Here is a 227,620-nt window from a genome sequence, read left to right as displayed (position 1 = left end):
TCCTGCAGGTGGAAAGCGAAGCCAGCATTCCGCTGTCCGCATCGCTGCTCGATAAGTCGGAAAAACTGCTCGACATGCGGCTGGAACGGGACGTGAAGATCATCGAGGGCGTGAAGTTCGCACTGTCTCGCCTGACGACGCCGCGCTGCATCTGCTCCAACTCTTCCAGCCATCGCCTCGACATGATGCTGACGAAGGTGGGCCTTAAGCCCTATTTCGCGCCACATATCTATTCCGCCAAGGATCTGGGCGCCGACCGCGTGAAGCCGAAGCCCGATATTTTCCTGCATGGCGCAGCACAATTCGGTGTCTCACCCGATCGTGTGGTGGTGGTCGAGGATTCCGTGCATGGCATCCATGGCGCAAGAGCCGCCGGCATGCGGGTCATCGGCTTCACCGGCGCATCTCACACCTATCCGAGCCACGCCGACCGGCTAACCGATGCGGGCGCCGAAACCGTGATTTCGCGCATGCAGGACCTGCCGGCCGTGATCGCGGCAATGGCGGAGTGGGAAGGCGCTTTTTGAGTTGTGGAGAGGCTCCTTTCGTGATCTGAGTGGCAGCATTGATATTTTAATAAATGTAGCTACATTAATTCATGAAAATCATATGGGACGAGCCCAAGAGGCTTGCCAATATCGAGAAGCACGGCTTCGACTTTGCAGATATCGATGGGTTTGACTGGGAGAACGCCATCATCGAGAAAAGCCTGACTGAACCGGGAAGTTCGCGCTTTAAGGCGATCGGATATTTTCGGGACGGGACGATGGCCGTTGTCTTTGCGACTGTTGGAACAGAAGCGATATCCATCATCAGTTTCCGACGGGCGAGTTCCAGGGAAAGAAGGAGGTTGCCATGGCCAAAGTTGCAAAACTAAAAGAATTCAAACCGGGACACGGCTACACCAAAGCAGATTGGGACGCGGTGGATTTCCCGGAAATGACGGATGATGAACTCGCGAATGCCCGTCCTGCCCGGGAGGTTTTGCCCCCCGCCTTTTTCGAAGCAATTGATGAATACCGAAAGACGCGTGGCCGCCCGCTACTGGAGAAGCCGAAAAAACAGGTCACATTGCGTCTTGATGAAGACGTGGTGGAGCGTTTTCGAGAGGGTGGCAAAGGGTGGCAAAGCCGCATCAATGATGCTCTGCGCAAAGCCGCAGGCATTTGAATTCGTTGCCACGCAGTAAGAAACCGGAGACCGCAAAGCAGCCTCCGGTTTTTACATCATGTACGACGCTTGGTCTTCGCCTTCGCGCCCTGCTCGGCAAAACCGATATAGACACTGACGGACCTCGGTGCGCCGCCCGGCCCATTGGGGATGGCGACGTGGTCATTGTTGAAGATGAACTGCGTGCCGGCTCCGCCTGCGGGAACATCAATGGCGAAATTGGTCGTTTCGCCGAAAATCTCGCCGTCGCCGTCCTTCACCGTCACGCGGATCGGCACAGTCGCACGGCCGCCCTTCGACATGGGGCCGGGAACGAGGCGACCCTGGGCGAGCACGTTGACGGTGAGCGTCGATTCATTGGCCGTGCAGGAGCGTGTCGTGTCCGAGAGCGAAACCTGATAGGCGAGCTTCTGCGGATCGTCCTTGGCTCCACCGGCGTAAACGCGATGAACGGCATTGGCATCGAGAATCGTGACCGTCGGGCAATTGGCCTGCACGACCGGCGTAACGGCATTGGCCTGCGCAGCCGGCGGATTAACGGCGAGCGAGTCCGACGGATTGGAGGAGTTGCAACCGGCAACAACGGCCAGAAGCGACATAGCGGCGGACAAACGCAAGAAATTCCCTGACACTCTTCTAATTCCCTCTCCATTGTCCCGGAACCGAACCGCAGACGCTGTTTATTGACCTTTCACGCAGGTTGGCGATGGTCTATAGCAGCGACGCCGGAAAAAATCGATTGGCATGTTCGGTTTTGCTTGAATTTTCAAAAAAGCCCTTCATTACCTCGCCAATCGCCTCATTTCGGTGAGACGCTGCTGGAAAGATGCCGACGATCGGCAACGGACAGGTTAAGGACAGGGGACTATCTCGTGAAATATGTATCGACCCGGGGTGCGGCCCCTTCGCTTGGTTTCTGCGACGCGCTTCTGGCAGGCCTTGGCCGCGACGGCGGGCTTTATGTTCCCAGCGAATGGCCGTCCATGTCGAAGAAGGAGATCCGCAATCTGCGCGGCAAATCCTATCAGGACGTCGCCTTCGAGGTTCTCTACCGTTTCACCGGCGGCGAAATTCCGGCCGACAAGTTCAAGGCGATGATCGATGACGCCTATGCGACTTTCCGCAATCCGGCCGTCGTGCCGCTGACGCAGACGGGTCCGAACACCTTCGTGCTGGAGCTTTTCCACGGCACCACGCTCGCCTTCAAGGACGTGGCGATGCAGCTCCTTGCCCGTCTGATGGACTATACGCTGACGGAGCGCGGCGAACGCGCCACGATCGTCGGCGCGACCTCGGGCGATACCGGCGGCGCGGCGATCGACGCCTTTGCCGGGCGTGAACGCACCGATATCTTCATCCTCTTCCCGAACGGCAAGGTCTCGCCGGTGCAGCAGCGCCAGATGACGACCTCGACTGCTTCCAACGTCCACGCGCTGGCGATCAACGGCAATTTCGACGATTGCCAGACGCTGGTGAAAGAAATGTTCAACGACGTGAAGTTCCGCGACAGCGTGAAGCTTTCCGGCGTCAACTCCATCAACTGGGCGCGCATCATGGCGCAGGTGGTTTATTATTTCACCGCGTCGCTCTCGCTTGGCGGCCCGGACCGCAAGGTGTCCTTCACGGTTCCAACAGGCAATTTCGGCGACATCTTTGCGGGTTACGTCGCCAAGAAGATGGGCCTGCCTATCGACAAGCTTGTTATCGCCACGAATGACAACGACATTCTGGCGCGCACGCTGAAGACCGGTCGTTACGAGATGCGCGGCGTCAAGCCCACCACCTCGCCTTCGATGGACATTCAGATCTCGTCCAACTTCGAACGTCTGCTGTTTGAAGCCTATGACCGCGATTCCGCTGCGGTGAAGTCATCGATGGACGGCCTCAAGCAATCCGGCGCGTTTGAAATTCCGGCCAAGGCTCTGAAATTCATCAAAAAGGACTTCCGCGCCGGCCGCGCCACCGAAAAGCAGGTGGCGGCGACCATTCGCGACACGCTTGCAAACACCGGCTACCTGATCGACCCGCATACGGCGACCGGCGTTTTCGTGGCTGAAAAACATGAAAAAGCATCCTCCCCGATGGTTGTCCTGTCGACTGCGCACCCGGCAAAATTCCCGGCCGCTGTAAAATCCGCTTGCGCAATCGAGCCTGCGCTTCCAGTATGGCTAGCTGACATTATGAACCGGGAGGAGCGTTTCGACATTCTGGACGCAGAGCTGAAAGCCGTGGAAACCTTCATCGGCAAACATGCACGCGCCGGCAAATAGAGACGCGGAAAGACGTTGAGTATGAAAGTTAATGTGACCCGGCTTTCGTCCGGGTTGACCGTTGTCACGGAAAGAATGCCACATCTCGAAAGCGTCGCTCTTGGGGTGTGGATCAAATCCGGCTCCCGCAACGAGACGAATGCCGAGCACGGCATTGCGCATCTACTAGAACATATGGCGTTCAAGGGTACGGCGCGCCGCACTGCCCGGCAGATCGCCGAAGAGATCGAAAATGTCGGCGGCGAAGTCAACGCCGCGACATCAACGGAAACGACCTCCTACTACGCCCGCGTTCTGAAAGACCACGTCCCCCTCGCCGTCGATATACTGGCCGACATCCTGACGGAATCACTATTCGACGAGGACGAGCTGGAGCGGGAGAAAAACGTCATCCTCCAGGAAATCGGCGCTGCCACCGATACGCCTGACGACGTGATCTTCGACAATTTCTCCGGCGTCGCCTATCGCGACCAGACGATCGGCCGGCCGATCCTCGGCACACCGGACACCGTGCAATCCTTCACCAGTGGTGAAATCCGGCATTATCTCGCCCGCAATTACACGACGGACCGCATCTTCGTCGTCGCCGCCGGTGCGGTCGATCACGAAAGCTTCGTGAAGCAGGTGGAGGAGCGTTTTGCCTCGTTGCCGCTCGTACCCACGGCACCGCCCGTCATGGAAAAGGCGATCTACACCGGCGGGGAAATCCGCGAGACGCGCGACCTCATGGATGCGCAGGTGCTCCTCGGTTTCGAGGGCAAGGCCTACCACGCCCGCGATTTCTACTGTTCGCAAATCCTCGCCAATATTCTCGGTGGCGGCATGTCATCGCGCCTGTTCCAGGAAGTGCGCGAGTCCCGTGGCCTGTGTTATTCCGTCTATGCCTTCCACTGGGGTTTTTCCGATACCGGTATCTTCGGCGTACATGCGGCGACCGGCAGCAACGACCTGCCGGAACTGATGCCGGTCATCGTCGACGAACTGCGCAAGTCGTCGGAGATCATCCACCAGGACGAGATCAACCGCGCCCGCGCGCAGATCCGTGCGCAGTTGCTGATGGGCCAGGAAAGTCCGGCAGCCCGCGCCGGCCAGATCGCCCGGCAGATGATGCTTTACGGTCGCCCCATCCCCAATGAGGAGATGATGAAGCGTCTTGAGGACATTACCCGGGAACGTCTCACCGATCTTGCAGGACGGCTGTTTTTCGATACAGTTCCAACACTGTCCGCCATTGGCCCGCTCGAACATCTGCCGCCCCTCTCAGACATGACTGCCGCGCTTTCCGCGCAGCAGCCCGCAAGGATAAAGGCGAACGGATAAACCGATATGAGAGCGGGATTTAAAGGCGAAGTCCGCTCACCTTTTTCGCCGTCCCGCTTGCGGATGGCGATATCTGCCGCACAGGGATCGTGAATGCTGCGTTTTCTTTCCCGACATAGCGACACGCCCGAACTGCGCAGCGCCAATCACCTCCTCAGACTGCCGCGCTACAGCGATTTCAAGCAATGGCATGTGCTGCGATCCGAAAGCCGGCAGTTTCTGCAGCCATGGGAGCCGACGTGGCGGCCGGACGAATTGACCGAGGGTTCCTTTCGTATGCGGGTGGTGCGCAACGGCCAGGAGTTTTCCTCCGGCACTGCCGTCTCCTTCCTGCTGTTCGAAAAAGAGACATTGCTCGTCGGCGGCATCACAATCGGCTATATCAGGCGCGGTGCGGCGCAGAGCTGCATGATCGGATATTGGACCGGCGAGCGGCACGCTGCGCAAGGCCATATGTCTGCCGCATTAAAATTGGTAATACCATACATCTTTAACGGACTTCAGTTGCACCGTATCGAGGCAGCCTGTATTCCGGACAACTTCAAAAGCATCCGGCTTCTCGAAAATGCCGGGTTCCAGCGGGAAGGTCTCTTGCGGGAATATCTGAAAATCAATGGCCAATGGCGGGATCATATGATGTTTTCCCTTCTTGCCGACAAGCAAAGCTCCGGCGGAACGAAGTACGATACATGACCTACAATCACTCCGCGCCGTGCCTGTCGAAACGTCTGGCGGCATTCGCACTGGCTGTGCCGTTTTTCCTGCTTTTCGTGTTTTTTGCCTCTCATTCCTACGCTTTCGAACCGGTGAAGATTTCCCGTGACGACACGGCGCTGGATCTCACCGCGACGACCGATATCTATGCCAATCAGGGCGAAGCCTTTCAGGTCTCGACTGCGCCCGGCCCCGACGGCATCCGCCGCCGTATCGAAGTGCGCGCCAGCTCCGAAGACCATCAGGGCGACTGGGCGGTCTTTGCGCTCGCCAACGTCTCCGAAGAGCAGCTGGAGCGCGTGATCGTCGCGCCGCATTTTCGTCTCGTCAATTCCAAACTGTTCTGGCCCGATCTCGGTTCGCAGCGCATCATCGCGATTACGCCGAGTGAAGGCTTTGCGCTTGATCGCCAGCCGAGCCCGGATGCGGACGTGTTCCGCATTACGCTCAATCCCGGTTCCGTCATCACCTTCGTCGCCGAGCTTTCCACACCGCAGCTGCCGCAGATTTACCTCTGGGAACCGGAGGCCTACAAGGACACGATCAACGCGTTCACGCTGTACCGTGGCATCGTGCTTGGCATTGCCGGCCTGCTCGCCGTGCTGCTGACCATTCTTTTCGTGGTCAAGGGAACCTCGGTTCTGCCAGCCTCGGCCGCACTCGCCTGGGCGGTTCTGGCCTATATCTGCGTCGATTTTGGCTTCCTCGAAAAGCTCATTACCGTCACCTCAAGCGATCAGCGAATATGGAGGGCGGGCGCGGAAGTGGCGCTCGCCTCCAGCTTCGTCGTCTTCCTCTTTACTTATCTCAACCTCAACCGATGGCACGCGCATCTGGGTTATGCGACCTTTGCCTGGGTGGTGGGACTGGCGCTGCTGTTTGGCGTGGCGATCTACGACCCTTCCGTTGCATCGGGTATTGCGCGTGTTTCCTTCGCGCTGACGGCAACGGCGGGCATCGCGCTCATCATTTATCTCGGTTTCAACAAATACGACCGCGCGATCCTGCTTGTCCCATCCTGGGCCCTGATCCTCGTCTGGCTGTTCGGCAGCTGGTTGACCGTGACCGGGCAACTCGACAATGATATCGTGCAGCCTGCCCTTGGCGGCGGGCTGGTTCTGATCGTGCTGTTGATCGGCTTTACCGTCATCCAGCACGCCTTTGCAGGCAGCGCCTATCAGCAGGGGCTGTTCTCCGATCTCGAACGCCAGTCGCTCGCCCTGACAGGCAGCGGCGATACGGTCTGGGACTGGGATGTGACGCGTGACCGCATCGTCACCACGCCTGATATTTCCAACCGGCTGGGGTTGGAGCCCGGCACAATGCATGGTGCTGCGCGCAACTGGTTGCCGCGTCTGCATCCCGATGACCGCGACCGCTTCAAGGCAACGCTTGACGTGCTGCTCGACCATCGCAAGGGCCGCCTCAATCACGAGTTCCGAATTCGCGCCGAGGATGGCCATTTCCACTGGCTGCAAATTCGTGCGCGTCCAGTTCTCGGCTCCAACGGCGAAATCATCCGCTGCGTCGGCACCATCACCGACATTACCGAGCAGAAGAATTCCGTCGAACGGCTGTTGCAGGATGCGATGAATGACAATCTGACCGGGCTCCCGAACCGTCAGGTTTTCCTCGACCGTCTGCAATCGATCCTCAATCTCTCGCCAGACAGCGAGGGAGTGCGCCCGACCGTGATGGCGATCGATATCGACCGCTACAAGCTGGTCAACGATACGCTTGGCATCGCTGCCGGTGACAACATCCTGATTGCGCTAACCCGGCGTCTGCGCCGGCTGCTGAAACCGCAGGATACGCTTGCGCGTCTGGGCGGCGATGAATTTGGCCTGATCCTGACGTCGGAGCGCGATCCGCAGCGGGTTGCCGATTTCGCCGATGCGGTGAACAAAGCGATCATGGTGCCGATCAATTTCGCAAACCGCGAAATCATCCTCACCGCCTCCATCGGCCTCGTTTCGTGGATCGACCAACAGGAGAGTGCGGCCGGACTGCTCAGCGATGCGGAACTCGCCATGTACCGCGCCAAGCGTGCCGGCGGCAACCGCGTCGAGCCGTTCCGCCCCGCCTTCCGCACCTCGGGCACCGACCGGTTGCAGATGGAAAGCGACCTTCGCCGCGCCATCGAGCGCAAGGAGCTGTCGCTTGCCTATCAGCCGATCGTCAAGCTCGACGATGGTGAGCTTGCCGGTTTCGAGGCGCTGATGCGTTGGGAGCACCCCAAGCGCGGCAATATTCCGCCGAGCGAATTCATTCCAATTGCGGAGGCTTCTGGCCTGATTGAACCGCTGGGCATGTTTGCGCTGGAGCGCGCCGCAACCGACCTGATGGACTGGCAACATGCCATCGACAAGATGCCGATTTTCATCTCCGTCAATATTTCCAGTGCGCAACTGCTGAACAACGAACTCTATAACGACGTTCGTGGCATGCTGACCCGCACCCGCTGCAATCCGCAACAGTTGAAGCTGGAACTGACGGAATCCGTTGTCATGGAAAACCCGGAACAGGCGCGGCTTGTGCTGTCCAAGCTGAAGGAAACGGGCTTGAGCCTCGCCATGGACGATTTCGGCACCGGCTATTCATCGCTTGCCTATCTCACCCGCTTCCCCTTCGACACGATCAAGCTCGACAAGGCGCTGGTGGCCAATACCAGCGACAAGCGCAATGTCCTGCTGCGCTCCGTCATCGCCATGGCGCGGGCGCTTGACATGCAGGTGGTGGCGGAAGGCATCGAAACGCCCGAGGATGCAGCGGAACTGGCACGCATGAACTGCCATTTCGGCCAGAGCTTCCTGTTCGGTACTCCGGTTTCGGGCGATGCAGCCCTGAAGTTGCTGAGAGAGCGTTTCCAGCCGACGAAGCGGGCTTCCTAGGGGTAGTATTGCGTAAATGGAAGCGAGGGGGGCGTAATCTCCTCAAATTCCACGTCATCCTCGGGCTTGTCCCGAGGATCTAATCACGCATGCTAAAACTACCGACGTTAGATCCTCGGGACAAGCCCGAGGATGACGACGGAGAGGGCTAATTCTCCCCGGAGCGTCTCGGATTTTCAATCTGCACGCCAAATCGTCACTGAACCGTCGCCTCTTGCTGCGCATCCGCCGCCACCTTCCCATGCAGCAGGTCGTGCACGAACTCCATCTTCGCCACCACCGGCGGCGTCAGCACGAAGGGATAAAGGTCCGCCTCCCCCATGCTGCGCTGGATGGAGTTGATTGCGACACTGAGCGGAATCCAAGCCTTGACCAGCTGCGCGGCGCTGCGGGCCTTATAGGGATCAAACGTCACCTCCGCCGCCATTTCCTCGTGCCCATCAGGATCGATCGCCACGCCGAAAGCGCGCGCCGTCTCCAGCGTATCGACGATATGCAGGTAGTGGGCGAAACATTCGGCGAAATCCTCCCACGGGTGGACCGAGGCATAGGAGCTGATGAAACTCTCCTGCCAGTCGGGGCGTGGTCCGCCATCGTAATTGCTTTGCAGGGCAGCGCCGTAATCCTCGCGCTCATCGCCGAAGACGGCGCGGCAGGCTTCCAGCCGGTTTGCATCCCGCACCAGCTTGTTCCAGATAAAGTGCCCGACCTCATGGCGGAAATGGCCAAGCATGGTGCGGTAGGGTTCGTTCATATTGGCGCGCACCTGCTCGCGCGTTGCATCATCAGCCTCTGCCGCGCGAATAGCGATCAGGCCCTCATCGTGACCAGTCATGGCGGGAATGACGGAACCATCGGGCGCCACCGCATCCACCAGAAAGTCGAAGACGAGGCCACCGGCAGGGTCGGCATCGCGGTTGGGATGCGGCAGGCCAAGCCGCAGGATCGAATAGAACAGATGCCGCTGTGCCTGGCTGATGCGGCGCCATTGTTCAATCCCCTGCTCCGTCGCGATATCAGGCACCAGGCGATTGTGGCTGCAGGCCGGGCAAAAGGCACTTTCGCTTTCTGCCGGCACCGACCAGTTGCAGATGTCGTTCACCTCATTGGCGCAGAACCGCACCTGTTTTTCAGGCTCAGCGACAATCTGCCAGTTCGGCTCACCCGCAGGCGCCAGCGCCTCCATGGAAAGCCGTTCCGGCACGAAAGCCAGACGATGTCCGCAGGCGACGCAGAAGCGGTTGTCAAAATGAACAGGCTGGCCGCAGGATGCGCAGGAGAAAAGCTTCATGGGTGAAACCCTTGCGATGGATCGGGAAAAAGTAAGGCTTAAAATGCGAAGGCGACGACGTGACGACCAAGTCGCCATGTCCCTCGCACGACAAGAGCGCATGTGCGAAAACACATGCGCTCTACGCGCCACATCGTCTGAAGCGCAGTCCCGTCAGGCGGGATTACATGCGATCGACAGCGCCCTTGACGGCATCTTTGGCCTTGCCGACAGAGCTCTGAACCTTGCCCTTGGTTTCCTGGGCCGCACCCTTGGCGCGCAATTCATTATTGCCCGTCGCTTCACCGACGTTCTTCTTCACCTTGCCAGCAACTTCATTGGCTTTACCGGCGATCTTATCAGATGTGCTACCCATGTTACTTCTCCCTATTTTAGCCGTACTGTCTGTTCGGCTTTCCGGGGTAGTAACGTAGGGGGTGAGTATTTGGTTCCAGCCAAAAACGACGGGACACAAAAGTAGGGTCAAGCGTGCCCGGCATCCGTGGAGAGCATGCGCGCATCAACGCCCATCAGGGCCAGCGCCCGCTCATATTTATTATCCAGGCCACGATCGAAAATCAGCTCTTCCGCGGCCGGGCAATTCAGCCAGCCATTATTGGCGATCTCGTTTTCCAGCTGGCCCGGACCCCAGCCGGCGTAACCGAGCATCATGGTCGCCTTTTGCGGGCCTCGGCCGTTGGAAATGGCACGGACGATATCGAGCGTCGCCGTCAGCGAAATGTCGTCGCTGACCGGAATGGAGGATTCGCTTAAGTAATCGTCCGAATGCAGCACGAAACCACGGCCGGATTCGACCGGGCCGCCGCACTGAATGGGGAATTCGCGGGTGCGATTGGGCAGCATGATGGCGTCGTTGCTATCCACCAGTTTCAGATGCAGCAGGATATCCGTAAACGTGATCTGTTGCGGACGGTTGATGATGAAACCCATCGCACCTGCATCCGAATGGGCGCAGATATAAATCACCGAACGGGCAAAATTGCCATCGTCCAGTCCCGGCATCGCCATGAGGAACTGACCATCCAGAAAGCCACGTTCGCGTTTGTCCATCAGGGTTGAAAAGCTCACCGGCGCCTCCAGCAGACCGAATCTCGTCATTGAACGAAAAACGGTGTTCGCACTTCGACAAAGGACAGGATGCGGCATAGCGCCCGATCAATCAACCGAAAATGATGAACCCCACGAATTCGTAACTGGCCCGACGGGCGATGTTGGGTTAGACGGGAAGCATGAGCCTCAGGATATTCTTTCGATTTTCACATCTTCGCCTTGCGGCCGCAGTTGCCGCCCTCCTCGGCGGCGCGCAAGCCGCCCGGGCCGAAATTACCGACTGGGCGAGAAGCGAAGGCGGCCAGATGCGGGTGGCAAGCCTTGCCATGGATGCGGACGGCGTGCTGCGCGGCGTGCTGCAGATCGAGCCGAAGGACGGCTGGATAACCTATTGGCGCGAGCCGGGCGAAGCCGGCATACCGCCGAAGATCACGCTTGATCCGGCAAGCGGCGTCAGCCTCACCACCATGGCCTATCCGGTTCCGAAACTGATCGAGAACGGCGATATCACCGATATCGGTTATGACCACGCCGTCAGCCTCCCTTTTCAGCTGAAGGTCACCGATCCGGCGGCAAACGGGGCTATCGATCTTACTGCCTTCATCGGCGTGTGCCAGAATATCTGCATTCCCTTCGAAGCGAAATTTTCCATCGCCCGCGGCAATGCCGGTGATGATGACAGCGAGGAACGCCGCCTTCTCGAAGAGGCACGCGAAACTCTGCCCGAGGCTCCCTCCGACGATTTCAAGGTCATCGATTTCCATATCACGCCCGACAAGACCATGCTCGGCGTGCAGCTGCAGCTACCGGAAAACGCGCCGAAGGAGACCGAAATCTTCATCGCCGGCCCATCGGGCTTTGCCTATTACGAACCGCAGAACATGGTGCGCGACAAGCGCAAACTCTCCTTCTACATGAACATCAAGGGCCTGCCGAAAACCTATCAGGTCCCGGGCAACAGCTGGCCTATTCTGGTCAAGTCAGGCGACCGGGCCATGGAGACCATGCTGAATTTCCCGAAGCCGTAAGCGGCGTTTTGCGGCGGAATTTAACTCGAAAACCGCATGACAGATTTCATTTCCGTGCTCTATAGTCGCGCAAACCGAACGGCTACAGGAGCACGGACATGACCATCAAGATCGGCGACAAACTGCCTTCCGCAACCTTCAAGGAAAAGACGGCCGACGGCCCGGTGGAAACCAGCACGGACGCGCTTCTCGGCAGCAAGAAGGTGGTTCTTTTCGCCGTTCCCGGCGCTTTCACCCCCACTTGCTCACTGAACCATCTGCCGGGCTACCTCGAAAACCGTGACGCCATTCTTTCCAAGGGCGTGGACGATATCGCCGTCATCTCGGTCAATGACTGGCACGTCATGGGCGCCTGGGCGCAATCATCGGGCGGTCAGGGCAAAATCCACTTCCTCGCGGACTGGGATGCGTCTTTCACCAAGGCGCTCGGCCTCGATGCCGATCTGTCCGGCGGCGGTCTCGGCGTGCGCTCCAAGCGTTATTCTATGCTGGTGGAAGACGGTGTGGTGAAGTCACTCAACGTCGAAGAAAACCCCGGTCAGGCGACTGTTTCCGCTGCTGCGGCGATGATCGAGCAGCTTTGATGTTGAAAATGGCCCCTTGGCCTAGATAAGACGTCGTCCTCGGCCCTGTGCCGAGGATTTGACCACGTCCAACTCAATCGAGACGTTGCAGATGCTCGGGACAAGCCCGAGCATGACGGAAAGAGAGCGGCGAGAAGCCGCTCTCAAACATTCATATCGAACACCAGAAGACCAGCCAGACCGCCATCGGTGAGCGACACCAGACGTTCCCCCGCCTCCACATGCTGGGGATGGGCGAGATAGTCATCGCGGGCTTCCGGGCTTTCCAGCGTCACGATGAAGCCATCGACGAAGCCGCCGTTCAGGCCTTCGGGCGAGACATTCTGGCCGTATTTCACATCGATGATGCCGGGTATCACGTCTTTCAGGGCTGCAATCGCCTCGAACGCCGCGTTTTTTTCAGAGGTTGCGGTCGCAGCCTTGAACCGTAAAAACACACAATGCAGGATCATTCGAATTCCTCTCCTGCGCTCGGCGTGACGCCGGCGCTCTTGACGACAAGATAAGTCGGGTTTCGGTTTTCACAACCCCGGATAATGGGCCGAAGATCAAGTCGACGTATTTTACCGCACCAATAGCAGGCTTCGATTACCGGCGTTTGAAGGGCTCCATGCCCTTGCGCGCCAGTTCATCGGCACGCTCGTTTTCCGGGTGGCCCGCATGGCCCTTCACCCAGTGCAGGGTAACCTTATGGCGCTCCTGCGCCGCTTCCAGCGCCTGCCACAGCTCGACATTCTTGACCGGCTTGTTATCGGCCGTCTTCCAGCCCTTCTTTTTCCAGCCGAAGATCCACTTGGTGATGCCGTCCTTCACATAGGCGCTATCAGTATAAAGATCGACTTCGCAGGGGCTCTTCAGCGCATTGAGCGCCGAAATAGCGGCCAGCAACTCCATGCGGTTGTTGGTGGTCTCGGCTTCTCCGCCGGAGAGTTCTTTCTCCACTTCACCGTAGCGCAGCACCGCGCCCCAGCCGCCCGGGCCGGGATTGCCGGAACAGGCACCATCGGTGAAAATATCGACATGTTTCATTCGCCCGCCAGCCCATATTCGGCGACATTCGCGATGGAACGGTGGAACCGCAGCTTGCGCAGATATTCCAGCGGGTCTTTTTTGACCACCAGCGCGCCTGCCGGCGTCGTCAGCCAGTCGTAAAGCCGCGTCAAGAAGAAGCGCAGCGCCGAACCGCGCGCCAGAAGCGGCAGCGCTTCCAGTTCCGCTTCGCCGAGCGGCCGCACCGACTGATAACCTTCCAGAAGCGCCTTGCCCTTGGTGACGTTATAAGCGCCGTCCTTTTCGAAGCACCAGGCGTTCAAGCAGATCGACACGTCATAAGCCAGCAGGTCGTTGCAGGCGAAATAGAAATCGATCAGGCCGGACAGTTCGTCACCGAGGAAGAACACATTGTCCTGAAACAGATCCGCGTGGATGACGCCGGCTGGCAAATCTTTCGGCCAATGGGCCGCGAGATAATCGATCTCAGGGCGAATTTCGTCTTTCAGGCCCTTCTCCACCTCGTCCGCACGCGCTTCGGACTTGTCCCACAGCACCTTCCAGCCTTCGACCGAGAGCGCATTCGGCCGCTTGATCTCAAAACCTTCACCGGCCAGATGCATGGCGGCCAGCGCCTTGCCGACTTCGCGGCAATGTTTCGCTTCCGGCTTTCTCAGCCACATGCCTTCAAGGAAGGAAATAAGCGCGGCGGGGCGGCCCGACAGCTCTCCCAGCAACGCGCCATCCTTGCGCGGCAACGGCAGGGGGCAAGACAGGCCCTTGGCGGACAGATGTTGCATGAGGCCGAGGAAGAAGGGCAGATCGTTTTTCTCCACCCGCTTTTCATAAAGCGTGAGGATCAGCGGATCCTTGGTGGTATGGAGCAGGAAATTGGAGTTTTCGACGCCTTCGGCAATGCCCTTATAGGAAGTGAGGCTGCCGACGTCGTACTGCGTGAGGAAATTCCTCAGATCATCTTCGGTGATATCAGTATAAACTGCCAATTTTAAAATCTCTTGATGAAGGATGGAGTGGAAATGTCGGGGGAAGGATGACGCATGTCGAACGGAAACCGCCCACATCCGGTGCTATCCCGCTTCAGATGCCGGTGGCGGCTTTCGGCGGCAGCGCATCATTGGCATTGCCGTTCACGAACGCCATGTCGTCCGTCGTCAGCTCGATGCTGCGCAGCTCGCGATTGACGAGGAAATGTTCCGTTTCCTCAACCGTCACGGCGAGATCAAGCGTCGTATCGAAACGCGCCTTGAAGGCCTCGATAATCTCATCGACAATCACCTCTGGCGCCGAAGCGCCGGCGGAGAGGCCGACCGTGCGGATATCGCCGATCTCATTCCAGTCGATTTCCGACGCCCGCTGCACCAGCACCGAGCGCTTGGCGCCGGCGCGCAGCGCCACTTCGACCAGCCGCTTGGAATTGGACGAATTGGGAGCGCCGACGACGATGAAGAGGTCGCAGCCGGGGGCCGCCTGCTTCACTGCATCCTGACGATTGGTGGTTGCGTAACAGATACTGTCGGCGGCGGGCGCCTGGACGGCCGGGAAACGCTCCTGAAGTCTGGCAATGACGCCAGCCGTATCATCGACCGACAATGTCGTCTGGGTGACGAAGCCGAGATTGTCGCGATCCAGCGGTTCGTAACGGTCCGCATCCTCGACAGTTTCGATGAGCGAGACCGTGCCTTCGGGAAGCTGACCCATGGTGCCTATGACTTCGGGGTGACCGGCATGGCCAATCAGGATGACATGGCGGCCAAGCCGCTGGTGGCGCATGGCCTGCTTATGGACCTTGGAGACCAGCGGGCATGTGGCATCGAGATAAAACAGGTTGCGCGCCTGCGCATCTTCCGGCACGGATTTTGGCACGCCATGAGCCGAAAAGACCACCGGCTGCTCGCGGTGCTCCGTCGGGATTTCGTGCAGTTCCTCGACGAAAACCGCACCCTTGGCTTCCAGCCCCTCCACCACATAGCGGTTATGCACGATTTCGTGGCGAACATAGACCGGCGCGCCATAGGCCTTCAGCGCCAGCACGACGATCTGGATCGCCCGGTCCACGCCCGCACAAAAGCCGCGCGGTCCGCACAGCCTTATCGTCAAAGGGGGTTTGGAAACGGCGATGTTCATTCCAGCTCCTTGGCCAACTCCTTGGCATTGCCCGGCAAGCTGCCTCACCGGGCGGCGCGCTCTTCATTCACCCTGCGCCTTACCGTTCCGGAAATAGGCAAAACCGACGACGATGACAAGGGCCGCCGCCAGACCATACCACGTTATCGCATATTGCAGGTGATTGTTGGGCAAATCTATCAGCGTCACGCCGCCCTGCGGCCAGCCGCCGGGATTGGGCGCATTGTCCGCATCCACGAAGAGCTTGACCAGCCGGTCGGACGGCACTTCGGCGCTGGACGCCATCGCCGCCAGATCCTTCCAGTAGAAGATATTCTTGCCGATATCATTGTCCGGCAACAGCGAGGATGGTTTTGCAACCAGCGGCGCGCGCACCAGCCCTGTTATCGTCACCTCGCCGCTCACCTGGCCATCGGGCCGTTTGGCCGCGTCCTTCATCTCAAAGGGTACGAAGCCGCGATTGACGAAAAGAATGCGGCCATCGGCGAGCGTCAGCGGCGTATAGATGTAATAACCGGTCTGGCCCTGATGGGTGGCGAAGAAATGACGCTCGCGGCTGTGATCAAATATGCCTGACAGCCTGACCCTGCGATATTCAATATCGCCGGCTCTTCTGGCGATCGCCTCGATCTCGGCAAGTGTCGCTGGAGTTGCGCTGCGCCGGTGGTCGATATCGGCCATCAGCGCTTCTTTCCAATAGAGCCGCTTCACCTGCCAGGTGCCAAGCCCGAGGAGAATGGCGAGCGCCAGCAGCACCAGCGGCGCGGCAAACCAGACGCGCCTCTGCGCCGCCTTCATGTGGGACATGTCATTCACGATCAAGTCTGCCTTCGCTTGCATTATTCCGATATTGCAACGCAATCATGATCCCTTTGAGCTTGCGCAGCAGCAGGAGGGAGACAAAAACCGTAAACGGCAACCACAGCAGGATATGCACCCAAACGGGGGGCGCGAAACGCTGATCGACCCAGAGCGCTAGCCCGACCACCAGAAAACCGACGATAAGCATGACGAAGACAGCCGGTCCATCGCCAGCATCGGCAAAACCATAATCCAATCCGCAGGCGCTGCAGGCGGGTTTGATGGTCAGAAAGCCATCGAACAGCCGGCCGTTTCCGCAACGCGGGCAGCAGCCTTTCAAGCCCACCTTGATGGGGTCAACAGGGGCGAAATTTCCGTTTGATGGTTCAGACATGGAGAGACCTTCCGCGAAGTTGGCCAAAGCCCGAGGGTGACAGCGAGCCTGTTTTAAGCGTGCGTCTAAACCAAGGCAGTGATCTGTCGCTCGGCTTCGCTGCTTGTTTCTTCTCCCCGGCGGGGAGAAGAAACACGTGGCACCCGCTCGCTCCACAGGATGCCTTGCTGCGGACCCAGTCCTCTATCCGACGCAATCAGCCGTGGATCGGCGCGCCCCAGCCACCCCAGATATAGATGGCGAAGAACAGGAACAGCCAGACGACGTCGACGAAGTGCCAGTACCAGGCGGCCGCCTCGAAGCCGAAATGCTGCTTTGGCGTGAAACCACCGGCAATGGCGCGGAACAGGCAGACCAGCAGGAACACCGTGCCAACGAAGACGTGGAAACCATGGAAACCGGTGGCCATGAAGAAAGTCGCGCCATAGATCGAATTCTTGAAGTCGAACGGCGCGTGAATGTATTCGTAAACCTGCACGGTGGAGAACAACACGCCGAGCGCTACGGTGAGCGCGAGGCCGCTGATCAGGCCCTTGCGGTCATTGTGCAGCAAGGCGTGGTGCGCCCAGGTGACGCAGGTGCCCGACAGCAGCAGGATGACGGTATTATAAAGCGGCAAATGCCAGGGATCGATGACCTCGATGCCCTTTGGCGGCCACTGCCCGCCGGTATATTCGAGGCGGGATGCCTGAATGGCCTCATGCGGGAAGAGGCTGGCATCGAAATAGGCCCAGAACCAGGCCACGAAGAACATCACCTCCGAGGCGATGAACATGATCATGCCGTAGCGCAGATGCAACGAGACGACGGGCGTATGGCTGCCCTCATGGGCTTCCTTGATCGTGTCCGCCCACCAGGCGTACATGACGTAAAGCACGATGACGAGACCGATGTAGAACAGCCACGGGTTGGCAAGCTCATGACCGAACAACTTGAAGGAGCCACCCGAGAGATAACGCATGTAGCAGACGCCGCCGAATGTCATGACGAAGGCGCCGATCGAGGCCAGAAGCGGCCAGGGGCTCGGATCTATGATGTGGTAGTCGTGGTTCTTCTGATGCGTATCTGCCATGACGACAATCCCCTGCTATCTCTTCCCTGATCCGGCCCCCTCAAAAGACCCGGATCTCCTCATTGCAATTTGCTGTCGCCAGATTCTGTCTTTACCGGCAAGGACGCAACCGGTTTTTCGGTTTTGGCCGGATAAAACGTATAGGACAGCGTTAAAGTGTGAACGCTCTTGGTTTCGCGCGCCGTGGCGATGTCAGGATCGACGAAAAATACCACCGGCATTTCCAGTGTTTCGCCCGGCTGCAGCGTCGTTTCGGTGAAGCAGAAACACTCCACCTTGTTAAAGTAGGCGCCCGCTTCCATCGGCGTGACGTTGAAAACAGCCGTACCCGTGGTCGCGACCGGCGAACGGTTCGTTGCCTTGAACGTCACCTGCACGGTTTCGCCGATCTTCGGCGTGACCTTCTTGTCGACCGGGCGGAAATCCCAGTTGAGGCCGTTCGACGTGTTGGCGTCGAAGGTCACGTTGATGGTCTTGTCGAGGATGACGTCGGAATATTGCTCGACGCGCTGGGTCGTGCCGTTATAGCCGGTGACGCGGCAGAACAGGCTGTAGAGCGGCACGGCGGCATAGGCCATGCCGATCATGGCGCAGAAAAACACGAGACAGAGCACGAGAATGGAGCGATTGCTCACCTTCTGCCTGCCTGTCGCTGCCGCCTGCGTTTCCATATTTGCCATCTCCTCCTCCTCTCCCCCTAATCAGCGCGTCAGTGCGAGCCGATCTTGATGATGGTGATGATGTAGAACAGCACCACCAGGCCGGCCAACAGGAGGCCGAGCGCGATGTTGCGCCCGCGTCTCGATTTTTTCTGAGCCGCGCTCAGCTCCACCGTTTCCATCACAGGACTCCCGACATGACGGCCTTGAGAGCCGGCGCGAAATGATCGGCCAGCAGGCCTGAGAAAATCGCGAAGAGATAAAAAACCGAATATGCGAACATCTTCTTGGCCGGCAGCATTTTCTCGTCACCGTCAGGCATACGCCGGACAATGAGCGAACAGTAGACGAAGATTGCGCTCAGCAAGGCGGCGAAGATGCCGTAACCGGCGCTCGCAAGGCCGGTGAAATAAGGTGCGACGGCCGCAGCGGCCGTGAGCACCGCATAAACGATCATCTGGTTTTTGGTCGAACGCTCGCCGGCGACATTCGGCATCATCGGAATGCCGACCGAGCCGTAATCGCGCATCTTGAAGAGCGCCAGCGCCCAGAAATGGGCCGGTGTCCACAGGAAGATGATGAGGAACAGGATGACGCTATCAAGCGAAACACCGCCCGTGACGCAGGCCCAGCCGAGCATGGGCGGAAAAGCGCCGGCAGCGCCGCCGATGACGATGTTCTGCGGCGTCGAGCGCTTCAGCCACATCGTATAAACGACGGCATAAAAGAAGATGGTGAAGGCAAGCAGGCCAGCCGAGAACCAGTTGACAGCAAGACCGAGAATGACCACCGAAAAGGCCGACAGCGTCAGCCCGAAGGCAAGCGCCTCGCGCGGCGCGATGCGACCCGACGGGATCGGCCGGCTGGCGGTGCGGCTCATCACGGCATCGATATCGGCATCATACCACATGTTGAGCGCGCCGGATGCACCGGCGCCAACGGCGATACAGAGAACGGCGATGATGCCAAGGATGGGGTTGATTTCACCTGGCGCCAGCACCAGGCCGGCAAAGGCCGTGAAGACGACGAGCGACATGACGCGTGGCTTCAGCAATTCGAAATAATCGCGCGCGCCGGCTTCCGAAAGTTCGGAGCCCTGTGCACCCAGCATGTCGCGATCGTCGATAACGGTCATGTCCTGTCCTGCTTCCTTCAGATGCCGCCAGAAACGACATCCCTTGCACCGGCCCGAAAACAAAGGGATTTCCGGCATGCACGATGCTTCAATTCATGGGTCCCGAACTTGCCCGCAGGAACCGGCATCGGGACAACCGATACCGGCATGTGCCGGCCATTCGCCGCACCCTGCCGCCATTCGTCTGCGCTTGCATTTCATAAAGGCCATATTTGGCTTTTATCACGTCCGGAGCATGTATCACGTCGGACTGTTGGCATCGCTTGGACAAAATGTCACGCGGCAGGAGCCCTGCCCGTTCGGGAAACGGCACGGATCAAACCGCGCCGTCCCTCTTTTTCAGCGACCGGACTGCGCAAGCCAAGCCTGCGCCCTCCGGCCCGCGCATCAGCGAATGCGCGGCAGCTGTTCCCACTGGTGGTATGGCGGCGGCGAAGACAGCTGCCATTCAAGCGTCGTCGCACCTTCACCCCATGGATTGTTGCCTGCGATCCGCTTCTTGGCGAAGGCTTCCCAGACGCCGAAGAGGAAGATGCCAACGGCAACAGCCGAGATATAGGAACCGTAGGACGATACCATGTTCCAGCCGGCGTAAGCGTCGGGATAATCGATGTAGCGGCGCGGCATGCCAGCGAGACCGAGGAAGTGCTGCGGGAAGAAAATCAGGTTCACGCCCACGAACATGACCCAGAAATGCAGCTTGCCGATAAACTCGCTGTACATGTAGCCGGTGATCTTCGGGAACCAGTAATACCAGCCGGCGAAGATCGCAAAGACCGCGCCCAGCGACAGAACGTAGTGGAAGTGAGCCACGACGTAATAGGTATCATGCAGCGAACGGTCGAGACCGGCATTGGCGAGCTGCACGCCGGTGACGCCACCGACCGTGAACAGGAAGATGAAGCCGATTGCCCAGACCATGGGTGTCGAGAAGGTCAGCGAGCCGCCCCACATCGTCGCGATCCACGAGAAAATCTTGATGCCCGTCGGCACTGCGATGACCATGGTTGCGAAGACGAAGTAGCGCTGTGCTTCGAGCGACAGGCCAACCGTATACATGTGGTGCGCCCAGACGATGAAGCCAACGGCGCCGATGGCGACCATGGCGTAAGCCATACCGAGGTAACCGAAGACCGGCTTCTTCGAGAAGGTGGACACGATGTGGCTGATGATGCCGAAACCGGGCAGGATCAGAATATACACTTCCGGATGGCCGAAGAACCAGAACAGGTGCTGGTAGAGGATCGGGTCACCGCCGCCTTCCGGCGAGAAGAATGCCGTGCCGAAGTTGCGGTCGGTCAGAAGCATGGTGATGCCACCCGCCAGAACCGGCAAGGACAGAAGCAGCAGGAATGCGGTGACCAGAACCGACCAGGCAAAGAGCGGCATCTTGTGCAGCGTCATGCCCGGAGCGCGCATGTTCAGGATCGTGGTGATGAAGTTGATCGCGCCGAGGATCGAGGATGCGCCGGCAACGTGCAGCGAGAAGATCGCAAGATCCACCGCCGGTCCGGGCATGCCACTGGTCGATAGCGGCGGATACATGGTCCAGCCGCCGCCCACGCCGTAAGCGCCTGCCGGGCCTTCCACGAAGAGGGAAAGCAGCAGCAGGATAAAAGCCGGCACGATCAGCCAGAAGGAGATGTTGTTGAGGCGCGGGAAAGCCATGTCCGGTGCGCCGATCATGATCGGAATCATCCAGTTGGCAAAACCGCCGATCATGGCCGGCATGACCATGAAGAAGATCATGATGAGCGCATGCGCGGTCGTAAACACGTTGAACATGTGCTTGCCGCCATCGATGGCAGCGTCGCCCTCGAAGCCGTAAACCATCGATGCAAGACCGTGGAAGATCTGGATGCCCGGCTCCTGCAGCTCCATACGCATGACGACGGAGAGGCCGCCGCCGACGATACCGGCGATGATCGCGAAGATCAGGTAGAGCGTGCCGATGTCCTTATGGTTGGTGGACAGGAACCAGCGGGCGAAGAAGCCCGGCGTATGAGAATGATGCGCGTCATGCGAATGATCGTCATGAGCGGGATGACCATGCGAGTGATGATCGTCGTGTGCGGAAGGTCCAGCCATTGTCGTCACTCCAGTCAGTTGGTTTCGTTGGCCGCAACATCGACGGTGCGCGGCGCGCCATCGACGGAGGCCATCAGCGCCCGGTTTGCCGCATTCAGGTCAGAAGCGGCGGCGGCGTGCCAGGCAGTGTATTGCTGTTCGGAAACCACCCGAATGGCGATCGGCATGAAGGCGTGGTCCTTGCCGCAAAGCTCGGAACATTGGCCGTAATAAAGGCCTTCCTTCTCCGGCTTGAACCATGTTTCGTTGAGGCGGCCCGGCACGGCATCGATCTTGACGCCGAAAGCGGGCATGGCGAAGGCGTGGATTACATCCGTCGGTGCTGCCGTCACCAGAAGGCGAACGGTCTTACCGACGGGAACGACCATTTCATTGTCTACGGCGAGAAGACGCGGATAGCGGGCCTTGTCCTCCTTGCCCGCTGCGGCGCGATCCTGATCCTTCAGCAGATAGCTGTCGAAGGAGAGCGGCTCGGCGCCTTCGGCTGCCGCATATTCATAGCTCCACAGCCACTGCGTGGCCGTCGCCTTCAGCGTCAGATCAGGGTTTTCCGGCTGCGTCAGCTGTGCGTTCAGAAGATTGAACGAGGGGAAAGCGAGGAACAGGAGAATGAGAACCGGCGCCAGCGTCCAGACAACCTCGATCGCCGTGTTATGGCTGGTCTTGGAAGCCACCGGATTTTTCGCGGCGCGAAATTTCAAGGCGACGATGATAAGCAGCGCAAGAACGAAAAGCGTGACCGGAACAATGAACCAGAGCGTATATTGTTCGAACCAGCGTATTTCGTGCATGATCGGCGTGGCGGCCTCCTGCATGCCCATTTGCCAATGCACCGGCTGATCGGCGTGGGCGCCGACAGCCGTGAGCAGACAGGTCATCCCCGCCAGTGCTGCGTAAATCCTATTCCTCACTGTACCCTCTCCCTCACGCGCCTGATCCAGATCAATCACAGGCGCAGAATCCATGCTAATGGTAATAACTTCAAACCACAGTTTGCCCTCTGCCGCAATATGCGTGAGGACACGGAAGCGCCCCAATTTTGCCATTGATCAATCCGCAGGCGAGTTTCCTGCACCCTGTGCGTGAGCTCTCCGACCGAAGGCGATTTCTAGCCGCCAAAATGCGACAAGCCCCGTCTGCCAGCCGGTTTGATCAGCGGAGAACGAAGGACGCACCGGACAAATCCATCCCCCATGCGGGCCAACAGGTCCTATTTCCGCCCAACTCGGCTGGAATTGAAGGCTCCAGGCTTTTTTTTCCGGATTATGGCGTCAAAATAGCCGCACTGATTCGAATCCCAGAGGTATCCATGCGTCTTTCCCCGCTCGCGCGCACTTTTCTTGCCGCCGCCGGTCTTGCCATCATCGCCCCCGCTGCCGCAGCGCTGGCGCAACAGCAGCCGCCCGGCACGCCGAAGTCGACGCATGGCGCATGGTCCGTCATCTGCGACAAGCCGGCTGGCGCCTCCGAAGAACAATGCGCGCTGATGCAGAACGTCATTGCCGACGACCGCCCCGAAGTTGGCCTTTCGGTGGTCATCCTGAAAACCGCCGACCGCAAGTCGCGTATTCTGCGCATCCTTGCGCCGCTCGGCGTGCTGTTGAAGGATGGCATGGAACTTTACATCGACAACAACAATATCGGCCGCGCCTATTTCACCCGCTGCTTCTCCGAAGGCTGCTATGTCGAAGTCGATATTGATGACGAGCTGCTGAAGGTGCTGCGCGCCGGCAAGAACGCCGTTTTTGCACTGCGTGAATCCGTGGATCAGGATCGCGTAGGTATTCCGATCGAGCTTACCGGCTTTGCCGAGGGTTATGACGCGCTTCCCTGAGCAAAGGGAGTTGCTTTTCAGTACTCAAACTATACCATGAACGTATAGTTTTAGAGATTACTGAAAAATATGAAAGAATTTCGACCTATTCCGCGGCGCTCTATCTATGGCGCCGCCATTTTTTACATTGCCGTCGCTTTTGTTGCGAGCTCAGCGCAAAGCCTTGCGGTTTTACCGGCGGCCTTACAGACAGGATCGGGCCTTGAGCTGGCGATATCGATCATTGCAGGAAATCAGATTGCCATTCTTCATTGGCAACGCTTGGCCTCAGATCCTAATCACCGCTACCCCCTCACGCTAAAGCTTATCGTTCACCAGGCAGGTGTATATGTGGCAGCTTTCACTGTGGTCCATCTCATTTTTCGAATGACCTGAGCCTCATCACGCTTTGGCTTGCCACCGGCGGCGCACGATCCTACATGCTTGCCAGACACTATTCAGTTTGGAGCCGCTAATGACCGACGACCTTGTAAAACTCTTCGATTGCGATGAAACGCAATTGCGCAAGCTTGTCGGCGAGGCTCTCGCGGGCGCTGACGATGGTGAGCTTTTCATCGAACATGCCCAGGCCGAATCGCTGACTTTCGACAATGGCCGCCTCAAGGGTGGGTCATTCAACACCGATCAGGGTTTTGGCCTGCGCGCCGTTGCCGGCGAGACGGTGGGTTACGCCCATGCCGGCGAGCTTTCGCAAGGCGCGCTGAAGCGGGCTTCGGATGCGGTCGGCGCCGTCACGCGGGGTTATTCCGGTTCTTATGCGGCGGCACCGCAACGCACCAACAAGAAGCTCTACGGCGATGAGAACCCGATCGGCAGCCCGAGTTTTGAGGATAAGGTGAAGCTCCTCACCGATATCGATGCCTATCTGCGCGACAAGGATCCGAATGTGCGGCAGGTGACGGCGACGATTTCCGCGAGCTGGCAGGTGGTGGATATTCTGCGCGCCGATGGTCATCGTGTCAGCGATATCCGCCCTATGACCCGCATCAATATTTCCGTCGTCGCCGGCGAAGGCGACCGGCAGGAAAGCGGCTCTTACGGCATTGGCGGACGTGTCGGTTTCGGCGATTTCATTACCACAGAAAACTGGCAGCGCGGTGCGGATGAAGCGCTGCGTCAGGCGCTCGTCAACCTCACCGCCATCGATGCACCTGCCGGCACCATGGACGTGGTGCTGGGCTCCGGCTGGCCCGGCGTCATGCTGCATGAGGCTGTGGGCCATGGCCTTGAAGGCGATTTCAATCGTAAGAAGACCTCGGCCTTTGCCGGTCTGATGGGCGAAATGGTCGCCGCGCCCGGCGTGACCGTGGTGGACGACGGCACCATCGACAGCCGCCGTGGTTCGCTTACCATCGATGATGAGGGCACGCCTTCTGCTTATAATGTGCTGATCGAGAACGGCAGGCTGGTGGGCTATATGCAGGACCGCCAGAACGCGCGGCTGATGGGGGCGAAAGCGACCGGCAACGGCCGCCGTCAGGGTTATGCCTATGTGCCGATGCCGCGCATGACCAATACCTACATGCTGTCGGGCGACAAGACGCCGGAAGAGATCATCGCCTCCGTGAAGAAGGGCATCTATGCCGTTTCCTTCGGCGGCGGCCAGGTGGATATCACCTCGGGCAAATTCGTGTTCGGCTGCACCGAAGCCTACCTGATCGAAAACGGCAAGATCGGCGCGCCGGTGAAGGGCGCGATGCTGATCGGCAACGGGCCGGATGCGATGAAGCGCGTCTCGATGATCGGCAATGATTCCAAGCTCGATACCGGCATCGGCAATTGCGGCAAGGCCGGACAATGGGTGCCGGTCGGTGTCGGCCAGCCGCATCTGCGCATGGACCAGATCACCGTCGGCGGTACGAAAGCGTAAATGTGCCGACCTGGGGGTTAAGACGGTCAATGCGGGCATGTAGTGCGCGATTGTGATGTAGCGGTACATCCTCACAGCCGGCACATGGCTGCCAGATGCTGTTTTCTCTGGCGTGTTGGCGGCAAGACGATAATATCGAAGCTTATGGCAGGCCCTTCCTCCCATCCCGGGCCTGCGCGGCAAAGGAGACCATGACCATCATACGAAATGCCCTCGTCCCGGAACTTGCCGTCAGCGACTGGCAGAAAAGCCGCGCTTTTTATTGTGACCTGATCGGTTTTCATGTGGTCTATGAGCGCCCCGAAGAGGGTTTCACCTATCTGGCGCTAGGCGACGCGGAGCTGATGATCGACCAGATCGGCGCGACCCGGACCTTCGTGGCGGGGAATGCCTCGCTCGACACACCCTTGGGCCGCGGCATGAATCTGCAGCTCGCCGTTCCTTCGTTGCAACCCATTCTTTTCCGGCTGGAGCGATCCTCCATCGACCTCGTCATGCCGCTGGAGGAAAAATGGTACAGGCGCGGCACGGTCGAAGTGGGCAACCGGCAGTTCATCGTCGCGGATCCAGATGGGTACCTGATCCGCCCGTTTGAAAGCCTTGGCGAACGCCCATTCCGGTTCGGTTAAGCCATGCTGCCTTTTCTGCCGCGGGCCGTGGTTTTCGACATGGACGGATTGCTGATCGAAAGCGAGAGGCTCTATCGCGATTCATTTCTGGCGGCCTCGGATGAAGGCGGCCATGGCATGAAGGTCGAGACTTATCAGAAGGTCTGCGGCAGCCCCTGGGATGTCATCACCGGCGCCATCATTGCCGATTATGGCGCGGATTTTCCGATCGACACTTTCCGCGATGCGTGGCTGCGGCATCTTGGCGTGATGATGGCTGATGGTGTGGAGCTGAAACCCGGCGTCATCGAAATCCTCGATCTTCTCGACCGGCTCGATATCCGCCGCGCCATCGCCACCTCGTCGCGGCACGATTCGGTGACGCGCCACCTCGGCCCTCACGATCTTCTCGGACGTTTCGACACCATCGTCGCACGCGGGGACTATACCCAACCGAAACCGGCGCCCATGCCCTATCTGACCGCAGCCCGACGGCTTTCCCTCGATCCGGGTCTCTGCCTTGCGCTGGAGGATTCCTACTCAGGCGTACGCTCGGCGACTTCGGCGGGCATGATGACGATCATGGTGCCCGATGTCGCGCCATCCACTGAGGAAATGCGGGAGAAGTGCGTTGCCGTCGCAAGCGACCTTAACGCCGTGGCGGCCATGATGGAAAAGCTGGAGCCTTCAGGGTTTTGACGGCGTAAAGCGCCACTTACGCTCGATCGCTCCTTCAATATCGAGACCGTTATAATGGGCCAGTAACAGCACATGGCCGAGGAGATCGGCGGTTTCGTCGGCCAGATCCCGTTTCATCTCCTCTTTGCTCCTGCCCTTGATGCGTCCCCGTCCCGTCAGCCGGTTCCAGGCCTGCGTGACCTCGCCAACCTCTTCCTGAAGCTTCAGCATGTACCAGTCCGGATCGCGGAATATCCCGTTTTCAGCGGCATATTTTTGCGAAGCCTCTTCAAACCGAGGCATCATCTCAGCAAACATTTGTTCATCCTTTGTTCACGCGCGCCACAACTCTAATCATGATTCTTTGACGGCGTCGACCCGTCAGTGCGTTATGCAGTCATGAACGGAAATTTCCGGGACAGGCGCATGCAAGCGAGATAGAGAAAAGATATTCGAACAAACGTGCCATCACCCATGTCCCATCTCGACTTCCTGTCGCCACTCGTCACCGCACATAGCCCGGCGCTGCTCGCCATGTTTGCGGGCGCCGCCTTTCTTGCCGGTCTTGCCCGCGGCTTTTCCGGCTTCGGTGCAGCGCTCATCTTCATACCGCTTGCAAGCGCCATCGTCGGGCCGCGTGTCGCCTCGGCGGTTCTGCTGGTGGTGGACGCCGTTCTGACGCTCGGCATGATACCGCCCGCCTTTCGCATGGCGGACCGGCGTGAGGTCTTCACCATGGCGGTCGGCGCCTTTGTCGGCGTGCCCGTCGGAACAATGCTGCTTTCCAAGGGTGATCCGCTGACCCTGCGCTGGCTCATCTCGGGCGTGGTCGTGGTGCTGCTTGTTTTTCTGGTGTCCGGCTGGCGTTACAGCGGCCGGCCAAAGACGCCGCTTACCCTTTTCACAGGGCTGCTGGCTGGGCTTTTTTCGGGGGCGGCACAGCTGGGTGGCCCGCCCGTCGTCGCCTATTGGCTGGGCGGTGCGCTGAAAGGCGCTTTCGTGCGCGCCAATGTCATTCTTTATTTCGCGGTTTCGACGGTGTTTTCCATCGCCAGCTACTTTGTCGGCGGCCTGTTCACGACAGATGTCTTCGTGTTTTTCCTGCTGGCCCTGCCCTTTTATGGGCTCGGTCTTTATGCCGGTGCGCGACTGCACGGTCTTGCCGATGAGGCGGCGTTCCGGCGCATCTGCTACGGCCTGATCGCCATTTCCGCCGTTATCGGCCTGCCGTTGTTTGACCAGCTACTGAAATAGGCAGGCCGAGGTGGCCTGCCCGGATGGCGTTACGGATACATACGAACCTTGGACCAGGCACCGTCAGGCGTGTCGCGGCGGAACTCGATGCGGTCGTGCAGGCGGAACTTGCGGTCGTGCCAGAATTCGATGCTGAGGGGCCGGATGCGGAAACCGGACCAGTGGGACGGGCGCGGAATATCACCGATCGCATATCTGGCGGTATATTCGGCCACCGCTTTTTCCAGCGCAAAACGGCCTTCCAAAGGCCGCGACTGCTTGGATGCCCAGGCGCCGATGCGGCTTCCACGCGGGCGCGAGGCGTAATAGGCGTCCGCCTCCTCGTCGCTCACGATCTCCACCTCGCCGCGCAGACGTACCTGCCGGCGCAGGCTTTTCCAGTGGAAACACATGGCCGCTTTTTTCTGGCCAAGGATTTCGCGACCCTTCTGGCTTTCGAAATTCGTATAGAAAACGAAACCGCGATCATCGACGTCTTTTAGCAGCACCATGCGCACATTCGGCAGGCCATTTTCGTCCACGGTGGCAAGCGCCACCGCGTTCGGATCGTTGATTTCGGAAGCCGTCGCATCTTTCAGCCATTCGGCAAAAAGTGCAAAAGGTTCATTTTCTTCCGTGAAGTCACTGGATGTTAACCCCGTTTCCGACATATTGACTAAAATGCTCCCGAGCTGATTTGGACCCCAGAGATGATCTCTGGTGAAAGATGGTGACCGTCATAGCAAAGTCGAACAGTCGAACAAAGAGCCTCCTTTCATCGGTAGCGGAAGTTTCCGCCGTCGTGTCGATGCTTGTGGTGCTGAGCGGTTGCGTCAGCCTCGACCTGTTCGGCGGCGACAAGGTCGACCGCTCGCTTTCCACGGCCTCCGTTCCCAACCAGCTGAACAATGCGCCCCAGACGGACGATGCGACCATCCGCAATGCGGTAACCTCGGCCGATCTCGCAAAGCTCGCCGACCAGCCGCTGCCCTGGGCCAATGCCGCAACCGGCAGCGCCGGCGTCGTGACCGCCATCCACGAAGATAAATCCAGCGGTTTCGTCTGCCGCGACTTCAAGACGACGCGCCACTCCTTCGAGGGCGTGGCTGCTTATTCCGGACAGGCCTGCCTGTCGGAAACCGGCGAATGGTTGATGACCCGCTTCGAGCAGAAATAATCTATTTACCTTGGCGCGTGGAATAGAACCGGCCCGGGCTGCGCACGCTCCGTGCGTAAAGAAGTGATTAGCAACTTATTGCAACAGTCGACGTTGATTAAACCGAGGGCGTGCAGGCGAATGATCGCGGGCACCCCTTGTCGGAGGGTTAGTTTCAGGATTGCGCCATGATCGGCAGCACGCGCCTGAGCCAACGTAACTGGTGTTTCGCATGCGCGATCCGTATTCCATCCTCGGCGTGAAACGTGACGCCCGCCACGAGGACATCAAGGCCGCCTGGCGCACGAAGGCGAAAACCGTCCATCCGGACGCCAATCGCGACGATCCCGATGCTTCGGCGCGATTCGCCGAGATAGGGCAGGCCTACGATCTTCTGAAAGACCCCAAGAAGCGTGATCTTTACGATCAGGCCCGCAAGGCGGCCGAAAAAAAGCAGCGCGGCGAAACCATCATGCAGCAGCGGGAAGCGGCGCGTGAGGCGGCCGAACGCGCCAAGGCGGCTGAGAAGCTGATGGAGGAACTGGCCCGTGCGGACGCCCGCAACCGGGCGCAGACCGGCCAGAAATTCGACGGAAAAACTGAGACGGCGGAAGATATCGTCGAGCGCATTTTCGGGGCCGATGCACAAAACGACCCGAAGGTGCAGCAGGCTGCGGAAGCGGCTAAGGCGGCTGCAAACGCTGCAAAAGGTGATATTCCTACTGCCGGCGAAGCTGCGCAGCCCGGCGCCGGCGATGACAAGACCGCGTCCACCTCGCTTGCCGCCAATCTCTTCAGCGCCCTCGTGCGCCGGTTCCGCACCTCGCAGCCGGCCCCCGACAAGGCGCCCGATATTACCGCGGAAGCCACCGTCACCGTGGCCGACCTGCTGGAGCAAAAGTGGATTACCGTGTCGCTTGCCGACGAACGTGAGGTTCGTTTCCAGCTGGAAGCCGGCATGACGGACGGACATGTGGTGCGGCTGAAGGGACAGGGGCTGAAGCTTCCGAACATGGCCCGCGGCGATCTCGCTGTAACATTGCTGACCGCACGCGAGGACGCGTTTTCTCTTCGCGGTTTCGATATCCACACGACCTTGCCGATCTCGCTTGGTGATGCGGTGCTGGGCTGCGAAGCCAAAGTCCGCACTCCGCTCGGCGAGGAGAACATCACTATTCCGGCATGGTCCGGCTCGGACCGGGTGCTGAGGCTTGCCGGCAAAGGCCTTGCCGACGGCAAGGGTGGTTCCGGCGATCTCGTCATCGAATTGCGCATCGTCCTGCTCGAAAAGCCGGATGAGAAGGTGACCGACCTGATGCGGCACATGCGCGAAGGCCTTTATTTGTGAAAGTTTTGCGAATAGCCGGGACAACGCACCCTTTGTTACGTTCCCTAACAGTTGATGATCCTTGGCAATCTTGAACAGGATTGCAGCCTATGCCATAGGCAGGACCGATCAAAAGTACTAGGGAGCATAAAATGGCTCAGGCATCCGGCCTTATGGCTGGCAAACGCGGCCTCATCATGGGTGTCGCCAATAATCGTTCAATCGCTTGGGGCATTGCCAAGGCCTGCGCGGATGCAGGCGCGGAACTCGCACTCACCTGGCAGGGCGACGCGCTGAAGAAGCGTGTCGAACCGCTGGCAGAGGAACTCGGCGCTTTTATGGCCGGCCACTGTGACGTGACGGACCTCGAGACGATCGACGCGGTTTTCGCCTCGCTGGAAAAGCACTGGGGCAAGATCGACTTCGTCGTGCACGCCATTGCGTTTTCCGACAAGGACGAGCTGACGGGTCGTTACCTCGACACCAGCCGCGACAACTTCAACCGCACCATGGATATTTCCGTCTTCTCGCTGGCCGCTGTCGCCAAGCGTGCGGAGCCTATCATGAATGATGGCGGCTCGATCATCACGCTCACCTATTACGGTGCAGAGAAGGTCATGCCGAATTACAACGTGATGGGCGTGGCCAAGGCCGCTCTTGAAGCCAGCGTGCGTTATCTCGCTGTCGACCTCGGCAGCCGCGGCATCCGCGTCAACGCCGTTTCGGCCGGCCCGATCAAGACACTGGCCGCTTCCGGCATCGGTGACTTCCGTTACATTCTGAAATGGAACGAATATAATGCGCCGCTGAAGCGCACTGTTTCCATCGAGGAAGTCGGCAAGTCGGCGCTTTACCTGCTATCCGACCTCTCGACCGCCGTGACCGGCGAAATCCACCATGTCGATTCCGGTTATCACACCATCGGCATGAAGGCGGTGGATGCGCCTGACATTTCGGTCGTGAAGGACTAAGTCTGCGACGTTTGAAAACGGGGTATCGCCTTGCTCGTCTATGTGATCCGGCACGGACAAACGGACTGGAATGCGATACGCCGGCTTCAGGGCCAGAAAGACATTCCGCTCAACGATTTCGGCCGCCAGCAGGCGGTCGGCAATGGCGTGCTTCTCACCCGTCTTCTGGGCGAGCGGGCCACGGATTTCGATTATGTGGCAAGTCCGCTCGGGCGCACGCGCGAAACCATGGAACTGATGCGCGGGGCCATGGGGCTCGATCCCAAGGCCTACCGCACCGATGACCGTCTCGTCGAGGTGTCCTTCGGCGACTGGGAGGGCCAGACCCTGCCGGAATTGAAAAAAGAATTCCCGGACCGGGTGAAGGCGCGCAAGGCCAATAAATGGGATTTCATTCCCCCCGGCCAGGATGCCGAAAGTTATGAAATCCTCTCCTGGCGCATCGGTGCATGGCTTGCCTCCGTAGACAAGCCGACAGTCTGCGTCTGCCATGGCGGCGTGATCCGCTCGATCTTCCGGCTTGTTTCAGGCATGGACAAGGATGAGGCGTCGCGGACGCAAATCCCGCAGGACCAGATATTGAAGGTCGAGATCGACAGAAACAGCGTGGAGTGGATTTCCTAGTTGCTGGTAGGTTTCCTCTGATTGGCAGGCCATCGAGGCTTGTTTCTTCTCCCCGGCGGGGCGAAGGGGGCCCGAAGGGTTGGATGAGGGGCAACGTTGCCGGATTTCGGAAAGCTTGCCCCCCCTCATCCCGCTGCCGCGGACTTCTCCCCGGCGGGAAAAAGAAACCTGTGGCACCCGCTCGTTTCACAACGGATGTTGGTATAAGAGCTGACTGAGGGGCTGGAGCCTACTCAACGACCTGCAGGTCGTCGATCACGCGTTTCCCGTCCACTTCCGTGTAGAAAACCACGACCTTCACGCCCGCCTTCAAACCTTCGAAATTGAATTCTTCCGGCACACGATAGGTCTTGCCGTCGTTGAGCGTAATGCTCAGCCCATTGGCATCGATCTTGCTGATCGTGCCTTCAACATCGACGCTCTGCGCGAAACTGTTGATGGGCATCAGGAGGTTGGCGGTGGCCAGAAGGGCGGCAATCATCATACGCATCGATCTAGCTTTCGTGGATTTGCGTGAAAACCTTACATGCATGAAGAATTGCCTTTCGAATGTGGCGGAAATTGCCCGCAACCATGACATTTTCGGCCCAATTGATGAACGGATTTCAAATCTTGTTCAAGCCGTTAGTGATTTTTACACCGCATTTTCCGGCATTATTGGAAAACTCCGGTTTAAGGTGGAAAACCCCACCTCTTTTACAATTTTGTCATCTCGGAAAGCCCGTCAATACGGTTGAATCACTTTCCGTCCCCCTTGGCTGGGACTGTCGTTTTTCGTCCTTTCGCAAGTCGTGAACGGTACGTCACCTTCTTATCCCGTTTGCGATGAAAGAAAGGCTTTTGCCTTGCCCGGATTTTACACTAAGACAAATCCGCTTGTTTTAAACGGCGCTGTCCACAGGCGCCCTGTTTCCGGTCTTGAGAATTATGTCGCATAACAGTTTTGGTCATCTTTTTCGCGTTACCACCTGGGGAGAAAGCCACGGGCCGGCACTTGGCTGCGTGGTGGATGGTTGCCCGCCCGGCATCCGGTTTACGCTCGCCGAGGTGCAGCACTGGATGGACAAGCGCAAGCCCGGCCAGAGCCGCTTCGTGACCCAGCGCCGCGAGGATGACATCGTGAAAGTTCTTTCCGGCGTGATGCTGGATGAGGACGGCGAGACGATGACGACGACAGGCACGCCGATTTCCATGCTGATCGAAAATACCGACCAGCGCTCTAAGGATTATGGCGAAATTGCCAAACGTTTTCGCCCCGGCCATGCGGATTTCACCTATGATCTGAAATACGGCATCCGCGATTATCGCGGCGGTGGGCGCTCCTCGGCTCGCGAGACGGCGGCGCGTGTCGCCGCCGGTGCGATCGCCCGCAAGGTGGTACCAAGCCTCAATGTGCGCGGCGCGCTGGTGCAGATCGGCGAACACAAGATCAACCGCGACAATTGGGATTGGGATCAGGTCGACCAGAACCCGTTCTTCTGCCCGGACCCCGAGATGGTGCCGGTCTGGGAAGACTATCTGGACGGCATCCGCAAGGCCGGCTCCTCCATCGGCGCCGTGGTCGAAGTTGTAGCGGAAGGCGTTCCCGCCGGCATCGGCGCCCCCATTTATGCCAAGCTCGATCAGGACATCGCCTCCAGCCTGATGTCGATCAACGCCGTCAAGGGCGTGGAGATCGGCGAAGGTTTTGCCTCGGCCGAGCTTTCCGGCGAAGAAAATGCCGATGAGATGCGCATGGGCAATGACGGCAAGCCGATCTTCCTGTCCAACCATGCGGGCGGCATTCTCGGCGGCATCGCAACCGGCGAACCTGTTATCGCCCGCTTCGCCATCAAGCCCACCTCCTCCATCCTGACGGAGCGCCTGTCCATCGATACCGATGGCAATAATGTTGATGTGCGTACCAAGGGTCGCCACGACCCCTGCGTCGGCATCCGCGCCGTTCCGATCGGCGAGGCGATGATCGCCTGCACCGTTGCCGATCATTACCTGAGAGACCGCGGCCAGACCGGCCGACTGAAATAAAGGGGACCACCATGGCCTACGACCAGAAGCGCGTCGTCGACGCCATCCGCGCTTTTGAAGCCGGTGAAATCGTCGTCGTGACCGATGATGACGACCGCGAGAACGAAGGTGACCTGATCATTTCAGCGGTTCACTGCACGCCCGAGAAAATGGCGCTGATCGTGCGCCATACCTCCGGCATCGTCTGCGCCCCCATGCCGCGCGAGGAGGCCAAGCGGCTGAATCTCAACGCCATGGTGGCGGAGAACGACAGCGCGCATACCACGGCCTTCACCGTCAGCGTCGATTTCAAACATGGCACGACGACAGGCATTTCGGCCGATGACCGCACTTTGACGGTGCGCAATCTCGCCAACCCCAATGTCGGCGCTTCCGATTTCACCCGTCCCGGCCATATCTTTCCGCTGATTTCCCGCGAGGGCGGCGTGCTGATGCGCTCCGGCCATACCGAAGCGGCGGTCGATCTTTGCCGGCTGGCAGGCCTCCCACCCATCGGCGTCATCAGCGAACTGGTGAATGACGACGGCACAGTGATGCGTGGCCCGCAGGTGCTGGATTTTGCCGAAAAACACGGCATGAAACATGTGTCCGTCGCCGATCTCATCGCCTATCGCCAGCGCAAGGAAACGCTGGTGGAAATGGAATCCTCCTTCACCATCGAAACGCCGTTTGGGACGGCGAAAGCGCAGACCTATTCCCTGCCCTGGGATCCGATGCAGCATATGGCTGTTATCTTCGGCGATATCCGCGATGGCATCGACATACCCGTGCGGCTGCACCCGGAAAACGTCGCCGACGACGTCTTCGGCGATCGCCAGCACGTCCGGCATTATATGCAGAAGATCGCGGAGGAAGGCCGCGGCGTCATCGTCTATCTGCGTGAAGGCTCCGTCGGCGTCGGCCAGGTTACCGGACGCCGCAAGGCGCGCGATCCCGATGAAGCGCATGCGCAGGCCCGTTCGCGCGAAAACGAATGGCTGGAAATCGGTCTCGGCGCCCAGATCCTGAAAGATCTCGGCATCAGCTCGATCAAGCTGATGACCACGCGTGAGCGCCATTATGTCGGCCTGGAAGGATTCGGCATCAAGATTTCGGCGACGGATATCGGTTGATTTGGGGTTGTCGCGGGAGCGCTTCGGTTTGGTGCGCTCTCCGCCCGCTCTACGTCATCCTCGGCCTTGTGCCGAGGATCTGCGAACGCATTCAACACGTTGTCCGTTGCCGATGCTCGGGACAGGCCCGAGCATGACGAATGACCGTGGCCTAGGATGCAATTATACCCCCCGCCAGCCATCCAGATAGTTCACGCTCTCCACCCCCGTGAACTTCGCAAGCCGCGACAATTCCGCATCGAGCTTCTCGAGCCGACCGGCGGAGGCACGCACACCGGGCTCCAGCCAGAGACGACGGACGTCCAGCGTACTGCGCTTGCGATCGGCCTTCATGTCGATGCGACCGATCACGCGGTCGCCTTCCAGAAGCGGGAAAACATAATAGCCATATTGCCGCTTCGGCTCCGGCACGAAGACCTCGATGCGGTAATAGAAGCCGAACAGCCGCTCCGTGCGGTTACGGTCACGCAACAGCGGATCGAAGGGGCTGAGGACACGGACGCGTGCGGAGGGCTCCGGCACGTCGGTGAGGTCGGCGGTGAAATCGGCAAAGGCATAGGACTGGCGGGCAGTGTCGCCGTCACTTGCCAGAAGCGAGACCTCGCAGAGTTCATCGCGATGGTTTTTGACCCAGTCTCTCGCCTCTTGCGGGGTGACAAGATCGAAAAAGGCAGCGATTTCGCCATGGGTGGCAAATCCCAGCCGTTTCAGCGCCTCGCGGCAGGCCCAGTCAACGAATTCGGCGTGCTCCACTTCGGTCTCGTGATGCTCACCGGGAATGACCCGCTCAGCCAGATCATAGACCTTCTGGAAATTCACCCGGCCTGATATTGCCAGCTTGCCGGTGTGCCAGAGATATTCGAGTGCAGTCTTGGAGGGATGCCAGTTCCACCAGCCGCCGGACTGGTGTCCCTCCTCTTTAAGCTCCCGTGCCAGCACCGGCCCGGTTGCGGCGATGCGCTCCAGCGTTTCGCCGAACGCGGCATCAAAACCCTCACCGTGCCATTTGCGCCAGCGTTCCTGAATGATCGGCTCGCGGCGGCGGAAGCGGTGTTTCCAATAGGGATAAAATTCCGTCGGCAGGATGGAGGCGTCATGCGTCCAGTGCTCGAAAAGGGCGCGGTCCTTTTCCAGCAGCGTGGTCAGATGATCACGCCTGTACGTCTGGTTACGGGAGAAAATAATCTGGTGGTGGGCGCGTTCCACCGTGCCGATACTGTCCACCTGCACAAAACCGATATTGGTGATGAGCTGCAGCAGGTCGCTCTTGGAAAGCGCCTTGCCGGGCGGAGAGGAAAGCCCCTGCCGCGCCAGAAAAATCCGCCTTGCCGCTTCGTTTGAAACCTTGATCACCATGGCACGGAAAGTAAGACGGCTTTTTCAGGATTGCAATGTTCTTTTTTTGTTCCTTGTTTTACTTCTGTTGATGACGGGGTATAGAACCGGAAAACGAGCGCGAGGATAAAAGCTTGGAAATCCGTTTCGACGCCGCCGGTGTCGCTTTCGAAGGTCGGCAGGCCTTGCAGCCGCTGTCTTTGACATTGACCGAGCGGCGTATCGGCGTGATCGGGCTCAACGGCTCGGGCAAGACCAGTTTTGCGCGGCTGATCAACGGGCTGACCAAACCGAGTGTGGGCAAGGTGACGGTCAACGGGCTCGACACCGTGGCAGATGCCAAGACGGTGCTCCAGATGGTGGGCTTCATTTTCCAGAACCCGCAAAACCAGATCATCCTGCCGATCGTGCGGGACGATATTGCCTTCGGGCTAAAGCGGTTCGGTCTCGGCAGGACGGAAACCGAAAACCGGATGAAGGCTGTTCTTGCCGGGCTTGGAATTTCTCATCTTGAGGAACGGCGTGCACATGAGCTTTCCGGCGGGGAATTACAGCTCGCGGCGCTGGCGGCACTATTGGTCACCGAACCGCAGATTCTCATTCTCGACGAGCCAACCAATCAACTCGATCTCAAAAACCGCGCAATCGTGGAAAAAACGATTGCGGCGCTCTCGCAGTCACTCATCGTCATCACCCACGATCTGTCATTACTCCAGGGGTTTGATCGCGTTCTCGTTTTTCACGAAGGCATCCTGATTGCCGATGCCGGCCCCGGAGAAGCGGTCGCGCATTATCTCGCGGCGGTGTCACCATGAAATCGCTGCATGTGGAGGGCACCGGCTGGCTCTACCGTGTCTCGCCGCGCATCAAGCTCCTGACGCTCATGGGCTTCAGTATCGCGTTGTTTCTCACCCGCGACCTGCTGCTTTTGGGATGCGCCGTGGGTCTGGCCGCAATCGTCCTGCGCGAGACGCGGCTTTCCGTTCGGGAGATCGGGCTTCGGCTGCGACCGGTGATGCTGACGATCCTGCTCGTCGCCGCCTTCAGCTATCTCCTCCTTCCAGTCCATGATGCAAGCGTCAATCTTCTGCGGCTCACGGCACTCGCGCTACTTGCAACCGCCGTCACCATCACCGTCAGCATTTCGCAGTTCATGGACGAGATCAGCCTTGCCGCCGCACCGCTGGAAAGGCTGGGGCTGCTGAAGGCAGCCGATATCGGGCTTGCGGTCGGGCTTGTCGTGCGCTTCGTGCCTGAGATCGTCAACCGTTACCATGCGGTGCGTGATGCCCACCGGGCGCGCGGCCTGCCCGTGCGGATGGCGACGATTATCGTGCCGCTGGTGATTATGACGTTGAAGGATGCCGATGCCATTGCCGACGCCATTGACGCGCGCGGTTTCAGGGGCCAAAGCTTGGGCCCAGACAACCATCCGGAGTTTTGAGCGCCATGACGACCCGCGACCTTGTGCTGATCTCGCTGTTTTCCGCCATCATCATAGCACTCGGGCTTTTGCCGCCGATCACGCTCGGTTTCATTCCAGTGCCAATTACCGCGCAGTCGCTCGGCGTCATGCTGGCCGGTGTCGTGCTGGGCGCAAAGCGCGGCACGCTTGCGGTTCTCCTGACAATTCTCATCGCTGCCATCGGTCTTCCTGTCCTGTCGGGCGGACGCGGTGGTTTTTCAATTTTCACCACGCCGACGACGGGCTTCCTGATCGGTTGGATCGCCGCCGTCTTCGTCACCGGCACGCTCTCGGAAAAATTCGTTCATCGCGGTCAATCGGCGCTGACACAGGGCATCGGTTTCTTCATCGCCAGCCTGATCGGCGGTGTCGTCGTGCTTTATGCTTTTGGCATCACCTACCTGGCGGTGGTCGTCGGTCTCGGTTTTGAGAAGGCGTTCATGGGTTCGCTCGCCTTCATTCCAGGCGATTCGCTGAAGGCCGTTCTCGCCGCGCTTGCCGGCCGCGCCGTGATGGCGGGGTATCCGCTTCTGCCGCAGCGCGCCTGAACGTTTCTCCTGGAGGATAGAATGGCGACCCGTCTTTACGAACATCCGATCTTCCTTGAACACCTCACGCCCGAAGGTCACCCCGAACGGCCGGACCGGCTGCGATCGCTGAACATCGCGCTTGAACATCCGAATTTCGAGCGGCTTAACCGGAAGGAAGCCCCGCAGGCCAATGAGGATGCAGTGCTGCTGGCGCATCCGGAAGAGCATCTCCTTGCCGTCATGCGGCAGGTGCCTGAAGAAGATGGCGAGATCAACCGGGTCGAGTCCGACACCTATCTCTCCCCCAAAAGCCTTCAGGCGGCTCTGACCGGCATCGGCGCTGCGATGGCGGCAGTAGACGATGTGTTTACCGGCGGTGCCGACAATGTTTTCGTTGCCGCCCGCCCGCCTGGCCACCATGCCGAGACCGCCAAGGCCATGGGTTTCTGTCTTTTCAACAATGTGGCGATTGCCGCCCGCCACGCGCAAAAGGCCCACGGCGCGGAGCGCGTCGCCATCATCGACTGGGATGTGCACCACGGCAACGGCACGCAGGACATCTTCTGGAACGACACATCCGTGCTGTTCTGCTCCACCCACCAGATGCCGCTTTATCCGTGGAGCGGCGATAAAAACGAAACCGGCGTTAAGAACAACATCGTCAACGCGCCGCTGTCACCAAACACAGGCAGCGAGCATTTTCGTGAGGCGTTCAAATCGCGCGTTCTGCCGGCGATTGCCGATTTTTCGCCTGATCTCATCCTCATCTCCGCCGGGTTCGACGCGCATCACCGCGATCCGCTGGCGCAGATCAATCTGGTGGGCGAGGATTTCGACTGGGCGACGGGCCGGCTTCTGGAGATGGCGGATAAATACGCCTCGAACCGGGTCGTCAGCCTGCTGGAAGGCGGTTATGATCTGGAAGGGCTGGCGGAATCGGCAGCCATGCATATTTTGAGAATGATGAAGGGTTGAACATGACGGAAAATGCCAACACAGCCGATGTCAGCGGTTATTCGTTCGAAAAAGCCGTCGCCGAGCTGGAAAGCATTGTTGCACGTCTGGAACGCGGCGACGTCGCGCTGGACGAATCCATCGCCATCTATGAGCGCGGCGAAGCCCTGAAGAAGCATTGCGAGACGCTACTGAACGCTGCCGAAAAGCGCATCGAGAAAATCCGCCTCGACCGTGCGGGCAAGCCGCAGGGTGTGGAGCCGCTCGACGGGGAGTGACTGCGTTTAGCGGGAGCGGGTTGATGTGCTCCCACACGCGGCCACGTCCATAATCTGCACACTCGACGTCATCCTCGGGCTTGTCCCGAGGATCTGCAACCGATTGATTTTATTCGACGTGATTAGATCCTCGGCACAGGGCCGAGGATGACGGAGGAGAGGTTTGTAAATCTTTGTGAGCGATGATGGCGTGAATTAAGCCTCTCACAATGTCGTGTTAACGAGGATCGTTTGACGCTGCGTTTGATATCGCGATGCTCCCCTTCCCCTCGGTTATGCTAAACTCCCGCCAGACGATACGAGGAGCAGACAATGTCCTTCTTTCCCGGTAACGATCCCGTCGCGGGCGACGCTTTTGCCTGTGATGCCATTGAAAACCTGATCATTCCGCGCACCAGCGATATTGGCGGCTTTGCCGTGCGCCGTGCGCTGCCGACGCGGCAGCGGCGGCTTGTCGGCCCCTTCATCTTTTTCGATCGCATGGGTCCGGCCATTCTCAAGGCTGGTGAGGCACTCGACGTGAAGCCGCATCCGCATATCGGGCTTTCCACCGTCACCTATCTGTTTGACGGCGAAATCAAGCATCGAGACAGTCTCGGCACCGAGCTTGTTATCCGTCCGGGAGACATCAACCTGATGACGGCCGGGCGGGGCATCGTGCATTCGGAGCGCACGCCGGAAAACCTGCGTGGCCATCCGCTTTCCATGTCAGGTCTGCAGACATGGCTTGCCCTGCCGGACCATATGGAAGAGATCGACCCGGCCTTTGCCCATACCGCAAAAGAAGAGATGCCGCTGATCGATATCAAGGGCGCATCCGGCCGCGTGGTGATCGGTGAGTTCGAGGGTCTCACCTCGCCGGTTCAGGCCTTTACCGACACGCTTTATGTCGATCTGACGCTCGAACCGGCAGCAAAATTTCCGTTCTCCGCAGAGCATGAGGAGCGGGCGATCTATATTCTCTCCGGCTCGCTGGATGTGGCCGGTGATATCTTCGCCGCCGATCAGCTGCTCGTCTTCCGGCCGGGTGACGACATCACGCTTCAGGCCGGCAGCAATGGGTGTCACATCATGATCTTCGGCGGGGCGGCGCTGAATGAGCGCCGTTATATCTGGTGGAACTTCGTTTCGTCATCAAAAGAACGCATAGAACAGGCCAAACAGGAGTGGAGAACGGGACGCTTCGACATCGTTCCCGGTGACGAAGAAGAGTTTGTCCCTTTGCCGGAAGGTTGAAATTCTATAGAAGTATACGACATGCATGGCTCTCCCGGCGGCTTTCGCGATGAAAGACGTTCTCACGCGCCGCGCGGGGACCACCAGAAAAGGCCGAACGATTGACCGGAATGCCACAGACACCATTGCTCGACCGGGTGAATTTTCCCTCCGATCTCAAGGAGATCGATGATCGCGACCTGCCGGAACTGGCGAGGGAACTGCGCGACGAGATGATTGACGCCGTGTCGAAGACCGGCGGCCATCTGGGTGCCGGCCTTGGTGTGGTGGAACTGACGATTGCCATCCACAAGGTGTTCAATACGCCGGAAGACCGGCTGATCTTCGATGTCGGCCATCAATGTTATCCGCACAAGATCCTGACCGGCCGGCGTGATCGCATCCGCACGCTACGCCAGGAAAACGGGCTTTCCGGTTTCACCCGACGGGCCGAAAGCGAATATGATGATTTCGGCGCCGGCCATTCCTCCACCTCCATTTCCGCAGGTCTCGGCATGGCGGTGGCGGCGGGTCTCGATGGCAGCGACCGCAAGGTGATCGCCGTCATCGGCGACGGGTCGATGTCCGCCGGTATGGCGTTTGAGGCGCTCAACAATGCCGGTGCGCTCGATGCACGACTGATCGTCATCTTGAACGACAACGATATGTCGATTGCGCCGCCGACTGGTGCGATGAGCGCTTATCTGGCACGCCTCGCCTCCGGCCGCACCTATATGGGTTTCCGCGATTTCGGCAAGAAACTGACGGCCTATCTCGGCAAGACGATCGACCGCGCCATTACCCGCGCCGTGACCCATGCGCGCGGCTACGTGACCGGCGGTACGCTGTTCGAGGAACTTGGCTTCTATCACATCGGCCCGATCGACGGTCACTCCTTCGATCATCTTCTGCCGGTGCTGCGCAATGTGCGCGATAACCAGAAAGGCCCTGTTCTCATCCATGTGGTGACGCAGAAGGGCAAGGGTTACGCGCCGGCGGAAGCGGCAGCGGACAAATATCACGGCGTCAACAAATTCGACGTCATCACCGGCGCGCAGGCAAAAGCCAAGCCGAATGCACCGAGCTATACCAGCGTCTTTGCCGAAGCCCTGATCCAGGAAGCGACGCTCGACGAGAAGATTATCGGTGTGACGGCTGCCATGCCTAATGGTACCGGCCTCGACAAGATGGCCGAGCTTTTCCCGGCCCGCACCTTTGATGTCGGCATTGCCGAACAGCATGCCGTTACCTTTGCAGCAGGACTTGCCGCGGATGGCTACAAGCCATTCTGTGCGCTTTATTCCACCTTCCTGCAACGCGGTTACGACCAGCTGGTGCATGATGTGGCGATCCAGAGCCTTCCCGTGCGTTTCCCCATCGACCGCGCCGGTTTCGTCGGTGCGGATGGGCCGACCCATGCCGGCTCGTTCGACACGACCTTCCTCGCCACCCTGCCTGGCATGGTGGTGATGGCAGCGTCCGACGAGGCGGAGCTGAAACATATGGTGCGCACGGCAGCGGCTTACGATGAAGGCCCGATTTCCTTCCGGTATCCGCGCGGCGAAGGTGTGGGCGTCGAGATGCCCGCGCGCGGTGAGATTTTGCAGATCGGCAAAGGCCGCATCATCAAGGAAGGCACCAAGGTTGCGCTGCTCTCCTTCGGCACCCGGTTGGCGGAATGCCTTGCGGCCGCCGAAGACCTGGATGCCGCCGGCCTTTCGACGACGGTTGCCGATGCGCGCTTCGCCAAGCCGCTCGATCTCGACCTCATCCGCCAGCTGGCCGCCCATCACGAGGTTCTGGTGACCATCGAAGAAGGCTCCGTCGGCGGTTTTGGCGCGCATGTGCTTCATTTCATGGCCAGTGCCGGTTTGCTCGATCATGGCCCCAAGGTCCGGACGCTGACCCTGCCCGACCAGTGGGTGGAACAGGCCAAACCCGAGACCATGTATGCCAATGCCGGCCTCGACCGGGCCGGCATTGTTTCCACGGTGTTTAATGCGCTCGGCCAGCGTCAGGCCGGCGTCGGTTTCGCCGGCTAACACGATTGCCGGGACAGGAGGCGGGACTATTCCGCCTCTTTCTCAGGATGCAGCGCCATCGAGAAAACCGACGACGTTTTCGATCCGCCCCTCGGCATTCAGGCTGACGACATCGGTTCCGCCAGCGACATCGTCCCCATCAGGCGAAATGAGACGCCATGAGAAACGGGTGAAGTTGCCGTGACCATCCGGGGTGCCGGCAAGAACGAAACGATATCCCGGAAATTTCTGCCGCGCCGCCTCGATCATCGCGGCAATCCCCTGCTGCCCCTCGCCCTGCATCAGCGGATCGACATAGCGCGTATTTTCTGCCCACGCCTGACCGACGAGATGCCTGCGGCACTCATTGTCCTCCTCGTTCCAGGCTGCGAGATAGGTTTCGGCGATTGCGAGATGCTGCGTCATGATTGCGCTCCTTCTGGTTGACGGCCCAAACATGCCGAGGGTTGGGAAGCGGAACAATTACCTTAGAGGTAATCGCATTGGCGCTCTCTTCTGCTAGGCTGCGGAACATGACCCATCATCGAGAACATGTCGGCCAGGTGCTGAAGGAATGGCGAGCCCGCCGCAGATTGAGCCAGCTCGATCTGGCGATAGAGGCTGAAATATCCGCGCGGCATCTGAGCTTTGTGGAAAGCGGGCGATCATCCCCAAGCCGCGAGATGCTCGCGAAACTGGCGGAGCAGCTTTCCATGCCGGCCCGCGCCGCCAACCGGTTGATGCTGGCGGCGGGTTATGCACCCGTCCATTCCGAACGATCGCTGGATGCGCCTGACATGGCAGCAGCCCGGCAGGCCGTCGAAACCGTAGTGCATGGGCACATGCCCTTTCCCGCCCTTGCCGTGGACCGGCACTGGAACGTGGTTCTCGCCAATGATGCGATCACGTCGCTGCTTGTCGGAGTTTCCGAAGAGCTGCTTCGCCCGCCGCTCAATGCATTGCGGCTGAGCCTGCATCCCGACGGCTTGAGTTCGCGCATCGTCAATCTTGCCGAATGGCGTCACCATCTGCTGGACCGACTGAAACATCAGGTTGAAGAGACGGGAGACGAGCTGCTCTCCCGCCTGCATGCGGAGCTTGCGGGCTATCCCGCGCCAAAGGCCTTGCCCCATGCCGCCGGGACTGCCCCTCTGGCGATACCGCTCCAGCTTCGCGATCCAACTTCGGGGGGCATATTGAGCTTCATTTCAACCACCACGGTTTTCGGAACGGCGACGGACGTCACGCTGTCTGAACTCGTGCTGGAGTGTTTCTACCCCGCCGATGCGGCAACCCGCGCAGCATTGATGCAAGGCACCAGGGAGTAAGAACCGTGCATACTACCTATCTCATTGGCTTCCAGGTGCGCCCCGGCCAGCGCGCGCGTTTTCTCGAATTGCTGAACGCGCTGCTCGACGCCATGCGGTACGAAAAGACCTTCGTGAACGCGACCCTGCACCGGGACGGCGAAAACGAGAACCACTTTCTGCTGCATGAGACCTGGAGCGATCATCAAGACGTTGTCGACGTTCAGATTCACCGGTCCTATCGGCAGGCATGGCACGATGCCCTGCCCGATCTTCTGGATGCGCCCCGGGATATTTCCGTTTGGCACCCCATAAGGGCGGATCACGCTCATAAATCCTAGATGAGCGAATGCCCTGCACTTGCCAGCAACTCGAACGTTTTCTCCAGATCTTTCGATTTCACCAGCAGGTGATCACCATCGAAAGTCGAAACCACGAATATCCCGATCTCATTGGTGGATAGCGGTCCGATCACCGAAAGCACGATGCCCGTCTCATCAAAGGCGAACGGGCCCTGAAGTTTTAAACAGTTCCAGCCGGTATCGGCCTGAATATCATCAGGGATTCGTTCCTGACGGCAGACGATGGACAGCTCGTCGTCAGTCCGGCTGATGCTGAGAAAACCTGCGCCATCGGCCCAGGCTGGAATGGGAGCCTCGGCTTGAAGGCGGGCCACGCCGTAAGCACCATCCAGCAGTTTCAACTTAACGCGAGGCGCCATCCGGTTACCTTTCCCAAAGCCTTGATACTATCAGACGTTCCGCGATGCATGCCATCACCTTCAAAGCCTGATCGCGGTTTCTTCTTTCGCCGTCTTGATGACGACCATCGTGAAGAAGCGGGCGACATTGTGCTGGTCACGGAACAACCGGTCACACAGCGCATCATATTCCTCCATGTCGCGCAGCCGCAGCATCAGCACGACATCGCTTTCGCCGGTAACCGCATAAGCGTGCGACACGGCCTCTTCGGCACTCGCAATATCCAGAAAGCGGCGCATTTGCTGCTCGCCGTGCATTTTCAGCTCCACCGTTACCAGAGCCTTGAGGACACGCCCCGCCTTTGCGGGGTTTAAGATCGCCACGATGCGATCGATCACGCCCGATGTGCGCAGGCGCTGCAGGCGGCGCAGGCAACTGGAGGGAGACAGGCCGACCTCATCGGCCATATCCACGTTGGTGCGCGAGGCGTCACTCTGCAGAATATTCAGCAATTTCCGGTCGATCCGATCCATTCCGACAGCATAACGTCCTTCAACGCCTTTGCAATAAAATTGCACAAGAATGCAATCTTTGACCACAAATGCGAACAGCTTTGGCCTAGAGAATAGGGACAACCTTCAGGGAGCCTCATATGCCATTTGTCGCAACCATCAGGCAGAAAACGCGCGAAACGCTTGGAATTTACTGGGTGCTTGTGCGGATCACAGTTCCGATCGCGATATTGACCGAAGTTCTATCGAGAATGGGGGCAATCGAGGCGGTGGCGCCTGTCTTTGCACCCGTCATGAACCTCATCGGACTTCCCCCGGAGCTCGGTCTTGCCTGGCTGACGGCGATGCTGGTCGGCATATGGGGGGCGGTGCCGCTCATCTTCACGCTCGTGCCCGCATCCTCGCTGACCGGTGCGGACGTTACCGTTTTTTCGGCACTCATCCTCTTCGCCCACGGTCTGCCCATCGAGCAGAAGATCATTGAAAAGGCTGGACCGGGCATGATCGTCACCACCGCTCTGCGCGTCGGTGGCGGGTTGCTTTATGCCTTCATGCTACATCAGGTTCTCGATGTGACGGGATGGCTGTCCGCGCCGGTAAACCCCGCCTGGATTGCGGTGAGCGCCACGCCTGATTGGGCCGGTTACTTCCTCGGTCTCGGGGAAACCATGGTCTGGATGCTCGTCATTCTGCTTGCCCTTTCCCTTTGCCTTGAAATCCTCAGACTCACGGGCCTCCTGGCATTGATGATGAAAGCGCTTTCACCTCTCATGCGTCTTGCCGGCATTCGCGGCGAGGCCGAACATCTCACCGCCATCGGCCTGTTCCTGGGGATTTCCTATGGCGCCGGTTTCCTGATCCGCGAGGCGCGATCGGGGACGATATCACCACGCCAGGTCTTTCTCTCCTGCGTGTTCATGGGTTTTGCCCATAGTGTCATTGAAGACACGCTCGTGGTGATGTCGCTGGGGGCCGACGTCTATGGTGTTCTGGTCGGGCGGCTTGTTTTCGCGGTTGCGGCGACCGCCGCCATTGCCGGTCTGCTTCACCGACTGTCCGATGAGCAGTTTTTCGCACGGATGTTCCGGCTGCAGGAAACATGAGCGACACGACGGTCTCAAGCGCCGACGCAAAAACGGGGCCCAGCGGCCCCGTTTTCCATTGCTCGGTCTGAAAACCGGTCTCAGAATTCCGTCCAGTCCTGATCCTTGGCCGCCGGTGCTTCGGCAGCGCCGCCGAAGGCGCGGGCGAGGCTCTGGCCAAGCGCGCGGGCGGGAGAAGCGACCGGCCGGGCGGTTGCGGAAGCCTGCTTGACCGGGGCCTTGCGAACGGGTGCAGCGGGCGCAGGCTGGAAGGCGGGCTTCACGGAAGACTGGCGCGGCGCGGAATATCCACCGGCACCGGCGACAGCGGTGCGCGCACTACCCATCCTGAACTGACCAAGCAGACTGTTCAGCGCTTCCGCCTCGCGGGCGAGCGAATGGCTGGCGGCGGTTTGCTGTTCCACCATGGCGGCGTTCTGCTGGGTGCCCTGATCCATGGTGTTCACGGCCGTGTTGATTTCCTGCAGGCCGGTCGCCTGTTCGCGCGAAGCGACGACGATGGCGCTGACATGGGCATTGATCTCTTCGACTTCCGACACGATGAGTTCGAGAGCCTTGCCGGTCTCATCGACCAGATTGACGCCGTTTTCCACCTGCTGGCTGGAAGCGCTGATCAGCGCCTTGATTTCCTTGGCGGCATTGGCGGAGCGCTGGGCGAGCTCACGAACTTCCTGCGCAACGACCGCAAAACCCTTGCCGGCATCACCGGCGCGTGCGGCTTCTACACCGGCATTCAGCGCCAGAAGATTGGTCTGAAAGGCGATGTCATCGATAACGCCGATGATATTGCCGATTTCGCCCGAAGACTTTTCGATTTCGCGCATGGCGGCGACAGCCTTGCGAACCACGACACCGGATTTTTCGGCACCGGCGCGGGCGCGCTGGACCAGGCTGCCGGCATCTTCCGCTCCGCGGGCGCTATCGCGCACCGTGGTGGTGACCTCTTCCAGTGCTGCTGCGGTTTCCTCGATGGAAGCGGCTTGCTGTTCCGTGCGGCGCGACAGGTCGTCGGCGGCAGAAAGCATTTCCGAAGCGCCGGCATTGATGGCGGCGGCGTTTTCGCCAACCGTGCGCAGCGCCTGCTGCAGCTTTTCGACCGCGCTGTTGAAATTCACGCGAACCGGATCGATGGCGGGCACAAAAGGCGTTTCGATGCGATAGGAAAGATCGCCGTCGGCGAGAGCGGCAAGGCCCTTGCCAAGCTCGGCGCTCGCAAAAGCGCTGGCGGCTTCGTCACGCGCCTTTTCTTCCTCGTTGCGACGGCGTTCCGCCTCGGTCGCGGAGCGCATCCGGTCAGTCTCACCGGCAAGGCGGGATTTTTCGAGACCGGCTTCCTTGAAGACCAGAACAGCCTTCGCCATCTTGCCGACTTCGTCACCACGATCCGTGGCGGGAACTTCCGTCGTCAGGTCGCCATCGGCAAGGCGGCTCATCGCCGCCGTCATGCCGACGATCGGCGTGACGATGGAGCGCGACAGAGCCCAGATCAGGATAACGGCGAGAAGACCGGCGACAGCACCGCCGCCGAGAAGCGCGTATTCCAGATTGCGGGCGGCAGCCTGCTGTTCAGCGGCGTAGACGGTGGAGAGGCCGTTCAGCTGCTCCTTGATCTTGGCGGCGGAAGCGCGGAAGCCATCAAGCTGGCCCTTCGCCTGGTTGCGGCCGATCTCGATGATGTCAGAAATCGGCGCTTCCGTCGTCTTGCGGGCAGCGATCTGCGGTTCCGCCAGTTCCTTGAAGAAGACGGTGGCGGATTTTTCCATATCGTCGATGGACTTCAGGATATCCGGTTGGCCGGCGGCGAGAGCGCGGGCTTCATTGAGCTTCTTCAGCATCAGCTCGCGCTGGGCGAAGACATCACTATAGGTGCTGTCGCTGCGGAACAGCAGGAAGCCGCGCTGGTTGACGGCCTGCTCGAGCATGGCGGCCGTTGCACCATCCACGGCCTGGATGATGTCCTTGGTGCGGTTGTTTTCAATCGTGACACGCTCGCTCCCCAGTGTTTGCCAGAACACGACCGCAGAGGCGAGCAGACACACGCCCATCAAGGCACAGAAGGTGGCTATGAGCTTGAGGTTAATGGGGAGATTTTTCAGCGACATCGCAAACTCTCTCGGCGACCCGATGCCACGGAGCAAACGTCTGCGCTGCAACGGCCGCAATTTCTGGGAAATGGGGGAGACGCCGTCATGGCAGGTTCCGAGGGCCGCACGGGCCTTGCGGACAAAGTGCCTCACAAGGCTTTATATTGGATTAATCTCATATGTCGTTTTCCTGCTACCCAAGGCGTATTTCTTCACCCGCCCGTATGGCCTGTCCGCGATAAATTGCTTGCATCTGCGGGGTTTGGCGGTCATTGACACGGGATCATGTCCAAAACATCTGAAAATGAACGGCTAGACCAGCTACTTGTGTCGCGTGGCCACTTTGCCAGCCGCTCGCGTGCGCGCGATGCGGTGTCGCGCGGCACCGTGAGCGTGAACGGCAAAATCGTCACCAAACCAAGCCAGACCGTGGCTGCAAACGTCAAGATCGCCATTACCGATCCGGCGCAGGCTTACGTCTCGCGTGCCGCCCTCAAGCTCACGGCAGCGCTCGATCATTTCGGGCTCGATCCGAGAGGCCTTGACTGCCTTGATGTCGGTGCGTCGACGGGTGGCTTCACCGAGGTTCTGCTGCATCGCGGCGCGAAACATGTCGTCGCCATCGATGTCGGCCACGGGCAGATCCATCCAAGGATTGAGAACGATCCGCGCGTGACCAGTCTGGAAGGGCTGAATGCGCGGTTCCTCACCCCCGATGATATCGATGAACGACCCATTGGCTTCATCGTTTCCGATGTGTCCTTCATTTCGCTGAAGCTGGCGCTTGCCCCCGCGCTTGAGCTTGCCGAGCCGGGTGCGCGCGCCGTCCTGCTGGTCAAGCCGCAATTCGAGGCGGGGCGGGACGCCATCAGCAAGGCCGGGCTTCTCAAGGAGCCGGAAACCGCGCCCGCCGTGGCGGCAGAGCTGGAACGCTGGCTCGTCGAGGACATGGGCTGGAAAAGCCTCGGTCTCATTCCCTCGCCAATCTCCGGCGGTGACGGCAATGTCGAATTTCTTCTCGGAGGCGAAAAGCCATGAGCACCCAGACCGTTACCATCAAGAGCCTCGGTGCGCAGGGCGATGGCATGGCGCACTGTCCCGACGGCCCGGTCTATGTGCCCTTCACATTGCCCGGCGAAACGGTGGCGATTGCCAAGGTGCGGGATCAGGGCACCGTCATGTCGATAACACAGGCCTCGGCAGACCGACGCGAACCCGCCTGCCGCCACTTCGGCCCCGAGGGAAAGAACGGCACCTGCGGCGGCTGTTCGCTGCAGCATTTCGCCGATGCGCCTTACCGCGCCTACAAGCGTGAATTGGTTGTTTCGGCGCTGAAGTCGAAGGGTCTGACAGCTGATGTCGACGATCTCGTCATCTGTCGCCCCGGCGAACGCCGTCGTGCGGTGTTTGCCGCCCGCAAGACGGAAAAGGGCCTGCTGCTCGGTTTCAGCCAGGCAAACAGCCATCACATCGTGGCCATCGAGGAATGTCCCGTCACCTCGCCCGGCATCGTCTCGCGGCTCGATGCTATCAGAGCCATCGGGCTTTCGATGGTGGCGAATGCAGAGCCGTTCCGCATCACCGTTCTTGAAACGCTCTCCGGTCTCGATATTTCCGTCGAGGGCATCAAGTCAGTCAACGACAAGCAACGGCGGACGCTCACGGAAACGGTGTTGGCCATGCGCGGCATTGCCCGCGTTTCGCTGTCGGGTGAAATCCTGATCGAACCGCAGAAGCCGATCATCGAATTCGGCGGCGTTCCGGTTTCGCCACCGGCCGGCGGTTTCACGCAGGCGACGAAGCAGGCCGAAGACGCCATGGCGGAGCTGGTGCTTGCCCATGTCGGCAAATCCAAACGTATTGCCGATCTGTTCTGCGGTTCCGGCACCTTTGCACTGCGGCTTGCGCGCGTCGGCAAGGTGCATGCGGTAGAAGCGGAAGACAAACCGTTGAAGGCACTCGATTTCGCCGCCCGTAACACGCAGGGCCTGAAGCCGGTCAGCGTCGAGAAGCGCGATCTTTTCCGCAGGCCGCTGATGACAAGCGAACTCAAGAATTACGACGCGGTCGTGTTCGATCCGCCACGCGCCGGTGCGGAATTCCAGTGCAAGGAGCTTGCCCGCAGCACGGTGAAGAAGATCGTTGCCGTCAGCTGCAATCCGCTGACGCTGGCGCGCGATCTCGCCATCCTCACGGAAGGCGGCTATCGCGTTACCCGCGTCACGCCGGTCGACCAGTTCCTGTGGTCGCCGCATGTGGAAGCGGTGGCAGTGCTGGAGAAATAATCACCAGGCCGTATCGACCGTACCGTTGCCGACCACGCCCGAGCAGCGGCAGGAGCCGCCAACGCGGCCCCGTTCCAGCGGGCAGATATAGGGCCGGCGGCGATTGGCGCTCTCCGGCGGGGTGATGACGCAGACGAAACGCGCGCGACGCTGGCGATCGTAATTTTTGCCGGAGTAATAGTCCTGGCTGCCATCATCGTATGACTGCGCCAGAATGATATCCTTTCCGGAAGCCACGGGTGGGGGCGCAATTGTTGCCGCTTCGCCAAACGTTGTGGCGGCCAGGAAGACGGTCAGGGAGAAAACGACGTGACGCATGCGGAGGCCTTCGGACGGAGGGTTGCGATCCGTCTTTACCGGACCGGCTTGATCGACCATACATAATCCGCCGTCGCACGCACAGAGGCTTCGCTCCGACGATGCCGACTGTTTCTTCTCCCCGAGGGGAGAAGGTGGCCCGAAGGGTCGGATGAATGGCGACGCCAGCGATGAAGCGAGAGCTTGCCCCCTCATCCCGCTGCCGCGGACTTCTCCCCGGCGGGGAGAAGAAACAAGCGGCGGGCTCCCAGCCAGAGAGCGACTTATCGTGTTCTTGTGGGCTTAACGCCGCATGAAGGCCTCAAACGCCGCACGCGCTTCGGCACTTTGCAGCTGCGCGATGAAATGGCGGCCTTCCTCTTCGATGCGGGCAAGTATGTCCTGCGGGTTGCCGCGGACCAGATCGCGGGCGATCTTCAGTGCCTGCTGCGGTTTGGCGGCAAGGCGGGTGGCGAGTGCCAGCGTTTCGGTTTCGACATGTTCAGGCGCGACGACTTTCCAGATCAGCCCGGCCTGCACTGCCTGTTCGGCGGAGAACCCCTCGCCCATCGCAAGCAGCGCAAAGGCGCGCTGGTGACCGATGAGTTTTGGCACGAGCAGGCTGGAGGCCGCTTCCGGCACCAGCGCCAGATCAACGAAGGGTGTCTTGAACAGGCTGCGGCTGGAGGCAACCGTGAGGTCGCAATGCAGGTTCAGCGTCGTGCCGATGCCGATGGCGAGCCCATCCACGCCTGAGACCAGCGGCTTTTCGAAGGCGACCAGCGCTTTCAAAAGGTCCAGTGCCGCGAGTTTGCCCTTGCCACCCGACATAGCGAAGGCAAGGAAATCGGCCATGTCGTTGCCGGCGGAAAAGCAGCCTTCCGTGCCGAGAAACGCAACCACCCGGATTTCGGGGTTCGCATTGGCGGAATGGAGAGCATCCGCCATGCGCAGATACATGGCATCGGTGATGGCGTTTTTCTTGTCCGGCCGGTTGAAGCGGATGGTCAGAACCTCAGGCGCATGGCCAACCGGCTCGACGAGAATATGATTGTCCGACATCTGAAACTCCTCAAGCTAAAAGGGCGCGGGCAGCGGCAAGGCTGGCCGCACCAGCGATGACTCGATCCTTCAGCGCCGCCGTTTCCGCCAGCAGGTTTTCCGCAGCGAAACGGCAGAGCGCCGCACGATGTGCGCCCCTGCCATCATCGACGGCGGCCAAAGCGCCCTTGGCGAGATAAGCACCGGTCAGCGCCAGACCAAAGAGGCGTTGATAGGCAGTCGCGCCGGCGAGCGCCGTTTCGGTTTCGCCTGCCTTGATACGGGAGAGCAGCCATTCGGTCGTCGCTTCCAGATCAGTAAGGCTTGCTTCCAGATAACGGGCCGTTTCACCGAGATCGTCGCGGTTTGAAGCAGCGGTCCGGGCAGCGATCTCACGCAGTTCGGCGATGAAGCCACGCACCTGCGTACCCTCGGAAAGCGGCAGCTTGCGCAGCACCAAATCGATGGCCTGAATGCCGTTGGTGCCTTCGTAGATCGGGGCGATGCGGGCATCGCGCAGATAACGCGCAGCACCTGTCTCCTCGATGAAGCCCATTCCGCCATGCACCTGAATGCCCATGGATGCGACATCGACGCCGGCATCGGTGGAGAAGGATTTGGCGATCGGGGTGAGAAGGGCAGCGCGCTCCTGCCAGTGAGCGCGCTGGGAGGCGTCTTCGCTCGCATGCGCCATGTCTATGGCATGAGCGCAGCTGAAGGAAATCGCCCGTGATCCCTGTGTCAGCGCCTTCATCGTCAGCAGCGTTCTGGCGATGTCAGGGTGTTCGATGATCGGGCTCATGCCGGAGCCCTGCCAGCCGGGCGCCTTGCCCTGCGTGCGTTCTTTGGCGTATGTAATCGCCTTCTGGGTTGCCGCTTCGCAGATCGCCACACCCTGCATGCCGACGGCAAGGCGGGCGTTGTTCATCATGGTGAACATGCAGGCAAGGCCCTTGTTCTCCTCGCCGATCAGCCAGCCGAGCGCGCCCTTTTCGTCTCCGAACCTGCCGTCACCGAAGATCATCGTGCAGGTGGGTGAGCCATGGATGCCGAGCTTGTGCTCCAGCGAATGGCAGAACAGGTCGTTGCGGCTGCCCGGCGCGCCGTTCTCATCGGGTAAGAATTTCGGCACGAGGAACAGCGAGATGCCGCGGGTGCCGGCCGGCGCATCCGGCAGACGGGCAAGAACGAGGTGGATGATATTGTCGGCCGCGTCGTGTTCGCCCCAGGTGATGAAAATCTTCTGCCCAAAGATGCGATAGGTGCCGTCGCCATTGCGCTCCGCCCGGGTCTTCAACACGCCGAGGTCCGATCCCGCATGCGGTTCGGTGAGGTTCATCGTTCCGGTCCATTCGCCGGAAACGAGCTTGGGAAGATAGAGGCGTTTCAGATCATTGCTGCCGTGGGCGACGAGCGCTTCCACCGCGCCCATGGTCAGCGTCGGTGCGAGCGCAAAAGCCATGGAGCCGGAATTCCACATTTCAAGCGCTGCGACATTGAGCATATGCGGCAGGTTCTGGCCGCCAAATTCTTCCGGCGCCGTCAGGCTGTTCCAGCCCGCTTCCGCCCAGCGGCGATAAAGATCGGCCCATCCGTCCGGCGTCGTTACCTTCCCGTCGGCGAGCTTTGCACCCTGGCGGTCGCCAACATCGGCAAGCGGCGCAACCTGTTCGGTCGCGAAACGGCCGGCCTCCTCAAGAATGGCATCGACGAGATCTTCACTGAGGTGTCCCAGAACACCCTGTGAGAGCGCGCCATCAAGACCCGCCACATGCTTGAGTGTAAAGGCGATATCATCCACCGGCGCGCTATACATGCTGCCTCCTCCCGAAGCTTTTGTATCCTGCTACTGATTTCGGGCTAAATGATTTTTACGTAAACGTCAATTTGAAAATTCCCATCATTTCGGCGGGATTGTTATAAAACTGTCATGTGAATTTGCTCAGCATGCGCAGACAGGCGCCTCGCCGCTGCCGCTCCAACACCGGAACGACGGACGCCTCCCCTCCTCCCATCCAGCCGGTCAGGACTGCCACGATGGATCTCATAACGCCCACCATTCCCGGCCTTGTCTGGGCCTATCACTTCCATCCGGGTCAAGCCCCGTGCCGGCGGCTGGCGCCCGATGCCGGTTTCGAGGAAATGGCCGGATATGAGGGGTTCTACTGGCTGCATCTCAATCTCGCCGACCAGCGGGTTGCAGGCTTCCTTGAAACGATCGTCGGGCTTGATCCGGCGGCAAGGGCAAGCCTCACCACCCATGAGACACATCCGTCCATCGTGGTCGATGAAAAATCGCTCTACGGCACGCTGGTCGATTTCCAGCGGGAGTTCGACCAGGAAACACGCAATTTCGGCTGGCTGCATTTCGCCGTGAGTGACCGCTTTATTATCACCACCCGCCTGCAACCGCTTCACTCGGTAGATCGGTTGAAGGCGGCGGTCGACAAGAATTCCAACCGTTATCTCACGCCATCCCATGTCTTTGAAGGTCTCGTTGCCGAATTCCAGCGCTCTCTCATCAATCTGGTGATGGAGACGACGGAGGAGCTGAACGCCATCGAGGATATGGTCTATGACAGCGAGAACCGCGATGAGCGGCGTCGGCTTGCGCCGCTGCGCCGAACGGTCGTGCGCCTGCACCGGCATTTGCGCACGGTGCTCACCCTGATGCGGCGCGCCTCGGCCGCCGATGACGACGAGATGCCTGATGGTTTCGAGGATGTCGCCTCTCGTCTGATGGGACGGCTCGAGGCCGTCGATCACGACGTCTACGCGCTGCAGGAGCGCGCAAGGCTGCTGCATGAAGAAATCGATTCCAAACTTTCGTCCGAAACCAACCGGCACCTCTACATCCTGTCGCTGATGACGGCATTCCTGCTGCCGCCATCGTTGGTGACCGGTTTCTTTGGCATGAATACGGACGAGCTTCCATTCACGGTCGGCACCGGTGGCACCATGGCGGCGAGCATTTTCATCGTGATCTCTGTGGCGCTAGCCTGGTTCGTCCTGAAGAGGGCGCGCATATTGTGACAGCAAAAAGCCGCCCGGTCGTGACCGGACGGCTCTGTCGATCTTAGCCTGGTATTTCTATCAGCCGTATGGCGAATAGCAGGTCTGACGCGGGCCGTTATAAGGCTGGAACGTGTTGCTATAGGCATCGTAGGAACGATAACGGCCAAAGCACCAGTTGACGTGGGCCTGGTTCATGTTGCCGCGGCGAACCGGTCTATATTCCCGGTAGACCGGGCGCGGTCTATATTCCGGAACCGGGCGGTAGACTTCACGCGGCTGCGACAGCGCGCCGCCAATGATGGCACCCGTTGCAAAGGCTGCGAGCGGGAACCAGTAGCCGTCATGATGACGATAGCCCGGACGGTAATCGCGATAACCACGGTGGCCGCGATACCAGCCGCGGCGATCGCCCCAGCCATCGCGGTCACGCCAGTATTGGACGTTGACGATATTCTTGCTGGCGTCTTTGCCGGTGGATTCAACGCTCTTCGGCGCGACGGGCAGCGGCATTGCGGCTTCGGCCGGAACGATCGCGCCTGCAACCACGATTGCAGAAAGACCGACAGCCAGGATATTCTTCACATAGCTTTTCATCTGACTTCCTCCATTCACGACGGTCGACAGGCCGTATAACGTGAATTTCTGTTGTTCTGATTTCCGCCTTTGTGTGGGCGGTGTCGTATACTTCTACAGCCTAGGGACGTGTGGCTGAACCCACGATTAACGGAGCGATCACGCTTCGTTTATCAAAACCCCGACAATTCCGGGCTCAGACAAAAGCCCGGTAAAGACCGGGCTTTTGCTTTTGCAATTAACGGCTGTATGGCGAGACGCAGATGCGACGCGGGCCGCTGTTGGGCTGATAGGTGTTGTCGTACGCGCGATACGAACGCCAGCGGTTCTGACACCAGGAGACATGGCTGCCGCCATAGGCCGGACGCGGCTGCTGCATTGCGCCGCCAATGATAGCGCCGGTGGCGAAAGCAGCGAGCGGGAACCAGTAACCGTTGTGATAACGGTAGCCCGGGCGACGGTCACGGTAGCCGCGATGACCATTGTAAAACCCGTCACGATGCGGGGGCGGACGACGCATATGACGACCGTCCCAATGGCGGCGGCGATCCCACTCACGGTACTGTACGGGCACGACGTTTTCGGTCGCTACCGCCGGCTTGGAGATTGGCACCGGCACCTGAAACGCCTGCGATGGCGTGAAGCTGGTTAAGAACACGACAATCGCTGTAGCGACGCTCGTTGTCCGGACATTCAGCATGATCTTCCTCCATTTGCTCTGACGCCTTTATCAGCGCCTTTCACCGCTCTCTTGCCGGAAATCAGGGTCAGCCCCTTGCCCGAAAAGAATTCGATGACGTGCAAACGAGTTTCGGAAAATTTGGTTCCAGACAACTATCCGGCGAATAAGGATTGCAACAGGACACCGTTGGACGTCACGCTTCAACCTTGACGTCGGTCAATGGCCGCGAGCAGCAGGCGAGAATATAGCCCTCCTCGATTTCCTCATCGAGAATGCCGCCATTGTGGTTCATCTCCACCTCGCCGGAAAGCTTCAGCACCCGGCAGGTACCGCAGATGCCGGATTCGCAGGCGGCGCCGATACGCACACCGGCGGCTCGCGCCGTCATCAACACCGTCTGACCCGGCTGGCAGGCCAGCTCCTTTCCAGAAAGCGTGAAACCCACCATCGACAGCGCTTCACCATCCGCACTGGTGAGAACTGTTTCACCGACCGAGACCGGGGCCGCCGGCGCGAAGCTTTCCTGATGATAGCGGCTCATATCGAAGCCTGAGGCATCGAGCATCGAGCGGACGGCGGCCATGAACGGCTCCGGCCCGCAACAGAAGACGGTGCGCTCCATGAAGTCATGCGCGAGCAGCGCGATCTTGGCCTTGTCGACCATACCCTTCAGGCCGGACCACAGATCGGTGCGGCCGCATTTCTCGACGATGAAGCCGAGCGACAGGTTCGGCATGAAGCGGGCGAGATATTCCAGCTCGTGACGGAAGACGATATCGCCGGGTGTGCGCGAGCAATTGATGAAGGCAATGTCGCTTTGCGGAGCGCGGTCGCTCATGTCGCGCACCATCGACATCATCGGCGTGACGCCGGAGCCTGCTGAGATGAACAGATATTTGTCGCCGGGATGCTTGACGTAAGAAAAGTCGCCGAGCGGTCCGAGCGCCCGGATTTTCATGCCGGGCTTCAGATTATCGAACATCCAGCGCGTGCCAATGCTGTTGGCCTGCGCCTTGACTGTGACCGACAGCGCATAGGGCCGCGACGGGCTGGAAGACAGGGTGTAGGTGCGGTAAAGCGGCTCCGCACCCACGGGCAATTCCAGCGTGACGAACTGGCCCGGCAGATAACGGAACCAGTTCTGATCCTCCGAGCGGAACAGAAACGTCATCACGTCCGGGGTCTCGGGCGTCACGGAAATGCATTCCAGCAGCTGGAGCTTGTCGCTCCACGGCTTCATCTCGTCTATGTGCTTGTAGTTCACAACCATATTCATCTTCGCATCACGCTACGGCCGAAAGCCGGGCCTTGTCGCCGGACAGCCGGTCGATCATGAAATCGGAATACCAGTTGACGAACTGCATCACGCCGCCCTCGTCTTCCATGGAATAAGGGCCGGGCTGGTAGGCGGGCGAGCGGATACCGAAAGCGTTTTCCTCGACGATGCGGCGGTCCTGATCGTTGGTCTCGTTCCAGACGTGGGTGAGGTCTTCCAGATCGTAGTCAACGCCTTCCACCGCGTCCTTGTGCACCAGCCATTTGGTGGTGACCATGGTCTCGTTGGCATTGAGCGGCAGCACCCGGAAAGAAATGGTGTGATCGCCGAGGAAGTGGTTCCAGGTCGTCGGATAGTGGAACAGCAGCAGCGCGCCGATATGGCTGATGCTGACATCGTCAGACAGCGGCCGGCGCACGGCGCGTTTTCCCGACATGGTGTAGCTTTCCGCCTCGCCGATCAGCGGCATGCGGGCGACACGGAACTGGCCCTGCGGATCGATCTTGAAACGGCTCGGCAGGCCGGCTGCCTCGCAGCGCGCCCAGTGGCCGCCGATTTCGGGATCGCTCGCGCCGCCATCCGTTCCCGTCACGCTCGGGTTTTCAGGGTAAGTGCGGCAGAGTTCGGGGTGGTTGGCGGCGCAATGGTAGCACTCGCGGTTGTTTTCCCAGACCAGCTTCCAGTTGCCCTTCTCGACGATGGTGCTTTCATGCGCGACCTTGGCTTCCCAGATGCGGTGCGGCGCCATGTAGCTCTCGACCTCGGCGCGCATGGGCGCGAAATCGGCAGGCTGGTCGGCGAGGCAGATGAAGACGTAACCGGCGACCGTTTCGCAGGCGACCGGCTTCAGGCCGAATTCAGCCTTGTCGAAATCATCGCCCATATGGCGGGCAAACAGCAGCTTTCCGTCCAGATCGTAGGTCCACTGGTGGTAGGGACAGACGAGGCGGGCGGACTGGCCCTTGTGGGAAGAGCAGACGCGGGAACCACGATGGCGGCAGGAATTGTGAAGGGCGCGAATTTGCCCGTCGCGACCGCGAATGATGACAACGGAATAGGCGCCGACCTGAACGGTGATGTAGTTACCGGCCTTCGGCACTTCGCAATCATGGCCGACAAACAGCCAATCGCGATACCAGATTGTCTCCATGTCCAGCTGGAAATAATCCGGGTCCGTGTAGAAGGGCTGTTCCAGGCTGAAGCCTTCGCGGCGGTTTTTCAGCTGGCGCAATACGGTATCACGCAATTCCATGGCCAAATCCTCGATCAAACCGCCCTGCCCGGCACCATTTGCGGGGTTGCGGAAGCATGTCCTCATCTAAACACCGGCGGTCATTTGCGGCAGCACAAACAGCGACATTACCTTCCGCATTGGCGACAAATTGCGACATGCGCAATTCGCCCTCGCTGCCTATTCCGCTGGGAAATCCAACAGCTATTCAGTGCCGGAAATGACGTCGCATTATGACGCATGATAGCGCCTGCCCTCCTCTCCACCCATTAGAAAACGGGAGGTGCGGCGCAACGGAGTATTAACGCGCCCTAAACTATCTTGCAGGCACGACAGCAACGGGGGCGCTTCCGGTGGAGAAGGCGACACGCATACGCTATTTCGATGCGGCAAGGCATTCGGTCACGCCGATACGATCGAAGACCGCGCATTCCGACTTCCTGCGCACGGGTCGCATCAGCCGTTATGAAGAGCGCTGGCTGCCCCGGGAAAGGGTCTATTACAGCCATGACGAGGTGGCTGCGCTGACCGGGCGGAAGCTGGAAGCTGCCGCCGATGCCACCCACAGCCGTCTCAACTCCTTTCACCAGTCCATCCGTTTTCCAAAGATGGTTTTTCACCATCTGCTCAATGACCGGCCACATCTCGGCTATTGCCATGTCACGGCGGCGAAAACGAGCTTCGATGCCGAACGCCATGTGCTCTGGTCCTTCTATTTCGCGAATTTCTTTGCCGAACTGAGCGGGGCCGAAAACTTCTTCGAAAATATAGATGCGCGCTATTCGCGCATGTATTTCGCCGTCGCCATCAACGCGCTTCCCGATCGGGAGATCGCCATCGACACCTCCTTCCATCGCAGCGGCCTGCTATTCCAGACGCATGATCCGCGCGTGGCGCTGAAAAACGTGCTCATGCTCGGGGCACGCTCGGAGGAGATGCGCAGGATCATCAGGGCGATATAAAAGCACGATGAAGCGCCTGGAGCGCTTTATCTTTATTTGTTTCATGCATGTCGTTGTCCCGAAACCGAAGACCACTTTCAGGCGACATGCATTAGCGCTTCCCACTCTGCCCTGAAATACGCTATTGACCGCCCTGAAAGGCAGCATCATGGCGCGTCATATCAACATCGAAAACGAGCGGGAAACCGCCCTGCAGGCATCCGTTGCCGAGCTTGCGGACGGCAGGCCCATCGCACTGCCGACGGAAACCGTTTATGGCCTTGCCGCCGACGCCACCAATCCGGCGGCGATTACCCGTATTTACGAGACCAAAGGCCGGCCGCAGTTCAACCCGCTAATCTGCCACATGGCCGACATCGCCATGGCAGAGCGTTATGCGATTTTCGACCCGATATCACGGAAACTCGCAGAGGCTTTCTGGCCCGGGCCGCTGACACTCGTTCTGCCGCTGAACCCGGAAAGCGACATTCATTCGCTGGCGACGGCCGGATTGGATACGGTCGGCATTCGCGTGCCGCAGGGTTTTGCCGGTGATCTCATCCGCCGGTTCGGCAAGCCGCTCGCCGCCCCCAGCGCCAATAGTTCCGGCAAGATCAGCCCGACAAGTGCCGCCCATGTGGAAGCCGATCTCGGGAAGAAGATCAATCTCATTCTCGATGGTGGTGCAGCCGCCGTCGGTGTCGAATCCACCATCGTCAAGGTGGAGGAGGACGGGCGGGTACGGCTGCTTCGCCCGGGCGGCATCGTCACCGAGGAGATCGAGCGCATTGCCGGCGTCAGGCTCGAGCGACCGAAAAAGGCGTCCGCCGCCATCGAAGCACCCGGAATGCTGGCCTCACATTATGCGCCGGGCGCCAATGTCCGCCTCGGCACCACGTCGGTTCTGCCGGGTGAAGCGCTGATCCGTTTCGGCGGCATTGCGGTGTCCGGTGAAGAGACCGCGCGCACCATTCTTGACCTCAGCCCTTCCGGCGATCTTGCCGAGGCCGCCGCCAACCTCTTTGATTATCTGAAAGCCGCCGATGCGAGCGGTGCGGACACCATCGCCATTACCGCCATTCCCACCCATGGTCTCGGAGAGGCGATCAACGACCGCCTTTCCCGCGCCGCCGCGCCGCGAGGCTGACCGCACCCACCCCTTTCGCCCATGTTTCCAAAGACAGCGAGACGCCGCCCATGACGACCACCGCCATCCCCTCCTCCGACATCCTCGACCGTTTCACCGCCATTGTCGGCGAAAAAAATGCGGTGCGCGACCCGGCGGAAATGGCGCCGCGTCTGGTGGAAAATCGCGGACTTTATCGCGGCGCCTCGCCACTGCTGCTCAAGCCCGGTTCGGTCGAAGAGGTTGCTGCCATCCTGAAACTCGCCAGCGAAACCGGCACGCCGATCGTGCCGCAAACCGGCAATACCGGCCTTGTGGGCGGACAGACCCCGCGCGCGGATGGCACCGATATCATCCTGTCGCTGGAGCGCATGAACCGCATCCGCGACATCGACGCCGTCGCCAACATCATCGTCGCAGATGCCGGCTGCATTCTCGACGACATTCACAAGGCCGCCGACACGGTGGAGCGCATGTTCCCGCTGTCGCTCGGTTCGCAAGGTTCCTGCCGCATCGGCGGCAATCTCGCCACCAATGCCGGCGGCACGGCGGTGCTTGCCTATGGCAATATGCGCCAGCTGTGCCTCGGGCTCGAAGTTGTGCTGCCGACAGGTGAAATCTGGAACGGGCTGCGCCGGCTGAAAAAGGACAATACGGGCTACGATCTGCGCGATCTCTTCATCGGTTCGGAAGGCACGCTGGGCGTCATCACCGGCGCGGTGCTGAAGCTTTTCCCCAGACCGCTTGGCCATCAGGTCGCTTTTGCCGGACTAGCCTCCACTGAGGACGCCCTGAAACTGTTCGAAATGGCCTCCAATCTCTGCGGCACGGCGCTGACCGGATTCGAACTCATGCCGCGAATCGGCGTCGAGTTCACCGCCAGGCATATTCCCGGCGTGCGTGACCCTCTGGGCCAGCCGCATGACTGGTACGCGCTCATCGATATCTCCACTTCTGATTCTGCGGAGACGGCGGATACGATGATACAATCGCTGCTGGAGCGCGGTTTTGAGGCCGGACTGGTCGAGGATGCGGTGATCGCCGCATCGGAAGCCCAGCGTCAGGCGCTGTGGCACATGCGTGAAAGCATGTCGGATGCGCAGAAGCCGGAGGGCGGCTCAATCAAGCATGATGTTTCCGTTCCGGTGTCGAAAATACCGGAATTCATGGCGACGGCGGAAAAGTCTGTGCTTGCCGCCATTCCCGGCGCCCGCGTCTGCGCCTTCGGCCATCTTGGTGACGGCAACATCCACTACAACATCTCCCAGCCGGTGGGTGCCGACAAGGCCGAATTCATTGGCCGCTGGCGGGACATGAACGAGATCGTGCATGGCATCGTGCTGTCGTTCGGCGGGTCCATTTCGGCCGAACATGGCATTGGCCAGCTGAAACGCGATGAACTGGCCGCCATCCGGCCCGGCATCGAAATGGAGCTGATGCACCGCATCAAACACGCCTTCGACCCCGCGGGCATCATGAACCCCGGTAAGGTTCTGGTGGCGTAACAATTCGGCAGAACGGCCCGTAAACGCCAACTTTTCTGGCGGGATGGGGTGTTTGGGCGGCATTATGCCGCCCATTTCATATCACCGGGGCTACCTGCTTTAACGGGCGCATTCCACCAGTTTTCGAACGCCGCCCCATTGTTCAAACTGGGTCTTCCCCTCGGCGGCAATTTCCTCACGCCATTTTTTTGCGTCAACCGTTGGATGTGTGGTTTTGCCCGGGAAAACAACGGTCACGATGGCGACCGGCCCGTTTCTGGTTTTATCGGCGATGCCCGACTTGGCGCGCATCACGCCCCCATTGTTCACCAGCGGATTATTTCCGATATCCTGATGCAGCCGCACCGAGGCTTCGCCAAGATCACCGCCATCGCCATAAACCGCATAGGCGAATTTTCCCGTCGCCGGACGATAGATGACAGCGATATCGCCGTCCTTCACGCCATAGCTCCTCACGAAACGATCGGAAAGAACCACATAGGGAATTTCATTGGCATCCACCCAATGCCTCTGTGTTCCAACAGGACCGTCTGGAACCGGGACGGAGGTTTCCGTGATGAAGGCCTTTCCAGGCAGGGGATCGCCGTCTTTCTGGACGATCGGTTTATTGTTCTTGTCCTTGGAAAAACCAAAAATTCTGACTTTCGAGTAATCGCCCGTTGCCACGGCTTTCTTCCAGGCTGCACGGCATTTGTACTGCCAGCCATCCGGATCGGTCTTCGGCGTGGAGCCGACCGCCGTCACGCCATCACAGGTGTAGGACAAGCCATTGCCGTTGACGAGATAGGAATTCGGTGCACCGTCGGCATCGACTTTGAGTTCCTTGCTCTTGAACACGATCCCGCCGGCCCCACATGCCGCCTGGGACATCGCAGCCGTCGGCGCGACAAGGGTAACGAGACCGCACAAAACAGTTACAAGCATCGAAGATTGAGAGACTTCACAGAGCATGCGACCCTCCTTTGGAAAACGGGTCGAGACTGCTCTTTATTCCCTCATAAGTCGAGTAGAATATTATAGTATCGCTGAAGTTTAGCGCGCTCTTATTCCATCATGGCTCTTGGCAACGTGCGCAATTCGCCTCAGGCCAAGGCCCGCAGCGCCCAGGCGGGCACTATTTCGGCATTCAGCCGGCGTGGCTTCTGCCCGCCAACCAGTTGCGTCAGGCTCATGCCCGATTTGGCAATCGACAGCGCATGTGTCTTGGGCAGGAGATATCCGTGTTCCAGCGGCTGCGCGCGGCGCAGCACACGGCTGAAAATATTCCGCCGGTGATAACGCGACGGCGAAAAGCGCGCAGGCAGGGGGCAGATCGCCACATATTCCAGAATTTCGTCGATCCAGCCCGCCTGGGGTCGAGCACCGGGCTCAATCAACAGCAGCCAACCGCCACGCGCGGAGTGCAGGATCTCCTGAATGTCCCATTGTCCATAAAAACGGCAGCCGGCAGCATCGGCGACGCGCGACGACCCATCGCGCGAACCGTGATCGAGGATCACCACATCGCTCACAAGCCCTTCCACGGCACCGGTGACAAGCGCGGACAGCGTGTGCGCCAGTTCCGGTTCCTGATCCCGGCATTCCATTATGACTGTCAACATAGGCATAGCTCTAACGCATCGCACAATAAATTGCCACTGTGCTCCTCGCGATGGAGAACCCCACGATCCGCACCGCCCGTTGTCTCGCCTTCGGGAGCCATCCCACTCTCGTCATTTTCCCCGCAGGCTGTGGAGCGTTTCATGTTTTGACAAATTTGTTCTTGTATTGTTCTCATTCCTGATGTAGGAATTTAATCATTCGGACGGCGCGGAAATGCCGCCACGGATGGAAACGGTTTAGGGCGTTGAGCGTGCCTTGATGGCGTGTGACGCTCTGGGAGCATCCAGATGAGAAACCATACGCTTGGCGGGCAGGCTGCATTCCAGCCGAGCCATATGCCTGATATTGCCAATGCGCTGGCTGATGCATCCGGCCTGCGCATCGAGATCGACCGTCGTCGTGGTCGAGGCGCGGGATTGAACCCGGACGGGCGCTTCGAGGCCTTGCAGCGCGAGGTATTCGACGATGGCTGGCAGACGCTCGAGGACATGCCGGAGTTCCGCACCGAAGTGCAGGTGGAGAAGCCGCGCAGTATCATCACCCGCAACGAATCCCCCGACATCCCCTTCGACCGCTCCATCAACCCCTATCGCGGTTGCGAACATGGCTGCATCTATTGTTTTGCAAGGCCCAGCCACAGCTATATGGGGCTCTCAGCCGGGCTCGACTTCGAATCGAAGCTTTTTGCCAAGCCGGATGCGGCAAAGCTTCTGGAACGGGAGCTGGCGAAACCGGGCTACAAGCCGCGGGTGATCGCCATCGGCACCAATACGGACCCTTATCAGCCGATCGAGCGCGAGTGGCGCATCATACGGCAGATACTGGAAGTGCTGGCCAAGGCCGACCACCCCGTCGCAATCGTGACCAAATCGGCGCTGATCAAGCGCGATATCGACATTCTGGCGCCGATGGCCAAAAAGGGCCTCGCCAAGGTCGGCATTTCCGTAACGACGCTGGACCGCAAGCTCTCGCGCAATATGGAGCCGCGCGCTGCCACACCGGAGAAACGGCTGGAGGCGGTGAAGGCACTGACGGAGGCTGGCATTCCGGTTGCCGTGATGATGGCGCCCGTCATACCGGCCCTGAATGATCACGAGATCGAGCGCATTCTCGAGGCCGGCAAGGCAGCCGGCGCTACCGAAGCTTCCTACGTGCTGCTGCGCCTGCCGCTGGAGGTGAGCCCGCTCTTTCGCGACTGGCTGTTGCGCAACTATCCGGACCGCTACCGCCATGTCATGTCGCTGGTGCGTTCCATGCGCGACGGCAAGGATTACGACGCGGAATTCGGCAAGCGCATGAAGGGCGCCGGTCCCTATGCCTGGCAGATCGGCCGGCGGTTCGAAATGGCGACCAAAAGGCTTGGCCTCATCCGCCGTGCCATTCACCTGCGCGACGATCTCTTTGTGCCTCCTGGTGGTGCGGGGGTGCAATTGTCGTTTCTCTGAAAACCGGCGCTGAAAGCATTCCGTGTTAATCCGGGCCGCCGCTCCGGGCGTGCCGATCTCAGAAGGAATATTATGAGGAGCCCGGTCCTTCGTTTTGACCGGCCATGCTCCTGACGAAATGCCCGGCGGGTTTCCCTGGCCTGCCGGACATCGCCCCCGGAACCGCCGCCTCGCGTGCGATCATTTTTCCTCCGCCGCCCCGTTGGAGGATCAAAGGTCATGATGACCTCAGGGGCACGGTGAGCCACGCCCCTTGACCCCGGCTCACCGCGCCTGTCATCGCCCGCCTCCGGGGGCTTGCAGGAGATCGGGTGTGTATGCGAGTTTCGCCGCATGAAACGCACCGCCACACCCGATTCTCCTGCTCTTTTCGACCTTGCCGATACCGGCCCGGACTTCTCGTTCGAACTGGAAGCGAAAAAGAAGGGCCTCTGGCCCGTCGCCGGCACGGATGAGGCAGGCCGGGGGCCACTTGCCGGTCCGGTGGTTGCGGCAGCCGTCATTCTCGATCCGGATAATATCCCTGTGGGTATGGACGATTCCAAGAAGCTGACCAGGCAGAAGCGGGAAAGCCTGTTCGTCCAGATCATGGAAACCTCGATCGTATCCGTCGCCTCCTCCGGCCCCGGCCTGATCGACACCATGAATATCCTGCGCGCCAGCCTTGACGCCATGCGCCGCGCCGTCCTCGGCCTCGAAATTTCCCCCGCCCTCGTGCTTGCCGACGGTCGCGACAGGCCGCCGGGCATGACCTGCGAAGCCAAGGCCGTCATCAAGGGCGATTCCCGCTCCCTCTCCATCGCCGCCGCCTCGATCATCGCCAAGGTGACCCGCGACCGGATGATGGAACGCGCGGGCGTGGTGCACACTTCCTACGGCTTTGAAGGCCACGCAGGCTACGGCACCCCCGCGCACCTCCGCGCCATCGAAAGCCATGGGCCCTGCGCGCTACACAGGATGAGTTTCAGGCCGCTGAAGCGGGACTAAGCGGTATATTCTGATCGGCGGGCTTGCGCTTTCTTGTCTAGATCGGCCGCACGCCGTAAGTCTCATAAGCGCTTTGCATTCTTTCACTCTCACTGCGCTCGGGAAAAAGCTTGTAGCTGGGCGCCCATATGCGGGAAACGCTGTCGATCTTTACCGCGATGACATTCCGGATCGGAAAATCATCACCGGCCATACGGCGCAGATCGACGCTAAAGGCGTCAAAATCGGCGTCGCTGGGAGCCAAAATCGTGGCATGGCCGGTGAGTTTGAAGCCTTTCTGACGAAACACGTCAACGAAGCTGACGCACACTTTTGGTTGGCCAAGCGCGTTTTGAACACTGTGCGACGACGCGATATCGGCGATGACGACGTGGTCGTCACCGTGGCTGGTGAATATCTCCTTTGGAGTTACACTGGGAGTACCGTCATCGTCGATCGTTGCCAGCCAGCACAGCACGGAATTTTCCATATCCGCTTTGATCGCGTCGTTGATCTTCATCAGCTTGTTTCCACCCGCCCTTAACTCGACTATTGCCCGGCAACAGTACCGCTGGATCCCAGCATGCCGCAACCATCATTCACCGTTACGGGTACTCGCTCAGGCGGGCAAGACTTTGGGATGCGTCCGCTCCACCACACCTTCGGTGAAGATCCAAAAATAAAAACCCCTCACAGCGGACTGGAGGGGTTTCCCAATTTCAAGACCATCCAAGGCCTTATGGTCGCGCGTCAGTTCAGCTTCAACTTCACTTCGCCGATCGTTGCGCTGAAAAGCTTAGCCTTCGCGGCAGCTGTCGTCTTTTCCGCCAGCAGCTTCTCTGAAGCGGCAATGGCGATATCCACGGCGGCGGCGCGGACGGCGCCGATGGCGTCTTCTTCGGCCTGCTTGATCTTCTGTTCCGAAAGAGCCGTGCGACGGGCGACGAATTCTTCCGTCTTCTGCTTGGCTTCTTCGGTCAGCGCTGCCGCTTCGCGTTCAGCGGCGGCAACGATGCCGGCAGCTTCGGCTTCGGCTTCCTTGCGCTTGCGCTGATATTCGGCCAGCAGGTGCTGAGCCTCTTCACGCAGGCGCTTGGCTTCGGCCAGCTCGTCCTGAATGTTCTGCGCGCGCTCGTCCAGAGACTTGGAGAGCATGCCCGGAACCTTGAGGTAAGCGATCAGGACGAAGAAAAGGACGAGACCGACGAGAGCGAAAAATGATGCATCAAATGCCATATCAGGCTCCCTTCACGTTCGAAGCGGCGGCAATCGCTGCCTTGACGTCCGTGTCCTTGACCTTGGCGCCCACCAGCTGGTCGACGATTGCGGTCGCGGTTTCCTCGGCAATGGCGCCGACATCGGCGAATGCCTGATCCCGGATACCCGCAATGCGCTTTTCGGCGGCGGCAAGCTTTTCAGCAAGTCCTGCCTCGATTGCGGCGCGGTCGGCATCAGCCTTGGCCTTGGCGGCGTCACGGGCCGCGGCGCCGATCGAGCTTGCCTTGGCGCGGGCTGCCGCGAGTTCTTTTTCATAGGTTTCGACGGCTGCGTCGGCTTCAGCTTTCAGCCGTGCCGCTTCGTCGAGATCCTGTGCGATGCGTCCGTGACGGTTTTCGAGAATGCCGCCGACGCGTGGAACGATGACCTTCTGCATCAGCAGATAGAAAAGGCCGAACGTGATCGCGAGCCACAGGACCTGCGATGCATAAGTAGACTGGTCGAACGGCGGGAAAACGCCGGAAGCGCCGTGTTCGGCGCCATGCGCTACACCGGTTTCCGTGTGCGTGGCTTCCGGTTGCGGCTGGCCAACGGCCGGAGTTTCCGTATGCGTTTCACCTACGGTCGGTGCTGACTGGGCAAAAGCCTCGGTCACGAACATGCTCACCTCCAGGGGGACTGCAAATGCGAAGGATCACGGCACGCCATTTGCGAGCCGTGATCCAGACCTGATGCCGTTATTAGACAGCGAACAGGAGAAGGAGAGCTACGAGCAGCGAGAAGATGCCCAGAGCTTCCGTAACGGCGAAGCCGAATACCAGACGGCCGAACTGGCTGTCGGCAGCAGAGGGGTTGCGCAGTGCGCCGGAGAGGTAATCACCGAAGATACGGCCGAGTGCGAGGGACGTACCAGCCATGCCGAGGCATGCGAGACCTGCGCCGATGTACTTTGCTGCTTCCGCTTCCATGTGAGACTCCTTGAGATATTGGTTGTTGCGGCTGTTTTTTGGCGCCCGTTGCCGGGGCCAGCGACTTTACTTCTCAGTGACCACCATGCACGGCGTCGTTCAGGTACATGCAAGTCAGTACCGCGAACACATAAGCCTGCAGGAAGGCCACGAGAAATTCGAGAGCGGTCATGGCGACCGTCATGATGAGAGGCAGGACAGCGCCGCCGACGCCGAGTGCGCCGAGCGCACCCATGGAGGCGACGAAGCCCGCGAAAACCTTGAGCGTGATGTGGCCGGCCAGCATGTTTGCGAAAAGACGAACGGAAAGGCTGATCGGGCGCGACAGGAACGAGATCATTTCAATTGACGCGACAAGCGGCAACAGCGCCTTCGGCACGCCCGAGGGGGCGAAGATGCCGAAGAAATGCAGGCCGTGCTTGTAAAAGCCGTAGACAATGACCGTGCCGATGACGAAGCAGGCAAGCGCGAAGGTGACGATGATCTGGCTGGTAACCGTGAAGAAATACGGGAACATGCCGAGAAGGTTTGCCGTCAGAACGAACATGAACAGCGAGAAAACGAAGGGGAAGAACACCATGCCCTTTTTGCCGGCGCCTTCGCGCAGCATGGAGGCGATGAATTCATAGGACATTTCGGCAACGGACTGCATGCGGGTCGGGATCAGACCGCGGTTCGACGTTGCGAAATAAAGGAAACCGGAAGCGGCAGCCACGGTCGCGACCATGAAAAGCGACGCATTGGTGAAGGAAAAATCGACGCCGCCAATTTCGATCGGAATGATCGGCTGCACCAAGAACTGATGGGTCGGATCGTTTGCCACCGGCTGCCCTCTTTACCTGTCGCCGCACATTGCGGCATCTCAACTGTAAGGAAAAACAGCCTCAAAGGCCGTGTTTTCCACCCTCGTCTTGTCTGTCCGCCTTCTCCAGCAGCGGCGGCTTCGCCACCGCGCCCGTCGAGCGCAACACATTCAATACGCCTGCGCAGAAACCGAGAAGAAGAAGAACGATCATCCCCCACGGTGTCGTGCCGACAAAATAGTCCAGAAGATAACCCAGCATAGCGCCGACCACGATGGCCGAAATGAACTCCGATGAGAGCTTAACCGCCATCGCAAAACCTTTCCGGTTTTCCGCAGCGTTGGTCTCCGCCCTCACGTCCGCCTCATCCTCCGCCTTCACCTTTGCCAACTCGTCAGCAAGGCGCCTGCGGCGCTCGTCCAGACTATCGTCACGGTTGCCAGTCATCTTAAAATCCCACCCATTTTCTCCGTTCCAGCCATGCCAGAACCCTTTGGAGTTGTAAACGGTGACGGATTAAGCCTGTTCCAGCCCGCTCTGAAGTCGCGCGCAACATAGTTTTAGGGGCTTCTCTAGTCAAGGCACTGAGAGCGGTTGTTTTGGCACAAATTAATCATGCAAAAACAACAACTTGACTCCAAATCCCGGTTTGTGGGCGATGTTTCGCTGGGGAATCGGCATTTTTGACACGCAAAATGCGACAAATTGGCGGTGGTATCAGCTCCAGCCGCCACCATAGGTACGGTAAAACACGTGCAGACCGATGCGGCCGACCTTTTTCATGGACTTGCCCCAGGCAGGGCGCACGTAGACGGCATGGTAATGCGTGGCGGAGCCCACTTCCTTCAACCAGATCTTGCCGGCGGTTGTGGCCATGGCCACTTCACGCGCCATTTTCCAATGGCGTTCGGAATTCACGCGGTCCTTGATATTGTCGCAGGCGAAGGAGAACTGGCAGCGGTTGCGCCAATCCTTGTTCTGATAGACCACGCCGCATATGGTTTTGGGATAAGCCGGGTTGCGCACGCGGTTGAGAATGACCTGCGCCACTGCCGCCTGTCCTTTGACCGATTCTCCGCGCGCTTCGAAATAGATGCCGGATGCCAGGCACTGCTGTTCGGCTGCGGAAAACACCTCAGCCGGCAGCGGTGTCGCCGCCCAGGCGTGGTCTTCCGCGCTTATCTCAGGCACGAAACGGCCGGCCTCAGGCTTTTTGAGAATGGCGTCGAAAGGCGATTCGCGGGCGAAATCGGGGGCCGCCGGCGCATAGGCCGTGGCGAGAATATCAGGCGTACGGTTGGTAACGAGTTCCGCCAGCATCGGCGAGACGCTCTTGTCCGCCTTCTTTTCGTCGCGGCGGAAATAGAAAGAGGCGAGTTCGACGTCCTTGCCGCGCTTCGGCTTAACGAAAGCGGTCCGGTCCTTGCGCTTCAGCGGCTCGATATCCAGCATCGAGGTACGCTGCAACACGGAACCGGCGGTGAAGGCTTTTGGCGGCTGCATGATTTCGGTGGCGACGATGCGGCCTTTCTTGGCGGCGCGGTTCACCCGCTCGCTGTCTGGTGTCGTTGCCTCGCCCTTCTTGTTGGTAACGAAAGCGACCTTGCTGCCATCGGGCAGGGTCATGCCGCCGCCATGCAGCGCCTCGTCCCCTTCCGCATCGTTGAATGTCAGGGAGGCGTTATGGGTCGAGCCAGCCGGAGAGGCCGTCAGCACCATGCGCCATTGTTCGCCGCCCTTGTCGAGGCCCGCCAGAAGCGAGGCAAGATCGGCACGCGCAGCGAGGGAGGGAAAGACAAGCCAGGCGGCCAGGCCGAAGACAACGGGTGACGTCCATTTGGACGCCAATCCCTGAAAGGACACGGGGGACCGACGACGCATTACACTTTTCGAACGCAAAACCAGCACTCCGAACACCGACAACCGAATTTTCTACAGGTGTTCAAGAATCTCTTATTAACCTTGATGGTTGGTTAACGCCGCGCAGGAAGGTGTCTTCACGTTAATGTGTGAGGGAATGCTAATGGGCGGGACCTGTGTGGGACTTTAGCTCGACGCAGCGGCAACCCAATCCCTCATTCCTGCCTTGAGCCGGAATGAGGGCGATGCAGGCGTCGCAAACGCTGGCTCACTTTTGGGCGACATTCCCCTCTCGTCACACCACGACGTGCGAACCGAGTTCCACCACCCGATTGGCAGGCAGGCGGAAATAATCGGAGGGATCGGCTGCCGTTTCGGCGAGCGCGATGAACAGGCGGTTTTGCCAGCCCGGCATGCCTGATTTGGGATCCGGCACCAGCTTGCGGCGACCGAGGTAGAACGAGGTCGACATGATGTCGAACTTGTACCCGGTGCGACGCAGATAGCCCAACGCCTGGGTGACGTTCTGGGTTTCCATGAAACCGAAATGCAGTTCGACCACGGCAAAACGATCGCTGAGCTTCGTCAGCGTATACCGATCTTCGGGGCGGACGCGCGGCTGGTCCTCGGTGCGGATCGTCAGGATGACGTTCTTGTCGTGCAGCACATGGTTATGCTTGAGATTATGCAGCAATGCCGCCGGTGCTGCCTCTGGATCGCCGGTGAGAAAGATCGCAGTCCCCGGCACACGCACCGGCGCGTGGGCGCTTTCCTTTTCCACCGAAGCGACGAAGGCCTTCAGCGGTACGTCGCCGCGACGGGTCTTGGCGAAGAGAATTTTCGAACCGCGCTGCCAGGTGGTCATGATGATGGTGAAGGCGATCGCCAACAGTACCGGCACATATCCGCCATCATGGATCTTGAGCAGGTTTGCGCCGAGGAAGATCAGTTCCAGCACCAGAAGCGGGGTCAGCACCGCAAGGGCAAGCCAGATCGACCATTGCCAACGTTTACGCACGAACTCGAAGAACATCAGGCTGGTGACGACCATCGCGCCGGTGACAGAGATGCCATAGGCGGTGGCCAGCGCATCCGAACTCTTGAAGGTGAGGACGAGTGCCACGACGCCGAACAGAAGGATGGTATTGACCGCGGGAAGATAAATCTGCCCGGTATTGGTTTCCGAGGTGAAGAGGATTTCCATGCGCGGCAGGTAGCCGAGGTGGATCGCCTGACGAACCAGCGAAAAAGCGCCGGTTATGACCGCCTGGCTGGCAATGATGGTTGCGGCAGTCGCAAGGATGACGGCGGGCAGGATCGCCCATTGCGGGAACATCAGATAGAAAGGATTCGACATCGCCGCCGGGTCTTTCAGAACCAGCGCACCCTGCCCTAGATAGTTCAGCGTCAGCGCCGGGAACACCAGACAGAACCATGCCCACTGGATGGGACGGCGGCCGAAATGGCCGAGGTCTGCATAGAGCGCTTCCGCACCCGTGATCGTCAGGAACACCGCGCCGAGCACGACGATGCCATAAAAACCCTCATTCGCCAGAAACTCGACCGCGTGCCACGGGTTGAAGGCAAAGAGAATGCTGAAATCGTCGGCGATGTGAACCAAGCCTGCAAGGCCCATGACGATGAACCAGACCGCGGTGATCGGCCCGAAGAACTTCGCCACCGTGCCGGTGCCGTGCGACTGAATGGCGAAGAGGCCAATCAGGATGCCGACCGAGATCGGAATGATGAAGGCATCCATCTCCGGCGTCACGAGTTTCAGGCCTTCCACCGCCGAAAGGACTGAAAGCGCCGGGGTGATCATGGCATCACCGAGGAACAGCGCTGCACCGATGAGGCCAAGCACGATGAGGACGCTGCGATGAGTGCCGGCGGTCTTCATCAACAACGCCAAGAGCGACAGCGTGCCGCCTTCGCCGTCATTGTCGGCGCGCAGCAAAAGCGTGATGTATTTGAAAGTGACGATGATCGTCAGAGACCAGATCATCAGCGATGTGAGGCCGATGACTTCTTCCTGCGTTACGCCGTCATAGGCGATGGGCCGCAGGGCTTCGCGAAAGGCATAGAGCGGGCTGGTGCCGATATCGCCGTAAACGACGCCGATAGAACCAAGGATGGCGGCATAAAGCCCCTTGTTCTTGTGCGCGTCATCCGCATCCGGCTTCTCGGCAACATCCTTGTCAGCGATCTGGGACATGATGATCCTGGCTCCTTAGAGCCAGCCCTTCCAACGAAAAAAGAGAAACGGGATGATTGCGGACATCACCATGACGATCAACGCAAGTGGATAACCAAATGTCCAGTTCAACTCCGGCATGAGCTGAAAGTTCATTCCGTAAATAGAGGCCACCAGCGTCGGCGGCAGAAAGACCACCGAAGCGATCGAGAAAATCTTGATGATGCCGTTCTGCTCGATGTTGATGATGCCGAGCGAGGCGTCGAGCAGGAAGGTCAGATTGCCGGAAACGAAGGAGGCATGTTCGTTCAGCGACTGGATATCGCGCCCGATGGACTTTCCCTGCTCCCTCGCGCCCTTGTCCTCAAGCGCCTGATCGCTGGTGGAAAAAAACGTCTGCAGCCGCGCCAGCGATGCGAGGCTGACGCGGACCTTCGAGATCAGCCGGTGATAGGCGGCGATATTGGTCAGCCGGTCTTCGAGATAACGCGGTGCCTTGCGTTTGGAACGCGCCTGGCTGCCGAGAATATCAGCGGCGAGATTGTCGATACCGGCGACCGAGTTTTCGAGGATTTCCGCCGTGCGGTCGACGATTGTTTCGAGCAGCTTCAACAGCAGCGCCGCGCCGCTGCGCATCTCATGCGGTGCGCGGGTGATGGCGGCAATGAAAAGGTGGAATGATTTCGGCTCGGCATAACGGATCGTCACCAGACGCTTGCCAACCAGAACGAAGGCGACATCGGTAAGGCGCGGATCATCCGAATCCGCCTTCCACACCAGGGAGGCGGTCATGAAGACGTTGGCGTCTTCCATGTAAAGCCGGCTGGAAGGCTCGATATCCTTCAGGTCTTCGCGCGTTGGCAGTTCAACGCCCAGCAGCTTTTCCACATGCTGCTCTTCAGCCCTGTCCGGATTGACGAGATCAATCCAGACGATGTCGTCGGGAATCGGTCCGGAGCCGTCGACTGCCGACAGGCTGATCGCCTCGCAATTGGCGCGATAGGCTTTTATCAATCCGTTTCTCCGCTCCACATCGCAGGCTTGCCGCAATGCTGCTTAACATATCCTGTTTGCGGTCGGCAAACCTTTGGAAGACACTTCAGGGAACGACGGAACGAGCGGGATCACACAATCCCGCCAGCCCGATGGACCAAGAGCCAAACGGCGCAGGCGTATGCGCCCAAAGCGAGATGCAATCAAGCAATATTTTTTCTCGACACCATTGCAGGCGAAGCATTTCTGAAGTTCAAAACTGGAAATGTTGCCAGATGCTTTCGATTAATATTCTGTTTTCAAAGGGCAATTCAAAGGGGGCAGACACCTGCCCGGCTTTGCGGCCGCGACCGGCGCGTTATTCGAAGACGATCCTCGGCGCTGCTTTTTGCTCGCTCGCACCAATACGCGCCCAAACTTTTTGCGCGATATCGCGATAGATCGCGGCTTGCGGGCCATCGGGTTCAGCGGCGACAACAGGCGTTCCGGCATCCGACATTTCTCGGATGGAAATAGTGAGCGGCACCTCCCCGAGGAAGGGCACGCCGATCCTCTCGGCTTCGGCCTTCGCGCCGCCATGGCCAAAAATATTGTAACGCGCGCCGGTATCCGGCGCGATGAAATAGCTCATATTCTCGATGACGCCGAGCAGCGGCACTTCCACCTTGCGGAACATGGTGATGCCCTTGCGCGCGTCGATCAGCGCCAGATCCTGCGGCGTGGAGACGATGACGGCGCCAGCGAGCGGTACCTGCTGGGCAATGGTAAGCTGCGCATCGCCCGTGCCGGGCGGCATGTCCAGCACCAGTACGTCGAGTTCGCCCCAGGCCACTTCGCGCAGCATCTGCATCAGGGCGGACTGCACCATGGGTCCGCGCCAGATCATCGCGGCTTCCTCATCCACCAGAAAGCCCATGGACATGACCTTCAGCCCGTAATTTTCCATGGGAAGGATGATGCGGTCTTCCTGCTGCTTCGGACGGCCGGAGATTTTCAAGAGCCGCGGCAGCGATGGGCCGTAAATATCGGCATCGAGCATGCCGACCTTGAGGCCGAGCGACTGCAAGCCAAGCGCCAGATTGACCGCTGTCGTCGATTTGCCGACTCCGCCCTTACCGGAGGCCACGGCGATGATCGCGCGCACGCCCGGTACACCGACCTTGGACGAACCGGGCTGCGGTGTCGGCCGACCGGGCGCGGCGGCGGGCGCGGGTGCAGGCTGCTGCTGACCGGGTTTGCGATCGGCCGTCAGCGCGACGACCGCGCCTGCGATGCCTTCCACGCTTTTGGCCGCCCGTTCGGCCGCAATCCGCAAGGGCTCCATTTCGGAGGCCTTGTCGGCGGGAACGGTGATGGAGAAATAGGCCTTCGCGTCGGCGATGAAGATTTCCGAGACCATGCCAAGCGCGACGATGTTCTTGCCGCTGCCGGGATAGATCACCGTTTCCAGCGCCTTTTCGACCTGGTTCTTGCTGACCTCTGCCATTTTCGTCCTCCGCTACATCATCCCTGGGTATTGCGTGCCATCCATAGACAAGCTGGAGCGCTTCGCCAATGCCAAAGCGCAGGCGGCAGGCATTCGCGACGATTTAACGCTGCGGTTTCAGATGTCGTCTTCCATCTCGAGCGTCTCCGGATCGAAGACACGGCCGTCGAAAAAGCGATCGGGGCCAAGGACAAGGCCCGTGCGCGAGGCGCCCACATGCACCGGTTCCTTCAGCGTGCCTTCGAGCTTCATATTGGCGCCCGGCACGGGCACGAAGAGCGGCTTGATGGCCTTGCGAAAAATATCCGGCCGATAGGCACTGCGCGCCGCCTCCACCATCGCCGGTTCCAGCCGCCGCTCGGCTGGAATTTCGCCCCAGCGCAACATCTGGCTGAAGAACCACAGGGCCTGGCTTTGCCAAGGGAAATTGGCGGCCTTGGCGCTCGTCACGAAGAATTCCTGAAAACGCTGCATGTCCTGTAGTGACGTGGAAATATAGCCCGTCAGCGCGGGCAGCAGGAATTCGCCGTTCTCGTCAATATATTGAGGGGCGGCGAGAATGCCGGCCAGCTCCTCGATATTGGCGTCGTTCGCGCACCATTCGGCGGCGCGGTACAGCGCGCGCAGCAAGCCCTCCAGCCGGCTGGCATTCTGCTCCGCCCAGCCTTTCTTAACCGCCAATATCTTTTCGGGCGCATTATGCCAGATCAGCGCCCCCGTGGTCACGATTCGCCCGGCGCCGCTCAGCACCACGGCGCTGCCGGCCGGCTCGGCGGTACAGAGTGCATCGACCTTGCCGCTTTCCAGGAGCGCGGGCATCGCCTTTGGCAGGGCCTCGACGATTTCCATGTCCCGACCGAGCAGCACGCCGCAACTCCCGAGCAGGTAACGCAGTGTATAAAAGGGGGTGGAGACAATATCCTCCACCGCAAAGACCGGCGGATTTTCACCCGCCGCGCGGCGCGCGGCGCAGACACGGGCCATGGCCCGCCCGAAGGCGGCCGGATCGGGCAGCTTCATCCCTTCGCGATAAAGCTCGTCATAAAAGCCATGCGAAACGGTCGTTGCCGATCCGCCGAGGGAAAGCGTGAAAACGCCGATAATATCCGCCGGCAGATCATCGAGGCCGACAGCGGAGCCGACCGGAACCGGTGCGGGCAGATGCCCAAGGTGAATGTCATCCCCGCCAAGTGCGGCAAGAACGGCGCTCGCGGACTGCTTCCTGAAAAGTTCCAGTTCTATGCCTTCATCGGCAGCAAAACCTTTTTCGGCAGCGGCTATCAACACGGCGCAATCAATAGTCGGAGAAAATCCCGCTTTTACCCTGTGCCGTTCCGGCAAACGATTTCTCCTTTCCGGTGATTCGAAGGAAGGATCGCCCAGGAAGCGGTTTATCACAATGATAAAATTATGATTTCGCTATTTTATCAGGCCAACCCGCAGCGCTTTCGCGACAGCCTGCGTGCGGTTGACCGTGTCGAGTTTTTTCGTCGCGCGGTTCAGGTAGTGATTGATGGTATGTTCCGAGAGCATCATGATTTCAGCGATCTCGGCGCTCGTCTTGCCGGCGGCGGTCCAGTTCAGACAATCGATCTCCCGCTCGCTCAATGTTTCGGGAACCCTCAGGTCGAGGCTGCGGATTTCCGATAGCCGGGCAAAGACATGGCAGGAAATGTAAAAAAGTTCGGCAAGCCGGTTTGCTGGCAAAACCGTCTTATTGCCGGAAAAGGATATGGCGCCGCGCCTCATGGTGACGTCGTGAACAGGAAACCAGACCGAATTGATCATCTCAAAGCGCTCGAAGAGACTGATCACCGTTTTTTTGGCGGTATATTCTTCGCCGTTTTCCAGAAAATCCATGGAAACGGAAAAGGGTATGGTCGATTTTCTCAGCTGCGCCATCACCCGGCTTTTCTGCAGCATGCCCTCTTCGTCATAACGCTGCAAAAGCTCAGCCGGCCAGCTGGTGATGATCGTATATTGCGACAATTCGCTCGCCACTTCCGATGACAGATCGAGCACCATGAAGGCGCGAAACTCGCAGGCCTCCGTCAGCCGTTTCATGAAACGGAATATATCGAATTGCGTGTTGAGACCGGCGATCTCACGAACGCAATCCACACTAATCGATTGAACGGCGGCCGTTTCTGTTTTCTGCATCAAAGCTGTTCTTCGAGAATGAGAAAATGCCGCCGCAAAGGCCCAGCCCCTGCCCGGAAATTGTGGTGGATGTTACTCAGCAAATCGATTCATGCAAACAAAAGTTGAACGTTTAGTTCCGAATAGTCGGAAATAATGTTTAACGCACATGTATGGGTGTCTCTACGACCTGTCTGGCCGGGGAAACCCAGAAGTTCGCGCCGTTTTCCCTCAATCATCCGCAACCGGGGATAATCTGCAGGCGAGTTCCGCAGAGATTTTATCGGCCGTTTCGCGCACCAGAGGCGCCCAGTTGCGCAGCTGTTGCGCATCCACGCGGTAGGCGGGGCCGGTGACCGAGATCGCCGCGCGAAAATTGCGGCCGGGCGCCCGGACCGGCGCGGCAACACAATGAATTCCGATTTCATGTTCCTGGAGATCGAAGCCGTAACCATTCTCGCTGATGGCGGCGACATCGGCCATGAGGGCTTCCGGCGTTACGAGTGTCGCCTCCGTGAAACGGTGAAACTCCATTCCCGTGGTGAGTTCCGAAAGCTCATCGGCGGGCAGCAGCGACAGCGCCGCCTTGCCCACCCCCGTGCAATAGGCAGGCGAGGTTTTTCCGACCTGCGAGTGCATGCGCAATGTATGGCGGCCTTCCATCTTGTCCAGATAGGTGACCTGCCTGCCGTTCAAAACGGCGAGATGCACAGATTCCTGCGTCGCCTCCTGCAATGCCGCGAGATGAGCCGCCGCGACACTGCGCAGATCATTGCCGCTCCAGGCTTTCGCGGCCAGTTGCAGCAGCCTCAGCCCCACCGCATAGGTCTGATCAGACGCATGATCCACAAGGCCTTCGGCAACGAGATGGGCAAGCTGGCGATGAACCGTGCCGCGTGGCTGGCCGCAGGCCTCGACCACATCGGTAAAACGCATCGGCTTTTCGGCAAAGGCGATCAGTTCCAGAAGCGAGACGGCCTTACCGAGCGTGCCGGTGGCATTTTCGGTTTTCCGTTGCAAGACCGGAACCGCATCGGGGTTTTCCCCATTGGCTTTTTTATCGTCGGGCATTGCACATCCACCGTCATCTGCCTTGACATAAGCGTAACGCCAAGAGAATAATTCCATTTAGTAAAATCTAGTTCCAAATAATGGAACAATCAAGCTTTCCGTGAACGAGATAACGCCGATGATGCAAGCCCAATTTCCAGACCTCAAGGATGCGGGCGTGCTCGTCACGGGTGGCGGTTCGGGCATCGGGGCATCGCTGGTCGAGGCCTTCGCGATGCAGGGAGCGAAGGTTTCATTCATCGACATCGCCGAACGACCGAGCGTGGCCCTTGTGGAGCGGCTTGCGGCGACGGCGCCCCACCCGGTCCATTATTTCAAGGCCGATCTCAGTAAGATCGACGCCATCAGGCACACTGTGGATACGGCTGCCGCCGCCACCGGCGGCATTAAGGTGCTGGTTAACAATGCCGCCTGGGATGACCGTCACGACGTAGACAGCGTCACCGAAGCCTATTGGGACGCCAACCAGGCGATCAATCTCAAGCAGATGTTCTTCACGGCTCAGGCCGCCCTTCCCCACCTGCGACAGGCAAAGGACGCGTCGATCGTCAATTTTTCGTCGATCTCGTTTCTGCTGAACATGGGCGAGTTGCCGTCCTATGCGGCGGCGAAAGCCGGCATTATCGGCCTCACCAAAAGCCTTGCCGGCAGGCTGGGGCCTGAGAATATCCGCGTCAACACGCTCTTGCCGGGCATGATCGTGACGGAGCGGCAGAAGGAACTGTGGCTGACGGATGAGGGCATCACCGCCACCACGGCGCGGCAATGCCTGAAGCGCACGCTCGTCGCTGCCGATCTTTCCGGGCCGTGCCTGTTTCTCGCATCATCGGCATCAGGTGCCATCACGGCGCAATCCATTATCGTAGACGGAGGCCTTTTATAATGTCCGAACCCGCTTTCATCGCCGTTGACTGGGGCACGACCAGCTTCCGGCTGTGGCTTCTCAGCCGATCGGGCGCGGTGCTTGCCGAACGGCGCAGCGCGGAAGGCATGACCACCGCCATGCGGATGGGTTTTGCCGACGTATTGCAAGCGCATCTCGACGCCATCGGCGCGCCATTGGATTCGCCGGTTCTCGTCTGCGGCATGGCGGGGGCGCGGCAGGGCTGGGTCGAGGCGGGTTATATCGACGTGCCGGCCTCGCTTTCAGCGGTTCTGGACGGTGCCGTTCGCGTGCCGGGTCAGGCACGGGATGTGCGCATCCTGCCGGGTCTCGCACAGCGGGACAAAGGCGCACCAGACGTGATGCGCGGTGAAGAAACGCAATTGCTCGGCGCTCTTTCTTCAGGAGAAGGCGGGGAAAAACTCGTCTGCATGCCCGGCACCCATTCCAAGTGGGTAACCGTCAAGGATGGCGGCGTGACAAACTTCGCCACCTTCATGACCGGCGAACTCTTCGAGGCAATCTCGAAACAGACGATACTTTCGCACGCGGTGGCGGATGCCGACACCTTCACCGGCGCGCACGAGGCCTTCACGGCTGCCGTGCGCGATATCTACGCCCATCCCGAGCTTGCGACCAATCGCCTTTTCACCCTGCGATCCGGCCAATTGTTGCACGGGCTGACTGCGACCGACGCCAGGGCCAGGCTTTCCGGCATCATGATCGGACTGGAAATCGCCGGCGCTCATTCGCAGGCGAAGCGGGAGACGCCGGTGGTTCTGATCGGCTCCGGTGCCTTGGGCGCGCTTTATGAAGGTGCCTTCACCGCCCTTGAGATAAACTATACGGTCATTGATGCAGACGAAGCCGTGCGGCGCGGACTGCTGGCCGCTGCAAATGCCATCTGGCCATAAGAAGAAAGATCGACCATGCGAATTCCCTTTCCCTCCATCAAATATCCGCTGATCGCCATTCTGCGCGGTCTGAAACCCGAGGAAACCGAAGGCGTCGTCGGCGCGCTGATCGAGACGGGCTTCGGCGCCATCGAAATTCCGCTCAATTCACCCGATCCGTTCCGCTCGATCGAGATCGCCGCGAAAATGGCGCCGGCCGATTGCCTGATCGGCGCCGGCACCGTGCTCAGCGTGGAAAACGTGGCGTCGCTGGACGCGGCGGGCGGCAAGCTGATGGTGAGCCCCAATGCCGATGCCGAGGTCATTACCGCCGCGCGTGAAAAAGGCATGGTGACGATGCCGGGCGTTCTCACCCCCACCGAAGCGCTGGTGGCCGCAAAGGCCGGAGCGACGGGACTGAAATTCTTTCCCGCCAGCATCATCGGCCCTTCCGGCATCAATGCCATCAGGACGATCCTGCCGAAGGATCTGATCATCGCCGCCGTCGGCGGTGTCTCGGACAAGAACTTCACGGAATACACCTCGGCCGGCATTCTGGCTTTCGGTCTCGGGACCAGTCTTTACAAGCCCGGCATGACAGCAGCGGAGGTACGTGAACGCGCCACTGTCACACTCGCGGCCTATGATGCAGCCATCGGAGGATAAGAGCTTGGCGACCGTTTTTCCCTTTGCAGGACGTGTTCTGGACGAAACGCCGATGCTGCTTGGCGAAGGCCCAACCTTCGACCCCGCCAGCGGCACCGCCTGGTGGTTCAATATTCTCGAGCGTGAACTTCATGAGCTGCATCTGGCCTCCGGCCGCAAGGCCGTGCACCCCCTGCCCTTCATGGGCAGCGCGCTCGCCAAGATCAGCGACAGCAAACAGCTGATCGCCTCCGATGACGGGCTTTTCCTGCGCGACACCGCGACCGGCGTGCTGACATTGCATGCGGAGCTGGAAAGCGACCTGTCTGGCAACCGCTCCAATGACGGGCGCATGCACCCATCCGGCGCGCTGTGGATCGGCACCATGGGTCGCAAGGCCGAAACCGGCGCCGGCAGCATCTATCACGTCGCCAAAGGCAAGGTAACGAAGCTTTTCGCGGAGATCAGCATTCCGAATTCTATCTGCTTCTCCCCTGACGGCACGACGGGTTATTTCGTCGATACCAAGGTGAACAGGCTGATGCGGGTGCCGCTCGATGCACAGACCGGCCTCCCCACCGGCGAGGCCCAACTCTTCATCGATTCCGCCGAGATGGATGGCGGCATTGACGGATCGGTATGCGATGCCGAAGGGCACATCTGGAATGCCCGTTGGGGTGAAGGTGCCGTCGATCATTATGATGCCGATGGCAATCATATCGCCCGATACGAGGTGCCCGGCAAACTGACGACCTGCCCGGCTTTCATCGGCCCCGACGCTTCGCGACTGCTCGTCACCTCCGCTCGCGAAAATCTCGACGAGGACGCCCTAGCCGCCAATCCGCAGCATGGGTTGACGTTCGAACTGGGGGTTGAGGTCAAGGGCCGGTTTGAGCCGCTTTACAGGCTCTAAGGCGCGGGTTCGGAAAAACAGCGCCTGGAACGCTCAATGTAACGGCGTTCCAGAATCCCTCATTCCTGTGCTTGTCACAGGAATCCAGTCAGCCCAAGTCCTTGGGCTGGAAGGAGTCGTTTCGCCGCGCAGACGCGCGTCGGCTGGATTCCTGTGACAAGCACAGGAATGAGGGCTGGTGAGCTCGACCCCGCCCTATAGTCACCCGGTTTTCAGGAAATATCCGACAATATCTCGCGATAATTCTCGTGCAGGTAACGCTGGGTGGCGGCGGCGTCGGCGGGGCGGCCGTAGAAGTAGCCTTGCCCCATGGCGCAGCCAAGCGCACGCAGCTTTTCCTCTTCCACCCGCTCTTCGATCCCCTCGGCCACGACCTCGAGATCAAGCCCCTCGCACATGGCGACGATCGCCTTGATGATGTGTTCGGAAGGACGGTCGCTGCTGATGCGCGAGACGAAGGCGCGATCGATCTTCACCTTGTCGAAGGTGAAGTCGCGCAAACGGCCGAGGCTTGACTGGCCGGTGCCGAAATCGTCAAGCGAGATGCGAACGCCCGCACTCTGCAATTCGCTGATGATGCGCTGTGCGGTATCGGCCGACGTCATGACCGCAGTTTCGGTGATTTCCAGCTCCAACCGGTGCGGATCAAGCCCGACACGCGAAAGGATGGAAAGAATATTGTCCGAGGTGCTCGGGTCCATCAATTGCGCGGAAGACAGGTTGAAGGACAGGAAAAGTTCACGCGGCCAGAACAGGGCGGCTTCCGCGGCCTTGCGCAGCAGGGCCTCCGACAAAGCATCGATGAAACCGCGCTCTTCGGCGAGCGGCACGAAGACTGCGGGCGACACGAAGCCGAGGTCAGGATCGTTCCAGCGGGCGAGCGCCTCGAAACCGATGACCTTGGCTTCCTCCAGCCGGACGATGGGTTGGAAATGCACGTCGATCGCATCGGTGATGATGGCGTTTCTGAGCGCCTGTTCGAGCTGCGTGGCGCGTCGCATCTCCTGCGCTATTTCCCGGGAATAGACGGTGATCTGGCCGCGGCCGCGTCGCTTCGAGCGGTAAAGCGCGGTCTCGGCGCTTTTTAGCAGATCCTCGTATTCATCGCCGGCGAAGGGATAAATGGCAAAACCGAAGGAGGATGACAGCCGGACATTGCGATCGCCGAGATCGTAAGGCGCCGAGAGCACGTCCTTGATCATGTTGCCGATGCGCTCGGCGCCGGTGCGCTCGAAAATCAGCGGCAGTACGAAGGCGAATTCGTCACCGTCATGGCGCGTCACGATGGCGCCATCGGGAATGCAGGCCTTCAGCCGGTGCGCCACCTGACACAGTATTTCGTCGCCCGCCTGGACGCCGAATAGATCGTTAATCGGTTTGAAACCGTCTATATTGGCTATGCCGACCGTAAAGGGTGCCGGATCACTGGATCGTTCGCTGGCAAGTATGCGAATCTTGTCCCGCAGACGGTAGCGGTTGCCGAGCCCCGTCAGCGGATCACTATAGGCCATCGCCTGCAGCTCATTCTGGCTGACCTGCAACGATTGCGGCTCTGCCCGTTTCATTCCTGCATCTCGTGAATCCTGTGTCGACCCGCTCACAATGCAGGGCAAGTATTAAAAAAGCCATAGCCTCCAGGCAATGGAAATTTCAGGCCTGCAACCGCAGGACGTCCTTGCCGATAAGCCGCAGGAAAACCGCCTCGACCATATCGGGGCTGACGGGTTTCAGCAGCATGTCGTCCATGCCGGACGCCAGACATTTGTCGAGATCGCCCTCGAAGGCATGGGTAATGACACCGACGATAGGAACCCGTCTGTCGCCCTCGAGATCACGCATCCGTCGGGTGACCTCGAAACCGTCGATATCCCCGAGCGTCGTATCGAGAAGGACGACGGATGGCTGCTGTTCGTCAAATAGGCGCAAGGCCTCCTCGCCCGAGGTGGCGAGCCGCCAGGACAGTCCCAATCCCTCGAGGATTTGCGAAAAGACGATCTGGTTGACCCGGTTGTCCTCAACGAGGAGGACGTCGCAGACACTGCCGGTCCGGAGCATTTGGGGCAGGTCATCGGTTATGATCTCCCAGTCCTCCTCCTCCTCGGCTTTCTCCTTCGGTGAGGATTTCAGGCCGACGGCGAGATAATGCATGAGCGACGCCTCGATCTCTTCTTCCTCGATGGTGACGACGGGCAGGCCACGCGCAGCCGCAATATCCAGGCATGCGACGCTCATCTGCGCGTCGACGACGGCCACATCAATGCCCACGCCGGCCGAAGCAGCGACATCGATGAAGGCACGCTGCTCGTCCTCACTCGTCACCGCAGCATGATCCATGCCGCCGGCAGTCAGCAGCCGGCTGGCGGCCTCTGCAAATCGTGCGTTTTCGGAGACGATCAACACCGCCTTGCTCTTCAAAAGCCCGCTGGCGCTGTCGGTCTCCTCATCCTTGCCATAGGTGGAGGCGACGAAGGGAACATGCTCGAGCGAAGGAATGACAGGCATGCCGTTCGCATCAATGGTGGCGAGAGCGGTCACGTCCTCCATCGTCGTCACCAGAAAATAGCGGCCGGGCCTGCCCACACGCTGCTTGCGGGTGATCGCCAGCACCTCTTCGCCATTCAGGCGCCTTACCCTTTCAGGAATGATGCTCGGCGTGCCGCTATCCAGAACCATGCGATCCGCGGCATCGATCCGGCGGGCGACCTTGCGCGAATGCAGATTAAAGACAGTGCGTCCGAGAATGCTTTCGGCACTGGTATCCACCAGGGTGCAGGCGGCTTTGTTGACGGCCGCATAAGCGAGGTTTCGGTCCTTGACGAGGACCGGAAACGGCAGATTGTCGAGAATGTCCTCGATGAGCTGTACACGCTCCAGGTCGAGGCGCCATTGCTCTTCCCGCTTTTTCTGTTCCGAGATATCGGCGACCACGCTGATGCCGAGGCCGGAAGGCAGCCGGTTCATGACGAAGCGCAGGAAGCGTTCTCCCTTCAGCCGCTCGGTCTTTTCCGATCTTTCCTTCCAGTGCAGCGCCAGCCGCTCGCCAATCCATTCTTCCCGCCCGAGCTGGCGGGCATTGGTGGAAAGACTTTCCGTTTCCAGCAGATAACAATCGTAAAGCGCGCTCAGATAGTCGCGCAGCCGCGCGCCGGGGCAGGCGACGGCCTCCTCCAGCGGAAAAAAGCTCAGGAGTTTCCGGCTTGCGAAAATAATGTGATCGTTCCGGTCGTAAACGACGATGGCCGCGCCAAGCGCGTCGCAAAGGGCATCAAGCATCACCGTATGAACGCCCGCGCCAGAGGACGCCAAATCACTCAACTGCAAACTCCCACCTGTTTTTCTGAATCAGGCTTATGTTTCTATTGGAATCGTCCAGGGCAGATGCCGGGAAGAAACGACAAATTCCGAAAAAGAGACATCAGGGTTCGCCACTTGAAGCAGTATTGAGGAGAAGATGACGCTCACCCATAGTCGACGTCACACACCACCCGGCAAAGGGGGCCTCGTTGCTGCGGTCATTTCAAGCCGCCCCACCATAGTCGTGGCCGATTAAAGGCGGATTAACGCTTAACCCCTTCTTGACCGAAATGATCAAATGCCGGAAACCCGCAAAACATGTGCAAATCTCCTCTGCTCCCGTTTTTTGCTTCCGAAGCCGCCGCGAATCCGCGAAAATGACGATCATGGCTATCAAGCAGCTTTCAGAAACCCTCATCAATCAGATCGCCGCCGGCGAGGTCATCGAAAGACCGTCCAGCGCCACGAAGGAGCTCGTCGAAAACGCCATCGATGCGGGGGCGACCCGGATCGAGATTGCGACGGCGGGCGGCGGCAAGGGGCTGGTGCGGATTACAGACAACGGCTCCGGCATGTCGCCCGCCGATCTGGAGCTTGCGGTGCGCCGTCATTGCACCTCGAAAATTTCCAACACGCTGGATGATATCCGCACGCTCGGATTTCGTGGTGAGGCGCTTCCCTCCATCGGCTCGGTTGCCAAGCTGACGATCACCAGCCGGAGCCAGGGCGCAGAACAGGGTTCGGTGATTTCGGTCGCCGGCGGCAAGGTTTCGGATGTGCGGCCCGCCGCCGCCAATGCCGGCACCATCGTCGAGGTACGGGACCTGTTTTTCGCCACGCCGGCGCGGCTGAAATTCCTGAAGACGGAACGGGCGGAGGCGGCGGCCATCACCGAGGTCGTCAAGCGCATGGCGATCGCCTTTCCGCATATTCGCTTCGTGCTCTCGGGCACCGACCGCTCGACCCTCGAAATTCCCTCCACCGGCGATGACCACCTGGCCCGCATGGCGCAGATTCTCGGCGCGGAATTCAAGGATAATGCGATCGAGATCGACGCCGGGCGCGAGGATGTGACGCTGACCGGCTTCGCCGGCGTACCGACCTTCAACCGCGGCAACTCGGCGCATCAATATGTCTTCGTGAATGGCCGGCCGGTGCAGGACAAGCTGCTTTTATCCGCCATTCGCGGTGCTTACGCCGAGACCGTGCCGCATGGGCGTTATCCCGTGGCGGTGCTGTCGATAACCCTTGATCCCGCCTTCGTGGATGTGAACGTGCATCCGGCGAAATCCGACGTCCGCTTTCGCGATCCCGGCCTCATTCGCGGGTTGATCGTCGGCGCGATCCGCCAGGCGCTGACGCGTGACGGCGACAGGGCGGCGACGACCGGCGCCAGCCAGATGATGAATGCCTTCCGCCCCGGCTACAGCCCGTCCAGCTTGCGGCCCTCACCTTCCATGCCGGCTTCAGCGCCATGGTCCGCGGCCACGTCCCCGTCGCGGCCGCTCGCCGTTTCCGGGAACATGCAATTTGCCGAAGCGGTGCAATCGCGCTTTTCCCATATCACCATGCCGACGGCGCGGGCCGAACCGCGCGAGACGTATGGGGACTCTGTGAGCCCTTCACCGGAGCCGATGCTATATCCCCTTGGAGCGGCACGGGCGCAGCTGCACGAGAACTACATCATCGCGCAGACGGAAAATGGCCTCGTCATCGTCGATCAGCATGCCGCACATGAGCGGCTGGTCTTCGAGGAAATGCGCAATGCCCTGCATTCAAGGCGTCCACCGTCGCAGGTTCTGCTCATCCCTGAAATCATCGATCTGCCCGAGGAAGATTGCGACCGGCTGATGGACCACGCAGCCGGTTTCGATGCGCTGGGCCTCGTCATCGAGCGTTTCGGGCCAGGTGCAATCGCGGTGCGGGAAACACCGGCCATGCTCGGCGAGGTCAATGTGCAGGGACTCGTGCGCCAGCTTGCGGACGAGATCGCCGAATGGGACGCCGCTTCCACGCTTGCCAACAAGCTAGAATATGTCGCAGCGACCATGGCCTGCCATGGCTCGGTGCGGTCCGGCCGTCGCATGCGGCCGGAGGAAATGAACGCGCTTCTGCGGCAGATGGAAAACACCCCGGGTTCGGGCCAATGCAATCACGGCCGGCCGACCTATATCGAACTGAAACTTTCCGATATAGAACGGCTCTTCGGCCGCAGCTGACGCCTTCATGGAATGGTGCGGCGAGCGGGGCTGGCCTTGGGCCGCGCCGAACTATATAAGTTCAGGATAATGGAGCATCCGGATTGTTCAGGAAAACGCTACGCCGTTTTGGACTGGGTGCCCTGACAGGACAGAGCAGGAGACGAAAACGGATGAACAGATTTGAGGGAGGCGGCAACCGCCTCGCCGTCATCGAATATCTCGATGGTGACTTCCGCATCGTCCAGACCGGCTCACATGTCATCTGCGCCGTGACAGGCAAGACCATTCCGCTCGATGAGTTGCGCTATTGGAGCGTGGCGCGGCAGGAGGCCTATGTGGACGCGGGCGCGTCTCTGGAGGCAGAGCGGAAGGCTGGCGGTTTGCCGGCGTGAGTTGGAAAACGGCGCGTTGAGTGCGACGCGTACCCCTCCCTCATCCCTGTGCTTGTCACGGGGATCCAGCCAGCCCAAGTCCTTGGGCTGAAAGGACTTTCCCCGCCACGCAGACGCGCGTCGGCTGGATTCCTGTGACAAGCACAGGAAGGAGGTGAAGTGAGCCCTGACGGCGCCGTTCCTAGGTACTCTAAGTTGACGACCGCCCATTTTCGCGCAGCAACCGCGTCCGGCAGTTCACCACCGCCGTTTCGATAATCGTCGCGGCGGCGTTGGGATCATCGAAAACCATGTCGATTTCGATCACTTGACTGTTCCATAGTAGTTCTTCCGCCCGGCCGTGATGCCCGTTGAGACGCACCGCATCCTTGGCGGTCGTCACCAGTTGCAACTTCTGCTTTTCGGCTTCCTTGAGGAGATCGTCGATTTCGTCATCGCTGAAATGGTGATGATCCGGGAAAGAGCGCTGCAGCACGATGTCGCCGCCAAGCGCCTCGACGGTGCGATAGAATTTCGCGGGATCGGCGATGCCAGCAAAAGCGAGCACGCGCTTTCCCCTGAAATCTTCAGGCTCCTGCGGCGTGATCGCGGCGACGAAGACGGGTTTGGCGGCCTTTGCCGCCTGCCGCACCAAGGGATCGGCCGCATGGCCCTTGCCCACTTTCAGCAATCCGGTCATCTGCCGCATCTGTTCGGAAAGCGGTGCCCTCACCGGGCCACCCGGCACGAGATGGCCATTGCCGATGCCGCGCACCGTATCGATGACGACGAGTGCGTAATCCAGCGTCAGGCGGGCGCTCTGGAACCCGTCATCCATGATGATGAGATCAACACCTTCCTTTACAAGCCGGTGTGCTCCCTCCACGCGTCTGCGCGAAATGACCGTTACCGCTTCGCGCGCCAGGAGAAGAGGTTCATCGCCGACATCGGCGGCGCGGTGATGCTGCGCCTCGACAAGAGTAGTTACGTCGAGCGTGCCGCCATAACCGCGGCTGAGGAAACCCGGTTTCATACCCCGTGCAAGGGCGGCTCTGGCGATGGCTATCGCCGTCGGTGTCTTGCCCGCCCCGCCGACCGTGAAGTTGCCGATGCAGATGACCGGTACGGGAATGCTTGCCCGCTTTGCCGTCCGCATGCGCCGGCCGGCGACCTTGCCGTAGAGAAGCGAAAAAGGTGACAGGAGCCATGCCTGCCATCCCGCTTTCTGCCACCAGAAGGGCGGCGCTTCAGAAACCATCTATTCCCGCTCCCGGCCGCATCGCCCACGGCTTTCCGTTCGCTATTTCACGTCTGGGAGGTTGTTTGCCAGAAAAAACCGTAAATTGCAAAAATGGAATAGACGGGCTTCATGCACCGGCCCCCGACACGGGCTGGCCGTGCTTTCCGGCTCAAGGCCGGAATGACGGGATGTGCTCGTAACGCTTCAAACAACTCGTTCCGGCAGCAGCGCTTCAAGCCCGGTGATATCATCGAAACAATAATGCGCATCCGCACCAAGGCTTTCGCGCGAGCCGGTTCCGGTCAGCACGGCGATGCGAAGACCGGCACCGGCATTCTTTGCCATGTGCAGATCGTGGTTATTGTCGCCGACGACAGCCACACGTTCCGGCGGAAATCCGATCGCCTCGCAGAAACCGAGAACCATGCCGGGCTGCGGCTTGGTGCCGTAACCGCTGTCATACCCAGCCACAAAATCGATATCGGTTTCGAAACCGAAGCGGATGGCCGTCTGGCGGATGGAGTTTTCATTGTCGCTGGAAGCGATGCCGAGCTTGTAGCCGCGCGCCTTCAGCCTTGCGAAAAAGGCCTTGAGGTCAGTAACCGGCACGGATTTATCCGCAGCCTCGGTGAACAGGCGGTCGAGACGTTGGGTGAGTTCGACAACATCGCAGGGAGAGCCGGCAGCGACCAGACCGGCAGCGATTTCCGCCGTGTTGCCGGCGGCGAGCAGGCTGTCCGGCACGACATGGCCGGTGACCGGGTCCATGCCGCAGGCCGCCAGAAGCCGGTCGGCGAGTGCGGCGTCGCCCTTGGCGGCAATCGACGCGAGTTCGCGGTTCACCGGACCCCAGCTGGCATCATAACCTAAAAGCGTGCCGTCCTTGTCGAAGAGCACAGCGGCGATCGATTGTGCCGCGTCGGGTTCGATATCCGCTACCATGAACCGATAGCGCTCCGCGGTTGCAGCTTGGCCGAAACGGTGAGCGGGTTGATATAGGGTTCCAGCGCCTTGACGGTGGAGGAAAGCGCACCGCGCATATCCTGAATGACCCGGTTTCCGGCATCGATCATCTTGTAACGCTCGTTATCGTTGACCAGCAGATAATGCACCGCCTTGGCCAGCATCTCGACATCGCGGATGATACGGCCACCGCCGGCGCGGATGAGCTTCTGGTAGGCCTCGCGGAAATTCTGCACATGGGCGCCAGACAATACGGCACAGCCGAGCATGGCCGGCTCCAGCGGGTTCTGCCCACCTTCGGCGGTCAAGGAACGGCCGACAAAGGCCAGTTCGGTCAGCCGCAGGTAAAGGCCCATTTCTCCGATGGAATCACCGAGGAAAATATCGGTTTCCGGGGTGATCACGTCGTTGCGGCTACGGCGCGCCACCGTCAGTCCCATGCCCTTCAGCATCGCCTCCACATCATCGCCACGCTCGGGATGGCGCGGCACGATGATGGTCAATTGACCGTTGCGCGACTTGATCGCGGCGTGCACGGTGGCGGCGGCCTTTTCCTCACCGTCAAAGGTGGAGATCGCCGCCCATGTCTTGCGATTGCCGACCTGCTTGCGATAGGTCTCCAGCAGCGCCTCGTCACAGGGCGGCGGGTCCGTATCTCCCTTGAGATTGCCTGAAATCACCACCGGCCACGAGCCGAGATCGCGGAAGCGTTCGGCATCGAGATCGGATTGCGCAACCACCAGCGCCAGCTTGGAAAAGAGCGATTCCGCGATGTCGTGACGGGCTTTCCAGCGATCGAAGGAGCGGTCGGAGAGGCGCGCATTGACCCGGATCTGCGGAATGTGGCGGCGCTCCAGCTCCATCATCGTCACCGGCCAGATTTCTGATTCAGCTGTTATGGCGGCATCCGGCGCCCAATAGGTGAGAAAGCGGTTGACCGCGATCTTGATGTCGAGCGGCACATATTGGTGGATCACGTCGTCGCCAAGCCGGGTGCGTGTGAGTTCGGCTGACGTGACGGTGCCGGTGGTCAAAAGCACGAGAATATCGCGCTTGCGGATTTCGCGGATGAGCGGGATGAGGGCAAGCGTTTCGCCGACACTGGCGGCGTGAAACCAGACGAGCGGGCCGCGCGGGCGCTCGGCGCTGGCATAACCGAAACGTTCAAGCCGACGGCGCTTGTCTTCCTTGCCCTTTGCTGCCCGATAGGAAAGATAAGGCCTGGCGAAGGGATAGGCGGCAATACCGGCGATCCGGTAACCGGAAAGAGCGAAACGTGCGATACGGCTGCTCATGACATTCTGCCCTTGATCATTCCGCGCAATGCCCTTCCCCTGCTCTTGTTGTTGTCGCCGCCTACTTCTTCTTAAATTGCGTCATTTTTTGTCATCGGAAATGAAAGCGCGATCACATTTTCTCGCCCCGGCATCCCGGCCCGCGCCTACTGCGCAGGAATCACGGGAAAACCGCCTTCACCCAATAGTATTACAACGCAAGGGGAAAAGGACTCAAATTTTGTCGTCGGGATTGAGAAGACGGTGCATATGCACGATAAAATAACGCATATGGGCATTGTCGACCGTCATCTGCGCCTTGGACTTCCAGGCGGTAAGCGCGGACGCATAATCCGGATAGATGCCGACGATATCGAGCGCGTTCAAATCCCGGAACTGAACATCCTGAAGGTTTTCAAGTTCGCCGCCGAAGACGAGGTGCAGCAGCTGTTTCGGTTTGCCAGTTTCCGTCATGTCTTTGTCTCTTTCTTAAACGCTGAGAGAGGCCTTCATCTGCGGGATTTCCCGGCAAACGTCAACCATCGGACACGTGTGAAAACGCTTTCAAAAGTGCGGGAAGCGCATAATCTGCTGCGGCGCACAATGCGGGGTGGTTCACCTGGCGGCGATTATACATCAGAGGTTTGCCATCGAGGCCGACAAGCTGGCCGCCGGCGCGTTCCAGGATGAGATCGGCGGCGGCGAGATCCCACTCGTGCGAGTTCGGCAGGACCAGCGTTCCGTCGATGCGGCCATCCGCCACCATGGCCAGCCGGTAGGCAAGCGAGGGCACGTGCGGGATGCGCTCCACGGTATTGCGCAAGTCTTCCGGCAGATGCGCGATCACTTCCGCCGCTGCGGCGAGATGAAACGTTCCACCATTGGCACGGATTGCCGAGATGGCAGCTCCGTTCTTAAACGCCACGCCGCCTTCCACCGCGGTAAACTCCTCCGCCAGCGCCGGCGCAACGAGGACACCGACGACCGGCCGTCCCTCATGCACCACCGCAACGCTGACGCACCAGGTATCACGGCCGCCGATGAAGGCACGGGTGCCATCGATGGGATCGACGACGAAAACGGTGGAGCGGGAAAGCCTGTCCGTATCGTCATCCGTCTCTTCCGAAAGCCAGCCGTAATCCGGCCGAGCCGCGCGCAGAATAGTTTCGAGAATTTCATTGGCGGCATAGTCCGCCGCGCTGACCGGCGAAAGCCCGCCATTCTTCCACCAGACCTCGGGGTCCTTGCGGAAGAAACCCAGCGCCGTCTCGCCCGCCTTGCGCGCGGCTTCAAGCACCAGCCTCAGATCGGAGACCCAGCGGGCCTCAGCCATATCGTTCATTTTGCCGTCTTTTCCGCGCGCCTCAGACGGCGCGCCCGTTTTTCTCTTCGCACTTGCACATAAAGTGCGCGCGAAAACAACCCGCAGGCTGCCTCACTTGCCAGCGATCGTCATGCCTTCGATGGCGAGCGTCGGTGCGGCGACACCATATTTGCGGTCGATATCATTGGCCGGCGTCACCCGCATGAACATGTCCTTCAGGTTGGACGCGATGGTGACTTCGGACACGGGGAAGGATTTTTCGCCGTTCTCGATCCAGAAACCGCTGGCGCCACAGCTATACTCACCTGTCAGCATGTTCGCGCCATGGCCAATCAGTTCGGTGACGTAAAAACCGGTTCCGACCTGCGCCAGCAACTCTTCCGGCGACAGATCGCCCGGCTCCAGCGCCAGATTGGTGGAGGCCGGCGAGACCGAGGTGCCGCCGCGCACGCCGCGGCCATTGGTTTCAAGGCCGAGTTCCCGCGCCGCCGAGGTGGAGAGGAACCAATGTTTCAAAACACCGTCCTCGATCATCGTCATCTTCTCACCGCGAACACCTTCGCCGTCGAACGGGCGGGAGGACGGGCCGCGCACGATCTGGGGATCGTCGGTGAGATGAAGACCCTTTTTCAAAACCTGCTGGCCCATCTTGTCGCGCAGGAAGCTGGTCTTGCGGGCAACCGAAGCGCCGTTGATGGCGCCGGCAATGGCGCCGACGAAACCGCGGGCGATACGGGGATCAAACACGACAGTGATGTTGCTGCCCGTATCGACCTGGCGCGGACCGACACGGCGCACGACTTTTTCCCCGGCGCGGCGGCCGATCTCTTCGGCGGCATCAAGATCGGCATAATAAAGGCGGCTGTCGAAATCGTAGTCACGCTCCATCTTCGTGCCTTCGCCAGCGATGACGCTGACGGAGCGGCCGAAGCGGCTTCCCATATAGCTGCCGGAAAAACCGTGGGAGGTGACCAGCACGAGTCCGCCCATGCCGCTCGACGCGCCGGCACCCGAGGAATTGCTGACGCCCTTGACCGCCAGCGCCGCTTCTTCCGAGGCAAGCGCCGCTTCCCGCAGCTGATCGGCAGAGACTTCAGTCGCATCGAAAAGCTGAAGGTCGTCATAGGACGTGGCCAGCCGTTCCCTGTCCGCCAGGCAGGCAAAGGGGTCTTCCGGCGAGACCTTCGCCATCGCGACGGCCCGTTCGGCCAGCGTCTTGAGATCGAAGCCCGGATTGGCCGAAACGCTCGCCACCCGACGGCCGACGAGGACGCGCAGGGAAAAATCATCGCTTTCGGAGGATTCGGTGCTTTCCACCTTGCCAAGCCGCACCCCGACCGATTGCGAGCGGGAGCGGACGACAACGGCATCCGCCTCATCCGCACCCGCAGCACGGGCAAGATCGACAAGTTCGCTGGCGCGATCGAGAAGTTTGGAAGAATCTATTTCTGAGGACATGAGTTGGCCTTTCATTCCTGTTCCATTTATTGTGCCAGCAACCCCGCATCAAGGGCGAAACGCCGCTTTCTCTATCCGAGCGGCTCCATCGCCACCCTATTCGAAAGTTCGCCCGCATGACCGAGCACGACGCTCTCTTTTCCGAACCATTGCTGCTTCTGGCCGGCGCGGTCATCGCGGCCTCGGTTTTCCGCAAGCTGGGGCTGGGCACCGTGCTCGGTTATCTCGTCGCCGGCATCGTTATCGGCCCGTTCCTGCATCTGGTCACGGATGCGAAGGACATCTTCAATGTCTCGGAACTCGGGGTCGTTTTCCTGCTCTTCATCATCGGCCTTGAATTGAAACCCACGCGCATCTGGCAGATGCGGCGCGACATTTTGGGCCTCGGGCTGGCGCAGGTGCTGGTGACGGGCAGCGCGCTGGCGGCAATTGCCTGGTGGGCGGGGCTGATCGACTGGCGGGGAAGCGTGGTTGCAGGTTTCGGCCTTGCGCTTTCCTCTACCGCCTTTGCGCTGCAGATCCTCGAAGACGACGGCGACATGAATACGCGGCACGGCAACCGCTCCTTTTCTATCCTGCTGTTTCAGGATCTGGCCATCGTGCCGCTTCTGGCCCTCGTTACCATTCTTTCCAACCGGCCGGACGTGGCGTCGGATTCAATGGTCTACGATCTCGTCGCCTCCATCGTCGCGGTGGCGGGCATGGTGCTGGCCGGCCGTTATCTTCTCACCCCGATGTTCCAGATCATCGCCCGCACGGGCGCGCGCGAAGTGATGATCGCGGCAGCCCTTTTTGTCGTCATCGGCGCGGCCGCCATCATGGAGTTGGTGGGCCTGTCGATGGGCATGGGTGCGCTGCTGGCGGGGCTGATGCTGTCTGAATCCTCGTACCGGCACGAGCTGGAGGCCGATATCGAGCCGTTTCGCGGCCTGTTTCTGGCGCTGTTCTTCATGGCTGTCGGCATGTCGCTGCATGTCAACATCGTCTACGAGCACATCGTCCTGATCCTGATCGCCGTGCCTGTCATGATGGCGGTGAAGGCGGCACTGATCTATGGCCTCTGCCGCATTGCCGGCTCGTCGCGTTATGCATCAAGCCGCATCGCGCTGCTTCTGGCGCAGGGCGGCGAATTCGGTTTTGTGCTTTTCACAACGGCTGCCGCCTCCGGCCTGTTTCCGCAGGCAACGGCCTCGATCCTCGTCGCCGTCGTCACGCTCTCCATGGCGCTGACACCGGTCCTGGCAGTGATTTCGCGGCGTCTGACGGCGGAGGATGCAGAGGAAGACAAGCTCGAAGAGGATTTCGACGGGGCAGGTGCGGATGTGCTGATGATCGGCTTTTCCCGTTTCGGCCAGATCGCCTCGCAGATTCTCCTGGCCGGCGGGCGCGACGTGACCGTCATCGACAGTTCCGCCGACCGCGTTCGTCAGGCCGCCCGTTTTGGCTTCCGCATCTTTTTCGGCGATGGCACCCGCAAGGACGTGCTGATCGCCGCCGGCATCGAACGGGCCGATCTGGTTGCGGTCTGCACCCACAAGAAGGAAGTCACCGACCGTATCATCGACATGATCCAGTCGGAATTTCCAAGCGTGCGCATCTATGCACGCTCCTATGATCGCATTCATTCCATCGATCTCAGGAAAAAGGGCGTGGAATATGAAATCCGCGAGACGCTGGAATCCGGTCTGCTATTCGGCAGGCGCATTCTTGAGGGGCTGGATATGGATGGCGAAAGGGCGCTCGCCATCTCCGACGACATTCGCGAACGTGATGAACAGCGGCTTGAGCTTCAGGCCGTCGAGGGCCTCGCCGCCGGCCGGCAGATGCTGCACAACAAGCCGGTTCGCGAGGTGAAGCCGGAACCGCTGATGAGGCCGAAGAACAAGGCGGAAAAGCGGGAGGAGGAAGAGGATATGGAAGACAGTGAGACGGAAGTTTCGGTGTGACTTTTGTGGCGCTATTTGGAAGCACGCCCCTTGCCCCCGCCGGGTAGACAAGCCAGTGGCACCCGCTCGTTCCTGGCGAATACTCGGGGATTGCTGCTTAGGCTTCGACACCCTGCCCGCGATGAAATAGCTCCACCTGCATTTCAATCTGCCGTTTCAGATCATCCTTGATGCCGGACGACGCGTTCAACACCTCTTCCGACTTCAAGAAATCCAGCACGCCGAAACGGTGCACCGGCGGGCGCAGGAAGATGTGCGGCGGGCGCAGCCTGAGTTTCAGCGCAATCGCCGCCTGCATCATCAGCTGGCTGGCGCCGAACAGGCTATCCAGCCGGTTCGGCATGGTGGTGCCGTCACCTTCCGGGCCGCCGACGACATCGACCCCGATGACGATATCGGCATGGTCCAGCAGGTGTTCATAAGGGACAGGATTGAAGATACCGCCATCGATCATGATACGGCCATCGATACGGACAGGCATGAACAGCGCCGGGATGGCAGCGGATGCGGCCAGCGCCTGGATGATCTCGCCACTTTCCACCACCACTTCGGTCTGGGCGTAATAATCTGTCGTGATCACCTTCAGCGGGATGGCAAACTGCGAAAAATCCTTCGGCAGGGCCTGCGGCAGCAGGGCATGAAGGATGAGTTCGAGATTGAACTGGCCGAGGCGAAAACCGTGGGCCGCATGGCGCATCGATGCCGGGCCGAGGCTCCAGAGCCGGTTGGCCACGGAGCCCTTCCGACCCATGAGTTCAAGCGTATATTCGCGGATTTCGCGGCCCGACATGCCCGCTGCCATGCCCGCCCCGATGATGGAACCGATAGAGGATCCCGAAAGCATCACCGGCCGGATACCAAGTTCATCCAGTGCCTCGATGATATTGATGTGGCAGATACCGCGGGCGCCGCCACCGCCGAGCGCCAGCCCGAATGTCGGCTCATGGCCGCTCCCGCCGCCACCCTTGAGGATTTCCTCCCCGGCGCGGACGGTCGTGACGCTCTCGTTGCCAGCCTGCTCCATGCGAAACACCCAAAAAGATTACCACGGTAAAGGCTCTGCCTATTGGGCAAACAAGACAAGACCGTGGCGCGACGGGAAAGTCCCCGTCAGGGCTCGTAGCGGTAGAAATGCATCTTCGTGTCGCCGAAAATCCGGCTTTCAAGCGGCTTGAACACCGGCTCGACCGTGACCGTCACGTCGCCGCGCTCTTCCAGGATGGCGAGCGCGCCGGGGTTCAGCCAGCCGCCGCCATGGGCTGCCGCAAACGCCTTCTCGCCATGGCCATGGCCATAGGGCGGATCGGCGAAGAGAAGATCGAAGGGCTCGATGTTGTTGACGCCGCCGAGCTTGGTGGCATCACGCCGCAGGATGCGGGCGCGACCGTGCAGGCCGAGCGCATCGATATTTTCCCACAGCAGCCCCCTGCCCTCGACGCCGTTTTCAACGAAGAGCGCCACCCGACAGCCGCGCGACAGAGCTTCAAGCCCCACCGCGCCGGTTCCGGCAAAAACATCCAGAACGCGCGTACCGTCAAGACTTTCCGGATAGGCGTGGCTCAGGATGTTAAAGAGGCTTTCCCGCGTCCTGTCGATGGTCGGACGAATGGAATTCGATTTCGGCGCGGCCAAAGTCCGGCCGCGGAACTCACCGCCTACGATCCGCATTACGTGTCATTCCCCTGCCACCGGAAGGTTTGCCACCCGGGCCCTTACCGCCCGGCTTGCCGCCACCGGGACCACCGGGGCCTTTGCTCTTGCCTGTGAAACCCGAACGTTCGCCGCGCTCGCCCGACTTTGCGAAGGACGGCTTGCCGAAACCGGGTTTGCCACCCGGTTTGCCGCCACGGGGCTTGTCACCTGCCGGGCGCTCGCTGCGTGGCCGATCACCGTCTTCGCGGGGTCTGTCGCGGAACGGACGGTCGCCAGCGGGTCTTTCGCCACGGGCGGTACGATCGCCGAAACTCTTTTCACCGCGGGGACGATCGCTGCGCGGGCGGTCGCCGTCTTCGCGGGGCCGATCACGGAACGGGCGGTCGCCAAAGGGTTTTTCACCGCGTGCAGGGCGATCACCGAAGCTCTTTGCGCCGCGTGCGGGACGCTCGCCACGGGGGCGGTCGCCGTCTTCACGCGGGCGATCCCGGAAAGGCCGGTCGCCGGAGGGCCGGTCACCAAAAGACTTGCCGCCGCGACCACCGCGATCGCCAAAGCTCTTTTCGCCACGGGCCGGGCGCTCGCCGCGGCCATGACCACGATCGTCCTCACGAACAGGCTCCGAGCGGATCCACTCACCCTCGTCATCGGCATGGCGCACGACGCTGCGACGGGCTTCGTCCTGGGCGGACGGCTTCTTGAACAGGCTTTCGGCTTCGGCGCGGGCAGACGACTTGCGTTCCTTGCCATCGCGGGTGGGCTTTGCACCGGGCGCCATCCAGACATTGGCGGTGCGGCTCGTGCCGGCGGGCTGGCGGGGGCGACGATCATCGCCCTCTTCGTCATTGCGGCCCTTGCCGCCGAATTTTCCGGCAGGCTTGGAACCGAACTTACCGGCAGGTTTGTCGCCGCGCTTGGTGTCGAGACGGCCGAGCGCCTTCTCACGGCGATCTTCCGGCTTGCCGGCCGCCTTTTCAAACCGCGGCCTGCCTTCCGGCGCGTCGCTTTTTGCCCATTCGGACTTGGCGCGCTTGGCCGGGGCCTCTTCCTCGTCGTCGACAGATGTATTGTAGATCGGCGCGTCGAAATTGGCGCCGGCCTCTTCGATCAGGCGTGGGCCGAGCTGGTCACGCAGCATGCGGCCGCGTACTTCCAGCACCTTGCCTTCGGGCAGATCACCCAGCTGGAACGGACCATAGGAAATACGGATCAGGCGGTTGACCTCGAGACCAAGAGCGCCGAGCACGTTCTTGATTTCGCGGTTCTTGCCCTCGCGCAGACCCATGGTGATCCAGACATTGTGGCCCTGGGTGCGGTCGAGCGTCGCGTCGATCGCGCCGTAAAGCACGCCGTCGACGGCGATGCCGTCCTTGAGCTTGTCGAGTGCCGCCTGATCGACCTCGCCATGGGCGCGCACGCGGTAACGGCGCAGCCAGCCGGTGGTCGGCAGTTCGAGTACGCGGGAAAGGCCGCCATCATTGGTGAGCAGCAGCAGGCCTTCGGTGTTGATATCGAGACGGCCGATGGAGAGCACGCGCGGCAATTCACCCGGCAGATTGTCGAACACGGTCGGGCGGCCTTCCGGGTCGGAATTGGTCGTCACCAGACCGGCGGGCTTGTGATAAAGCCACAGGCGCGTGCGTTCGGCGCCACGGATAGGCATTCCGTCCACTTCGATCTTGTCCGAGAGCGTGGCGTTGACCACTGGCGTGTCCAGCAAGACGCCGTTCAACGACACGCGGCCTTCCATGATCATGCGCTCGACATCGCGGCGCGAGGCGACGCCTGCGCGCGCCATGATCTTGGAAATGCGCTCGGGCTTGGAAGCACCTACGGTTTCCGGCGCCGGGGCGGCCTTTGCCTCGGCTGGTTTCTTCTCGCGTTCCGCGGCGGGCTTGCCAGGGCCTTTCGGCTTCTTGTCGCGGCTAAATGTCTTGCCGCCATCACGCTTCGGCTTGTCTTTAAAAGTCATTTGCTGTTTGCCTGTTGTTTGGGCTGTCCTATCAGGTCCAAGCACAAGGGTTAAGAGGAAATTGAAACGCAATGGCCGAAAGGACGCATTTCATGGAGCTGGCGCTGGCGGAAGCCCGTGCCGCGGGTGAGCGGCAGGAGGTTCCGATCGGCGCCGTACTGGTTCTGGAAGGCCGCGTCATCGCCAAATCCGGCAACCGCACCCGTGAATTGAACGATGTGACGGCGCACGCCGAAATCGCCGTGATCCGCATGGCCTGCGAGGCGCTGGGGCAGGAACGCCTGCCCGGCGCCGATCTTTACGTTACGCTGGAGCCCTGCACCATGTGCGCGGCGGCGATTTCATTCGCACGCATCCGTCGCCTTTATTACGGCGCACAGGACCCGAAGGGCGGCGCGGTGGAGAGTGGCGTGCGCTTCTTCAGCCAGCCGACCTGCCACCACGCGCCGGATGTCTATTCGGGGCTGGCGGAAAGCGAAAGTGCTGAAATTCTGCGGACATTCTTTCGCGAGAAACGTCTCGACGACTAAGCGGCCGGCGGGAGGTGCAATCTTTCCCGCAGACCATCAGCCATTCATTTTATCAGAAGGGGTTCCACCAGGGTTTGCCGGTGTTGGCCATAGCCGCTTCTTTCTTGCGGCGCTTTTCCTTCTTCTGTTCCGGCTCGCCGAGATCGGTCAGCTGATCCTGCGGAACGCTGCGATATTCAGCCGGCGGATCGGTCAGGAACTTGCGCTGGGCGTTGACGACGGAACCACCCTGTGCTTCGGCCTTGGCCTTGCGGAATGCTTCCCACTTCTGGCTTTCGGTCATCTGACCGGCAGTACCGTTGCCTGCGAGCAGCGGCGAGCGGTAATGCGGGTTGTTCTTGTTGGCATCCGCCTCGTCGCGCAGACGTTCGCGGGTTTCTTCCGGCGATTCGACCCATTGCGGGTTGTTTTCGCGGTTGGCCATGTTCTGCTGCGGCGTGGTCAGCTGTTCGGCGCGGGCCTGGGCGGGAACGACGAGACCGGGGCGCGGGCCATATTTCAGGTTGCGCTTGCTCTGGTCACCGGTGATCGAGGTCGCGTTGCCGAGGTCGTCGACAAGCTGTTCGGCCGCCGTCTTGCCCGTACCGTAGGTTGGGCTGGTGCAGGCGCCCAGCAGCACGCCCATCGTCGTGACGCCAACAACCGTGCGAAACATGCCCAAACCCTGCGCATTACCCTGCATCGTCTTCATCGAAACCCTTCCAGCCGTCCGTCCCACTTCGCCAGACATCGTCTTTCGGCAGGCGGCAGCCCGCATTGCCGTGCAAATCCGGCCATTTTCAGGCAGGTGTACCGGATGAAGAGGCAAAGCGCAATTCATCCGGTCATTTTCGTTACGAGAGTGCCGCAAGCTCACGCAGGGCCGCCGCATCGCGGGCCGAGACGTCGGGATAATCCGGATCGGACCCGACATCGGTGGTGATGCGCCACGAACGCGCGCATTTTTCACCTTCCGCGAGCTTCTGCTCGACCACGACCTTCGGCACTTCCGGCAGGCGGAAACCGTCGGCAGGGCCTTCGTCACCCACAACCGTGATGGCCGAGGTGATGCAGATTTCGGCGAAGTCCTGATCCTTCAGCGCGGCCAGCAGATCGGCGTCGGCGATGTGGACGACAGGTGCGGCCTCCAGCGAGGAGCCGATGCGCTTTTCACGGCGCTCGACTTCAAGCGCGCCCGTGACGACAGTGCGGACCTTGCGGATTTTCTCCCACTTCGCTTCCAGCGCATCATTCTTCCAGTTCGCCGGGATTTCCGGGAACTGGGCGAGATGCACCGACTCCGAATCCGGGTAGCGCGACAGCCAGGCTTCTTCCGTGGTGAAGGGCAGCATGGGGGCAAGCCACGTCACCAGGCAATCGAACAGCTTCGCGATGACCGACAGGGCCGCGCGGCGCTTCAGCGACGACGGCGCGTCGCAATACAACGTGTCCTTGCGGACGTCGAAATAGAAGGCCGAAAGCTCGACATTGGCAAAGTCGATCAGCGCGCGGGTGATCTTCTTGAACTCGAAGCCGTCATAACCGTCGCGAACAACGCCATCCAGTTCGGACAGACGGTGCAGCACCAGCTTTTCGAGTTCCGGCAGATCGTCATAGGCGATCTCCTCGCCCTTGTAATGGGCGAGCGTGCCCAGCATCCAGCGGATGGTGTTGCGCAGCTTGCGATAGGCATCGACATTGGTCTGGATGATGGCCTTGCCGAGGCGCTGGTCTTCCCAGTAATCCGTGGTCATCACCCACAGGCGCAGGATATCGGCACCCGACTGACTCATGACTTCCTGCGGGGCGACCACGTTGCCGAGCGACTTCGACTGCTTGCGCCCCTGCTCGTCCATAGTGAAACCGTGGGTCACAACGGCATTGTAAGGCGCACGGCCACGCGTCGCGCAGCTTTCAAGCAGCGACGAATGGAACCAGCCGCGATGCTGGTCGGAGCCTTCGAGATAGACATCCGCCGGCCACTTCAGGTCCGGGCGGTCTTCCAGCGTGAAGGTGTGGGTGCAACCGCTGTCGAACCAGACGTCGAGGATGTCCATGACCTGCTGCCACCTGGCATGGTCGTGATCATTGCCGAGGAAGCGTTCCTTAGTGCCTTCGGCGAACCAGGCGTCAGCGCCTTCGGCCTCGAAGGCCTCGAGGATGCGGGCGTTGACGGCCTCGTCGACCAGAACCTCGCCCTTGTCGTCGGCGAAGACGGCGATCGGCACGCCCCAGCTGCGCTGGCGCGACAGAACCCAGTCCGGGCGGCCTTCGATCATGGCACGCAGGCGGTTCTGGCCGGAGGCCGGTACGAAGCGAGTCTGGTCGATAGCCGAAAGAGAACGCGAGCGCAGCGTCGTGCCGTCGCCCAGTTCCTTGTCCATATAGACGAACCATTGCGGCGTGTTGCGGAAGATCACCGGCTTCTTGGAGCGCCAGCTATGCGGATAGCTGTGCTTCAGACGGCCACGGGCAAACAGGTTGTTTTCCGCGATCAGCGCTTTGATGACGCGCTCATTGGCGTCGCCCTTCTTGCCGTTATCATCCATGACACGGGCAGCACCGCCTTCGGCCGACGGGCCGAAACCGGGGGCGTCTTCGGTGTAGAAACCGTCGTCGCCGACCGTGAACGGGATCTTGGAGGAGATACCACGCGCTTCCAGATCGCGCGCCTGCGCCATCCAAGCGTCAAAGTCTTCGCGACCATGGCCTGGAGCGGTATGCACAAAGCCGGTACCGGCATCGTCGGTGACGTGATCGCCATCGAGAACCGGAACAGGGAAGGTGTAACCCAGCGATGCCAGCGGGTGGGCGCAGGTGACAGCCGCGAGCTCTTCCGCCTTCACGTCGCGCAGGCGTGTAAATTCGAGCTTTGCCTTGGCAAAGCATTCCGCTGCCAGCTTGTCTGCGAAGACGAGTTTTTCGCCCGGCTGCGGGCCGAAATCATTCGCAGCCGCCGTGACCTCATAAAGGCCATAGGCGATGCGCGACGAAAACGAGATGGCGCGGTTGCCGGGAATCGTCCACGGCGTGGTCGTCCAGATGACGATGGAGGCGCCATTGAGCTCCGCAGAGCCTTCAACGACGGGGAACTTCACCCAGATCGTGTCGCTCTCGACGTCATGATATTCGACTTCCGCTTCCGCCAGCGCCGTGCGCTCGACAACCGACCACATGATCGGCTTGGAGCCACGATAAAGCTGGCCGCTCTTGGCGATCTTCAAAAGTTCGCCGGCGATGCGGGCTTCCGCGTGGAAGTTCATGGTCGTGTAGGGATTTTCGAAGTCGCCTTCGATGCCGAGGCGCTTGAACTCCTCCGACTGGACCTTGATCCAGCCGGCTGCGAACTCACGGCACTCCTGACGGAATTCGTTGACCGGAACCTCGTCCTTGTTCTTGCCCTTGGCGCGGTAGGCTTCCTCGATCTTCCATTCGATCGGCAAGCCGTGGCAATCCCATCCGGGCACGTAATTGGCGTCGTAACCGCGCATCTGGAACGAGCGGGTGATGACGTCCTTCAGGATTTTGTTCAGCGCATGGCCGATATGGATGTTGCCGTTGGCATAGGGCGGGCCGTCATGCAGAACGAATTTTTCGCGGCCGGCGGCCGAGGCGCGCAGCTTCTTGTAGAGACCCATTTCCTGCCAGCGCTTCACCGTTTCCGGTTCTTTCTGCGGCAGGCCGGCGCGCATCGGAAAATCCGTCTGCGGCAGATAGAGGGTGGTGGAGTAGTCCAGTTTTTCTGCGGTGTCGCTCATAATCGTACCGTTGTTGCGCGCCGTATCGGTCGCGCGATCTCAATTGCAAAGAGGGCAAATTCGGAAAGCGCCATGTCATTCCACATGTCATGAAAGCCACATGTGATGGAAGCGCCAAAATCCCGGACCTTCCGGCTCTCTCAGAGCGGGCGGAAGGCCGGGCCAATAATTCGGCCAATCTGAACTGCAAATTTCAACCGGTATTGGGACATGGACGGTTGTTTATGCGGTTTCCCGGCAAAAAGGAAGTGAAAAGCGACGGTGATGAGCCAGGCGGCAGCAGAGGGTCAGAATGCTATCTTCACATCCAGTTCGCTGAGCGGACGCACGCCCGAAAGCATCGCCCTCGCCTCCTCTTCATCGCGCTTGACCTGGGCAACCAGCGGATCGAGCCCATCGAACTTCAATTCATCGCGCAGGTGGCCGAAGAAGGAGACCGAGCAGACCTCGCCATAGAGATCGCCCGAAAAATCGAAAACGAATGTTTCGAGCAGGGGAGCGCCGTTGTCCGTGACCGTCGGGCGATAACCGAAGCTCGCCACGCCGTCGCGGATCGAGCCATCAGGCCGTCGGAAGCGGACGGCATAGATGCCCGCCTTCAGTTCCGTTTCCGGCGCCAGCGCCATGTTGGCGGTGGGGTAACCCAGCGTGCGGCCAAGCTTCTGGCCGCCGATGACTTCGCTTTCCACCGTGAAACGGTAACCTAGCAGGCCCGCGGCGCCCGCCACATCACCCTCGCACAGAAGCGCGCGTATCCGGCTGGAAGAGACGACATCCGCGCCCTCGTCGCGGAAGGCATCCACCAGCGTCACGTCAAATCCATGGCGTTTGCCGGCTTCCATCAGGAATGCCGGCCCGCCTTCGCGCCCCTTGCCGAAATGGAAATCGAAGCCCGTGACGACGGCGCTCGCATGCAGCCAGTCAATCAGAATGGACTGGACGAATTCCTCCGCCGAGCGTTGCGAGAACTCCCGGTCGAACGGGTATTCGATAACGGAGCGGAAACCGATGGCCTCGAGAATGCGCGCCTTCAATGGCGCAGGTGTGAGGCGGAAGACCGGCACATCGGGGCGGAAGACGGAACGGGGATGTGGCTCGAAAGTCAGTACCAGCGCGGGAACGCCACGCGCTTCGGCCAGTTCCAGCGCCCGGTCCAGAACAGCGCGGTGGCCGCGATGCACGCCATCGAAATTGCCTATCGCGATGACACCGCCGCGAAGGTTGTCCGGCAGCGGCTCCTTTTTTTCATTGCGATGAAAGACGGTCATGGCAGTCGATCCATTATTTTACGCCGGTTTAAGCCAGACGTTTCTCAGGCAAGGCGGGGCATCCACCAGCCGGGAGCAGCGCCCTGCCCTTTGAGATAGGCGTTCAGAAGCGCCTCGTCCGTCTGGCCATTCAGCGTATATTCGGCGGCGTGAATGCCGCCGCTGATATAAAGAAGGTTGAGGCCGCTCGCAATCGCGCCCTTCACATCAGTCGGCATGCCATCGCCAATGGCAAGCACGCGATCTTTCGGGAAATCGCCGCGCACTTCTTTCGCCGCGGCAAGGCAGGCTTCATAGATCGGCGCATGCGGTTTGCCGGCAATGCGGATTTCGCCGCCGAGCTGTTCGTAATAGGCCGCCATGGCGCCAGCGCAGGGAATGATGCGCTCGCCGCGCTCCACCACCAGATCAGGGTTGGCGCAGATCATCGGCGCGTTGCGGGAAATGAAGCCTTTCAGCATGTCGGTATAGTCTTCTGGCGTTTCCGTCTCGTCATCGAAGAAGCCGGTGCAGACAACGGATTCCGCTTCCGCCTCGCCAACAACCTCGACATCGAGGCCTTCTAGCAGCGGCATGTCACGCTCCGGCCCAAGCAGGAAGACTTTTTTAGGGCCTTCCGCAATCAGCCCGCGGGTCACGTCGCCAGAGGTGATGATGCGGTCATAGGCCTCGTCAGGCACGCCGAGAACGCGAAGCTGGGCGATGACGCCGGGGGCCGGGCGCGGCGAATTGGTGATGAGCACCACCGTCTTGCCAGCCTTGCGGGCTTCGTGCAGCGCAACCGCGGCATCCGGAAAGGCGCTGACGCCATTGTGCAGCACGCCCCATACATCCGAAAAAATAACGTCGAACCCATCAGTGATTTCGCCGAGGGTTTGAATGCGATGGGCCATGAGATGCTTTCCGGATGCGAGAAAAGGGTGTGCGTGACATGGCAAAGCAGGACGCCGATGGCAAGGAAAAAAGCGGTGCTGGGCCCGCCTTCCGCCCTCTGGCCACCATGCGAACATAAAACCCCTCTATGCGGGAACCAGCAGCCGTGCCGCCGGAAGAGCGATTTCGTCTCATTCAGAAGGCACCGGAAATTTCTGTCATGGAACGCTGATAACCATAAGCCGTGAAATTTTTCCAACGGCGCGTTCTTGACTCAAGCGGAACGCTTCCTTATCTCGGCTTCGCTGGCACTCAAACAAGAAGAGTGCTAACACCCATCACGCGAGCCTCTGAAAGGTTCGTGAAGTCATTTGATCGAGGGATTAGGCAATGACAAGCACCAATTTCCGCCCGCTTCATGATCGCGTCGTCGTTCGTCGCGTAGAATCCGAAGCCAAGACCAAGGGTGGCATCATCATTCCCGATACCGCCAAGGAAAAGCCGCAGGAAGGCGAAATCGTCGCCGTCGGTTCCGGCGCACGCGATGAGTCCGGCAAGGTCGTCGCTCTCGACGTCAAAGCTGGCGACCGCGTTCTGTTCGGCAAGTGGTCGGGCACCGAAGTCAAGCTCAACGGCGAAGACCTTCTGATCATGAAGGAAGCCGACATCATGGGCATTATCGGCTGATTTCGGCCAACCCATCCTTCCTTAAATTTCAAGCCGGACCCGTTCCGGCCATTCGAAACCAGGAGTTTTGAACATGGCAGCCAAAGAAGTAAAATTCGGCCGCACAGCACGCGAAAAGATGCTCAAGGGCGTCGATATCCTCGCTGATGCAGTGAAGGTAACCCTCGGCCCGAAGGGTCGTAACGTTGTTATCGACAAGTCCTTCGGCGCACCGCGCATCACCAAGGACGGCGTTTCCGTCGCCAAGGAAATCGAACTGGAAGACAAGTTCGAGAACATGGGCGCACAGCTCGTTCGCGAAGTTGCCTCCAAGACCAACGACATCGCCGGTGACGGCACCACCACCGCCACCGTTCTGGCCCAGGCCATCGTTCGCGAAGGTTCCAAGGCAGTTGCTGCCGGCATGAACCCGATGGACCTGAAGCGCGGTATCGATCTGGCCGTTGCTGAAGTCGTCAAGGACCTTCAGGCCAAGGCCAAGAAGATCAACACGTCTGAAGAAGTTGCGCAGGTCGGCACGATCTCTGCAAACGGCGAGCGTCAGATCGGTCTCGACATTGCTGAAGCAATGCAGAAGGTCGGCAACGAAGGCGTCATCACCGTTGAAGAAGCCAAGACCGCTGAAACCGAACTCGAAGTCGTTGAAGGCATGCAGTTCGACCGCGGCTACCTGTCGCCCTACTTCGTGACCAACCCTGAAAAGATGGTTGCGGACCTCGAAGACGCCTACATCCTTCTGCACGAAAAGAAGCTCTCGAACCTTCAGGCCATGCTGCCGGTTCTCGAAGCTGTCGTTCAGACCGGCAAGCCGCTCGTCATCATTGCTGAAGACGTTGAAGGCGAAGCTCTTGCAACGCTCGTCGTCAACAAGCTGCGTGGCGGCCTCAAGATCGCTGCCGTCAAGGCTCCTGGCTTCGGCGACCGCCGCAAGGCCATGCTGGAAGACATCGCCATCCTGACCGGTGGTACCGTCATTTCGGAAGACCTCGGCATCAAGCTCGAAAACGTTACCCTCGACATGCTCGGCAAGTCGAAGAAGGTTTCGATCTCCAAGGAAAACACCACGATCGTTGACGGCGCCGGCCAGAAGTCCGACATCGAAGGTCGTGTTGCCCAGATCAAGGCGCAGATCGAAGAAACCACCTCCGACTACGACCGCGAAAAGCTGCAGGAACGTCTTGCCAAGCTCGCTGGCGGCGTTGCTGTGATCCGCGTTGGCGGTTCGACGGAAGTTGAAGTGAAGGAAAAGAAGGACCGCATCGACGACGCTCTCAACGCGACGCGCGCTGCCGTTCAGGAAGGCATCGTGCCTGGTGGTGGCGTGGCTCTGCTGCGTTCGTCCACGAAGATCACCGCCAAGGGTGAAAACGACGATCAGGAAGCCGGTATCAACATCATCCGCCGCGCCCTGCAGGCTCTGGTTCGCCAGATTGCAGACAACGCAGGTGACGAAGCTTCCATCGTTGTTGGCAAGATCCTCGAGAAGAACGAAGACAACTACGGCTACAACGCCCAGACCGGCGAATATGGCGACCTGATCCAGCTCGGCATCGTCGACCCGGTCAAGGTTGTTCGCACGGCTCTGCAGAACGCGGCTTCGGTTGCTTCTCTGCTGATCACCACCGAAGCCATGATCGCCGAGCTTCCGAAGAAGGAAGCTGCAATGCCGGCAATGCCGGGCGGCGGCATGGGCGGCATGGACTTCTAATCAGTCCTGTCACCGGAATTAAGAAAGGGCGGTCTTCGGATCGCCCTTTTTCGTTGCCGCCCATGCCCTTTTAGTGGTCCGGCGTCGCAAGCGCGCCAGACGAGGCGTCACGGACTTCCAATCAGTCCTGTCACCGGAATTAAGAAAGGGCGGTCTTCGGATCGCCCTTTTTCGTTGCCCGCCCATGCCCTTTTAGTGGCCCGGCGTCGCAAGCGCGCCAGACGGGGCGGCACGGACTTCCAATCAGTCCTGTCACCAGAATTAAGAAAGGGCGGTCTTCGGATCGCCCTTTTTCGTTGCCGCCCATGCCCTTTTAGTGGTCCGGCGTCGCAAGCGCGCCAGACGAGGCGGCATGGACTTCTAATCAGTCCTGTCACCGGAATTAAGAAAGGGCGGTCTTCGGATCGCCCTTTTTTGTTGCCGCCCATGCCCTCCTCGCGGCCCTGCACCGAAACTCGCGCCCCAAATATTGTTTCTTTTTGGGACATTTATAATTTTACCCGGCCTGCGCCGGGGCAAACCATGCAATAGTGACATCACGACGGGCGAATCACAGCGCTACCAACGACCATTTTTCGTTTTTCCCTACTTATGTGTGCGCTATTTAGTTGTTATTTTTCATGTCTCTCGCGATTTTGAAGAAGAAATATATAATATTTTTGATTTTCTCCCCGAGCGGTTGTTGTCGGTAGTGAAAAATAAACTATAAGTCAGCCCCCGTAAGGGTTCCGCGACGGGACGGCGAGCATTGAAGGGGTTCGATGCTGGGCAAACACGTTCCACTGCGGTGGCGGTAAAGGTTAAACCGGGCAGTGTCGCTGGAAATGGTGACGCTGGCATGTGTTCAGACGGGGGCGCGATTTGTTTGAAATATCAAGACGCAAAGATGCTCTGCCGGCGGCGGTGACGACCGCACCCGATTCCCGCACCCTGTCCCATTTCTTCATTTCAGAGGAATGGAGCGGCGAACTTTCCAGCGGTGTCATCCGGCTTGGCGAACACACTTCATTCATGCACGGCCTGCCGCCGGGCGAATGCGGGCTGCTCAACCTTGTCCGCTGTTATGATCGCGGTGATCATGCCCGCGTGCTGGAACTTTTCGAAAAGGTTTCCGCCGAACCATCGCGGTTCTGTTTCTCGACAAGCGTCTCAATCTTGCCGGCAATGCGGCAACCCGTCATCTGCATGGGCGAATCGTCCGGTTTTGAAGATGGCCAGCAGGGGCGCATATCCGGGCTTTTCCTGTTTCCGCGCTTCGAAGATATTCGCTTCGCCGCGTAAGATCGCGGACCGCTGCCTTTCATCGTTCACGAAATGAAGACAATTTGTCTCCCGTTGTTCATCTTTATAGATGAGTGATTTTCGGCCATTGATATCTCCAGACATTGCCTCACAGCTCACCCGGCGACACGCCGATCACTTACCGGAGATTCCCATGTCCAGCAGCCAGAACGTTCTCGTTCTCATCGCCCGCATTCTGCTTTCCTTCATCTTCATCTATTCCGGCTTTGGCAAGCTTACCGACCCGAGCGGCACGGCCGGCATGATTGCCGGTGCCGGCATGCCCGCCGCGACCGCACTTGCCTACCTGGCTGGCCTCTTCGAACTGGTTGCCGGCCTTGCCATTCTCGCCGGTTTCCAGACGAAGATCGCTGCCTGGGCGCTCGCTGTCTTCTGCGTTTTCACCGGCCTGGTCTTCCACAGCGGCACGGTTGCCGTTCCCGGCTGGCCTGACCCGGCTCTCGGCTGGATCAACGCGCTGAACGGCATCATGCTGATGAAAAACATCACCCTGGCAGGCGCTTACATCCTGCTCGCCGCCTTCGGCGCAGGCGCCTATTCCGTCGATGCGAAGCGCGGTGTTGCTCTGGCCCACGCCTGATCGAATAGACCATCAACAAAAAAAGGCCGCCGGAGCGATCCGGCGGCTTTTTTTGTTTAGTTATCAGACCGCCGCTTTGATGCGCGATGCAATCTCGTACACCGCCGCATCACCTTCATGCTCCGGCTTGCGGGCGCGCACAAAACAGGCTTCCGAGCGGACGATGATACCATCCGAGAGGATTTTCAGATGGTTAGCCTTAAGAGTCGAGCCGGTGGAGGTGATATCGACGATGATATCGGCCTGCCCTGCCGCCGGCGCACCTTCGGTGGCCCCAAGGCTTTCGACGATGCGATAAAGCTGGATGCCGTGCTGGCGTGAAAAGAACTGCTGCGTCAGCCGCCAATATTTGGTGGCGATTGCCAGCCTTCGACCATGGCGGGCGCGGAATTCGGACGCCACGTCGCCCAGATCAGCCATGCTGTCCACATCGAGCCAGATTTCAGGCACGGCGACAACGACGTCGGCGTGACCGAAACCGAGGCGAGCGCAGAACTCCACCTGCGCATCGGCATTGGTCAGCCCCTCGCGCACGAGGTCCTCACCCGTCACGCCGAAATCCACGCTGCCCGCGCCGATCTCACGGGCGATCTCGGAGGCCGACAGATAGGCGATCTCGATATCGTCACGTCCTTCGATGCGACCGCGATAGGAGCGGTCGTTGCCGACGGCCGCAACCTTCAGCCCGGCGCGTTCCAGAACGGCGGAGGCATCTTCCTTCATCCGGCCCTTTGAGGGCAATGCGATGGTGATCATGGTTTGTCGCTCCCGCGCACCGCTTCGATGCGATCCAGCCAGAACGAAAAGCCCACGGCCGGGATTTTTTCCTGTGCGCCAAGCAGGGTCAGCAGCCGGTCGTAACGACCGCCGCCGGCCAGCACGCTGTCACCGCCCGCTTCCACCACCTCGAAGACGAGGCCGGTATAATAATCGAGCGGACGCCCGAAGGCGGCGCCATAGGTAACGGTTTCAAGATCGACACCGGCATTGGCAAGGGCTGCGACACGTTTGTCGAAGGCGGAAAGCGCACCGTCCAGCTTCAGCTTCGCCCTGGCAGCGAAATCGGCCAGCACCTGCGAGGCCTGCGGCAGAGGTGCCGTCAGTGCCAGAAATTGTTTGAGCAGCGCAAAGCTCTCATCCGGCAGGCGCGTGGCGGCAAGCGCCAGCTTCTCCCGCAGGCGGCGGGCGATTTCCTGCGGCGAGCGGCTGGCATTGGTGGAATAGCCGGTCTCCTGCATCACCGTATCGAGGTAATCGACCAGCACCGCCTCGTCACCCGTCGCCAGCAGGCCTGCGACCCGGGCGTCCAGACCCGTCATCGGCTTGGGATGCACAAGGCTTTCCAGCAGCGCGTCCAACTGCGCCATATCGCCAAAGGCCTGCACCAGCCGCTTCTGCCAGCCGAGCGGCAGGCCAAGGGCGGCAACCACCGCCTCGAATACCTGCTGGTCGCCCAGCGTGACGGCGAGCGCCCGGCCCGGCAGCAGGCGCTGCAGAATGCCGGTGGCGTCAACAACCGCACGGGCGTCGGCAGCGGCGATATCGGTATCACCGAGATCCTCGATACCGGCCTGATAAAACTCATTCGCGCCCTCACGGCGCTGGCGGAAGACTTCACCGAGATAGGCATAACGCTTCGGCGTGCCGGTCGCGGTCTCTATGTGGCGCAGGCAGACGGGGATGGTAAATTCGGGACGCAGGCAGAGGCTTGTCCCCGTCTCGCTCTCCGTCATGAAGATACGGCGGCGCAAATCCTCTCCGGCCATATCCAGAAAAGGTTCGGCGGGCTGGATGACGGGCGTATTCACGCGGCTGGTGCGGCGCGCAGCGAATTCTTCCAGTAGCTCTCCGGCAAATTCCGGCATGTCGATCAGGGGCATGGGACGGTACTTTTCGTCACGGTTTGAGCGGCTGCATCATTTCGATGCGGTTTCCGAAGGGATCATGGACATAGAACCGGTGATACCCTTCCAGCGGCTCATCCTCAACCACATGGCAGCCCGCTGTTTCAAGTGTTTTTCGCAAGGTTGCCAGATCATCGACCAGAAAGGCCGGATGGGCCTTGCGCGCCGGGTGGAAATCCTGCTCGACGCCGAGGTGCAGTTTTATCGGGCCGCAGCTGAACCAGCAGCCGCCGCGCGCGGCGAGATTGGCAGGTTTTACCTGCTCCGCAAAACCGAGCAGGCCGCCGTAAAACCGGCGCGCTTCTTCTTCGCGTCCCGCCGGCATTGCCAGCTGAACATGATCGAGCGCAAGGATCGCCATGGCTTCAGCCCTTTTCGGTGACGCGGCGCACTCTCTGGAAAATCTCACCACCTCTGTCGGGCACAAAAAACAACGCCCGCCTCGCCGCGAGATACCCCCCTCTGCCCTGCCGGGCATCTCCCCCACAAGGGGGGAGATCGATATGCGGCGCGATCGCGCCCATCTCGATGTCTGCAATTGAAGTGGTGTTAGCGCCTCCTGCCGATCTCCCTCCTTGTGGGGGAGATGCCCGGCAGGGCAGAGGGGGGTAAGCCACGCGCGCCACGTTACTTGCCTTCCGCCCGCCGTACATCCTCTGCCTGATGCTCCAGAATCTCGCGGACTTTCGCCACCAGCTCGGCTTCCGGCACGCTGGCCTGCGCCACACGCGCCTCGCGCCAGCTGGCATTGTCCTCGATTTCGCCGGAAAGGCGCTTGCCTTCGATCAAATCCTTGATCTGCACCACGCCTTCCGCACGCTCGTCACCGCCCTGAATGATGGCAATGGGGGAGCCGAGGCGGTCGGCATATTTAAGCTGGTTGCCGAATTTCTTCCAGTTGCCCTGATACATTTCAGCGCGGATGCCTTCGGCCCGCAGCGCCTGGGTGAAGCGCTGGTAACGGCCCATGCTCTCCACATCGCCATCCATGACGGTGATGAGAACGGGTGCAAGCGGCTTCACCTGGCCGAGCTTGCCGAGGTTCTTGAGCGCCGTCATCAGGCGCGAAACGCCGATGGAGAAGCCCGTGGCCGGAACCGGCTGGCCCATGAAGCGCGACACGAGGCCGTCGTAACGCCCGCCGCCGCCGACGGAGCCGAACACGACCTTTTCGCCCTTTTCATTGGTGACATCGAAGGTCAACTCGGCCTCGTAAACCGGACCGGTATAGTATTCGAGGCCGCGAACGACCGAGGGGTCGATCTTGATGCGATCAGCATCGTAACCGGCACTGGTGACCAGAGCGCCGATGATGTTCAGTTCATCAACGCCTTCCTCGCCTTTCGAGGTGCCTGCGACCAGTTTTGCAAGATCATCGGCGCTTGCCGCATAATCCTTGATGCCGACGAAAAACAGGACCTTTTCGATCTGCTCGTCACCGAGACCGGCACCCTTGGTGAAGTCACCGGATTCGTCCTTGCGGCCGGGGCCGAGCAGCAACTTCACACCCTCAGGGCCGAACTTGTCGAGCTTGTCGATGGCGCGCAGCACGTTCAGACGACGACCCGCGTTTTCCTCGCCGCCGAGACCGATGGCTTCCATGACGCCATCGAGCACCTTGCGGTTATTGACTCGGATGACGTAATCGCCGCGCTTGATGCCGAGCGCTTCCAGCGTATCTGACATCATCATGCACATTTCTGCATCCGCCTGCACGCCGGCTGCGCCCACCGTATCGGCATCGAACTGCATGAACTGCCGGAAGCGGCCGGGGCCGGGCTTTTCATTGCGGAAGACATAACCGGCGCGATAGGTGCGGTATGGCAGCTGGATTTCGTTGAAATTTTCCGCGACATGGCGGGCGAGCGGTGCGGTCAGATCGTAGCGCAGGCTCATCCACTGGTCGTCGTCATCCTGCAGCGAAAACACGCCTTCGTTTGGGCGGTCGCTATCGGGCAGGAACTTGCCGAGCGCATCGGTATATTCGAACAGTGGGGTTTCCACCGGATCGAAACCGTAAAGCTCATAGACCCTGCGGATCTTGTCGATCATCTCATTGGTGGCATGGATATCGGCAGCCGAGCGGTCCACGAAGCCACGCGGCAGGCGGGCTTTCAGTTTCTGAGGCTTTTTTGCTTTTTCGCTCATGATGCCGATCCGATATTTTCCTGAAATTATGCCGGTTTTAAAGCGCGCCGCGCTTTAAATTCTGTTTTTACGCATGTCTTTATCCCAAAACCGCTGCGCACTTTTGGGAGACATGCTTTAGAGGATGAAGCCCTGTGCGGCAAGCCGCAAAGGCTCCGGTTTTACTGGTACCGCGGGGCAAGTGATGCTATATGGGATGCATGTATCCCGTTTTAGTCGGAAAGGGCTTAAAGCGATGAGCAAACAGACGGCCATCCGCCTGCCAGATGACACCTATGAGCGGCTGAAGGCGCTTTCCGAGCGCACCGGACGCACATCCGCCTATTACATTCGCGAGGCGATCGAGAAACATATCGAGGATATGGAAGATCTTTATCTTGCGGAAGAGGCGACGCGGCGCATCCAGCGCGGTGAATCAAAGATTATAAGCGCCGAGGAGTTCTGGCGTGATCTGGACAATTGAATATGATGTTCTTGTCCAGAAAGAGATGCGGAAAATCGATCCACAGATACGTCAGCGTATCCGCGCTTTTCTTCAAGAGAGGGTAGCGGCGCTCGCCAATCCCCGCCAGACTGGCGCCGCTCTGCAAGGCTCCGAGCTTGGAAATTTCTGGCGTTACCGGGTGGGCGATTATCGCATCATCTGCGATATACAGGATCACAAGCTTGTCGTGCTGGTGGTCGAAATCGGCCATCGCCGTGAAATTTACCGTTAGGCATTCATGATCCTCGAAGCCCTGCAATATGCCGCGACACGCGCGGTCACGCCGAAAGAATTCCGGCCGCATATCCGCTATTCCGTCAATCTCTGGGCACGCGCCAACCGCTGCGCCGCCGCGTGGGCGGAGCATGAAAACAACAGCCGGCAATTCGTGCTGCAAGCGGCGAGAAAGCTGAAACAGAGGCGGACGGCCGTGGTGCTGGGGTCCGGCCTGTTGCGGGATGTGCCCTATGATGCGCTGGTGGCGATGTTCGATACCGTCGTTCTGGTCGATCTGGTGCATCTTGCCAGCGTGCAGGCGAAGCTGCGTTTCAATGCCAAGAAAAACGTTCGCATCGCCAATCGCGATCTTTCCGGCTTCGATGATCTCATCGTCGGTCGGCCGGCGGAACCGCTCGATTTCCTGCGGCGCGTGCCCTATCTCGATTTCGTCGTCTCGGCCAACCTCGTGTCGCAGATCGGCACTGGGGCGCAGCACCGGTTGGACCGAGAGAAAATTGCGAACGCGCCTGATGATCTTCTGCCAAGGCTCATTCATACGCATCTCGATGCGCTGGCCGGCCTACCCTGCAAGGTCTGTCTGGTGACGGACACCGCCTTCGACGTCATCGGCAAGGATGGCAGCCTGCGGCAACAGGAAGACCTGATGTATAGCGTCGACACTGGCTCGCCTGCGGCCGCATGGGACTGGCCGCTTGCACCCTTGGGCGAAGAAAGCAGGGATTATCGCATCCTGCATCATGTCATCGCGCGGGAAATGACGTAATAGTCACGCGTCTTGCGTCTGCTGCCTACAACCCCGCAAGCCCCGCCTTATAATCCTCTGATGCCGCACGGCTGAGACGCTCCAGCTCCATCGCGGCGCGGCTGGTGTGGCGCTCCTTGTGGCGCAGCAAAGCGAAATTGCGGGCGGGCAGATCGATGCCGGAACGCACCAGCAAACCCTGTCGCAGGAATAGAGACGCCACCGAGGCTGAAACTGCCGTCGCAGCCCCGCCGGAACGCGCCGCCATCACCACCGCCTCGTTGGATGGCAGTTCCAGCATGACGGACAGCTCACCCGGATCCACCCCCATCTGCCGCACCGCCGCCTCGAAGGCGGAGCGGGTGCCGGAGCCCTGTTCGCGCAGGACCCAGGAGGTGCCGTAAAGCATGTCGAGCGCGGTGAGATAACGGCCATCGGCAAAGGGATGGGCCGAACCGGTGACGACCAGGAGTTTGTCGGACACGACCGGCTGCACCATCAATGCCGGCTCATCGATCCTGCCTTCGATGAAACCGACCTCTGCCAGACCGTCCAGCACCGCCTGTGTCACCGTTTTCGTATTACCGATATCGAGCCTCAGCGTGACGCCCGGATAAAGTTTCTTGAACTGCATCAGGATCGGTGGCAGCCAGTAGCTGGCAATGGTCTGACTGGCGCAGACGGTTATTTCCCCACGCGTCAGCCCGCCCATCTCAGAGAGAATCAATTCGGCATTGCGGACACGCGCCAGCGTCGCCTTGGCCTCGCCCAGAAAGGCCCGGCCGCTTTCGGTCAGCTCGATGTTTCGGCCGACGCGATGGAAGAGCTCTACATTATAAAAGGCTTCGAGATTCTTGATGGCGGAACTGACCGCGGAAGCCGTCAGGCCGATGGCTTCGGCCGCACGTGTCAGATGTTCCCGTTCGGCGACGGCAATGAAGATACGGAGTTGTTCGAAGGTCATGGCGTTTCGTTCGATTTTATCGAATGATATATGCCATATTATTTGATAGAATAAAACAGGCGGCTGCGGCATTTTCAGCACATGGCACATCATCGCACCCTCGCTCATCCCCTTCAGTTTTCGCTCCGCTGGCTTACCCCGCTTCTGCCGGGCATTCTCATCTGCGCGGCGGTCAGCTGCGCCGCCATTCTGGCGGAGCGTTTTCAGGTGCGGCTTGCGGGCCACGCATGGCTTGGCGATCTCGTACTTGCCATTCTGATCGGTACGCTGCTGCGTTCCCTGGTGTCGCTGCCTTCTGTCGCTGCGGCGGGTATAAAGTTCAGCGCCAAAACCCTGCTTGAGATCGCGGTGGCACTTCTCGGCGCATCCCTGAGCCTTTCCATCCTCAAGGGAGCCGGCGGCCTGCTGATCGGCGGCATCGCACTGATCGTGGCACTGTCGCTGGTCGTCAGCTATGCCGCCGGCCGAATGCTGGGATTGCCGCCCAAGCTTGCGACGCTGATTGCCTGTGGCAATTCCATCTGCGGCAACTCCGCCATAGCAGCTGCGGCGCCCGCCATCGGCGCCAAGCCGGAAGACGTCGCCGCTTCGATTGCTTTCACCGCGGTTCTTGGCGTCGCTGCCGTACTTTTGATGCCGTTCCTGCCACAGCTCCTCGGCCTCGATGCCACCCAATACGGCATCTTCGCCGGTCTTACCGTTTATGCCGTGCCGCAGGTTCTGGCCGCGACCGCGCCGCTTGGAGCCGTTGCCGTGCAGACGGGCACCATCGTCAAACTCATCCGCGTGCTGATGCTGGGCCCAGTCATCGCCACACTCTCCGTCATCCATGGCCAGTCTGACAAGGGACGTCTGAAGCTGCAGCAGATGGTTCCGTGGTTTATTGTCGGCTTCATTCTGATGATCATGGCGCGGTCCTTCGGCGTCATTCCCGAAGCGCTGCTTTCCCCTGTCGCCTCGCTCTCCAATATCCTCACCATCATGTCGATGGCGGCTCTGGGACTGTCGGTCGATATTCGCAGCCTTCGTCATGCCGGCGGCAAGGTCATCCTGGCCGCCAGCCTGTCACTCGTGCTGCTGGGTGTTCTGAGCTTCGGCCTGATCATGCTGACGCAGACGGCCTGATGCGTCTGGGTCTTGCTCCCGAGCTTTATTTGCCGGTGCTGACTGTCAATATGTAATGCGCGCCAAGCCCCCGGCGCGGCGAGCCCAGGATAAGCGTCGGGCGGATCAGCCATTCCGTATCCGCCTTTGGCGTCAGGGTCGCCGTCTTCCCTTCGGCATCGCTGAAGAAGATCGCGTCCTCGTCCGGCGTCGAAAAATCGAAGACGGCCATCAGGACAAATTCGCTTGACGCGGCAAGTTCGATCTTCACCGTCTGTCCCGCCTTCACTTTCAGGCGATAGACATCGCCGCGCCCGCGCCGCGTCCAGCCATCCAGCTTCAGCGGGCCCGCCGGCGGCAGGGCCACCTCCTTCAGCCTTTCACCGTCATCGAGCCAGATGCCATCGACATTGCGGCTTTCCGCGAAGGATGGATGCGGCATGGCGGCCACAGTCATGGTGAGAGCCAGAAGAAGGGAGGTTACCTTCATGGACGTACAAACTCCCGCCGCAGTGCCTCTATCGGCTGGCGGCAATGGCAGCCTTCGATATGATCGTTGACCATACCCATGGCCTGCATGAATGCATAGACGGTCGTCGGGCCGACGAAGGTCCAGCCCCGCTTCTTCAAATCCTTGGACAGGCGGATGGAGGCGGCGCTGGTGGGGTTGGCCCTTAACGTCGCATAGTCCAGCCTTTGCGGCCTTTCTGCGGCGGCAGGTTCGAAACCCCAGAAATAACGCGCAAGCGAACCGAATTCATCGCGCAGCGCCATGGCGCGGCGGGCATTGTTGATGGTGGAAACAATCTTGCCGCGGTGACGGATGATACCCTTGTCGGCAAGGCAGCGCTCAATATCGGCTTCGTCGAACTCCGCGACTTTTTCGAATTCGAAATTGGCAAAGGCAAGCCGAAACGCCTCACGCTTGCGAAGGACGGTGAGCCAGGAAAGCCCGGACTGGAAACCTTCCAGACAAATCTTCTCGAACAGGCGGCGATCGTCAGTCACGGGATAACCCCATTCCTCGTCGTGATACCGGCTGTAATCCGAAAGCCCCTGCTGCCAGAAACACCGCACCCGGCCATCCGCACCGGTTTCAAGTCCCGCTTCACTCATTCCGCAACAACCCTTTTCCGCTCCCACCCGTAACCATTGGAAGCTGCGCGCTTACCACTCATTCACCACGTTTCAAAACCGGGCGCTAACCTTAAATCCAGCTTTCCCTAATCAAGGGCTTTTTAATGATCAGCCATTTACGATTCGCTGGCGTCGAGGTGCGAACGTGTCCGGCAAAGCGGGTGAATGCTCCCGCAAGTTCCATTGTTGCGACATCCCGCAGAGAGAGTCCACCCGATGACGATCAAGTCCGTTTTTCTGGCGCTGAGCCTCGTTTCCACCCTCGCCGTCCCGGCCGCCATGGCCAATGAGCGTTATCGCGAGCGCCCGCCGATCGTCGTCAGCCCGGACCTTTCCGCACCTTGGGTTACGCAGCTGGGTGGCCGCGGCAATGTGCGCCCGGTGGTTTATCCGCAGGCACCGGCCGCACGCCAGCCATTCTTCCAGCAGCGTCAGGCCGCCATGCCGCAGCGCCCCAGCTCCGGCGTCACATCGCAGCGTCCGGCGCGGGTGCAGAATGCCGCCGTGCGGCCCAACGCGCCGGTACGCACGCAGATCGCGCCGCAATTCCTGCCGCAGATCGTGACCTACCAGACCACACAAAAGCCCGGCACCATCGTCATCGATACGCCGAACCGCTTCCTTTATCTCGTCATGGCGGATGGCAAGGCACGGCGTTATGGCGTCGGCGTCGGCAAGCCCGGCTTCGAATGGGCCGGCACCCACAAGGTGACCCGCAAGGCGGAATGGCCGAGCTGGACCCCGCCAAAAGAAATGATCACCCGCGAAGCGGCAAAGGGACATTACCTGCCGGCCTTTATGGAAGGCGGCCCGGCCAATCCCATGGGCGCGCGCGCCATGTATCTCGGCTCCACGCTTTACCGCATTCACGGCACCAACCAGCCATGGACGATCGGCAGCAACAATTCGTCCGGCTGCATCCGGATGCGCAACGAGGATGTCACCGATCTTTTCGAGCGTGTGAACGTCGGAACCACCGTTATTGTGATATGACGGCAACGGTGGCGTTAATATGCCTGCCTGGAGCCGCCATGGCAGCGCGTCACGCTTGAATTGTCGTCCCGGAGCGATACAATCGCTACTAGATTGATTTTGCGAGACTTGGCGGGGGACGCCAGGCGCCGGACCTCTCTTAAGGGATGATGGAACGGCCTTGAAACGGGTGGTCAACTGACCGCCCGTTTTTCGTTTCTGTCATCTAAATGTTATCAAAAAACGGTTTGGTGCATTTCTGATATCAATCTGGATTCTCTCTATGCCGCGCCACGCTTCTTTTGTCTGCGCCCTGCTTCTCAGCGGCGTTTCCTTCTCTGCCACCTTTGCAGGTGAATTTGAAATTTCCGGTTATGGCGGCTGGCAAAGCGCGCCTCACAGCGATGTGACGGTTTCCGATGGGCCGGATTTCCGGGCCGGATGGGAAGGCAAGTCCTTTTCCAACCCGCCCTATTGGGGCGTGCGCGGCACCTACTGGTTCGATGAGGGCCAGCTCCGAAATTTCGGTATCTCGCTCGATTACACCCATGACAAGGTCTATGCCGACGATGAGACGCTTGCCCGTTCCGGCTGGTCGCACTTCGAATTCACCGACGGCCTGAACCTTCTGACGCTGAACGCGCTCTATCGCTTTCCGCTGGAATCCCTGCCGATCACCCCTTATGTGGGCGCCGGCGTCGGCATCAACGTGCCGCATGTCGAAGTGTACCGCCCGTCAGGCAAGACCTTCGAATACCAGTTCGGCGGCGCAACGCTGCAGGCGCAGGCAGGCCTCAGCTACCGCATCACCGATAGCTGGTCGACATTCGTGGAATATAAGGGCACCTATTCCTTCGTCGACGTCGATATCGACAATGGCGGCAAGCTGAAAACCGACATCATCACCAATGCCGTGAATTTTGGCGTGGCGTATAAGTTCTAAACCAAAAGCCTCGCCGGCTTCGGACCACCATAGGCCCAGTCCAGCAGCTCTACCGTATGCAGGATCGGCATGTCCGTGCCGGTTCCGATCTGCGTGATGCAGCCGATATTGCCTGTCGCGATAACATCAGCCCGCGTGGCCTCGATGTTCTTCACCTTGCGCGCCTTGAGCTTGCCGGAAATCTCCGGCTGCAGAATGTTGTAGGTTCCGGCCGAGCCGCAGCAAAGGTGCCCTTCCGCCGGATCACGCACGGTGAAACCCGCCACCTTCAGCAGCTGCTTCGGCGCTATCGTGATTTTCTGTCCATGCTGCATGGAACAGGCGGAATGATAAGCGACGGTCAGGCCCTGGCTCTGCTTTTGCGGCAGATCGAGCGTGGCGAGATATTCGGTGATGTCCTTTGCAAGCGCGGAGACCCGCGCGGCTTTTTCAGCATAGGCCGGATCGAGCCGCAGCATATGGCCATAGTCCTTGATGGTGGTGCCGCAGCCGGAGGCAGTGATGATGATGGCGTCGAGACCGCCATTCTGCATTTCCCGCGTCCAGACATCGACATTGCGCCGCGCCGAAGCCAGCGCCTCCTCCTCCCGGCCCATGTGGTGCACCAGTGATCCGCAGCAACCCTCCCCTTTCGGCACAACGACCTCAACACCAAGCCGGGCGAGAAGGCGCAGCGTCGCCTCGTTAATACCGGGGTCGAGCACTGGCTGGGCGCAGCCGGTAAGAATGGCGACGCGCCCCCGTTTCTCGCCTTCTGCCGGCCGCGCGCCCGGACGGGCGGAAGCGGAGGCCGCAGGCACCGTAGCGGGCGCAAGAGCGAGCATGGATTGCAGCGGCTTCAGCGCCGGAGCCTTCGCAAGCAGACCCGTGAAAGGCCGCGCCAGCCGCGCCAGATGCAGGGAGAGCCGGAAGCGGCCGGGATGGGGCAGAACAGCAACCAGCAGATTGCGGATCAGCCGGTCCATCAATGGGCGCTGATAGGTCTGTTCGATGTGGGCGCGGGCGTGATCGACCAGATGCATGTAGTCCACGCCGGAAGGACAGGTGGTGGTGCAGGCAAGGCACGACAGGCAGCGGTCAATATGGGTGACCACCTCTCGGTCGGCCGGGCGGCTGTTTTCCAGCATATCCTTTATGAGGTAGATGCGGCCGCGCGGGCTGTCCAGTTCGTTGCCAAGTGTCACATAGGTGGGACAGGTGGCGGTGCAGAAACCGCAATGCACACATTTACGCAGGATTTTTTCGGATTCCGCCACATGCGGATCGGCCAGCTGTTCAGGCGTGAAGGATGTTTGCATGGTTCAGACGGCCCTTTCCATCGTTACGGCCATCTTGCCGGGATTAAAGATGCCTGCGGGATCGAGCTTTTCCCGGATGCGCGCCGAAAGCAGCGCTTCCGCCGAGGGGCGTGGTTCAAAGGCCGGCACCGTTGCGCGCACCGCATCACTCGCCCTCAGCAAGGTGGCGTGGCCGCCGCCAAGCGCCCGGATCGCGCCGCGCAGCAAATCAGCCTCTGGGTCCGCCTCCATCTGCATCCAGATGAGGCCGCCCTGCCAGTCGTAGAAGGCATCGATGCCCGCTTCCATGCGCAACGCCGCGACAAGCCGGTGGCCTTCAGCTGGCGCGACCGAGACTTTCCAGAGTGGTTTTGCACCCTGCCCGACATAGGGCGCGACATCACGCACCTGCCGCCACAAAAGCCTGCTTTCGTCGCCCTCCAGCAAAGTCCATGGACCGACCCGGTCCATGACAGACAGAAGTTTGGCCGCGCGCGCCTCGACGGAGGCGGCGAGCCCTTCAAGCCGCAAAATAGTCGCCGGGCCTTCCGGCAGAGCACCATCGATGAAACGCGAACGCACGCTTTCCGGCAGATGCGCAGCACCGGAAACCTCGACGCTCATCGCCATCGCCGCCGCCATGATGCGCGTCGCCGCCTCATCATCAAGGCCGGATACGACAACGGTTTTTTCGACGGGCGGTTTCGGCAGCACGCGGAATGTGACTTCGGTGAGGAACCCGAGCATGCCGAACGAACCTGCGAGAAACTTCGACAGATCGAGACCGGTGACATTCTTCATCACCCGGCCGCCGGCCCTGATGATCTCGCCGCTGCCATTAACGAAACGGATGCCGAGCAGGCTGTCACGTGCCGCACCCGCCACATAACGGCGCGGACCGGAAACATTGGCGGCGAAGACACCGCCGATGGTCGGTTCGCCGTCGGTGCCCATGATCGGACGGTGGTCCATCGGCTCGAAAGCCATCATCTGACGGTTTTCCGCCAGCGCCGCTTCGACCGTGGCGAGTGGTGTGCCGGCCCTGACGGTCATGACCATCTCGGCGGGGACGTAGGAGACGATGCCAGCCATCGCGCGGGAGGAGAGCGTTTCAGCTGCTGCCACCGCATTGCCGAAACCGGAACGGGTGTTGCCGCCGATGATTTTCAGCGGTTTTTTCCTGGTTGCGTGGTCGCGGATGATGTCGGCGACCTGGGTTTCTGCGTAGGGCGTCAGCATAGGATTGTTGCCTTCGAGCAAGTGATACCCCCCTCTGCCCTGCCGGGCATCTCCCCCACAGGTGGGGAGATCGGCAAGACGCACCTGCGTCGCTCTATCTCGACCGAAAAGAAAGGTGAGACCTTGCCGCGAGTCGATCTCCCCACCTGTGGGGGAGATGCCCGGCAGGGCAGAGGGGGGTTAGCCACACCCACCGTCGTCACAAAACTCACACCCATCATCCCCTCCCCTCCAGCGGAAACACCTTGGAAGGGTTCATCAACCAGTCCTCATCAAAAGCCGCGCGCACCGCCATCTGCTGGGCAAGATCGGCCTCGCCATATTGATGCCGCATCAGGTCACGCTTTTCGATGCCGACACCGTGCTCGCCGGTCAAACAACCGCCGGCATCCACGCAGAGCTTCAATATTTCATTGCCCGCCTCTTCGGCACGGGCCGCATCATCAGGATCATTGGCATTGAACAGGATCAGCGGGTGCATGTTGCCATCCCCGGCATGGAAGACATTGGCGACGCGAAGGCCGAGCCGGTCGGTGATTTCGCTGGTCTTTTTCAGCACATTAGAAAGCTGGGACAGCGGCACCGTGCCATCCATGCAGATATAATCCGCGATGCGGCCCGTTGCGCCGAAGGCGGATTTGCGACCTTTCCAGATCGCCGCCGCTTCCATGGCGGACTGGCATTCCTTCACGGTCTTCACGCCGTGTTTTCTGGCAATGGTGACGATATCGGCGAGCATGGCGTCCATTTCCGCCTCGGAGCCTTCGACTTCGACAATCAGAAGCGCACCGACATCAAGCGGATAGCCTGCCTTGGCGAAGGCTTCGCAGATCTCGATGGCCGGCTTGTCCATGAACTCGATGGCAACTGGAATGATGCCTTCGCCAATGATATCGGCGACACAGGAGCCCGCTTCTTCCGAGGTTTCGAAACCGAACAGTACCGGGCGTGCGCCTTCCGGTTTGGCGATCAGCCGGACCGTCGCTTCCGTGACGATGCCGAGCTGGCCTTCTGAGCCGCAGACGAGGGCGAGAAGATCGTAGCCGTCAGCATCGAGGTGTTTGCCGCCCAGCTCCAGCACCGTGCCATCCACCAGCACCATTTTCACGCCGAGCAGATTATTGGTGGTGACACCGTATTTGAGACAATGCGCGCCGCCGGAATTCATGCCGATATTCCCGCCAATGGTGCAGGCGAGTTGCGAGCTTGGGTCCGGCGCATAAAAGAACCCCTCCGCGCCGGCCGCATCGGAAATGGAGAGATTGGTGACGCCAGCCTGCACCCGCGCCGTGCGATTGTAAAAATCGAGATCGAGGATCGCGCTCATCTTGGAAAGGCCGATCACGACAGCGTCCTCCTGCGGAATGGCACCGCCGGACAGCGAAGTGCCCGCGCCGCGCGGCACGACCGGAATGCCATAGCGGTGACAATATTTCATCACCGCAGCCACTTCTCCCGTGGTCTTCGGCAGCGCCACGGCCAGCGGCAGGCGGCGATAGGAAACGAAGGCATCGGTTTCGAAGGGCACAAGTTCGCGCGGCTCGTGCACAAGGCAGTCTGCGGGCAGAATATCCTTGAGGTCGGCTATAATGCGGTCACGGCTCGCGACGATCTGCGCGCGCGGCTCCAGAAACTTGATCGGCTGCGTCACCGCTCCCCTCCACTGCCATTCATCCAAACTGGTATTCTTTCTTTACCACTTTGAAACAGAGCAATCAAATGCTAAGGATTTTTTCCGTTTCAGAAACAATCAGGGGCATCTGTGACAAATCTGGGTGATCTGGAAGTCTTTGCAAGCGTCGCCGCCTCCGGCAGCATGTCGCTCGCCGCCAAGGAGCTCGGTTATTCTCCCGCCGTGATTTCCAAACGCGTCAAGCGGCTGGAAGAAAAGCTCGGCGCCAGGCTTTTCCAGCGCACCACGCGGCAGATTTCTTTGACCGAAGCAGGACAGGGGTTTTACGAGCGGGTGCTTGCCGTGCTGGAAGGCCTTGAAGAGGCCGAAGATTTTGTCTCCGGCCGGGCCAATACCGTCAGCGGTACGCTGAAGGTTTCCGCCCCCACCTCCTTCGGGCGCATGCATATTGCGCCACATTTGAAGGGCTTCATGGAGCGGCATCCCGATCTTTCGGTCAATCTGGTGCTCAGCGACGAATTCATCGACATCATCGAAGGCGGTTATGATCTGGCGATCCGCATTGCCGATCTCAACTCCTCCAGCCTCGTCGCCCGCAGGCTGGCGCCTGTGCGGCGTGTGCTCTGCGCGTCGGCTGATTATGTGGCAGCGTATGGCGTGCCTGATACAATCGAGGATCTGAAAAGACACCGCTGCCTGCCGGCGCACAATAATGACATCTGGCGGCTAGAAGGACCCGGCGGCGCTCTCAGCCTTCGTCCGGAAGGAATGCTCATCACCAATTCGAGCGAGGTGATCCGCGAGGCGGTGATATCAGGGCTTGGTATTGCGCTGCGTTCGACATGGGATATCGGCCACGAATTGCGCAGCGGGAAGCTGGTGCAGGTTCTGCCCGGTTATGAAGGGTCGCGCAACGTCACGCTCTCGGCGGTTTATCCCAGCCGACAGTTCCTGCCCGCCAAGGTGCGCTTGTTCATTGATTATCTCGCCGCGCTTTATGGCCCCTCGCCCTATTGGGAGCAGGGTTGAGGTGACAAGGCCACACTGCAGCATCACCTATCCTCCTTCATCCCTGTGCTCGTCACAGGGATCCAGTCAGCCCAAGTCCTTGGGCTGAGAAGAGCCTTCTCGCCGCGCAGACGCGCGTCGGCTGGATTCCTGTGACAAGCACAGGAATGAGGGAAGTTAGAGTATGCCTTAGTGCCCGCCTTCCGCATGGGAGCGGCGGATGCGGCGCACCACCCACCACACACCAAGCACGGCGAAGGGAACGGAAAAGCCGGTGACAACAGCGGGATCGACCGGCAGCACATCATGGCTGATTGCCTTGGTAAGATAACCGATGAGGCCGACCACGTAATAGGAGATCGCCGCGACCGACAGGCCTTCCACGGTCTGCTGTAGACGAAGCTGCATGGCGGCGCGCTTGTTCATGGTGTTGAGCAGCACCGTGTTCTGCCGTTCCAGCTCCACATCGATCCAGCTTCGGACGAGCGCCGTGGCGCGATAGAGCTTGCGCGACAGGTTGGCCTGCCGCTCTTCCACCGACTGACAGGTGCGCATGGCCGGCGCCATGCGCCGTTCCAGAAAACTGCCCATGGTCTCATGGCCCTGAACCGGGGTTTCCGCCAGCGCCCGGATGCGTTCGCGCACGATGCCGTCATAGGCGCGGCTGGCGCCGAAACGATAAAGGCTGAGCGCGGCATTGGCCTCCAGTTCCGCGGCAAGCCGGGTCATTTCGGCAAGCAGCGCATCCGCCTCGTCGCGGGCGTCGCTTTTCATGCGCTGGGTGATGCCGGTCAGGCCATCTTCGATGCGGCGAATTTCCGGCGACAGCGTCTGCGCCATGGGCAGGCCGAGCATGGCGAGCGTGCGATAGGTTTCGATATCGAGCAGCCGCTGCACCAGCGCGCCGCGGCTGTAATCGGTAAGGCCCCGGTCGATCACCAATATCTGCGTCAGCCCGTCGCGATCCTGGCGGAAATCGGTGAGGATTGCCGCCTGACCGTCACGCACATCGCTGTGACAGAGACTGGTCGGCTCGAACATCGCTTCGGCTTGCGATGCCGCACCGCTTTCAGGGCGGATTTCCAGCCGCACGCCCGAGATCAGTGAGCCGGGCGGCGAAAAGCCGTCGCCGAAGGGATCGCCGGCAATCTCGCCGCCGAACTTTTCCGGCGCTGGGCCGTCCCAGAACCATGTGGAAAATTCCGTGTGGCGCTCCCAGCGCAGTGTCCCCTGCCCCCAGGGCATGGCGTGGTGGCGGGCATCGCGCTCCGGCGGCGCAACACCCCGGCCGCGCGACATTTCCGCAATGACCGAATGGTGCACGGCCGAGCCGCCATCCATCATGAAGGCAAGCTGGATGATGATGCGCGACGGGGCAAGCAGCACGGTCGGCCGCGCATGGACCTCGCCCAGAGCGAGCGATCTCTCCGGCGCGCTTGCGAATGCAAATCTACCCTTGGCCATTGCGATATTGTCCCCGCTTCTATGGCTGACGTCTAAGGCATCGATCGTGATGACAACACCATGATCGATGCCGATGTCACTGTTTTGATCCACCTGACAGAAAAATCTGCCGCCATCACCCCGTCCGAGACCGCTTTAACAAAAGCCAATTCAAAAAGGCAGATGCCGAGATGCCGCAGGCATTGATGCAGTCAACGCGACAACTGGATAGAATATTTGACCAGTACGATGCTTCGCTGATAATTTGCCCCTCATCAAATAGGTGGCGGGATTTCGCCGGAGAGTTCTGCGATGGATGAAACGCTCTTTGCGCGCATCGAACACAGCCGCACATCGCAGGAGGTGATCTTACGTTTCGAGGAACTGATCCTCGATGGCATTTTGCGTGATGGCGACCGGCTGCCGGGCGAACGGGAACTGGCGCAGAAGCTCGATGTCTCACGCCCGATCCTGCGGGAAGCGCTGAAGGAACTTGAGACCCGCGGTCTTCTCACCAGCCGGCATGGCGGCGGCACCTATGTGGCCGATATTGTTGGGCCGGTCTTTTCCGATCCCTTGAGCGCGCTGATCACCCGCCACAGCCGGGCGACGCGGGATTTTCTCGAATATCGCCGCTATATCGAAGGCATGACCGCCGAGCTTGCCGCAAAGCGGGCGACGGAACCGGACAGGCTCAACCTTGCCGCCATCGTCGACCGGATGCGTGAAGCACATGAGGCGGGCCACTTTGAAAAGGAGCTCACCAGCGACGTGGAATTTCACAATGCCATTGGCGAGGCCGCGCATAATATCGTGCTGATGCATACGCTACGCTCCTGCTACCGACTCCTGAGCGATGACATCTTTTATAACCGTCACCTCATCTTCACTATCGCCGGCGCCCATGACGAGGTGCTGAGGCAACATATCGCCATCCACGATGCGATTGCCGCCGGCGATCCGGCCGCGGCAAGGGCGGCGGCGGAGGCCCATATCGACTTCATCGTGGAGACGACATCCAGAGCGCATCAGGCGCGCGAATGGGACCGCATTTCCCGCCTGCGACAGCAGCAGCGCGGCAGCTGAAAACGCCACCTGGCGAAATGTGCCATCCATTTTATTCCTGTTTTGATGGAACCTTTTGTGCCGTTCGGTCTTTTTATCGGGTTAATTGGAAAAATTTACCAAGATGGGACCCATGACAACCACGAGCGAAACTGAACGCTATCCGCGGATAGCTCTCATATCGACGCATGGCTATGTCGCCGCGCACCCGCCACTGGGCGCTGCCGATACCGGGGGACAGGTGGTTTATGTGCTTGAGCTTGCACGCAAACTCGGCCAACTCGGTTATACCGTCGATCTTTATACCCGCCGCTTCGAAGACCAGCCGGAATTCGACGAGGTTGACGAGCGCGTCCGTGTGGTGCGCATCCCCTGCGGCGGGCGTGACTTCATTCCCAAGGAATATCTGCATCGACACCTGATGGAATGGTGCGAAAATGCGCTGCGTTTCATCAAGAAAAACGACCTCAACTACTCGTTCATCAACAGCCACTATTGGGACGCCGGCGTGGCAGGCCAGAGGCTCTCCGAAGCGCTGAAAATCCCGCACCTTCACACACCGCATTCGCTCGGCATCTGGAAGAAACGCCAGATGGAGACTGACTATCCGGAAAAGGCCGATACGTTCGAGCTGGAGTTCAATTTCAAGGAACGCATTCAGCACGAACTCATCATATACCGCAGCTGCGACATGGTGATCGCTACGACACCGGTGCAGCTCGATGTGCTCATCGAAGACTACGGACAGAAGCGCAAACATATCCACATGATCCCACCGGGTTATGACGACAACCGCTTCTTCCCGGTTTCGGATGCGACGCGGCAGATGATCCGGCAGCGTTTCGGCTTTGAGGGCAAGGTGGTGCTGGCGCTCGGGCGACTTGCCACCAACAAGGGGTATGATCTGCTGATCGACGGCTTTTCGGTGCTTGCCGAGCGCGAGCCGGAAGCCCGTCTGCATCTCGCCGTCGGTGGCGAGAATATGGACGAGCAGGAAACCACCATTCTCAACCAGCTGAAAGAGCGGGTGAAATCGCTCGGGCTGGAAGACAAGGTGGCTTTTTCCGGTTATGTCGCGGATGAGGACTTGCCGGACATCTATCGCGCCGCCGATCTGTTCGTGCTTTCCAGCCGCTACGAGCCTTTCGGCATGACGGCCATTGAGGCGATGGCGAGCGGCACGCCAACCGTCGTCACCATTCATGGCGGGCTGTTCCGCGCCGTCAGCTATGGGCGACATGCGCTGTTTGCAGATCCTTTCGACAAGGAAGATCTCGGCATCACCATGATGAAGCCGTTCAAACACGAGCGGCTTTACGGGCGGCTTTCCCGCATGGGGGCCCACAAGGCGCGCAGCCTGTTCACATGGACCGGCATTGCCCAGCAGCTTCTCGCGGTTGTGGAAGGCAGGACCATGATGCCAGTTCTGGAAGAGGCGGACTGGGCCGAACCGTGGAATGACGGCGATTGAAACAGATTCGTCTTCTTTCCACTGATCTTGACGGAACCGTCGTTGGCGATAACGACGCCACGCGGCGGTTCCGCGATTTCTGGTACTCCCTGCCGGATGATGTTCGTCCGGTTCTTGTCTTCAACAGCGGCCGGTTGATCGATGATCAGCTTGCCCTTCTGGAAGAGGTGCCGCTGCCGCAGCCGGATTATATCATTGGCGGCGTCGGCACGATGCTGCATGCGAAAAAACGCAGCGAACTAGAAAACGCCTATACACACTCCCTCGGCACCGGGTTCGACCCCCGGAAGATCACCGACGTCATGGGCGGCGTTCCAGGCGCGACCATGCAGGAGGAGCGATACCAGCACGGCCTGAAATCGAGCTGGTTCCTGCACGATGCCGATGCCGCTGCGCTTGCCGAGGTTGAAGCCGCCCTTCTAGCAGCCGATATAGACGCGCGCATCGTTTACTCCAGCGATCGCGACCTCGACATATTGCCCAAAGCCGCCGATAAGGGCGCAGCACTTGCATGGTTATGTGGACAACTCGGCATCGGCCTCGACGAATCAGTGGTCTCAGGTGATACTGGCAATGATCGGGCGATGTTTGAATTGCAGACCATCCGCGGCGTGATCGTGGGCAATGCACTGCCTGAGCTCGTCTTGCTGGCCCGGCAGGACAATCGCTTCTTTCACTCGACAGCGACGGAGGCTGACGGGGTGATCGAAGGCCTCCGGCACTGGGGTATAAACCCTGATTGAAGCAGCCCCGACCATAATTCATATCGGCCTTGCATTCTGACTAACTTGAAGGCGGGCAGATAGAGCATTATCTGCATCGGCTACCCGGTCAGGGAACCAACCGGCCAAAACTTTGTTCGCCAATCGACCCCAATAATTTGCCCCAAAGCTTCATAACCACGAAGACAGCAGTGGGTTATGGGTCAAGGGGGATTGGCGGAATCTGTGGCATCTCTATATTAGCAATTATCATTACCCGACGAAGAGGATTTATTCGGATTGAAGATTTTGAATCGATTGGCGACAGACGTTGGCTTGATGTTGCGCAGACCGCCGCGACAGCAATATGCGGCGCTGTGCTATCGATTGTCCAAGAGCAATCCGGAGCCGGAAGTGCTGCTGCTGACCAGCCGTGATACCGGGCGATGGGTCATTCCCAAGGGCTGGCCCATGGCCAACAAGAAGGCCCATGCCGTGGCCGAACAGGAAGCCTATGAAGAAGCCGGCGTCAAAGGCACGGTGGAAAAGGCACCTTTCGGTTATTACGAATATGAGAAGAAGCTGAACAGCGGCATCAACGTGCCCTGCAAGGTTCAGGTGCATCTGCTCCAAGTTTCGGAAATGCGCGACAGCTTTCCGGAAAAGGAATCGCGACGGCTGGAATGGGTCAGTCCCAGGGAAGCCGGAAAACGCGTCAACGAGCCGGAATTGAAGGCGCTTATGCTCGCTTTCGACAAGCGGATGGCGCATTCACAATAGCGCCCTTGCCCGAAGAGTGGCATTGTGGAGTTTGGTTCTCCGACATCAATCTTCCGATCTTTTCTTTTGGGAAGATGTGCGAGATGTAACAGTCTTTCTGTAAATTGCCTTCAACCTGCGACGCTGCCGGACGAAAGGGAATGCTGGCAAACGAGGTGTGAATGGCAACGAAGCCGCCATCAAACATGAAGCCGACGCTCGACAAGGATCTCGACAAGATTACCCGTGTCGAAGAAGCGACGCTGCATGTCACGCAGCAGCTTGCGGGCCTTGGCGCAGGTTTCATGTTCGTTGTTCTTGCGGCCCTCTTTGCCGGCGCTTTCGTCACCGGCACGGCCGGCTCCGTCATCATCATCGTTGCTGCCGCCATCGGCGCCTATATGGCCATCAATATCGGCGCAAACGACGTCACGAACAATGTCGGCCCTGCCGTCGGCGCCAAGGCTATGCCGCTTGCCGTCGCGCTCATCGTCGCCGCCATCTGCGAGATAGCCGGTGCACTGATCACCGGCGGCAATGTCGTCGAGACCATTTCGAGCGGCATCATCAACGTCGAGACCATTCCCGACAGGACTGCATTTTCCTGGGCGATGCTTTCGGCGCTTCTTGCTGCCGGCCTTCTCGTCAACATATCGACCTGGACGAGAGCGCCGATTTCCACCACGCACACGGTAGTCGGCGGGGTTGCCGGGGCGGGCATGGCCGCTTATGGGGCGAAAGCCGTCGAATGGCTGTCGCTCGGCAGCATCGCCTTTGCCTGGGTGCTTGCGCCCTTCATCAGTGCCGCGATCGCCATCGCCATCCTTGCCTTCATCAAGGAATTCATCATCTACCGTGAGGACAAGATCGGGTCTGCCCGGCTGTGGGTGCCGGTTCTCATCGGCCTCATGGCAGGCGTTTTCATGGCCTATCTCATCTGGGTCGGATTGCGCCAGCTCATGCATGTCTCGCTTGGCCATGCGAGCATCATAGGGCTGGTGACGGGCCTCCTCGTCTGGCGGCTTAGCGTGCCGATCATCCGCAAACAGTCGGAGGGACTGGAAAACCGCAACCAGTCGCTTCGCATATTGTTCCAATGGCCGCTCGTTCTCGCCGCCGGCCTGATGTCCTTTGCCCATGGGGCAAATGACGTGTCGAATGCCATAGGCCCCGTCGTCGCCATCGTGCGGGCCTTGCACGACGAGGCGGTGCAGACATCCGCTCGTGCGCCATTGTGGGTGATGCTGGTCGGCGCTTTCGGGCTCTCCTGCGGTATTCTTCTCTACGGCCCGCGCCTCATCCGCCTTGTCGGTGAACAGATTACCAAGCTCAATCCGATGCGCGCCTTCTGCGTTTCGGTGGCAACGGCGCTGACCGTTCTCGTCGCCTCGCGCTTCGGTCTGCCAGTTAGTACGACCCATACGGCAATCGGCGCGGTGTTCGGTGTCGGCTTCTTCCGCGAATGGTACACGCAGGCATCGCGAAGGCGGCAGGAACTCGTCCAGTCGGGCACGAGTGAACCCCGCCGCATCCCCCGATATCTCGACAATCCTTCCGAGGTGCGCCGCCGTTATCTTGTCCGACGCTCGCATTTCATGACGATCATCGCCGCCTGGGTGGTTACCGTTCCCGCAAGCGCAACACTTGCGGCGCTGCTCTACTGGCTCCTATCCTTCTTCTTCCTCTGACACTGAAACCGAAATCCCATGCGCGCAAATTTCCGGATGCAACGCCTGTTCATTGACGCCTCCCTTTCCGAGGGTGTGGCGCAGGAGGCGACAGCCGAACAGTTCAACTACCTCGCCAACGTGCTGCGCCTCAGCGACGGCGCGGAAATCCTGCTGTTCAACGGCCGCGACGGCGAGTGGAAAGCGAAGCTCGCCTTCCCGAGCCGCAAGAAGATCGTTCTCGTTCCGCTCGAACAGACACGGCCGCAGCCGGATGCGGCGGAACTGCATTATCTTTTCGCGCCGCTGAAAGTCGGGCGTATGGATTATCTGGTGCAGAAAGCGGTGGAGATGGGTGCCGGCCTGCTGCAACCGGTGATGACGCAGCATGTTCAGGGCAAGATCCACAACACCGAAAAATTGCGCGCCAATGCCATCGAAGCCGCCGAACAATGCGGTATTCTGTCCCTGCCCGAAGTGGCAGAGCCGGTAAAATTGAAAGACCTGCTGGAAACCTGGCCGAATGACCGCCGCATCATCTATTGCGATGAAGGCGATGCGGGCCAAAATCCGCTGCCGATCCTGCAGGCCGTCAAGGAGCGCAAGATCGCCCTGCTGGTCGGCCCGGAAGGCGGTTTTTCCGAGGAGGAACGGGCGTTGCTGCGCAGCCTTGCCTTCGTTACCCCGATCCCCCTCGGGCCGCGTATATTGCGAGCCGATACGGCCGCCGTTGCCGCGCTCGCCGTCATTCAAGCCGTTATCGGCGACTGGAACTGAGGGGCGCCATTGCGCTTCATGCATCTTTAAAAGAAATTCATTTGCCACCGGATACGATCCGGCCCTATCTGCCAATCATATGCCTCGCCGCAACAGAGACGTCATAACAAGGTAAGCCATGGCACGCGACACGACCGACCAGACACCCCTTTCCTCCGTGACCGAACTTACCGACTATCTGGCGGGCGGTAACAAAGCCGAATCGGATTTCCGCATCGGCACCGAACATGAGAAATTCGCGTTTTTTCGAAAAGATAACAGCCCGGTTCCCTATTTTGGCGAAGCCAGCATTTCGGCCCTTTTGAAGGGCATGCAGGAGAAACTTGGCTGGGAGCCGATCATGGACGGTGACAACATCATCGGCCTTGGCGAGCAGCACGGCATGGGCGCCATCTCCATCGAGCCCGGCGGCCAGTTCGAACTTTCGGGCGCGCCGCTCGAAAACCTGCACCAGACCTGCAAGGAATCCAACCAGCATCTGGCGACCCTTCGCGAAGTGGCAGAGCCGATGGGCATCCGGTTCCTCGGCATCGGCGGCAGCCCGCTGTGGACCTATGACGAGACGCCGCGCATGCCGAAATCGCGCTACGCGATCATGACCCGCTATATGCCGAAGGTCGGGACCAAGGGTCTCGACATGATGTACCGCACCTGTACCATCCAGGTTAATCTCGACTTTTCATCCGAAGCCGACATGCGCCAGAAGATGCGCGTTTCCATGAAGCTGCAGTCGTTGGCGACGGCGCTCTTTGCCTCTTCGCCCTTTACCGAGGGCAAGCCGAACGGACTTCTCTCGTGGCGCGGCGATATCTGGCGTGATACCGACAATCGCCGCTCGGGCGTGCTGCCCTTCACATTCAACGACGATTTCGGCTTCAAGGACTATGTCGAATGGGCGCTTGATGTGCCGATGTATTTCATCGTGCGCGACGGCAAATATCATGATTGCACCCATGTCACCTTCCGCCAGTTCATGAATGGGGCGCTGAAAGGCGAAATCGCCGCATGGGAACCGACCATGGGTGACTGGACGAACCATCTCTCCACGCTCTTCCCCGATGTGCGGCTGAAGCGTTTCCTTGAGATGCGCGGCGCCGATGGCGGTCCGTGGAGGCGCATCTGCGCCCTGCCCGCCTTCTGGGTCGGCCTTCTCTATGACGGGCAAGCGCTCGACGCTGCCGATGCGCTGACCGCCGATTGGAATTTCGATGAGGTGATCGCGCTTCGCAACGCCGTACCGGCCAAGGGGCTCAATGCAGAGATTGCCGGCAAGCCGCTTCTCGGCATCGCCCGCGAGGTTCTCGACATTTCCCGCACCGGTCTGAAAAATCGCAAGCGGCTGAATGGCGAAGGCCAGGACGAGACCGTGTTCCTCTCGTCGCTCGACGAGGTCCTGGCCAAGAAGACCACGCTCGCCGAAGACCTGCTCGCGCTTTATCACGGCCGCTGGGGCGATTCCGTGCTACCGGTGTTCGAAGAATATCAATATTGAGGTTTTGCCGGAAGTCTGGGCACTCAGTTCAGGCCGGGCCATAAAAAAGCCCGGTGCGGCCGAGGGGGCCTGACACCGGGCAAAGGCAGGGTTATTGGCAAATCACCCTGCGGGGAAAACCTTGCGGCTGGAAGCCACGTCCGGCAGCTGGAGGTCTGCCGGAGGCGGAATTTCAAAGCGTCTTGAAACGCGTGACCGCGCGTTTGCGTGCAGCCCGGGTGAGATGGGCCGTCGGATCTTCCAGCAGGCCGGTCTTGAGAGCATCGCTGACATCCGACCGCACCAGACCGATATCGGAAAGAAGGCGGTCATCAAGTTCCGTGAGGCCGTTGGCCACGATACGATTGTAGATGCGCTGGGCGAAGGTTTTAACGCCGGAAACAGCCAGCACAGCGGCGCGACGCCAGGCGTCTCCCGGCCGTGCGGTTACAAGTTCCAGTTCCATTCTCCGTTCTGCCGTGCGCATGATACATATCCTTTCATAACGGCACGATGCGGCACCGCCCCCGACGCACCACGCGCGAGAAGCTGCCTTGGGTTGGAGGCCCGACGTCTCGTCGGCCCGGGTTGATACTGATTTGCTTGGTGTCAAAATGTCGCAAGACTATTGATCAGTCCAACGAATGTTTCTAATGTGAGGCATCAATCATTCTGATGGATGAAATTCCATGTCCGCACCTCTCGACATAGACCAGCTTCATACCTTCATCGCCATTGTCGATACGGGCAGCTTTACCAAGGCTGCTGACCGCGTTTTCAAGACACAATCGGCGGTCTCCATGCAGATGCGGCGGCTTGAAGAACGCATCGGCAAACAGCTTTTCGCCAAGGACGGCCGTGGCAACCGGCTGACGGCGGAGGGCGAAAAACTGATGAATTACGCCCGCCGCATCATCCGCCTCAACAATGAGGCAATAGCCGCTTTCGATGATAATCGGCTGGAAGGCACGCTGCGCATCGGCACGCCGGATGACTACGCCGACCGCTACATGCCTGAAATCATCGGCCGTTTCGCCAAGACCCATCCGAATGTCGAGCTTTATATCGTCTGCGAACCGTCGGTCAGCCTTGCGGAAAAAATGGCGCGAGGCGAACTGGATATCGCACTCGTTACCCACAATCCGCGCGCGCGCTCCTCGGATGTGGTGCGCACCGAGCCGCTCTGCTGGGTGGGCTCCGCCAACCATCCGCTGAAGGACGACGCGCCCGTGCCGCTCGCCCTCGGGCGGCGTGATTGCCACTGGCGCCAGCTTGCCTGTTCGGCGCTCGATGCCGATGGGCGGGATTATCAGGTTCTGTTCACGAGCTGGTCTTCCACCGTGGTCGCCGCCGCGGTACTGGCGGGCATGGCCGTTTCGGTGCTGCCGGAATCGGCACTGCGCACCGGCATGAAGGTTCTGACGGCCGGTGATGGTTTTCCGCCGCTTCCGCCGGTGCAGATCGGCTTGATGAAGCGTCCGGGCCTCTCGCCTTCGCTGGTGAACGCCATCACCGACCACATTACCGCGTGCCTCGACAACATCTCGCCGATGAGCATTGTCGATGAGATGGATAATGACGTGAAGACCTACCCCAAGATGCCGCGCCTGCGCGCCGGGCACATGCTGCCGGGGTGGTGAGTGCAGTGAAGGCCGGAGAAATCCGGCCTTTCTTTTATCTGCTTATCGCGCCCGCAGCGTTGCGACCGCCAGCAGCGTGTCGCCGCTGATACCCGCCGAACCGCTGTCAGTAAACAGCGTCATGATCGGATCGGTAACGTTCTGGTTGTTGTCATACATGATGGTGAAACGGGCAATCAGCTTCTTGACCTTGTCCGGGTCCTGAAAATCCTTGATGTCGAAATACTTCTTCATCATCTCCACCTGCGTATCGACGGCCGCATTGCCGAGTTCATCGGGGATGCCGAAAGTGGTCTTGATGAAGTTCTGTATCGCGGTATCGGCGAGGATCGAATAATAGGACGTCGTGCCGGCTGCCATGCGCTTGAAATAGAGCGCCAATCGGACACCGGCGTTTTCTTCGCCCGCCTGCGTTTCCAAGGTCTGGGTCAGGTAATTGTCGAGCGTTTCGTAAAGCCCGCGACGCGTCTGGATCAGGCTGCGGTCTTCATGAAGGAGCTTGCCGTCCTTGTCGAAATTGAACGCGGTGACGAGGCGGCGAAAAACCGGGTCCATCTGCTTGTTGACGTAGCTGTTCTTGTCATCGAGATCAGACGTGAAGATTTTCTGCAGCTGGTCTTTCGTCACGCTCTTGGGGTCGATACCAAGCGATTCCATCGCGAATTTGGTCAGACGATCATTGGCCAGGAAATCGCTGAGCGTCTTGATCTTCTGCATCTCGCCCGCGAAATATTTTGCCTCGGTCGTGGCGGTTTCCTTGTCCTTGGCGGTGCCGAAGGCCGATTTCTTCTTGATGTAGTCGGCTGACATGGTCTGCAATTCGATTTCCGACTGCGCCAGAATAGGGGAACCGACCGAACCGTCTTTCGCGAAGTTAAAGAGTTCGGCAAGCTTGACGTATCGGTCGTCCTTCAGCGTGTAGACGTAGCTCCTCTTGTCCTGAAGGTCGCTGGTGAGCACTCTCTGGATATCGGAAATATTGACCTTGGACGGATCGAGCCCGACGGCCTGCAGCGCGTAATTATAGACGGCATTGGTTCCGAGAAAATCCTTGACGCTCGTCACCTTTCCGATGCTGCTCTTGAACAGCGAAAGCGCCTTCGCGTCGGCTGCCTCGTCCGCATCGTTGTAATGGGTCATGTAACCGCTGGTGGTCGTCGCGGTCTGTGCCGTCGTCTGCGGCGTCGTGCCGGCCGCGAGCGTTCCATCCGGCAGGAAATTGAACGCATTTTTCAGGGCAAGGTAACGTTTGTCGTCCTTTCCCACGGTCGTGATGTAGTTGTTCGGATCGGTGAGATCGCTGGTGAGGATGTTTTTGATCGTTGCAGGCACAACCGTTGGGCCGTTAAGGTCGAAGGCCGTTCTGATGTAGTTGACAAGCCGCGCATCCGACATCAGCTCTTCGACCGTCGTGATGGACCCAATCTTCGATTCGAAATAATCCCGGTTCAGCGTCGCGACCGTCGGCGTCACACGCGGCGCGCTGCCGATATAGGAGTCCGTGATGGCTTTCAGATTATCCGCGGTCTGCGCGCCGCCGGCATCCACCGTGCCGTCATTCTTGAACTCGAAGGCGTTCGCGATCTGCGCCATCTTATTATATTGGGTGACGGTGGTCTGGAGCGTCGTCTGCTCCGCCTTGATGGCCGCGAGCTTTGCCTCCCACTGATCCTGCGGCGGCAGAACGGCCTCCAGCTGGGTGAGCTGGTCCTGACGCGTCACCTTCTCCGCCTCGAGCTTGGAGCGCTCGTCAGCCGTCAGGCCGGTGCCGGCAAGTTCGGTATCGATTGCCGTAATGCGCGCGGTGACCTGGCCGTGCAGTTCGATGTTACCCTTCATCGTCAGTTTTTCGACCGCGTCATTATAGGCCGCGCCGTATTTCTGGTTGATGTAGCTGTCCGGATCGGAAACGTCGCTCGTCATCAGTCCCTTGAAGTGAGCATAGGAATAGGTCTTCTCATCGATGCCGAAGACTTGGAAGATATAAGCGCGCGTCCGGTCGTTGCGCAGCAGCTGGTCGGCATTTGTTACTGTGCCGATGATCGCCTTGTAATAACGCGTCTCTTCCGCAAGGCTGCTGTTCAGATTGGTGATCGACGTGTCGTAAAGCCCGATCATCTTGTCGAGCTGCGCGTCCGTCTGTACGGTCTTGGTCGAAGAGGTGAAATTAAAGGCGGCAGCGAAGTCGCGATACCGCTCGTCCGTCAACTTGTTGGCAAAGCTGTTCTGGTCATTCAGGTCGCTATCGAGCACCTTCTTCATGAAGGCCTTGGCATAGGTCATCTCGCCGAGACCAAAGGCATCCATGGCATAGGAATAGAGCTGGTAATTATTGAGGAACTCATCGACGCTTTTCACATTGCCGATGTTTTCCTTGTAATATTTCGTCTGACGCTCGACCATCCCCTGCTGCGACACGCGCGAAATGCTTGCCTTCATATCGCGGTTGATGAGGTCGTAGCTGAGAAAAGTCGATACCATCCGAATGCCCCCTGGAGTGCGGCATCCCTCAGGACGCCAAAAACTCCGGTTTTGAATCCACTCCTCGTGCGTCCATCCGGGCGCACGGCAAGCCTTGGCGCCACTATGCGTGACGCGCCTTGCCCGTAGCTTGAAAGAGCACATTTTCGACCGGCGTAAAAATCGCATTGTCTCGATCTCTTTTACCTCAGCGAAACCATGCCACAGTGGGTTTTGCTAACCATTTGGGAATGCAAAGTTTTCTTAACCGCGATTTTTAAGCAGTCTCGAACAGGCGGCGGGTAATCTCCTGACATCAGAGGACGAAAAGTCCCGATGAGAAGACCGGAAACCGGCTCTCAGGTAAAACAAGGGTAGATTAAACATGACCAAGACCGTTCTGAAGCCCGACTGGGCCGTCGCCACACTCAGGTTAGACCCGGCACGTTTTCCGCAACAGGTCACCTATGGAAAAGGCAATGGCGCGACTGATGTCGCCGTCACTCTCGATGAACGCGGTGCCGTTCTGAGAAAGGTTCTCTCCTCTTCCGGCCTGCCTCTGTCCTTCGCCCTGCCTGCCCGCGCCTTCAAGGGTGTCGCCGCCCGCGCGATCGACCACGGCGATGGACAGGTCACCGTGACGTTGGAACTGCACCATGACGATCCGGATCTCTGCGTTCCGCTTCTCGTCGCCCATGATCTCTGCGATATCGCCGCTGACTGGCGCAGCTGGTCCGAAGCCTATCGCATTCCCATGCTGATGGTAGAGGCCGATGGCGTTGCCCGTCCGCTGGAAGAACATCTCGGCAAGGTGCGCACCAAGAATACCCGTCCGCGCCGCCGCCACTCCTATTTTGCAGAGCGCCGTCCCCGCTTTCTCGTTCGCCGCTCCACCGGCTCGCTCGGCATGAGCATGAAGATCGAGGGCAAGGAAATCATCGCCCGCAACTGATCTTCTTCAGTCCAGAACACAAAAGCCCGGCGCGGATGACGCGGCCGGGCTTTTTCCGTTTCGTATCTTTTGCGGTTTATGCCAGAAACAGCGGCAGAATGAGCCCTGCGAAAATCAGCACGCCGACGCGGTTGTTGGATTTGAACAGCACGAGGCATTGGTCGACGTCATCGATATCAAGCACCCAGACCTGCCGGAACAGCATGAGGGCAGCGGCGACAAGACCGCTATAGGCGATGATGTTAACGCCCGCCGTCCAGAACGACAGAAACATCATGACAAGGGCTGTGCCATAAAGAAAAACCAGCCAGCGATGTGTGTTTTCTCCGAACAGGAGCGCTGTCGAACCGATGCCCACCGCCGTGTCGTCTTCCTTGTCCTGATGGGCGTAGATTGTATCATAACCGATCGTCCAGGCGATGGAGCCGACATAAAGCAGGACAGCCGGCCAGGCGAGAGAACCGAACTGTCCGGCCCAGCCCATCAGCGCACCCCAGGAGAAGGCAAGTCCAAGGAAAAATTGCGGCCAGTTGGTGAAGCGCTTGGCGAAAGGATAGATCGCCACGAAGACAAGCGACGCGATGCCGGTGATAATAGCGAAATCGTTGAACTGCAAAAGCACGACGAGCCCGGCAAGGGCCTGCAGCACGATAAAGACCTTGGCCTGCATCCGGGTTACACGGCCGTAAGGCAAAGGCCGAGAGCGTGTGCGCGCCACTGCCATGTCGATCTTGTGGTCGGCCAGATCATTATAGGTGCAGCCCGCGCCGCGCATCGCCACCGATCCGATGAAGAACAGCACCAGGTGCCAGATCAGCGTGCCCCAGGAAAAGCCGCCGGTCGCCACCGCCGCGTTGGCGGCGAGGGTTGCGGACCAGAAACACGGCCACATCAGCAATTGCCAGCCGATGGGACGATCCCACCGCGCCAGTTGCGCATAAGGCCAGAGGGTCCTCGGCAAAATCCGATAGACCCAGTTGTTGGATGGCGCGTCGGAAACGCGGTCTGACAAATCGCTGTGGTGAACCATGGGTTGGTTCTACAGCATCGGTGAAAAAAGCGGAATGGATTTCAGCATCGGCCCCGCAAGCGAAAAAGCCCCGCTGCGGTTTGGCAACGGGGCTTTGCATGACCTTATCGCCCGTCCCCTCAGGGCAGCGAGAAATTGAATTTGTAGCTGGCCTGAACACCGACGATGAACTGGTTCTTAGAGCCGCGCTCGCGCACCAGCGAACTGTCGGCGGCGTCGCCCATCAGGCGGCGATATTCCGCAAACGAGCCCACTTCCGCGTTCTCGGTGACCTTCCAGGTGATGGCTGCGCCAACGCCGGCCGATTGCAGGCCGCCGCCTGGGCTATAGGGCGATGGCGCGCCGGCCGCGGTCTGGGCGGCGCTGACGCCATAATAGCGCTCATTATATTTGCTGCTGACCCAGGTTGCGCGCGGACCGGCCGACACCTGAATGCCGGGGGCGATATCGGTGAAGACATCGGCGTTGAGATCCGCCACCACGCCGCTGTGGCTGCGGATGCCCTGCCGGGCTTCGCCGCGAATACGCAGCCAGTCGGTCGGATAGGCTTCAGCAAAACCGCCGAGCTCACCGCCGCGCTTGATGCGGGTCATGCCCTTGAGATCGGCGGAATCGCCTTCATCACGCGGGGAGACCAGCTTGCCGGCCAGACCCATGCTGATCGGGCCATTGTCCAGAAGCGAGATCGAGGCGCTGTCGTTGCGCGAGGTAAAGCGTGCACCCTGCCCCTGACGGCCGAGCGAAATGATGGGCGAAAACCCGAATTCATTCTTGTTATCGCCTTGGTACTTCGGAGCGCTAAAACCGGCGCCGCCGAGTTTCAGGTACCAGTCGCCGGAAAACCAGCCATCCGCATGGGCATTGCCCACGGCAAAAAGCGAAACGACACAGGCGGCAACAGCCGCTGATGGCTTGAACATGAAAGAACCCCAGAAACGCAATACAGACAGGTGTCCGTAGAATTAGAGGGATTGTCTTTCCATTCCATTAACCAGAGCGGCTTGAAATTCACCTCCTGCGGAGGAGGTGACAAGGCCTCAAAACCTCACCTCCGTCATGCTCGGGCCTGTCCCGAGCATCTGCGACCGAAGGACTTTACGCAACGTGGATAGATCCTCGGGACAAGCCCGAGGATGACGCCGAGATTGCGGAGACGTTTGTCAACACTCTCCTCAATTCGATCATTCGTCGCCCACACCGTCGTCAGAACGTCACCGTCTCCAGTGGTGCCCGGGTTTTCTCAAACTCCAGAAGTTTCGCCTCGTTGTGCGCAATGTAATCGCGATTATGCGGCACGGCATCGCGGTCCTTGGCGAGCTGGATCTGGAAAATATGGAAATTTTCGTGGGTAAAAGCCATTTCCGACCCCGCCAGATAAAACTCCCACATGCGGAAGAAGCGCTCATCATAAAGCGCTATCGCTTCCGCCTTGCGTGCCACGAAACGTTCGCGCCAGTGTCGCAGCGTATGGGCATAGTGCATGGGCAGGATTTCGATATCCTTGACCAGCAGCCGCGATTTCTCGATGGCTGGCAGCACTTCGGCAAGCGAGGGGATATAGCCGCCGGGGAAAATATATTTTTCGATGAAGGGGTTGGTTGCCAGCGCCGGATAGGGCTGGCCGATGGAATGCAGCACCATCACGCCCTTGTCGTCAAGCACCTCCGCCACCTTGTCGAAATAATCGCGATAATGGGTCGGCCCGACATGTTCGAACATGCCGACGGAGACGATGCGGTCATATTTCTTTGAAGCCGGAAGATAACGGTAATCCTGCAATTCGAAACGGACATTGCCGGCAAGCCCGCGTTTTGCCGCGCGGTCGCGCGAGACGCGGAGCTGTTCTTCGCTGAGCGTGATGCCGGTTACGTCAGCACCGGCGCTTTCGGCGATATACATTGCCATGCCGCCCCAACCGGAGCCGATTTCCAGAACGCTCTGGCCTGGCTCGGTCATCAGCTTGGCGGCGATGTGCCGTTTCTTGGCAACCTGCGCCTCATAGAGGCTGATGCCTGGCGGATTGAAATAGGCACAGGAATATTGCCAATCCTCGTCCAGGAAAAGATCGAACAGCTTGGCGCTCAGATCATAGTGATGGGCGACGTTGCTTTTGTTGTGGTTGACCGGCAGATGCATCTTGATGCGGGCGGCGATGATACGGGCCATGCCGCGCCAGATCATGCCGAAGGACAGCGCCTCACTCAGCGTATTGCTCTTCACCAGTGCAAGGAAATCGTAGATGTCGCCTTCCGCGACCTTCGCCCGACCTTCCATGTACATTTCAGCGAGCTTGAGCGCCGGATCGGCGGCAATCTCCTGCATGGCGGCTTCGTCGGTGAAGTTCAGAACCACCTTTTTTCCCGTGCCGTTACCGAATGTACGGCTGCCGCCCGGACTATTCACGGTGAGATCACCGATCTTGATTATCTTTTCGAGAAGAACATGCAGAGACGACGCCATGGCACCCCCAATTGCTAAGTCTCACTTATCAATTTTGCTGACCGTATTCCTTTCGGCACAAGTTGCAAGATAGTCTTATTTCAAAAAAATTGAACGATTTCATCAAGCAAAAAACCCCGCCGGAGTGTTCGGCGGGGTTTTTTCGTAAAAGAACATTTCAACCAGAGGTCAGCGTCGCTTCATCGCTTCCGCCAGCGCTGCCGCCAAAGCACCACCGGATTGCGACCCTTCGTTGCGTTCTTTCGGCTTGGCTGTGGCATGGCGCATTGCGCCCGCATTGTTCTTTTCACGCATCGGCTGCGGCGCTGCCTCGCCGCCATCCTTGCGCATGGTCAGCCCGATGCGCTTGCGCTTCACATCCACTTCCACGACTCGCACCTTGACGACATCGCCCGCCTTGACGACCTCATGCGGGTCTTTCACGAAACGATCAGCGAGTTGCGAGACATGCACCAGGCCATCCTGATGCACGCCGATATCCACGAAAGCGCCAAAGGCGGCGACATTGGTAACGGTGCCTTCCAGCAGCATGCCGGGTTTCAGATCGGTGATCTCGTCCACACCCTCGGCAAAGGTCGCGGTCTTGAAGCTCGGGCGAGGGTCACGGCCGGGTTTTTCCAGTTCGGCGATGATATCTTTCACCGTCGGCAGGCCGAATTGCTCATCGATGAACTTCTTCGGATCGAGCGATTTCAAGGTGGCACTATCGCCCATCAGCGAGCGCAGATCGCGCCCGCAGGCGGCGACGATCTTCTTCGCCACGCCATAGGCTTCCGGGTGAACGGACGAAGCATCCAGCGGCTCCTTGCCGTTTGGAATGCGCAGGAAGCCCGCGCATTGTTCGAAGGTGCGCTGGCCGAGGCGCGGCACTTTGAGCAATTCCTTGCGGCTCGCGAAGGGACCGGTCTGGTCGCGATGGGCAACGATGGCATCGGCAATCGAGGCACCGAGGCCGGAAACCCGCGCAAGAAGTGGCGACGAGGCGGTGTTGAGGTCCACACCGACGGCATTCACCGCATCTTCCACGACAGCATCGAGCGAGCGGCTGAGGCGGCCCTGATCGACATCGTGCTGGTATTGCCCGACGCCGATGGATTTCGGCTCGATCTTCACCAGTTCCGCCAGCGGGTCCTGAAGGCGGCGGGCAATCGAGACCGCGCCGCGCAGCGACACATCGAGATTGGGGAATTCGGCCGCCGCCCGTTCCGAAGCGGAATAGACGGATGCGCCCGCCTCCGACACGATGACCTTGGTGGGTTTGGCCCCCGATGCAGTGGCTGGCATCTGCGCCAGGAGATCGGCGACCAGCTTTTCCGTCTCACGGCTGCCGGTGCCGTTGCCGATGGCGATCAGCTCGACATTGTGCTTGCGGATGAGCGAGGCGAGTTCTGCCTGTGTGCCGCGAACGTCGTTCTTCGGCTGGAAGGGGTAAACCGTCGAGGTGTCCAGCAGCTTGCCGGTGCCATCGACCACAGCTACCTTGACGCCGGTGCGGATGCCCGGATCGAGGCCCATGGTGGCGCGGGAACCGGCTGGAGCGGCCAGCAGCAGATCCTTGAGATTGCGAGCGAAGACGTTGATCGCCTCTTCTTCCGCCCGCTCGCGCAATTCGCGCATCAGATCGAGCGACAGCGACATGGAAAGCTTCACGCGCCAGGTCCAGCCAGCAACCTCCATCAGCCATTGGTCGGCGGGGCCTGCATTGCGGATATCGAAGGCGGCGGCGATGGTGCGCTGTGAGGGTTTCACCGGCGACGGATCGTCCGCATCCACATCGATCGTCAATGTCAGAATTTCCTCGTTCCAGCCGCGCAGCATGGCGAGCGCGCGGTGGCCCGGCACCGTCGCCCAGCGCTCCGAATGGTCGAAATAATCAGAAAACTTCTCACCCGTCGCCTGCTTGCCATCCACGACCTTGGCGCGGAAAGTGGCGTTCTGGCGCATGTAATCGCGCAGGCGGCCGAGAAGATCGGCATTTTCCGTCATGGTTTCGGCAACGATATCGCGCGCGCCCTCGAGCGCCGCCTTCACATCGGCCACCTCATCCTTGATATAGGCCTCCGCCAGCTTTGCCGGATCGGCAGCGCGGTTTTCCCAGATGGCTTCGGCAAGCGGGCCGAGACCGCGTTCGCGGGCGATTTCGGCGCGGGTTCGGCGCTTCGGCTTATAGGGCAGGTAGAGGTCTTCCAGCTCCGCCTTGGTGCCCGCCTGCATGATCTTGACCATCAGCCCGTCTGTCATCTTGCCCTGGCCGGTGATGGAATCGACGATGGAGGCCCGGCGCGCATTGAGTTCGCGCAGATAGACAAGGCGTTCGGAAAGCGTGCGCAGCTGGGTATCGTCAAGCCCTCCCGTCACTTCCTTGCGATAACGGGCGATGAAGGGAACGGTCGCGCCCTCATCCAGCAATGCCACCGCCGCCTTCACCTGATCGGGGCGGGCGTTGATTTCGGAAGCAATGAGCGTGGCGAGGCGGGCATTATCTGCGGTCATGTGGGTCTCTGATGTCATATCTGGAGCGGCGAACATAATGTCTGATTGTGGCGTGACAACAAGGGGCATACACGATTCCACAGGAAAGGCGGCGATCAAGGGAAAGACGGACATTTGCGGCGCTTTCTCCTTGACCTTTCGCCCCCCTGCCCTTAACGCCCCTGACACAAGGTTACTGGCGAATTTGCAGGGGTATTGACCATGAAAGTTCTGTTGATCGGTTCCGGCGGACGCGAACATGCGCTGGCGTGGAAAATCGCCCAGTCTCCCCTGCTCGACGAGCTTTACGCCGCGCCCGGCAATCCCGGCATCGCCGACCACGCCACACTCGTTTCGCTTGACGTGGAAGATCATGCTGCCGTCATCGCCTTTGCGAAGGAAAAAGCAATCGACTTCGTCGTCATCGGCCCGGAAGCGCCGTTGGTCGCAGGCCTCGCAGATGATCTTCGAGCGGCGGGCATCGCCACCTTCGGACCTTCGAAGGCCGCGGCCCAGCTTGAGGGCTCGAAGGGTTTCACCAAGGATCTCTGCGCCCGCTACAACATTCCGACCGGCGCTTACCAGCGCTTCAAATCCGCAGAACCCGCCAAGGACTATGTCCGCGCACAGGGTGCACCCATCGTCATCAAGGCGGACGGGCTTGCTGCCGGCAAGGGCGTGACCGTCGCGATGACGGAAGCGGAAGCGCTGGCCGCCATTGACGACTGTTTCGATGGCGCTTTCGGCGCCGCCGGCGCCGAAGTGGTGGTGGAAGCCTTCCTGGACGGCGAAGAAGCCAGCTTCTTCTGCCTTTCGGACGGCAAAACGGCGCTCGCGCTTGCCACCGCGCAGGACCACAAACGCGTGGGCGATGGCGATACCGGCCCGAATACCGGCGGCATGGGCGCCTATTCCCCCGCCCCGGTCATGACACCTGATATGGTGGAGCGCACCATGAGGGAGATCATCGAACCGACGATCGCAGGCATGGCCAAGGATGGAAACCCCTTCTCCGGCGTCTTTTTCGCCGGCCTTATGATAACGGCCAAAGGCCCGGAACTGATCGAATACAACGTGCGCTTCGGCGATCCCGAATGCCAGGTGCTGATGATGCGCCTCAAGAGTGACCTTTTGCCGATCCTCTACGCCACGGCCACCGGCACTCTGGACAAGGTTGAGGCGGAATGGCGCGACGATGCGGCGCTGACCGTGGTTCTCGCCTCCAAGGGCTATCCCGGCGCCTACGACAAGAACACGCCGATCGCCCATATTCCAGACGCAAGCGAAGAGGCAAAGGTGTTCCATGCTGGAACCGCGCTGAAGGATGGCAAACTCGTCGCGACCGGTGGCCGCGTGCTTAATGTTACCGCCTTTGGCAAGAGCGTCACGGAAGCGCAGGCGCGCGCCTACGCGCTGGCCGACAAGGTTGAATGGGAAAACGGCTTCTGCCGCCGGGATATTGGCTGGCAGGCTATTGCCCGCGAAAAGGCCTGATCCTTAAAGCGGACGGGCCTGGCAGAGCGATTATTTCGTTCAATTTTTACCAAGTTTGCTGACCCGATGGAAACGAAAGACCGGTAATATTACCCACAATATTGCATGGCGCATTGTGTCTCGATTGCGAGGCCGCGCCGTCATTTCGGGGGTTTTCGATGCAGCGTCTTTTTCTGACAGCGATTGTCTTGTTGACCGGCGGGTCGGCGATGGCATCCTCCATCGAATATATCAATGGCGTGCATGTCGCCAATGGCAGCTTCGTTCGCCTCGATTGCGCCGGCTGCCAACCGGTGAAGGAAAAACCGGCCACGCAGGGTTATGCCATTCCATCCATCGAGCCGGGCACGCAGCATACCGAAATGCGCGAAGTCGACGGTAAACGCGCGCTGCTGCGCACCGAAGCCTGGCTTGGCGGCGCACCCGTTACCTTTGTCAGCACCAATCCCGCATGGATGATGGACTCATCCGCCACCGCCATCGCCACCTATGACGAGACAGCGCCCGAGGTACATCCCGCTGAAACGGTTTCGACGCCGGCCGGCATCGACGTGACGACGACCACGGCAGCCGTCAAGGTAATCTCCAGCGACGACGCATCCAAGCCGACCAACGCCTCGGTGATTGGCGCACCCCAGTTCCCGGATTTCCAGTTGCGCGGCAATTGATCCCCCTGTGGCGTTCTAATGAAAAACGTTAAATAATCGCGCTTTCGCTGTATCCTTCAAGCAGTGCCGCAACCATGCGGGGAATATTACTTTCTGTGCCGCTTATTCTGTCAGTCGGGTCTGATAAAGCTTTCGCTAATTAAGTATTTATTCAAATTTTTGGCCGCTAAGTGCCATTATAGTGCGATGCAGCACAGGATGAGGCCACGGCGCGGACACGCGTTTTTCGGGCCTTTTATCGCGCATCATGCGCCTCTCCCATCTCCGAAACATCGGTACCGCGCGGCGTTTGGTGACGCGCGATCCCAAACGCTTGTGAGCGCCCATGAAGAACCTTTCCATTTCCCGTCAACTGATCGTTCTCGTGGTGGCCCTGATGGCCGCCTTCGCCGCGGCGACCTTCTACCAGCTGAAATCCGCAACCGACGCGATCTATGAGGAACGCTACGGCATGCTGCGGACACAGGTGCAATCGGCGATCTCCATCCTGCAATCGTTCTACGACAAGGAGAAGGCGGGGACGCTTTCGCATGACGAGGCCATGAAGCAGGCCTATGCGACCGTTAGCGCCATGCGGTTTACCCCTGATGGCTATCTGTTCGGCTACGACTACGACGTGACGATGAAGTTCCATCCCGACGCCAAACGTGTCGGTGAAAACTACAAGGGCAAGCCGGATAGTAAGGGTTTTGCCTATCGTGACGAGTTGGTGCGACTTGGCCGCAATGGCGGCGGCCAGACGGATTTTTACGGTCCGAAGCCCGGCATGGAAGGCAATGACTACGCCAAAAGCTCCTACGCCCTTGCCTTCGAGCCCTGGCAGGTGGTGGTCGTAACAGGTGTTTACATCGATGATCTCAACGCGCAGGTGCGCGGCGAGGTGATGAAGGCGCTGTCCATCGGCGCCGCCATCTTCGTGCTGGCGCTTGCCGCCGCTTTCTACGTCATCCGTGGCATTTCGAAACCGCTTGGCGATATTCACCGTGCGCTCGGCGAAGTGGCCAATGAGAACGTTACGCTCGCCATTCCCCATACCGGACTGACCAATGAGGTGGGCATGATGGCGAAGGCCACCGCCTCGCTTCAGGACAAGGTGCGCGAGCGCCACGCCATGCAGCGCCGGCAGGAAGAACAGCAGAACCAGCTCGACACCGAGCGTCAGAACAACCTCGACATGCAGCGCGACGAAGCGGCCTTGCAGGCCCGCGTAGTCACCACCATTGGCGAGGCGCTGGAGAACCTGGCCGGCGGCGACTTGACCGTGCGCTGCGGCGACCTCGGCAACCGTTACGCCACACTGCGCGACAATTTCAACGAGGCCCTGACCCATCTCGATGCCGCCATGGCCAAGGTGAATTCCAAGAGCATCGACATTGGCGGCTCCAAGGAAGAAATCCGCAAGGCCTCCAACGAGCTTTCCCAGCGTACCGAACGGCAGGCTGCAAATCTGGAAGAAACGTCGGCCGCTCTCGACGAACTGACGGTTGCGGTGCGCCAGACGGCGGAAGGTGCTGCGGACGCCGCCAAGCGCGTCACCAGTGTCAGCTCGGAGGCGGCACGCAGTGACCGGGTTGTGGAAGAAGCGATATCGGCGATGAGCGGTATCGAACAATCCTCCGACCAGATTTCCAACATCATCGGCGTGATCGATGACATTGCTTTCCAGACCAACCTTTTGGCGCTGAATGCCGGTGTGGAGGCAGCGCGTGCAGGCGAAGCCGGCAAGGGCTTTGCCGTGGTGGCGCAGGAAGTGCGCGAACTGGCGCAGAAATCCGCCGCCGCCGCCAAGGAAATCAAGGATCAGATATCCCGCTCTTCCGCCCAGGTGGAAAATGGTGTTCGCCTTGTTGGCGAGACCGGCGAGGCGCTGAAACGCATCTCGGACCAGATCAAATCGGCCAACGAGATCGTCAGCAAGATCGCCCATTCGGCGGCCGAACAGGATACGACGCTACGCTCGATCTCGACATCGCTCAATCAGCTCGACGTCGCCACCCAGCATAATGCGGCAATGGCGGAAGAAACCACGGCTTCGGCAGAAGCGCTGGCCGTCGACACCGAGGAGCTGCTGAACCTCATCCGCGGCTTCCGCGTCTCGTCCGGCCACCAGCTTCGTAGCATGGCAGAGCAGATGCGCATGGCGGGGTGATATGCCGCAAGACTATCGATGAACAAAGGCGCCGGGGGAACTCCGGCGCTTTTATTTTAACGGGTCAGCACATCCAGCCGGTCGATATCGGCAGGTGAAAATACGGCAATACCGGCTTTTTCGAGCAGCGCCGCCGTTACCCCATTGCCGGCATGTTTGACGCCGGAAAACGAACCGTCATAGATCGCAGCCGACCCGCAGGACGGACTGCCGTCGATCAGAAGCGCATATGTGCAGCCGTTGGCTCGGGCGACGGCGAGCGCCCTTTCCGCACCGGCGATGAACTCAGCTGTGACATCGCCACCGGTCACTTCCAGCACGCGGGCGCGGCCTTCGAGCACATCGAGACCGGAGGCACAATCTTCGATTTCCGCTGGCGGGCGCGGCACGGGCATGCCGCCCGCCATTTCCGGACAGATCGTCACCAGCCTGCCTTCGCTGCGCCAGCGATCTATCGCCGGGTGGGAGAACGGTTTGCCTCTGCCGTCGTAACGCACAGGTTGGCCAAGGAGGCAGGCGCTGATGAGGATTTTGGAGGTGGTGTGGGTCAATGGGGTCATCCTGCAACGTCGCGGGCGCAGCTTACCCCCCTCTGCCCTGCCGGGCATCTCCCCCTCAAGGGGGGAGATCGGCGAGAGGCATGCTCCCCGCCCTTCCCGAAACGTTCAATGTGGCTGAGAGCTCGCCACAGGTCGATCTCCCCCCTTGAGGGGGAGATGCCCGGCAGGGCAGAGGGGGGTGAACCGCGCACACTGACATAGCTGGCTACCCCCAACCCCATTACCCCGTAATCTTCGAGAAATCCGCAACCGTCCCGGTCGCTTCGCGAATAGCCTTCAGCAGCGCCAGCCGGTTGGCGCGGATGGCCGCATCCTCGTCGTTGACAAGCACATCCTCGAAGAATTTATCGACGGGCGCTCGAAGCGTGGAAAGCGCCTGCATGGCGGAGCGGAAATCCTCGCCCGCAACAGCCTTCGCAGCGTCAGCAGAAGCCGTCCTGATCGCCGCATAAAGCGCCTTTTCGGCATCGAGCTTCAACAGCTCTTCCGAGACGCCATCGGCCACCACGGTGCCCTTCTTTTCCTCGGCGGCCAGAAGCTGGGTGGCGCGCTTGGCGCCTGCCAGAAGGTTGCGGCCATCCTCGCCGGTGATGAAGGCGGTGAGCGCCTCGACACGGCGGGCGATCATCAGCAGATCGTCGGATTCCGGCGTCAAAACGGCGTCGATCAGATCGTAACGCGCGCCGAGATCGCGGAGATAGACCTTCAGGCGATCATGGAAGAAGGAGAGAAGGTCCGGGTCCTTGGCAACGCTCAGCAGTGGCAGCCGCACGTTCTTCTCGAGCAGGATACGCACCACGCCCAGCGCGGCGCGGCGCAGCGCGAAGGGGTCCTTCGAACCGGTCGGCTTCTCGTCGATGGCCCAGAAACCAACGAGGGTGTCGAGCTTGTCAGCCAGAGCGACCGTGATCGCCACCTTGTCGGCGGGCAGACGGTCGGAAGGGCCCTGCGGTTTGTAATGGTCTTCAATCGCGGCCGCGACGCTTTCGTTTTCCCCCTGAAGCGCCGCATATTTGCGGCCCATCAGGCCCTGAAGCTCGGGGAATTCGCCGACGGCTTCGGTGCGCAGGTCGGCTTTCGCCAGCACCACGGCGCGGTCCACCAGAGCGGCATCGGCACCGACGACGGGAGCCAGCGCCTTGGCGAGTTCGCGGATGCGGGCCACGCGCTCACCCTGCGTGCCGAGCTTGGCATGGAAGGTGACGTTCAGCGCATCGAGCTTGGCCATGCGCTGGTCCAGCGGCTTCTTGAGATCGAGGTTGAATTTCGCAGCCGAATCTTTCAGCGTTTCGAGATCGGGCAGATCGCCCTGGTCACGGGTCCAGAAATGGCGGGCATCCGACAGGCGGGCGCGCACGACCTTGCCGTTGCCATGGATGATTTCCTTGCCGCCATCGCTTGCCTCGATATTCGAGATCAGGATGAAGCGGTTGGAAAGGCCCTCCTCCGCACCCTGGTTGCGGGTGACGAAACATTTCTGGTTGGTCTTGATGGTGAGACGGATGATTTCCGCCGGGATTTGCAGGTAATCCTCCTCGAACGTCCCCATCAGTACCTGCGGCCATTCGACAAGGCCGGAGACTTCTTCGAGCAGGCCTTCGTCTTCCACCAGATCGAGGCCGTTGGCGAAAGCGAGATCCTTGGCGTCATGCAGGATGATGTCCTTGCGGCGCTCGGCATCCAGCACGACCTTCGCCTTTTCGAGGCTTGAGACATAATCCTCGAAACGGCGCACGGTGATCGGGCCGGGCGAGTGGAAACGATGGCCATAGGTGACGTTGCCGGCGACGATGCCGTCAATGGCGAAAGGAATGACCTGCGTTTCGTCATGTTCGGGGCCGAACAGGCAGACGATGGATTGCAGCGGGCGCACCCAGCGCAGGCTTTCCGAACCCTTGCCTTCGATGCCGGCATAGCTGGAACCCTTCGGCATAGAGGCCGGGCCGGAGCGCATGGATTTGGGCCACGGGAAGGAGCGGATGATGCCGGGCATCACCTCTGCGATGATCTCTTCCGCCGGGCGGCCGGGCTTGTTGATGATGGCGATGTAAAAATCGCCCTTCTTCGGATCGGAAACGACCTGGGCTTCCGAGATATCGTTAAGTCCGGCGCCGCGCAGAAAGCCTTCGATGGCCTTTTCATTGGCGTCGGTGCGCGGACCCTTCTTTTCTTCACGCACATCGGCGGAGCGGGCGTTGAGGCCGCGAATATCCAGCGTCAGGCGGCGTGGCGTCCAATATTCGCGCGCGCCCTCATAGGTCAGCCCTCTCTCCACAAGCGCATCGGTGACGAGTTTCTTCAGATCGCCCGCCGCCTTGCGCTGCATGCGGGCGGGGATTTCCTCGGAGCGAAGTTCAAGCAGAAGATCGGGCATGGGATAAGGACTTTAATCTGTTGCAAAAGAGTGTCGCGGACTTAGCAAGACCAGCGGCAAAAGTCACCAGCTATCGGTTAAATTACCGCCTGCAGGCGTTACCAGCCGCCACCACCGCCCCCGCCGCCGCCGGAACCCGACGAACCGCCGCCACCGCCGCTCGAAAAGCTGGAGTTGGACGAACTTACAGGCTGGGGAATGGTGGAGGCGATGGTACTGGCCATAGAGGTGGAAAATCCACCGATCCTGTCGCCAAAGCTGCCGTAATTGCTGCCCAGGTACCAGCCGGGCGCATAACTTGCCGCGGCGGCACCGGCGGCGGCGGTTGCGAGCCAGGTCTCGAACGTACGGCTCCAGGGTTTTTCGACGCCGAGCGCCACGGCATAGGGCAGCAGCGTTTCGAAATGCTGCGGCGACATGGCCGGCGCGCCCGCCATGTTCATCCGGTCCTTTTCGGCGAGCGTCAGATAGGTTCGGAGGCCTTCAATGCCATCCATCAGCTTGCGACCGAGCGGCGTCGGCGCGCCCATCAGAAACAGGAACAGCGCATTGGTGAGAATGATGCCGCCGATGGCGGCCAGCGCCAGCGATTTTGTATCATGCGTCACATCCAGCAGGATTTGCGATGCGATGCCGCCTATGACCGAAAAAGCCACGAAACCGGCAAAGGCCAGCATGACTATGCCGCCGATACGCTTGCGCAACGGCGCGCCACGCGAAAATTGCCGGCCTATGCCAATCGACAGGACGCTGAAGAAGAAGCCAAAGAAACCGAATATCACGACAGCGACAATGGCGTTCTCATCGAGATCGCCAAATGCCAGCGTCGCGACTATGATGGCAATGCTGAAGATGATACCGAACACCGTGTAACCGGCATTGCTGCGGTAGTATTTGCCGCGATGTTCCTTCTCTATCGCCGCGCGGAACTGCGTTCCGACCTTTTCGACCTCCGCCCCATGGGCCTTGTCGATCGTCAGCGTCTCACCCGGACCGCCGATAGAGGAAAGCAGTGTTTTCTGGCCGGTCGGCAGGTCGGCAGCGGTTGCCTTTTCCGTGCGCCTGATGACAATGGAATTCTTCAGGTCTTCCAGAACGACGAACCCCTTCACCGCAAGATCAAGTGCGGAAGCGGAGAGCGCCGTCCAGCCCGCGCCGGAAAAACCCCTGTTATCGACATAATTGACCAGAGCCGGAGAAAGTCCCTCCGGCGCATCCCAGCGCGGCACGACCACGCCGCGGGCCGGATCGCGGCCCACCGCGAACCATGCCCGCAAATAATAAAGCAGCACGACAAATAGCCCGCCGCCGGAAAGCAGGATGGCCATATTATCGCGCAGCCACCAACCCGCCTCCTCAGATGCATCAGGCGCGGCAATCGCACCCTTCGGCAGCTTGACGGCAACCGTCATGCCCTCGCCCACCGAAAACGGGCGGGTGGAGGCGAAGAACACCTCGTTGCCTTCGCTAAGGATGCGGGCGTCCTTGCCTTTTGCACCGGGTGGTCCGGTAAAGACGGCTGTATCCGTGGCTTTTACGCCCTGTGGCAGCGTGATGGTCGCGGAAATCTCACCCATCGGGAATTGCCAGCCATTGCCGGTGACATTCCAGGTCAGCTCGTCATAATCGCTGAAATAACGGATCTGCCGGGCGGTGGTGTAGGTGATCTGGAAGATATGTTCGCCGGTCGTCAGAAACCGGTCGGCGCTGCCGGTATAGATGCGGATGCCGCCATCGATATTTTCGGTGCGCCAATCTTCCGCCGTACCGTCCCGCTCCACCGAAACGACGTTGAAATCCACCTTGGTGCGGCGGTTATTCGCATCCAGCGCATAAAGCGGGAAATCGCGGAAGATGCCGCGTTTGATGTTCTGGCCTTCGGCGCGGGCAGTGATGGTCTCCGTCACCGTCAGCTTTCCGTCTTGCGCAACCTCGATGACCGAATGATACGAACGGATGAACTCTTCCGCGAAAGCCGGGAAGGCCGCGCCGAGGAAGACGAACAGCGCGAGAAGTCTTGCGACGATGGTCTTCACGGGCGGTCCCTCCTCATGGCTTCAGTGCTGCGGTTCGGCAGCGCTTTCCTTTTCCGTGTACGCGACGCCTAGCGAGCCAAGCTCCTTCCAATAGTTCGGATAGGTCTTGCCCACGCAGGCAGGGTTCTGGATGGCAATGCCGCCGATCTTCAGCGCCGCCAGCGCAAAGCTCATGGCAATACGGTGGTCGGCAAAGGTATCGATCGAGGCTTCGACAGTCTGGCCCGCGAGCGAGGGATCGGAATGCACGATCAGGTCATCGCCTTCCTCATGCGCCAGACCGTCGCGGATTTCGTTGAGGCCGAGCGAAACGGCGCGGATACGGTCGCATTCCTTGACACGCAGATTGGCGATGCCGACGAAACGCACCGGCGTCTCGTTGAAGGCGGCGAGAACCGCGATGGTGGGAATGGCATCCTGCATCTGCGAGCCGTCGATTTCGGCGGGTAGATGCGGAAACTGCGCCATGACCTCATAGGCCTTGGCATCCGGCTGGGTGAACTTGTCGGCCGGCGTGCCGATATCGATTGCGCCGCCGGTCAGAAGCTCCGCGCCCCAGAGATAGGTGGCGGCGGAGGCATCCGGCTCGATGTGGAAATCGGTTGCCGTATAACCCGTCGGATGCACGCGCCAGATGGCGTTGCTGACCCGCTCCACCTTCGCGCCGAAGGCTTCCATGGCCGATGTGGTAAGATCGATATAGCCCTTCGCGCCGATTTCTTCGCCCTTGAGAATGATATCGACAGGCTTGTCGCCGCAGGCGGCGGCCATCAGCAGTGCGGACACATATTGGCTGGAAAGGTTGGCGTCGATGGTAACGCTGCCCTTCGGGAAACCCGTACCCTTGCCACAGACGGTGACGGGCGGGCAGCCGGTCGGCGCATCCGCTTCAACGCCGAGGGAGCGCAGGGCTTCCACCAGCGGCATGATCGGGCGTTTGCGCATATGCTCGTCGCCATCGATGATGACGGCACCATCCACAAGGGCGGCAGCGGCGGTGAGGAACCGCGTGGCTGTGCCGGCATTACCGAGGAAAAGCGGCTTTTCCGGCTGATGCAACACACCTGAACTCTCCACCACGAAGGTGGTGGCGTCAGGCTCGGTTACCTTGACACCCATCTCACGCAGGGCCTCGGCCATATAAAGCGTATCGTCGCTCTTCAGCGCGCCGGTGAGACGGCTTTTGCCCTTGGCGAGGCCGGCCAGCAGAAGTGCACGGTTGGTAATGGATTTGGAACCGGGCGGCTCCACCTTGCCGGAAAGCGGGTGGCCGGGCGGGGTGATGGTCAGTTCGATCATGATCGTCGTCTTGTCAAAGAATGCGGCGCAAAGCCGGGCTATCGGAATATCGGCGGTAAATTGTGAGCCGGCGCTTAGAACTTGACGGTCGGCACGGCGCGGTCGGCCGGATTGTCGATCTCGAAATAGGGCGCCTTGGCAAAACCGAACTGCCCCGCCACAAGGTTGGACGGGAAGCTCTCCACCTTGACGTTGAGATCGCGCGCCGCACCATTGTAATAACGACGCGACATCTGGAGTTCGCCTTCGATGGTCTCGAGCGAGCGCTGCAATTCCAGAAAGTTCGTATTGGCTTTCAGATCGGGATAGGCTTCTGCGAGCGCAAAGAGCTTGCCGAGCGCCTGCGACAGCAGCCCTTCCGCCTGGGCGCGGCCTTCGACATCGCCCGCCGGCACGGCCTGCGCCCGATTGCGCAGGTTGACCACCTCCTCAAAGGTGCTCTTTTCATGGGCCGCGTAACCCTTCACGGTCTCGATGAGGTTGGGGATGAGATCGGCGCGGCGCTTCAGCTGTACGTCGATGCCCGACCACGCCTCTTCCTTCATCTGCCGCGCCTTGACGAGACCGTTATAGATGAAGACGACATAAAGCGCGATTGCCGCGATGATTGCCAGCGTGATGAACATTCCCTACCCCTCCTCAAGAGGTGCGGACACCAGAACGGCGTCCGCACGTTAGACTGTTGCCCCGCCTTACATAAAGGTTCAGGCAGCCCTGTTCCAGTTCAGTCCGCCCGCATCCGTGAGCAGGAAAGCTTCGCCGCAGGCTTTCGCCAGCGTGCGCACGCGCAGGATATAGCTCTGGCGTTCCGTGACCGAGATTACGCCGCGCGCATCCAGAAGGTTAAAGACATGGCTGGCCTTGATGCACTGGTCATAGGCCGGGAACACGCATTTATGCAGGCGCTGATTGTCGTTGTCACCGGGCGCACCGGCAGCGAGAAGCGCCTGGCATTCCTTTTCGGCGTCGATGAAATGACGATGCAGCATGGCCGTATCGGCGAATTCGAAGTTGTGGCGGGAATATTCCTGCTCGGCCTGCAAAAACACGTCGCCGTAGGAAATCTTTTCTTCGCCTTCGCGGCCGTTGAAGTTCAGGTCGTAGACATTGTCGACGCCCTGAACATACATGGCCAGACGCTCCAGACCATAGGTCAGCTCGCCCGCAACCGGCGAGCATTCGATACCGCAGACCTGCTGGAAGTAGGTGAACTGCGAAACTTCCATGCCATCGCACCAGCATTCCCAGCCGAGGCCCCAGGCGCCAAGCGTCGGGCTTTCCCAGTCGTCTTCGACGAAGCGCACGTCGTGCAGCAGAGGGTCGAGGCCGATCGCCTTCAGCGAACCGAGATAGAGCTCCTGCAGGTTGGAAGGATTGGGCTTCAGAATGACCTGATACTGGTAATAATGCTGCAGACGGTTGGGGTTTTCCCCGTAACGCCCATCAGAAGGACGGCGCGACGGCTGCACGTAAGCGGCCTTCCATGGCTTGGGACCAAGCGCGCGAAGCGTCGTCGCCGGATGGAACGTACCCGCGCCCACTTCCATATCGTAAGGCTGCAGTACCGCGCAGCCCTTATCGGCCCAGTAATTATGCAGCGTCAGGATCAGCGCCTGAAAGGAACGCTTGGGGTTCATATGGTCGGGAACATCGGTCATTTCAGTCATCGCGGCGTTAGGAGGACAAGTAAGCATTGACTTACTTCGGATGCGGACTGGTGCCACGGCAGGGCGTGGGGGTCAAGGTTTTATGCGTAAAGCCGCGGCCTTACGCCTCATCCTCGCGCTTTACCCGATACTCGCCGGTTTCCGGGTCCTTGATCAGCGTGCCGATAGCCCCGGTCTCGCGTTCCTTTTCGCGCTGTTTCGATTTGGCCGAGAGCTTTTCGGCATCGCGGACGAAACGGCGGTAAAGGATGACGGATCCCACCACCAGAAGAAGAATTGTAATAAGCTGCGCCATAAGGCTTTATTCCCGAGACATCATAGACCGAAGCGCGACCACAATGCCTTTTCTTCGGCGACCTCCGCAAGACCCGAAACCGCGCCCGCAGCCAGCCTTTCAGCATTTACATCCAGCGCCGCGTTGACGCCGGGCACCTTTTTGCCGAACAGCGTGCGACCGCCACTGACGAGCTGGAGCTTGACCTTGGTGCCGTAACGGCGACGTAAAACCTCCCTCATGTCGCCCAGCCCGTCGATCAGGCCAAGGTCGAGGCCGCGCATGCCGGTCCAGAACAGGCCGGAGAAGATCGTCTCGTCGCCCTTCAGCTTCGAGCCGCGGCGCATCTTGACCATATCTATGAAAATATTGTGGATTTCGACCTGGAGCGACTTCAGGTATTCGATGTCGCCTTCCTTTTCCGGCTGGAAGGGATCGAGGATGACCTTGTTTTCGCCGGCCGTATAGACGCGGCGCTCCACGCCGATCTTCCGCAGCATTTCCGGAAAACCGAAGCCGCCGGAGACGACGCCGATCGAACCGACGATGGAGGTGGGGTCGGCGATGATCTCATCGCCGGCAAGCGCGATCATGTAGCCGCCCGAGGCTGCGACGTCCTCCACGAAAATCAGGACTTTCTTGTCCTTTTCCTCGGCAAGCTGGCGGATACGGTTATAGATCATTCGCGCCTGCACCGGCGAGCCGCCGGGCGAGTTGAGCGAAATGGCGACGGCCGGGGCATCCTTTAAGGCGAAGGCCTTTTCGAGAAGCGGCGCATAGGACGCGAGATTGAGGGCGGGGCGGAACTGGTTGCCGCCGGCCATGATCGCGCCATGCATGCGCACCACGGGAATGACGAGCTCCTTTTTACGAAAGCGTTTCGGCACCAGATACGTCAGAAAACCCACCAATCAATCCTCACAGCAATGACTTCATCGACACGGATGTATGTATCGCCGGGCAAAACACAATGGCATGCGGCTGGCGTCACGCTGATTTTATAAGCCGGGTCTGATTGCCCTTCCATGACGGGAATAGGCGGCGCGACCATTGTTGAGGTCATCCACGAAAGGGGTAAAGGCGTGGCTGCCGGTCTCGTGCATGATAAGGGGTGAGCGGAAGGACAGCCGTGCGCGCGAACCCTTGATGGCGGTGACGAGCATACGCACCGCATCCTCGCCGGGACGTGGATGAATGAGGGTGATTTCCAGACCGCCAAAACGGCTGCCGCAGGCGGCGATGATGTCCGCCACCGATTGCGGCCGCGCAATCAGGGAAAGTTGCCCGCCCGAGACCATAATCGCGCCCGCAGTCCTGATCCAGTCCTCGAACAGGCCGTCCGTCATCGCGTGGGCCTCGGCCTTCAGAGCATCCGGCGTGCGGCGGTCGCCCGCATCATTATAGGGCGGATTCATGATGACGTGATGGAAATGATCGTCGGGCAGTCCGGCCGCGACACGCGCTTTCGCACGCAGCGTCACATCCGCCTCGCACACATTCACCCGCGCGGAAAAGGCGGCATTCTCGGGCAATTCGAGGCTGCGGCGAGCAAATTGCACCATTTCCGGCGACCGTTCATAAAGCGTCACCTGCGCCTTTTCGAGCCTTGCCGCCACAGCCATCCCGGCAGCTCCCGCACCCGCGCCGAGATCGGCGATGCGGCAGGCACGCTCATCCGCCACCAGCGAGGCCAGAAGCATGGCGTCCATGCCCGCCCGGTGCCCCCTCCCCTTCGGCTGGACGATGTGAAAGCGCCCCCGATGAAAAGCGTCGATCGTTTCGGAAATGCCTTCGCTCACTTGCCGCTCAAGCCTCTTGATTGCGCAATTCGTCGCCGAGCCCCGCATCGATGAGAATGCGGCGGGCCTGATCGGCGCGGTCGTCTTCCACCAGGAACCTTCGCGGCAAAAGGCCGAGCGATCCCTCCAGAATGCTCATCGCCTGATCGGCAATGAGGCAGTGAATGCCGGCGTCCTTCATCAGGCTTTCGGCGAAGGAAAGAAGCACGGCATCGTTGGTACGGATCAGTTCACGCATGGATAGACCTTAAATTCCCATCTTTTTGAATGGCTAGCGGCAATTCGCCCCTTGCCGCGCAAGGCGTCAGTTTTTATTGTCGAATTCAAATTCGAACTGGAGTCCTGTCCCTTGGGCGTCGTCATACCGCTTGAAGAAAGCAAAAACAAACTCGCATCCGTCAAGCCGCTTGTCGACCTGACCCGCCCCGACATGGAACGGGTGAACCAGCTTATCCTTTCCAAGGCGGGTTCCGATGTCCAGATGATACCCGAGGTAGCCAACCACCTCATCTCGTCAGGCGGCAAGCGCCTGCGGCCGATGCTGACGCTCGCCTCGGCCTCGATGTTCGGTTACGAGGGCGATAATCACATCAAGCTCGCCACCAGCGTGGAGTTCATGCACACGGCGACGCTTCTGCATGACGATGTGGTGGATGAAAGCGATCTACGTCGCGGCAAATCCACCGCACGCACTATCTGGGGTAACCAGGCAAGCGTTCTCGTCGGCGACTTCCTGCTTGGCCAGGCTTTCCGCATGATGGTGGATGTCGGCTCTCTCGATGCGCTTGACGTGCTGTCTACCGCTGCGTCGGTCATCGCCGAAGGCGAGGTGCTGCAGCTTTCCGTCGCCAAGAACATGGAAACGACAGAAGACGATTACCTGCAGGTGATTCGCGCCAAGACGGCCGCTCTCTTTGCCGCAGCGGCCGAAGTCGGCCCCATCGTCGCCAAGACGGACAAGGCCACCCGCAGTGCGCTGAAATCCTATGGCATGAATCTCGGCCTCGCCTTTCAGCTGGTCGATGACGTCCTGGACTATGGCGGCAAGTCCGCCGATCTCGGCAAGAACACGGGCGACGATTTCCGCGAAGGCAAGATCACGCTGCCGGTCATCCTGTCCTATCGCCGCGGCACCCAGGATGAGCGCGCTTTCTGGCGCACGGCCATCGAAAAGGGCGAAAGCAGCGATGAGAACCTCGAGAAGGCGCTTGGCCTGATCACCAAATATAACGGCCTCGGCGATACGATCGGCCGCGCCACGCATTACGGCACCATTGCCCGCGACGCGCTCGCGCCGCTGCCGCAGAGCCCTTGGAAAGATGCGCTTCTGGAAGTCATCGACTTCTGCATCGAGCGTCTGAACTGACGGTGGAAGGCCGGGACAACGGCGGATGAATCCTCCTTCCGCCGCTCGTTTCGCGGTCATTTTCTCCTCAAGGCGTGATTGTGACCCCGCCATAATTTCTTGCGGGGTTGCTTCAAAAAAGCCATTCTATCGTGACCAAACAATGGAAACTGATTTTTCCGTGCTCCTGCACAAAGGCAAAGGTTCCCTCATGCGGCGTAAACCAGCACTCCGTCTTCTCTGCAGCGCGGCTCTTGCCGCTGCTCTCGCAATCGGCGCGGGTGCAAGCCCCGGCTTTGCGGAGACGAAGGCAAAACCGGAAGACAAAGCCGTTACCTTCGATCCCGGCAAGGTCAACACGTTCTCCGGCGCTTTCCTCGCCGGACGGAACGCAGACGTCGATCAGGACTACCCCACCGCAATTTCGCTCTACAAGAAGGCGCTGGAATACGATCCGGCAAATTCCGAAATTCGCCAGCGGCTGATGATCGCCGAACTTCTGAGCGGCAATTTCGAGGCTGGCGCCAAGATTGCCGATTCGATGAAGGACGATACCTCGGTGGAACGCGTCACGACCATCGTGCGTGGCCTCGACGCCATCAAGGACAAGGAATTCACCAAGGCCGAGAAGATCCTGAAATATTCCGGCCCGAACGATCTCGACCGCATGGTCAACACGCTTTTGACAGCGTGGGCGCGTGCCGGTGCCGGCAAACCGAAAGAAGCGCTGGCACTCGTTAACAACATGAAGGGTCCGGGCTGGATTTCGATCTTCCAGAAATACAACGCCGCGGCCATCGCGCTTGTTTCCGGGAATACTGAAGCCGCCCGCAAGAGCCTGAACGAAGCTGTGACGGACCGCGAAGGCGGGGCCACCGCTTCCGATACCTATATGCGCGCGGTCATGGCGCTTGCCCGGCTTGAAGCTTCCGCCGGCAACAAGCAGAAAGCATTGGACGCGATCGCCGTCGGCGATACTTTCGCGCCGAATTATGCACCGCTGAAAGCGCTTCGCGAGGCGATCGAAAAGGGTGAAAAGCCGGAGCAGCAGATCACCAACGCGGTGGAGGGTGCGGCCAGCGTGATGTTCTCGATCGCCGGCGCGCTGAACCGTGAGGGCGCCGAAGAGATCGTGACGCTTTATCTGCAGACCTCGCGCGCCCTCGACCCGAAGAGCCCGGACACCCTCATTCTTCTCGGCGGCCTTGCCGAAGCGATGAAACAGCCCGAGCGCGCCATCTCCTTCTATCGCGAAGTCCCGAAGGATTCGCCGATGCACCGCATTTCCGAGCTGCAACTCGGATTGACGCTGGCGCAGACCGGCAAGGTGGACGAGTCGCGCAAGCATCTCCAGTCACTGCTGGAATCCGATCCGAAGGACATCCGCTCCTATCTCGCTTATGGCAGCGTGCTTTCCGACGCCAAGGACTACAAGGCGATGGCGGAGAACTACGACAAGGCGGTCGAAGTCATCGGCGCGGTGCCGCAGAAGTCCGACTGGTCCGTCTTCTTCCAGCGCGGCATTGCCTATGAGCGGCTGAAGCAATGGGACAAGGCCGAACCGAATTTCAAGCGGGCGCTGGAGTTGAACCCCGAGCAGCCGCAGGTTCTTAACTATCTGGGTTATTCCTGGGTGGACAAGGGCATCAATCTCGATGAAGGCATGAAGATGATCAGCCGCGCCGTCGAGCTTCGCCCGAATGACGGCTATATCGTCGATTCGCTCGGTTGGGCGCATTTCCGGCTCGGTGACTTTGATCAGGCCGTGACGGAACTGGAGCGCGCCATCGAGCTCAAGGCTGGCGATCCCACCATCAACGACCATTTGGGCGATGCCTATTGGCGCGTTGGCCGCAAGATCGAGGCTGTTTACCAGTGGAACCGTGCGCTCATCGGCGACAATGACGATGTGGACAAAGCCAAGGTGAAGGAAAAGATCGCCAACGGCCTGCCGCCTGTCGAAAAGGACGCTGAAAACACCGCCAAGAAGGATGTGGCGCCGCAGCCGCCAGCCCCTCCGGCACCGGCGGCACCTACGCCGGACAAGAAATCCTGACGCCACATGCGCCTGCATGAGGTTTCCGGGGCCACCGAGACAATCGAGGCGGCCCCGGCCAAGATCAATCTGGCGCTGCATGTCACCGGCCAGCGGGCGGATGGCTACCATCTGCTTGAAACGCTGGTGACATTCACCGAAGCCGGTGACGTGATTTGCATTCGCGACGCTGCCGCCGACAGTTTCTCCATTTCAGGCCCGTTCGGCGATCTTCTAAGCGATGGTGGCGATAATCTCGTCACCCGCGCCAGAGACACGTTGCGCGATGCTCTGACATTAACAGGCCAGCCTGCCCGCCCGGTCGGTATTCACCTTGAAAAAAACCTGCCGGTTGCGTCGGGTATCGGTGGCGGTTCGGCGGATGCCGCGGCCACGCTGCGGGGGCTCCTGCGGCACTGGGGTGCCATTATTGCACCGGAAAATCTCGCCTCTCTCGCACTGGAGCTCGGTGCAGACGTGCCAATGTGCCTTGCAAGCCGGCCACTGATCGCGCGTGGCATAGGCGAGGACATCGAAGTCCTTACCGACCTGCCGGAACTCGCCATGGTTCTGGCCAATCCGCTAAAGGCAGTCTCGACACCGGAGATTTTCCGGCGACTGCAGAACAAGGTCAATTCCCACCTACCCGCCCATTCGACGACGGGCTGGATGGATTTTCTCGCTCAAAGCCGCAACGATCTGCAACCACCCGCTCAGTCGCTGCTGCCTGAAATCGGGGAGATGACCGGGCTGCTGTCTGCGGAAGGCGCCACCCTTGTGCGCATGTCCGGTTCGGGGGCAACCTGTTTCGGGATTTTTCATTCCTTCGATGCCGCTCTAAACGCGGAAACATCGCTTCGGAAAAAGCGCCCAGGCTGGTATTTTCAGGCAACGCGGACCATTTGAGGACCGGATATTTCGAGGATAAAGCCATGGCAGGCGATAGACCCTTCATTCCCCTTGGCATTGCGGTTCTGACCGTTTCGGACAGCCGGACGCTGGAGAACGACAAGTCCGGTGACACACTCGTCGCAAGACTGGAGGACGCGGGCCACAGGCTCGCTGCCCGCGCCATCGTACCGGACGACAAGGCGGCGATCGCAGACACGGTGCGCGAATGGACGCTGTCTGACGGCGTGGATGTGGTCATCACGACAGGCGGCACGGGCTTTACCGGCCGCGATGTGACACCCGAGGCGCTGGAGCCGCTGTTCGAAAAGCGCATGGACGGGTTTTCGGCCCTCTTCCATCGCATTTCCTATGACAAGATCGGCACCGCCACTATCCAGTCACGCGCGACCGGTGGTGTGGCGAATGCGACCTTCATCTTCGTGCTGCCGGGATCACCGGGGGCCTGCAAGGATGCCTGGGATGGTATCCTCAAGGCGCAACTCGATTATCGTCATCTGCCATGTAATTTCGTGGAGATTATGCCGCGGTTGGATGAGCATTTGAAACGTGGGAGTGGTGGGGTTTAGGGTAGGGCTTTACCCCCCTCTGCCCTGCCGGGCATCTCCCCCTCAAGGGGGGAGATCGACCTGCGGCGAGGTTTTTGCCCATCTCACAGCCTAAGAATGAAGTTGAGGTAGTGCGTCTTGCCGATCTCCCCCTTGAGGGGGAGATGCCCGGCAGGGCAGAGGGGGGTAAGCCCCGCGCGCCCTCGATTCGCTGTCAATGGACAACATCCAGAACATCTACGCTCCCCACCGGCGAGAAGAACAGCTGCCCGCTCAAAACCCAATCACCCCAGATATTTCTTGAAAAACTCCACCGTCCGCCCCCAGGCGAGATCGGCAGCCGCCTTGTCATAGCGCGCCGCGGAGGTATCGTTGTTAAAGGCATGGTTGACGCCGTTATAGACAAAACTCTCGAAGGTCTTGCCGTTTTCCTCCAGCGCCTTCTTGTAAGCATCGATGCCGGCATTGATGCGTTCGTCGAGACCGGCGTAGTGCAAAAGCAGCGGCGCCTTTATGGCCGGCACATCAGCCGCCGGGGCCTGCTGGCCGTAATAGGCGACACCGGCTTTCAGGCCCGCCGATTTGGTGGCGAAACGGTTGACCAGCCCGCCGCCCCAGCAGAAGCCGACCGCGCCGACCTTGCCATTCGCTCCTTGCCTTGCCGCAAGCCAGACCCGGCCCGCTTCGGCATTGGCGACGGTTGCCTCCATATCGAGACCACTGAACATTTCCCGTGCCTTGTCCTCATCCGCCGGCGTACCACCCTGCGGCGATAGGAAATCGACCGCCATCGCCCGGAAACCGGCAAGCGCCACGCGCCTCGCCACATCACGGATATGGTCGTTCAGGCCCCGGTTTTCATGGATGACGATGACGGAACCAATGGCACCGGACGCCGATTTCGGCGTGACGAGATAAGCCTTCATCTCGCCACCGGGCGCCGGATAGGTCACGTCTTCCGCAACAATGCCTGCATCATCAGGCGCGACGATGGCGGCGCGGGCGCTGTTGGCGGAAAGAAGCGGGGCAATTGCCGCGGCCGCCGCGCCGGAGCCGGCGAGCACGCTGAGCTTTTCCATGAATTTGCGGCGATCGAGGCTGAGATGGGTATATTCATCATAAGCGTCGATCATGGCCTGCGTAATCTTGGGCTTGTCCATCGCTCTATCCTCCTTGGACGCACGGATGCGGGAGGATAGCGCAGATCTAAGGGCTGGGAACGAGGCCGGTGCACGGCGGCGCCACACATTTGCGTGAGCGCCGCTTCCGGATTTTCACATCAGGCGGCGAGGTCCACGACGATACGACCGTCGATCTTGCCCTCTTCCATACGGTGGAAGATATCGTTGATGTTTTCGAGCTTGTCCCACGAGAAGTGAGCCGCCACCTTGCCTTCGCCGGCAAAGGTCAGCGCTTCCTCCAGATCCTGCCGCGTGCCGACGATGGAGCCGCGCACCGTGATGCGCTTCAGCACCGTGTCGAACACCGGAATGGAGATGAAGCCCGGCGGCAGGCCGACAAGCGCCATCGTACCCTTGGAGCGCAGGAAACCATAGGCCTGCTCCATGGCCTTGGGCGAGACCGCGGTCACCAGCGCGCCATGGACACCGCCGGTCGCCTTCTGCACCTGCTCTACCGCGTCAGGCGCACGGCCGTTGACGACGACATCAGCGCCGAGTTTTTTGGCAAGCGCCAGCTTGTCATCGAAAATATCGGCGGCAACAACATGCATGCCCATGGCCTTGGCATATTGCACGGCCATATGACCGAGGCCGCCAATGCCTGAGATGACCACCCACTCACCGGGCCTGACTTCAGTTTCCTTGAGGCCCTTATAGACGGTGACGCCGGCGCAGAGCACCGGGGCTGCCGGGCCGAAGTCGAGATTATCCGGCAGGCGGCCGACGAATTTCGGATCGGCAAGACCATATTCGGCAAAGCTGCCATTGACGGAATAGCCGGAATTCTTCTGGCTCGGGCACAGCGTTTCCCAGCCCGTACGGCAGGGGATGCAGCATCCGCAGGCGGTGTAAAGCCAGGGCGTGCCGGCGCGGTCACCTTCCTTGATGCCGGTGACGCCAGCGCCGATCTTCGCAACATAACCGACACCTTCGTGGCCGGGGATGAAGGGCGGATTGGGTTTGACTGGCCAGTCGCCGGTTGCGGCGTGCAGGTCGGTGTGGCAAATGCCCGTCGCCTTGTAGTTGATGAGAATTTCACCGGGGCCGGGATCCGGTATCGCCACTTCCTCGATGGTCAGCGGTTTTCCAAATGCGCGGACGACCGCCGCCTTCATTGTTTTAGCCATGACATACTCCCTAATCTCTGCTCGCCGGAAATCCTCGACGGCAGGCAGAGACTAACGGGAATGGGGTTTCATGGAATTGACCCATCGCAAATCGCAGCATTTTCCAAGTCGGTATTGTCTCACTTATGAAGCAACCTCACGGTGCTGATTTATTCCAGCGCCAACCATATGGCGAGCCATGCCCACAGGCAGACCAGCAGTGCAAAGCCAATTCCGAACAGCGGCGCCCGATATCGCAGCCGGTTGCTGGTCACATGGACGTAGGAATGCGCATAACGAGAGATTACAAAAAGCCAGGCGAGAACAACGGTCACCACATTGTCCGCATCAGTAATGTAAAGCAGCAGACAGATGGCGTGAAAGAGAGCCGGAAGTTCGAACTGATTGGCGATGTTTCTGTTGACGAGGGAGCTGGCCTGCCCCTCTACGCCTTTTTCGCGATATTGGGTGACAGCATCCTTGCTGGTGAGCGTCTGGTTTTTACGCCGGTATAAAAGCAGTCCATAAAGAATGAAAACGAGAAACGCATGGGCGATCATCGGCCAGAACATTGCAGTTGTCGGGGACATGCTTTTCTCCAATCATGAAAACGCTCCCCGATCCGGCGTGAATCGAGGAGCGCCAAACACTCAGCATCCTTTTACGGATTCGGCTCGAAAGATCAAACCGCGCCAGGATAGTTCGGGCTTTCGCGCGTGATCGTCACGTCATGGGCGTGGCTTTCACGAAGTCCGGCGCTGGAGATACGCACGAAGGTGGCGCGTTCCTGGAATTCCTTGATGTTGCTGCCGCCAACATAACCCATGGCGGCCTTGAGGCCACCGGCCAGCTGGTGCAGGACGCCGGAAACCGGGCCCTTGTAGGGAACCTGACCTTCAATGCCTTCAGGCACCAGCTTCAGCGTATCGCGCACTTCCGCCTGGAAATAGCGGTCTGCCGAACCACGCGCCATGGCACCAACGGAGCCCATGCCGCGATAGGCCTTGAAGGAACGGCCCTGATACAGGAACACTTCACCCGGGCTTTCATCGGTGCCGGCGAGCAGCGAGCCGATCATAACGGCGGAAGCGCCGGCAGCGATTGCCTTGGCCAGATCGCCCGAGAACTTGATACCGCCATCGGCGATGACGGGAATGTCAGCCGCATTGGCGACTTCAACCGACGACATGATCGCGGCAAGCTGAGGAACGCCGACGCCAGCGACGATGCGGGTGGTGCAAATCGAGCCGGGGCCTATACCGACCTTGACGCCATCGGCGCCGGCATCGATCAGAGCCTTCGTGCCGTCGGCGGTCGCGACATTGCCGGCGATGATGCGAACCGAGTTGGACATCTTCTTGACGACAGAAACAGCGTCCAGCACGCGCTGCGAATGACCATGCGCGGTATCCACGACCAGAAGGTCGACACCGGCATCGATAAGGCGCTCAGCGCGCTCGATCGCATCTGCACCAACGCTGATGGCGGCGGCGGCGCGAAGACGGCCCTGCGCATCCTTGGTGGCATTGGGGTTCAGCTGCGACTTCTCAATATCCTTGACGGTGATGAGGCCGACGCAATTGCCCTTGGCGTCCACCACCAGCAGTTTTTCAATGCGGTGCTTGTGCAGCAGGCGGCGCGCTTCCTGTTGATCAACGCTGCTTTCCTTGACCGTGACCAGATTTTCACGGGTCATCAGTTCGTAGATTTTCTGCTGCGGATCGGAGGCGAAGCGGACGTCGCGATTGGTCAGGATGCCGACGAGTCGTCCGTTCTTGTGGCCGCCGGAGCCGCCGTTTTCCACCACCGGAATGCCGGAAATGCCGTGCGCCTTCATCAAAGCCTGTGCTTCTGCCAGCGTGGCATCCGGGCCGATGGTGACCGGGTTGACGACCATGCCGCTCTCGAACTTCTTTACCTGCCGGACTTCTTCGGCCTGTTCGATGGGGGTAAGGTTGCGGTGGATGACGCCGATGCCGCCGGCCTGCGCCATGGCGATGGCAAGGCGGCCTTCCGTGACCGTGTCCATGGCGGAAGAGAGGATCGGAAGGTTGAGATCGATATCACGGGCAATGCGGGTGGCGATATTCGTCTGTCCCGGCATAACCTCGGAATGTCCGGGTTGCAGCAACACATCGTCAAATGTGAGAGCGTCCAAACCAGTGGGTGTTTGAATGATGCGTGCCATGACCAAATTCCTTCATACTGAAAATGCGTGGCCTTCCGGAACGAAAAGTTCACCCCGGCGCCCTGCAAGGATTGCTTGGAAGTTGGCGAGGGCTGGTAACACGTTCATGACAGGAAGGGAATAGAAAAAACCCGGAATAACCTTCCGGGTTTTCTCTGTTGCTGCATTGCAGCAGACGTTAAAGCACGTCTTGTGGGTCCTTGCCCCATACAGCACGCTTTAACTGCTTGTTTTTATGCATGTCGCTGTCGCAACCGCTGAACACTTCTGCGCGACATGCATTAGATGTCGAACTGGTAGGATTTCGGCACGAAACGATAACCCGTATCCAGCTTCTCCGCGTAACCGACGGACGGGAAAGGCATGTGATAGCCAAGGAATGGCAGCCGGTCGGTGGCGATCATGTCATAAACCTTCTTGCGGGTCGAAGCCGCAGCCGCCTTGTCCATGTCGAACTTCACCTCCCAGTCCGGCCGCTGCAACGACAGGACGAAATGGTTGGCGGTATCTGCCGTCAGGATAAGTTGCTTACCTTCCGATTCGACACGGAAGATCATATGTCCCGGCGAATGACCGAAAGCGGCAATGCCGGTGATGCCTGAAACCACACTGGCGCCATCACCGATGAAGGTTGCCTTTTCGGCCAGCGGCTTGACGTTGGCGAGAACGCCCTTGTGACCACCTTCAGCGGGAGTGCCGACACGCTTTTCATCCGTCCAGAAATCATATTCCGCCTGGCCGAAGACATAACGCGCCTTGGAAAAAGCCGGAGCGCCCTTCTCCATCAGGCCGCCGATGTGGTCGCCATGCATATGGGTCAGCACCACCACGGTCACGTCCTCGGGGGAATAACCAGCCGCAGCCATGCCTTCGGTCAGGCGACCATTGCCGGCGCCGCGGCCAGCCTCTCCGAAACCCGTATCGAACAGCACGAGATCGGAGCCGGTGTTGATAAGAACCGGCGAGAAGGAATTGACGAACTGATCCTTCGGTAGAAAATTATCTTCCAGCAATTTGCCCACGGCCTCTGCCGACTGGTCGGTGCCGAAGGTCTCACCCGGGTTGGGCGCGGCGCGCGCGCCGTCCTTGACGACCAGCACCTCGAAATTGCCGAGCTTGAAGCGGTTGGTTTCCGGTGGCATGGCGTGTTTTATCTCCATGGAGGTTTGCGGCTGGTTGGTCTGGGCGTTCGCGCCGCGCGTCATCAAAAGCGGCGCGCCGAGAACGCTTGCGCCGGCCGCACCGATGAGGCCGCGTCTGCTCATGCTCAAGGATTGGGTCATCATCTTGTCTCCCGATATCACCAACTGATCTCACCCAACGGACAATAGAGCGAGAAAGTTGCAAGAAAACCGGCCTCACGCAGGTTTGATCGGAAGTTGAGAAATTGATAATTAACGTGTTGGCAAGCCCGCTTATCAGGCGTAGGAGGAACGGCGATATTCTTTGTCGCAGCGGAAAGCCGCAGGCAGCCTCATGAACCGCATCATTCCCCTCATCCTGGCAGTCGCTCTCTTCATGGAGCAGATGGACTCCACCGTCATCGCCACTTCGCTTCCGGCGATTGCAGCTGATCTCCATGTCGGTCCGATCACGCTCAAGCTCGCGCTGACGGCCTATATGGTGTCATTGGCGATCTTCATCCCCATCAGTGGCTGGATGGCCGACAAATACGGCGCGAAGAAAATCTTCCGTTTCGCCATCGGCGTTTTCGTTGTCGGGTCGATCTGCTGCGCTGTCTCGTCGTCGGTGTTCGAATTCGTCGTCTCGCGTTTCCTGCAAGGCATGGGCGGCGCGATGATGACGCCCGTCGGCCGCCTCGTCCTCCTGCGAACGACGAAGCGCAGCGAACTCGTTTCAGCCATGGCGCTGCTGACGATACCAGCACTCGTCGGGCCACTGACCGGCCCACCGATCGGCGGCTTCATCACCACCTATTTTTCATGGCACTGGATTTTCCTCATCAACGTGCCGATCGGCCTCATTGGCATCTGGCTGTCGACGATCTTTCTGCCGGAAATCGAAACCACCAATCCGCCGCCGATGGATGGCAAGGGTTTCGTGTTATCAGGCCTTGCCGCGTCGGGTGTGGTTTTCGGCGTGTCGGTCGTCAGCCTCCCGGCGTTGCCGCCCGCCATCGGCATCGCCTCGACGATCATCGGTTTCATCTGCGGCTTTCTTTACATGCGCCACGCGGCAAACCACCCGGCCCCCATTCTGGATTTCCGAATTTTCCGCAACCCAACGTTCCGGGCGGCCACCGTCGGCGGCACCGTTTTCCGCATTTCCACCGGCGCCATCCCCTTCCTGATGCCCCTGATGTTGCAGATCGGCTTCGGGCTCAACCCGTTCCAGTCGGGCATGATCACCTTTGCTGGCGCAATCGGCGCGATCACCACGAAATTCATGGCCAAGCGGGTCTTTGCCGCGACAGGGTTCAGGTCAACGCTGATCGGGGCGGGCATCGTCGGCGCGTTTACGACGCTGGCCAACAGCTTGTTCACGCCTGATACGCCCTACCCGCTGATCATGATCTGCCTGGTGACGGCGGGATTTGCCCGTTCCTTCTTCTTCACCGGATCGAACGCGCTCAGCTATTCTGATATCGAGGACAGCCAGGCTAGTCAGGCAACCTCGATGGCATCCGTGCTGCAACAGATCAGCCTGGCGCTTGGCGTCGCCTTCGCTGCCTCCATTCTGGAAGTCAGCAGCATCATGTCTGGCACCCATCTGCAGCTTGCCGATTTCCACGTCGCCTTCACCATCGTGGCGCTGGTATCGCTGTTCGCCATCGTGCCGATCATCCGCATGGACGCACAGGCCGGCGCGGCCGTTTCCGGCCACCGCGGCAAGATTTCGCAACCGGCAGAGTGATCAGTCTTCGGAGGCCCCTTCGGCTTCCGCATCAATCTGTGGCTCGTTCTTGCGGCCCTTGAAGTGCTTGGCAAGCAGGAACATTTCGACCGATTCCGAGCGTGACGACGCGGGCTTGATGTGCAGAACCTGCTTGAAGTTCTTCTTCAGCATGTCCAGCAACGCCTTTTCGGTGCCGCCCTGGAAGGTCTTGGCGAGGAAATGGCCGCCTTCCGCCAGAACCTGCACGGCAAAATCGGCAGCGACTTCGCAAAGATGCATGGTGCGGATGTGGTCGGTCTTCTGGTGACCCGTGGTCGGCGCGGCCATATCGGACAAGACAAGGTCCGGCGTGCCGCCAACGGCTTCCATCAGCTGGTCCGGCGCGGTCGGATCGAGGAAGTCGAGCTGCAGGATCTTGACGCCGGGGATCGGATCGATCTCGAGGAAATCGATGGCCGCGACGCGGATATCATCCTCGGTTGAATCCGTCACCTTGGAGGCGATCTGCGACCAGCTTCCAGGGGCAGCGCCCAGGTCGATGATACGGGTCGCGCCCTTCAGAATCTGATGCTTGTCGTTGATTTCCAAGAGCTTGAAGGCAGCGCGGGCGCGATAACCTTCCAGCTTGGCACGCTGTACGTAGGGGTCATTGATATGACGTTCCAGCCAACGGCGCGACGAGGCCTTGAGCTTGGTCTTCTTGACCTTCTGGCCGATCTTGCGGCCGGTGCGGTTGGTGCTTGTCGGCGCCTTGCTCATGTCAAACCTTCCGTTCTATCCTGCCGTACCATCTGCATGCGCCTTATGCGGTTGCGCCGCCATGCGCCATCATCCGCCATCATATCCGTCAAGAGACCTTCACGCAGGCCACGATCCGCCACCCGCATGCGGCGTGCCGGCCAACGGCGGCGAATGGCCTCGAGAATGGCGCAGCCGGCCAGAACCAGATCGGCCCTGTCAGGCCCGATGCAGGCATTCGCGGCGCGGCCGGCGAAATCCCATGCCAGCAACTTGTCCTGCATGGCCGTCACCTCGGCATCGGAAAGCCAGAGACCATCCACCTTGCGCCGATCATATCGCGGCAGATCAAGATGGACGCCCGCAAGTGTCGTGACCGTGCCCGAGGTGCCGATGAGATGAAAATCCTCGTGATGCAATTGCGGCGCGAGCGGCGGGCAATGAAAGGCATCGAGCAAGCCTTCGACTTCCCGCACCATGGCGGCAAACACGTCAGGCGTCACATCCCGGCCGCCATGGCGTTCCGACAGCGTGACGACTCCGACCGGCAACGAGGTCCAGTGGGTGATGTGGTTGGCGAGCCGGTTGGAGCGATTTTCACCGACCTTGATGACCGCAATTTCCGACGATCCGCCGCCAATATCGAACAACACGACGGAACGCGCCTCGCGCCCGACAAGCGATGCACAGCCCGAAACCGCAAGCCGGGCTTCCGTCTCGCGGCTGATGATTTCGAGTTTCAGCCCCGTTTCCCGCGTGACACGCGCCAGAAACTCCTCACCATTGGAGGCGGCACGGCAGGCCTCGGTCGCGATCAGCCGCATACGCCGGATCGGGCGACCGGAGAGTTTTGCGGCGCAGACCTTGAGTGCTTCAACCGCGCGGTCCATCGCATCATCGGAAAGCCGGCCGCTCGATACCAGCCCCTCACCCAACCGCACGATGCGCGAAAAGGCGTCGACTACCCGGAACTGGCCGGGCCGCGTCGGCTGCGCAATCAGCAGGCGGCAATTATTCGTGCCGAGATCGAGCGCCGCATACATATCCGCCGACGGCTCCTGACCATGCTCATGCTGGCGGCCTGCGTGGCGGGCGGAGATTTCAGAGTGTGACCGATGCGTTTCCTGTGCCGAGCCATTGGCACGGCCGTTCTGCTTGCCGGCATGTTTCGGCGCGGGGGTTGGGACCAGCGGGCGACCCTGCGGGTCACGGCCACGGGGATCGCGGTGGCCGCGTTTGCGGTTACGCGATTTTCGCGCGCCAGCCGGCGGCACGGAGGATGAATTTGCACTATCGGATGCGGCTGGAGCCTGCGCCTGTCCATCGACGGCAGCCGTCGTCTGTTGAGACGTGCCTTTGCCACGGGAGCGCCTGCGGCGCTTTCTCTTGCGCGGCTCGGCATCCGGCTCGAGAGCCGATACGTAGGAGGAACCGGCCGGAACATCCGCGGCAACATCATGCGACAGCACAATAGCGTCACGGGGCTTGCCGTCACGCTTGTGTTTCTTGCCACGACGGGATCGCTTCGCTTTCCCTTTGTTCGCCACCGACGCCCCTTGTTCCGACGGCTTTGGGCCGTTTCCGGGGTCGATCACTGTCTTGTCCATTTCGCCGCGCACAAGCGTAGACGCTATGCTGCTGGCTTTCATAAGGTTTCGTTGGGTGGACAATACCAGCGCAAGAGATTTTAGCCAAATGGTTTTTGCCGAGCAGCAATTGGTGAGGGCTTATGCCCCACCGAGGCCGGGTGCGCATCATCGCGATAGCGGCAGTGATTTTCGGGATTTTTTGAGGCGCTTCGGAAATCGCAAGGCCGGTCTGAGAGAATACTCCCCTCTCCCGGTAAGTCCTTGTGACATATAAACTTATCGGGAGAGGGGAATGGTACGGTTGAGTGGGGTCGAACCACCGACCTCAGGTGCCACAAACCTGCGCTCTAACCAACTGAGCTACAACCGCACATGAAACGCCGAAGCGGCGTCACGGGGGGTGACATAAAAGGTGTTTCCCCCATTTGCAAGTGCCTCGTCGAATTTTGCGAAAAAAGGCTGCGAAAGGCAAGCGCTTTTCAAATGGGCCACGTCGCTGAGCCCCCAGCCGGGAGACTGTTGATGTTAACTCTATTTGGCGATTCATGACGTCAGCGGTGGACCCAACGACGCTGGGAAGTTATTTAAAATTCTGTTAACGTGATGCCTTGGCGAGTTTACGTTTTGCGTTTCATGAGGAAGCCAAAAGCCCGCCAGGTCCGGTAGTGCCAGAATAGGTTTCGACATGCCCGCCGTCCAGTATCCCTTTATCGATATAGCAGTGCATGAACGGGTGCGTGAAGGTTTCGGGCGCGGTGAGGCCATGGCGCTGTTTTCGCTCGACCTTCAAAATGTTCTCTGGGCCAATGGGCGTGGCGCGGCGCTGTTCGGCACGCCGATGGTTTACGATTTTCTGGAGCAAGGCCCCAAACGCCAGGATGTCACCTTCCGGCAATTGGCGGCCACGGCGGCCCGGCTTTCGAAAGCCGGCGATGGCCTGCCGTTTACCATTCGCATCACTTCGGGTTTCCGCAGCCTTGCCGTCACCGCCCGCGCGGAAATCATTGAGGCGGAGCCCGGCCATCCGGCCATCCTGTTTTCCGCTCTCACCGATCAGGCCGCGCCCGATGTCGCCGAATGCGCCCGGCGCATGATCGAAGGGTTTGACGATCCGGATATTCATATGGCGGTTCTGAACGGCGACAATGAGATCATTGCCGCCTCGTCAGGCTTTTCGTCGCTCGGCATCACGCCGCACACTGCCCGCACGCTCGTCAATATGGCCGCGGGTCAGCCCGGTCATCTCGTCAAACGCCCGGTGCCAACAGGCAAGGGTTATCTGCCCGCCGCCACCGGTCAGATCACGACATCGCCCGAACTGAACCTGATGTTCGTTGTCGAAACCGCGCTCGGGACGCTCGACCCCGTCAACGGTTATACCGAGGACAAGGGGTTTGCCGAAGACAGGCCGCAGGAAATCCCGGCCGCCGCCGAGCCAGTCCTGCCGGTGGCGGAGACGGCGCCTGTTGTCACGGCAACCGCCTCTTTCGATTCCGTGCTCGATGCCGTTGCCGGTATCGAGGATGTGGAAGAGGTGCAGGAACTGCCATCCGATTCCGAAGAGGACGTGGCAGCCGAACCGGGTGAGGACAATGTTCCGCCCATGCCGGAGAGCCTTGCGGACGTAGCGGCGGAGCTTCCCGTGCGGGATGCGGATGCCGCCGCTGATATGGCGATGACCGACGACATTGCCGATCTCTTCGAGCTCGACGCCGATGAAGTCGCGGCCCCCTCGATCGAGCGGACAGTCGCGGAAAGCGATGCCGAAGTGGCTCCTGCTACCGAAAGCGCGGTTACCGACGAAGAAATTGCGGAGACCCCGGCGGGAGAAGCGGATTCGGCAGCAGAAGAGGACAAGGCGGCCCCGGTAAACGTGGACACTGCCGAAGAAGCGCGGCCTTTCGTCTTCAATGCCGGTGCACGCGCCTCCCGCTTCGTCTGGAAAATCGATGCCGAAGGGCGTTTCAGCTCGATTTCGCACGAATTTGCTGAAGCCGTGGGCGCCAAGGCGGCCGCCGTGGAAGGCATGGGCTTTGCCGATGTCGCAGCCCTCTTCAATCTCGATCCTGACGGCAAGATCCGCGAGCTTCTCGGCCGGCGCGACACCTGGTCGGGCAAGACGATCTACTGGCCGGTGGAAGGCACCTCGCTGATGGTGCCGATCGATCTCGCGGCCCTGCCAACTTACACGCGTGCACGCGAATTTGACGGTTTCCGTGGTTTCGGCATCGTGCGTCTCGCCGATGCCACCGAAGACCCGCATGCCACGGGGCTGACCTTCCTGCATGGCAAAGAGGCTGATCCGGCAGAGATTTTGCCGCAGCCGGCAGTCGAAGATGAAAGCCATGAATTGCTGGCCTTTATCGATGAAGACGAGGAGACGGACGACGAACCTCACTCGGTGCTGGCTGATGAACCGGTTGCAGACGTCGATGTCACAGACGAGCTGTTTGCGGAAGAACAGCTCAATGACGAGATCTCGCCGGAACTCGAATCGCCAGTGGCCGCGCCCGAGACCTCCAATTCCGACAAGGTCGTCCATCTGGAGGAGCGCCGCTCGCGCTCCCGCGAGGGGCTGACCGCAGGCGAGCAGGCCGCCTTCCGTGAGATCGGCCGGGCGCTCGCGCCATCGGAGACGGCATCGGAGGAAAACCACGAGGCGGATGCGGAAGGGATTTCGGCCAAGCCAGTCGTTCAGGATATCCAGCAAGACATCGCTGCGGAGACCACCGAAAGCGCCTCCTCCGAAATGGGCGACGACGCAGAGACAACGGAACCGGCAGAAGAAGACGATCTCTTTGCCGATTATGTTCATGGTGAACAGCCTGCGCTCGTTCGAACGCCCACCGCAGACATCGCTTCTGAAGACAAACAGGTGGCCACCACCGACGAGCAGCCGGTTGCCGACGTTGCAGCCTCCATGGTGAGCCCGCCAGTGCGCGCCGCCAGTGCGCTGACGGCCGAGACGCTGGATCAGATGCCGGTGGCGCTTCTGGTTCATGCCGGTGACAGGCTGATCCACGCCAATCCCGATTTCCTGCGGCTGACGGGCTACACTTCTTTGGCCGAGCTGGAAGAGGTCGGCGGGCTGGAAGCACTGCTGCAGCGGCAGGAACTGGAGAACATGCCTGACAATGAGGGCGGCATGGTTGTCGTCAGCGCCGAAAATGACATCATTCCGGTCAAGGCGCGACTGCAGTCCATCCGCTGGGAAGAGACTAAGGCGCTGATGCTGTCGCTGGTTCCGCTGGAAGAAAAGCCGGCGGCGGTGACGGCGGCCAATGAAAACACCGCGGAAAATGCGGAGGCAGGCAGCCTCTCCCTGTTGCAGGGCGAAATGGAAGAGCTGCATTCCATTCTGGAAACCGCCACCGATGGCGTGGTGCTTCTGGGCGATGAGGGAGAAATCCGCTCGCTCAACCGGTCCGCCAGTGCATTGTTCAATTATGACAATGGCGAAATCGCTGGCAAGCCGTTCGTGACGCTCTTTGCACATGAGAGCCAGCGCGCCGTACTGGATTATCTTTCCGGACTTGCCAATAATGGTGTCGCCAGCGTGCTGAACGATGGCCGCGAGGTGATCGGACGTGAGGCATCCGGTGGTTTTCTGCCGCTTTTCATGACCATTGGGCGGCTCAAATCCTCGCATGGCTATTGCGCCGTCATCCGCGATATTACCCAGTGGAAGCGCACGGAAGAAGAGTTGCGCAACGCCAAGCGGGCGGCAGAAACCGCCAATGCGCACAAGACGGACTTCCTCGCGCGCGTCAGCCATGAAATCCGCACGCCGCTTAACGCCATCATCGGTTTCTCCGACATGATGGCGACCGAACGTTTCGGGCCGATCGGCAATCCGCGTTATGTGGAATATGCCAATGATATTGGCCGTTCGGGCCGGCATGTGCTCGACATCGTCAATGATCTCCTCGATATTTCCAAGATCGAGGCCGGGCAGATGGATGTCGATTTCATCGCCGTGCCTTTGAACGAGACGGTGGCCGAAGCGGTGTCGCTGGTGCAGCCGCAGGCCAACAACCAGCGCGTCATCATCCGCACGGCGCTGGCGCAATCCGTGCCGCAGATCGTCGCCGACCTGCGCTCGATCAAGCAGATCGTGCTGAACATCCTGTCAAACGCCATCCGCTTCACACCATCCGGCGGGCAGATCGTCGTTTCGACCGCCTATGAGGCGAATGGCAGCGTGTCGCTGCGTATTCGCGACACCGGTATCGGCATGACGCGGGCGGAACTGGAGCAAGCCATGAAGCCGTTCCGGCAGGTGGCATCATCCGGCAAGCGCGTGCGCGGTGACGGCACCGGGCTTGGCCTGCCGCTGACGAAAGCCATGGTCGACGCCAACCGCGCGAATTTCTCGATTACATCGACGCCGAATGAAGGCACGCTGGTGGAAATCACCTTTCCATCGCAGCGGGTTCTTGCCAACTGAGGGCATGCGGGCGTAGCAATGCGGAAGCCGCTGGCTGAAGGATCACTCGGCCAAGGCTTTTGCAAAACAGCAGGCCCACATGCCAATGACCATTTCCCCAGCAGCGACAAGACGCGTATCGATATTGCCCATCGCGGCGGTCATTATCGCAGCCATTGCAGCCATGCCCATTCTGGCAATCTTCTGGCTGGCGCTGACCGGCAGCACGGAAGGGTGGCAGCATCTTCTTGCCAATGTTCTGCCACGCGCCGGGTTTCGTACCTTCATGTTGCTGGGGCTAACAGCCGCGACGACGGCCTTCTTCGGAATAGTCTGCGCCTGGCTTGTCACCACCTTCGAATTTCCGCTGCGGCGGCTATTGTCTGCCGCGCTTGTCCTGCCGCTCGCCATTCCGTCCTATCTGGCGGCCTATGCGTTCGGCGAGTTTCTCGACTTTACCGGCCCGGTGCAAAGCGCCCTTCGGGCAGCCTTCGGTTACCACAGCATTCGGGATTACTGGTTTCCGGATATCCGCTCGCTCGGCGGTGCGGTGATCGTCCTGAGTTCGGTGCTCTATCCTTACGTCTATCTCTCGGCCCGCGCCGCCTTTTCGATGCAGGGGCGGTTTGCGGCCGAAGCGGCCCGCACGCTCGGCGCAAGACCGCTGAGTGTTTTCTTTTCCGTGCAATTGCCGATGGCGCGGCCGGCGATCGCCATAGGACTATCACTCGTCTTGATGGAGACGCTGAACGATATTGGCGCGGTCGAATATCTCGGCGTCCAGACACTTACCTTCACCATCTACGAGACCTGGCTCAATCGCGGCAATCTCGCCAATGCGACCCAGATCGCCGCCGTCATTCTGATCATTGTCGGTGCGCTGATCATCATCGAACGCAATGCCCGGGAAAAACAGCGCTTCGGCGCACCCAAGGCGACAAGCATGGCCCAGCGCCATCGGCTGAAGGCGCTTGCCGGCTGGCGGCGCTGGTGCGCGAGCCTGTTCTGCTTCCTGCCGGTGGTGAGCGGTTTCTTCATTCCCGTCATCGTGCTGGGCGGTTACGCTGCAAAAAGACTGGATGCACTGTTTCAACCCAAGCTCCTGAAAGCACTCGGGCACAGCCTCGAAGTCTCGCTGACCGCTGCCTTCGTGACACTGATTGCCGCTTTCGTGTTTTCTTATGCCATCCGCACGGAGCGCTCGCGCATCTCAAAAGTGGCGGCGCGTTTCGGCTCCATGGGTTATGGCGTGCCGGGCACCGTGCTTGCCATCGGCGTACTCATTCCGCTGGCAAGTCTCGACAATGGCGTTGACGGGTTCATCCGTTCTCATTTCGGCTTTTCCAGCGGGCTGCTGCTGTCAGGCACGGCGTTTGCCATCATCTATGCCCATGCGGTGCGTTTCATGACCATGGCGGAAGGCACGCTCGATGCGGGGTTCCAGAAGCTCTCGCCGCACATCGACATGGCCTCGCGCACACTTGGGCGCAACCGGGCGCAGACGCTGTTCAAAGTGCTGTTGCCGAATATGCGGCCAGCGGCGTTGACTGCCTTCCTTCTGGTCCTGATCGAATCCATGAAGGAACTTCCGGCCACCATCCTGTTGCGACCTTTTGGTTTCAATACGCTGGCCACGCTGGTTTATGAAGATGCATCCCGTTCCCGGGTGCAGGATGCCGCCGTGCCGGCGATCATCATTATTATTGCCGGGCTTATCCCGGTCCTCCTCGTTTCGAGATCGATGGATCATCCGGAAACTCGGTGACCCAAACATAATCTTGGCAAAAAGAAAGGCGGCCTTACGACCGCCTTGGATAAGTTGTGCTTTTCAACGAGAGAAAGGGGACAATCTCGCTCTATGGAAATTATCAATCCCGGCCATCAACAGATATGACGGCCCTGCGTTGGATTTACTTTCCGCCAACCCGTATTAACAAGCGGTTAAAACCAAAATAGAGCAATTACCGACGATAATTCCTATTCTGAGACCGTAGAGCCGCAAAACTACACTGTGAGCCTTTGAATTTCAGAATGATCCATTATCAAAGCGCACACGCTGGATGGGTCTTTGGATCAATTGCGCGCGGCAGCATGTTCATCGCGCATCCGCTGCAGCTCCGTGCGCTTGGAAGCGATTGACGCGACGATGACGCCGATAGTCACGAGCCCGATCAGGATGGTGCAGATGGCATTGATTTCCGGCGTCACACCCAAACGAACCTGCGAATAGATCTTGATCGGCAGCGTCGTCGCACCGGGGCCGGTGGCGAAGCTGGCGATGACAAGATCGTCGAGCGATAGGGTGAAGGCTAGCATCCAGCCGGCGATGACGGCGGGGAAGATCAAAGGCAGGGTGATGCGAAAGAAGGTCTTGACCGGCGGACAACCGAGATCGAGTGCGGCTTCCTCAAGGCTCCTGTCGAAGGTCAGCAGCCGCGACTGCACGACGATCGCCACATAACACATGGTGAAGGTGGTGTGGGCGATGACGACAGTCCAGAAACCGCGATCCACCCCGACAGCCACAAAAAGCAGCAGCAGCGACAGGCCGGTGATCACCTCCGGCATAACGAGCGGCGCATAGATCATGCCGGAAAAAAGCACTCTACCCGGGAACCGGGCAAAGCGGGTGAGAGACAGCGCTGCCAGCGTTCCAAGGATGGTGCCGATGGTGGCGCTGAGGATACCCACGCGCAGCGTCACCCAGGCCGCATCCATCAGGCTCTGGTTCGACCACATGGATTTGTACCATTGCAGCGAGAAGCCGCCCCAGACTGTCACCAGCTTGGAGGCATTGAAGGAATAGATGATCAGGATGATGATCGGGATATAGAGGAAGGCAAAACCGAGGGTGAGGACGGTGATGTCGAATTTTCCGCGCTTCATGGCGTCACCCCACCTTCTTCTGCTGGTTCTGGAAGATGGCGATGGGCACCACCAGCAGGATCAGCAGGAGCACGGCGACGGCGGAGGCCAAAGGCCAGTCGCGGTTGCCGAAGAATTCCGTCCACAGCGTCTTGCCGATCATCAGCGTCTGTGCGCCGCCGAGCAGATCGGGAATAACGAATTCGCCCGTGATCGGAATGAAGCAGATCATCGAGCCAGCCACAACACCTGGCAGCGACAATGGGAAGGTGATCTTCCAAAAGGCTTTCCAGGGCGGGCAACCGAGATCGGCCGCGGCTTCCAGCAGCGTATTGTCCAGCTTTTCCAGCGCCGAATAAAGCGGCAGCACCATGAAGGGCAGATAGGAATAAACGATGCCGATGAAGATCGCCGTCTCGGTGCGGAAAATATTGACCTGCTGATCCGGCCCAAGGAAACCGAGCCACTGGAACAGCACCGTCAGCAAGCCCTCCGGCTTTAGAATGCCGATCCAGGCGTAGACGCGGATCAGGAACGACGTCCAGAACGGCAGGATCACCAGCATGACAAGTGTCGGGCGCACCGAAGATGGCGCGCGCGCCATGGCCAGCGCCATGGGATAACCGATCAACAGCAGCAGAAGAGTGGAGATAAAGGCGATGCGCAAAGACGACAGATAGGCTTCGATATAAAGCGGGTCTTCGGTGAGGAAGAGATAATTCTCGAAATCCAGCTGCGAGAAAAATTCGCCGAGCTTCGAAAATCCTTCGAAGACAGGCGTATAGGGCGGCATGGAGATCGCCGTATCCGACAGCGAGATTTTAAAGATGATGAAAAAGGGCGCGGCGAAGAACAGCAGCAGCCAGAAATAGGGAACCGCAACAACCAGCCAACGCCAGGGGCTTTGCCGGTTTTCGGGAGTGGTGATTGCCATCGAAGCCTCCCTCAGCGTGTCAGGACAAGTCCTGAATCCGGTTTCCAGTTCAGCCACACCATATCCCCGAAGGTGATGGGACGGTCGACGAGACGCGACACGTTCGCCTGCGCGGCGCGAATGACGCGGCCATCCGCAAGCTTGACGATAAAGACCGAGAAGTCACCGAGATAACCAATATCCCAGACCTCGCCATAGGCGGAGTTGACAGTGCTGTCGGCCGGCTGATCGAGCGAAATGCGAACCTTTTCCGGGCGGATGGCGAAAGCCACCTGGCTGCCGGTGGCCGCCGCGCATTCCTGCTCCACAGACACCTTCAACCCGTCGCAATCGAGCGTCACCAGACCGGGCTTTCCAATATCGGAAGCATTGGCAACGACATTGGCGTCGAAAATATTGATATCGCCAATGAAGTCCGCCACGTAGCGGCTGTTCGGGGCTTCATAGATTTCGGCCGGCGTGGCCACCTGCACGACATTGCCCTTGTCCATGACGGCAATGCGGTCCGATACCGTCATCGCCTCTTCCTGGTCATGGGTGACGATGAGGAAGGTGAGACCGAGATTGGTCTGGATATCCATCAGTTCGAACTGGGTTTCCTCGCGCAGCTTCTTGTCGAGCGCGCCGAGCGGTTCATCCAGCAGAAGCACTTTCGGCCGCTTGGCGAGTGACCTGGCAAGCGCGACGCGCTGGCGCTGGCCACCGGAAAGCTGGCTCGGCTTGCGCCTGGCAAATTCGGTGAGCTTGACGAGGCGCAACATTTCCTCGACGCGGGCAGCGATATCCGCCTTGGGCAGGCCGTCCTGCTCCAGACCGAAAGCGACGTTCTTTTCCACCGACATGTGCGGGAAAAGCGCATAGGACTGGAACATCATATTGGTCGGGCGCTTGTAGGGCGGCACGCCGGAAATATCCTTGCCCTGCAGCAGGATACGGCCCTCGGTCGGCTCCTCGAAACCGGCAAGCATGCGCATCAGCGTGGTCTTGCCGCAGCCTGACGGACCAAGCAGCGAGAAGAATTCGCGCTCGTAAATATCAAGCGTCAGATTGTTGACGGCGACAAAATCGCCAAAACGTTTGGTGACATTTTCAAAGCGGATGAAGGGCACCGCGTCGGGATTATCCCAAGGGCTGAATTTGCGTTTGACCGGTCCGAGTGTCTTTGCCATGCCCGCCCCATTTCACCCAAGATTTCATCGACGACCTGAAGGACAAAGAGGGTGGACGGCGCCACCCTCTGCCAAGTCCGGTTAGCTGCCGGTCTTGATCTGCGTCCAGACGCGGTTCAAGACGCGCTGTTCCTTTGGCCCGTAGGGGGAAATCGTGAAGAGCTTCTTCATCGTGTCCGGGCTCGGATAAACAGACGGGTTCTTGGCGACGGCCGGATCCATCAGCGCCTGCGAGGCGAGGTTGCCGTTGGCATATTGCACATAGTCGGAGGCTTTGGCGGCGACTTCAGGTTTCATCATGTAGTTGATGAAGGCATGAGCCTCGTCGACATTCTTGGCGTCTGCCGGAATGGCGAAGCTGTCCATCCAGATATAGGTGCCTTCCTTCGGGATGACGTAATTCACCTCGACGCCATTCTTGGCTTCTTCGGCGCGGGTTTTCGCCTGAAGAATATCGCCGGACCAGCCGATGGAAATGCAGATGTCACCATTGGCGAGGTCATTGATATAGGGGGATGAATTGAAGGTCTTCACATTGGGACGGATCTTCGAATAGACCTCGCCGCCCGCTTCCAGATCGGCCGTCTCCTTACTGTCGGGATTCTTGCCGATGTAATTCATCGCAATCGCGAAAGTCTCGTCGGAGGCGTCGAGAATGTTGATGCCGCAGGCCTTCAGCTTCTCGGCATTTTCCGGCTTGAAGAGCACGTCCCAGCTATCGACAGGCACATCGCCAAGCGCCGCCTTCACCTTGGCGACGTTGTAGCCGATGCCGGTGGTGCCCCACATGTAATTGACGGCATATTCGTTACCGGGATCGTATTGCGCCAGACGTTGCGTGATTTCCGGCCACATGTTCTTGAGGTTCGGCAGCTTGGACTTGTCCAGCTTCTGATAGACGCCGGCCTTGATCTGTCTTGCAAGGAAGGGCGACGTGGGCGCCACGACATCATAACCCGAACTGCCTGCCAGAAGTTTGGTCTCCAGCACTTCGTTGCCGTCATAGACGTCGTAAACCACCTTGATTCCAGTTTCCTTGGTGAAATCCTCAAGGATGACGGGATCGATGTAATCCGACCAGTTATAAACGTGGACGACCTTTTCCTGGGCCATTGCCGAGCCCGCTGCAACGAGCATGGTGGTGAGAGCCAAGGTCAGACGGAGAGAACGGTTTTTCATGATGTCTCCTGTTAACGCATCCCCACAACGGGAGCGTGATCCCCTTTTTTGGGAGAGACTAGAAAGGAAAACAAAAGGGAGCAAGCGGGAAATGTGCAGCACAGCATTTTCAACCAAATGTGTTTCACAAGCGAAAAATTGCGTGGAAAAGCTTACTGGAAGTCGAAAACACTGAGGCCGGTGACCATTTCATCCAACCCGAGCGGGCGCGTGAGCGGCGCTTCGGCCCGCGACAGACAGCCCTGCCTTTCGCACAGCCGGCATGAGGGACCGATGGCAACCGGTGGTGCGCCGGACGCAGCAGGGCCATAGACGGTGTCCCCGGCCTGAGCGAGATCGCAACCCAGAAGCATTGCGGTACGGCGCACTCTTTCGCCGAAGCCAGCCTGCGGACCTTCCAGCGTGCGCGACACCGTGAGGAATGCATCCCCATCAGGCATCTCAACCGCTTCCACCAGCACCTGCCCCGGCTGGGCGAAGGCAGCATGGATATTGAGTCGCGGACAGAGGCCGCCGAATCGTGCCCTCGGGAAGCCACCGGCACCTGCGAGACGAAAACGGTTGCCGGCATTGTCGATCTCCATCAGGAAAAACGGGATTGCTAGAGCCGAGGGCCGTTGCAGGGTGACCAAACGGCTGGCGGCCTGCTCGAATGACACGTTAAAGCGAGACCGCAGGACATCAACATCGTATTTTGCCCGCAACGCGGCGGCGAGAAACGAACCATAGGGCATCATCAGCGCATGGGCGGCATAGCGCGCCAATTCGAAACGGGCGATGCGCCGCGCCTCCTCTCCCGTAAGGCCGAGCACATCCAGTTCCGCGCCTATCTCCTCGCGAAGGGCAAGAAGACAGGTCTCCATGGCCATTTCCCGCAACTGATCCGCCTGCGACAGGCGCTCAGAGAGGAACAGCCGCATGGAATGGCGATCATAACGCCGCCTCAGATTTGGCATGGCATGGACCGGCAGGGTTCTGACAACGATGCCGTGGTTCTTCTGAAGCCATGCTCTCAATCCCGAAGCGAGATCGTCCCCCGCCGCCAATTGTTTGTTCAGCTCTTCCGCCGCCGCGTCGATCATATGGAAATAGGCCGGACGGTTTTCGAAGACGTGCCGCACCTCGTCGATCGGCAGGCGCGTAGAAGACAGTGCCGTCTCATGTCCCTCCCGCGCCAGAAGATCGGAGAGATCCGAAAGGCGCTGCGCCTGCTCCCGGTAAGCACGATAGAGCTTGAGGACGCCGCTTGCCGCATTCGGCGCGGCATCGGCCACCTCGATCAATTCCTGTGGCGATGGCACCTCGCCCGCCAGCAATGGATCGGCGAAGACCTCCCGCAATTGCCCGGCCGAACCGGCGCTTTCGCCTTGCAGATCGTCCAGATCGACCTTGTAGACAGAGGCAAGCTTCAAAAGCAGTTGCACGGTGAGCGGCCGCTGGTTGCGTTCGATGAGGTTAAGGTAAGACGGCGAAATCGCCAACGCCTCAGCCATGGCCGTCTGCGTCAATGCAAGACCATTGCGAATACGGCGTACGCGCGGACCTGCAAAAATCTTGTTTTCCGACACTGCGCCGCCCCTCCAACCTCGTGAACTCATACAAACTTATTACAAACTCGCCAGATCAAGCTCTTTTACAAAATTTACAATTTTACAGCACCACCCTGTCACGCATCCTACAGCATAACCTCTTTCAAGTCACTGTTTTTATGTTTGTTCTGGCGCTCAAATCTCAGAAAATGTAAATGTAGTCACATCAAACGGCGGCATACACAACGCACAGTCGCCCGTTCTTGAAACTGTATTATCTTGGGAGAGAGAAGCATGACGGATTTTTACAAGCTTGTTCCGGGCGCACCGCAGGGACGTTTTGACGGCATCGAGCGTACCTATACCGCCGCCGATGTGGAGCGGCTGCGCGGCTCCGTCGAAATCCGCCATTCGCTGGCCGAGATGGGCGCGAACCGGCTGTGGAAGCTGATCAACGAGGAGAATTTTATCAATGCGCTCGGTGCGCTCTCCGGCAACCAGGCCATGCAGATGGTTCGTGCCGGGCTGAAGGCGATCTATCTCTCGGGCTGGCAGGTTGCGGCAGATGCCAATACGGCGTCGGCGATGTATCCGGACCAGTCGCTTTATCCGGCCAATGCGGCACCGGAGCTGGCGAAGCGCATTAACCGCACCCTGCAGCGTGCCGACCAGATCGAGACGGCGGAGGGCAAGGGCCTTTCAGTCGACACCTGGTTCGCGCCGATCGTTGCCGATGCGGAGGCCGGCTTCGGCGGACCACTCAACGCCTTCGAGATCATGAAGGCCTTCATCGAGGCGGGAGCTGCCGGTGTTCACTATGAAGACCAGCTGGCATCGGAAAAGAAATGCGGCCATCTCGGCGGCAAGGTTCTGATCCCGACGGCGGCGCATATTCGCAACCTCACAGCGGCGCGGCTTGCGGCTGACGTCATGGGCGTGCCGACGCTGGTGATCGCCCGCACGGATGCGGAGGCTGCCAAGCTTCTGACCTCCGATATAGATGAGCGCGACCGTCCCTTCGTGGATTACGATGCCGGCCGCAGCGTTGAGGGCTTTTATCAGGTCAAGAACGGTTTGGAGCCCTGCATTGCCCGCGCTGTCGCCTATGCGCCCTATTGCGATCTTATCTGGTGCGAGACATCCAAGCCGGATCTTGAGCAGGCGCGCCGGTTCGCCGAGGGCGTGCACAAGGAGCATCCCGGCAAGAAGCTTGCTTACAATTGCTCGCCGTCGTTCAACTGGAAAAAGCACCTCGACGACGCGACGATTGCCAAGTTCCAGCGTGAGCTGGGTGCTATGGGCTACAAGTTCCAGTTCATCACGCTCGCTGGCTTCCACCAGCTCAACTACGGCATGTTCGAACTTGCGCGCGGTTACAAGGATCGGCAGATGGCGGCTTATTCCGAGCTTCAGCAAGCGGAATTTGCAGCCGAGGCGAATGGTTACACCGCCACCAAGCACCAGCGCGAAGTCGGCACCGGCTATTTCGACGCCGTGTCCCTGGCGATATCAGGCGGCACGTCTTCGACCACCGCGATGAAGGAATCGACCGAGCACGATCAGTTCCGCCCGGCGGCGGAATAAATCGAGAAACCCGCCCTTCCCCATCGCGGGAAGGGCTTGCAAACCCGATCAAGAACCCCGACCAATAAAGAGAGGAGAAATGCCATGAATGCCCACAATCCCATCAAGACTCACGTCAAGGAACGCGCTGAGGAACAATCCTCCGCCATGACGCAGGATCAGCAGGCTGCCATCCGCATGCTGGCCAATGACCTGCACCGCCTTAACCAGGCCGTCATGAAAGCCGTCGAGGCCGGTGTTTCCGTCGAGCTGGTCCGCTCCGCCCGCCACCACGGCGGCGGCGGCAACTGGGGCGATCTGCTGATCCCCGTCATCGTCGCGCAGGGAAATGCTGCTGCCTGAATTGCAGTCATTCTATCATGCCGGGCGGCTCTTGCGCCCGGCATAAAGATCGGAATGCCCCTTGATGAGACGGGTCATCCGATCCGCCACCGTCCTGATATCACGGCGGTGGCGATCGTCATTGTTCATAACGATCCACTGATTGTGGCGAAGCGGTTCGATCTCACCGCCTTCCCGAGCAAGCCGCGCATCCGCGTCGCCCACAAAACAGGGAAGCACGGCGACCCCTGCCCCTGATAATACCAGATCAAGCAGCGCCGTTGGCCTGCTAACCGTCACCACGATCTCATTGCCACTGTTTTCATGCGGCCAGCGCAGATAGGCCGAAATGGCGTTTTCCTCTCCCACCGCGATCCAGCGGTCAGCAACGTAGGCGGCGGCATTGCGCAGCCTATAAGGCGCATAGGCGACCTCCCCCGTCCTGACGGCGGCGAGGTTCCTTTCCTGCGGCTCGAAAGCGCGGATGCCGATGTCGTTTTCGCGATGCGCCAGAGACGCTCTTTGTTCGGCGATGAAAAGATCGATGCGGAAATCGTCGCGATCCGTGCAGATGGCGGAAAAATTCCCGGTCAGCAGCCAGGCATTCCAGGTACCGACGGCGATACGCACGACGGAAGAGGCTGATGACGCCTTCTGCCAACCCTCGATTTCCTTGGCTGCATTTTCCATCGCCTGAAGACGGTCGAACAAGGCGCGGCCATCCGCGGTCAGGGCATATCCCGTCTGGCTGCGCTGGAACAGGGCCTTACCAATGCGCTCCTCCAATTCGATCATGCGCCGCCCGACGGTTGCCGGGCTCAAACCCGTCAGCGCAGCGGCACCCGTCAGACCGCCGCTGCGTGACACATCGAGGAAAAGCTGATAGGAATCCCAGGTGACGTTTTTCATGGATGAAAAACGTAGCGCATCTTCTTGCGCAGATAAATCAAAAAACGGCGTGCATCATGGCCCTCCGCATTACAAGGAGAGTGACATGCACGCGATTTTTGCAGCTCGGGCCATCATCGAAAACCAGCAACCGCGCACCCGACGCGAGGCCATTCTACAGGAAGAGAAATTTTATACTGACATGGCACAGGCATCACGCCCGTCACGGCTTTTTAGCGCGCTTCTCGGTTTGATAAAGGCAAAACGCCGCCGATCAGTAAAAGAGAGCGATCAGTGTCGCGACAGCGCCTGCGGCGATGACGGTCAGCCGAAAGGCCAGCTGCCGGCTCTCGTTGTCAGTGCGGGCGATGGCAATGGCGCGAGGGCGATGTGCAGATCTGTTCATGCGCGGGCTCCAGACGAAAAACTCAACCGACCCATGCCCTGTTAAGGGCTTCCAGCGTGACATCATGTACAGCCCGGCGACCATATTGTCCGGCTCTGCTGGCATTTGATCAGGATGACTCCGTGCCCGTTAACACAATATTAAAATGGGCGCGGACCGGCGACAAAGTCTGCCAACCAAAATGAGTTTGGTGAACGGCTTACTTCCGCACTTCGTCATTCCGGACCTGATCCACGGCTGCCCTTTTGAATTTCCGTGTCTGCTCAAGGCGGAAGAGAGAAGACTTCAACGGCTCGAGGGCATCTCAGGCGAATTCGCCTGCCGCCTGTCCGGAGGCCCAGGCCCACTGGAAATTGTAACCGCCGAGCCACCCGGTCACATCAACACATTCACCGATGAAATAGAGGCCGGGCACGGATTTTGCCGCCATGCTGCGGGAATCGAGGCCGGTCGTGTCCACGCCGCCAAGCGTGACTTCCGCCGTGCGGTAGCCTTCGGAACCGGCGGGCTTGATATGCCAGTCCTGCACCTGCGCCGCCAGCTTTGCGAGAACCTTGTCGGACATATCGGCGAGATTGCCGGTGACGCCGGATTGTTCGACGACGTGCTGGGCAAGCCGCTTCGGCAGGATTTCAGAAAGGGCCGTCTGGGCCGACTGGCGGCCGTTCTTCTGTTTTGCTTGCCGCAGCATCGCGACGATATCGCGCGCCGGCTCCAGTTTCAGGCGGATCGTATCACCTTCCCTCCAGTAGGAGGAAATCTGCAGGATGGACGGGCCGCTCAAACCGCGATGGGTGAACAGCAACGCTTCCTCAAACGAGGTCTTGCCATGCAAGACCTCGGCCGGAACCGCGACGCCGGCAAGTGGGCTTAGCCTTTCAAGTGCCGCAGGATCGAGCGTCAGCGGCACGAGGCCCGGACGCGGCTCTACAAGTTTGAGACCGAATTGCTCGGCCATCTGGTAAGCGAAACCGGTCGCGCCCATTTTCGGGATCGACTTTCCGCCCGTCGCGATGACAAGGCTTTCCGCTTCGATGAGGCCGCCTGAGGTCGTCACGCGAAAACGGCCACCATCATGGGTGACAGCCGAGACTGCCGTTTCGAGCCGCAGCTTCGCATTCACCGCCTGCATTTCGGCAAGCAGCATGCGGATGATGTCCTTGGCGCTGTCATCGCAAAACAGCTGGCCGAGCGTCTTTTCGTGCCAGGCGATGCGGTGTTTCTCCACGAGGGCAATGAAATCGCGCGGCGTATAACGGGCGAGCGCGGATTTTGCGAAATGCGGGTTGGTGGAGAGATAATTCTTCGGACCGGCGTGAATATTGGTGAAGTTGCAGCGGCCGCCGCCGGAAATGCGGATCTTTTCACCCGGCGCTTTGGCATGATCGAGAATGACGACGGACCGGCCGCGTTTTCCGGCGCGGATGGCGCACATCATGCCCGCGGCGCCCGCCCCCAAAATCAGCACGTCACATTTCTCTGTCATCATTCCATCCGATCCGTTTCCTTTCCTCTTTTCCAAGTGGTGCCGCTTGTCAATGGCGCTTTCCCCCTCGCCAATTGCCAAACTACGGTTATGATGGCGCCACCAGAAACACAGACCCGGTGATACATGCCCGCCAAAAAAACCATGCTCCGCCCGAAGAAACAGGCAACCATGGCAAAGAAGTCCCCTCCGCTCGATCTGTCCTCCACCCGTGGTGTTTCCACCTGGCGCGAAGCCGCGCAATGGCTGAGGGCGCGCGGGATCGAAGACATAGAATGCATCACGCCCGACCTTGCGGGTGTTCCGCGCGGCAAGATGATGCCGACAGCGAAATTCACCGGCGATACCTCGCTCGCTTTGCCATCGGCACTCTATCGCCACACGATATCAGGCGAATATCCCGATGAGACGGCGAATTTCCGCTATGAGCCGCGCGACAGCGACCTGAAGCTGGTGCCTGATCTTTCGACGCTCTCCGTCGTGCCCTGGGAAACGGACCCCACCGCGCAGGTGATCTGCGACGTGGTGGATGCGGAAGGCAATTTCGTGCCCTACACGCCGCGCAACGTTTTGAAGAACGTGCTTTCGCTCTACACCGAAAAGGGCTGGAAGCCGGTCGTGGCGCCGGAGATCGAATTTTACCTCGTCGCCATGAATGACGACCCTGACTATCCGCTGCATCCGCCGAAGGGCCGATCCGGTCGGTCGATCGTTGGCGGTCAGAGCTATTCCATCGCCGGTATCAACGAATTCGACGAGCTGATCGACGACATCTACCATTTCTCAGAAAAGCAGGGCCTTGAGATCGATACGCTGATCCACGAGGAAGGTCCGGCGCAGCTGGAAATCAACCTGCGTCATGGCGATCCGATCGAGCTTGCCGACCAGGTGTTCCTGTTCAAGCGCACTATTCGCGAAGCGGCGCTGAAGCATGGCATCTACGCCACTTTCATGGCCAAGCCGATGCAGGGCCAGCCGGGTTCGGCCATGCATATCCATCAGTCGGTGGTGGACATCGACAGCGGCCGCAATATCTTCTCCAATGCCGATGGTAGTCCTTCGAAAGAGTTCTTCTCCTTCGTCGGCGGCATGCAGCGTTACGTGCCGAATGCTCTTGTCATGCTGGCGCCCTATGTCAATTCCTACCGCCGCCTGACGCCAGACATGGCCTGCCCGGTCAACAATGCCTGGGGTTACGATAACCGCACGACCGCCTTCCGCGTGCCGATTTCCGGCCCGCAGGCGCGGCGTGTCGAAAACCGCCTGCCGAGCTCGGATGCCAACCCCTATCTAGCGCTTGCCGCTTCGCTCGGCTGCGGCTGGCTCGGCATCGTCAACAATATCGAACCGACCGAACCCACCGCCGATACGGCCAATGAAGGTTCCATCGAACTGCCGCGCGGTCTCCTTGAGGCCGTGGCGCTGCTGGAAGGCGAGGAGCAGTTTGACCGGGTGTTCGGCCATGAATTCGTGGGCCTTTATGCTGGCCTGAAACGCGGGGAATTCGAGACCTTCATGCAGGTCATCAGCCCCTGGGAGCGCGAGTTCCTGCTTCTCAACGTGTGAGGAACCACGAGCATGACATGGCAGAGCCCGATTGCGCCGGGACTATCCTGGTATCAGGCAACCGTCGGCGAGCGGCCGGACTATCCGGCGCTCGACGGGTCGAAGCAGGTTGATGTCGCGATCATCGGCGGTGGTTATACCGGCCTACAGGCCGCCTGTAACCTTGCCGAAAATGGCGTCTCAGTCGCCCTCATCGAGGCGCATCGTTTCGGCGATGGCGCTTCCGGCCGCAATGGCGGCCAGTTCGGCACCGGCCAGCGCTCCTTCCCCGATGAGATGGAAGGCGAGATCGGCTTCGAGCAATCCAAGCTGCTGTTCGACATTGCCGAGGACGCCAAGAATTACGTGCGCGATTTCGCCAGCAGCCGCGGCATCGACATGGACTATCTGCCGGGGCAGCTTTATGTGGCGCACAAGGCGGCCTATGAGGACGACTATCGGCGCAGCGTCGATGCGATGAACAACCGCTATGGTTATCCGCATATTTCCTACATGGAACGCGGCGAGGCGCGCAAACGCGTCGGCTCCACCCATTATTTCGGCGGCACACGCGATACAGGCACCGGCCATATCCACCCGCTGAAGCTGCTGGTAGGGCTTGCGAAAGCGGCGAAAGATGCGGGCGCCCAAGTTTACGAGATGACGCCTGCGAAATCGATCCGGCAGGCCGGCGGAAAGACTGTCATCGAAACGCCCTTGGGCACCATCACCGCGCCACGCGTGCTGATTGCCACCAATGCCTATATCGGCAATCTGGAGCCGGTCACGGCCGCACACATCATGCCGATCCGCTCCTTCATCGGCGCCACCGCACCGCTCGACGCCTATCCCGACATCATTCCCGGCAAGGAGGCGGTGGCAGACTCTCGCTTCGTGGTACGCTACTTCCGCAAGACAGCCGATAACCGGCTGCTGTTCGGCGGGCGTGAGGCCTATACGGCCGATACGCCACGCGATATCTCAACCCATATCCGCCGGCAGATCGCGGAAATCTATCCCGAGCTGAAGGCCGTCGACATCACCCATTCCTGGGGCGGCTCCGTCGGCATCACGCTTCCACGGTCGGTCTTCGTGCGCGAGGTCATGCCCGGCGTCACCTCCATCGGCGGATATTCCGGCCACGGGGTGATGTTGTCGAATTATTGCGGCAAGCTTTATGCTGATCTGGTTCTCGGCAAAAAGGACATGCTGGCGCCCTTCGCGCGGCTAAAGGTGCCCGCCTTCCCCGGCGGTGCATCTCTGCGTGCGCCGCTGCTTTTCCTGGCGCTCTCGTGGTTCGCGTTGCGGGACAGGTTTTAGGCTAATGTTTACAGACTATTGCTGGCGGCAGACGAGTTGGCGCAAGCAAAATTTATAATTTCACATAACTGAGTCTGGCATTTTTAAATCGATTAGATTATTGATGCCCCAACCTTTGAAGATCGAGAGAATCGATATGAGCAGTCAGATCATCCCTGTTGAACCTTTTGATTGTGTCGTTTTCGGCGGCACGGGCGATCTTGCCGAGCGCAAGCTTCTGCCGGCCCTTTATCACCGGCAGATCGAAGGTCAGTTCACGGAGCCGACACGCATCATCGGCGCGTCGCGTTCGGTCATGAGCCACGAGGAATATCGCAAATTCGCGCAGGACGCGCTGAAGGAGCACCTGAAGGCCGGCGAATACGATGACGCGCAGGTTGCAGTGTTCCTGAACAGGCTTTTCTACGTGCCTGTTGATGCCAAGGGCAGCAATGGCTGGGACGTGCTGAAGAAGCTGCTGGACGAGGGCAAGGAGCGCGTGCGCGCCTTCTATCTGGCCGTCGCCCCGGGTATTTTCGGCGATATCGCCGATAAGATTCGTGAGCACAAGCTGATCACCCGCTCGACCCGTATCGTCGTTGAAAAGCCGATCGGCCGCGATCTCGCTTCCGCGCAGGAGCTGAACGACACCATCGGCCACGTCTTCAAGGAAGAGCAGATCTTCCGTATCGACCACTATCTCGGCAAGGAGACGGTGCAGAACCTGATGGCGCTTCGTTTCGCCAACGCTCTCTATGAGCCGCTGTGGAATTCCGCCCATATCGACCACGTGCAGATTACCGTTGCCGAAGCTGTCGGCCTTGAAGGCCGCGCCGGTTATTACGACAAGGCCGGCGCGCTGCGCGACATGGTGCAGAACCATATCCTTCAGCTGCTTTGCCTCGTCGCCATGGAGCCGCCCGCTTCGATGAAATCGGAAGCCGTGCGCGACGAAAAGCTGAAGGTCCTGCGTTCGCTGAAGCCGATCGATACCAGCAATGTCGAAAAGCTGACGGTTCGCGGCCAGTACCGTGCCGGCGCTTCCGCCGGCGGCCCAGTCAAGGGTTATCTGGAAGAGTTGGAAGGCGGCGTTTCCAACACCGAAACCTTCGTCGCCATCAAGGCTGAAATCGCCAACTGGCGCTGGGCCGGCGTTCCTTTCTACATTCGCACCGGTAAACGCCTCGCGACCCGCGTTTCGGAAATCGTCGTTACCTTCAAGCAGATTCCGCATTCGATCTTCGATGATGCGGCCGGCAAGATCGAGGCCAACAAGCTGGTCATTCGCCTGCAGCCGGATGAAGGCGTCAAGCAGTCGCTGCTCATCAAGGACCCCGGCCCGGGCGGCATGCGCCTGCGTCAGGTTTCGCTGGACATGAGCTTTGCCGAAGCCTTCAACGTGCGCAGCCCCGATGCCTATGAGCGGCTGCTGATGGACACGATCCGCTCCAACCAGACGCTGTTCATGCGCCGCGACGAGGTCGAGGCTGCCTGGGACTGGGTCGACCCTATCCTGAAGAGCTGGGAAGAGCTTGGTCAGGGGGTACAGGGCTACACGGCAGGCACCTGGGGTCCGAGCGGTTCCATCGCGCTGATCGAGCGTGACGGCCGCACCTGGCATGATGCCGACTGAGGGCGGGCGATGAGCGAAACGATTCACGTCTTCGATAACCCCGCAGCGCTGGCGACAGCGCTTGCGACGGAGGTTGCCAAACGCCTCGATGAGGCAACCAAGGAACGGGGGACTGCAAGCATTGCGGTCTCTGGCGGATCAACGCCGAAGCTATTTTTTCAGGCGCTGTCCCAACACGATCTCGACTGGCCCAATATCAGCGTGACGCTGGTGGACGAGCGTTTCGTACCACCGGAAAACGAGCGATCGAACCATCGTCTCGTTGCCGAGAACCTGTTGCAGAACAAGGCGAAGGCGGCTTATTTTGTGCCCCTGTTCCAGCCAGCCGCCTCGCCGGAAGACGCGGCAACCCTTGCGACCGTCAAGACCGAAGCGATCTGCGATCCTTTCGATGTCGTCATTCTCGGCATGGGAACGGATGGCCATACGGCATCGTTCTTCCCCGGTGGAGACAATCTCTACGAAGCGCTTGATCTCGATGAACCGCGCGGCGTTCTGACCATGGCGGCGGAAAATGCCGGCGAGGAGCGATTGACCTTCAACTTCTCCAGCCTGCAAGATGCCGGTTTCTTGGTTCTGCATATCGAAGGTGCAGCCAAAAAGGCGACGCTGGAGAAAGCGCAGTCCGGTGAGGATGAGGATGAAATGCCCGTCCGCGCCGTGCTGAACCGGGCCGAAACGCCCGTGGATATATACTGGGCGCCATAAGCCAACGCGGTTGCCGCCACTGCGGCCCACGACAAGCGCCCCGAAGACATGAAGACTGAACCACGACAACCGGCCGCTCACCTCCCGGAACGCCGGTTGCCGACCAACGAACAGGATGAACGCCCATGTCCGCCGATTCCCGCATTCAGGCAATTACCGCCCGCATCGTCGAACGTTCCAAGCCCTACCGCGAGACCTATCTCGAGCGGCTGCGGCTGCAGGTTTCCAAAGGCGTTCACCGTTCCGTGCTTTCCTGCGGCAACCTTGCGCATGGATTTGCGGTCTGTTCCCCCGCCGACAAGGACATCCTTGCCGGCGACCGGGTTCCCAATCTCGGCATCATCACCGCCTATAACGACATGCTGTCGGCACACCAGCCCTATGAGACCTTCCCGGCGATCATTCGCGATGCGGCGAAGGAAGCGGGCGGCATCGCTCAGGTTGCCGGCGCGGTTCCCGCCATGTGTGACGGCGTGACGCAAGGCCAGCCCGGCATGGAGCTGTCGCTGTTTTCCCGAGATGCCATCGCCATGGCTGCCGGCATCGGCCTGTCGCACAACATGTTCGATGCCGCTGTTTATCTCGGCGTCTGCGACAAGATCGTGCCCGGCCTGGTCATTGCGGCCCTCGCCTTCGGTCACCTGCCCGCCGTCTTCGTTCCCGCCGGCCCGATGACGTCAGGCCTGCCGAATGACGAGAAGTCGCGTATTCGCCAGCTTTATGCCGAAGGCAAAGTCGGTCGCGCCGAACTGCTCGAAGCGGAATCCAAATCCTATCACGGCCCCGGCACCTGCACCTTCTACGGCACCGCCAATTCCAACCAGATGCTGATGGAAATCATGGGCTTTCATATGCCCGGCTCCTCTTTCATCAATCCCGGCACGCCGTTGCGTGACGCGCTGACCCGTGAAGCTGCCAAGCGCGCGCTCGCCATCACCGCGCAGGGCAATGAATTCACGCCCGCTGGCGAGATGATTGACGAACGGTCGGTCGTCAACGGCGTCGTCGGTCTGCATGCGACGGGCGGTTCCACCAACCACACCATGCATCTGATCGCCATGGCGCGTGCCGCCGGCATAATCCTTACCTGGCAGGATATTTCCGATCTTTCGGATATCGTGCCGCTGCTCGCCCGCGTTTACCCCAACGGTCTTGCCGATGTGAACCATTTCCACGCTGCCGGCGGCATGGGCTTCCTCATCAAGCAGCTGTTGAAACAGGGCTTCGTGCATGATGACGTGCGCACCGTCTTCGGACAGGGGCTTGCAGCCTACACCGTGGATGCACTGCTGGATGAGAAGGGCGCGATCACCCGCCAGCCCTCCCCCGAACAGAGCCATGACCCGAAGGTTCTTTCCAGCATCGAAACCCCGTTCCAGCCAACGGGCGGCCTGAAGATGCTGACGGGCAATCTCGGCAAATCGGTCATCAAGATTTCCGCCGTCAAGCCGGAACGCCACATCATCGAAGCACCGGCGATCGTTTTCCATGACCAGCAGGAACTTCAGGACGCCTTCAAGGACGGCAAGCTCAACCGCGATTTCATCGCCGTCGTCCGCTTCCAGGGGCCGAAGGCCAATGGCATGCCGGAACTGCACCGCCTGACACCGCCGCTCGGCGTTTTGCAGGATCGCGGTTTCAAGGTGGCGCTGGTGACGGACGGTCGCATGTCCGGCGCATCCGGCAAGGTGCCGGCCGCCATCCATGTCACGCCGGAAGCTTCCGACTGTGGCCCGATCTCGCTTATCCGCGATGGCGACATCATCCGTCTCGACGCTATTTCGGGAACGCTGGAAGTGCTCGTTTCCGCCGCCGAACTGGCGAAACGCGAACCGGCGCGGGCTGATCTCTCCGGTAATGAATGGGGCATGGGCCGCGAATTGTTCGCTCCATTCCGCCGCAATGCTGGCCCGGCCGATCAGGGCGCCAGCGTTCTGTTCCATTGACCTTCCGAAAGGCGAGGACCGATGCGGTTTTCGCCTTTCAACCCCGCTTTGCGACATCTCCTGTACGCACCCTTCTTGCCGGGTGAGCCGGCACAGAAACCGCTTTATTTCCCATATCTTTAACGTCAGACTTGTCATGCGGCTGTGATGATCGCCCTATAGGGCCATCTCGACCAGCCGCGGGACGATGGCGCAGTTTTGAATGATGGGGCCTGACATGACGATTTTCTCAAGCAAACGCCGCGATGTGCTGAGGCTTATGGCTGGCACTGCGATGTTGCCGCTGATGACGGCGGCAACCTCTGTCATGGCACAGGACGTGGGCCTGCGTGCGATCGTCATCTCCGACCTGCATTCGGCCTATGAGCGTATCGGACAGCTTCTCGCGGCCATCGAAACGCGTATCGCCGCCGACAAGACGCCCCACCTCATCTTGTTGAATGGAGACCTTTTCGAACTCGGCAATGCGGTGGCCACACGTTCGGCCGGCGAAATCGAATGGACCTTCCTTGCGGCGCTCGCCAAGCTTGCTCCCACGGTCGTCAATATCGGCAATCATGAGCCCGATATTGACAATGACCTGGCCAGTTTCGTTACCCGCGCCCGCGCGCTCGGCATCACCGTACTTTCCAACGTCATCGACAAGCGCAGCGGCAAGCCCTATGCCGCTGCTAGCGCCGAAATGAACGTCGGCGGACAGCACATCATAGTGGCAGGCATCGCCACCAATGCGATCAACACCTACCCGAAGGCGACGCGCGAAATGCTCGACATTCCGCAGCCCGTGGAATGGGCCAAGGCCAATCTTCCCGGTATCGTCAAACCGGGCGCGATCAACATCGTTCTTAGCCATGCCGGCATCGTTGCCGACCGCGATATACTGCCGCTGCTGCCGGATGGGACGTTGCTTGTTGGCGGCCATGACCATCTGAACTTCGTGCATGAACAGGGCGCCACCCGCTATGTCCATACCGGCTCATGGTGCACCTCCATGACGCTGGCAACCATTGCGGCGCCCGGAAAGGCTGTGGCTATCGAGACGATCGCCATCGATCGCGCCGCTCCCGCATCCCCTGCCCTCAAGGGCCTGATCGAGCAGACGCTTGCAAAGCACCTGACCGCGGAAGAACGGGAAGTTGTCGGCAAATCGGTGAAGGCGATGACTGTCGATGAGGCGGGCCGCCATGTGGCGCAGCTTATAGCCGCAAAAACCGGGGCGGATGTCGGTTTCGTCGGCCACACCTCCTTCGGTGCGGGCCTGCCCGAGGGCGAAATCCGCCGTTATGATTTCAATGCCTCGCTGCGTTTCGACGGAAAGCTGATGGTAACGGAAGTGGATGGCGAGGCGCTTGCGCAAATCCTCAAACGCTGCAACCAGGATGGCGACATCCCGCTCGCCGCGCGCACTGGCGACTATCTGTACGCCATGCCGGATAAGCCGGAGAAGAAAGAGCGCTACAAGCTGGTCTGCAACGACTGGTCCGCGACCAACCAGAAATCCTATTTCGGCCGCGGCGACCTGACCTTCACCGAGGTGCCGGATGTGAAACTGAAGCAGACGGCTCTGGGCGGGCTTTCTTAAGACCGCAGATATCAGGCCTTAGAACGACCTGATATCCAGCTTCCGGTCCTTGTGCGCCGGGTGTGTGCTGAACACGAAGATGCGGTCCATTTCTTTCTGCGTCAACATGCGCAGGAAGCGGACGTGGATGGTGTTGTTGGCGTTGACGCGCAACATGACGCAACCGATTTTGCTGATGCGGGCATCGGGAATATCGAGATAAAACTGGTTCGGCAGGTTATATTTCGTTATCAGCGCCAGCACTGCTTCGGTCTGTGAAATGCGGATGACATCGCAGCGGCGCGCCGCCATGTGCATGACGGCCTTTTCGGTATATTCGATGCGTGCCGCATTCATGGTATCTTCCATGCGGAACCGGCTTTCGCGGTCGTACATGAAGGATTCTTCCTTGCTCAGGTAATGGTTCCTGATGACACCCCCACTGCTCTGCACGCCCGGACTCCCATGCTCATTCAATGGGTCGAGACTAGGCCATAGTCTTTAACAATTCATATCAGCGCAGGCTTAAACAGACCGGAAGCGAGACATTTCCGGCGTTTTTCCACAAGGGCAAAAAAGGCCATGAAAAAACCCCGGAATGAGGATGTTCCGGGGTGTGTTTTTCAGAGCTATGTTCCCTATGGCCGGTAGGTTTTGCCCGTGGCGTCAAAGAGGTGAAGCTTTTCCTGAGGCGCCGCAAACCGGAGCGTTTCACCCTTGCTGACGGAAACAATGCCCGGCACCTTGACGATGATCGGCTCCTGCCCCTTCGGCGCCTCGAGATAAAGCAGCGTCACTTCGCCCAGAGCCTCGACGATCGAGACTTTGCCTTCGAAAAGATAGTCATCGCCGGTGACAACGCTGAGGTCCTCTGGCCTCACGCCAAAGCTTGCGGCCTTGCCCTGCTCGGTAGCGGGTGTCGGAACATTGACGGCCAGTGTCTTGCCGCCGGAAAGTTCGATTGACGTGCGCTCGCCGGTTCTGACGATCTTCGCCGAGATGATGTTCATGGCGGGCGAGCCGATGAACTTCGCCACGAAAAGATTGGCCGGTCTCTCGTAAAGTTCGAGCGGCGGGCCGACCTGTTCCACACTGCCGGCATTCAAAACAACGATGCGGTCCGCCAGCGTCATCGCCTCCACCTGATCGTGGGTGACGTAGATCATCGTCGTATCAGCCATCTGCTCGTTGAGCTTGGCGATTTCAATGCGCGTGGCGACACGCAGCGCCGCATCAAGGTTCGAAAGCGGCTCATCGAACAGGAAGACCTTGGGATTGCGGCAGATGGCGCGGCCAATCGCAACACGCTGGCGCTGGCCGCCTGACAGAGCCTTGGGCAGACGTTCCAGATATTGCGTCAGCTGCAGGATTTCGGCGGCGGCGCGGACGCGGCGGTCGATTTCCTGCTTGTTTTCCTTGGCGATCTTCATGCCAAAGGCCATGTTGTCATAGACCGTCATGTGCGGATAGAGCGCGTAGGACTGGAACACCATGGCGATGCCGCGTCTTGAAGGCGGGATTTCATTGACGAGCTGGCCGTCAATAAACATCTCGCCGCCGGTAATTTCCTCCAGGCCGGCGATCATGCGCAGAAGCGTCGATTTTCCGCAGCCGGACGGGCCGACGAAAACGATGAATTCGCCCTGTTCGATCGAAAGATCGATGCCGTGCAGTACCTTCACCTGCCCGTAGGATTTGCGGATATCCTTGAGAACGAGACTTGTCATGGGTTTTCCTCCCTGTCTTATCAGGCGTAACGGGCGAAGAAAGCGCCCCATGCCGGAAGTTCTACGCTTCTGCCCTCAAGGCCGCTTGCAAAGCCATGGCCTTCTAGAACCTCCCAGTTCCCTTCCGGCAATGTGGCTTTTGCCGGTGTTGCGGACAAGTTGAAAAGGCATAGAACGGTTTCGTTGCCGAGCTTGCGGGTATAGCTCAGCACATCACCCTCAACCGGCTGGAACTCTATGCCGCCCTTGGCGAAAGCCGGGTGTTGTTTGCGGAATGCGAGGAAGCGGCGGTAATGCTCCAACACCGAAGCCGCGTTGCCCTGCTGGGCGCTGACGGCGCGTTGCTTGTGTTCGGTCGGAATGGGCAGCCACGTCTTATCGGCCGTCGAGAAACCGGCCTGCGCATGGCCGGCGTCCCATACCATCGGCGTACGGCAACCGTCGCGGCCCTTGAATTCAGGCCAGAACTGAATGCCGTAAGGATCCTGCAAATCTTCGAAAGCGATATCGGCTTCGGTGAGGCCGAGTTCTTCGCCCTCATAGATGCAGACGGAACCGCGCTGGGTCATGAGGAGTGCCGACAGCACCTTCGCGAAAGCATCCTTGTCCTCGACATGTTCGCCCCAGCGGCTGACATGGCGCACGACATCATGGTTGGAGAAAGCCCAGCAGGCCCAGCCTTCCGGGGCAGCTCTGGCAAAATCCGCCTGCACATCGGCAACGCGCTGCGGGGTCAGCGCATCCGGCGCGAGGAATTCAAAGGCGTAGCACATCTGCATCTTGTCATCGCCAGACGTATATTCGCCCACGATCTCGAGACCACGCTGGCTGTCGCCCACTTCGCCGACAGCGGCGATGTCAGGGAATTCGTCCAGCACCGCGCGGAAGCGTTTCAGGAAGGCGATGTTTTCCGGGCGGTTCTTGTCGTAGAGATGTTCCTGGAAGTTATAGGGATTGACCGCAGGCGCGGTGGAAGCATTGCGGCGCTCTGGCGCCAGCGCCGGATTGTCGCGCAGCTCAAGATCATGGAAATAGAAGTTGATGGTGTCGAGGCGGAAACCATCGACGCCGCGCTTCAGCCAGAAGCGGGTGATATCAAGCAGCTCTTCCTGAACTTCCGGATTATGCAGGTTGAGGTCCGGCTGCGAGGTCAGGAAGTTGTGCATGTAATATTGCATGCGGGTCGGGTCCCACTGCCAGCCCGAGCCGCCGAAGATCGACAGCCAGTTGTTGGGCGGCGTGCCATCCGGCTTGCTGTCCGACCAGACGTACCAGTCGGATTTTGCATTGTTGCGGCTGGCGCGGCTTTCCACGAACCACGGATGCTGGTCCGAGGTGTGCGACATAACGAGATCGATCATGACGCGGACGCCGAGGCGGTGGGCTTCGGCAATCAGCCCGTCAAAATCGGCAAGCGTGCCGAACATCGGATCGACATCGACATAATTCGAGACGTCGTAACCGAAATCCTTCATCGGCGAGGTGAAGAAGGGTGAAATCCAGATCGCATCGGCACCGAGGCCAGCGATGTGATGGAGGCGGTCGGTGATACCCTTGAGATCGCCAATGCCGTCGCCATTGGAGTCCTGATAGGAGCGCGGATAGATCTGATAGATAACAGCGCCGCGCCACCAATCCTTGTTGGGCGTCAAAGCGGAAGTCACCGAAGCGGTCATGGAAGTGTCCTGTGTGGTATGGGCGTTCATGGGATGATCAGCCTCCCTTGACGGAGCCTGCCAGCAGGCCACGCACGAGATAACGTTGAAGAGCGAAGAAAACGCCGAGCGGCACGACGATGGTGACAAAGGCCGAGGCGGTAAGAATTTCCCAGTTGCCGCCGCGCGAACCGAGCAGCGCGTTAAGCGCGCCTGTCAGCACCAGCTCGTCCTTCTGCGTGCCGAGGAAGACCATAGCGACGAGAAGGTCGTTCCAGGTCCAAAGGAACTGGAAGATGGCGAAGGAGGCGAGCGCGGGGAAAGACAGCGGCAGGATGATCTTGACGAAGATTTCGAAGTCGCTTGCGCCATCGACACGGGCGCTTTCGATGATCTCTTTCGGCAAGCCGGAAATATAGTTGCGCAGCAGGTAAATGGCGAGCGGCAGGCCGAAGGCGGTGTGCGCCAGCCAGATCCCAGCATAGGTCTTGGACGGCACGCCGAAGATGGTGCCAATTTCATTGTACAGTCTCAGAAGCGGGATCAGCGACATCTGCAACGGCACGACGATCAGGCCCACCACCATGGCAATCAGCAGATTGCGGCCGGAAAAGTTCATCCATGACAGGGCATAGGCGGCAAAGGCGGCGATGAGGATGGGGATGACGGTTGCGGGCACGGCGACCGTAAGCGAGTTGACGAAGGACTGGCCAATGCCTTCCGATGTCAGCACCGTACGGTAATTGTCGAGGGTGAAGACGGGCGGCGTTGCGACGGAGATGTAAACACGCTTGCCGCGCGTGCCTTCGAAGCTGGACGTCCTGCTGAATTGGTAGGTGCCATCCTCGTTGACCAGCAGCGTTTCGCCATCGCCGATATCGGCGGCTTCACCTGCCTTGAAGGCTGTCGGCTCCTGCACTCGAACGCCGAAGGCTGCGACCTTGCCGCCCTGTCCGTTCTCAAAAACGTTGCCGGATATTACGTAACGGCTGCCATCCTGTTTCTGAACCGAGGCATCGGCCAGACGGACGGCTTGCGTTTGTTCGGAACTCGAAAAAGCGGTCCACCAGCCCGACACCGTGATCTGGTCCTTGTCGCGCAGCGAACTTACGAGAATGCCGAGCGTGGGCAAGAGCCAGAGCAGCACGACGATCAGAACGCTGGCGTGGACGATGAGGCGCGGCAGGCCGACGCGGCGAAGGCGTTTGATGATATTCATCTCAGCGGCCCTCCATCTCGCGGTTGGCCTGGCGGATGTTCCAGACCATGATCGGGGTGACGGCCGCCATGATGATGAGCGCTATGACGGCACTTCGGCCGCTATCGCCGCCGCCGCGGAACATCCAATCGAACATCAGGTTGGCGAGAACCATGGTGTTCCATTGCCCGTTAGTCATGGTCAGCACGATATCGAAGACCTTCAGCACGAGAATGGTGATCGTCGTCCAGACGACGGCGATGGTGCCCCAGATCTGCGGAACCATGATCTTCCAGAAGATCTGCCAGCCATTGGCGCCATCGATGACGGCCGCCTCGATGGTTTCTTCCGGAATTCCGCGCAGTGCTGCGGACAGGATGACCATGGCGAAACCAGTCTGAATCCAGATGAGGATGACCATCAGGAAAAAGTTGTTCCAGAAGGGCATGGAAATCCAGACCTGCGGATTGCCACCGAAAAACTCGACGATGGCGTTGAGCAGGCCGATCTGCACCTGGCCCTCGGCGCGGTATTCATAGATGAACTTCCAGATGACGGAAGCGCCGACGAAGGAGATCGCCATCGGCATGAAGACGATGGACTTGGCGATGTTGCCCCACCAGATACGGTCCGTCATGACAGCGATAACGAGGCCGAAGAAGGTGCAGGCGGCCGGTACGACGGCGAGCCAGAGGATGTTGTTGAAGATCGACTGGCGGAAACCGGCATCGAAAAACGCCCAGCGATAATTGGCGAGACCGACGAATTCGCTGCCGGTGCGGTCGTAGAAGGAGAGGATCAGCGTTGCGATGACGGGATACACAAGATAGACGAGCAGAAGGATTAGCGCCGGGCCGATGAACAGCCACGGCCGGACGGCGGCACGGCGGTTCAAGTTTCGGGATGCGTGAATGACGTCTCCCGAGCGAACCGGAAAAATCGCCTGAAGCGCCTTGTCGGATAACCAGTAATAGGCAGCGCAGGCAAAAACGCCAGCCACCATGACGCCGATGGCAGACACGAGTTGTTGAGCCATGGTCCCCTCCCTTGATCCTCCCCGCGCCGCGCTGATAATGCGGTCGTCGGGCCGTTCTTGCGGACAAGGCCCAGCAGCGAACCACCGGGCCTCGTTTCAATCCATGTTACTTCAGGCCGTCCCAGGCCTTCTGGATATCGCTCGCGACCTGATCGGCCGACTTGCCACCGACGAAATCGATCATGCCGGTCCAGAAAGCGCCTGCACCGATTTTGCCGGGCATCAGGTCGGAACCGTCAAAGCCGAAGGTCGTCGCCGTGGTCAGGATTTCGCCCTGACGCTTCATCTGCTCATTGGCATAGGTTTCGACATTCACACCCTTGTACGGCGTCAGGAAGCTGGACTGCGCCATCCACACTTCATGGGCGATCGGCGTTTGCAGGAATTGGACGAATGCCTTGGCAGCCGGCGCTTCCTTGGTGATGGTGACGAGCGTGCCGGCCCCCAGAACCGGCTTGCCGAGCTCAGGCTTTGAGGCATAGGTCGGCATGTAGAAGAAATCCGCATCCGTTCCGACCTTGGTTCCCGCTGGGAAGAAGGACGGGACGAACGATGCCTGATGGTGCAGGTAGCACTTCGGCGGAATGTCGAAGAGGCCCTTGGGGCTGTCGCGGAAGTCGGTGGAGGCCACGGCCGCAACGCCGCCACTGACATATTTCTCGTTCTTGGCGAATTTGCCGAATTCGTTGATCGCCGCAACAACGGCCGGATCGGTGAATTTCACCTCGTTGGTCGTCCACTTCTGGTAGACATCCAGCGGCTGGGTGCGCAGCATCAGGTCTTCGACCCAGTCGGTTGCCGGCCAGCCGGTCGCACCACCGGAGCCGAGACCAATGCACCAGGGCGTGCCGCCATCGGCGACGATCTGTTCGGTGAGCTTGAGCAGGTCTTCCATGCTCTCGGGCACCTTATAGCCCGCTTCTTCGAAATTCTCAGGCACATACCAGACGAGCGACTTCACATCCGCCTTGAAGGGGAAAGCGAAATAGGCCTTGTTGCCGTCCTTACCCTTATAACTGCCGAGATCGACCCAGGATTTGCCCGCGCCGTAATTTTCCTCGACCCATTTGGCCGTGTCGTCGCCGAGCGGCACAAGAAAACCCTTGGCGGCGAGATCGGCGAGAAGGCCAGGCTGCGGCAAAATGGCAATATTGGGCGGCGAGCCGGCCTGTGTGTCGATGACGATCTGCTGCTCGTAGTTTTCCGACGAGGAATAACGGACATTCACGCCCGTTGCGTCAGCAAAATAGGCGAGTACGGACTGGAACAAAGCCTCGTCCTCACCACGCCACGGGCCGAAAATCGTCAGCGTCTGGCCTTTAAGGTCAGCATGGGCTGCCTTGAAGTCTTCGTAGCTTTTCCAGTTGAACTTGGCATCAGCGCCCGGCGCGAATTTCAGATCGGCGGCAAAGGCCGAACCCGACAGCAGCACGATTGAAGCAGCCGTCGCCAAAAGGGTCTTCCGCATGTGATTTACCTCCCATCACATAAAAGGCTCAAAGCGTCCTCTCCAATCAAAGCGCTTTGGCTGCCTATTCATCTCATTGTCATCAAGATGGAGTCAAGAGGCTCTTTATTCGGAAACGCTGCCTCACCTAAGAAACAGTCATATTGATTTAGGAAGGCGGCTATCATTTTCGATTGAGAAAAGCGGATGGGGCTGTTAAAAATCTAAAGCGCTTTGGGAAAATGAGGAGTGGCTTTTGGCCTTTTCCCAGCGCGCGCATGGAGGAATGACAGACATGAACCTGAAACAGCTGTCGCAACTGCTGGGGATTTCGCAGACGACCATCAGCAGGGCGCTCAACGGCTATCCCGAGGTCAGCGCGGAAACCCGCCGCCGCGTCATGGAAGCTGCTGAAAAGACGGGATATCGCCCCAACGCGGCAGCGCAGCGGCTGGCAACGGGTAAAGTCGGCTCTATCGGTCTCGTGATGCCGATTGGTGAGCATCATCGTTCCGACGTGCATTTCGGCGAATTCTTAAGCGGTCTCGGCGAGGAGGCATCGCGCAGCGGCTTTCATCTCGTCATCATGCCGACAGAGCCGGAAAAAGAGCGGGAAGCCCTCCGTGGGCTGGCGGCCAGCGGCAGTGTCGACGGTATATATCTCGCCTATATGAAGAAGAATGACCCCCGCATCGCCATGATGCAGTCACTCTCCCTGCCCTTCCTCGTGCATGGCCGCTCCATCGGGGTGGAAGATGATTATCCCTATCTCGATGTGGATAACGAGGGCGCCTTTCACGATGCAACCCAACTCCTCCTGCAGCTTGGCCATACGCGCATCGGCCTACTGAATGGCCCGGAGGGTTATGATTTCGCTTATCGTCGCTGTCTTGGGGTCGAAAAGGCGCTGGCGGCCAATGGCCTGACATTACATGCCAGCAACAAGAGACACAGCAGCATGACCGACGAGGAAGGTTATCTCGGCATGGAGGCATTGCTCTCACGCCCGGAAAAACCGACCGCCATTCTCTGCGCCAGTACCGCGCTCGCGCTCGGCGCGATCCGTTCGCTCAACCAGCGGGGCTTGAAGCCCGGCAAGGATATTTCCCTCATCGCCCATGATGATGTGCTGCCGCTGCTGAAACCCGATAACTTCTCAGTGCCGCTCACCACCACCCGCTCGTCGCTGAGGGCAGCAGGCGTCCGCGTGGGCCAGCGCCTGATCAATCGCATCAAGAACGACCAGACGGAGCCCCATCAGGAACTCTGGAAGGCGGAACTGGTGGTGCGTGCCTCGACGGGGCCGGCTCCGAAAGCGTAGCCGGCCGTTTCAACCGCCTAGAATTTCGGTGCCGCCAGGCCTTCGGCGCGATGAGCGGCGATGACGGTGTTTGCCATCAGCATCGCGATCGTCATCGGGCCGACACCACCGGGGACAGGGGTAATGGCCGCGGCAACGGCGCTTGCTTCATCATAGGCGACGTCGCCCACCAGCCTCGACTTGCCTTCGCCCTTTTCGGGTGCGGGTATGCGGTTGATGCCGACGTCGATGACGGTCGCGCCCGGCTTCACCCAGTCGCCCTTCACCATCGCCGCGCGGCCAACCGCCGCCACCAGAATATCCGCCGTCTTGCAAATGCCGGCCAGATCCTTAGTGCGCGAATGCGCCATCGTCACCGTGGCGTTGGCATTGAGCAGAAGCTGGCCCATGGGCTTGCCGAAAAGGTTGGAGCGGCCGATGACAACGGCGGTCAGGCCCGAGAGATCATCGCCGTGAATGCCACGCACCAGGAGCATGGCGCCGGCAGGCGTGCAGGAAATGAGGCCGGTGGCGAGATCGCCGGTCGCAAGCTTGCCGGCATTCAAGACGCTCAGGCCGTCAACATCCTTCTCGGGCAGGATCGACTGGATGACTTCATCCGAATTGAAATGTTTCGGCAGCGGCAACTGCACCAGAATGCCGTGGATGGAGGCATCGGCATTCAATTCGCCGACCAGCTTCAGGAGATCCGCTTGCGTGATTTCTTCCGGCAGCGTGTGCTGGATGGAGTTGAAACCGCATTGCTTGGCCATCTTGCTCTTGGAATTCACGTAAGCGTGGCTGGCCGGATCATTTCCGACGATGACAACCGCGAGACCAGGCTTTACGCCCTTTTCCGCCTCAAGCGCTTCTGCCGATATGCGGACCGCCTCCGTTACCGAAGCCGCCTTCGCCTTCCCGTCAATCACAACTGCCATGCGTCCTGCTCCTGCTGGGTTACGTAGGCTCCGTATGGTGCCCCCTTCGCAGGAATGCAAGCTAAAATGCGGCGTTTTCAGGCTGTTTTGCGGTAGGCTTCACGGCGATCGGCGTAATCGGTAAGGCACTCCCTCAGGAACGCCAGTTCCCGTCGCAATTCCATCAGTTCCTCGGCTTCGGCCTGTGCATGGTCGAAGTCCCCGGCAAGGGCTTCTGCCAGAAGCGGCGGCAGCCCTGATGAAGCAGGATCGGCCGTTCTGACGGTGCGATTGCCCATCAGCACCTGCCGCACACGTTCGTCCAGCGGCATATCATCCGCGTCATTTGCAGCCTCGCCGTAATAGTCGGCAAAGCTATCCTCTTCCGCCTCGACACTTGTCTCCGCGGCGACAGGCTGCAGGTCGTCGAATACGGCCGGTTCGATCGGCTCGAATTCCGAAAACTGTGGCGCGGCGACCAAGTGAGCTCGTTCCTCGCCGGTTTCAGCGGTCGAAACGGCCTCCTCCTCCTCGTCATGGCGGCGGTAGCTTAGGAGATAGAGACTGCCCAGCAGGCCGACCAGCGCTCCGCCGCCCGCCAGCATGGCGGCCTGCGTCAGGTCGCGGGACAATTCGCCCGGACCAGCCTTCTTCGCCAGACGGGTTTCGATGGCAGGCGTTGTCGAGGCCGTCAGGTCGCGGCGTTCGCTTGCCTCCAGATAGATATTTCGCGCCGTTTCCAGCTCGTCATGCAATCTGGAGAATTCATCGGGCGCGACACCCAGCGCATTCAGGCGGTCGAGATGTGTCTTCTGCTCGCCAGTGGCGGTGGCGATCTCCTGATTGACGCGCTTTTCGTCCGCCCGCAGGCCCTCGACCAACTGGCGCAGTGCGGGGGCAGCAAGTGCCTGCGCGGCATCCACGGCATTCTGGGCGGCGATGCGGCGGGGATGTTTCGGGCCGTAATCCACCGATACTCCGGCAAGCGCCATGCTGGCACTTGCCTGTTTCTGCCTGACATCCTCAAGCGCCGAAAAAGCGGTGCCTGATGGCAGCGGTTTGGAGTAAACGTCACTCGGCTTTAGGGCCAAAGCCGCAGCCAGATCGGCTTGGAGAGACTGTTTCTGCCGGGTGGCCCGTGCAAGACTGTCGTTGACGTCACGCAATTGCTGCTCGAGCTGCTGTGCTTCGGTCATCACGGCATCGCCATGGCGCATCTGGAAACCATTCACGGCGGCTTCGGCTTCATCCAGCTTCTTCCGTGCCCTTTCCATCTCGCGCATGGCGGGCGTCATCGTGCCGGCCTTGCCATCCGCCATCACGCGCATCGAAAGATAGTCCGTCAGCCGCATGGCCATTTCTGGTGTCGCGGCCTTGGCGGTAACGACCAGCATATTTTCATCGGGCGTCAGTTCCAGCCGGATTGCCTCGCCGACTGCGCCATTCAGCGCCTCCCGCGGGGAAACCACGCGCGCATGCGTGCCCGTCAGGAGATCGAACAGCAGGCCAAACTCGCCCTGATTGCGAACGCCGAGCATATCGGCAGGTTTCAGCTTCAGATCGGCCGTTACCCGCTCAAGCCCGGAGGGCGAAAGCAGGGTACGCCGCGCCATCGCCAGAAAACGGGACGCATCCGGGGCGTCGTAACCAGTCTGAGTAACCTCGATCCGGGCCTGCGACACATAACCGCGAAAACCGGAATCGATGAGCAGCAGCGGAATGGCCGCGCCCGCCAGCGTGGCGGCCGCGACGCAGCCTGCCGTCAGCAGCCGCAGACAATGCCTGCGCCACTGCGACACGGGCGTGGAAAAATCATCCCCCTCGGGACGGATCGCCATCATATCCGGATTGTCATCAACCATCTGAAGCCGTCTGCCACCCTCGGCGCCGCCCGCAACGGGCGACTGTCAAAACCTTACGAGAGGTTAAAGGATCGTGGCAAACAAATGGTTAACAGGGCACTGCACGGCCTGATATCAGTTCTTGCCGAGCGCGATGTGCCAGGGTTCGGCGCAAAGGCTGTAGAGCCAGCTCATATGCAGCTTGCGGAAAATGTCCGGCATGCCGGCCACTTCCGACGACAGAACCTTGAACAGGGGGCCGACTGCAATGGTGACACGCGCATCGTCTCGGCTGACGGTGCGGTGCAACCATGTCTCCTGATTTTCCTTGAGCATTCCCGCCAGGAGCACATCCACCTTCACACCGGAGGCATCCTGGTTCAGCATGACGAAGTCGTGCCAGGGCGCATGCGCACGCAGCCGGGCAAGCACCTCGCCGACCTGTGCCGCATCGTCACCCGCCACACCGATGCGTTTCGGCACCGCCATATAGGTCAGAAGCGCCATGGTGAAGGCAACACCATCGATGCTGGCGGGCAGAGGCTTGCCATGCTCCACGCGTGCGGCCGCTTTCATGCCCTTGCCCTGCGGCAGAAGCAGGCAGCTTTCCAGAATTTGCCGATAAGCGGTATCCTTGAGCGACAGCTTCGCCTTCTCGATGGTGAGGAAGGAGAGCATCGTGTGCCCCTCACGGGCCGAAGCCTTGCCGCTGACCAGCTCGAGTGCGCCGTTCCAGTCTAGATCACAGACGCGCAGCCCGTGGATATTCCGCTGCAATCCCTGGCGCGCAAAACCTGACGCGAAACTCATTGCCAACCCCCAAATACCAAACCGATCGCCACCTGCCCGGCGCATGGTCTGCGGGGCGGTGGTTCATGGTTTTGTTATACAGGTGCTGGTTGAATTTTGCTTGAAAGCAATCTCTCGAATGCGCACGGACGGAGCAGGAGATAATTAACCAGAGCGCTTCGCGTCGCCGGAGCCCTCTTACCGTCAGTGGCTGGGTGTCGCAGCCTCTGCTGCTTCAGCTTTCTCACCCTCGACGAGCTTGACCGAGCGCGGCGTGCCGTTGCCGTTCTGCTCGCGGATGTCGGCTTTCGACAGGTAGTCGAGCTGTTCGATCAGCACGTCTTCAACCACCTCGTCATCAAGCTTTTTGTTCAGCCCCTCACGGATGCGCTGCTTGAAAGCATCAGGATCGAAGGTGGAGATATTGGCGATGTTGACCATAGAAGAACCGGCCAGCAGCGTGAACAATTCATCGGTCATCAGTTGCGTTGCCGGCAGCTCGATCTTCGCCATCTTGGCCCTGTCGACACGCAGCGAAATGCGGCTGAGGAAATAACCGTTCACGCCGCCATCATTGATGACGGGGATCGTGATGCTTTCGCCTTTGACCAGTTGCAGATCGGCTTTTTTTGCCCCCGCCTCATCCGGCGTCGGCGCCGTCGCCATCTGGACGGAGAAATACACCGCGCCGAGCGTGACGGCGCAAACCCAGACGCCGGTGAGAAGAAGCTTCAACATCAGGAGGCTGCGCCGTAGAGAAACTGCTCCTGGGAATAGGTGCCGTCCGTATCGGCTTCCTGGATAGCGTTCTTGAGCAGATCCGCGACAGCGCGAACCGCGTTCAGATGCGCCTCGACGCGGCTGGCATTGGTGGCGAGCTTGGACTTGATGCCCTTCACCTGCTCCATGTAACCGGCGGCGATTTCCTCGTGCGGTGTATCGCGCACAAGCATCGTCAGCTCATAAAGGCAACGGCTTTTATGGGCGTTGGAGACCTTGAAGTCGAACTGGGGGTCCTTACCGATATTGTCGTTCTCGTTGTCGATGATCATCTCAAGGCGGCCGAGAACGGATTGGATACGGTGGTCGTTCGACATAAGGTCCATGCTTGTCTCCTCGTTAAGGTTTTTCATTCTCAAGCCTCGTCCGTTTTATCATTGGAAACGCCGAGGACCTGCCGTTCGAACTCCGCCACCATCCGAATTGCAGCATTATGATCTTTGTCATTCATCGATACGTCGGTAATGCCTTTGCTTTCGGCTTTCCGAAGCGCATCCTTGTATGCCTGCTCTGCAATGCCGACGCCGCCATTTCTGGAAATCGTGTCGGCAAACTGTTCGGCCATCATGCTCTTCCAGATTTCACCGGCATTACCCTTGCCGTAAACCTCCTCGCTGTCTTTCGGCAGCATGTTGGCAACGAAGGTCTGGAGGACAGAGGCCTCATATTTGCGATATGTTTCGGGAATTTCCGTGCGCGCCGAGCGAATGTTGGTATTGCCGAGGCCAGCTTTCGAAGAGGCGCCATCCAGCATATCGACGGCAGCGCCGAAGCCCTTGCCGGAATCGGCGAGGCTGGTTGCGGCAAAAGCCGCCTTGTTCGCCTTCAATTTCTCCTGGGCGACCTGTACTTCCTGGGGATCCGCCGCACGAACCACATCCATCACCAGATCGCTTATAACCGATATCGCCACGTCCCGAACTCCCGAGCCGGTGAACGTGCCGACGCAAAACGGCGCGTTCACTCAATCAAGAAGCACCGCGGAAGGTTTGTTTAAGAACACCCGCGATGCAACAACGGGAAGACTATGAATCGCCAACCTTGCTGGAGGCTGGTGTCTGCGAAACATTCGTCATTTCCAGCAAATCGTAGATTGCATTATCATCGGCCTCGCGGTCTTCGAGATCGCGGGCAATATGCATCCGGTCCTCCAACCGGTCGGCCTTGGTCTTTTCCTTCAGGACCTTGTTTTCCTGAAAATGCTGAACACCTTCAAGCTGGCGGTCCTGGACGACGAGACGGCCATAGCGATCCGAATAATGCCTGGAGAAAGTCTGATGCACGGGCTCCATGGAGCTCATGGCCTCCAGCGTGCTCTCCATCGATTGTGCCACTTCGGTACGTGCACGGGTGGTGTCGGCCAATTCCACCTCGGCCATTTTTTCCATGTGCCGCTGGACCGTTACCAGACGTTTTAGCTTTTCAGAGCGTTTGTCCGAAGCCATGGCGTCTCCTTTCGATCAAAAACCGATAAAGACCGGGCCGAACCCATCCACGAATTGCCGGATGAGGGCCGCGACCGACAGGTAGAGCATGAAAAGACCGCCCGCCAGGACGAACGGTGTCGAGATGAAGAAGACCGGGATTTGCGGCGCCAGCTTGTTGATGAGACCGACCGCGACGTTGAACATCAGGCCGTAGATCACAAAGGGGCTCGCCAGCCGCAGCATGATCGAAAAGGATGCCCGCAGTGTATCCGTCAGCGTAATCAGCATCTTCTGGCCGCTAATCAGCGCGCCGACGGGCGTGGCGGTATAGGAATCCACAAGCGCCTTCAGGACGATGTGGTGGAAATCCATCATGAACAGCACCAGCAGTCCACCGAAGGTGATGAAGTTGGCGATCTGATTTTCCTGCACGTCTTCGATAGGATCGGCGCCGCCCGGCGCACTGAGGCCGATGGAAGCGCCGATGAGCGCGCCGGTGAACTGAAAGCCGAGGGTGTAGAAGCGGGCAATCAGCCCATACATCGCGCCGATGAGGATTTCGGTGAAGATAAGGCCAACGACCGTGCCCTGGCTGGCACCGGAGACTTTGGGATAGATCGTATCCCACAGCACGGGCAGAAGCGCCATGGACACCGCGACACACAGAAGCATGCGAATCTGCGGCGAGATGCGCGAGCTGGAAAAGCCCGGCATGGTCATGAAGCAAGCGCCGATGCGGCAGATGGCAAGGAACAATGCAACGATTGTTCCCTGCGGGTCGGTGATCATGAAATGGCGCCCAGAATCTTGATCTCGAGACCCTTGGCCAGTTCCACATGCGAAAGAACCGGCAGGGTCGCAAAGAGTCGCTCGATAATCATGCGCACATAGGACCGCGTTTCCGGCGAGGTTACAAGGACAAAGGGCAGGCCGCGATCCATGAATTCACGGATAACTTTCGACGCCTCGTCGGAAAACTCCTCGAGATGGCGGGGATCGATGTCGAATTCGACGATCTCACCCTTCTGATCGCGCTTGAGCGCCTGATGAAAAACCATGTCCCACTTGTTGCCGAGACGCAGTACCCGCAGCACGCCGTTATCGGCGAGATCGCCGCAGAGTTGCTGTGACATGCGCACCCGCACATGTTCGACGATCTGCTCGGTCTTGCGTACATGCGGTGCAAGTTCAGCGACCGCTTCGAGAATGAGATGCAGGTTGCGGATCGACACACGCTCGGCAAGCAGCAACTTCAGCACCGCCTGCAGGCCGGAATAGGACATGTGTGATGAGCAGATTTCATCGGCCAGCTTCTTGTATTCGGGGTCGAGCCTGTCGATGAGGATCTTGACGTCCTTATAGGAGAGAAGCTGCGGCAGGTTGTTGCGGATAACCTCGCTCAGATGCGTCAGCACCACGGAGACGTTGTCGATCGGGTGGAAGCCTTCGCGCTTCAGATCCTCGGTGAAGGTTTCGAGGATCGAGACGGCTGGCATGCCGAAAGCGGGTTCGCGGATTTCGTCGCCCGGAATGCTTGGCTTGCGCCCTGCCCCCGTCACGACAAGAACATCGCCGACGCGCAGGTTGCTTGAAGCGATGGTCGTGCCGTGAACACGGATCTGATAGGCCTTTTCGGGGATCATGATGTCGTCGGAAACCTTGATCTCCGGCACGACGAAACCGTACTGCGACGCGAATTTCTTGCGCATCTTGCCGACGCGGAAAGCCAGCTCCTGATGCGCGCCAAGAAGGCGAGTGGAAACCTGCTTGCCGAGCGCCAGTTCGATTTCAGCGGTCTTCAGCACCTGCTTGACCGAATCCTTTTCCGCTTCGGTGGTCTGGAGAACCTTGTTCTCCTCCTCCTGGCGGCGGAGCGCGCTTTCGGCCTCCGCCTGGCGCGGAATATACCAGCTGCCGAAGGCCATGATGCCACCGAGGAACATGAACGGCAGGAAGGGAAGGCCCGGAATGATGGCCAGCAGTCCCATCAGCATGGCCGAGACCATGAGGGCGCGGGGATAACCACTCAGCTGATTGACAACAGCCTGATCCGTCGATCCGGCCGTGCCGCCGCGGGACACCAGAAGGCCGGCCGCCAGCGAGACGATCAGGGCCGGGATCTGCGAAACGATACCGTCACCGACCGAAAGCTTGACGAAAACGTCGGCCGCTTCGCCAATCGGCATGCCATGGCGGAAGTAACCGATGATGATGCCGCCGAAAATGTTGATCGCGGTGATGATGAGGCCGGCAATCGCGTCGCCGCGAACGAATTTAGAGGCACCGTCCATCGAGCCGAAGAAGGAGCTTTCCTCTTCCAGTTCCCGGCGACGACGCTGTGCTTCCTTTTCGTCGATGATGCCGGCGGACAAATCCGCGTCGATCGACATCTGCTTGCCGGGGATGGCGTCAAGGGTGAAGCGCGCGCCGACTTCCGCGATACGCGTCGCACCCTTGGTGATAACGATGAAGTTGACCGTGATCAGGATCAGGAAGACGATCAGACCGATCACGAAATCGCCGGACATGACGAGGCTGGAGAAACCCGCAATGACGCCCCCGGCCGCCGTCGGTCCCTCGCTGCCATGCGAGAGAATGACGCGCGTTGTCGCGATGTTCAGCGACAGGCGAATCATGGTCGCTATCAGCAGCACGGTCGGGAAAGACGAGAAGTCCAGGGGCCGCTGGATCCAGAGCGCCACCATGAGGATAAGGACCGAGAGCGCGATCGAAAAGGCAAGGCCAATATCGACCAGCATGACCGGAATAGGCAGGAAGAGGACGCAGAGGATCGCCACAATGCCAAGAGCGAAGCCGATATCACGCGCGCTCGGACTGACCTTCGGCAAGGAAATGACTGGTGGTTGCGCCATGAATTCGTCCTGTCTCTTCATGAGAAGGGCGACGGAAAAGCCGTCGCACGGTTCCGCGGCACCGACTCTCGAAAAGCGAACGCAATTCGGGCCGATGCTTTAGCCTATCCCTAGCCGCTGAAGCTTGCGCGAGGGTGGCATCCACGGCGGACTGGCGTCAGAAACCAGATTGGATGCGAGAAAAGACGAGATTGGAAAAAAGCGATATTTGCGCGCCCACGAAGGGGGCGGCGACGCCAAGAACGAGCATGATCGTGACGATCTTGGGAACGAAGGTCAGCGTCATTTCCTGAACCTGGGTCAGGGCCTGAATGAAGGCAATGACGACGCCGACGATCATGGCGGCGAGAACCGCCGGACCTGCCGCAACGAGAACCGTCCAGACTGCCGCCTGCATGATATCAAGCGCATCGGCCTCGTTCATCGTCGCATCCTTGTTTCATAGAGGCGGCATCATGCCGCCTCGCTATCAGGAACCGGCCGACGTATTCGAATCGACCGTTGTCTCGTCAGATTTAGACGTGATTGGGCCGTTGGAGAAGACCACACCAGCCTGCAGAAGCACTTTATCACCGGCTTCCGTGACGGCAACGATACCGTCCGAGAAGACCTGAACTTCCTTCACCACGCCGGTGACCTTGTCGTCGGCGCTCATGACGGTCTTGCCAACCAGATCGGATGCGCGCGTCAAGGCTTCCGCCTGCAGCATGCTCTTCAGGTGGGTATTGGTCTTGATCGTCTGCTCGACCTGCGAGAAGCTTGCGAGCTGCGACATCTGCTGGCCCGCATCCATCGGGCTGGTCGGATCCTGGTTTTTCATCTGGGCGATGAGGAGCTTCAGGAAGCTGTCATAGTTCAGAGAGGCCGCGTTCTTGTCGCTGCTGCTCGCCCCGGCATTCGCCCAGGGGTTTGCCGCTGCGGCGTTGACTGCATCTACCGCCATGGTGCGATCTCCTTGCGAATCTGTTCGATCGTTGCCGGGGTCATTTCCTGATTGGTGAGGATTTTTTCCTCGATCGGATAAAGACTACGGATCGCCTTCAGCGCTTCGAAAGCCTTGCCTGACGCAACCAGCCCGTCGATCCGCTTCAGTTCCGCCAAAACCTCGTCATGCTGGAAGCAATTCAGCAGCATGCTGACCGACTTGCGGAACATGTTGGTCGACTGATCGCGCCCTTCCGGGTTGATGAGGATCATCTGCGCGATGAAATAGAGCTGTCGGAGCGGCGTCGTCGCCTGATCCGGCTGCAGAACGTGGTTTTCAAGCAGGAACGTGACATCATTCAGGAATTCAAGCGCGACCTTGCGATCTACACGCAGAACTGCGCCGTTGATGAAAATCTTTTCGCCCGATTTCAGCGAAATTCGAAGTGTACTTTTCATTTCAGTCCATCCCTGATGATGGTTGTCACGTCAATTATGCCCTGGAAATTCGTCGACTGACGTTTCCTTATCAGTTCGCACTCTTTCAAAATCCAGATTGCGATGGAGATCAGATTGGCTCTGAGTTCCATGGCCAGCTGGTTGTCGGGCTGCTTGAGATCCTCAATGAAGCGGATCCAGACCCGTCGAGTGTAAAAAAGTGCTTCGATCGTTGGCCGCTGCGAGGAGGAGTCCCTTGCCTCCACGAGAAGGTCGATCGATTTTGTCAACGCCTGCCGCTCGCGATCTTTCGCGTTGGCGACACCATCCTCCATGATTTCGGCGTAGGAAAACTGGTACATTCATGTATCCTTTATCTGCCGCCACCTCTGCTCATCAGAGGTAGTTTACCAGACTCATTTTTTGCAGACGCGACGTGAGGCTGTATGCGATTTCAATCTGCTGCTGCAGCAGGTCGAGACGGGTCTTCGCCTCGTAGGTATCGATCCCCTCGATATCCAAGAGATGCGTTTCGATGATCTTCTTCTGAGCCTCCAGCGAATCGTTGGCTTTCGAGACACGGCTTTCGGAAAGACCGAGCTGGCTTTGCTGCTGGTTCAGACCGTTGATGGCCGTGCCGATATTGGTGACAGACTTCATCGCCACCATTTCGCGGACGCCGCTGTCCACCTTTGGATCAAGGAAGGTCATTGACGTCATCGCGGTCAGTGCGAAATAGCGCATGCCCTGCGAATTGCTGTTGCTCGACGTCTCGACGATTTCGTTCTGGCTGATCCGGCTCGTCATGTTGGTGTCGCTCGCCTTCGAACCGAACGTCGTCCAGAAATCATAGTTCTGGCCGGCCGTCAGGCTGCTGTGCGGCGGGTTCGTAACCGTGGTCGTGCCGTTGAACACGCCTTCGATATGGGTCATGAAGGCTTCGACTTGCGTTTTGGACAGGCTGGCGAAATCGCCCACTGGCGGCGTCTGCGCTGCCATGAATGCGTTCAGCTCTGTCTCGTAGGCTGCCTTCAGCGGCGATCCATCCGCGAAATAATCATCGACGGGCTTCACATCCGTATTGATGCCGGAGAACAGATATTCGCCGTTAACAGCCGTATTGGCGAAGCTTGTGAAATTGTTGAACGCATTCGAGATGGTCTGGGCGACAGTCGTCAGCGTCGGTGCTTCACTGCCGGTATTGGGGACCAGCACCTTCTGAATTTCCTGCGCGGCTTTCGCCATGCCGTCCAGCGCCGTCTGCGAGGATGTAAGGCGCTGCGTTGCGATCGAATTGACGCTGATCAGCGAGGAAATGCGGTCGACATCACGGTTGAGATCGAGGCTGCGGGCCGTATTGGCGCCGAGCGTCAGGCCGAGATCGGCATGCTTGCCCGTCGTCAGCTCGGTATTGAGACCGGTCATCTCAAGCTGAGCCTTAAGAATGGTGCTGCGCATGCTGTTCTGCATCGCCAGCGATGAAATGAAGGACGTTTTCATCGTTTACCTCACCATGTCCATCAGCGACTTGAGCATTTCGTCGACTGTGGTCACAAGTTTCGTGGCGGCCTTGTAGGATTGCTCGATATCCATGAGCAGCGAGAGCTCCTCATCCAGGCTGACCGCCGTATTGTTCGAGTAGGACGTGGCCGAGCGCTCATAAAGCGCGCTTTTCGCTTCGTTTGCCGAAGTCGCACCGGAACGTTCCTGTTCGAGCCACCCCACCGAGTTGGTGCCGTATTTCAGAATGCTGGTATTCGTATCGATACGTGTCGACGCGGCAAAATTCATGGGCGCGTCAAAAGCAGTCACATAGCTGCGGATCAGGGCGGAGAAACCGGTTCCACCCGACGTTGCGGAGTTGATCACGTAATCGGTACCGTTGATACCGCCGTCACGCAACAATTCCGGATTGCCACCTTTGGAAATAATTAACGCCGGGTTGACGGTAATGCTGGCTGCGAGCCCAGGAGAGACAACCCCGTCTGGCGGAATGGTCGTTGCCGCGGGCGAGCCGTACGTGAAGAGGCCGGGCATGTTAGGCAGACCGCTCGCGGGGTCGGCCGGCTTTTCCGCAAACATGGTGATGAGACCGCGGGCTATTTCATCAAGCTGGCTCTGCATTGTCGGCGCCAGATCGTCACGGACCTGCATCAGACCCTGAAGCGAGCCTTCCGCCGTGGTGTTGGCGCCATTGCCCGCTTTCAGCGCGACGCCGTCGACATAAATGGCGTTGCCCGTGGTCGTCGCATCGTAACCCGGCTGGACCTTGAAAGTGACGCTGCGCGGTACGATTTCGAACAGCGTCGCACCGTCCGTCGTATAAAGCGCCACGTCATTGTTGGGACGGTTGACGACATTGATGCCGATGATGGAGGAAATGTCCTTCAGAAGCGTCTCGCGCTGGTCGAGCGCGTCGCTCGCATCGCCGCCGATCGCCGTCTGCGCCTTCACCTCATTATTGGCTTCCTCGAACTTCGCGAGCAGCCCGTTCAGCTTGTCGACCTGAAGGGACATTTCCTTGTCGGCGCGCAGGCGCATCGCCTGCACTTCGCTCGACGCCTTGTTCAGGGAACTGGCGACATCCGTCGCCGAGGTCACCGCCGTTGCGGCCAGAGCGGAATCGCTCGGCTTCGCCGCGTAGCCATCCAGGCTCTTCAGCAGTTCCTTCATGTAGTTGGCTGGCGAACTCTCATAACTGTTGCCGCCGAAAATGCTCTTCATTTCCTCCAGACCGCTGAGCACGGTGCTCTGGCCGGAAGCGAGAGAAGAGCTGGAAATCGTCTGCCTGAGAAGACTTTCATTCTGGGCACGGCCGTTGGAGACGATACTCGCTCCACCCATGGTCGTGCCGAGAATGGCGGTTCGCTTGACGTAGTTCGCATTGCCGACATTGGCAATGTTTTTCGAGGTAACGTCCGTCTGCTTACCTGTATTATTGAAAATCGACTGCGCAGTATTCATTGCTGACGTGAGCGACATTCATCTGTCCCCGTAGGAATTACTATCTCTTCAGATTGATCAGGACGTCCATCAAATCCGATCCAGTCTGGAAGACCTTCGAATTCGCTGTGTAGATACGCTGTGATTCAATCATGTCGGTGAGTTCGCTGGCGATATCGACGTTCGAGCCTTCCAGCGCACCCTTCTGGATGTAACCGAAGCTGCCCGATTGCGCGAAACCGATGGTGACGACACCGGACTCGTTGCTCGGCAGATAGACGTTGCCGTTCTGCGGGCTCAGATTGTCGACGCTCGGTACCGTTGCCAGCGCCAGCTGGTAGATGTTGCGGCGACCACCATCCTGATAGACCGCCGTCACCAGACCGTCCTTGCCGATTTCAACATCCTTGATCTGGCTCGGACCGTTGCCATTCAGAATAGCCGTTCCGGGGGTGAACTTGGACGAGAACTGCGTCATCTGCGAGAGGTCAATATCAATCGCCTGCGCGACGCCGCTATTGCTGTCATTGATCGTGAGCGATTTCGGTGAAGCAGTCGTGAGCTTGTTCGTAGCCGGATCGAAAGTCAGCGTGACCGTTTCCTTGACAAGCGTGTCTGGCGCCGTCGCAGTATAGGGGAAACCGCCATTTGTGGACTGATCCTGACGATAGACGGACACTTCCCACTGCGGATTGCCGGACGCGTCATTGTCGATGCGCGTGTAGTAGAAATCGTAAAGAACCTTGGCGCCGCCGCTGTCGAAGGCGGTCAACGATGTCTTCGCCCCAACCGTCGAGGTCGCAACGTTATCGCTTGGACGCGATCCGGCAGCAACAATGGCCTCATCGCGATTGAGGTTCGCCGGGAAGCTGCCCTGTGTCGAAGGCGATGCCGTCAAGCCGAAATCATTGATGTTGATAGCTTCCAGACCGGTAAAGCCGTTGACAACCGCAGCCGGCGGATTGGCGCCGTATGGGTAACCCATCAGCTTGAAGCCAGCCGCGTTCTCCAGAAAACCTTCCGCATTCTTCTGGAAGGAACCGGCGCGGGTAAGGTAAGGCGTGCCCGCACCATCCTGAACCACGAAGAAACCGTTGCCCTGAATGGCAAGGTCCGTGCTCGAGGTGGTGTAGGAGAGGTTGCCCTGCTCCGAAATGCTGTAGCGAACGTTAGACTGCACGCCGCCGGAAGCGTAGCTGCCCGACGAGGAGGGCAGAACGAGCGAGGAGAACGACGTCGAAGCGCGCTTGTAGCCGGTGGTGCTTGCGTTGGCGATGTTGTCGCCCACGGTGCCCAGCTTGTTCGCCTGCGCATTCATGCCGGACACACCGGTTCGCATAGTGCCGAAAATACTCATTCAAAAACCCTCGTGGTCATCTTTCAAGGAGAAGGTAAAGCGTTTGGCTTGCGTGAAGCTGTCTGAAATACCGCGTTTGAAAAAGACCACGCGGGTCAATGAAAATCATTGCCAATCAATGCTGTAGCCGAGGAACCGCTTGGAATCGACCGGATCGTAGCCGAGCTTCTTGCGCAGCTTCTTACGCAGCTTGCTGATGTGGCTTTCAACGACGTTTTCTTCGACGTCATCATCGAAGATGCCGTAGATGGCATTGAAAATCTGCGATTTGGAAACGCGACGTCCGCGATTGGCAATCAGATATTCAAGGATACGACGCTCGCGGCGCGGCAAGGCAAATACTTCGCCGCACACTTCGGGATCACGACCATCGGAGAAAACCCGGATCGGCCCAGCGTCAGTGAAGTTCGAGATAACCTGCAGCCGGCGACGGATGGCCGCCGCACGCGCAAGGATTTCACGGGGGTGAACCGGCTTGCGCACGACATCGTCGACGCCGCTGTCGAAAAGCGCGAGTGTCGCTTCCAGCGAGGGCTGGTCGCTGACCGCAATCACAGGCGCCGTCGTGCGATCCCTGATCGCCTTCGGCAAAGAGAAGCTCCGGTCGCCCTGGCCGATCAAAAAGGCCTCCACGGCCGCAAGATCGCTTTCCGCTGCCGTCGAGACCCATTCCCCGAATTCAACCGGATCAAACCCGGTCGAGGGGATGCCCTCACGCCCAAATAGAGATGTATAGCCGTCTTTAACGAGCTCGCGCTCATCAACCACTACGATCATTCGTCCGCCTCCGAATCAGTGTGGTGTTTTCCAATAAGGCATTGGTACGAATCGGGGGATTCACGGACAACTGTAGGAAATCATCGATAGTTATTAATAATTGATTAACCATTTTGTGCCGATTTGATCTACATATAGTGGGTGTTAACCATATATGGCACAAAATTTTTGTGTAAAAATTTTGAAAATCAAAAAAAACAGCTTGAAATGCCTTTTTTCAGGCTTTCTCTCGCCACATTTCAAATTGCGAGTCCTGAGCCCTATTAAAACAATCCAAGGTTGTTATCCGTCGCAGAAGTTCTTCGCGTTGGGTGTCCATTTCCCGTAACCCGTGGCAACCAGATTGGCGATAACGCGGCAGACATATTTCTTCTGCGCGGGGTCATTATTCGGGCCAGCGTGATAACGCGCCACCGCCATCGTCCAGGTTTCATGCCTGTTATGGAGATTGCGAAGGAACATGGCGGCATATTCAACATTGCGGCGCGGATCGAACATTTCCCGCGCGGATGTGAAATTTTCCCCATGGAAATAATGATTTATCTGCATGCATCCGAGGTCGATCAGCTTGGCGCCGTTGCGCTTCGCCGCCTCGAAAGTCATCAGCGCCTCCTCCGTGGAGGCGGCAAATACCGGTTTTCCTTCAATATTCATGGCATTGGGGTCAAGCCGCCCCTTGCGGCCCGTCTCGGTCAGGCCGACGGAATAGAGAATTCCTTCCGGCACGCCATATTTGCGGGCGGCCGACTGGATCTCTCTTTCACAGACGCCTGATGTTGCCGAAGCCGAGGCTTTTTCAGAGGTAGACGCCATTGTCAGCAGAAGAACGGCCAGAGCCGAGAGCGCCATCCATGCCTTCATTATGCACCCCCAAATTATCACCATTGCCCTGCCGGCCATCTCGTGCGCCGGACTCGTCACGGTTGCGCCCTGCTGCGGCCTGCTGGCCCTGCTGCTGCGCCTGCTGATTTTGCTGATTGTTACCCTGTGTGCCCGTTTGGTCACTCTTATCGGAAGAAGCGATGCTGATCGTGATGTTGTCGACCGTCAAACCCTGAGCCTTCAGCCCCTCAAGGATGCTTTTGCTGTCATCCTGAAGCTTTTTATAGGCCGCCACGCTCTCCACCGTCATGTGAACGGCGAGCTCATCACCCGCAAGGCGCAGCGACATCGTCACCGATCCGAGCTCGATCGGAGTCATGTGCAGCTTCAGCGTATGCACGACCTTGCCGGTGCTGCTCTGGGCCGCCGCGTTGGATAGCGACGAACCGGGCTGCATGGCGCTCACCCATTCCGGATCATTGACGATGAGACCGGTCAGAGCCGAAGAATTGGTCGAAGGCGCAAGGCCGATGAACCGCCGCGAATCGACGACGGTGACCGTATCGGCCACCTTGCCGCTGCTTTCACGAACGTCGAACTCGACGCGGCCTTCCCGCTGAACCGTACCCATATCAAGCGCGCGGGCCGTGCCCGAGCGGGAGGACGCGAAACGGAAGGCCGAGGCATCATCATTGCCGCTTTCCGAGCCGGTGTCGGCCTCGTTTGCGGCAAGTTCCATCTTCGTCGGCATGTCCTTCAGCGAAGGCTCAGCCTTGCCGTGCACGGGTTCGGCCCTGTCGGATTTCACCGAACCCGTCTTACCGGCAATCGCCTGCGCAATTTCTTCGAGCGGCGTCTTGGCCGTCGCAATATCGCCGGCGGCTATCATGACCGTCTTGATCTCCGCAAGCTTCGGATCGATCGCATCCGCCGCCGTCTCGGGATCCTTGTCCATCTCGTCCTTGAGCTTCTTACCGGTCTTGCCGTTGTCAGCCGACGTGCGCACCGTTTTCAGAGCGTTCTGAAACTCGGCAATTGTCTCACGGCTACGAGTTTCCCCGATATGCTCATGAGCGAGCGCATTCAGAAAAGTTGGGGGGCGTTTGACCGGAGCATCCATCTTTTCAGCCTCGCCATCTGGTTTTGCCTGCTCGTCCCTCGCCGAGCCCGCATCCCGCTGCTGATGGCGCGATTGCGGCGCGCGTTCTTCCCGTATCGTGGAAAGCGCATCGCCGAAACTGCCACCCCCGGCGTCGTCCCTTGCATTTGTGCTGCCGGCGCGGGCGTCGGAAGGTGGCGCGTTCACTATCGCGTTGATTGTTGCGTCGATCATGGTGCCCCCTCGCCTTTTTTCAACAGGCTGTCGATTTCATCGAGCTTGCTGCGGCCACTCGTCACGAGTTGCCGAACGTTATCGCCCGCATCGTCCGCCTTCCGGGTTTCAACCCGCCATATGCTTTTTGTTTCGGCAGCGACTGCTGCCTCTTTTGCGGGTGCGGTGCCCCCCGGTTCGTTCGTCGCAGCGGCCTCGGCATCGACGCTGGTATCCGCGGAAGGGGGACGCACCACCTGGTGGGCAATCGCCCTTGCCGCATCGCGCAGTGCCTTGTCCCGATCCGACAGTTGTTCTTCGGGAATTTGGCCGATCGTCTCGATCGCGCTCACCACATCGGGCGTGCCGATGTTGGAGAGACTTTCATAGAGATCGGCCTGCACTTCCGGTGCGCCCGGCAAGGCCGGAGAAAGCGCCTTCGCCTTCAGGGCCGCCATGCGCGCCAGCGAATCCTTGCCGCTGATTGCCGCGAGACGGGAAAGGCGCAGATAAGCTTCCTTCTGCCTCTCCACATCCATCATGGCGAAGGTGTCCTGTATCGCCTCCTCGCCAATGGAATCGGCACGTTTGACCACCAGCGAGACCAGAAGATCCGCGAACTG

General features: G+C 59.7%; 216 protein-coding genes and 1 tRNA gene (2 of these 217 cut by a window edge). 88 read left to right on the top strand and 129 right to left on the bottom strand.

Annotation, left to right across the window (positions count from 1 at the left end; genetic code table 11):
* The 3 genes from ACFVTJ_RS06925 to ACFVTJ_RS06915 all read left to right on the top strand — a co-directional run.
* On the top strand, window positions 1-527 hold the 3' portion of the coding sequence (locus ACFVTJ_RS06925) for an HAD family hydrolase (protein ID WP_003520496.1). It extends 163 nt beyond the left edge of the window; 527 of the gene's 690 nt are visible here — the last part of the coding sequence; its start codon lies beyond the left edge, outside the window; it ends in the stop codon at window positions 525-527.
* A gap of 71 nt (window positions 528-598) precedes the next feature.
* A complete protein-coding gene (locus ACFVTJ_RS06920; RefSeq protein ID WP_386905829.1) occupies window positions 599-877 on the top strand; it encodes a BrnT family toxin in 279 nt (92 codons plus the stop codon).
* Window positions 856-1,170: a BrnA antitoxin family protein gene (locus ACFVTJ_RS06915; protein ID WP_386905827.1), complete on the top strand. Its 315-nt coding sequence runs from the start codon at window positions 856-858 to the stop codon at window positions 1,168-1,170. Before ACFVTJ_RS06920 ends, ACFVTJ_RS06915 begins: the two co-directional genes overlap by 22 nt.
* A gap of 56 nt (window positions 1,171-1,226) precedes the next feature.
* Here the strand turns inward: ACFVTJ_RS06915 and ACFVTJ_RS06910 are convergent, their stop codons facing one another.
* Window positions 1,227-1,769 (bottom strand): PilZ domain-containing protein, encoded by a 543-nt coding sequence (locus ACFVTJ_RS06910; protein WP_386906884.1) that lies wholly within the window; start codon window positions 1,767-1,769, stop codon window positions 1,227-1,229.
* 273 nt (window positions 1,770-2,042) lie between these two features.
* On the opposite strand from ACFVTJ_RS06910, the gene thrC reads away from it, so the two are divergent.
* The 4 genes from thrC (at window position 2,043) to ACFVTJ_RS06890 (ending at window position 8,365) form a co-directional block, all read left to right on the top strand.
* On the top strand, window positions 2,043-3,440 hold the full coding sequence (gene thrC, locus ACFVTJ_RS06905) for a threonine synthase (RefSeq protein ID WP_386905825.1): 1,398 nt from the start codon (window positions 2,043-2,045) through the stop codon (window positions 3,438-3,440).
* Between the two features lie 21 nt (window positions 3,441-3,461).
* On the top strand, window positions 3,462-4,760 hold the full coding sequence (locus tag ACFVTJ_RS06900) for a M16 family metallopeptidase (protein ID WP_386906882.1): 1,299 nt from the start codon (window positions 3,462-3,464) through the stop codon (window positions 4,758-4,760).
* A 93-nt stretch (window positions 4,761-4,853) separates the two neighbouring features.
* The gene (locus ACFVTJ_RS06895) at window positions 4,854-5,453 is read left to right on the top strand and encodes a GNAT family N-acetyltransferase (RefSeq protein ID WP_386905823.1); all 600 of its coding nucleotides are present in this window, start codon (window positions 4,854-4,856) and stop codon (window positions 5,451-5,453) included.
* Complete coding sequence (locus ACFVTJ_RS06890; protein WP_386905821.1) at window positions 5,450-8,365, top strand: EAL domain-containing protein; 2,916 nt, start codon at window positions 5,450-5,452, stop codon at window positions 8,363-8,365. The genes ACFVTJ_RS06895 and ACFVTJ_RS06890 overlap by 4 nt, the downstream gene beginning before the upstream one ends.
* Before the next feature lie 196 nt (window positions 8,366-8,561).
* Here ACFVTJ_RS06890 and ACFVTJ_RS06885 read toward each other — a convergent pair whose 3' ends face one another.
* The 3 genes from ACFVTJ_RS06885 to ACFVTJ_RS06875 all read right to left on the bottom strand — a co-directional run bounded on the left by ACFVTJ_RS06885 (window position 8,562) and on the right by ACFVTJ_RS06875 (window position 10,724).
* Window positions 8,562-9,656, bottom strand: a complete 1,095-nt coding sequence (locus tag ACFVTJ_RS06885) for a putative zinc-binding metallopeptidase (protein WP_386905819.1) — start codon at window positions 9,654-9,656, stop codon at window positions 8,562-8,564.
* Between the two features lie 163 nt (window positions 9,657-9,819).
* The gene (locus ACFVTJ_RS06880) at window positions 9,820-10,011 is read right to left on the bottom strand and encodes a CsbD family protein (RefSeq protein WP_129564571.1); all 192 of its coding nucleotides are present in this window, start codon (window positions 10,009-10,011) and stop codon (window positions 9,820-9,822) included.
* Window positions 10,012-10,118: 107 nt separating this feature from the next.
* Window positions 10,119-10,724 (bottom strand): YqgE/AlgH family protein, encoded by a 606-nt coding sequence (locus ACFVTJ_RS06875; protein ID WP_386905816.1) that lies wholly within the window; start codon window positions 10,722-10,724, stop codon window positions 10,119-10,121.
* A 161-nt stretch (window positions 10,725-10,885) separates the two neighbouring features.
* Here ACFVTJ_RS06875 and ACFVTJ_RS06870 point away from each other — a divergent pair, with 161 nt between their 5' ends.
* Window positions 10,886-11,734, top strand: coding sequence for a protein-disulfide reductase DsbD domain-containing protein (locus tag ACFVTJ_RS06870; protein WP_386905814.1), 849 nt, complete (start codon window positions 10,886-10,888; stop codon window positions 11,732-11,734).
* A 98-nt stretch (window positions 11,735-11,832) separates the two neighbouring features.
* On the top strand, window positions 11,833-12,318 hold the full coding sequence (locus ACFVTJ_RS06865) for a peroxiredoxin (protein ID WP_386905812.1): 486 nt from the start codon (window positions 11,833-11,835) through the stop codon (window positions 12,316-12,318).
* A gap of 143 nt (window positions 12,319-12,461) precedes the next feature.
* Here ACFVTJ_RS06865 and ACFVTJ_RS06860 read toward each other — a convergent pair whose 3' ends face one another.
* From ACFVTJ_RS06860 to coxB, 12 genes are all read right to left on the bottom strand, one after another.
* Window positions 12,462-12,770: a Dabb family protein gene (locus tag ACFVTJ_RS06860; RefSeq protein ID WP_386905810.1), complete on the bottom strand. Its 309-nt coding sequence runs from the start codon at window positions 12,768-12,770 to the stop codon at window positions 12,462-12,464.
* Between the two features lie 136 nt (window positions 12,771-12,906).
* The gene (rnhA, locus tag ACFVTJ_RS06855; RefSeq protein ID WP_003494262.1) at window positions 12,907-13,347 is read right to left on the bottom strand and encodes a ribonuclease HI; all 441 of its coding nucleotides are present in this window, start codon (window positions 13,345-13,347) and stop codon (window positions 12,907-12,909) included.
* Complete coding sequence (locus ACFVTJ_RS06850; RefSeq protein WP_386905808.1) at window positions 13,344-14,312, bottom strand: homoserine kinase; 969 nt, start codon at window positions 14,310-14,312, stop codon at window positions 13,344-13,346. Before ACFVTJ_RS06850 ends, rnhA begins: the two co-directional genes overlap by 4 nt.
* A 94-nt stretch (window positions 14,313-14,406) precedes the next feature.
* Window positions 14,407-15,453 (bottom strand): 4-hydroxy-3-methylbut-2-enyl diphosphate reductase, encoded by a 1,047-nt coding sequence (gene ispH / locus ACFVTJ_RS06845; RefSeq protein ID WP_386905806.1) that lies wholly within the window; start codon window positions 15,451-15,453, stop codon window positions 14,407-14,409.
* A 63-nt stretch (window positions 15,454-15,516) separates the two neighbouring features.
* Window positions 15,517-16,251, bottom strand: coding sequence for an SURF1 family protein (locus ACFVTJ_RS06840; protein WP_386906880.1), 735 nt, complete (start codon window positions 16,249-16,251; stop codon window positions 15,517-15,519).
* Between the two features lie 10 nt (window positions 16,252-16,261).
* Window positions 16,262-16,648: a DUF983 domain-containing protein gene (locus ACFVTJ_RS06835; RefSeq protein ID WP_386906878.1), complete on the bottom strand. Its 387-nt coding sequence runs from the start codon at window positions 16,646-16,648 to the stop codon at window positions 16,262-16,264.
* A gap of 196 nt (window positions 16,649-16,844) precedes the next feature.
* A complete protein-coding gene (locus tag ACFVTJ_RS06830) occupies window positions 16,845-17,720 on the bottom strand; it encodes a cytochrome c oxidase subunit 3 (protein ID WP_386905804.1) in 876 nt (291 codons plus the stop codon).
* Between the two features lie 59 nt (window positions 17,721-17,779).
* Window positions 17,780-18,400, bottom strand: coding sequence for a cytochrome c oxidase assembly protein (locus ACFVTJ_RS06825; protein WP_386905802.1), 621 nt, complete (start codon window positions 18,398-18,400; stop codon window positions 17,780-17,782).
* Window positions 18,401-18,429: 29 nt separating this feature from the next.
* A complete protein-coding gene (locus ACFVTJ_RS06820; protein ID WP_077224630.1) occupies window positions 18,430-18,561 on the bottom strand; it encodes a hypothetical protein in 132 nt (43 codons plus the stop codon).
* Complete coding sequence (locus tag ACFVTJ_RS06815) at window positions 18,561-19,514, bottom strand: heme o synthase (RefSeq protein ID WP_386905800.1); 954 nt, start codon at window positions 19,512-19,514, stop codon at window positions 18,561-18,563. The genes ACFVTJ_RS06820 and ACFVTJ_RS06815 overlap by 1 nt, the downstream gene beginning before the upstream one ends.
* A 387-nt stretch (window positions 19,515-19,901) precedes the next feature.
* Window positions 19,902-21,602, bottom strand: coding sequence for a cytochrome c oxidase subunit I (ctaD, locus tag ACFVTJ_RS06810; RefSeq protein WP_386905798.1), 1,701 nt, complete (start codon window positions 21,600-21,602; stop codon window positions 19,902-19,904).
* A gap of 14 nt (window positions 21,603-21,616) precedes the next feature.
* Complete coding sequence (gene coxB, locus ACFVTJ_RS06805) at window positions 21,617-22,480, bottom strand: cytochrome c oxidase subunit II (RefSeq protein ID WP_063947823.1); 864 nt, start codon at window positions 22,478-22,480, stop codon at window positions 21,617-21,619.
* Window positions 22,481-22,911: 431 nt separating this feature from the next.
* Here coxB and ACFVTJ_RS06800 point away from each other — a divergent pair, with 431 nt between their 5' ends.
* From ACFVTJ_RS06800 to ACFVTJ_RS06780, 5 genes are all read left to right on the top strand, one after another.
* Window positions 22,912-23,436, top strand: coding sequence for an invasion associated locus B family protein (locus ACFVTJ_RS06800; RefSeq protein WP_386905796.1), 525 nt, complete (start codon window positions 22,912-22,914; stop codon window positions 23,434-23,436).
* Window positions 23,437-23,505: 69 nt separating this feature from the next.
* Window positions 23,506-23,811 carry a hypothetical protein gene (locus ACFVTJ_RS06795; protein WP_386905794.1) on the top strand — a complete coding sequence of 102 codons (306 nt, stop codon included), beginning with the start codon at window positions 23,506-23,508 and terminating at the stop codon, window positions 23,809-23,811.
* A 79-nt stretch (window positions 23,812-23,890) separates the two neighbouring features.
* A complete protein-coding gene (gene tldD / locus ACFVTJ_RS06790) occupies window positions 23,891-25,306 on the top strand; it encodes a metalloprotease TldD (RefSeq protein ID WP_386905792.1) in 1,416 nt (471 codons plus the stop codon).
* 191 nt (window positions 25,307-25,497) lie between these two features.
* Window positions 25,498-25,935 carry a bleomycin resistance protein gene (locus ACFVTJ_RS06785; RefSeq protein ID WP_386905790.1) on the top strand — a complete coding sequence of 146 codons (438 nt, stop codon included), beginning with the start codon at window positions 25,498-25,500 and terminating at the stop codon, window positions 25,933-25,935.
* 3 nt (window positions 25,936-25,938) lie between these two features.
* Complete coding sequence (locus ACFVTJ_RS06780) at window positions 25,939-26,613, top strand: HAD family hydrolase (protein WP_386905788.1); 675 nt, start codon at window positions 25,939-25,941, stop codon at window positions 26,611-26,613.
* On the opposite strand, the gene ACFVTJ_RS06775 is transcribed toward ACFVTJ_RS06780, so the two are convergent.
* Window positions 26,602-26,910 (bottom strand): MazG nucleotide pyrophosphohydrolase domain-containing protein, encoded by a 309-nt coding sequence (locus tag ACFVTJ_RS06775; protein ID WP_386905786.1) that lies wholly within the window; start codon window positions 26,908-26,910, stop codon window positions 26,602-26,604. The genes ACFVTJ_RS06780 and ACFVTJ_RS06775 overlap by 12 nt on opposite strands.
* A gap of 156 nt (window positions 26,911-27,066) precedes the next feature.
* Between ACFVTJ_RS06775 and ACFVTJ_RS06770 the strand changes: the two genes are divergently transcribed.
* Complete coding sequence (locus ACFVTJ_RS06770; RefSeq protein WP_386905784.1) at window positions 27,067-27,846, top strand: sulfite exporter TauE/SafE family protein; 780 nt, start codon at window positions 27,067-27,069, stop codon at window positions 27,844-27,846.
* Between the two features lie 29 nt (window positions 27,847-27,875).
* Here ACFVTJ_RS06770 and pdxH read toward each other — a convergent pair whose 3' ends face one another.
* Window positions 27,876-28,496 (bottom strand): pyridoxamine 5'-phosphate oxidase, encoded by a 621-nt coding sequence (gene pdxH / locus ACFVTJ_RS06765; protein ID WP_386905782.1) that lies wholly within the window; start codon window positions 28,494-28,496, stop codon window positions 27,876-27,878.
* 56 nt (window positions 28,497-28,552) lie between these two features.
* Here pdxH and ACFVTJ_RS06760 point away from each other — a divergent pair, with 56 nt between their 5' ends.
* The 4 genes from ACFVTJ_RS06760 to ACFVTJ_RS06745 all read left to right on the top strand — a co-directional run bounded on the left by ACFVTJ_RS06760 (window position 28,553) and on the right by ACFVTJ_RS06745 (window position 31,903).
* Window positions 28,553-29,002: an RT0821/Lpp0805 family surface protein gene (locus ACFVTJ_RS06760; protein ID WP_386905780.1), complete on the top strand. Its 450-nt coding sequence runs from the start codon at window positions 28,553-28,555 to the stop codon at window positions 29,000-29,002.
* A gap of 211 nt (window positions 29,003-29,213) precedes the next feature.
* Window positions 29,214-30,329, top strand: a complete 1,116-nt coding sequence (locus ACFVTJ_RS06755; RefSeq protein ID WP_386905778.1) for a DnaJ C-terminal domain-containing protein — start codon at window positions 29,214-29,216, stop codon at window positions 30,327-30,329.
* Between the two features lie 131 nt (window positions 30,330-30,460).
* Entirely contained in the window at window positions 30,461-31,279 is an 819-nt protein-coding gene (gene fabI / locus ACFVTJ_RS06750) for an enoyl-ACP reductase FabI (protein ID WP_386905776.1), read from the top strand.
* A gap of 30 nt (window positions 31,280-31,309) precedes the next feature.
* Window positions 31,310-31,903: a histidine phosphatase family protein gene (locus ACFVTJ_RS06745; protein ID WP_386905774.1), complete on the top strand. Its 594-nt coding sequence runs from the start codon at window positions 31,310-31,312 to the stop codon at window positions 31,901-31,903.
* A gap of 229 nt (window positions 31,904-32,132) precedes the next feature.
* Here ACFVTJ_RS06745 and ACFVTJ_RS06740 read toward each other — a convergent pair whose 3' ends face one another.
* On the bottom strand, window positions 32,133-32,393 hold the full coding sequence (locus tag ACFVTJ_RS06740; RefSeq protein WP_386905772.1) for a DUF1344 domain-containing protein: 261 nt from the start codon (window positions 32,391-32,393) through the stop codon (window positions 32,133-32,135).
* 437 nt (window positions 32,394-32,830) lie between these two features.
* On the opposite strand from ACFVTJ_RS06740, the gene aroC reads away from it, so the two are divergent.
* Both aroC and ribB read left to right on the top strand, forming a co-directional pair.
* Window positions 32,831-33,928: a chorismate synthase gene (gene aroC, locus ACFVTJ_RS06735; protein ID WP_386905771.1), complete on the top strand. Its 1,098-nt coding sequence runs from the start codon at window positions 32,831-32,833 to the stop codon at window positions 33,926-33,928.
* Window positions 33,929-33,939: 11 nt separating this feature from the next.
* Window positions 33,940-35,040: a 3,4-dihydroxy-2-butanone-4-phosphate synthase gene (ribB, locus tag ACFVTJ_RS06730; RefSeq protein WP_386905769.1), complete on the top strand. Its 1,101-nt coding sequence runs from the start codon at window positions 33,940-33,942 to the stop codon at window positions 35,038-35,040.
* 162 nt (window positions 35,041-35,202) lie between these two features.
* Here ribB and ACFVTJ_RS06725 read toward each other — a convergent pair whose 3' ends face one another.
* Window positions 35,203-36,396 carry a winged helix-turn-helix domain-containing protein gene (locus ACFVTJ_RS06725; RefSeq protein WP_386905767.1) on the bottom strand — a complete coding sequence of 398 codons (1,194 nt, stop codon included), beginning with the start codon at window positions 36,394-36,396 and terminating at the stop codon, window positions 35,203-35,205.
* Between the two features lie 113 nt (window positions 36,397-36,509).
* Here ACFVTJ_RS06725 and ACFVTJ_RS06720 point away from each other — a divergent pair, with 113 nt between their 5' ends.
* From ACFVTJ_RS06720 to dxs, 7 genes are all read left to right on the top strand, one after another.
* Window positions 36,510-37,190 carry an energy-coupling factor ABC transporter ATP-binding protein gene (locus ACFVTJ_RS06720; protein ID WP_386905765.1) on the top strand — a complete coding sequence of 227 codons (681 nt, stop codon included), beginning with the start codon at window positions 36,510-36,512 and terminating at the stop codon, window positions 37,188-37,190.
* The gene (locus ACFVTJ_RS06715) at window positions 37,187-37,819 is read left to right on the top strand and encodes a CbiQ family ECF transporter T component (RefSeq protein WP_386905763.1); all 633 of its coding nucleotides are present in this window, start codon (window positions 37,187-37,189) and stop codon (window positions 37,817-37,819) included. Before ACFVTJ_RS06720 ends, ACFVTJ_RS06715 begins: the two co-directional genes overlap by 4 nt.
* A gap of 5 nt (window positions 37,820-37,824) precedes the next feature.
* Window positions 37,825-38,388, top strand: a complete 564-nt coding sequence (locus ACFVTJ_RS06710) for a biotin transporter BioY (protein ID WP_386905761.1) — start codon at window positions 37,825-37,827, stop codon at window positions 38,386-38,388.
* Window positions 38,389-38,409: 21 nt separating this feature from the next.
* Entirely contained in the window at window positions 38,410-39,345 is a 936-nt protein-coding gene (locus ACFVTJ_RS06705) for a histone deacetylase family protein (RefSeq protein ID WP_386905760.1), read from the top strand.
* A gap of 2 nt (window positions 39,346-39,347) precedes the next feature.
* Window positions 39,348-39,602 carry an exodeoxyribonuclease VII small subunit gene (locus ACFVTJ_RS06700; RefSeq protein ID WP_003503059.1) on the top strand — a complete coding sequence of 85 codons (255 nt, stop codon included), beginning with the start codon at window positions 39,348-39,350 and terminating at the stop codon, window positions 39,600-39,602.
* Window positions 39,603-39,914: 312 nt separating this feature from the next.
* Window positions 39,915-40,838, top strand: a complete 924-nt coding sequence (locus ACFVTJ_RS06695) for a pirin family protein (RefSeq protein ID WP_386905758.1) — start codon at window positions 39,915-39,917, stop codon at window positions 40,836-40,838.
* Window positions 40,839-40,939: 101 nt separating this feature from the next.
* Window positions 40,940-42,859 carry a 1-deoxy-D-xylulose-5-phosphate synthase gene (gene dxs / locus ACFVTJ_RS06690; RefSeq protein ID WP_386905756.1) on the top strand — a complete coding sequence of 640 codons (1,920 nt, stop codon included), beginning with the start codon at window positions 40,940-40,942 and terminating at the stop codon, window positions 42,857-42,859.
* Window positions 42,860-42,901: 42 nt separating this feature from the next.
* Here the strand turns inward: dxs and ACFVTJ_RS06685 are convergent, their stop codons facing one another.
* On the bottom strand, window positions 42,902-43,264 hold the full coding sequence (locus tag ACFVTJ_RS06685; protein ID WP_386905754.1) for a nuclear transport factor 2 family protein: 363 nt from the start codon (window positions 43,262-43,264) through the stop codon (window positions 42,902-42,904).
* 107 nt (window positions 43,265-43,371) lie between these two features.
* Here ACFVTJ_RS06685 and ACFVTJ_RS06680 point away from each other — a divergent pair, with 107 nt between their 5' ends.
* A complete protein-coding gene (locus ACFVTJ_RS06680; RefSeq protein WP_386905752.1) occupies window positions 43,372-44,166 on the top strand; it encodes a helix-turn-helix domain-containing protein in 795 nt (264 codons plus the stop codon).
* A gap of 5 nt (window positions 44,167-44,171) precedes the next feature.
* On the top strand, window positions 44,172-44,486 hold the full coding sequence (locus ACFVTJ_RS06675) for a putative quinol monooxygenase (protein ID WP_386905751.1): 315 nt from the start codon (window positions 44,172-44,174) through the stop codon (window positions 44,484-44,486).
* Here ACFVTJ_RS06675 and ACFVTJ_RS06670 read toward each other — a convergent pair.
* Both ACFVTJ_RS06670 and ACFVTJ_RS06665 read right to left on the bottom strand, forming a co-directional pair.
* Entirely contained in the window at window positions 44,483-44,866 is a 384-nt protein-coding gene (locus tag ACFVTJ_RS06670; protein WP_386905749.1) for an ACT domain-containing protein, read from the bottom strand. The genes ACFVTJ_RS06675 and ACFVTJ_RS06670 overlap by 4 nt on opposite strands.
* Window positions 44,867-44,926: 60 nt before the next feature.
* Window positions 44,927-45,379, bottom strand: a complete 453-nt coding sequence (locus ACFVTJ_RS06665) for an Lrp/AsnC family transcriptional regulator (protein WP_386905747.1) — start codon at window positions 45,377-45,379, stop codon at window positions 44,927-44,929.
* 119 nt (window positions 45,380-45,498) lie between these two features.
* Between ACFVTJ_RS06665 and ACFVTJ_RS06660 the strand changes: the two genes are divergently transcribed.
* Window positions 45,499-46,461, top strand: coding sequence for a nucleoside recognition domain-containing protein (locus ACFVTJ_RS06660; RefSeq protein WP_386905745.1), 963 nt, complete (start codon window positions 45,499-45,501; stop codon window positions 46,459-46,461).
* Window positions 46,462-46,541: 80 nt separating this feature from the next.
* Here ACFVTJ_RS06660 and ACFVTJ_RS06655 read toward each other — a convergent pair whose 3' ends face one another.
* Window positions 46,542-48,563 (bottom strand): methyl-accepting chemotaxis protein, encoded by a 2,022-nt coding sequence (locus ACFVTJ_RS06655; RefSeq protein ID WP_386905743.1) that lies wholly within the window; start codon window positions 48,561-48,563, stop codon window positions 46,542-46,544.
* A 267-nt stretch (window positions 48,564-48,830) separates the two neighbouring features.
* Between ACFVTJ_RS06655 and ACFVTJ_RS06650 the strand changes: the two genes are divergently transcribed.
* Together ACFVTJ_RS06650 and ACFVTJ_RS06645 are read left to right on the top strand one after the other, a co-directional pair.
* On the top strand, window positions 48,831-49,583 hold the full coding sequence (locus ACFVTJ_RS06650; protein ID WP_386905742.1) for a TlyA family RNA methyltransferase: 753 nt from the start codon (window positions 48,831-48,833) through the stop codon (window positions 49,581-49,583).
* A complete protein-coding gene (locus ACFVTJ_RS06645; RefSeq protein ID WP_386905740.1) occupies window positions 49,580-50,830 on the top strand; it encodes a class I SAM-dependent RNA methyltransferase in 1,251 nt (416 codons plus the stop codon). The genes ACFVTJ_RS06650 and ACFVTJ_RS06645 overlap by 4 nt, the downstream gene beginning before the upstream one ends.
* Here the strand turns inward: ACFVTJ_RS06645 and ACFVTJ_RS06640 are convergent, their stop codons facing one another.
* From ACFVTJ_RS06640 to ACFVTJ_RS06630, 3 genes are all read right to left on the bottom strand, one after another.
* Window positions 50,831-51,148 (bottom strand): hypothetical protein, encoded by a 318-nt coding sequence (locus tag ACFVTJ_RS06640; RefSeq protein ID WP_386905738.1) that lies wholly within the window; start codon window positions 51,146-51,148, stop codon window positions 50,831-50,833.
* A gap of 282 nt (window positions 51,149-51,430) precedes the next feature.
* Window positions 51,431-52,189 carry a crotonase/enoyl-CoA hydratase family protein gene (locus tag ACFVTJ_RS06635; protein WP_386905736.1) on the bottom strand — a complete coding sequence of 253 codons (759 nt, stop codon included), beginning with the start codon at window positions 52,187-52,189 and terminating at the stop codon, window positions 51,431-51,433.
* 10 nt (window positions 52,190-52,199) lie between these two features.
* On the bottom strand, window positions 52,200-53,984 hold the full coding sequence (locus ACFVTJ_RS06630; protein WP_386905734.1) for an acyl-CoA dehydrogenase: 1,785 nt from the start codon (window positions 53,982-53,984) through the stop codon (window positions 52,200-52,202).
* A gap of 221 nt (window positions 53,985-54,205) precedes the next feature.
* Between ACFVTJ_RS06630 and ACFVTJ_RS06625 the strand changes: the two genes are divergently transcribed.
* Entirely contained in the window at window positions 54,206-55,201 is a 996-nt protein-coding gene (locus tag ACFVTJ_RS06625; RefSeq protein ID WP_386905732.1) for a transporter, read from the top strand.
* A gap of 60 nt (window positions 55,202-55,261) precedes the next feature.
* Here ACFVTJ_RS06625 and ACFVTJ_RS06620 read toward each other — a convergent pair whose 3' ends face one another.
* From ACFVTJ_RS06620 to ACFVTJ_RS06605, 4 genes are all read right to left on the bottom strand, one after another.
* Window positions 55,262-55,777, bottom strand: a complete 516-nt coding sequence (locus ACFVTJ_RS06620) for a BA14K family protein (protein ID WP_386905731.1) — start codon at window positions 55,775-55,777, stop codon at window positions 55,262-55,264.
* A 217-nt stretch (window positions 55,778-55,994) separates the two neighbouring features.
* Complete coding sequence (locus ACFVTJ_RS06615; RefSeq protein ID WP_386905729.1) at window positions 55,995-56,456, bottom strand: BA14K family protein; 462 nt, start codon at window positions 56,454-56,456, stop codon at window positions 55,995-55,997.
* Window positions 56,457-56,631: 175 nt separating this feature from the next.
* Entirely contained in the window at window positions 56,632-57,714 is a 1,083-nt protein-coding gene (locus ACFVTJ_RS06610) for a 2Fe-2S iron-sulfur cluster-binding protein (RefSeq protein ID WP_386905728.1), read from the bottom strand.
* Window positions 57,715-57,721: 7 nt separating this feature from the next.
* Window positions 57,722-58,966 carry an aromatic ring-hydroxylating dioxygenase subunit alpha gene (locus ACFVTJ_RS06605; protein ID WP_386905726.1) on the bottom strand — a complete coding sequence of 415 codons (1,245 nt, stop codon included), beginning with the start codon at window positions 58,964-58,966 and terminating at the stop codon, window positions 57,722-57,724.
* Window positions 58,967-59,298: 332 nt separating this feature from the next.
* Between ACFVTJ_RS06605 and ACFVTJ_RS06600 the strand changes: the two genes are divergently transcribed.
* The 3 genes from ACFVTJ_RS06600 to ACFVTJ_RS06590 all read left to right on the top strand — a co-directional run bounded on the left by ACFVTJ_RS06600 (window position 59,299) and on the right by ACFVTJ_RS06590 (window position 62,517).
* The gene (locus ACFVTJ_RS06600) at window positions 59,299-59,907 is read left to right on the top strand and encodes a DUF6656 family protein (protein ID WP_386905724.1); all 609 of its coding nucleotides are present in this window, start codon (window positions 59,299-59,301) and stop codon (window positions 59,905-59,907) included.
* A gap of 148 nt (window positions 59,908-60,055) precedes the next feature.
* On the top strand, window positions 60,056-61,033 hold the full coding sequence (locus ACFVTJ_RS06595) for an L-threonylcarbamoyladenylate synthase (protein ID WP_386906876.1): 978 nt from the start codon (window positions 60,056-60,058) through the stop codon (window positions 61,031-61,033).
* Window positions 61,034-61,083: 50 nt separating this feature from the next.
* Entirely contained in the window at window positions 61,084-62,517 is a 1,434-nt protein-coding gene (locus ACFVTJ_RS06590) for an FAD-binding oxidoreductase (protein WP_386905722.1), read from the top strand.
* A gap of 99 nt (window positions 62,518-62,616) precedes the next feature.
* Here ACFVTJ_RS06590 and ACFVTJ_RS06585 read toward each other — a convergent pair whose 3' ends face one another.
* On the bottom strand, window positions 62,617-63,441 hold the full coding sequence (locus ACFVTJ_RS06585; protein ID WP_386905720.1) for a glycoside hydrolase family 75 protein: 825 nt from the start codon (window positions 63,439-63,441) through the stop codon (window positions 62,617-62,619).
* Between the two features lie 158 nt (window positions 63,442-63,599).
* Window positions 63,600-64,118, bottom strand: a complete 519-nt coding sequence (locus ACFVTJ_RS06580) for a glycosyl transferase (protein WP_386905718.1) — start codon at window positions 64,116-64,118, stop codon at window positions 63,600-63,602.
* Window positions 64,119-64,406: 288 nt separating this feature from the next.
* Here ACFVTJ_RS06580 and ACFVTJ_RS06575 point away from each other — a divergent pair, with 288 nt between their 5' ends.
* Both ACFVTJ_RS06575 and ACFVTJ_RS06570 read left to right on the top strand, forming a co-directional pair.
* Complete coding sequence (locus ACFVTJ_RS06575) at window positions 64,407-65,564, top strand: PA0069 family radical SAM protein (RefSeq protein WP_386905717.1); 1,158 nt, start codon at window positions 64,407-64,409, stop codon at window positions 65,562-65,564.
* 333 nt (window positions 65,565-65,897) lie between these two features.
* Window positions 65,898-66,551, top strand: a complete 654-nt coding sequence (locus tag ACFVTJ_RS06570) for a ribonuclease HII (RefSeq protein ID WP_386905715.1) — start codon at window positions 65,898-65,900, stop codon at window positions 66,549-66,551.
* Window positions 66,552-66,588: 37 nt separating this feature from the next.
* On the opposite strand, the gene ACFVTJ_RS06565 is transcribed toward ACFVTJ_RS06570, so the two are convergent.
* The 13 genes from ACFVTJ_RS06565 to ACFVTJ_RS06505 form a co-directional block, all read right to left on the bottom strand.
* On the bottom strand, window positions 66,589-67,050 hold the full coding sequence (locus ACFVTJ_RS06565) for a pyridoxamine 5'-phosphate oxidase family protein (RefSeq protein WP_386905713.1): 462 nt from the start codon (window positions 67,048-67,050) through the stop codon (window positions 66,589-66,591).
* A 230-nt stretch (window positions 67,051-67,280) separates the two neighbouring features.
* The gene (locus tag ACFVTJ_RS06560; RefSeq protein WP_386905711.1) at window positions 67,281-67,766 is read right to left on the bottom strand and encodes a F0F1 ATP synthase subunit B; all 486 of its coding nucleotides are present in this window, start codon (window positions 67,764-67,766) and stop codon (window positions 67,281-67,283) included.
* 1 nt (window position 67,767) lies between these two features.
* Window positions 67,768-68,409: a F0F1 ATP synthase subunit B gene (locus tag ACFVTJ_RS06555; protein WP_386905709.1), complete on the bottom strand. Its 642-nt coding sequence runs from the start codon at window positions 68,407-68,409 to the stop codon at window positions 67,768-67,770.
* Between the two features lie 79 nt (window positions 68,410-68,488).
* On the bottom strand, window positions 68,489-68,716 hold the full coding sequence (locus ACFVTJ_RS06550) for a F0F1 ATP synthase subunit C (RefSeq protein WP_003494147.1): 228 nt from the start codon (window positions 68,714-68,716) through the stop codon (window positions 68,489-68,491).
* 73 nt (window positions 68,717-68,789) lie between these two features.
* Window positions 68,790-69,539 carry a F0F1 ATP synthase subunit A gene (locus ACFVTJ_RS06545; protein WP_386905705.1) on the bottom strand — a complete coding sequence of 250 codons (750 nt, stop codon included), beginning with the start codon at window positions 69,537-69,539 and terminating at the stop codon, window positions 68,790-68,792.
* 61 nt (window positions 69,540-69,600) lie between these two features.
* Window positions 69,601-69,966: an AtpZ/AtpI family protein gene (locus ACFVTJ_RS06540; protein WP_386905703.1), complete on the bottom strand. Its 366-nt coding sequence runs from the start codon at window positions 69,964-69,966 to the stop codon at window positions 69,601-69,603.
* 270 nt (window positions 69,967-70,236) lie between these two features.
* Window positions 70,237-71,400 (bottom strand): cell wall hydrolase, encoded by a 1,164-nt coding sequence (locus ACFVTJ_RS06535; RefSeq protein WP_386905701.1) that lies wholly within the window; start codon window positions 71,398-71,400, stop codon window positions 70,237-70,239.
* 274 nt (window positions 71,401-71,674) lie between these two features.
* Complete coding sequence (locus ACFVTJ_RS06530; protein WP_386905699.1) at window positions 71,675-73,594, bottom strand: potassium transporter Kup; 1,920 nt, start codon at window positions 73,592-73,594, stop codon at window positions 71,675-71,677.
* A gap of 15 nt (window positions 73,595-73,609) precedes the next feature.
* Window positions 73,610-74,587, bottom strand: coding sequence for a magnesium transporter CorA family protein (locus ACFVTJ_RS06525; RefSeq protein ID WP_386905698.1), 978 nt, complete (start codon window positions 74,585-74,587; stop codon window positions 73,610-73,612).
* A gap of 337 nt (window positions 74,588-74,924) precedes the next feature.
* The gene (locus tag ACFVTJ_RS06520) at window positions 74,925-76,052 is read right to left on the bottom strand and encodes an Mrp/NBP35 family ATP-binding protein (RefSeq protein WP_386905696.1); all 1,128 of its coding nucleotides are present in this window, start codon (window positions 76,050-76,052) and stop codon (window positions 74,925-74,927) included.
* 117 nt (window positions 76,053-76,169) lie between these two features.
* Window positions 76,170-77,393: a CmpA/NrtA family ABC transporter substrate-binding protein gene (locus ACFVTJ_RS06515; RefSeq protein WP_386905694.1), complete on the bottom strand. Its 1,224-nt coding sequence runs from the start codon at window positions 77,391-77,393 to the stop codon at window positions 76,170-76,172.
* Between the two features lie 78 nt (window positions 77,394-77,471).
* A complete protein-coding gene (locus ACFVTJ_RS06510; RefSeq protein WP_386905692.1) occupies window positions 77,472-78,212 on the bottom strand; it encodes an autoinducer binding domain-containing protein in 741 nt (246 codons plus the stop codon).
* Between the two features lie 210 nt (window positions 78,213-78,422).
* Complete coding sequence (locus ACFVTJ_RS06505) at window positions 78,423-79,262, bottom strand: IclR family transcriptional regulator (protein ID WP_386905690.1); 840 nt, start codon at window positions 79,260-79,262, stop codon at window positions 78,423-78,425.
* Between the two features lie 118 nt (window positions 79,263-79,380).
* On the opposite strand from ACFVTJ_RS06505, the gene ACFVTJ_RS06500 reads away from it, so the two are divergent.
* From ACFVTJ_RS06500 to ACFVTJ_RS06485, 4 genes are read left to right on the top strand one after another with little or no spacing between them, the layout of a single operon-like run.
* Entirely contained in the window at window positions 79,381-80,145 is a 765-nt protein-coding gene (locus ACFVTJ_RS06500; RefSeq protein WP_386905688.1) for an SDR family NAD(P)-dependent oxidoreductase, read from the top strand.
* On the top strand, window positions 80,145-81,059 hold the full coding sequence (locus ACFVTJ_RS06495; RefSeq protein ID WP_386905686.1) for a 2-dehydro-3-deoxygalactonokinase: 915 nt from the start codon (window positions 80,145-80,147) through the stop codon (window positions 81,057-81,059). Before ACFVTJ_RS06500 ends, ACFVTJ_RS06495 begins: the two co-directional genes overlap by 1 nt.
* A 15-nt stretch (window positions 81,060-81,074) precedes the next feature.
* Complete coding sequence (locus ACFVTJ_RS06490) at window positions 81,075-81,704, top strand: 2-dehydro-3-deoxy-6-phosphogalactonate aldolase (RefSeq protein ID WP_386905684.1); 630 nt, start codon at window positions 81,075-81,077, stop codon at window positions 81,702-81,704.
* Window positions 81,705-81,708: 4 nt separating this feature from the next.
* Window positions 81,709-82,596, top strand: coding sequence for an SMP-30/gluconolactonase/LRE family protein (locus ACFVTJ_RS06485; RefSeq protein WP_386905682.1), 888 nt, complete (start codon window positions 81,709-81,711; stop codon window positions 82,594-82,596).
* Between the two features lie 212 nt (window positions 82,597-82,808).
* Here the strand turns inward: ACFVTJ_RS06485 and ACFVTJ_RS06480 are convergent, their stop codons facing one another.
* Together ACFVTJ_RS06480 and ACFVTJ_RS06475 are read right to left on the bottom strand one after the other, a co-directional pair.
* Entirely contained in the window at window positions 82,809-84,161 is a 1,353-nt protein-coding gene (locus ACFVTJ_RS06480; protein WP_386905680.1) for a putative bifunctional diguanylate cyclase/phosphodiesterase, read from the bottom strand.
* A gap of 85 nt (window positions 84,162-84,246) precedes the next feature.
* The gene (locus ACFVTJ_RS06475; protein ID WP_386906875.1) at window positions 84,247-85,869 is read right to left on the bottom strand and encodes a response regulator; all 1,623 of its coding nucleotides are present in this window, start codon (window positions 85,867-85,869) and stop codon (window positions 84,247-84,249) included.
* Between the two features lie 407 nt (window positions 85,870-86,276).
* On the opposite strand from ACFVTJ_RS06475, the gene mutL reads away from it, so the two are divergent.
* Window positions 86,277-88,109, top strand: coding sequence for a DNA mismatch repair endonuclease MutL (gene mutL, locus ACFVTJ_RS06470; protein WP_386906873.1), 1,833 nt, complete (start codon window positions 86,277-86,279; stop codon window positions 88,107-88,109).
* A 152-nt stretch (window positions 88,110-88,261) separates the two neighbouring features.
* A complete protein-coding gene (locus ACFVTJ_RS06465; protein ID WP_386905679.1) occupies window positions 88,262-88,483 on the top strand; it encodes a DUF2093 domain-containing protein in 222 nt (73 codons plus the stop codon).
* Window positions 88,484-88,673: 190 nt separating this feature from the next.
* Here the strand turns inward: ACFVTJ_RS06465 and lpxK are convergent, their stop codons facing one another.
* From lpxK to ACFVTJ_RS06435, 6 genes are all read right to left on the bottom strand, one after another.
* On the bottom strand, window positions 88,674-89,720 hold the full coding sequence (gene lpxK / locus ACFVTJ_RS06460; protein ID WP_386905677.1) for a tetraacyldisaccharide 4'-kinase: 1,047 nt from the start codon (window positions 89,718-89,720) through the stop codon (window positions 88,674-88,676).
* Between the two features lie 186 nt (window positions 89,721-89,906).
* Window positions 89,907-90,644, bottom strand: coding sequence for an HAD family hydrolase (locus ACFVTJ_RS06455; RefSeq protein WP_386905675.1), 738 nt, complete (start codon window positions 90,642-90,644; stop codon window positions 89,907-89,909).
* Complete coding sequence (gene waaA / locus ACFVTJ_RS06450) at window positions 90,638-91,960, bottom strand: lipid IV(A) 3-deoxy-D-manno-octulosonic acid transferase (protein ID WP_386905673.1); 1,323 nt, start codon at window positions 91,958-91,960, stop codon at window positions 90,638-90,640. Before waaA ends, ACFVTJ_RS06455 begins: the two co-directional genes overlap by 7 nt.
* A 213-nt stretch (window positions 91,961-92,173) precedes the next feature.
* Window positions 92,174-92,413 (bottom strand): DUF4170 domain-containing protein, encoded by a 240-nt coding sequence (locus ACFVTJ_RS06445; RefSeq protein WP_006313175.1) that lies wholly within the window; start codon window positions 92,411-92,413, stop codon window positions 92,174-92,176.
* Window positions 92,414-92,474: 61 nt separating this feature from the next.
* Window positions 92,475-93,281 (bottom strand): 3'(2'),5'-bisphosphate nucleotidase CysQ, encoded by an 807-nt coding sequence (locus ACFVTJ_RS06440; RefSeq protein ID WP_386905670.1) that lies wholly within the window; start codon window positions 93,279-93,281, stop codon window positions 92,475-92,477.
* A gap of 93 nt (window positions 93,282-93,374) precedes the next feature.
* Window positions 93,375-94,721, bottom strand: coding sequence for a TldD/PmbA family protein (locus ACFVTJ_RS06435; protein WP_386905667.1), 1,347 nt, complete (start codon window positions 94,719-94,721; stop codon window positions 93,375-93,377).
* 116 nt (window positions 94,722-94,837) lie between these two features.
* Here ACFVTJ_RS06435 and ACFVTJ_RS06430 point away from each other — a divergent pair, with 116 nt between their 5' ends.
* Entirely contained in the window at window positions 94,838-96,667 is a 1,830-nt protein-coding gene (locus ACFVTJ_RS06430) for a monovalent cation:proton antiporter-2 (CPA2) family protein (RefSeq protein WP_386905666.1), read from the top strand.
* A 97-nt stretch (window positions 96,668-96,764) separates the two neighbouring features.
* Here ACFVTJ_RS06430 and ACFVTJ_RS06425 read toward each other — a convergent pair whose 3' ends face one another.
* The 3 genes from ACFVTJ_RS06425 to ACFVTJ_RS06415 all read right to left on the bottom strand — a co-directional run bounded on the left by ACFVTJ_RS06425 (window position 96,765) and on the right by ACFVTJ_RS06415 (window position 100,292).
* Complete coding sequence (locus ACFVTJ_RS06425) at window positions 96,765-97,691, bottom strand: patatin-like phospholipase family protein (protein WP_386905664.1); 927 nt, start codon at window positions 97,689-97,691, stop codon at window positions 96,765-96,767.
* An 86-nt stretch (window positions 97,692-97,777) separates the two neighbouring features.
* Window positions 97,778-98,335 (bottom strand): 16S rRNA (guanine(966)-N(2))-methyltransferase RsmD, encoded by a 558-nt coding sequence (gene rsmD / locus ACFVTJ_RS06420; protein WP_386905662.1) that lies wholly within the window; start codon window positions 98,333-98,335, stop codon window positions 97,778-97,780.
* Window positions 98,316-100,292 carry a pseudouridine synthase gene (locus tag ACFVTJ_RS06415; protein WP_386905660.1) on the bottom strand — a complete coding sequence of 659 codons (1,977 nt, stop codon included), beginning with the start codon at window positions 100,290-100,292 and terminating at the stop codon, window positions 98,316-98,318. Before ACFVTJ_RS06415 ends, rsmD begins: the two co-directional genes overlap by 20 nt.
* 71 nt (window positions 100,293-100,363) lie before the next feature.
* Between ACFVTJ_RS06415 and ACFVTJ_RS06410 the strand changes: the two genes are divergently transcribed.
* The gene (locus ACFVTJ_RS06410; protein WP_386905658.1) at window positions 100,364-100,822 is read left to right on the top strand and encodes a nucleoside deaminase; all 459 of its coding nucleotides are present in this window, start codon (window positions 100,364-100,366) and stop codon (window positions 100,820-100,822) included.
* 52 nt (window positions 100,823-100,874) lie between these two features.
* Here ACFVTJ_RS06410 and ACFVTJ_RS06405 read toward each other — a convergent pair whose 3' ends face one another.
* The 4 genes from ACFVTJ_RS06405 to ACFVTJ_RS06390 form a co-directional block, all read right to left on the bottom strand.
* Window positions 100,875-101,513, bottom strand: a complete 639-nt coding sequence (locus ACFVTJ_RS06405) for a hypothetical protein (protein ID WP_386905656.1) — start codon at window positions 101,511-101,513, stop codon at window positions 100,875-100,877.
* 142 nt (window positions 101,514-101,655) lie between these two features.
* Window positions 101,656-104,559 (bottom strand): isoleucine--tRNA ligase, encoded by a 2,904-nt coding sequence (gene ileS / locus ACFVTJ_RS06400; protein ID WP_386905654.1) that lies wholly within the window; start codon window positions 104,557-104,559, stop codon window positions 101,656-101,658.
* Window positions 104,560-104,846: 287 nt separating this feature from the next.
* On the bottom strand, window positions 104,847-105,827 hold the full coding sequence (locus ACFVTJ_RS06395; protein ID WP_386905652.1) for a bifunctional riboflavin kinase/FAD synthetase: 981 nt from the start codon (window positions 105,825-105,827) through the stop codon (window positions 104,847-104,849).
* Window positions 105,828-105,871: 44 nt separating this feature from the next.
* The gene (locus ACFVTJ_RS06390) at window positions 105,872-106,720 is read right to left on the bottom strand and encodes a TIGR01459 family HAD-type hydrolase (RefSeq protein WP_386905650.1); all 849 of its coding nucleotides are present in this window, start codon (window positions 106,718-106,720) and stop codon (window positions 105,872-105,874) included.
* 370 nt (window positions 106,721-107,090) lie between these two features.
* On the opposite strand from ACFVTJ_RS06390, the gene groES reads away from it, so the two are divergent.
* The 4 genes from groES to ACFVTJ_RS06370 all read left to right on the top strand — a co-directional run bounded on the left by groES (window position 107,091) and on the right by ACFVTJ_RS06370 (window position 110,977).
* Window positions 107,091-107,387, top strand: coding sequence for a co-chaperone GroES (gene groES / locus ACFVTJ_RS06385; RefSeq protein WP_003522946.1), 297 nt, complete (start codon window positions 107,091-107,093; stop codon window positions 107,385-107,387).
* Between the two features lie 73 nt (window positions 107,388-107,460).
* Window positions 107,461-109,095 (top strand): chaperonin GroEL, encoded by a 1,635-nt coding sequence (groL, locus tag ACFVTJ_RS06380; protein WP_386905647.1) that lies wholly within the window; start codon window positions 107,461-107,463, stop codon window positions 109,093-109,095.
* 840 nt (window positions 109,096-109,935) lie between these two features.
* Complete coding sequence (locus ACFVTJ_RS06375; protein WP_386905645.1) at window positions 109,936-110,376, top strand: hypothetical protein; 441 nt, start codon at window positions 109,936-109,938, stop codon at window positions 110,374-110,376.
* 154 nt (window positions 110,377-110,530) lie between these two features.
* The gene (locus tag ACFVTJ_RS06370) at window positions 110,531-110,977 is read left to right on the top strand and encodes a DoxX family protein (RefSeq protein ID WP_386905643.1); all 447 of its coding nucleotides are present in this window, start codon (window positions 110,531-110,533) and stop codon (window positions 110,975-110,977) included.
* Window positions 110,978-111,040: 63 nt separating this feature from the next.
* On the opposite strand, the gene hisG is transcribed toward ACFVTJ_RS06370, so the two are convergent.
* The 3 genes from hisG to ACFVTJ_RS06355 are packed head-to-tail and all read right to left on the bottom strand — an operon-like array spanning window position 111,041 to window position 113,242.
* Window positions 111,041-111,733, bottom strand: a complete 693-nt coding sequence (gene hisG, locus ACFVTJ_RS06365) for an ATP phosphoribosyltransferase (RefSeq protein WP_386905641.1) — start codon at window positions 111,731-111,733, stop codon at window positions 111,041-111,043.
* Entirely contained in the window at window positions 111,730-112,857 is a 1,128-nt protein-coding gene (locus tag ACFVTJ_RS06360; protein ID WP_386905639.1) for an ATP phosphoribosyltransferase regulatory subunit, read from the bottom strand. The genes hisG and ACFVTJ_RS06360 overlap by 4 nt, the downstream gene beginning before the upstream one ends.
* A gap of 16 nt (window positions 112,858-112,873) precedes the next feature.
* On the bottom strand, window positions 112,874-113,242 hold the full coding sequence (locus tag ACFVTJ_RS06355; protein WP_386905637.1) for a VOC family protein: 369 nt from the start codon (window positions 113,240-113,242) through the stop codon (window positions 112,874-112,876).
* On the opposite strand from ACFVTJ_RS06355, the gene ACFVTJ_RS06350 reads away from it, so the two are divergent.
* Window positions 113,241-113,423: a hypothetical protein gene (locus ACFVTJ_RS06350; RefSeq protein ID WP_386905635.1), complete on the top strand. Its 183-nt coding sequence runs from the start codon at window positions 113,241-113,243 to the stop codon at window positions 113,421-113,423. The genes ACFVTJ_RS06355 and ACFVTJ_RS06350 overlap by 2 nt on opposite strands.
* Window positions 113,424-113,508: 85 nt before the next feature.
* On the opposite strand, the gene hisS is transcribed toward ACFVTJ_RS06350, so the two are convergent.
* Complete coding sequence (gene hisS, locus ACFVTJ_RS06345; RefSeq protein ID WP_386905633.1) at window positions 113,509-115,029, bottom strand: histidine--tRNA ligase; 1,521 nt, start codon at window positions 115,027-115,029, stop codon at window positions 113,509-113,511.
* 235 nt (window positions 115,030-115,264) lie between these two features.
* Here hisS and ACFVTJ_RS06340 point away from each other — a divergent pair, with 235 nt between their 5' ends.
* From ACFVTJ_RS06340 to ACFVTJ_RS06330, 3 genes are read left to right on the top strand one after another with little or no spacing between them, the layout of a single operon-like run.
* Window positions 115,265-115,492 carry a DUF6290 family protein gene (locus tag ACFVTJ_RS06340; RefSeq protein ID WP_386905631.1) on the top strand — a complete coding sequence of 76 codons (228 nt, stop codon included), beginning with the start codon at window positions 115,265-115,267 and terminating at the stop codon, window positions 115,490-115,492.
* Window positions 115,476-115,745 carry a type II toxin-antitoxin system RelE/ParE family toxin gene (locus ACFVTJ_RS06335; RefSeq protein ID WP_386905629.1) on the top strand — a complete coding sequence of 90 codons (270 nt, stop codon included), beginning with the start codon at window positions 115,476-115,478 and terminating at the stop codon, window positions 115,743-115,745. The genes ACFVTJ_RS06340 and ACFVTJ_RS06335 overlap by 17 nt, the downstream gene beginning before the upstream one ends.
* A gap of 6 nt (window positions 115,746-115,751) precedes the next feature.
* Entirely contained in the window at window positions 115,752-116,516 is a 765-nt protein-coding gene (locus ACFVTJ_RS06330; RefSeq protein WP_386905627.1) for a hypothetical protein, read from the top strand.
* A 25-nt stretch (window positions 116,517-116,541) separates the two neighbouring features.
* Here the strand turns inward: ACFVTJ_RS06330 and ACFVTJ_RS06325 are convergent, their stop codons facing one another.
* Window positions 116,542-117,459: a LysR substrate-binding domain-containing protein gene (locus ACFVTJ_RS06325; protein ID WP_386905625.1), complete on the bottom strand. Its 918-nt coding sequence runs from the start codon at window positions 117,457-117,459 to the stop codon at window positions 116,542-116,544.
* Between the two features lie 81 nt (window positions 117,460-117,540).
* Here ACFVTJ_RS06325 and ACFVTJ_RS06320 point away from each other — a divergent pair, with 81 nt between their 5' ends.
* The gene (locus ACFVTJ_RS06320) at window positions 117,541-118,584 is read left to right on the top strand and encodes a YeiH family protein (RefSeq protein WP_386905623.1); all 1,044 of its coding nucleotides are present in this window, start codon (window positions 117,541-117,543) and stop codon (window positions 118,582-118,584) included.
* Window positions 118,585-118,609: 25 nt separating this feature from the next.
* Here the strand turns inward: ACFVTJ_RS06320 and ACFVTJ_RS06315 are convergent, their stop codons facing one another.
* Both ACFVTJ_RS06315 and ACFVTJ_RS06310 read right to left on the bottom strand, forming a co-directional pair.
* On the bottom strand, window positions 118,610-119,053 hold the full coding sequence (locus ACFVTJ_RS06315) for a hypothetical protein (RefSeq protein WP_386905621.1): 444 nt from the start codon (window positions 119,051-119,053) through the stop codon (window positions 118,610-118,612).
* Window positions 119,050-119,679 carry a DNA-3-methyladenine glycosylase I gene (locus ACFVTJ_RS06310; protein ID WP_386905619.1) on the bottom strand — a complete coding sequence of 210 codons (630 nt, stop codon included), beginning with the start codon at window positions 119,677-119,679 and terminating at the stop codon, window positions 119,050-119,052. Before ACFVTJ_RS06310 ends, ACFVTJ_RS06315 begins: the two co-directional genes overlap by 4 nt.
* A 237-nt stretch (window positions 119,680-119,916) precedes the next feature.
* Between ACFVTJ_RS06310 and ACFVTJ_RS06305 the strand changes: the two genes are divergently transcribed.
* Together ACFVTJ_RS06305 and ACFVTJ_RS06300 are read left to right on the top strand one after the other, a co-directional pair.
* Entirely contained in the window at window positions 119,917-120,693 is a 777-nt protein-coding gene (locus tag ACFVTJ_RS06305; protein ID WP_386905617.1) for a L,D-transpeptidase, read from the top strand.
* 262 nt (window positions 120,694-120,955) lie between these two features.
* Window positions 120,956-121,615, top strand: a complete 660-nt coding sequence (locus ACFVTJ_RS06300) for an outer membrane protein (RefSeq protein WP_386905615.1) — start codon at window positions 120,956-120,958, stop codon at window positions 121,613-121,615.
* On the opposite strand, the gene glcF is transcribed toward ACFVTJ_RS06300, so the two are convergent.
* The 3 genes from glcF to ACFVTJ_RS06285 all read right to left on the bottom strand — a co-directional run bounded on the left by glcF (window position 121,612) and on the right by ACFVTJ_RS06285 (window position 125,782).
* On the bottom strand, window positions 121,612-122,913 hold the full coding sequence (gene glcF, locus ACFVTJ_RS06295) for a glycolate oxidase subunit GlcF (RefSeq protein WP_386905613.1): 1,302 nt from the start codon (window positions 122,911-122,913) through the stop codon (window positions 121,612-121,614). The two genes, ACFVTJ_RS06300 and glcF, sit on opposite strands and share 4 nt — an antisense overlap.
* Before the next feature lie 3 nt (window positions 122,914-122,916).
* On the bottom strand, window positions 122,917-124,131 hold the full coding sequence (glcE, locus tag ACFVTJ_RS06290; protein ID WP_386905611.1) for a glycolate oxidase subunit GlcE: 1,215 nt from the start codon (window positions 124,129-124,131) through the stop codon (window positions 122,917-122,919).
* Between the two features lie 217 nt (window positions 124,132-124,348).
* Window positions 124,349-125,782 carry an FAD-binding oxidoreductase gene (locus tag ACFVTJ_RS06285; RefSeq protein WP_386905609.1) on the bottom strand — a complete coding sequence of 478 codons (1,434 nt, stop codon included), beginning with the start codon at window positions 125,780-125,782 and terminating at the stop codon, window positions 124,349-124,351.
* Between the two features lie 111 nt (window positions 125,783-125,893).
* On the opposite strand from ACFVTJ_RS06285, the gene ACFVTJ_RS06280 reads away from it, so the two are divergent.
* Window positions 125,894-126,793, top strand: coding sequence for a LysR family transcriptional regulator (locus ACFVTJ_RS06280; RefSeq protein ID WP_386905607.1), 900 nt, complete (start codon window positions 125,894-125,896; stop codon window positions 126,791-126,793).
* A gap of 168 nt (window positions 126,794-126,961) precedes the next feature.
* Here the strand turns inward: ACFVTJ_RS06280 and ACFVTJ_RS06275 are convergent, their stop codons facing one another.
* Window positions 126,962-128,236: a DUF3422 family protein gene (locus ACFVTJ_RS06275; RefSeq protein ID WP_386905605.1), complete on the bottom strand. Its 1,275-nt coding sequence runs from the start codon at window positions 128,234-128,236 to the stop codon at window positions 126,962-126,964.
* Window positions 128,237-128,527: 291 nt separating this feature from the next.
* Here ACFVTJ_RS06275 and ACFVTJ_RS06270 point away from each other — a divergent pair, with 291 nt between their 5' ends.
* The 7 genes from ACFVTJ_RS06270 to ACFVTJ_RS06240 all read left to right on the top strand — a co-directional run bounded on the left by ACFVTJ_RS06270 (window position 128,528) and on the right by ACFVTJ_RS06240 (window position 136,147).
* Window positions 128,528-129,301, top strand: coding sequence for a FadR/GntR family transcriptional regulator (locus ACFVTJ_RS06270; RefSeq protein ID WP_386905603.1), 774 nt, complete (start codon window positions 128,528-128,530; stop codon window positions 129,299-129,301).
* Between the two features lie 103 nt (window positions 129,302-129,404).
* Window positions 129,405-130,751 (top strand): glycosyltransferase family 1 protein, encoded by a 1,347-nt coding sequence (locus ACFVTJ_RS06265; protein ID WP_172801569.1) that lies wholly within the window; start codon window positions 129,405-129,407, stop codon window positions 130,749-130,751.
* On the top strand, window positions 130,748-131,494 hold the full coding sequence (locus tag ACFVTJ_RS06260; protein WP_386905601.1) for an HAD-IIB family hydrolase: 747 nt from the start codon (window positions 130,748-130,750) through the stop codon (window positions 131,492-131,494). Before ACFVTJ_RS06265 ends, ACFVTJ_RS06260 begins: the two co-directional genes overlap by 4 nt.
* A 297-nt stretch (window positions 131,495-131,791) precedes the next feature.
* A complete protein-coding gene (locus tag ACFVTJ_RS06255) occupies window positions 131,792-132,232 on the top strand; it encodes an NUDIX hydrolase (RefSeq protein ID WP_386905600.1) in 441 nt (146 codons plus the stop codon).
* A 161-nt stretch (window positions 132,233-132,393) separates the two neighbouring features.
* A complete protein-coding gene (locus ACFVTJ_RS06250) occupies window positions 132,394-133,899 on the top strand; it encodes an inorganic phosphate transporter (protein ID WP_386905598.1) in 1,506 nt (501 codons plus the stop codon).
* 18 nt (window positions 133,900-133,917) lie between these two features.
* Window positions 133,918-134,655: a 16S rRNA (uracil(1498)-N(3))-methyltransferase gene (locus ACFVTJ_RS06245; protein WP_386905596.1), complete on the top strand. Its 738-nt coding sequence runs from the start codon at window positions 133,918-133,920 to the stop codon at window positions 134,653-134,655.
* A gap of 118 nt (window positions 134,656-134,773) precedes the next feature.
* Window positions 134,774-136,147 (top strand): glutamate--cysteine ligase, encoded by a 1,374-nt coding sequence (locus ACFVTJ_RS06240; protein ID WP_386905594.1) that lies wholly within the window; start codon window positions 134,774-134,776, stop codon window positions 136,145-136,147.
* A 172-nt stretch (window positions 136,148-136,319) separates the two neighbouring features.
* Here ACFVTJ_RS06240 and ACFVTJ_RS06235 read toward each other — a convergent pair whose 3' ends face one another.
* The gene (locus ACFVTJ_RS06235; protein ID WP_386905593.1) at window positions 136,320-136,613 is read right to left on the bottom strand and encodes a DUF1127 domain-containing protein; all 294 of its coding nucleotides are present in this window, start codon (window positions 136,611-136,613) and stop codon (window positions 136,320-136,322) included.
* Window positions 136,614-136,815: 202 nt separating this feature from the next.
* On the opposite strand from ACFVTJ_RS06235, the gene ACFVTJ_RS06230 reads away from it, so the two are divergent.
* Window positions 136,816-137,766 (top strand): LysR substrate-binding domain-containing protein, encoded by a 951-nt coding sequence (locus ACFVTJ_RS06230; RefSeq protein WP_386905591.1) that lies wholly within the window; start codon window positions 136,816-136,818, stop codon window positions 137,764-137,766.
* A gap of 42 nt (window positions 137,767-137,808) precedes the next feature.
* Here ACFVTJ_RS06230 and ACFVTJ_RS06225 read toward each other — a convergent pair whose 3' ends face one another.
* Window positions 137,809-140,247, bottom strand: a complete 2,439-nt coding sequence (locus ACFVTJ_RS06225; RefSeq protein WP_386905589.1) for a DUF1217 domain-containing protein — start codon at window positions 140,245-140,247, stop codon at window positions 137,809-137,811.
* Between the two features lie 364 nt (window positions 140,248-140,611).
* Here ACFVTJ_RS06225 and ACFVTJ_RS06220 point away from each other — a divergent pair, with 364 nt between their 5' ends.
* A complete protein-coding gene (locus ACFVTJ_RS06220) occupies window positions 140,612-141,178 on the top strand; it encodes a DUF6101 family protein (protein WP_386905587.1) in 567 nt (188 codons plus the stop codon).
* A 76-nt stretch (window positions 141,179-141,254) separates the two neighbouring features.
* On the opposite strand, the gene ubiA is transcribed toward ACFVTJ_RS06220, so the two are convergent.
* From ubiA to ACFVTJ_RS06200, 4 genes are all read right to left on the bottom strand, one after another.
* Entirely contained in the window at window positions 141,255-142,208 is a 954-nt protein-coding gene (ubiA, locus tag ACFVTJ_RS06215; protein ID WP_386905586.1) for a 4-hydroxybenzoate octaprenyltransferase, read from the bottom strand.
* Between the two features lie 119 nt (window positions 142,209-142,327).
* Entirely contained in the window at window positions 142,328-143,128 is an 801-nt protein-coding gene (locus tag ACFVTJ_RS06210; RefSeq protein WP_386905584.1) for a MipA/OmpV family protein, read from the bottom strand.
* 283 nt (window positions 143,129-143,411) lie between these two features.
* Window positions 143,412-144,668 carry a class I SAM-dependent methyltransferase gene (locus ACFVTJ_RS06205; protein ID WP_386905582.1) on the bottom strand — a complete coding sequence of 419 codons (1,257 nt, stop codon included), beginning with the start codon at window positions 144,666-144,668 and terminating at the stop codon, window positions 143,412-143,414.
* 168 nt (window positions 144,669-144,836) lie between these two features.
* Window positions 144,837-147,161, bottom strand: a complete 2,325-nt coding sequence (locus ACFVTJ_RS06200; RefSeq protein WP_386905580.1) for a Tex family protein — start codon at window positions 147,159-147,161, stop codon at window positions 144,837-144,839.
* A gap of 201 nt (window positions 147,162-147,362) precedes the next feature.
* Here ACFVTJ_RS06200 and purD point away from each other — a divergent pair, with 201 nt between their 5' ends.
* The 3 genes from purD to ACFVTJ_RS06185 all read left to right on the top strand — a co-directional run bounded on the left by purD (window position 147,363) and on the right by ACFVTJ_RS06185 (window position 151,451).
* Entirely contained in the window at window positions 147,363-148,634 is a 1,272-nt protein-coding gene (purD, locus tag ACFVTJ_RS06195; protein WP_386905578.1) for a phosphoribosylamine--glycine ligase, read from the top strand.
* 158 nt (window positions 148,635-148,792) lie between these two features.
* Window positions 148,793-149,302, top strand: coding sequence for a plant virulence effector HPE1-like domain-containing protein (locus tag ACFVTJ_RS06190; RefSeq protein ID WP_386905576.1), 510 nt, complete (start codon window positions 148,793-148,795; stop codon window positions 149,300-149,302).
* Window positions 149,303-149,627: 325 nt separating this feature from the next.
* On the top strand, window positions 149,628-151,451 hold the full coding sequence (locus ACFVTJ_RS06185; RefSeq protein ID WP_386905574.1) for a methyl-accepting chemotaxis protein: 1,824 nt from the start codon (window positions 149,628-149,630) through the stop codon (window positions 151,449-151,451).
* A 56-nt stretch (window positions 151,452-151,507) separates the two neighbouring features.
* Here the strand turns inward: ACFVTJ_RS06185 and ACFVTJ_RS06180 are convergent, their stop codons facing one another.
* From ACFVTJ_RS06180 to ACFVTJ_RS06135, 10 genes are all read right to left on the bottom strand, one after another.
* Complete coding sequence (locus ACFVTJ_RS06180; protein ID WP_386905572.1) at window positions 151,508-152,002, bottom strand: DUF523 domain-containing protein; 495 nt, start codon at window positions 152,000-152,002, stop codon at window positions 151,508-151,510.
* Window positions 152,003-152,231: 229 nt separating this feature from the next.
* A complete protein-coding gene (gene glyS, locus ACFVTJ_RS06175; protein WP_386905570.1) occupies window positions 152,232-154,385 on the bottom strand; it encodes a glycine--tRNA ligase subunit beta in 2,154 nt (717 codons plus the stop codon).
* Window positions 154,386-154,483: 98 nt separating this feature from the next.
* On the bottom strand, window positions 154,484-156,421 hold the full coding sequence (locus ACFVTJ_RS06170) for a DUF2207 domain-containing protein (protein ID WP_386905569.1): 1,938 nt from the start codon (window positions 156,419-156,421) through the stop codon (window positions 154,484-154,486).
* Window positions 156,422-156,442: 21 nt separating this feature from the next.
* Window positions 156,443-157,720 (bottom strand): 3-phosphoshikimate 1-carboxyvinyltransferase, encoded by a 1,278-nt coding sequence (locus ACFVTJ_RS06165; RefSeq protein WP_386905567.1) that lies wholly within the window; start codon window positions 157,718-157,720, stop codon window positions 156,443-156,445.
* 74 nt (window positions 157,721-157,794) lie between these two features.
* On the bottom strand, window positions 157,795-158,346 hold the full coding sequence (locus ACFVTJ_RS06160) for a LemA family protein (RefSeq protein ID WP_386905565.1): 552 nt from the start codon (window positions 158,344-158,346) through the stop codon (window positions 157,795-157,797).
* A 78-nt stretch (window positions 158,347-158,424) separates the two neighbouring features.
* Window positions 158,425-159,357 carry a glycine--tRNA ligase subunit alpha gene (locus ACFVTJ_RS06155; protein ID WP_006699475.1) on the bottom strand — a complete coding sequence of 311 codons (933 nt, stop codon included), beginning with the start codon at window positions 159,355-159,357 and terminating at the stop codon, window positions 158,425-158,427.
* 130 nt (window positions 159,358-159,487) lie between these two features.
* Window positions 159,488-159,682, bottom strand: coding sequence for an NfeD family protein (locus ACFVTJ_RS06150; protein ID WP_003493987.1), 195 nt, complete (start codon window positions 159,680-159,682; stop codon window positions 159,488-159,490).
* A 20-nt stretch (window positions 159,683-159,702) separates the two neighbouring features.
* Window positions 159,703-160,572, bottom strand: a complete 870-nt coding sequence (locus ACFVTJ_RS06145) for a S49 family peptidase (protein ID WP_386905563.1) — start codon at window positions 160,570-160,572, stop codon at window positions 159,703-159,705.
* An 87-nt stretch (window positions 160,573-160,659) separates the two neighbouring features.
* Window positions 160,660-161,460, bottom strand: coding sequence for a tRNA1(Val) (adenine(37)-N6)-methyltransferase (locus tag ACFVTJ_RS06140; protein WP_386905561.1), 801 nt, complete (start codon window positions 161,458-161,460; stop codon window positions 160,660-160,662).
* A gap of 7 nt (window positions 161,461-161,467) precedes the next feature.
* A complete protein-coding gene (locus ACFVTJ_RS06135) occupies window positions 161,468-161,698 on the bottom strand; it encodes a DUF2007 domain-containing protein (protein WP_063949777.1) in 231 nt (76 codons plus the stop codon).
* A gap of 111 nt (window positions 161,699-161,809) precedes the next feature.
* Between ACFVTJ_RS06135 and ACFVTJ_RS06130 the strand changes: the two genes are divergently transcribed.
* From ACFVTJ_RS06130 to moaB, 4 genes are all read left to right on the top strand, one after another.
* Window positions 161,810-162,826, top strand: coding sequence for a polyprenyl synthetase family protein (locus ACFVTJ_RS06130; protein WP_003503263.1), 1,017 nt, complete (start codon window positions 161,810-161,812; stop codon window positions 162,824-162,826).
* Window positions 162,827-163,016: 190 nt separating this feature from the next.
* Window positions 163,017-164,861, top strand: a complete 1,845-nt coding sequence (locus ACFVTJ_RS06125; RefSeq protein WP_386905558.1) for a tetratricopeptide repeat protein — start codon at window positions 163,017-163,019, stop codon at window positions 164,859-164,861.
* A 6-nt stretch (window positions 164,862-164,867) separates the two neighbouring features.
* The gene (locus tag ACFVTJ_RS06120; RefSeq protein ID WP_386905557.1) at window positions 164,868-165,746 is read left to right on the top strand and encodes a 4-(cytidine 5'-diphospho)-2-C-methyl-D-erythritol kinase; all 879 of its coding nucleotides are present in this window, start codon (window positions 164,868-164,870) and stop codon (window positions 165,744-165,746) included.
* Window positions 165,747-165,772: 26 nt separating this feature from the next.
* Complete coding sequence (moaB, locus tag ACFVTJ_RS06115; RefSeq protein WP_386905555.1) at window positions 165,773-166,318, top strand: molybdenum cofactor biosynthesis protein B; 546 nt, start codon at window positions 165,773-165,775, stop codon at window positions 166,316-166,318.
* 263 nt (window positions 166,319-166,581) lie between these two features.
* On the opposite strand, the gene ACFVTJ_RS06110 is transcribed toward moaB, so the two are convergent.
* From ACFVTJ_RS06110 to ACFVTJ_RS06090, 5 genes are all read right to left on the bottom strand, one after another.
* On the bottom strand, window positions 166,582-167,457 hold the full coding sequence (locus ACFVTJ_RS06110) for a dienelactone hydrolase family protein (RefSeq protein ID WP_386905553.1): 876 nt from the start codon (window positions 167,455-167,457) through the stop codon (window positions 166,582-166,584).
* Window positions 167,458-167,576: 119 nt separating this feature from the next.
* Window positions 167,577-168,605, bottom strand: a complete 1,029-nt coding sequence (gene adhP / locus ACFVTJ_RS06105) for an alcohol dehydrogenase AdhP (protein ID WP_004440101.1) — start codon at window positions 168,603-168,605, stop codon at window positions 167,577-167,579.
* A gap of 149 nt (window positions 168,606-168,754) precedes the next feature.
* The gene (locus ACFVTJ_RS06100) at window positions 168,755-169,174 is read right to left on the bottom strand and encodes an MAPEG family protein (protein ID WP_386905551.1); all 420 of its coding nucleotides are present in this window, start codon (window positions 169,172-169,174) and stop codon (window positions 168,755-168,757) included.
* A gap of 92 nt (window positions 169,175-169,266) precedes the next feature.
* Entirely contained in the window at window positions 169,267-170,772 is a 1,506-nt protein-coding gene (guaB, locus tag ACFVTJ_RS06095; protein WP_386905549.1) for an IMP dehydrogenase, read from the bottom strand.
* A gap of 281 nt (window positions 170,773-171,053) precedes the next feature.
* Window positions 171,054-172,055: an MBL fold metallo-hydrolase gene (locus tag ACFVTJ_RS06090; RefSeq protein WP_386905547.1), complete on the bottom strand. Its 1,002-nt coding sequence runs from the start codon at window positions 172,053-172,055 to the stop codon at window positions 171,054-171,056.
* Between the two features lie 193 nt (window positions 172,056-172,248).
* Here ACFVTJ_RS06090 and ACFVTJ_RS06085 point away from each other — a divergent pair, with 193 nt between their 5' ends.
* Window positions 172,249-173,646, top strand: coding sequence for an MDR family MFS transporter (locus ACFVTJ_RS06085; RefSeq protein WP_386905546.1), 1,398 nt, complete (start codon window positions 172,249-172,251; stop codon window positions 173,644-173,646).
* On the opposite strand, the gene ACFVTJ_RS06080 is transcribed toward ACFVTJ_RS06085, so the two are convergent.
* The 3 genes from ACFVTJ_RS06080 to ACFVTJ_RS06070 all read right to left on the bottom strand — a co-directional run bounded on the left by ACFVTJ_RS06080 (window position 173,647) and on the right by ACFVTJ_RS06070 (window position 176,325).
* Window positions 173,647-174,387 (bottom strand): RlmE family RNA methyltransferase, encoded by a 741-nt coding sequence (locus tag ACFVTJ_RS06080; protein ID WP_386905544.1) that lies wholly within the window; start codon window positions 174,385-174,387, stop codon window positions 173,647-173,649.
* A complete protein-coding gene (locus ACFVTJ_RS06075) occupies window positions 174,384-176,015 on the bottom strand; it encodes a Ppx/GppA phosphatase family protein (protein ID WP_386905542.1) in 1,632 nt (543 codons plus the stop codon). The genes ACFVTJ_RS06080 and ACFVTJ_RS06075 overlap by 4 nt, the downstream gene beginning before the upstream one ends.
* Before the next feature lie 233 nt (window positions 176,016-176,248).
* Window positions 176,249-176,325, bottom strand: a tRNA-His gene (locus ACFVTJ_RS06070).
* A gap of 315 nt (window positions 176,326-176,640) precedes the next feature.
* Here ACFVTJ_RS06070 and ACFVTJ_RS06065 point away from each other — a divergent pair.
* Together ACFVTJ_RS06065 and ACFVTJ_RS06060 are read left to right on the top strand one after the other, a co-directional pair.
* Complete coding sequence (locus ACFVTJ_RS06065) at window positions 176,641-180,402, top strand: ATP-binding protein (protein WP_386905540.1); 3,762 nt, start codon at window positions 176,641-176,643, stop codon at window positions 180,400-180,402.
* Window positions 180,403-180,481: 79 nt separating this feature from the next.
* Window positions 180,482-182,146, top strand: coding sequence for an ABC transporter permease (locus ACFVTJ_RS06060; protein WP_386905538.1), 1,665 nt, complete (start codon window positions 180,482-180,484; stop codon window positions 182,144-182,146).
* Between the two features lie 308 nt (window positions 182,147-182,454).
* Here the strand turns inward: ACFVTJ_RS06060 and ACFVTJ_RS06055 are convergent, their stop codons facing one another.
* The 5 genes from ACFVTJ_RS06055 to ACFVTJ_RS06035 form a co-directional block, all read right to left on the bottom strand.
* Window positions 182,455-183,267: an ABC transporter permease gene (locus ACFVTJ_RS06055; RefSeq protein WP_063949749.1), complete on the bottom strand. Its 813-nt coding sequence runs from the start codon at window positions 183,265-183,267 to the stop codon at window positions 182,455-182,457.
* Between the two features lie 4 nt (window positions 183,268-183,271).
* The gene (locus ACFVTJ_RS06050) at window positions 183,272-184,180 is read right to left on the bottom strand and encodes an ABC transporter permease subunit (protein ID WP_386905536.1); all 909 of its coding nucleotides are present in this window, start codon (window positions 184,178-184,180) and stop codon (window positions 183,272-183,274) included.
* A gap of 11 nt (window positions 184,181-184,191) precedes the next feature.
* Complete coding sequence (locus tag ACFVTJ_RS06045; protein ID WP_386905534.1) at window positions 184,192-185,349, bottom strand: ABC transporter ATP-binding protein; 1,158 nt, start codon at window positions 185,347-185,349, stop codon at window positions 184,192-184,194.
* An 81-nt stretch (window positions 185,350-185,430) separates the two neighbouring features.
* A complete protein-coding gene (locus ACFVTJ_RS06040) occupies window positions 185,431-186,528 on the bottom strand; it encodes a polyamine ABC transporter substrate-binding protein (protein WP_386905532.1) in 1,098 nt (365 codons plus the stop codon).
* Between the two features lie 152 nt (window positions 186,529-186,680).
* Window positions 186,681-188,096, bottom strand: coding sequence for a short-chain fatty acyl-CoA regulator family protein (locus ACFVTJ_RS06035; RefSeq protein WP_386905530.1), 1,416 nt, complete (start codon window positions 188,094-188,096; stop codon window positions 186,681-186,683).
* A gap of 255 nt (window positions 188,097-188,351) precedes the next feature.
* Between ACFVTJ_RS06035 and aceA the strand changes: the two genes are divergently transcribed.
* Together aceA and ACFVTJ_RS06025 are read left to right on the top strand one after the other, a co-directional pair.
* Window positions 188,352-189,641, top strand: a complete 1,290-nt coding sequence (gene aceA, locus ACFVTJ_RS06030) for an isocitrate lyase (protein WP_386905528.1) — start codon at window positions 188,352-188,354, stop codon at window positions 189,639-189,641.
* An 84-nt stretch (window positions 189,642-189,725) separates the two neighbouring features.
* Complete coding sequence (locus ACFVTJ_RS06025; RefSeq protein ID WP_386905526.1) at window positions 189,726-189,983, top strand: hypothetical protein; 258 nt, start codon at window positions 189,726-189,728, stop codon at window positions 189,981-189,983.
* Between the two features lie 15 nt (window positions 189,984-189,998).
* Here the strand turns inward: ACFVTJ_RS06025 and ACFVTJ_RS06020 are convergent, their stop codons facing one another.
* Window positions 189,999-190,871 (bottom strand): LysR family transcriptional regulator, encoded by an 873-nt coding sequence (locus ACFVTJ_RS06020; RefSeq protein WP_386905524.1) that lies wholly within the window; start codon window positions 190,869-190,871, stop codon window positions 189,999-190,001.
* 85 nt (window positions 190,872-190,956) lie between these two features.
* On the opposite strand from ACFVTJ_RS06020, the gene ACFVTJ_RS06015 reads away from it, so the two are divergent.
* Window positions 190,957-191,301 carry a hypothetical protein gene (locus ACFVTJ_RS06015; RefSeq protein WP_386906871.1) on the top strand — a complete coding sequence of 115 codons (345 nt, stop codon included), beginning with the start codon at window positions 190,957-190,959 and terminating at the stop codon, window positions 191,299-191,301.
* 259 nt (window positions 191,302-191,560) lie between these two features.
* Here ACFVTJ_RS06015 and ACFVTJ_RS06010 read toward each other — a convergent pair whose 3' ends face one another.
* The gene (locus ACFVTJ_RS06010; RefSeq protein ID WP_386905522.1) at window positions 191,561-192,745 is read right to left on the bottom strand and encodes an NAD(P)/FAD-dependent oxidoreductase; all 1,185 of its coding nucleotides are present in this window, start codon (window positions 192,743-192,745) and stop codon (window positions 191,561-191,563) included.
* A 123-nt stretch (window positions 192,746-192,868) separates the two neighbouring features.
* On the opposite strand from ACFVTJ_RS06010, the gene ACFVTJ_RS06005 reads away from it, so the two are divergent.
* The 6 genes from ACFVTJ_RS06005 to ACFVTJ_RS05980 all read left to right on the top strand — a co-directional run bounded on the left by ACFVTJ_RS06005 (window position 192,869) and on the right by ACFVTJ_RS05980 (window position 201,455).
* Window positions 192,869-194,308: a glutamine synthetase family protein gene (locus tag ACFVTJ_RS06005; RefSeq protein ID WP_386905520.1), complete on the top strand. Its 1,440-nt coding sequence runs from the start codon at window positions 192,869-192,871 to the stop codon at window positions 194,306-194,308.
* A gap of 12 nt (window positions 194,309-194,320) precedes the next feature.
* Window positions 194,321-195,607: an NAD(P)/FAD-dependent oxidoreductase gene (locus ACFVTJ_RS06000; protein ID WP_386905518.1), complete on the top strand. Its 1,287-nt coding sequence runs from the start codon at window positions 194,321-194,323 to the stop codon at window positions 195,605-195,607.
* Between the two features lie 136 nt (window positions 195,608-195,743).
* Window positions 195,744-197,219: a glucose-6-phosphate dehydrogenase gene (gene zwf, locus ACFVTJ_RS05995; RefSeq protein ID WP_386905516.1), complete on the top strand. Its 1,476-nt coding sequence runs from the start codon at window positions 195,744-195,746 to the stop codon at window positions 197,217-197,219.
* A 9-nt stretch (window positions 197,220-197,228) separates the two neighbouring features.
* Window positions 197,229-197,927, top strand: coding sequence for a 6-phosphogluconolactonase (pgl, locus tag ACFVTJ_RS05990; RefSeq protein WP_386905514.1), 699 nt, complete (start codon window positions 197,229-197,231; stop codon window positions 197,925-197,927).
* Between the two features lie 125 nt (window positions 197,928-198,052).
* Window positions 198,053-199,873, top strand: coding sequence for a phosphogluconate dehydratase (gene edd / locus ACFVTJ_RS05985; protein WP_386905512.1), 1,821 nt, complete (start codon window positions 198,053-198,055; stop codon window positions 199,871-199,873).
* A gap of 217 nt (window positions 199,874-200,090) precedes the next feature.
* The gene (locus ACFVTJ_RS05980) at window positions 200,091-201,455 is read left to right on the top strand and encodes a metallophosphoesterase (RefSeq protein ID WP_386905510.1); all 1,365 of its coding nucleotides are present in this window, start codon (window positions 200,091-200,093) and stop codon (window positions 201,453-201,455) included.
* 18 nt (window positions 201,456-201,473) lie between these two features.
* Here ACFVTJ_RS05980 and ACFVTJ_RS05975 read toward each other — a convergent pair whose 3' ends face one another.
* From ACFVTJ_RS05975 to ACFVTJ_RS05950, 6 genes are all read right to left on the bottom strand, one after another.
* Window positions 201,474-201,830 (bottom strand): hypothetical protein, encoded by a 357-nt coding sequence (locus tag ACFVTJ_RS05975; RefSeq protein WP_386906869.1) that lies wholly within the window; start codon window positions 201,828-201,830, stop codon window positions 201,474-201,476.
* Window positions 201,831-202,072: 242 nt separating this feature from the next.
* Complete coding sequence (locus ACFVTJ_RS05970; protein ID WP_386905508.1) at window positions 202,073-203,161, bottom strand: ABC transporter ATP-binding protein; 1,089 nt, start codon at window positions 203,159-203,161, stop codon at window positions 202,073-202,075.
* A gap of 20 nt (window positions 203,162-203,181) precedes the next feature.
* The gene (locus ACFVTJ_RS05965; protein WP_386906867.1) at window positions 203,182-204,837 is read right to left on the bottom strand and encodes an alpha-glucosidase family protein; all 1,656 of its coding nucleotides are present in this window, start codon (window positions 204,835-204,837) and stop codon (window positions 203,182-203,184) included.
* 37 nt (window positions 204,838-204,874) lie between these two features.
* Window positions 204,875-206,035 carry a carbohydrate ABC transporter permease gene (locus ACFVTJ_RS05960; protein ID WP_386905506.1) on the bottom strand — a complete coding sequence of 387 codons (1,161 nt, stop codon included), beginning with the start codon at window positions 206,033-206,035 and terminating at the stop codon, window positions 204,875-204,877.
* A gap of 1 nt (window position 206,036) precedes the next feature.
* Window positions 206,037-207,050 carry a carbohydrate ABC transporter permease gene (locus ACFVTJ_RS05955; protein ID WP_022555634.1) on the bottom strand — a complete coding sequence of 338 codons (1,014 nt, stop codon included), beginning with the start codon at window positions 207,048-207,050 and terminating at the stop codon, window positions 206,037-206,039.
* Window positions 207,051-207,156: 106 nt separating this feature from the next.
* Window positions 207,157-208,518 carry an ABC transporter substrate-binding protein gene (locus ACFVTJ_RS05950; protein ID WP_386905503.1) on the bottom strand — a complete coding sequence of 454 codons (1,362 nt, stop codon included), beginning with the start codon at window positions 208,516-208,518 and terminating at the stop codon, window positions 207,157-207,159.
* Window positions 208,519-208,792: 274 nt separating this feature from the next.
* Here ACFVTJ_RS05950 and ACFVTJ_RS05945 point away from each other — a divergent pair, with 274 nt between their 5' ends.
* Window positions 208,793-209,818 (top strand): LacI family DNA-binding transcriptional regulator, encoded by a 1,026-nt coding sequence (locus ACFVTJ_RS05945; protein ID WP_386905501.1) that lies wholly within the window; start codon window positions 208,793-208,795, stop codon window positions 209,816-209,818.
* Between the two features lie 17 nt (window positions 209,819-209,835).
* On the opposite strand, the gene ACFVTJ_RS05940 is transcribed toward ACFVTJ_RS05945, so the two are convergent.
* The 20 genes from ACFVTJ_RS05940 to motC form a co-directional block, all read right to left on the bottom strand.
* Window positions 209,836-210,735: a bifunctional methylenetetrahydrofolate dehydrogenase/methenyltetrahydrofolate cyclohydrolase gene (locus ACFVTJ_RS05940; protein WP_386905499.1), complete on the bottom strand. Its 900-nt coding sequence runs from the start codon at window positions 210,733-210,735 to the stop codon at window positions 209,836-209,838.
* Between the two features lie 77 nt (window positions 210,736-210,812).
* Window positions 210,813-212,576: a hypothetical protein gene (locus ACFVTJ_RS05935; RefSeq protein ID WP_386905497.1), complete on the bottom strand. Its 1,764-nt coding sequence runs from the start codon at window positions 212,574-212,576 to the stop codon at window positions 210,813-210,815.
* Window positions 212,577-212,690: 114 nt separating this feature from the next.
* Window positions 212,691-213,365, bottom strand: coding sequence for a WecB/TagA/CpsF family glycosyltransferase (locus tag ACFVTJ_RS05930; RefSeq protein WP_386905495.1), 675 nt, complete (start codon window positions 213,363-213,365; stop codon window positions 212,691-212,693).
* A gap of 183 nt (window positions 213,366-213,548) precedes the next feature.
* The gene (locus ACFVTJ_RS05925; protein WP_386905493.1) at window positions 213,549-214,082 is read right to left on the bottom strand and encodes a flagellar basal body-associated FliL family protein; all 534 of its coding nucleotides are present in this window, start codon (window positions 214,080-214,082) and stop codon (window positions 213,549-213,551) included.
* Window positions 214,082-214,450: a hypothetical protein gene (locus ACFVTJ_RS05920; protein ID WP_386905492.1), complete on the bottom strand. Its 369-nt coding sequence runs from the start codon at window positions 214,448-214,450 to the stop codon at window positions 214,082-214,084. Before ACFVTJ_RS05920 ends, ACFVTJ_RS05925 begins: the two co-directional genes overlap by 1 nt.
* A 29-nt stretch (window positions 214,451-214,479) precedes the next feature.
* Entirely contained in the window at window positions 214,480-215,037 is a 558-nt protein-coding gene (locus ACFVTJ_RS05915; protein WP_386905490.1) for a rod-binding protein, read from the bottom strand.
* Between the two features lie 112 nt (window positions 215,038-215,149).
* Window positions 215,150-215,569: a hypothetical protein gene (locus tag ACFVTJ_RS05910; protein ID WP_386905488.1), complete on the bottom strand. Its 420-nt coding sequence runs from the start codon at window positions 215,567-215,569 to the stop codon at window positions 215,150-215,152.
* A 15-nt stretch (window positions 215,570-215,584) separates the two neighbouring features.
* Entirely contained in the window at window positions 215,585-216,340 is a 756-nt protein-coding gene (gene fliR, locus ACFVTJ_RS05905; protein ID WP_386905486.1) for a flagellar biosynthetic protein FliR, read from the bottom strand.
* Window positions 216,337-218,424 carry a flagellar biosynthesis protein FlhA gene (gene flhA, locus ACFVTJ_RS05900; RefSeq protein ID WP_386905484.1) on the bottom strand — a complete coding sequence of 696 codons (2,088 nt, stop codon included), beginning with the start codon at window positions 218,422-218,424 and terminating at the stop codon, window positions 216,337-216,339. The genes fliR and flhA overlap by 4 nt, the downstream gene beginning before the upstream one ends.
* A 157-nt stretch (window positions 218,425-218,581) precedes the next feature.
* Window positions 218,582-218,848 carry a flagellar biosynthesis protein FliQ gene (fliQ, locus tag ACFVTJ_RS05895; protein ID WP_003503352.1) on the bottom strand — a complete coding sequence of 89 codons (267 nt, stop codon included), beginning with the start codon at window positions 218,846-218,848 and terminating at the stop codon, window positions 218,582-218,584.
* Window positions 218,849-218,893: 45 nt separating this feature from the next.
* Complete coding sequence (gene flgD / locus ACFVTJ_RS05890) at window positions 218,894-219,367, bottom strand: flagellar hook assembly protein FlgD (protein WP_386905482.1); 474 nt, start codon at window positions 219,365-219,367, stop codon at window positions 218,894-218,896.
* Window positions 219,358-219,807 (bottom strand): flagellar biosynthesis repressor FlbT, encoded by a 450-nt coding sequence (gene flbT, locus ACFVTJ_RS05885; protein ID WP_386905480.1) that lies wholly within the window; start codon window positions 219,805-219,807, stop codon window positions 219,358-219,360. The genes flgD and flbT overlap by 10 nt, the downstream gene beginning before the upstream one ends.
* A complete protein-coding gene (gene flaF / locus ACFVTJ_RS05880) occupies window positions 219,804-220,148 on the bottom strand; it encodes a flagellar biosynthesis regulator FlaF (RefSeq protein WP_003503365.1) in 345 nt (114 codons plus the stop codon). The genes flbT and flaF overlap by 4 nt, the downstream gene beginning before the upstream one ends.
* A 34-nt stretch (window positions 220,149-220,182) precedes the next feature.
* A complete protein-coding gene (locus tag ACFVTJ_RS05875; protein ID WP_386905477.1) occupies window positions 220,183-221,286 on the bottom strand; it encodes a flagellar hook-associated family protein in 1,104 nt (367 codons plus the stop codon).
* Between the two features lie 3 nt (window positions 221,287-221,289).
* Window positions 221,290-222,768 carry a flagellar hook-associated protein FlgK gene (gene flgK / locus ACFVTJ_RS05870; RefSeq protein ID WP_386905476.1) on the bottom strand — a complete coding sequence of 493 codons (1,479 nt, stop codon included), beginning with the start codon at window positions 222,766-222,768 and terminating at the stop codon, window positions 221,290-221,292.
* A 22-nt stretch (window positions 222,769-222,790) separates the two neighbouring features.
* A complete protein-coding gene (locus tag ACFVTJ_RS05865; RefSeq protein WP_386905474.1) occupies window positions 222,791-224,086 on the bottom strand; it encodes a flagellar hook protein FlgE in 1,296 nt (431 codons plus the stop codon).
* 105 nt (window positions 224,087-224,191) lie between these two features.
* Complete coding sequence (gene rem / locus ACFVTJ_RS05860) at window positions 224,192-224,863, bottom strand: transcriptional activator Rem (protein ID WP_080826101.1); 672 nt, start codon at window positions 224,861-224,863, stop codon at window positions 224,192-224,194.
* Between the two features lie 282 nt (window positions 224,864-225,145).
* On the bottom strand, window positions 225,146-225,712 hold the full coding sequence (locus ACFVTJ_RS05855) for a lytic transglycosylase domain-containing protein (protein ID WP_386906865.1): 567 nt from the start codon (window positions 225,710-225,712) through the stop codon (window positions 225,146-225,148).
* A complete protein-coding gene (locus tag ACFVTJ_RS05850; protein WP_386905471.1) occupies window positions 225,660-227,018 on the bottom strand; it encodes a flagellar hook-length control protein FliK in 1,359 nt (452 codons plus the stop codon). Before ACFVTJ_RS05850 ends, ACFVTJ_RS05855 begins: the two co-directional genes overlap by 53 nt.
* Window positions 227,015-227,620: the 3' portion of a chemotaxis protein MotC gene (motC, locus tag ACFVTJ_RS05845; protein ID WP_386905469.1), read on the bottom strand. It continues 675 nt past the right edge of the window; the window shows 606 of its 1,281 coding nt (coding positions 676-1,281); the start codon falls outside the window, past its right edge — the gene reads right to left on this strand; the stop codon is at window positions 227,015-227,017. Before motC ends, ACFVTJ_RS05850 begins: the two co-directional genes overlap by 4 nt.

The sequence above is a fragment of the Agrobacterium sp. NPDC058088 genome (genome assembly GCF_042885035.1).
Classification (GTDB): domain Bacteria; phylum Pseudomonadota; class Alphaproteobacteria; order Rhizobiales; family Rhizobiaceae; genus Agrobacterium.
Note: the sequence above shows the minus strand (reverse complement) of the source record. Positions and strands in the feature narration are given on the sequence as shown.

Coding starts and splice junctions, on each gene's coding strand:
- ACFVTJ_RS06120 (WP_386905557.1), top strand. CDS start 164,868: ATGCGCCTGCATGAGGTTTCCGGGGCCACCGAGACAATCGAGGCGGCC.
- fabI (WP_386905776.1), top strand. CDS start 30,461: ATGGCTCAGGCATCCGGCCTTATGGCTGGCAAACGCGGCCTCATCATG.
- ACFVTJ_RS05955 (WP_022555634.1), bottom strand. CDS start 207,050: ATGGCTCAACAACTCGTGTCTGCCATCGGCGTCATGGTGGCTGGCGTT.
- ACFVTJ_RS06920 (WP_386905829.1), top strand. CDS start 599: ATGAAAATCATATGGGACGAGCCCAAGAGGCTTGCCAATATCGAGAAG.
- ACFVTJ_RS06000 (WP_386905518.1), top strand. CDS start 194,321: ATGACATGGCAGAGCCCGATTGCGCCGGGACTATCCTGGTATCAGGCA.
- ACFVTJ_RS06775 (WP_386905786.1), bottom strand. CDS start 26,910: ATGTTTGCTGAGATGATGCCTCGGTTTGAAGAGGCTTCGCAAAAATAT.
- ACFVTJ_RS06550 (WP_003494147.1), bottom strand. CDS start 68,716: ATGGAAGCGGAAGCAGCAAAGTACATCGGCGCAGGTCTCGCATGCCTC.
- rsmD (WP_386905662.1), bottom strand. CDS start 98,335: ATGCGGATCGTAGGCGGTGAGTTCCGCGGCCGGACTTTGGCCGCGCCG.
- ACFVTJ_RS06610 (WP_386905728.1), bottom strand. CDS start 57,714: ATGAATATGGTTGTGAACTACAAGCACATAGACGAGATGAAGCCGTGG.
- ACFVTJ_RS06725 (WP_386905767.1), bottom strand. CDS start 36,396: ATGGTGATCAAGGTTTCAAACGAAGCGGCAAGGCGGATTTTTCTGGCG.
- hisS (WP_386905633.1), bottom strand. CDS start 115,029: ATGAGCGAAAAAGCAAAAAAGCCTCAGAAACTGAAAGCCCGCCTGCCG.
- ACFVTJ_RS05965 (WP_386906867.1), bottom strand. CDS start 204,837: ATGACCGCTTCGGTGACTTCCGCTTTGACGCCCAACAAGGATTGGTGG.
- ACFVTJ_RS06020 (WP_386905524.1), bottom strand. CDS start 190,871: ATGAAAAACGTCACCTGGGATTCCTATCAGCTTTTCCTCGATGTGTCA.
- ACFVTJ_RS06045 (WP_386905534.1), bottom strand. CDS start 185,349: ATGGCAAAGACACTCGGACCGGTCAAACGCAAATTCAGCCCTTGGGAT.
- ACFVTJ_RS05940 (WP_386905499.1), bottom strand. CDS start 210,735: ATGGCAGTTGTGATTGACGGGAAGGCGAAGGCGGCTTCGGTAACGGAG.
- ACFVTJ_RS06530 (WP_386905699.1), bottom strand. CDS start 73,594: ATGTCCCAGATCGCTGACAAGGATGTTGCCGAGAAGCCGGATGCGGAT.
- ACFVTJ_RS06405 (WP_386905656.1), bottom strand. CDS start 101,513: ATGAAGACGATGCAGGGTAATGCGCAGGGTTTGGGCATGTTTCGCACG.
- ACFVTJ_RS05970 (WP_386905508.1), bottom strand. CDS start 203,161: ATGACAAGTCTCGTTCTCAAGGATATCCGCAAATCCTACGGGCAGGTG.
- ACFVTJ_RS06325 (WP_386905625.1), bottom strand. CDS start 117,459: ATGACCTTCGAACAACTCCGTATCTTCATTGCCGTCGCCGAACGGGAA.
- ACFVTJ_RS06595 (WP_386906876.1), top strand. CDS start 60,056: ATGGCGCGTCATATCAACATCGAAAACGAGCGGGAAACCGCCCTGCAG.
- ACFVTJ_RS06200 (WP_386905580.1), bottom strand. CDS start 147,161: ATGACCGCAGATAATGCCCGCCTCGCCACGCTCATTGCTTCCGAAATC.
- ACFVTJ_RS06160 (WP_386905565.1), bottom strand. CDS start 158,346: ATGTTCATCACGCTGGCAATCATCGCGGCAATCGCGCTTTATGTCGTC.
- ACFVTJ_RS05930 (WP_386905495.1), bottom strand. CDS start 213,365: ATGAGTTTCGCGTCAGGTTTTGCGCGCCAGGGATTGCAGCGGAATATC.
- fliQ (WP_003503352.1), bottom strand. CDS start 218,848: ATGAACGAGGCCGATGCGCTTGATATCATGCAGGCGGCAGTCTGGACG.
- fliR (WP_386905486.1), bottom strand. CDS start 216,340: ATGATCACCGACCCGCAGGGAACAATCGTTGCATTGTTCCTTGCCATC.
- ACFVTJ_RS06760 (WP_386905780.1), top strand. CDS start 28,553: ATGGTGACCGTCATAGCAAAGTCGAACAGTCGAACAAAGAGCCTCCTT.
- ACFVTJ_RS06495 (WP_386905686.1), top strand. CDS start 80,145: ATGTCCGAACCCGCTTTCATCGCCGTTGACTGGGGCACGACCAGCTTC.
- groL (WP_386905647.1), top strand. CDS start 107,461: ATGGCAGCCAAAGAAGTAAAATTCGGCCGCACAGCACGCGAAAAGATG.
- ACFVTJ_RS06230 (WP_386905591.1), top strand. CDS start 136,816: ATGTCCGCACCTCTCGACATAGACCAGCTTCATACCTTCATCGCCATT.
- mutL (WP_386906873.1), top strand. CDS start 86,277: ATGGCTATCAAGCAGCTTTCAGAAACCCTCATCAATCAGATCGCCGCC.
- ACFVTJ_RS05925 (WP_386905493.1), bottom strand. CDS start 214,082: ATGTTGAAGCTTCTTCTCACCGGCGTCTGGGTTTGCGCCGTCACGCTC.
- ACFVTJ_RS06395 (WP_386905652.1), bottom strand. CDS start 105,827: ATGACCGTCTTTCATCGCAATGAAAAAAAGGAGCCGCTGCCGGACAAC.
- ACFVTJ_RS06475 (WP_386906875.1), bottom strand. CDS start 85,869: ATGCTTGATGCCCTTTGCGACGCGCTTGGCGCGGCCATCGTCGTTTAC.
- moaB (WP_386905555.1), top strand. CDS start 165,773: ATGGCAGGCGATAGACCCTTCATTCCCCTTGGCATTGCGGTTCTGACC.
- ACFVTJ_RS06705 (WP_386905760.1), top strand. CDS start 38,410: ATGGCGACCCGTCTTTACGAACATCCGATCTTCCTTGAACACCTCACG.
- ACFVTJ_RS06655 (WP_386905743.1), bottom strand. CDS start 48,563: ATGTCGCTGAAAAATCTCCCCATTAACCTCAAGCTCATAGCCACCTTC.
- ACFVTJ_RS06830 (WP_386905804.1), bottom strand. CDS start 17,720: ATGGCAGATACGCATCAGAAGAACCACGACTACCACATCATAGATCCG.
- ACFVTJ_RS06620 (WP_386905731.1), bottom strand. CDS start 55,777: ATGAAAAGCTATGTGAAGAATATCCTGGCTGTCGGTCTTTCTGCAATC.
- ACFVTJ_RS06320 (WP_386905623.1), top strand. CDS start 117,541: ATGGCACATCATCGCACCCTCGCTCATCCCCTTCAGTTTTCGCTCCGC.
- ACFVTJ_RS05875 (WP_386905477.1), bottom strand. CDS start 221,286: ATGAAAACGTCCTTCATTTCATCGCTGGCGATGCAGAACAGCATGCGC.
- ACFVTJ_RS06780 (WP_386905788.1), top strand. CDS start 25,939: ATGCTGCCTTTTCTGCCGCGGGCCGTGGTTTTCGACATGGACGGATTG.
- ACFVTJ_RS06055 (WP_063949749.1), bottom strand. CDS start 183,267: ATGAAGCGCGGAAAATTCGACATCACCGTCCTCACCCTCGGTTTTGCC.
- ACFVTJ_RS06270 (WP_386905603.1), top strand. CDS start 128,528: ATGGATGAAACGCTCTTTGCGCGCATCGAACACAGCCGCACATCGCAG.
- ACFVTJ_RS06650 (WP_386905742.1), top strand. CDS start 48,831: ATGTCCAAAACATCTGAAAATGAACGGCTAGACCAGCTACTTGTGTCG.
- ACFVTJ_RS05980 (WP_386905510.1), top strand. CDS start 200,091: ATGACGATTTTCTCAAGCAAACGCCGCGATGTGCTGAGGCTTATGGCT.
- ACFVTJ_RS06685 (WP_386905754.1), bottom strand. CDS start 43,264: ATGACGCAGCATCTCGCAATCGCCGAAACCTATCTCGCAGCCTGGAAC.
- ACFVTJ_RS06815 (WP_386905800.1), bottom strand. CDS start 19,514: ATGACCGTTATCGACGATCGCGACATGCTGGGTGCACAGGGCTCCGAA.
- ACFVTJ_RS06645 (WP_386905740.1), top strand. CDS start 49,580: ATGAGCACCCAGACCGTTACCATCAAGAGCCTCGGTGCGCAGGGCGAT.
- ACFVTJ_RS06135 (WP_063949777.1), bottom strand. CDS start 161,698: ATGCGTGAACTGATCCGTACCAACGATGCCGTGCTTCTTTCCTTCGCC.
- ACFVTJ_RS06060 (WP_386905538.1), top strand. CDS start 180,482: ATGCCAATGACCATTTCCCCAGCAGCGACAAGACGCGTATCGATATTG.
- aroC (WP_386905771.1), top strand. CDS start 32,831: ATGTCGCATAACAGTTTTGGTCATCTTTTTCGCGTTACCACCTGGGGA.
- ACFVTJ_RS06615 (WP_386905729.1), bottom strand. CDS start 56,456: ATGCTGAATGTCCGGACAACGAGCGTCGCTACAGCGATTGTCGTGTTC.
- ACFVTJ_RS06025 (WP_386905526.1), top strand. CDS start 189,726: ATGAATGCCCACAATCCCATCAAGACTCACGTCAAGGAACGCGCTGAG.
- glyS (WP_386905570.1), bottom strand. CDS start 154,385: ATGCCCGATCTTCTGCTTGAACTTCGCTCCGAGGAAATCCCCGCCCGC.
- ACFVTJ_RS06825 (WP_386905802.1), bottom strand. CDS start 18,400: ATGGCAAATATGGAAACGCAGGCGGCAGCGACAGGCAGGCAGAAGGTG.
- ACFVTJ_RS06885 (WP_386905819.1), bottom strand. CDS start 9,656: ATGAAGCTTTTCTCCTGCGCATCCTGCGGCCAGCCTGTTCATTTTGAC.
- ACFVTJ_RS06860 (WP_386905810.1), bottom strand. CDS start 12,770: ATGATCCTGCATTGTGTGTTTTTACGGTTCAAGGCTGCGACCGCAACC.
- ACFVTJ_RS06870 (WP_386905814.1), top strand. CDS start 10,886: ATGAGCCTCAGGATATTCTTTCGATTTTCACATCTTCGCCTTGCGGCC.
- flgK (WP_386905476.1), bottom strand. CDS start 222,768: ATGTCGCTCACGTCAGCAATGAATACTGCGCAGTCGATTTTCAATAAT.
- ACFVTJ_RS05850 (WP_386905471.1), bottom strand. CDS start 227,018: ATGATCGACGCAACAATCAACGCGATAGTGAACGCGCCACCTTCCGAC.
- pgl (WP_386905514.1), top strand. CDS start 197,229: ATGAGCGAAACGATTCACGTCTTCGATAACCCCGCAGCGCTGGCGACA.
- ACFVTJ_RS05855 (WP_386906865.1), bottom strand. CDS start 225,712: ATGGCGCTCTCGGCTCTGGCCGTTCTTCTGCTGACAATGGCGTCTACC.
- ACFVTJ_RS06700 (WP_003503059.1), top strand. CDS start 39,348: ATGACGGAAAATGCCAACACAGCCGATGTCAGCGGTTATTCGTTCGAA.
- ACFVTJ_RS06900 (WP_386906882.1), top strand. CDS start 3,462: ATGAAAGTTAATGTGACCCGGCTTTCGTCCGGGTTGACCGTTGTCACG.
- ACFVTJ_RS06340 (WP_386905631.1), top strand. CDS start 115,265: ATGAGCAAACAGACGGCCATCCGCCTGCCAGATGACACCTATGAGCGG.
- ACFVTJ_RS05935 (WP_386905497.1), bottom strand. CDS start 212,576: ATGGTTGATGACAATCCGGATATGATGGCGATCCGTCCCGAGGGGGAT.
- ACFVTJ_RS06005 (WP_386905520.1), top strand. CDS start 192,869: ATGCCCGCCAAAAAAACCATGCTCCGCCCGAAGAAACAGGCAACCATG.
- ACFVTJ_RS06300 (WP_386905615.1), top strand. CDS start 120,956: ATGCCGCGCCACGCTTCTTTTGTCTGCGCCCTGCTTCTCAGCGGCGTT.
- ACFVTJ_RS06680 (WP_386905752.1), top strand. CDS start 43,372: ATGACCCATCATCGAGAACATGTCGGCCAGGTGCTGAAGGAATGGCGA.
- ACFVTJ_RS06630 (WP_386905734.1), bottom strand. CDS start 53,984: ATGTATAGCGCGCCGGTGGATGATATCGCCTTTACACTCAAGCATGTG.
- ctaD (WP_386905798.1), bottom strand. CDS start 21,602: ATGGCTGGACCTTCCGCACACGACGATCATCACTCGCATGGTCATCCC.
- ACFVTJ_RS06150 (WP_003493987.1), bottom strand. CDS start 159,682: ATGGCGCAGCTTATTACAATTCTTCTTCTGGTGGTGGGATCCGTCATC.
- ACFVTJ_RS06590 (WP_386905722.1), top strand. CDS start 61,084: ATGACGACCACCGCCATCCCCTCCTCCGACATCCTCGACCGTTTCACC.
- ACFVTJ_RS06330 (WP_386905627.1), top strand. CDS start 115,752: ATGATCCTCGAAGCCCTGCAATATGCCGCGACACGCGCGGTCACGCCG.
- ACFVTJ_RS06880 (WP_129564571.1), bottom strand. CDS start 10,011: ATGGGTAGCACATCTGATAAGATCGCCGGTAAAGCCAATGAAGTTGCT.
- ACFVTJ_RS06040 (WP_386905532.1), bottom strand. CDS start 186,528: ATGAAAAACCGTTCTCTCCGTCTGACCTTGGCTCTCACCACCATGCTC.
- ACFVTJ_RS06100 (WP_386905551.1), bottom strand. CDS start 169,174: ATGTCCCCGACAACTGCAATGTTCTGGCCGATGATCGCCCATGCGTTT.
- ACFVTJ_RS06255 (WP_386905600.1), top strand. CDS start 131,792: ATGTTGCGCAGACCGCCGCGACAGCAATATGCGGCGCTGTGCTATCGA.
- ACFVTJ_RS06360 (WP_386905639.1), bottom strand. CDS start 112,857: ATGCCCCTGATCGACATGCCGGAATTTGCCGGAGAGCTACTGGAAGAA.
- coxB (WP_063947823.1), bottom strand. CDS start 22,480: ATGACCTGTCTGCTCACGGCTGTCGGCGCCCACGCCGATCAGCCGGTG.
- ACFVTJ_RS06225 (WP_386905589.1), bottom strand. CDS start 140,247: ATGGTATCGACTTTTCTCAGCTACGACCTCATCAACCGCGATATGAAG.
- ACFVTJ_RS06755 (WP_386905778.1), top strand. CDS start 29,214: ATGCGCGATCCGTATTCCATCCTCGGCGTGAAACGTGACGCCCGCCAC.
- ACFVTJ_RS06800 (WP_386905796.1), top strand. CDS start 22,912: ATGCGTCTTTCCCCGCTCGCGCGCACTTTTCTTGCCGCCGCCGGTCTT.
- flaF (WP_003503365.1), bottom strand. CDS start 220,148: ATGTACCAGTTTTCCTACGCCGAAATCATGGAGGATGGTGTCGCCAAC.
- ACFVTJ_RS06455 (WP_386905675.1), bottom strand. CDS start 90,644: ATGGTAGCGGATATCGAACCCGACGCGGCACAATCGATCGCCGCTGTG.
- ACFVTJ_RS06220 (WP_386905587.1), top strand. CDS start 140,612: ATGACCAAGACCGTTCTGAAGCCCGACTGGGCCGTCGCCACACTCAGG.
- ACFVTJ_RS06605 (WP_386905726.1), bottom strand. CDS start 58,966: ATGGAATTGCGTGATACCGTATTGCGCCAGCTGAAAAACCGCCGCGAA.
- ACFVTJ_RS06305 (WP_386905617.1), top strand. CDS start 119,917: ATGACGATCAAGTCCGTTTTTCTGGCGCTGAGCCTCGTTTCCACCCTC.
- ACFVTJ_RS06015 (WP_386906871.1), top strand. CDS start 190,957: ATGCACGCGATTTTTGCAGCTCGGGCCATCATCGAAAACCAGCAACCG.
- ACFVTJ_RS06770 (WP_386905784.1), top strand. CDS start 27,067: ATGTCCCATCTCGACTTCCTGTCGCCACTCGTCACCGCACATAGCCCG.
- adhP (WP_004440101.1), bottom strand. CDS start 168,605: ATGGCTAAAACAATGAAGGCGGCGGTCGTCCGCGCATTTGGAAAACCG.
- ACFVTJ_RS06540 (WP_386905703.1), bottom strand. CDS start 69,966: ATGACTGGCAACCGTGACGATAGTCTGGACGAGCGCCGCAGGCGCCTT.
- ACFVTJ_RS06670 (WP_386905749.1), bottom strand. CDS start 44,866: ATGGCGCCTCGCGTTAAGTTGAAACTGCTGGATGGTGCTTACGGCGTG.
- ACFVTJ_RS06585 (WP_386905720.1), bottom strand. CDS start 63,441: ATGCTTGTAACTGTTTTGTGCGGTCTCGTTACCCTTGTCGCGCCGACG.
- waaA (WP_386905673.1), bottom strand. CDS start 91,960: ATGAGCAGCCGTATCGCACGTTTCGCTCTTTCCGGTTACCGGATCGCC.
- ACFVTJ_RS06560 (WP_386905711.1), bottom strand. CDS start 67,766: ATGGCATTTGATGCATCATTTTTCGCTCTCGTCGGTCTCGTCCTTTTC.
- ACFVTJ_RS06275 (WP_386905605.1), bottom strand. CDS start 128,236: ATGGCCAAGGGTAGATTTGCATTCGCAAGCGCGCCGGAGAGATCGCTC.
- flhA (WP_386905484.1), bottom strand. CDS start 218,424: ATGGCGCAACCACCAGTCATTTCCTTGCCGAAGGTCAGTCCGAGCGCG.
- ACFVTJ_RS05960 (WP_386905506.1), bottom strand. CDS start 206,035: ATGAATATCATCAAACGCCTTCGCCGCGTCGGCCTGCCGCGCCTCATC.
- ACFVTJ_RS06640 (WP_386905738.1), bottom strand. CDS start 51,148: ATGCGTCACGTCGTTTTCTCCCTGACCGTCTTCCTGGCCGCCACAACG.
- ACFVTJ_RS06795 (WP_386905794.1), top strand. CDS start 23,506: ATGAAAGAATTTCGACCTATTCCGCGGCGCTCTATCTATGGCGCCGCC.
- ACFVTJ_RS06580 (WP_386905718.1), bottom strand. CDS start 64,118: ATGTTGACAGTCATAATGGAATGCCGGGATCAGGAACCGGAACTGGCG.
- ACFVTJ_RS06565 (WP_386905713.1), bottom strand. CDS start 67,050: ATGAAGATCAACGACGCGATCAAAGCGGATATGGAAAATTCCGTGCTG.
- glcE (WP_386905611.1), bottom strand. CDS start 124,131: ATGCTGACGCCCTACGCAGAAACCCAGGTCGCCGACATCATCCGCGAC.
- ACFVTJ_RS06075 (WP_386905542.1), bottom strand. CDS start 176,015: ATGAAAGCCAGCAGCATAGCGTCTACGCTTGTGCGCGGCGAAATGGAC.
- ACFVTJ_RS06410 (WP_386905658.1), top strand. CDS start 100,364: ATGGCCGAAAGGACGCATTTCATGGAGCTGGCGCTGGCGGAAGCCCGT.
- ACFVTJ_RS06505 (WP_386905690.1), bottom strand. CDS start 79,262: ATGCCCGACGATAAAAAAGCCAATGGGGAAAACCCCGATGCGGTTCCG.
- ACFVTJ_RS06435 (WP_386905667.1), bottom strand. CDS start 94,721: ATGTCCTCAGAAATAGATTCTTCCAAACTTCTCGATCGCGCCAGCGAA.
- zwf (WP_386905516.1), top strand. CDS start 195,744: ATGAGCAGTCAGATCATCCCTGTTGAACCTTTTGATTGTGTCGTTTTC.
- rem (WP_080826101.1), bottom strand. CDS start 224,863: ATGATCGTAGTGGTTGATGAGCGCGAGCTCGTTAAAGACGGCTATACA.
- ACFVTJ_RS06715 (WP_386905763.1), top strand. CDS start 37,187: ATGAAATCGCTGCATGTGGAGGGCACCGGCTGGCTCTACCGTGTCTCG.
- ACFVTJ_RS06155 (WP_006699475.1), bottom strand. CDS start 159,357: ATGAACCCCAAGCGTTCCTTTCAGGCGCTGATCCTGACGCTGCATAAT.
- ACFVTJ_RS06370 (WP_386905643.1), top strand. CDS start 110,531: ATGTCCAGCAGCCAGAACGTTCTCGTTCTCATCGCCCGCATTCTGCTT.
- ACFVTJ_RS06665 (WP_386905747.1), bottom strand. CDS start 45,379: ATGGATCGGATCGACCGGAAATTGCTGAATATTCTGCAGAGTGACGCC.
- ACFVTJ_RS06840 (WP_386906880.1), bottom strand. CDS start 16,251: ATGAAGGCGGCGCAGAGGCGCGTCTGGTTTGCCGCGCCGCTGGTGCTG.
- ACFVTJ_RS06355 (WP_386905637.1), bottom strand. CDS start 113,242: ATGGCGATCCTTGCGCTCGATCATGTTCAGCTGGCAATGCCGGCGGGA.
- ubiA (WP_386905586.1), bottom strand. CDS start 142,208: ATGGTTCACCACAGCGATTTGTCAGACCGCGTTTCCGACGCGCCATCC.
- ACFVTJ_RS06430 (WP_386905666.1), top strand. CDS start 94,838: ATGACCGAGCACGACGCTCTCTTTTCCGAACCATTGCTGCTTCTGGCC.
- ACFVTJ_RS06660 (WP_386905745.1), top strand. CDS start 45,499: ATGCCATTTGTCGCAACCATCAGGCAGAAAACGCGCGAAACGCTTGGA.
- pdxH (WP_386905782.1), bottom strand. CDS start 28,496: ATGTCGGAAACGGGGTTAACATCCAGTGACTTCACGGAAGAAAATGAA.
- ACFVTJ_RS06910 (WP_386906884.1), bottom strand. CDS start 1,769: ATGTCGCTTCTGGCCGTTGTTGCCGGTTGCAACTCCTCCAATCCGTCG.
- ACFVTJ_RS06185 (WP_386905574.1), top strand. CDS start 149,628: ATGAAGAACCTTTCCATTTCCCGTCAACTGATCGTTCTCGTGGTGGCC.
- lpxK (WP_386905677.1), bottom strand. CDS start 89,720: ATGGTTTCTGAAGCGCCGCCCTTCTGGTGGCAGAAAGCGGGATGGCAG.
- ACFVTJ_RS06310 (WP_386905619.1), bottom strand. CDS start 119,679: ATGAGTGAAGCGGGACTTGAAACCGGTGCGGATGGCCGGGTGCGGTGT.
- ACFVTJ_RS06555 (WP_386905709.1), bottom strand. CDS start 68,409: ATGTTCGTGACCGAGGCTTTTGCCCAGTCAGCACCGACCGTAGGTGAA.
- ACFVTJ_RS06315 (WP_386905621.1), bottom strand. CDS start 119,053: ATGAAGGTAACCTCCCTTCTTCTGGCTCTCACCATGACTGTGGCCGCC.
- ACFVTJ_RS06165 (WP_386905567.1), bottom strand. CDS start 157,720: ATGATCGAACTGACCATCACCCCGCCCGGCCACCCGCTTTCCGGCAAG.
- edd (WP_386905512.1), top strand. CDS start 198,053: ATGTCCGCCGATTCCCGCATTCAGGCAATTACCGCCCGCATCGTCGAA.
- ACFVTJ_RS06245 (WP_386905596.1), top strand. CDS start 133,918: ATGCGCGCAAATTTCCGGATGCAACGCCTGTTCATTGACGCCTCCCTT.
- ACFVTJ_RS06085 (WP_386905546.1), top strand. CDS start 172,249: ATGAACCGCATCATTCCCCTCATCCTGGCAGTCGCTCTCTTCATGGAG.
- ACFVTJ_RS06785 (WP_386905790.1), top strand. CDS start 25,498: ATGACCATCATACGAAATGCCCTCGTCCCGGAACTTGCCGTCAGCGAC.
- ACFVTJ_RS05945 (WP_386905501.1), top strand. CDS start 208,793: ATGAACCTGAAACAGCTGTCGCAACTGCTGGGGATTTCGCAGACGACC.
- ACFVTJ_RS06490 (WP_386905684.1), top strand. CDS start 81,075: ATGCGAATTCCCTTTCCCTCCATCAAATATCCGCTGATCGCCATTCTG.
- aceA (WP_386905528.1), top strand. CDS start 188,352: ATGACGGATTTTTACAAGCTTGTTCCGGGCGCACCGCAGGGACGTTTT.
- ACFVTJ_RS06065 (WP_386905540.1), top strand. CDS start 176,641: ATGCCCGCCGTCCAGTATCCCTTTATCGATATAGCAGTGCATGAACGG.
- ispH (WP_386905806.1), bottom strand. CDS start 15,453: ATGAACATCGCCGTTTCCAAACCCCCTTTGACGATAAGGCTGTGCGGA.
- glcF (WP_386905613.1), bottom strand. CDS start 122,913: ATGCAAACATCCTTCACGCCTGAACAGCTGGCCGATCCGCATGTGGCG.
- ACFVTJ_RS06575 (WP_386905717.1), top strand. CDS start 64,407: ATGAGAAACCATACGCTTGGCGGGCAGGCTGCATTCCAGCCGAGCCAT.
- ACFVTJ_RS06915 (WP_386905827.1), top strand. CDS start 856: ATGGCCAAAGTTGCAAAACTAAAAGAATTCAAACCGGGACACGGCTAC.
- ACFVTJ_RS06520 (WP_386905696.1), bottom strand. CDS start 76,052: ATGGCAGAGGTCAGCAAGAACCAGGTCGAAAAGGCGCTGGAAACGGTG.
- ACFVTJ_RS06425 (WP_386905664.1), bottom strand. CDS start 97,691: ATGGAGCAGGCTGGCAACGAGAGCGTCACGACCGTCCGCGCCGGGGAG.
- ACFVTJ_RS06510 (WP_386905692.1), bottom strand. CDS start 78,212: ATGCAGAAAACAGAAACGGCCGCCGTTCAATCGATTAGTGTGGATTGC.
- ACFVTJ_RS06010 (WP_386905522.1), bottom strand. CDS start 192,745: ATGATGACAGAGAAATGTGACGTGCTGATTTTGGGGGCGGGCGCCGCG.
- ACFVTJ_RS05865 (WP_386905474.1), bottom strand. CDS start 224,086: ATGAGTATTTTCGGCACTATGCGAACCGGTGTGTCCGGCATGAATGCG.
- ACFVTJ_RS06205 (WP_386905582.1), bottom strand. CDS start 144,668: ATGGCGTCGTCTCTGCATGTTCTTCTCGAAAAGATAATCAAGATCGGT.
- rnhA (WP_003494262.1), bottom strand. CDS start 13,347: ATGAAACATGTCGATATTTTCACCGATGGTGCCTGTTCCGGCAATCCC.
- ACFVTJ_RS06210 (WP_386905584.1), bottom strand. CDS start 143,128: ATGTTCAAGCCATCAGCGGCTGTTGCCGCCTGTGTCGTTTCGCTTTTT.
- ACFVTJ_RS06710 (WP_386905761.1), top strand. CDS start 37,825: ATGACGACCCGCGACCTTGTGCTGATCTCGCTGTTTTCCGCCATCATC.
- ACFVTJ_RS05975 (WP_386906869.1), bottom strand. CDS start 201,830: ATGTACGACCGCGAAAGCCGGTTCCGCATGGAAGATACCATGAATGCG.
- ACFVTJ_RS06465 (WP_386905679.1), top strand. CDS start 88,262: ATGAACAGATTTGAGGGAGGCGGCAACCGCCTCGCCGTCATCGAATAT.
- tldD (WP_386905792.1), top strand. CDS start 23,891: ATGACCGACGACCTTGTAAAACTCTTCGATTGCGATGAAACGCAATTG.
- ACFVTJ_RS06390 (WP_386905650.1), bottom strand. CDS start 106,720: ATGGCCCATCGCATTCAAACCCTCGGCGAAATCACTGATGGGTTCGAC.
- ACFVTJ_RS06190 (WP_386905576.1), top strand. CDS start 148,793: ATGCAGCGTCTTTTTCTGACAGCGATTGTCTTGTTGACCGGCGGGTCG.
- ACFVTJ_RS06125 (WP_386905558.1), top strand. CDS start 163,017: ATGCGGCGTAAACCAGCACTCCGTCTTCTCTGCAGCGCGGCTCTTGCC.
- ACFVTJ_RS06235 (WP_386905593.1), bottom strand. CDS start 136,613: ATGCGCACGGCAGAACGGAGAATGGAACTGGAACTTGTAACCGCACGG.
- ACFVTJ_RS06820 (WP_077224630.1), bottom strand. CDS start 18,561: ATGGAAACGGTGGAGCTGAGCGCGGCTCAGAAAAAATCGAGACGCGGG.
- ACFVTJ_RS06240 (WP_386905594.1), top strand. CDS start 134,774: ATGGCACGCGACACGACCGACCAGACACCCCTTTCCTCCGTGACCGAA.
- ACFVTJ_RS06250 (WP_386905598.1), top strand. CDS start 132,394: ATGGCAACGAAGCCGCCATCAAACATGAAGCCGACGCTCGACAAGGAT.
- ACFVTJ_RS06440 (WP_386905670.1), bottom strand. CDS start 93,281: ATGAACGATATGGCTGAGGCCCGCTGGGTCTCCGATCTGAGGCTGGTG.
- ACFVTJ_RS06635 (WP_386905736.1), bottom strand. CDS start 52,189: ATGTCGGACAATCATATTCTCGTCGAGCCGGTTGGCCATGCGCCTGAG.
- ACFVTJ_RS06695 (WP_386905758.1), top strand. CDS start 39,915: ATGTCCTTCTTTCCCGGTAACGATCCCGTCGCGGGCGACGCTTTTGCC.
- ACFVTJ_RS06445 (WP_006313175.1), bottom strand. CDS start 92,413: ATGACGGAAACTGGCAAACCGAAACAGCTGCTGCACCTCGTCTTCGGC.
- ACFVTJ_RS06090 (WP_386905547.1), bottom strand. CDS start 172,055: ATGACCCAATCCTTGAGCATGAGCAGACGCGGCCTCATCGGTGCGGCC.
- purD (WP_386905578.1), top strand. CDS start 147,363: ATGAAAGTTCTGTTGATCGGTTCCGGCGGACGCGAACATGCGCTGGCG.
- ACFVTJ_RS06350 (WP_386905635.1), top strand. CDS start 113,241: ATGGCTTCAGCCCTTTTCGGTGACGCGGCGCACTCTCTGGAAAATCTC.
- ACFVTJ_RS06110 (WP_386905553.1), bottom strand. CDS start 167,457: ATGGACAAGCCCAAGATTACGCAGGCCATGATCGACGCTTATGATGAA.
- ACFVTJ_RS06625 (WP_386905732.1), top strand. CDS start 54,206: ATGGATCTCATAACGCCCACCATTCCCGGCCTTGTCTGGGCCTATCAC.
- ACFVTJ_RS06480 (WP_386905680.1), bottom strand. CDS start 84,161: ATGAAACGGGCAGAGCCGCAATCGTTGCAGGTCAGCCAGAATGAGCTG.
- ACFVTJ_RS06890 (WP_386905821.1), top strand. CDS start 5,450: ATGACCTACAATCACTCCGCGCCGTGCCTGTCGAAACGTCTGGCGGCA.
- ACFVTJ_RS06500 (WP_386905688.1), top strand. CDS start 79,381: ATGATGCAAGCCCAATTTCCAGACCTCAAGGATGCGGGCGTGCTCGTC.
- ACFVTJ_RS06865 (WP_386905812.1), top strand. CDS start 11,833: ATGACCATCAAGATCGGCGACAAACTGCCTTCCGCAACCTTCAAGGAA.
- ACFVTJ_RS06535 (WP_386905701.1), bottom strand. CDS start 71,400: ATGCGTCGTCGGTCCCCCGTGTCCTTTCAGGGATTGGCGTCCAAATGG.
- ileS (WP_386905654.1), bottom strand. CDS start 104,559: ATGAGCGACACCGCAGAAAAACTGGACTACTCCACCACCCTCTATCTG.
- flbT (WP_386905480.1), bottom strand. CDS start 219,807: ATGAAAAGTACACTTCGAATTTCGCTGAAATCGGGCGAAAAGATTTTC.
- ACFVTJ_RS05910 (WP_386905488.1), bottom strand. CDS start 215,569: ATGGCTTCGGACAAACGCTCTGAAAAGCTAAAACGTCTGGTAACGGTC.
- ACFVTJ_RS06080 (WP_386905544.1), bottom strand. CDS start 174,387: ATGAGCAAGGCGCCGACAAGCACCAACCGCACCGGCCGCAAGATCGGC.
- ACFVTJ_RS05920 (WP_386905492.1), bottom strand. CDS start 214,450: ATGGACCTTATGTCGAACGACCACCGTATCCAATCCGTTCTCGGCCGC.
- ACFVTJ_RS06050 (WP_386905536.1), bottom strand. CDS start 184,180: ATGGCAATCACCACTCCCGAAAACCGGCAAAGCCCCTGGCGTTGGCTG.
- ACFVTJ_RS06740 (WP_386905772.1), bottom strand. CDS start 32,393: ATGCGTATGATGATTGCCGCCCTTCTGGCCACCGCCAACCTCCTGATG.
- flgD (WP_386905482.1), bottom strand. CDS start 219,367: ATGGCGGTAGATGCAGTCAACGCCGCAGCGGCAAACCCCTGGGCGAAT.
- ACFVTJ_RS06415 (WP_386905660.1), bottom strand. CDS start 100,292: ATGACTTTTAAAGACAAGCCGAAGCGTGATGGCGGCAAGACATTTAGC.
- ACFVTJ_RS06265 (WP_172801569.1), top strand. CDS start 129,405: ATGGGACCCATGACAACCACGAGCGAAACTGAACGCTATCCGCGGATA.
- ACFVTJ_RS06570 (WP_386905715.1), top strand. CDS start 65,898: ATGAAACGCACCGCCACACCCGATTCTCCTGCTCTTTTCGACCTTGCC.
- groES (WP_003522946.1), top strand. CDS start 107,091: ATGACAAGCACCAATTTCCGCCCGCTTCATGATCGCGTCGTCGTTCGT.
- ACFVTJ_RS05950 (WP_386905503.1), bottom strand. CDS start 208,518: ATGCGGAAGACCCTTTTGGCGACGGCTGCTTCAATCGTGCTGCTGTCG.
- ACFVTJ_RS06835 (WP_386906878.1), bottom strand. CDS start 16,648: ATGTCTGAACCATCAAACGGAAATTTCGCCCCTGTTGACCCCATCAAG.
- guaB (WP_386905549.1), bottom strand. CDS start 170,772: ATGGCACGCATCATTCAAACACCCACTGGTTTGGACGCTCTCACATTT.
- ACFVTJ_RS06895 (WP_386905823.1), top strand. CDS start 4,854: ATGCTGCGTTTTCTTTCCCGACATAGCGACACGCCCGAACTGCGCAGC.
- ribB (WP_386905769.1), top strand. CDS start 33,940: ATGGCCTACGACCAGAAGCGCGTCGTCGACGCCATCCGCGCTTTTGAA.
- hisG (WP_386905641.1), bottom strand. CDS start 111,733: ATGATCACCATCGCATTGCCCTCAAAGGGCCGGATGAAGGAAGATGCC.